Genomic DNA, 224,222 nt, shown 5'->3' with positions numbered 1-224,222 from the left:
TGACAGTGAAGGTTTTTGCCAGTTGCTTTTTCGTTTTGGTCGGGTTAAGTTGCAGTCGCTGAGCTTGGCAAGGTCACCGTGGATCGTGGCCTGATGAAGCAAGATCGTTCCGATCCGCTGCATCGATGCACCTCGCTTCCCCCTTGCTTGTCAGCCGCCCAAAAGGCGTATCCAACACAAGAGAGAGTCAAAGGGAGTTAGTGAGATGGCTGATCGCGAGAACGGTACCGTGAAGTGGTTCAATGATGCCAAGGGCTTCGGCTTCATCAGCCGGCAGAATGGCGAGGACGTGTTCGTGCACTTCCGTGCCATTGAGACCCAGGGCTTCAAGAGCCTCAAGGAAGGCCAGGCTGTGAGCTTTGAAGTCGTGCAGGGCCAGAAGGGCCTGCAGGCCGACAAGGTCCAGCCGGCGTAATACCTGCCGCTCGCCGGCATGAAAAAGGCCCGCGCAAGCGGGCCTTTTTTTGTTGCTCCGGTTCTGATCGGCTGGGGCCCGCTGCGGTTCAGCGCAGGATGACCTTGCCGTTGACCACGCGGACGTAGGTGTTTTCGCGGATGCCGCCGAGGTCGCGCTGGTTGACCACGATGGTGCGGCCGTCATCCATGCGCACACTGATGTCGTAGGTATCGCTGGTGACGTTCTTCTGGATCTGGTTGCCCGCCAGTGCGCCACCGACGGCGCCGGCTGCGGCGGCAATGTTCTTGTTGCCGCGGCTGCCGCCGGTGTGGTCGGAGATTTCATGGCCGGCAACCGCGCCGACGATGCCGCCGAGGATCGCGCCCGTGGCGGAAGGCGCGGTACGGCCCGACTGCACGGCATTGATGCGGGTGACGATGCCGCAGTCGGCGCAACGGCCCTGGTTGTAACCGGAATTGTTGCCGTAGCCGCCGTTGTTGTAGCCGTTGTTGTTGTAGCCACCACCGCCATAGCCCGGCGAGGTGGCACAGCCGGCCAGGCCGACGGTTGCGATGACACTGGCGGCGATGAGCTGGATCTTCATGGGGCGTCTCCTGGCCGTGAAGGCGGGTGCGTTGGGTGATACTGCGTCATGCAGCAAGGTGAGCGAATCCTCCTCTTTTCAACGTGAACAAGGCGCCAACCGCCTCGGCCTTCGCCCACTCGAAGATGAATCAACGGAAGTCCTGATGACAGGCCCGGCAATCGTCCTGCAGTGCCTGCACCTGCTGCGCCAACGCGGTGCAGTCGGAGGGAGGGCTGGCCAAGGCCGCATTGAGGTCGGCCCGGTACTGGCTGGCGTGCTGTTGGAACTGCCTGCTGTCCTTCAATCCCGGGAAGGCCAGGTCCAGGTCGTTGGACAGCAGTCGCAGCACCTGCAGGCGCGGGACGCTGTCGGCCAGGCTGCAGCGGTTCTGCTGCTGCGCCTGCAGCAGCAGATCGGCCTGCCGCTGCATCACCTGCATCAGGCTGTCCGGGAACGGATCGCGGCGCGCCTGCAGGGCACGGCCGACCATCACCGTGGCAATCAGGCCGATCAGCAGGCCCAGCCCGAGTACGAACAGATAGCGGTAGGCGGTGGACGGGCGGCGGGGTGGGCTGGCACTCATGGCGGGCGCTCCGGACGTGCAACGGTGGGTTCGGTGTCGGCGTGCTGTAGTCAGGGGACCTGCACGCTAAAATAGCCCGATGAACGAACAGGTCAAACAACGCTTCGCCGGCATCGAACGGCTGTATGGCGTCGGCGCGCTCGAGCGCCTGCAGGGCAGCCGTGTCGCCGTGGTCGGCATGGGCGGCGTGGGCTCGTGGGTGGTGGAGGCGCTGGCGCGCTCGGCGGTCGGCCATCTGGCCCTGATCGATGCCGATGACATCTGCGTATCCAATACCAACCGCCAACTGCCGGCGCTGGAGGGCAACTACGGGCGCAACAAGGCCGAGGCCATGGCCGAGCGCTGCCGGGCAATCAATCCGCAGATCGAGGTCGACGCCGTGCAGGCGTTCCTGACCCCGGCCAACATGGCCGAACTGCTGGACCGCGGTTTCGACCTGGTGATCGACGCCTGTGACAGCTTCCGGGTGAAGGTGGAAACCATCGCCTGGTGCCGCCGCCGCAAGCTGCCGTTGCTGACCGTCGGCGCGGCCGGCGGCCGCACCGATCCCACCCTGGTGCGCATCCGCGATGTCTCGCGCACCGAGCATGACGCGATGCTGGCGCTGATCCGCAAGAAGCTGCGCAGCGAATTCAACTTCCCGAAGAATGCCAAGCGCTATTTCGGCGTGCCGGCGGTGTATTCGCTGGAGAACGTGAAGTATCCGCAGGCCGATGGCAGCGTCTGTGGCCTGCGGCCGAACCTGGGCGCGGATGCCGCCCTGAAGCTGGACTGCGGCGCTGGTCTGGGTGCGGCCACCCACATCACCGGCGCGTTCGCGTTCGCGGCGGTGGGCAAGGCGCTGGAGATGCTGCTGGAGCCGAAGAAGGTGAAGGCCGAAGTGGTTGAGGCAGAGGCCGGGGTGTGATCGGGTAGTGCCGCTGGCCGGCATCTGCGCTGATTCAAACGTTCCGGGGTTGCCGGCCAGCGGCCGGCACTACCGTTACGGTGCGGGCAGGCTGAACAGCCGCCGCGCGTTGTCCGTGGTGGCCCGCGCCACGTCTTCAATGTCCATTCCGCGCAGCGCGGCGATGTGGCGGGCGATGACCGCCAGCCGCGCCGGCTCGTTGCGCTGGCCACGGATACCCGCGTCGGGCTGGTCCGGCGCATCGGTCTCCAGCAGCAACTGCTCCAGTGGCATCGTGCGGACCAGCCGCTGCAGGCGCTGCGCTCGCTCGTAGGTCAGTGGTCCGCCCAGGCCGAGCAGGAATCCCAGCTTGCGCAGCTGCGCGGCCTGTTCCGGGCTGCCGGAAAAACTGTGCACCACCCCGCGCAGGCCACCGATGCGGCGGATCGCGGTGATCACCGCATCCACCGCACGGCGGGCATGCACGATCACCGGCAGGTCAAACTCGCGCGCCAGCTTCAGCTGGCCGAGGAAATACTCATGCTGGGCCTCGGCATCCAGGCCCTCGACGAAGAAATCCAGCCCGCATTCGCCGATCGCGCAGGGCCGCTCCTGTTTGATCCATTCACGCAGCTGTGGCAGGTGTTCGGGCCGGTGCTGGTCCAGGAACATCGGGTGCAGGCCATAGGCGGGGTACAGACCTTTCGCCTGCTGGCAGACCTCGCGCAGCTTTGGCCAGCTGGCCGCAGTGACGGCCGGAACCACCTGCATCTGCACGCCGGCAGCGCGTGCGCGGTCGACGACCGCTTCGCGGTCACCATCGAACTCGCTGGCATCCAGATGGCAGTGGCTGTCGACCAGCAGGTTCAACGCTGCTCCAGAGGCGGTGGCGTGGTCGCGCTGCGGCTCTTCCAGTTGGCCAGCAGCAGGGTGCCCAGGCCCAGCATCAGTTCGTCAACGAACGGAATCGGGTCGGGGATGAACAGGGTCAGCGCGAACAGGCCGGCGGTCAGCTTGAACAGGGTGGGGTAGCGCAGCCGGCGCGCCCATTGCAGTACCGGCAGCAGCATCGGGTTGGCCATCACGGGGGTCCTCCTGGGGAATGTGCAAACGCTACCACGGGCCCAGTATTTCCCGATGCTGAATGGGTTACGGCCGCGAGCAGGAAATGTGGAGATTCCGTTCAGGCACCGCATGCTGCAATCTGGCCTGAGAACGTTGCGGACGGTCCGCAAGGAGCAGGTCATGAAAAGCACAACTACAACTGTCCTGGTCGCAGCGGGCGCGCTGCTGGTCGGTGGTATCGCAACCGCCGCCTTCATGAAGAGTGGCGACAAGTCGCCGGAGCTGAGCGCCGGAAACCCGAGTGAATCGCGTTTGGTCGATGGCAACGCCACCGACGATGGCGCGCGTGGCGACGCGGTGGAGGCCAGTGCGCCGCGTGGCCTGGAATACGCCGATGTGCTGAAGGTCGATCCGATCACCGAGAAGCAGAAGGCCTATGCCACCGTGATCGGCACCGATCCCGTACGCGAAACGTCCACCACCCAGACCCCGCATGAAGTCTGCCAGGACGTGGTGGTGCAGGAGCGCCTGCCCGAGCGTGACGGCAACGTCGGTGGCACCGTGGTTGGTGCCGTGGTCGGCGGCTTGCTGGGCAACCAGGTGGGCGGCGGCAATGGCAAGAAGGCTGCGACGGCCGCCGGTGCCGTGGCCGGTGGCTTGATCGGCAACCAGGTCGACAAGCGCCATGTGGGCGGCCGCGTGGTCAACCGCACCGAGCGCCAGTGCCACACCGAAACGGCGACCTCCGAGTCGAGCCGTGTCACCGGCTACAACGTGACCTACCGCAATGAAGACGGCACCACCGGCACCATGCGCATGGGCAGCAAGCCGGGCAACCGCATTGCCATGGGCACCAGCGATGTGGTCAAGGGCTACAACGTGACCTACCGCTACGACGGTGCAGAGAAGACCGTGCGTCTGGACAACAAGCCGGCCAGCGATCGCCTGCCGGTGGTGGATGGGCAGCTGGTCACCCAGACCGCCGCCGCCGCTGACTCGACGGCCAACCGCCAGTAATCCCTCGTTACGATGCAGCATCGACAGGCCGGCTTTTGCCGGCCTGTTTTTTTTGCATGGGTGGGGTTCATCCACGCGTGGCGTGGATCTACCATGGCACCATGAGCATCTTCGACCTGCGCATCGAAACCGAACGCCTGATCCTGCGTCCGCCGCAGCGGCAGGACTACGCCCCCTATCAGGCGTTCTGCGCCGATGAGGAGGTGATGCGCACGCTGGGTGGCGTGCAGGCACCCTCGGTGGCATGGCGCGGCTTCTGCAGCCTGGCCGGCGCATGGCAGCTGTTCGGCTTCTCGATGTTCAGTGTGATCGAGAAATCCAGCGGTGAATGGATCGGTCGCATGGGGCCCTGGCAGCCGCAGGACTGGCCCGGCACCGAGGTCGGCTGGAGCATCCGCCGTGCCAGCTGGGGCAAGGGCTACGCACCGGAGGCGGCGATCGCAGCCATCGATTGGGCGTTCGATACGCTGGGCTGGGACGAGGTGATCCACACCATCGCCGAAGACAACGAGAACTCGAAAGTGGTTGCGCGCAAGCTGGGCAGCACGCTGCTGCGCATGGGGCAGTTGCCACCGCCCTATGAAGGCCAACCGTTGGAAATCTGGGGGCAATCGCGCAAGCAGTGGCAACAGCGCGCACGCTGAGCGCTGCCGGGTAGCGCCGGCCACTGGCCGGCCATTGCACCAATCCATCTGCATCGAGGTTGCCGGCCAGCGGCCGGCACTGCCGTATCGCCATGCTGCACCCGCGCTTGGCAATCGTGAAGCTGCTTGCCAGACTGCGGGCAGCCGGCTGCGGGCCGGAACCTCACTGGAGCAGGCAATGGTGGAAGAGCGTATTCCGTTGACGGTGCATGGCATGTCGGTCTCGGGCAACTGCCACAAGGTGCGCCTGCTGTTGGAACAGCTTGGCAGCCGCTACCGCTGGGTAGAGGTGGACAGCGCCCACGGCCAGACCCATAGCGCGGAATTTCTCGCCCTCAACCCGAATGCCAAGGTGCCGTTGATCGTGCGCGACGACGGTCGCGTGCTGACCGAATCCAATGCGATCCTGTTCTGGCTGGCCGAGGGCACGCCGTACCTTCCGGCCGACGGATGGCAGCGTGCGCAGGCATTGAGCTGGATGTTCTTCGAGCAGTACACGCATGAGCCCTGCGTGGCGGTGGCACGCTTCATCCGTGGTTGGACGCCGGCCGACTCACCACGCCGCGCTGAACTGCCGCGCCTGCATGAGCGCGCTGCCAGCGCGCTGGCGGTGATGGAACAGCATCTGCGGCAGACGCAGTGGTTCACCGGCGACGACTACGGTATCGCCGATATCGCCCTGTTCGCCTATTCCGATGTCGCTGCCGACGGTGGCATCGCGCTGGATGCATTCCCGCAGGTGCGGGCCTGGTTGCAGCGGGTGCGCGCGCAGCCTCGCTTCGTGGCCATGCCCGCGGTGACCGCCGAGGTGCGCGCGCGGTTCAACGCACCGGATTGATTCCCCTGCAGCGTCGGTCGTGCTCGACCGGCAGAAGGGTCGAGCACGACCGACGCCACGGTTCGCAACAACGGCACGGAGGGTGTTCGATGTTCGCTGTGGTTCCAGATCCCGTTCCCGCACGCATGCGCGGCCTCAACCGCGCCGAAGTCTGTGACGTCAATTTCCTCGAGGCCGTACGCGCCTGGCGCGGCATGCCGCGACCCCGTCCGGCACCGGATGCGCCGATCCTGCCGGGCAGTACGCTGACGGCCGCCGCCTTCGGCGAACTGTTTGAATCGCAGCTGCTCAGTCGCCAGCTGGATCTGATGGCGCGCGTGCTGCGCGTGCAGAACAAGGTCTTCTACACCATCGGCTCGTCCGGTCATGAAGGCAATGCGCTGCTTGCGCGCGCCTGCCGGCACACCGATCCCGCCTTCCTGCACTACCGCTCCGGCGCGTTCATGGCCGAACGTGCCCGGCTGGTACCAGGCATGGATCCGGTGCGCGACGCCGCGCTGTCCTTTGCCGCCAGCGCCGACGATCCGGCCAGTGGCGGCCGTCACAAAGTGTGGGGCAGTAAGCCGCTGTGGGTGCTGCCGCAGACCTCGACCATCGCATCGCACCTGCCCAAGGCGCTCGGTACCGCACTGGCGATCGAGAGTGGCAGGCGCCTGAGCCAGCCGTTGCCGATTCCGGCCGACAGCATCGTGATGTGCTCCTTCGGCGATGCCTCGGCCAACCATGCCACCGCGCAGACCGCGTTCAATACAGCGATGTGGTCGGCGTACCAGAAGCTGCCGGTGCCGATCCTGTTCGTGTGCGAGGACAATGGCCTCGGCATTTCGGTGAAGACGCCTGAAGGATGGATCGCAGAGCGCTTCAGCCGGCAACCGGGCCTGGACTATTTCTTCGCCGATGGCCTGGACCTGGCCGCCGGGCACGCGCAGGTGCAGGCGGCGGTCGAACATTGCCGGCGCATGCGCCGGCCGACCTTCCTGCACCTGCGGACCACACGGTTGATGGGCCACGCCGGCACCGATTTCGAAGTGGAATGGCGTGCGTTGGTGGAGCTGTGCGCAGCCGAGGCGCAGGACCCGCTGCTGCGCTCGGCGCAGATCGCACTGGAATCGGGCTGGATGGATGCGGCGGGCGTCGAGGCCGCCTATGAGACCCTGCGCGCGCGCTGCATGGCAGCTGCCGTTGATGCCGATACGCGGCCGAAGCTGCAGACATTGCAGGAAGTGATCACGCCGTTGGCGCCCTATACGCCGGCAGCGGTACAGGCCGAGGCCGAGCGCGTGGCGCCCGTCGAGGCCCGGCAGGCGCTGTACGGCGGCGCCGACGCGCTGCCCGAACGGCAACCGCCGCGGCACCTGGCGATCCAGATCAACCACGGGCTGCAGGAACTGCTGGGCAAGTATCCGCAGGCGCTGCTGTTTGGCGAGGACGTCGCGCAGAAAGGTGGCGTCTACACGGTGACGCGCGACCTGCTGCGCCGCTTCGGCCCGCGCCGGGTATTCAACACGCTGCTGGACGAGACCATGATCCTGGGCATGGCCCAGGGTCTGGCCAACATGGGCATGTTGCCGATTCCGGAAATCCAGTACCTGGCCTACCTGCACAACGCCATCGACCAGCTGCGTGGCGAGGCCTGCTCGCTGCAGTTCTTCTCCAATGACCAGTTCCGCAACCCGATGCTGGTGCGGGTGGCCGGGCTGGGCTACCAGAAGGGGTTCGGCGGTCATTTCCACAACGACAACTCGATCACGGCGCTGCGTGACATCCCGGGGCTGGTGGTGGGCTGCCCGTCGCGTGGCGATGATGCGGTGATGATGCTGCGCACTTTGGCGGCATTGGCCCGCGTGGACGGCCGGGTAGCGGTGTTCCTGGAACCGATCGCCCTGTACATGACCAAGGATCTGCACGCGGCCGGCGACGGCCAGTGGTTGTTCGACTACCCCGCACCCGGGCAGGCGCTGGTGCTGGGCGAGGGCAGGGTGTACGCGCCGGATGCCACCGATCTGGTGGTCTTCACCTACGGCAACGGTGTGCCGATGGCGCTGCGCGCAGCAATCGCGATCGAGCAGCAGCTGGGCTGGCAGGTGCGGGTGGTCGACCTGCGCTGGCTGGTGCCGTTGAATGCCGCCTTCATCGGCACCCAGGCTGCCACCGCGCAACGGGTGCTGGTGCTGGACGAGGGGCGGCAGAGCGGGGGCGTCGGCGAGGGCGTGATCACCGCACTGGTCGAGGCCGGCCATGGCCACCTGCCGGTGCGCCGGGTCTGTGGTGCCGATACCTATACGCCGCTGGCGGGGGCAGCAATGTTCGGGCTTCCAAGCGACAATGCGGTGATTGGCGCCGCCCTCGACCTGGCGCAGGAACCCTGATGCATGTGTGGATTGGCGGGAATGTTGTTGCCGGCGGCACAGACGCCGGCCGAGGTCCTGCAGGCGCAGGCGCTGGCCATGGGCCAGGCACTGCACCATCGCGGGCCGGATGACGGCGGTACCTGGGTTGATGCCGCCGCCGGCGTTGCCCTGGCCCACCGACGCCTGAGCATCCTCGATCTTTCACCGCTGGGCCACCAGCCGATGGCCTCGGCCGACGGCCGCTATGTGATGGCCTACAACGGCGAGGTCTACAACTTCGCCACGCTGCGCGCCGAACTGGAGCCGCTGGGCCATGCGTTCCGTGGCCATTCCGATACCGAGGTGCTGCTGGCCGCGATCCTGCAATGGGGCGTCGAGGACACCCTGCAGCGCGCCAACGGCATGTTCGCCATTGCCTTGTGGGATCGCCAGGAACAGTGCCTGTGGCTGGCCCGTGACCGGGTCGGCAAGAAGCCGCTGTACTACGGCTGGGCCGGTGATACGCTGGTGTTCGGCTCCGAGCTGAAGGCGCTGTGGCAGCATCCGGATTTCGACAACGATATCGACCGCGATGCGCTGACCCTGCTGCTGCGGCTGGATTACATCCCCGCACCGCACAGCATCCACCAGCGCTGCTACAAGCTGATGCCTGGCCGCGTGCTGCGGCTGGATGCGGCGGCGGTGGCGGCAGGGGCCAGCGCACATCGCCCTGAGCAGGCACAGCGCCCGTACTGGGACGCGCGTGCGCGCATGCAGGCCGCACTGGCCGCACCGTTCCAGGGCCGCATCGAGGAGGCCGAGGAGCAGCTGGATGGCCTGTTGCGGGACGCAGTGGCGCTGCGCATGGTGGCCGATGTGCCGGTGGGCGTGTTCCTGTCCGGCGGCACCGATTCATCGCTGGTGGCGGCGCTGATGCAGGCGCAGAGCGGGCAGCCGGTGCACAGCTTCAGCATCGGCTTCAGCGGCTCCCACCACGACGAGGCGCCGTTGGCCAGGGAAGTTGCCACCCACCTTGGCTGCGATCACACCGAACTGTATGTCAGCGGCGCGGATGCGCTGGCGGTGGTGCCGCAGCTGCCGGCGATGTTCGATGAACCCTTCGCCGATGCCTCGCAGGTGCCGACCGCCCTGGTCGCCCGCCTCGCCCGGGAGGGCGTGACCGTCGCGTTGTCCGGCGATGGTGGCGATGAACTGTTTTTCGGCTATACCCGCTATGTACGCGCGCTGCGCAACTGGCAGATGCTGGGACGGGTGCCAGCGCCGCTGCGGCGCTGGATGGGCGCGCGTGCACACCAGCAGGGTGAAGCGTCGCGCACCGGCGGGTTGGCCGCGTTGCTGGCCGAAACCGGCGCGCGCGGCATCGGCGATGTGTATCGCAACCGTATTTCGCGCTGGCGCGATCCAGCGGCGGCGGTGATCGGTGCGAGCGAGGCGGGCAGCTTCTACGATCTGGCCGATCCGCTGCACGGTGCCGGTACGCCGGCCGACGCGATGATGCTGGCCGACTTCGTCAGCTATCTTCCCGATGATCTGCTGTGCAAGGTTGACCGCACCTCGATGGCGGTCAGCCTGGAAGCGCGCGCGCCCTTGCTGGACTGGCGCGTGGCCGAATTCGCGTGGACGTTGCCGCTGGGCTTCAAGCGCCGTGAATCGACCAGCAAGGTGCTGCTCAAGCGCGTGCTGGGGCGGTACGTGCCGCAGTCGATGGTGCACCGGCCCAAGCGTGGATTCGGCGCGCCGGTCAGTGATTGGCTGAAGGGCGATCTGAAACCCTGGGCGGACGAACTGCTGCAGCCGGCGCGGCTGGAACGTGAAGGGGTATTGTCGGCGGCGGCCGTGCAGCCGCTGTGGCAGCAGTTCCTGGGCGGCCAGCGCAAGTGGCACACGCACCTGTGGAATGTGCTGATGTTCCAGGCATGGCAGGACCATTGGCGGCAGGTGCGCGCAGGCGTCCAGCGCGGCTGATCTTCACCGGTGGGGAAGGGCGCGGCCGCTAGGCTGGCTCTCCCGCACCGTGAGGAGAATGTCCTGATGTCCGTCCCCACCATTGCCGTTTTCGTCGGCAGCCTGCGCAAGGAATCGTGCAACCGCAAGCTGGCGCACGCGCTGGAGAAGCTGGCTGGCGACAAGGCGCGCTTCCAGTATGTGCAGATCGGTGACCTGCCGCTGTACGACCAGGATTTCGACGCCAGTTACCCGGCGCAGGGCACGCGCCTGAAGGACCAGGTACGCGCCGCCGAGGCCGTGCTGTTCGTAACCCCCGAGTACAACCGTTCCGTGCCGGGCGTGTTGAAGAATGCGATCGACATCGGCTCGCGCCCCTACGGCGACAGCGCCTTCGCGGGCAAGCCAGCGGCGGTGATCGGCGCCTCCATCGGCCAGATCGGCACGGCGGTGGCCCAGCAGCACCTGCGCAACAGCCTGGCCTTCCTGGACATGCACGTGCTTGGCCAGCCCGAGGCGTTCATCCACTTCAAGGATGGCCTGATCGATGCCGACGGCACGATCCACAATGAAGGCACGCAGACGTTCCTGCAAGGCTACGTGGACCGGTTCCTGGCCCTGATCGCGGTGCATGCCAAGGGCGATTGACGCCAGCGGCCGCGGTCGCCATCTGCGATAATGCTCCGCTGCGGGCGTCGCAACGACGCCCGTCGCAGGCAATGCGACGTCCCCGCGCCAGTCTGGACAGGCTCAGGCGGATATCCCCCGTTTTTCCACGGCTTATCCACAGGTTTGTCCATGGTCGCCGGGGTCGGCGCATGCCTACACTCGTCTGGCCCCTTTTGCAGGAAACACCGCAGCATGTCCGCCCGTTCCGGCTTCCGTTCCAACCGCAGAGAGCGCGGCGATGGCTTCGATCGCGATCGCGATGAATCGCGTATCGACCAGTTGCGCGTGCCGCCGCACTCGGTGGAAGCCGAACAGGCGGTGCTGGGCGGCCTGATGCTGGCACCAGACGCCTACGACCGGGTCAACGATCAGTTGACCGAGGGGGACTTCTACCGCCGCGACCACCAGATGATCTACCGGGCGATCCGCGAGCTGTCCGAGCGCGAGCGCCCGTTCGATGCGGTGACCCTGGGCGAGTGGTTCGAATCGCAGGGCAAGATGGAGCTGGTGGGCGACGGCGCCTATCTGATCGAACTGGCCAGCACCACGCCGTCGGCGGCCAACATCGTGGCCTATGCCGAGATCGTGCGCGACAAGGCGGTGCTGCGGCAGCTGATCCAGGTCGGCACCGACATCGTCAACGATGGTTTCCAGCCCGAGGGTCGCGACAGCAGCGAGTTGCTGTCCGCTGCGGAAAAGAGCGTGTTCGCCATTGCCGAGCAGGGCGCGCGCGGCCGTACCGACTTCGTGGCCATGCCCGGTGCGTTGAAGGACGCATTCGAAGAGCTGCGCAACCGCTTCGAGAATGGCGGCAACATCACTGGCCTGCCGACCGGCTACACCGATTTCGACGCGATGACCGCCGGCCTGCAGCCGACCGACCTGATCATCCTCGCCGCGCGTCCTGCGATGGGCAAGACCACCTTCGCCCTGAACATCGCCGAGTACGCGGCGATCAAGTCGAAGAAGGGCGTGGCGGTGTTCTCTATGGAAATGTCCGCATCGCAGCTGGCGATGCGCCTGATCTCCTCCAATGGCCGCATCAACGCGCAGCGCCTGCGCACCGGCCAGCTGGAGGACGAGGACTGGAGCCGGGTGACCGGTGCGATCAAGATGCTGAAGGAAACCAAGATCTTCATCGACGATACGCCGGGCGTGTCGCCGGAGATCCTGCGTTCCAAGTGCCGCCGCCTCAAGCGCGAGCACGACCTGGGCCTGATCGTGATCGACTACCTGCAGCTGATGAGCGTGCCGGGCAACAGCGAAAACCGCGCGACCGAAATCTCCGAGATCTCGCGTTCGCTGAAGGGCCTGGCCAAGGAACTGCACGTGCCGGTCATCGCGCTGTCCCAGCTCAACCGCTCGCTGGAAACGCGTACCGACAAGCGCCCGGTGATGGCCGACCTTCGCGAATCGGGCGCAATCGAGCAGGATGCGGACATGATCGTCTTCATCTACCGCGACGATTACTACAACAAGGAAAATTCGCCGGACAAGGGCCTGGCCGAGATCATCATCGGCAAGCACCGTGGTGGCCCCACCGGCTCGTGCAAGCTGAAGTTCTTCGGCGAATACACCCGTTTCGACAACCTGGCCCACGACTCGGTTGGTTCGTTCGAATAACGGATGATTCCGGCGTGCCCTGTAAAGCCAAGCCCACGCTCGGCTCTTTCCGTTCGGGCGCGCGACGTCATATTCTCCATCCGGATCGCCGAAAATCCGTATGTGGCGTGTAAATGACATGTAACGCAACGCTTCTACGATTCCGCCGCTGCTGCCCTTTTTGACGCCGCCCTTCGGCGTCCAGCGCGCCCAAGGAATCCCCATGTCTTGCCATGCTCCGCTTCGCCGCAATCTGCTGGCCCTGCTGGTCTGTGCCTCGCTGCCTTCGCTGGCCGCCGCTGAAACCGCTCCTGCCGTCGACGCACAGTCGGCCACCACCCTGGATTCGGTCTCGGTAATCGGCCGGGGCGAGGCACGCCAGGTCCAGCGCGTGACCGCCGAGGACATGAAGGTGCTGCCGCCCGGCGCCAACCCGCTGAAGCTGCTGGCCAGCAAGCCGGGCGTGCATTTCGAATCGGCCGATGCCACCGGTGCCTACGAGTGGTCCACCAGCATCAGCCTGCGCGGCTTCAACCAGAACCGCCTGGGCTACACGTTGGATGGCATCCCGCTGGGCAACATGAGCTATGGCAACAGCAACGGCCTGCACATCAGCCGCGCGGTGATCAGCGAGAACCTGGGCGGTGCCGAAGTCTCCACCGGCATCGGCGCGCTGGGTACGCCGTCGACCAGCAACCTGGGCGGCGTGTTCCAGTTCTATTCGATCGATCCCTCCACCGAATACGGTGTCGTGCTGGCGCAGAGCCTGGGCAGTGACAGCGCACGCCGCAGCTATGCCCGCCTGGAAACCGGCGAACACCAGGGCTTCGCCGCCTACCTGTCCGGTGCGTATTCGGAGAGCGACAAGTGGAAGGGAAAGGGCTCGCATGAACTCAAGCAGTTCAACGGCAAGGCGACCTACAACTTCGGCGTCGACAGCCGCATCACCGCGCTGTTCAACGCCTCGCGCCGGGTTGAAGCCGATTACCAGGACCTGTCGCTGGAGATGATCGATCGCCTGGGCTGGAACTGGGACAACTATGCGCCGGACTGGAACCGTGCACTGGCCGCTGCCCGAGGCCAGTACAGCGGTGGCGTCAACAGCCCGTGGGATGCGTATTACTCGGGTCACGGCCTGCGCAACGATGATGTATCCAGCATCGCCGGTGACTTCGGCCTCAACGAGACGATGCGCCTGAAGGTCAACGTCTACAACCACAGCAACCGCGGCCAGGGCCACTGGTTCAGCCCGTCCAATCCGTCCAACCCGGGCACCAGCCGCGAGATTCCGATTTCGATCCGCACCACCGAATATGCGATCGACCGCACCGGCGTGACCTCGGCGTTCACCTGGAACGTGGGTGGCCACGAGCTGGAAGCCGGCCTGTGGTACGAAGACAACGGCCACAGCGTGCAGCGCAACTTCTACTACATCGATGGACCGATCACCGACGACTTCTTCCTGCGCAATCCGGACCAGCGCGTGTGGCACCAGCGCTACACCACCATCACCCGCCAGTTCTACGTGCAGGACCGCTTCCGCCTGTTCGATGACCGCCTGACCATCGACGTCGGCGCCAAGTCGCCCAACACCCGCACCAGTGTGCGCACGCCACTGGGCAGCTATGCTAGCAACAGCAGCCTGACCGCGAAGAAGGGGCTGCTGCCGCAGGCCGGCTTCAACTTCAAGCTGGACGAGCGCAATGAAATCTTCGGTTCCTATGCGAAGAACATCGCGGCCTATGCGCTGGGCGTGGGCAGTCCGTTCAATGTTCCGCAGGTGGCGTTCGATGCCAGCGCCAAGGACCTGAAGCCGGAACAGTCGCGCACCATCGAACTGGGCTGGCGCGGCTACGGCCAGGGGTATGAAGCCTCGGTCGCGGTGTACGACGTCAAGTTCGACAACCGCCTGCTGGCCATTGCCCAGTGCGTGGGCATCCTCGGTTGCCCGGCGCTGTATTCCAACGTGGGTTCAGTCACCAGCCGCGGTGCCGAGGCGACCTTGCAGCTGAAGCCGATGCAGGACCTGGTCTGGTCCAATGCGCTGTCGTGGAATGACAGCAGCTACGACAACGACTACGTCAACAACGGTGTGGTGCCGACCCGCGGCAAGAAGACGGTCGACACCCCGGAATGGATGTTCGCCAGCACCCTGGCGTGGACGCCGGGCCCGTGGGACCTGCGCCTGGCCGCCAACCACGTCGGCAAGCGCTACGTGACCTACACCAATGACGTCTCCGTGCCGAGCTACTGGCTGATCAACGCGTCGGTGGCCTATGACATGGGCAAGCTCGGCCCGGCGCAGAACCTGACCCTGGCGCTGAACCTGACCAACCTGGCCGACAAGCAGTATCTGGCGACCATCAACACCAACGGCACCTACGCCGCTGATCCGACCCGCAGCCTGGCGACCATGCAGGTCGGTGCGCCGCGGCAGGTGATGGCCACCGCAACCGTGCGCTTCTGATGAAGCGCATCGCCGATCCGGAAACCCGCCGTCGTCTGCTGCGCCTGGCCTGGCAGGGGACCGGAGCGGCGATCGCACTGGCGGCCATGCCCGGCATAGCCGCCACCGGTCCGCGGCCGCGACTGGGGCGCGATCCGTTCACCCTCGGCATCGCCGCGGGTGATCCGGATCCGCAGGGTGCGGTGCTGTGGACGCGTCTTGCACCGGACCCCCTCAACGGCGGTGGCATGCCGTCGCGCGCGATCCCGGTGCGCTGGTTCATTGCCGAAGATCCGGCGATGCGACGGCTGGTGCAGCGTGGCGTGGCGGCGGCCGTGCCGGAGTTGGCCCATTCGGTGCACGTGGAAGTGACCGGCCTGCGTCCAGGGCGCGATTACTACTATCGATTCGCCTGCGACGGTGGCGAGGAGAGTCCGGTCGGGCATTTCCGCACCGCGCCGATGCCGGATGCGCAGCTGCAGCAGCTGCGGCTGGCGTTGTGCACCTGCCAGGCCTGGAACAGCGGCTACTACCCGGTACTGGCGGATATCGCCCGCAGCGATGTCGATCTGGTGCTGCATGCCGGTGATTACCTGTACGAATACAGCCCGCTGCAGAACGCGCGTGGCAGCACGCTGGATGCACAGCGCTTCAGCGGTGAAACGCTCAGCCTGGAGCGTTATCGCGACCAGTACGCGCTGTACAAGCTCGACCCGGACCTGCAGGCCGCGCACGCCGCGCACGCCTTCGCGGTGATCTGGGACGACCACGAAGTGCAGAACGACTATTCCGGCATCCATCCGGAAAAGAGCGACGTACCGACCGAGGACTTCATCGTTCGCCGCGCCGCTGCGTATCGCGCGTTCTACGAACACCTGCCGATGCGTAGCACGCCGGCCGGCAACGGTGGCCTGCGCGTGCACCGCCGCCTGCGCTACGGCGACCTGGCCCAGCTGACGCTGCTGGATTGCCGTCAGTTCCGTCCGGCCAATCCCTGTGGCGTCGGCGAATCGCCACGCTGTGAAGCGGCGCTGGATCCGCGCATGAGCATGCTCGGCGTGGGGCAGGAGGCCTGGTTCGCGCAGTCGATGGCGGCCGCGGCGGGAACACGCTGGAACGTGGTGGTGCAGCAGCTGCTGATGGCGCAGTTGCGGTTGGAGCAGGGCACGCCGCGCGAACGCTTCTGGAACGATGCCTGGGATGGCTACCCGGCCGCCCGCAAGCGCCTGCTGCAGGCGATGCAGGCCGGGGGGCAGGGCAACGCCATCGTGCTGGGCGGCGACTGGCACTCCACGTTCGTCAATGACCTGAAGCTGGATTTCGATGCCGCGGACGCGCCGGTGATCGCCACCGAGTTCATCGCCCCGGCGATCAGCAGCGGTGGCGATGACACCCCGTATGGCCCGTACTACGGCCCGTCGATCCCGCAGAATCCGCACATCCGGTACTTCGATGGCGACCGGCGTGGCTGGTGGAAGCTGCAGTTGAACCGACAGACCGTGGACGCGGAACTGCGCTTCGCCGACAGTGTGCTGCGGCGTGATGCCGAGGTTCGCACTGCCGCCCGGTTCCAGGTGAGCCACGGCCGTCCTGGCGCAGTGCCGGTGTAGACCCGCTTGCGGCGGGGTAGTGCCGGCCGCTGGCCGGCAACCATTGAACCGGCGGCACCACCGGTTTCATCGCCCCCAGCCGGGTTTCGTCGCAAACCGTTTGCCCGGGTCGGAGCAGGGCGCCAAGGTGACGACAGGCGGCGGGGTGCCGCCAAGGGAGCCTGTGATGAAGACCTTGTTCGCGCTCGGTGTGTGGTGCCTGCTGTTCGTGCTGTGCTGGCCGTTGGCGATCCTCGCCTTGATCGCCTGGCCGTTCGTATGGCTGCTGAGCCTGCCGTTCCGCCTGGTCGGCATCACGTTCTCGGCGCTGTTCGCCTTCCTGCATGCACTGTTCATGCTGCCGGCACGCCTGCTGGGCGGTGGCCGCGGCGTGGTGACGGCATGAGGCCGCTTGCCATCGCGACGCTGGCGCTGCTGATGGCGGCGCCGGTCTGGGCCAAGCAACCGCTATCGGCCTACCTTGAGCGTCAGCACCCTGCCGGCAAGGCGGAAATCAAAGCGACCGACAAGGACGCCGGCAAGGAACGCTGCCGGGTGGTGAAGGAATGGAAAGTGGGTGAGGTGATCGCCCAGCACCGCATCTGTGACGATCCTTCAGAGCTGGACGCCACGGACCGGAAACGGACCCCGCAGCAGCGTTGAAGCAGGATGCCGATCTTCGGTCAAGCAGCATCAGATGAATCAGCCCGATGGCGGTCGCCCGATGGCCAACGACCGGACCAGCTCTTCGCCGGTAGCGGCGATTTCGAAATCCACGCCATTGAAGGTTACGGAATTGCCGTTTGCCAGCGCATACCTCGGCAGGCCTTCGACCAGGCTTGTGCCGGGAAGAATCGTTGCGTCAAAGTGCGGCCAGAACTTGAACACCAACACCCTGCGGCCATCTTCGCCCCGGGTCTCGATTCGTTCGTTTTCCATGGAGATCTCCACTGTCTGAGCAGCCCCACGAGCAGGTGCGGGAGCACCACCTGTCGCGCATCCGTGGCTTGGCGATGCAACGCGACCTCAGGGCTGAGCCTACAGCACTGGAGGTCGACGCCCGTGTGAGGGCGAGGGTGACACCGCTTGCCTGCCACGCGCCGAGTGCCAATGGGCTCCGCCCTTGTGCTGCAGTCATCGTGCAACAAAAAACCCCGCCGAGGCGGGGTTTTCAGCATCCGGGGATGCCAGCCAGCGGCCGGCACCATCAGATGGATCAGTTCGCCTTGTGGATCGCGCGCTTGCTCACGGCCATTGCCGCGTCGTGCACCACTTCCGACAGCGAGGGGTGGGCGTGGCAGATGCGCGCCAGGTCGTCGGCCGAACCGCTGAACTCCATGGTCAGCACGCCTTCGTGCACCAGCTCGGACACGTTGGCGCCGACCAGGTGCATGCCCAGGATGCGATCGGTTTCGGCGTGGGCCAGAACCTTCACGAAGCCTGCCGGCTCGATCATCGCCACGGCACGGCCGTTGGCGGCGAACGGGAAGCTGCCGGCCTTGTACGGGATGCCCTCGGCCTTCAGCTGCTGCTCGGTCTTGCCGACCCAGGCCAGCTCCGGCTCGGTGTAGATGACCCACGGAATGGTGTCGAAGTTGACGTGGCCCGGCAGGCCGGCGATCAGTTCGGCAACCGCGATGCCTTCCTCGAAGCCCTTGTGCGCCAGCATCGGGCCGCGCACGCAGTCACCGACCGCCCAGACGCCGTTGACGCCGGTGTGGCAGTGCGCGTCGACTTCGATCTGGCCACGCTCGTTGATCTTGACGCCGGTACCTTCGGCCAGCAGGCCCTTGGTGGCGGCGCGACGGCCGACGGCCACCAGCAGCTTGTCCACCACCAGCGACTTCTCGCCTTCGGCGTCGGTGTAGGTCAGGGCGACTTCCTTCTTCTTGCCCTTGCCGGTCACCTCGGCCTTGGAGACCTTGGCACCCAGGCGGATGTCCAGGCCCTGCTTCTTGAATTCCTTGGCGGCGGTCTTGGCCACTTCGGTATCAGCCGCCGCCAGGAAGTCCGGCAGCGCTTCCAGGATGGTCACTTCCGAACCCAGGCGCTTCCACACGCTGCCCAGTTCCAGGCCGATCACACCGGCGCCGATCACCGCCAGGCGCGCCGGCACTTCGGTGAAGTCCAGGCCGCCGACGTTGTCGACGATGGTCTCGCCGTCGAACTTGGCGAACGGCAGTTCGATCGAATCCGAACCGGCGGCGATGATGACGTTGGTGCCCTTCAGCTCGACGACCGAACCGTCATGCTGGGTGACCTTGACCACGTTGCCCGGCTGCAGTTCGCCGAAGCCGTAATAGGCGGCGACCTTGTTGGCCTTGAACAGCATGGCGATGCCGCCGGTGAACTGCTTGACGATCTTGTCCTTGCGGCCAACCATCGCTTCGACGTCCATCTTGGCATCCTTGAAGCTGATGCCGTGGTCGCCAAAGATGTGGCCCATGTTCCAGAACTGGCGCGAGGAATCCAGCAGCGCCTTGGACGGGATGCAGCCTACGCGCAGGCAGGTGCCACCCAGGGCCGGCTTGCCGTCCTTGCCCAGCGCTGCGTCGATGCAGGCGGTCTTCAGGCCAAGCTGGGCTGCGCGGATGGCAGCGTGGTAACCGGCCGGGCCGGCACCGATGACGACGACGTCGAATTGTTCAGCCATTGAAATAGTCCTTGTTGCATTACCAGAACCCCTCCGCGCAGGCGCGGAGGGGCGGGAGGTCTCTTACAGGCCGAACAGCATGCGGCCCGGGTTTTCCAGCTGGTTCTTGATGTCCACCAGGAACTGCACCGAGTCCTTGCCGTCGATGATGCGATGGTCGTAGGACAGCGCCAGGTACATCATCGGCGCGATCACGACCTGGCCGTTCTGGGCGATCGGGCGCTCCTTGATGGCATGCATGCCGAGGATGGCGCTCTGCGGCGGGTTGATGATCGGGGTCGACAGCAGCGAACCGAAGGTGCCGCCGTTGGTCACGGTGAAGGTGCCGCCCTGCAGTTCTTCCAGGCTCAGCTTGCCGTCACGGGCCTTCTTGGCGTAGTCGGCGATGGTCTTTTCGATGTCGGCGAACGACATGCGCTCGACGTTGCGCAGCACCGGCGTGACCAGGCCCTTCTCGGTCGACACGGCGATCGAGATGTCCGAGTAGCCGTGGTAGATGATGTCTTCGCCGTCGATCGAGGCATTGACCAACGGGAAGCGCTGCAGCGCGTTGGCGGCGGCCTTCACGAAGAAGCTCATGAAGCCGAGCTTGATGCCGTGTGCCTTGACGAACTCGTCCTGCAGTTCCTTGCGCGCCGCCGAGACCTTGGACAGGTCGACTTCGTTGAAGGTGGTCAGCATGGCCGTGGAGTTCTTCGACTCCATCAGGCGCTCGGCGATGCGCTTGCGGATGCGGGTCATCGGCACGCGTTCTTCCGGACGTGCGCCACCGGCCTTGCCGGCGCCGCCGTTGCGGGCGAAGTTGACGATGTCTTCCTTGGTGACGGCGCCACGACGGCCGGTGCCATCGACGTCGGCCGGGTTCACGCCTTCGGTGATGGCGGTGAAGCGGGCGCCCGGCGGCAGTGCGTCGGCAGCCGACTTGGCAGCCGGGGCCGGAGCAGCGGCAGCGGCGGGAGCAGCAGCGGCCGGAGCGGCCTCAGCCTTCTTCTCTTCGGCAGCCGGTGCCGGTGCAGCGGCCACGGCGCCTTCTTCGATGATCGCCACGACCTGGCTGGAAGTGACGGTGTCGCCTTCCTTGAACTTGATTTCCTTGATCACGCCATCGACCGGCGACGGCACTTCCAGGACGACCTTGTCGGTTTCCAGGTCAAGCAGGTTTTCGTCGCGCTTGACGGCGTCGCCCACCTTCTTGTGCCAGGTGGCGATGGTGCCGTCGGCGACGGATTCGGGCAGTACCGGGGCTTTGACTTCGGTGGCCATGCGGGAGCTTCCTGGTTTGTCTTCTAAATAGGGGGAGAGTTATTCAGCGAACGAGTCGTTGAACGGGTTGACCAGTGCATCGGCGACCAGCTGCTGCTGTTCGCGGACGTGGTCAGCCATGTGACCGGCAGCCGGCGAAGCCGAACGTGCGCGACCGGCGTAGTGCAGGCTCTGGCCATCGGCCAGGCAGAACTGCAGGTGGTGGCGGATCTGGTACCACGCGCCCTGGTTCTGTGGTTCTTCCTGCGTCCACACCACGTCGGTGGCCTTGCCGTACTTCTTCAGTTCGGCAGCCAGCAGCGCACGCGGGAACGGATACAGCTGCTCCACGCGGATGATCGCCACGTCGTCCTGGCCACGCTTGGTCTGGTCTTCCAGCAGGTCGTAGTAGACCTTGCCCGAGCACAGCACCACGCGCTTGACCTTCTTGGCATCTGCATTGGCATCGCCGATCAGGTGCTGGAACTCGCCATTGGCCAGCTCGTCCAGGGTCGACACGGCCAGCTTGTGGCGCAGCAGCGACTTGGGCGACATCACCACCAGCGGCTTGCGGGTGGTCAGGTGCTGCTGGCGCCGCAGCATGTGGAAGGCTTGCGCCGGGGTCGACGGCACCACCACCAGCATGTTCTCCAGCGCGCACAGCTGCAGGAAGCGCTCCAGGCGCGCCGAGCTGTGTTCCGGGCCCTGACCTTCATAACCGTGCGGCAGCAGCAGGGTCAGGCCGGAAATGCGGCCCCACTTTGCTTCGCCGGCAGCGATGAACTGATCGATCACCACCTGGGCGCCGTTGGCGAAGTCGCCGAACTGGCCTTCCCAGATGCACAGGGTGTTCGGATCGGTGGTCGAGAAACCGTACTCATAGGCCATCACGGCTTCTTCGCTGAGCAGCGAATCGATGATGGTGGCCTTCTCCGGCGAATCCACCAGCTGCCGCAGCGGCAGGTAGTAGTTGTCGGTCTTCTGGTCGTGCAGGATCGCGTGGCGGTGGGTGAACGTACCGCGGCCGACGTCCTGGCCGACCAGGCGCAGGGCACTGCCTTCGTCCAGCAGGGTGGCGTAGGCCAGGTTCTCGGCAAAGCCCCAGTCGCCCGGGATCTCGCCAGCGGCCATCCTGCGACGGTCGTCGTACACCTTGGACACGCGCGAGTGCAGCTGCACTTCTTCGGGCACGGTGTTGATCAGCTTGGCCAGTGCCAGCAGCTTGTCCTTGTCGACCTTGGTCGACACCGGATCGGACAGCTTGCCTTCCAGCAGCTTGGGCCAATCAACGAACAGCGGGCTGGTCGGCGGGGTCTTCTCGACCTTGGCCAGCTCGGTGGTCACTTCACCGGCATCGAGCTTCTCGCGGTACGCATCGACCATCGCCTTGCCGGCACCGGCGGCGATCACGCCCGCCTTTTCCAGCTGCTCGGCGTACATCTCGCGGGTGGTGGCGTGCTTGCGGATCACCTGGTACATCAGCGGCTGGGTGATCGCCGGCTCGTCGGCCTCGTTGTGGCCCCAACGGCGGTAGCACATCAGGTCGATGACCACGTCCTTGGCGAACTTCTGGCGGAACTCGAAGGCCAGCTGCGCGGCGAACACCACCGCTTCCGGATCATCGCCGTTCACGTGCAGCACCGGTGCGGCGATCATCTTCGCCACGTCGGTGGCATAGCGCGTGGAGCGCGTGTCCAGCGGATTGGAGGTGGTGAAGCCGACCTGGTTGTTGACCACGATGTGCACGGTGCCGCCCACGGCGAAGCCGCGGGCCTGCGACATCTGGAACAGCTCCATGACCACGCCCTGGCCGGAGAAGGCCGCGTCGCCGTGGATCAGGATCGGCATCACCTGCTTGCGCGCGGTGTCCTTGCGGCGCTCCTGGCGCGAACGCACGGAACCGGCAACCACCGGGTCGGCGATTTCCAGGTGCGACGGGTTGAACGCCAGTGCCAGGTGCACCGGGCCACCCTCGGTGGCCACGTCGGCGGAGAAGCCCATGTGGTACTTCACGTCGCCCGCCGAGGCGTGCTCGTCGTGCTCGAACTTGCCTTCGAACTCGTCGAACAGCTTGCGCGGGTTCTTGCCGAGGGTGTTGACCAGCACGTTCAGGCGGCCACGATGGGCCATGCCGACCACCACGTCCTTGACGCCATCCTTGCCGGCGCTGCGGATGATGGTGTCCATCATCGGGATCAGCGAGTCGCCGCCTTCCAGCGAGAAGCGCTTCTGGCCGACGTACTTGGTGTGCAGGTAGCGCTCGAGGCCTTCGGCGGCGGTCAGGCGCTCCAGCGTACGGCGCTGGGTGTCAGCGTCCAGCTGGTAGTTGCCACCGGCCAGTTCCAGCTTCTTGTAGATCCACTGGCGCTGCTCGACCTCGGAGATGTGCATGAACTCCGCACCGATCGAGCCGGTGTAGGTCGCCTTCAGGCGCGCCAGCAGGTCACGCAGCTTCATGCGCGGCTGACCACCCACGCCGCCGGTGCTGAACTCGCTGTTGAGGTCAGCATCGGACAGGTTGTGGAAGGGCAGGCCGAGGTCCGGGGTGTTGACCGGAGCGGCCAGGCCCAGCGGGTCCAGGCGGGCGTCCAGATGACCACGCGAACGGTAGGCGGTGATCAGGCGACCGACATTGCGCTCGCGCTCATCGCCTGCACCGGTGCCGGTGCCTGCTTTCAGCGCATCCTTGGCCGCGTCCGCGATATGGGAAATGACGGCCGAGTGCGGAATGTCGCCTGCTTCGCGGCCCTTGAAGCCGTCGAAGTAGGTTTTCCATTTGGGATCGACACTATCCGGGGAGACCAGGTACTGCTCGTACAGGTCCTCGACATAGGAGGCGTTGCCGCCGGCGAGTTGCGAAGATTGCGCAAACTGCTTCAGTTGATTGTCCACGATGGAGGGTGCTGATTCGCTTTGTGGGGTATGGCTTCAGAAGGACCCGGCACGAAGATGAATAGCCATGCACGGGCGCGTTCAAACGGCCAAATTGTACCCCCATCCGGACACGAAGGGGCAGCAAGGAGGGCATCGGGCGTCCCCCGGTGTCGGTCCCAGACAGGTTGAGCGCACCGGTCGCGGTCAGATGCCGAGTGCGCGCAATTCGCTGCATTCGCGCGAACGGTCCCAGACACGCTGCAATTGCTGCTCGAACGGCTGTGAACGTGCCGGCAGCGCGATTGCGGATTCGCCGTCGAGGCGATGACCGATGAGACGAAAGTAGAAGTCGCCTGCATCGTTGAGCAGGCAGGCCGAGGCTAGGGCGCGATCGATCGGATCGGCCACCTCGCGGAACTGGATCACACTGGGAAGGCGCTGGAACAGCGCCAGCAGCGGCGCGCCGGCACTGGCGATGGCTGCGGCGTCATGCACGATCACCCGCAGCTGCTTGTCGTGGCGGGCGGTGACGAAGCGGCGCAGGGCCGTCTGCACCGGTGGCACATCCAGCAGGCCGGGGTCCAGCTGCCGGCTGTGCAGCCACAATCGGCGGCGGGCGCGATGGATGATCGCCGTGGTGATCGCCACCGCTTCAGCGCGGCTGTTGATGGCGGAAACGGCTTGCAGCCGGCGCCGCATCTGCTGGTGGCCAATGCCGGCTTCTTCGAAGTCCGGGCCTTCCGGCAGGAAGCCCTGGCGGGCGTAGAAGTCGCGTGCCGGCAGTTGCGCATGCAGGTGCAGTTCGGCCAGGCCGAGCTGGCGCCCGGCCTGCACCAGTGCTTCAAGCAGGGCCTCGCCAATGCCGTGGCCGCGATACGCCGCCAGCACCGCCATGCGGCCGATGCGGCCATCCGGTGCCAGCCGCCCGGTGCCGACCGGCTGCCCGTCGGCATCCAGTGCCAGCACGTGGGCGCAGACCGGGTCCAGGGCATCGCGCTCCAGAGCGGCGTCGATGCCCTGTTCCTGTACGAACACCCGCTGGCGCACGTCGTGGATGGCCACGTGGGCCTCGGCATGGCGTACCTGCTGGACCCGGAGCGGGCTCATGGTTCAGCCGCGGCTGGGGTCGCTGTCGTCTTCGTCGTGGTCGTCGAAGTTGACGATCACTTCAATGCCGTCGTCGTGCACGGTCACCAGGTGGACGTCATCGGACACGGCGTCAGCGTCGATGACTTCGACCTGCTCACGGCCCTCGATCACCTCACCCAGCACCTCTTCCTCCTCGTCGGCATACACCTCGTTCGGATCGATCAGCTGGAATACGCCGCCGACCAGCAGCTGCTGGACCACCGCACGTCCCTTGTCGGACAGGCCGCGGTAGGCGGCAGCATCGAGCTGCTCGGCACCGGCCAGGCGCTGCGCGTCCTTGACCGGCAGCGCGAAGTCCTGGCCGCTGACATACAGGCTGGCGCCGCGCTTGGCCCGGCGCCAGGCCAGGCGCGCCCACGGGTGACGCTGCAGCAGCAGGCCCGATTGCAGGGCCTCGAGTACTTCTTCCTGCGGTGGCGCGGCTTGGTGGGCCATCACCTCGCCGGCGGCGCGGTAGGTGGTGATGAAGCGGCCGAACCAGTCGCCCAGCTTGTCCGGGTCGTTCATACGGATGGCGTTGAGCGCGGTGATCACCCGCGCCATCGCCACGGTGTCGATTTCGTTCGGGTCGGCCGGTGCCTTCAGGTCGGCATCCTGGTAGCGGATGTTCTCGTCGGCGTCGGCGATCAACGTGTCCAGATAGTCACTGATCAGCTCGGCCGAGGACGGCGCGCGCATGCCGAACGAGAAGGTCAGGCACGGGTCTTCGGCGACGCCGTGATGCGGGACGTTCGGCGGCAGGTACAGCATGTCACCCGGCGCCAGCACCCAGTCGTGGGTCGGCTTGAACACTTCCAGCAGCTTCAGTTCCACGTCGGGGCGGAAGCCCAGCGGCGGGCGCTTGCCCTTGATCGATTCGCTGGCATCGATCTGCCAGCGGCGGTGGCCGTGGGCCTGCAGCAGGAACACGTCGTACTGGTCGACATGGGCACCGACCGAGCCACCGGTAGCGGCGAAGCTGATCATCACATCGTCCATGCGCCAGCGCGGCAGGAAGCTGAAGTGTTCGATCAGGGCGCGCACGTCCTTGTCCCATTTGTCCACGTCCTGCACCAGCAGCGTCCAGTCGTGGTCGGGCAGGGCGGGGAAGATGTCTTCCTGGAACGGGCCGCTGCGCACGCGCCAGCTGTCCTGGGTCTTATCATGCTCGATCAGGCGGGCCAGCACGCCCTCTTCGCAGGCTAGGCCCGCCAGGTCTTCCGGCTGTACGGGGGTCTGGAAGTCGGCGAACGCATTACGGATCAACAGCGGGCGCTTCTGCCAGAAGTCGCGCAGGAAGGTGGCCGGGGCCATGCCCAGCGGCTGGCCGCGACGGGCGTGGACTTCGATCAGGGGGGAGGTGGACTTGCGGGCGGCCATGGGGGAGTTCCTTGCAGCGGAAAGCGGGAGGGGCGGCGTGGCGGGCCGCCAAGGGCTCCATTGTCCGACGTTCGATGGGATTGCGCACGTGTGGTGGTTTGTCGCGGGGTTCCGGCCAACGGCTGAGCCCCTCGTGGCGGGGTCTGGGTGGGTCGCTGAAAGCAAAAGCCGGGTTTGGCCGGGCGGGTGGGCTGCGCGGGGGACGCTGCAAGTACGTCCATGTAAGCTCGATCGCCGCATCCATGCGGCTCACGCCCCCGCGCAGCCCACCCGCCCGGCCCCTGACAGTTTCCTGCGCGGTCCGCCACGGAATGGAAGAAGAAAATCAAAGGCAAGAGCGGGTCGCGCGCTGCGCTTGCTCGTGCATCTGTAGAGCCGAGCCCATGCTCGGCTTGCTGTTGGAACAAGCAGCCGAGCATGGGCTCGGCTCTACAAAGACCCCAAAACCCAAAACCAAAGAGGGACGCGGCGAAGCCGCGTCCCTCTTTCAAATTCCGTCCCGACAACCCAATGCTCTTCGATCCGTCACCGGGAATCTGTCAGAGGTGGGGCGGGATGGGCCAGCGGGACCGTTGGCGCCATGGATGGCGCCATCGAGCCCCCAGGGACGGGTTCACGGCGTGTCCCGCTGGCCCATCCCGACCCGCCCAGCTAGCAGCAATCCAGAGCCGCTCTTGACGTTGATGTTGCTGTTGCCGTTGCTGTTGCCGTTGCCGTTGCCGTTGCCGTTGCCGTTGCCTGCCGCAGGCAGCGCACGCGGCCGCCGCCGCAGGAAAACCTTAGATCTTCTTCGCCAGCGACTCGGCTAGGCCGGTATAGCTGCCCGGGGTCATGTCCAGCAGACGCTGCTTCGCGTCCGCCGGCAGCTCCAGTCCCTGCACGAACGTGCGCATCGACTCGGCCGTGATGCCCTGGCCACGGGTCAGCGCCTTCAGCTGCTCGTACGGGTTCGGCAGGCCATGGCGGCGCATCACCGTCTGCACGGCCTCGGCCAGCACTTCCCAAGCCGCATCCAGATCGGCGTCCAGACGCTGCGGGTTCACTTCCAGCTTGCCCAGGCCCTTGGCCAGCGAATCCAGCGCCACCTGGCTGTGGCCGAATGCGGTGCCCAGCGCGCGCAGCACCGTGGAATCGGTCAGGTCGCGCTGCCAGCGGCTGATCGGCAGCTTCGCGCTGAAATGCTCGAACAGCGCGTTGGCGATACCGAAGTTGCCTTCGGCGTTCTCGAAATCGATCGGGTTGACCTTGTGCGGCATCGTCGACGAACCGACTTCGCCTTCCTTCAGGCGCTGCTTGAAGTAGCCCAGCGAGACGTAGCCCCAGATGTCGCGGGCCAGGTCGATCAGGATGATGTTGGCGCGACGGGCGGCATCACCGATCTCGGCGATGTTGTCGTGCGGCTCGATCTGCGTGGTGTACGGGTTGAACACCAGGCCCAGGCCGGTGACGAAGCGCTCGGCGAAGGCCGGCCAGTTCACGTCCGGGTAGCTGGCGACGTGTGCGTTGTAGTTGCCGACCGCGCCGTTGATCTTGCCGGTCAGCTCGACCGCGGCGATCTGCCGGCGCTGGCGCTCCAGGCGGGCAACCACGTTGGCCAGCTCCTTGCCAAGGGTGGTCGGCGAGGCGGTCTGGCCGTGGGTGCGCGACAGCATCGGCTGGCCCGCCTGGGCGTGGGCCAGGGTACGCAGTGCATCGGCGACGCCGTCCAGGGTCGGCAGCACCACTTCGCGACGGGCCTGTTCCAGCATCAGGCCGTAGCTGAGGTTGTTGATGTCTTCGCTGGTGCAGGCGAAATGAACGAACTCCAGCGCCGGTGCCAGCTCGGCATCGTCCTTCAGCTGTTCCTTGATGAAGTACTCCACCGCCTTGACGTCATGGTTGGTGGTGCGCTCGATCTCCTTCACGCGCGCGGCCTGGGCCGGGCTGAAGCCGCTGGCCAGCGCACGCAGGCGGGCGATGGCGGCGTCGGAGAACGCGGCCAGCTCGACGATGCCCGGCTCGGCGGCCAGGGCCAGCAGCCACTCCACTTCGACCGTGACACGGGCCTTGATCAGGCCGTACTCGGAGAAGATCGGGCGCAGGGCGTCGACCTTGCCGGCATAGCGGCCATCGAGCGGGGACAGGGCGAGCAGGGCGGATTCGGACATGTCGGCAGGGAAGGGCGAGCGGCGGGGGCCATATTCTACGACGTGCCGGTGAGGTAGTGCCGGCCGCTGGCCGGCAACCCATGGAATCGCGGGCCCCGCGGGGTTGCCGGCCAACGGCCGGCACTGCCGCGCATCGGACAAGGGAGTATCGTTGTCGCAGCCGCCAGCCCGGGAAGCGACACCCTGCCAGCCGCCGCTTCCCTTTCCCCAACCGAAGTAGTGCGGAGTTGATGCAATGAGCAAAGCTGCAAGCAAGAGCGCCCCCAAGGGTTTCCGGATCGAGCACGACAGCATGGGCGAGCTTCAGGTGCCTGCCGACGCCCTGTGGGGCGCGCAGACCCAGCGCGCTGTACAGAATTTCCCGGTGTCGGGCCAGCGCATGCCGCGCGGCTTCATCCGTGCACTGGGCCTGGTCAAGGGAGCCGCCGCCGGCGTCAACGCCGAGCTGGGGCATCTGCCGAAGACCGTGGCCAAGGCCATCCAGTCTGCCGCTGCCGAAGTGGCGGACGGCACGTGGGACGCGCAGTTCCCGATCGACGTCTACCAGACCGGATCGGGCACCTCCTCGAACATGAATGCCAACGAGGTCATCGCCACGCTGGCCAACCGTGCCGGCAAGGCAGGCAAGACCACCGTGCACCCGAACGATCACGTCAACCAGGGGCAGAGCTCCAACGACGTGATCCCGACGGCGCTGCGCGTGTCGGCCGTGCTGGCCACCCATGAGCAGCTGCTGCCGGCGCTGGTGCACCTGCGCAGGACGCTGGACAAGAAGGGCCGCAGCCTGCGCAAGGTGGTCAAGACCGGCCGCACCCACCTGATGGATGCGATGCCGCTGACCTTCGAACAGGAATTCGGTGCATGGTCGGCGCAGCTGGCCTCGGCACAGGAGCGCATCGAGGACAGCCTAAAGCGCGTGCGCCGCCTGCCGCTGGGCGGTACCGCCATTGGCACCGGCATCAATGCCGACCCGCGCTTTGGCGCACAGGTGGCCAAAGCACTGAAGCAGCAGACCGGCTTCAAGTTCGACAGCGCCGAGAACAAGTTCGAAGGCCTGGCCGCGCAGGATGATGCGGTGGAACTGTCGGGCCAGCTCAATGCGCTGGCGGTGGCCCTGATCAAGATCGCCAACGACCTGCGCTGGATGAATGCCGGTCCGCTGGCGGGCCTGGGTGAGATCGAGCTGCCGGCACTGCAGCCGGGATCCTCGATCATGCCGGGCAAGGTCAATCCGGTGATTCCGGAGGCGACGGTGATGGCCTGCGCACAGGTGATCGGCCACCACACGGCGATCACCGTGGCCGGCCAGACCGGCAACTTCCAGCTCAATGTGACGCTGCCGCTGATCGCGGTGAACCTGCTCGATGGCATCGGCCTGCTGGCCAATGTGTCGACCCTGCTGGCCGACAGCGCCATTGCCGGCCTGAAGGTGCGCGAAGACCGTGTGGCCGAAGCGCTGGCACGCAATCCGATCCTGGTGACCGCGCTGAACCCGATCATCGGCTACGAGAAAGCCGCAGCCATCGCCAAGCGTGCCTACAAGGAACAGCGCCCGGTGCTGGACGTGGCGCTGGAAGAAAGTGGTCTGGCCGAAGCGGAGCTGCGCCGGCTGCTGGATCCGGCCGCGTTGACCGCCGGTGGCATCCAGGCCGGCGGCGGTGGTGCTGGCGGCTGATCGAGCGGTGTGCGGGCCGAGGCCCGCACCCACTACAGGCGAGAAAGAAGAACGCCGCCCGGGAGGGCGGCGTTGTTCGTTTCAGCGACGGTCGGCGACGATGTTGCCGAAGGTCTCGGTGTAATCCTTGAACTCGGGAATGGTCTGCACCAGGTCCGGCGGAATCACCTGCATGCCCTCCGGCGGCACGATCTTCACCGGCTGCATGTTGGGGTCGGCCGGTGCGGCCACCAGCGTGTTCTGGCGCAGCACCTGCAGCTTGCCGAACATCGTCTGCAGCATGTGCTTCTGCTCGGCGTTCAGCGGGATCAGGATCTCGTCGATCTTCATCTGCCCGTCGGGCAGGATGATGATGTTCGGTGCCGGCTGGCGGCGCACGGTCACGATGCTCTCGCTGACGGAAATCTTGGGTTTGCCACGCTCGGCGCGGTGGTTGCGGTAGTCCTGGTCACAGCCGACCAGGCCCAGGCAGAGCAGGGCGGCCAGCAGCAGAAACAGCTTTTTCATGGCGGTTCAATGAAGTGCATCCGGGGCCGCCATTGTAAGCCCGCCGGGGTGCAACGGCCGGCAACGCAGGTGCGCGGCCGGCCGGGTGCGCTGATCTGTCACAGGGGTCAGCGGTTGACGACGGTGTCCTTGCCGCAGTCGTCCACATCGCTCTGGTCCATCGTGGCGTAGGGCTTGAACGCCGGCAGCGAGGCCGCCAGGGCCTGCTGGCTGGCCAGCAGGGCCGGCATGCGGTCGCAGATGCGCTTGGCCTGCGCCTCGATCTTGGCGGCCTCGGCGTTGATCCGTTTCTCGATGCCTTCGCTGTCACCGCTGAAGATGCCCTTCAGTGCTTCACCGGCAGCGTTGGCACCGAGCTTGGCGCCCGCCAGGCCCACATCCATGCCGTCCATCGCCACCGCCACCACGTGGCTGCGGTAATCGAGCAGCTGGTGACGCTGGCCATCGTCCAGCGTTACCTGCTTGCCGCCGATCAGCAGCTGTCCCTGCGGGGTGATCTCCGCGCGCGGCTGGTTGTCGGCCGAGATCTTGATGTTGCCTTCGGCGATTTCCTTGCGGGCGTCGTCCATCGCTTCCTTGACGGTCTGGCCGACGCCACCGGCGGTCTCGGCCACCGCCTTGCCGGCGGTCTTGTCGGGGCTGGAGGTGTCGCCACAGGCGATCAGCGGCAGGCACAGCAGGGCAGCAGGCAACAGGCGCAGCAGGTTCATGGCATTCCCCTCGAATCGGATGGTTGGGCGTTACTTGCCGCGCGGCAGGGTGACGGTGCCGGCCACACTGCGATGCTGGACATCGCCGCTGCCGCTGTGCTCGACGGTGAGGTTGCCGCGCACGCCGTCGACATCGATGTCGCCCGAGCCGTGGCTGCGCACGCGGACATTGCCGCCGACCTGCTCGATCTCGACGTTGCCGGAGCCGACCACGCCGACCTCGACGTTGCCCTGCACCTGCTTGAAGCCGATGTCGCCCGAACCGACGGTATCCAGCCGCGCGTTGCCACGCACGTCGGTCACCTTCAGGTCACCGGAGCCGACGGTGCCGACGCTGGCATCACCACCGATGTTGCGGGCGTTGGCGTCGCCAGAACCCAGCGAGAGCAGGTTGAACGATGCGGCGCCATCGACATCCAGGTCGCCCGAACCCACGGCGGCATGCACGCTGCCACGGGTGCCGCGGGCGATGCCATCACCGGAGCCCACGTCCATGCTCAGCGACTGCGCGTTCTCGATGCTGCCATCGCCCGAGCCGATCTTGAACTGCAGCGGCAGGTTGTCCGGCACGCTGCCACGGATGTCCAGCCAGGCGTAGCTGCTACCCATCGACAGCGCGTCGCGGCTGTCGCGGCGCAGGCTTACCACCAGCTTGTCTCCCACGCGGCGCTGGTCCAGCACCAGCTGGTCCAGCCAGTCCTTGTTGGACGCGCAGGCGCGGCCTTCGAGCTGGCCGCCGCCAGCGTTGGCGACCACCTTCAGGTCATGCTGGTTGATCTCGAACACCACCGCTTTGGCACCGGCCGCGTCGATCTTCAACGCGCGCGGCGCGGAGAATCTGCAGTTCGGTGCATCGGCGGCCAGCGCCGACAGCGGCAACAGCAACATTGCAGTACAGGCAATCAAGGAACGCATGGTGGTGCCTCCAGGTTGACGATCAGATTTCGCCAGCGCGCTTGCGCAGGCGGATGGCGATGAAAATGAAGACCACGCCGAAGGCCGCGCCGATCCACAGACCGGGCATTGCCAGCGACTTCAGCTGCGCGGCGGGTGACATCAGGGCAACGATCGAGTCCAGGTCCTGCCTGGATTCGCCGCCGCCGGCGCGGTACAGCAGGTCCATCCCCGGCATCGCACCCAGCAGCAGGCGGCCGACGATGTGCTGCCAGAACCAGTCGGTGGTCAGGTCGAACAGGTGCATCAGCTTGGTGGTGCTGACGATGATGCCGGCGAACAGCGGCAGCATCACCGCCCAAAGGAACGGCTTGCTCCTGGCCCAGGCCGAGCACAGCAGCAGCCAGCCGGCAGTAGGCAGCGCCCACAGGGCGTATACCGGGATGGACACGAACATGCCCAGCACCAGGCTCATCGGGTTGGCCGGGCCGACGATCAGCTGCATCGCGTCACCGCCATGGGAGACCACCACCAGGCACAGCACCAGCATGAACACCAGCAGGGTCAGACTGGACGCGATGATGGCGATGAGCGGTGCGACGATCAGCGCACTGAACACCTTGGACAACACGGTCTGGGTGTCCGACAGCGGCAGCGATTTCCAGAACAGGATGCTGCGGTCGCGGCGGTCGTCATACAGTGCACCCAGGCAATAGAAGAACACCACGAATGCGAGCACGATCAGCGGCCAGGACGAGGTCAGTATCATCGCAAGGTCCAGACCGTTGCCCAGGTCGGCCATGTCCTTGGCGTTGATGTCGCGGGTCAGCACGGCCAGGTCCAGGCCGTTGATGTTCACGCTCTCGCCGTCGATGTGCAGGCCGCCATCGCGGGCGGCACGATGCAGGGCGAACAGGCCCAGGCCGATGCCGATGCCGCTCATCAGCAACGAGACGATGCCGGCAATCACCGGGGCGTACAGGAAACCACCGCGGTTTTCCCAGTATTCGCGCTTGAGCAGCCAGCGCAGGGTGCCGGCCGGACTGACGGGATGGTTGACGGCATTCATGCGTAGGTCCCCTTCATGACAGCGACGAACAGATCGGCAAGGCCGGCGTTGCGGGTTTCACCCAGGCTGGCCAGCTGGCTGCGCGGCACCCCGTCGAACAGCAGGACCGTCTTGCCGAAGGCCTGGCTGCGCTCGTCGATGGGCTTCAGTGCGCGGGCGGTTTCAAGCTGATCGGCGCCGACCAGCAGCTCGGTATAGCGCTCGCCGACCTCGTCCATTTCCGCGTTGAGCACGATGCGGCCATCGCGGATGAACATCACGTCGGTGAGGATGTGCTCGATCTCCTCCACCTGATGGGTGGTGACGATGATGGTCTTCTGCTCGTCGAAGTAGTCTTCCAGCAGGCGCTGGTAGAACTCCTTGCGGTACAGGATGTCCAGGCCGAGCGTGGGTTCATCCAGCACCAGCACCTTGGCGTCGATGGCCATCACCAGGGCCAGGTGCAGCTGCACGATCATGCCCTTGGACAGTTCACGCACGCGCTGCTTTGGCTGCAGCTTGGTGTTGGCCAGGAAGCGTTCGCAACGGGCCCGGTCGAAGCGCGGGTGCACGCCGGCGACGAAGTCGATCGCCTCACGCACCTTCAGCCAGCGCGGCAGCACGGCGACATCGGCGATGAAGCAGATGTCGTTCATCAGATCGTCGCGATGCGCGCGCGGGTCACGGCCAAGCACGCTCAGCTCGCCTTCCACCGAGGTCAGCCCGAGCACCGCCTTCAGCGCGGTGGTCTTGCCGGCACCATTGGGGCCGATCAGGCCGATGATGCGGCCTGCCGGAATGGAGAAGCTGGCGTTGTCGAGCGCGAGCGTGTTCTTGTAAGCCTTGCGAAGGCCACGGGCGGTAATGACAGCGTCGCTTGGCACAGCGGTAGTGGGACTGGCATTCATCAGAATTTCCCCTGGGGCAACAATTCGTCGAGACTCAGGCCCAGTCGCTGGATGCGTTCCAGTACGGCCGGCCATTCTTCATTGAGGAAGCGTTCGCGCTCGCTGCTGCGCAGCTGCGTGGCCGCCTGTTCGGTCATGAACATGCCCAGCCCGCGGCGCTTCTCGACCAGGCCTTCATCGGCCAGCTCCTGGTAGGCGCGCGAAACGGTGATGGGGTTGAGCTGGTAATCGGCGGCCACCTGGCGCACCGAAGGAAGGGCATCGCCCGGCTTGAGGATTCCGTCAAGCATCATGGCGATCACGCGTTCCTTCAGCTGGCGGTAGATGGGAGCGCCGTCGCTCCACTGGATGTCGCTCATATTCAGCTCCGTGGGGTCAGCGGCTGTGCGAACGAGAAATACGGCATGGACAGGGAGCTGTGCAGCCGACGCGGGGGGGAGGGGGAGGGAGCGGCATTCCCTGCCGTGGGTGCTGCTGCGTCCTGCGTACTGTCTTCGGAGAGGGCGGGGGAGGACGCGGCCGGCGGTGCCGGCATGGCCAGCCAGACCAGCACGAGCAGGGTTGATACCGCGGTGACCGCGGGGGCGGCAAGGCTGCGACGCATCCGGCTGTTCATGGTTCCCCCTGTCTCAGGTGACTGGTGTTGTATGAAACTATAACACCGGCACGCCTGTGTGCAAGTCCTGCCCCCACCCAACTGATGGCAGGGGTGTTGATGGCGCTGAAATATTTATTTAAGGCATTGATTTTAATTGGAAAAACGAAATTTCAGTGGCCCGGTTTGGGCTGGCCTGCCATTCAGCCATGTTCATGCTATGTCATCACCGGTGCGGCGAAACGGACCGCAGGTGGCTTCCGCCAAGCCACGCAAAGCCCAGCAGCGTCTGCGCTGCAGGGGCGTGCAGACCCCGGTGCTATAGTTCGGCCGATCGCCGGCCGGTCACGGCCGGACCCCTGGAATGGCTACCGCGGAACGTCTCCCATGCCTTTGTCGACTGCCTCCTCGCGCCGCCTTCGCGGCCTGTCCCTGTTGACCCTGCTGGCCGCAGGCCTGGCCACGTCGGCCGCCGCTTCGGCCGCCGATCTGCTGGATCTGTCGTATCGGCCGCTGGCGGGCAAGCAGCAGGTAAACCTGCAGCAGCGTTACCACGGTCAGGTGCTGCTGGTGGTCAATACGGCAAGCAAGTGCGGCTATACCCCGCAGTACGAGGGTCTGGAAGCGCTGCAGAAGCAGTACGCCGGCAAGGGTTTTGCCGTGCTCGGCTTCCCGTCCAACGATTTCAAGGGGCAGGAGCCCGGTGACGAAAAGCAGATCCAGGATTTCTGCACGCTTACTTATGGCGTGAAGTTTCCGATGTTTGAAAAGGTGCACGTGACCGGCGCGCAGGCCACGCCGCTGTACCAGCGCTTGACCGCCGCTACCGGCGTGGCGCCGGCCTGGAACTTCCACAAGTATCTGGTCGGACGCGATGGCAGGGTCATCGCCCAGTTCGCCAGCAAGGTCACCCCGGATGATCCGCAGCTGAAAGCGGCCATCGACAAGGCGCTGGCGGCACCAGCCGCACATTGAATGCCGGCACGGATGCCTCGACATCGACGGCATGCGTGCGACAATACGTGTTTTCGCGCCGACGTCGGCGTCCAGTCACTTCCAGGAATGCAGCGAATGAAAATGGGAATGCGCGGCGCCGCGGCGTCGGTTCTGATTCTGGCGATGGGCACCACGGGTGTCGCCCTGTCGCAACAACCGGCCGCTCCCTCGGCCGCCAAGGAGACCGCACCCTTGAATTCCCCCAAGCAGAAACTCGGCTACGCCATTGGTCTGGATGTGGCCAAGTCGTTCGCGCCGATCGCCGATGAAATCGATGCGGCCGCGCTGCGCACTGCCGTGGAACGTTCCTTCGAAGGCCTGCAGCCGCAGATCACCCAGGAGCAGGCCAAGGCGACCGATGCCGCCCTGCGCCAGGTAGTGATGGCCCGCAGCGGCCAGCAGGTGCCGGGCGTCGCGCCGGGCTCGCAGCCGGCGAAGGTCGACCGGGTCAAGGTCGCGCAGATGATCGGCGCTTATTCGGTGGGTCCGTCGCTGGCACAGCTGAAGGACGATATCGATACCGCCTCGCTGTTTGACGCGATCAACACTGGCCTGAGCAAGGGCCAGCCGAAGATGACCGAAGCCGATGCCACTGCCACCATCCAGTCGTTCATGGGTGCCAAACAGGCCGAGATGCAGGCCAAGGCCGCACAGGCAGCGCAGACCAACCGTCAGGAAGGCAACGCGTTCCTGGCCAAGAACAAGACCCAGCCGGGCGTGGTGACCACCCCGTCGGGCCTGCAGTACCAGGTGATCCGTCCGGGCAGTGGCGAGCGTCCGCTGCCCTCCAGCAAGGTGCGCGTGAACTACGAAGGCAAGCTGCTCAACGGCACGGTGTTCGACAGTTCCGCCGGCCGTGGCCCGGCCGAATTCGGTCTGGACCAGGTCATCAAGGGCTGGACCGAGGGCGTGGCCCTGATGCCGGTCGGCTCGAAGTACCGCTTCTGGATCCCGGGTGAACTGGCATACGGCGAGAACGGCACCCCGGGTGGTCCGATCGGTCCGAATTCCACCCTGACCTTCGACGTCGAGCTGCTGGGCGTTCTGCCGTAAGTCAACACGGAGTCAGCACGGATATGCGCGTTGCGATTTTTGGTACCGGCTACGTAGGTCTGGTGACCGGCACCTGTCTGGCCGACGTCGGCCACCAGGTGGTCTGCGTCGATATCGACCAGGCCAAGGTGGATGGCCTCAACCAAGGCATCATTCCGATCTACGAGCCCGGCCTGGAGCCGATGGTGAAGGCCAACCACGCTGCGTCGCGGCTGGTGTTCACCACCGACGCGGCGACCGCCATCGGCCACGGCCAGGTGGTGTTCATCGCCGTGGGTACGCCGCCGGACGAGGATGGCAGCGCGGACCTGCAGTACGTGCTGGCTGTGGCCCGCACCATCGGTCGGTACATCTCGGTGCCGACCGTGGTGGTCAACAAGTCGACGGTGCCGGTGGGCACTGCCGACAAGGTACGTGCGGCCATTGCCGAGGAATTGGCAGCGCGCGGGGCGGATATCGCCTTTGATGTGGTGTCCAACCCTGAATTCCTGAAGGAAGGCGATGCCGTTGCCGACTGCATGCGGCCTGACCGCATCATCATCGGTGCGACCAGCGCCGAGTCGGTCGCAGTGATGCGTCGCCTGTACGCGCCGTTCAATCGCAACCACGATCGCGTGGTGGAGATGGACGTGCGTTCGGCCGAGCTGACCAAATACGCCGCCAATGCAATGCTGGCAACCAAGATTTCGTTCATGAATGAAATCGCCAACATTGCCGAGCGCGTGGGCGCCGACGTCGAGCAGGTCCGCCAGGGCATCGGTTCGGACCCGCGCATCGGCTGGCACTTCATCTATCCGGGTGCGGGTTACGGCGGTTCGTGTTTCCCCAAGGATGTGCAGGCCCTGGCTCGCACCGCGCAGCAGGCCGGCCTTGAGCCGAAGCTGCTGAACGCGGTGGAGGCGGTCAATGAATCGCAGAAGGGGCACCTGTTCGCCCTGATCCAGCGCCACTACGACAAGGGCGAAGACGAAGGCGTGCGCGGCAGGACGTTTGCCGTATGGGGCCTGGCGTTCAAGCCGAACACCGACGACATGCGCGAGGCCTCCAGCCGCCGCCTGCTGGCCCAGTTGTGGGAAGGTGGTGCGACGGTGCGCGCCTACGATCCGGAGGCGATGCATGAATCGCAGCGGATCTTCGGCGAGCGCGACGATCTGGTGTTCTGTGACAGCGCCGACGACGCGTTGCAGGGCGCCGATGCGTTGGTCGTGGTGACCGAGTGGAAGCAGTTTCGCAGCCCCGATTTCCAGATGCTGCGCGAGCGGCTGAAGGATGCGGTGGTGTTCGATGGCCGCAATCTTTACGAGCCGGCTGAAGTCGAGGCCGCCGGCCTCGCGTATTACGGCATAGGCCGGGGGCGTTCGCTGCATGTCTGAAGTACCGACCGAACGCGAGCAGGCGCTGGAAGCGCGCCTGGTCGAACTGGAGATGCGCGTGTCCTTCCAGGAACACGCGCTGGCCGAACTGAGCGATGCGCTGGCAGACGCGCGTATGGAAGGCAGCCGCAATGCCGGCATCCTGCGCGTGCTGCTGGAGGACCTGGGCAAGGTCCGCAATGCATTGAATTCTTCTGATCCGGCGAGCGAACCGCCGCCGCCGCACTACTGATCCATATCCTATGAGCGATACCCTCCGCGACCAGCTGATGGGCCTGGGCTTCAAGCCCGCGCCCAAGCCCGAGCGCAAGAATGATGGCCCCCGCCGTGATGGCCGCCCGCAGGGCAAGGGTGGCGCTGGCAATGGAAAGCCGCAGCACGCAGGCAAGGGCGAACACAAGCCTGGCGAGCGGCGGGTGCATGGCAATGGTGGTCCGGGCAAGCCCGGCCAGCAGCGTGGCCAGGGCCAGGGGCAGGGCCCGCGCAAGCCACGTACCGCTGAGGAAATGGATCTGGCCAAGGCCTACGCGATCCGTGCGCAGCGCGAAAAGGAAGAGCGCATCGAGACCGAGCGCCTGAAGCAGGAAGAGGCACGCCAGCGCCGCGAGGCCAAGGTGAAGCTGGAAGAGTTGCTGAAGGACAAGAGCCTGAATGCCGAAGCGGCTGATATCGCGCGCCACTTCCCGTACGGCGGCAAGATCAAGCGTATCTACGTCACCGCAGACCAGCTCAAGGCACTCAACGCCGGCGAACTGGGCGTGGTCCAGCTCAACGGTCGCTACCTGCTGGTGACGGCTGAAGTCCTGGCCCAGTCTGAAGCGGTATTTGCTGCTTCAGTGGCGTTGAAGGTCGACCCGAATGCGCCGGCCGAGGAAGATCCCTACGCCGACCCGCAGTACCAGGTGCCCGACGACCTGGTCTGGTAAGCACAGGATGGCCGCGGCGGAGCCAGTGTCGTCGCGACCGCGAGGGAAGGGATGACTGTGGATCCAAGCCGCGGCTACGTGCCGCACATCGACGGCCTGCGTGCGATTGCCGTGCTGGCCGTCATCGTGTTCCACCTGGACCCGGCCTGGTTGCCGGGTGGGTTCACCGGCGTTGACGTGTTCTTCGTCATCTCCGGTTTCGTGGTCAGTGCCTCCGTACATCGGTTGCCGGCGCTTTCGCTGGGGCAGTCGATGCTGCGCTTCTATGCGCGCCGCATCCGCCGCATCGCACCGGCACTGCTGACCTGCCTGCTGGCGACCGCCGTGGCAAGCGTTCTGTTCATCCCCGAATCCTGGCTCAGCGAGGCCAGCGACAAGACCGGATTGATGGCCTTCTTCGGTTTCAGCAACTGGGTGCTGGCGGCCATCGGCAACGACTATTTCGCGCCCAGGGCCGAGTTCAATCCGTATACCCATACCTGGTCGCTGGGCGTGGAAGAGCAGTTCTACCTGCTGTTCCCGTTGCTGTTCCTGGCTTGGGCGCGCGGCCGGCACGGGCGCTGGATCAGCCTGGGCCTGTTCGCGCTGGTCAGCGTGGCGTCGCTGTCGCATGCCGCCGTGCTGGGCATGCGCGAGGCGCCGCCGCCGTGGGCGTTCTATGCCACCAGTACCCGTCTGTGGCAGCTGGGCGTGGGCGTGCTGCTGTTCCAACTGCTTCATGTGCGCGAACCCCACATTGCGTTGACCGGACTACCTGCAAAACGCAGTGCGCCATTGTTCTCGCTGCTGGCCATGTTGATGCTGGCGCTGTTGGGGTGGGCCCTGTGGTCCGCGCGCGCGGGGCACTCGCCGTGGCCTGACGGTCTGCTGCCAGCTTTCGCCACCGCCGGCCTGCTGTGGTCCCTCCATCATCACCCGCAGGCGTGGATCGGCCGTCTTCTGGCCAGTTCGCCGATGCGCCGCATCGGCCTGCTTTCCTATTCGCTGTACCTGTGGCATTGGCCGGTGTTCGTGCTGATGCGCTGGACCGTTGGCCTGCAGACGCCGGTGCAGATGGCCGCCGCCGTCGGACTGGTGGTGGTGTTGTCCTGGCTGTCCTGGCGCTGGGTGGAACGACCCTTCCGTGGACCACTCGCGCAGCACCTGACGTCCGCACGCTGGGTAGTCACCGGTGGGGTAGTGCTGCTGCTGGCAGGGGGCATGCAGATGCTGCTGTATGCGCAGGCGCCGCTGCTGTCGTTGAGTACGGTGAGTCGACATCCGGCCGATTGGTACCCCAATGGCAAGAGCGTGGCCCGCGACTACCCGGACTGCGCGCTGGACGTCGGCAAGCACCGTTTCGAAGGAGGCAGTGCACGCACCTTCGCCCGCGGCCAATGCAGCCGTCCGGTGGTCGCAGGCGCGCCGGCGCAGGCATTCGTTGCCGGTGATTCACACGCCATGGCCTATATCGAACTGCTGCAGCGCCTGGCCCTGGATACCGGGACGCAGGTATCGCTGTATGGACGTGGCGGTTGCCCGCAGATCAGCCTGCAGAAGTGGCGAGGCGCCGGCGCTGGCTGTGCTGCGTTCGATGCGGCCGTGCTGGCCGACATCACGCATCGGGCGCAGCCCGGTGATGTGGTGGTGCTGGTGTCATTGCGGATCCCGCGCCTGTCCGACCAGTTTGTATTGTTCGATGCGCAGGCGCAGCTGGCCGGTGAACTGACGCCGGAAGCCGCCGCCGGACGCGAGGCGGAAGTGGCTGAGTCGATCAGGCTGTGGAAGCCGTTGGCCGAGCGCGGTGTGCGGATCGTGCTGGAAGCACCCAAGCCAGTGCTGCCGGCGCCCCCCTATCGCTGTTCGGACCGCTTCAATGCCCGCAACGAGGTCTGCCGCAACGGCATGGACAGCACCCGCGTGGCCATGGATACCCTGCGTGCGCCCATGCTGGGCAGCCTGCGGCAGGTGGTCGATGGCCTGCCCGGTGCGGTACTGTGGGACCCATTGCCGGTGCTGTGCGATGCCGCCCAATGCCCGGCGCAGCGGGAGGGCAGGCCGCTGTACTTCGATGGCGACCACCTCAGCGCATACGGCAATCGCATGTTGTTACCGTCGCTGCAGCAGGTGCTTCTGCAACCGTGAAACCGGGCATGATCCGGCCTTCCTGAGCAATCGCGGGCAGGGCTGGCACCGGGCCAACCCCGTCGGCGGATCATTCCGGGTCGTAATCCAGGTTCGAGGCCAGCCAACGTTCGGCCTGGGCGCGGTCCACACCCTTGCGGCGTGCGTAGTCAGCCACCTGCTCGCGCCCCAGCCGCCCGACCACGAAATACTGGCTCTGCGGGTGGCTGAAGTAGTAGCCCGACACCGCCGCGGTCGGCAGCATCGCGAAGCTTTCGGTCAGCTGCATGTCGGCGTTGGTTTCCGCGCCCAGCAGGTCGAACAACCGGCGTTTTTCGCTGTGCTCGGGACAGGCCGGATAACCGGGCGCGGGGCGGATGCCACGATACTTTTCGTCGATCAGCGCTTCGTTGTCGAGTGTTTCGGCGTGGTCGTAGCCCCAGAATCCGGTGCGTACGCGCTGGTGCAGGCGTTCGGCCAGTGCTTCGGCAAAGCGGTCGGCGAGCGCCTTCAGCAGGATCGCGTTGTAGTCGTCGTGGTCGGCCTCGAAACGGGCCACGTGCGCGTCGATACCGATGCCTGCGGTGACCGCGAAGGCGCCGATCCAGTCCTGCTTGCCGCTGTCGATCGGGGCGATGAAATCGGCAAGGCAGAAATCCGGGCGTTCGGCAGGCTTGTCCACCTGCTGCCGCAGGAAGTGCAGGGTGGCCTCGCCATCGGGATGCTGCACGCGTACGTCGTCGCCGATGCTGTTGGCGGGCCACAGGCCGAACACGGCCTTGGCCTGCAGCCACTTCTCGTTGACGATGCGGTCGAGCATCGCGCGCGCGTCCTGGTAAAGCTCGCTGGCCTGGGTGCCGACGATCTCATCGCTGAGGATGGCCGGGTACTTGCCGGCCAGTTCCCATGCCTGGAAGAACGGTGTCCAGTCGATGTAGGGCACCAGTTCGGCCAGCGGGTAGTCATCGAATACATGCAGGCCCGGCTGCTTCGGTGCGGGTGGCGTGTACGCCTCCCAGTCGCACTTGAATTTCTGGCCGCGTGCATGCTCCAGCGAGACCAGGCGCTTGGCGTCGCCGCGGTTGCGATGGCGGGTACGGATCTCGGCATAATCCGCCTCGTTGGCAGCGACGAACGCATCGCGCAGCTCGCGCGAGATCAGCGACTGCGCCACGCCCACGGCGCGCGAGGCATCCTTCACCCAGACCGTCGGCGCTTTGTAATGCGGGTCGATCTTCAGCGCGGTGTGCGCACGTGAGGTGGTCGCGCCGCCGATCATCAGTGGCAGATCGAAGCCTTGTCGCTGCATCTCACGGGCGACATGGCTCATTTCCTCCAGCGACGGCGTGATCAGGCCGGACAGGCCGATGATGTCGGCGTGGTGCTCGCGTGCGGCATCCAGGATCTTCTGCGCCGGTACCATCACGCCGAGATCGATCACCTCGAAGTTGTTGCAGGCCAGGACCACGCCGACGATGTTCTTGCCGATGTCGTGCACATCGCCCTTGACCGTGGCCATGATGATCCTGCCATTGCTGCGGGCGGTGTCGCCACTGCGTGCCTTCTCGGCCTCGATGTAGGGCAGCAGGTAGGCCACCGCCTTCTTCATCACGCGTGCGGACTTCACCACCTGCGGCAGGAACATCTTGCCGGCACCGAACAGATCGCCGACCACGTTCATGCCATCCATCAGCGGGCCTTCGATCACGTCCAGCGGGCGGCTGGAACGCTGCCGGGCTTCTTCGGTATCGGCTTCCACCCATGCGTCCAGGCCATGCACCAGCGCATGCGCCAACCGCGCATCCACCGGCTTCTCGCGCCAGGCCAGGTCTTCGGTCTTCGCCGCGCCCTTGCTGCCCTTGTAGCGCTCGGCGATTTCAAGCAGGCGCTCGGTGGCATCACGGCGGCGGTTGAGGATCACGTCCTCCACCCGTTCGCGCAGGTCCGGTTCCAGTTCGTCGTAGATCGGCATGGCGCCGGCGTTGACGATGCCCATGTCCATGCCCGCGGCGATCGCGTGGTACAGGAACACCGAGTGGATCGCCTGGCGCACGGTCTCGTTGCCACGGAACGAGAACGAAACATTCGACACGCCGCCAGACACATGGCAGTGCGGCAGCGTCTGCTTGATGATGCGGGTGGCTTCGATGAAGTCGACCGCGTAGTTGTCATGCTCTTCAATGCCGGTGGCGACGGCGAAGATGTTCGGGTCGAAGATGATGTCCTGCGGCGGGAAGCCGATTTCATCGACCAGCAGGCGATAGGCACGGGTGCAGATTTCGACCTTGCGCGCGCAGGTGTCGGCCTGCCCGCTCTCATCGAAGGCCATCACCACCGCGGCGGCGCCATAGCGCAGTACCTTGCGCGCATGCTCGCAGAACAGCTCCTCGCCTTCCTTCAGCGAGATAGAATTGACCACGCTCTTGCCCTGCAGGCACTTCAGGCCAGCCTCGATCACGCTCCATTTGGAGGAATCGACCATCACCGGAATTCGGGCGATGTCCGGCTCGGACATGATCAGGTTGAGGTAGCGGGTCATTGCCGCTTCCGAATCGATCAGACCCTCGTCCATGTTGACGTCGAGGATCTGCGCGCCGCTGGCCACCTGCTGCCGGGCCACGTCCACTGCTTCCTCGTAACGGCCTTCCTTGATCAGCTTGCGGAACTGCGCACTGCCGGTGACGTTGGTGCGTTCACCGACGTTGACGAACAGCAGGTCCGGCGTGATGACCAGCGGTTCCAGGCCGGACAGGCGGGTAGGGCGGACAGGTGTCATGGCAGGCGGCGGCTCAGCGGCAACAGGGGGACGTGCGGGAGGGAGAGGAGGTGTTCATGCCGCCCGCACCTGGGTGGCAGGCAGGGCGCGCGGCGGCAGCCCGGCCACCGCCAGCGCGATCGCGCGGATGTGGTCCGGGGTGGAGCCACAGCAGCCGCCGACCAGGTTGAGCAGGCCATCTTCGGCAAAGCCACGCAGGGTGGCGGCCATTTCCTCGGGCGTTTCGTCGTACTCGCCGAAGGCATTGGGCAGGCCGGCATTGGGATGGGCACTGACGTAGCAGTCCGACACCTGCGACAGGGTTTCCACGTGCGGACGCATGGCATCGGCGCCGAGTGCGCAGTTCAGGCCGATCGACAATGGCCGTGCATGCGCGAGTGACGCCTGGAACGCCTCGGCGGTCTGTCCGGACAGGGTGCGCCCGGAAGCATCGGTGATGGTGCCGGAGATCATGATCGGCAGCCGTGCGCCACGTGCATCGAAGGCCTCCTCGATGGCGTACAGCGCGGCCTTGGCATTGAGCGTATCGAAGATGGTCTCGACCATGATCGTGTCGGCGCCACCATCGATCAGGCCGTCAATGGCTTCGCGGTAGGTACCGCGCAGCTCATCGAAACTGGTGTTGCGGAAGCCGGGATCATTGACATCCGGGCTGATCGAGGCGGTGCGGCTGGTCGGGCCGAGCACGCCGATGACGAAGCGCGGCTTGTCCGGCGTGGTCGCCGCCACCGCATCACAACAGGCACGGGCAACGGCAGCGCCCGCCTTGTTCAGCTCGTACACCAGGTGTTCGAGGTGGTAGTCGGCCTGGCTGACCGAGGTGGCGTTGAAGGTATTGGTTTCCACCAGGTCCGCGCCCGCTTCCAGGTACGCGGTATGGATGCCGGCGATGACCTCCGGCCGGGTCAGCAGCAACAGGTCGTTGTTGCCTTTCAGGTCGTGGCCTTGCGGTGTTCCGCCATGGTCGCAGCCGGGGCCATGGGCGTGGTCGTAGCCGCCGGCGAAGCGCTCGCCCCGGTAATCGTCTTCCTGCAGGCCGTGTCGCTGGATCATCGTGCCCATCGCACCGTCGATGATCAGGATGCGATCACGCAGGGCAGCGAGCAGCAATTCCACACGTTCCGGGTGTAGCCAGGGCAGGGCGGGCATGTCGACCTCAGGGCTTGTTGGCGATCAGCGAAATCACTTCGAAATGCGGTGGACGCTTTTCGCGGGTGACCGTTTCCAGGTTGGAGACCTGCAGGCCGGCCTTGTCGACGAACTTCTTCAGCTCCTTGTCGCTGAAGCCGAGGTTGACGTGGCCATAGGCATCGACCGCAGCCTTGTGCTCGTGGCGGGCCAGGCTGCACAGCAGCAGGCGACCGCCCGGGCGCAGCACGCGCGCAGCTTCGGTCACCGCCTGCGCCGGCTTGCTGGCGTAGGTCAGTGCGTGCATCAGCACGACCAGGTCGAAGCTGCGGTCCTTGAAGGGCAGGGCATGCATGTCGCCCTCGCGGACTTCCACGTTCGGCAGGCGGCGCAGGCGTTCGCTGGCGGCGGCCACCACGCGCGCGCTGGTGTCGATGCAGACATAACGCCTGGCGTGCGGTGCGACCAGTTCGGCCAGCACACCGTCGCCGGAGGCGATATCCAGCACGTCGCCGGTTTCCAGCAACGGTAGCGCGGTACGTGCCAGTGCTTCCCAGGTGCGGCCCGGGGAGTAGTGGCGTTCCATGTCACCGGCCACGCTGTCGGCCCAGTTCTGGTCGGAAGCGCGGTGGGCGAGCACCGCAGCGACCCGTTCAGCGTCCTGGCGCAGCAACGGGTCATCGCTTCCGTTGCTCAGGGCATGCCACAATGCACGCTGCGCCGGATCCAGCTGGGCTTCGTCGAAACGGTAGTACGCCGATACGCCTGCACGGCGATCGCGCACCAGGCCGGCTTCCTTCAGGCGTGCCAGATGCGTCGATACCCGCGGCTGCGCCAACCGGGTGATGGCCGAAAGCTCGGCCACAGTCAGTTCTTCCTGCTCCAGCAGCGCCAGCAGGCGCACCCGGGTAGCATCGGCGAACACCTTCAGGCGGGTCGACCAGTCTTCCAGATCCATAAACATCTACCTATCGCGATATAGAGATATATTCGCTGACGGGGGCTGCCCGGTCAAGCCGCCGCCAGGGCCGAGTCAGCCGCCAATGCCCCGCCCCCGGTACAATCGGTGAACCATTTTCCCGGGAGGGTGTTGTGGATTTCAGCTTTACCGAAGAGCAGTTGATGCTGCAGGACGTTGCGCGCCGGATCGCGCAGGAAAAGATCGCCCCGAGTGCGGAGCACCATGACCGTACTGGCGAGTTCCCGCTGGACAACATCCGCCTGCTGGGCGAGAACGGCCTGATGGGCATCGAAGTGCCGACCGAATACGGTGGCGCGGGCATGGACCCGATCGCATACGTGCTGGCGATGGTGGAGGTCGCCGCCGGTGATGCTGCGCACTCGACCATCATGTCGGTCAACAATTCGCTGTTCTGCAACGGCATCCTGACCCATGGCAGCGAAGCTCAGAAGCAGAAATACGTGCGCGCCATCGCCGAGGGCGAGGCCATCGGTGCGTTCGCGCTGACCGAGCCGCAGTCGGGCTCGGACGCCACAGCGATGCGTTGCCGTGCGATCAAGCAGGCCGATGGCAGCTATGTCATCAACGGCAAGAAGAGCTGGATCACCTCCGGACCGGTGGCCAAGTACATCGTGCTGTTCGCGATGAGCGAGCCGGACAAGGGCGCGCGTGGCATCACCGCGTTCATGGTCGACACCGACAAGGCCGGTTTCGGCCGCGGCAAGACCGAACCGAAGCTGGGCATCCGTGCCTCGGCCACCTGCGAGATCGAGTTCAACGATTACGTGGCGCAGCCCGAAGACGTGCTGGGCCAGGAAGGCGAGGGCTTCAAGATCGCCATGGGCGTACTTGACGCCGGTCGTATCGGCATCGCCTCGCAGGCGATCGGCATCGCCCGTGCCGCCTATGAGGCGACCCTGGAGTACGTGAAGGACCGCAAGGCCTTCGGTGCGGCCATCGGCACCTTCCAGATGACCCAGGCGAAGATCGCCGACATGAAGTGCAAGCTGGATGCGGCGCTGCTGCTGACCTTGCGTGCGGCGTGGGTGAAGGGTGAGGGCAAACGCTTCAGCAACGAGGCGGCCATCGCCAAGCTGACTGCATCGGAAGCGGCGATGTGGATCACCCATCAGGCCGTGCAGATCCATGGCGGCATGGGCTATTCCAAGGAAATGCCGCTGGAGCGCTACTTCCGTGATGCCAAGATCACCGAGATCTACGAAGGCACCTCGGAGATCCAGCGCCTGGTGATCGCCCGCAACGAGACCGGGCTGCGTTGATATTCCTGTGCCGCGCCGCTGCAATGGCGGCGCGGCAGTAATCCAAGCCATGCATGGATGGCGTTACGTCCAGATGGCGTGCCCGACCCTGGCCCCCGGACATCCATGCTGCTCTAATGCGGTTCGTTTTTCTGGAGATACCACATGATCTACCGCGGCTGGGGCTTCATGACGCTGGTGACGCCGATCGCAGGCATCCTCTTGCTGGCGTACTTCTTCCCGAACGACGGCCCCAAGGGCAACATTCCGCTGCAGCAAGTGCTGCTGGGCGGTGGCATCGGCGCGGCGGTGAACGTGCTGCTGGGCCTGTGGCTGAACCGTGTGCCCCGGCAGAAGGGTGAGGCCGCACCCCATCATTTCTTCTTCGTGCCGATGCAGTGGGCTGCGCTGATTCTCGTTGCAGTGTGCGTGGTGACCGCCTTGCTGCGCTGATACGTCGCCTTGGCAAGCGCCAACCAAGGTTGGCGGCTACCGGGCATGCCGCTGCTTTGGTAGATGCCAACCTTGGTTGGCATGGATTCAAAAGCAGCAAAGAAAAAGGCCCCGGATCGCTCCGGGGCCTTTCTCGTTTCAACTCACCGTCGGATCAACGATCCGGGCGGTGGGCGGATTCCGCATCACGCTGGCGGCCGAGGAATTCCTTCGACGGTTCATCCAGCTTGTCGCCCAGCATGCGCCGCACGACCACGAAGAACACCGGAATCATCAACAGGCCGAGCAGGGTGGCGAACAGCATGCCGCCGATCACGCCGGTACCGATGGCGTGACGCGAGTTGGCGCCGGCACCGGTGGAGATCGCCATCGGAATGACACCCATGATGAACGCGAAGGACGTCATCAGGATCGGGCGGAACCGCAGGCGCGCCGCTTCGATGGTGGCATCGCGCAGGGTCTTGCCCGCCGCACGCTGCTCCACCGCGAACTCCACGATCAGGATCGCGTTCTTCGCGGCCAGGCCGATCACCGTGATCAGGCCGATCTTGAAGAACAGATCGTTCGGCAGGCCACGCATCATCGACAGGGCGAGTGCGCCCAGCACGCCCAGCGGTACCACCAGCAGCACCGCCACCGGGATCGACCAGCTTTCATACAGCGCGGCCAGGCACAGGAACACGACCACGATGGACAGTACCAGCAGCAGCGTCGCGGCGTTGCCGGCCAGGATTTCCTGGTAGGACAGGCCGGACCAGTCGTAGCCGAAGCCCGCCGGCAGGTCGTCGTTGACGATGCCTTCCATCGTCTGCATCGCTTCACCCGAGCTGGTGCCCGGTGCCTGCGAACCGACGATGTTGATCGCCGAGTAGCCGTTGTAGCGGCTCAGCGACGGCGGTGCCGAGACCCATTCGGACTTGACCACCGTGCTCAACGGGATCATCGCGTTGGTGCCATCGGCATTGGTGGTCAGGCTGGACGGGCTGTAGAAGCTCTTCAGCGATTCCTGGCCGGTGCGGTACGGACCATCGGCCTGCATGGTCACGCGCTTGATGCGGCCTTCGTAGAAGAAGTCGTTGACGTACACCGGGGCCAGCATCAGCTGGATGGTGCTGTACACGTCCGACACCGACATGCCCATCGACTGCGCCTGCACGCGGTCCACGTGCAGCTGCAGCTGCGGGGCGTTTTCCAGGCCGTTCGGGCGCACGCCGACCAGGTGGTCCGGCTTCTGCGCGGCCTGGCCGAGCAGGATGTTGCGGGCCTGGGTCAGCTGCTCGTAACCGGCACCACTACGGTCCTGCAGCCACATGTCGAAGCCGCCGAACTGCCCAAGGCCCTGCACGGTCGGAAGATTGACCACGAAGATCTGCGCTTCCTTGATGCCGTAGAACGCGCCGTTCATGTTCTGGATGAATTCCGGAGCAGTGAACTTGCGCTCTTCCCACGGCTTCAGGCGGATGAAGCCCATGCCCACGTTCTCGCCGGAGCCGACGAAGCTGAAACCGGCCACCTGCAGCATGCCTTCATAGCCATCCTGCTTCTCCAGAATGCCGCGCATCTGTGCGAACGCTTCGTTGGTCTGGCTCTTGGTCGAGCCCGGCGGCAACTGCACGATCGCCAGTGCATAGCCCTGGTCTTCTTCAGGCAGGAAGCTGCCCGGCATGCGGGTGAACAGGAAACCGCACAGCGCGGTCAGCACCACGAACAGGATCATCCAGCGTGGTGCATGGCGCACCGCCGAGGTGATGTGGCCCACATAGGTGTGGCTGATCTTGTCGTAGTACTTGTTGAAGGTGCGGTAGACGATGTTCGGGTTGTCGTTGTGCGTCGGCTTGAGGAACGTCGCGCACAGCGCCGGGGTGAAGCCCAGTGCCAGGAATGCCGAGAACGCCATCGAGATGGCGATGGTCAGGGCGAACTGCTTGTAGATTTCACCGGCCGCACCGCCCTGCAGGGCGGAGGGGATGAACACCGCCGCCAGCACGACCGTGATGGCCACCACCGCGCCGGTGATCTGGGTCATCGCCTTCTGCGTGGCCGGCTTCGGCGCAAGGCCTTCCTCGGTCATGATGCGTTCGACGTTCTCGATCACCACGATCGCGTCATCGACCACGATGCCGATCGCCAGCACCATCGCAAACAGGGTCAGCTGGTTGATCGTGAAGCCGATCATCCACATGCCCAGGAACGTACCCAGCAGGGCCACCGGAATGACCAGGGTCGGGATCAGGGTAGCGCGGAAGTTCTGCAGGAAGATCAGCATCACCAGGAACACCAGCAACACGGCTTCGAACAGGGTCTTGACCACTTCCTGGATCGAGATCTTGACGAAGGTGGTGCTGTCGTACGGCGAGAACCAGGTGACGCCGGACGGGAAGCTGGGCTGCAGCTCGTCCATCTTGCCGCGCACGGCCTCGGCCACGTTCAGGGCGTTGGCGCCTGGCAGCAGCTGGATCGCGAAGGCGCCGGTGGGCTTGCCGTTGTACTGGGTATCGAAGCCGTAGTTGTTGGCACCGAAGGCGACGCGGGCAATATCCTTCAACAGCACGCGCGAGCCATCAGCATTGGCCCGCAGGATGATGTTCTCGAACTCCTGCGGCGAGCTGAAGCGACCTTCGGCCGACACCGTGGCGGTGAAGTGCTGGCCTTCCGGCGACGGGTCGGAGCCCAGCGCACCTGCAGCGAACTGCACGTTCTGCGCGCGTACCGCCGCCAGCACCTGGCTGGCCGACAGGCCGTAGCCCTGCATCTTTTCCGGGTTGAGCCAGATGTTCATGGCGTACTCGGAACCGAACTGCTGGGTGCTGCCGACGCCGGGGATGCGCGAGACCTGGTCGAGCACGCGCGAGCCGACGATGTCGTTCAGCGCGTCACGGTTGATGGTCGGCGTATCGGATTGCAGCGCCACCACCATCAGGAAGCCGGCGTTGGCCTTGGCCACCACCACGCCCTGCTGGGTGACTTCCGAAGGCAGTCGCGGCGTGGCCAGCGAGACCTTGTTCTGCACCTGCACCTGGGCGATGTCCGGATCGGTACCGGTCTCGAAGGTCAGGGTGATCGAGGCGCGGCCGTTGGACGCGGACGAGGAGCTGAAGTACAGCAGGTGATCGATACCGGTCAGCTGCTGCTCGATCACCTGGGTGACCGACTTCTCCGTGGTATCCGCGCTCGCGCCCGGGTAGGTGGCCGAGACGGTCACCTGCGGCGGGGCGATGTTGGGGTAGGACTCTACGCCGAGGTTGAGGATCGCGATCACGCCGCTGAGCGAGATCAGGATCGCCACCACCCAGGCGAAGACTGGATGTTCGATGAAAAATTTAGGCATGACGGAAGGTCCCGTTACTGCTTGTTCGAATCGGTGGCGGCCGGCTCGGCCTTGTCGGCCTGGTCAGCCTTGGCCGGTGCCTTGGCGTCGGCCGGAGCTGCGGCAGGCGCGCCCGGAGCAGCAGCGCCAGCGGCAGGCTTGCCGTTGGCGTCCTGGCCCGGGGTCCACGGCTTGGCCGTGGCCGGCGTGCCTTCCTTGACCTTCTGCACGCCGGCGACGACCACCTTGTCACCAGCGGCCAGGCCCTCGCTGACCAGCCAGTTGCCGTTCTGCGCGCCGTCGGTCTTGACGTTCTTGCGGACGACCTTGCCGTCGGCGCCGACCACCATCACATAGCCGCCGGTGGTGTCACGCAGCAGCGCCTGCTGTGGCACCAGGTAGGCGTTGTTGCGCTCGCCCAGGTTGGCCTGGAAGCTGACGAAGGCGCCCGGCAGCAGGATCTTCTGCGGGTTCGGCAGCACCGCACGCAGCGACACTGCGCCAGTGGCCGGGTCGACCGTGGTCGAGGAGAAGTCCAGCGTGCCTGGCTCGCTGTAGGTGCTGCCGTCGGCCAGCTTGACGTTGACCGTGGCCTTGCCGTCGCCGGACAGGGCCAGCGTGCCCTTGGCCTGCTGCGCACGCAGCTGGGTCAATTCATCCACGCTGAGCGAGAAGTTCACGTACAGCGGATCGAGCTGGTCCACGGTGGTCAGCAGGGTTACATCGCCCTGGCCGACCAGCGCGCCCTCGGTCACCTGCTGCTTGTTGGCCACGCCACTGATCGGGGCGGTGACGTCGGTATAGCCCAGGCTGATGCGGCTGCTGGTCACCGAGGCTTCGGCCTGCTTGACCGCGGCCAGCGCGGTGCGCTCGGCCGACTCGGCGTTGTCCAGGTCGGCCTTGGACACGAACTTCTGTGGTGCCAGCGAACGGGCGCGGTCAGCGGCGACCTTGGCATTGGCGTAGGTCGCGCGTGCCGAAGCCAGCTGGGCTTCGGAGGCGCTGAGCGAGGCGCGCAACGGTGCCGGATCGATCAGGAACAGGGTCTGGCCCTGCTTGACCTCGCTGCCTTCCTGATAGACGCGCTTGAGCAGCACGCCGGGGACGCGGGCGCGCACATCGGCGCTGCGGAACGGCGACAGGCGACCGACCAGCTCGCGCTGCAGCGGCAGGGTCTGCGGCTTGGCGTCGATCACGCCCACCTCCGGCGGTGGAGGCGTCGGCTGTTCCGGCTTCTTGCAGGCAGCTACGGCGACAGCAACGGCGCACGTCAAGGCAAGGGTGCGGAGTGGGGCGGTCATCAGGAGGAACTCCGGGGTTGGTTTGAAGGCGGGGCCGGCGAGGGCTGCGGCGCGAACGCGCGCAGGAAGCCATCGACGGAGAACTCTGCCCAGCGTCGACGCAACGCTGCGTCATCACGATGGGGGGTATGGAAGCGCTGTTTGTCGAAATCCTGACCGGCGATCATGCTCAGCAGCAGTTCGGCCATGAAGTGCGGGTCGTCATGCCGCAGCAGACCACGACTGCAAACGGTTTCAATCCATTCAGCAAGATGAAGTGTCAACGCGCCGGCGCCATGCCGGTACAGCGTACGCGCCTCTTCGGGAAACTGTGCTGCGTCGGCGGCGATCAGGCGACAGGCCTGGCCGACGTGGGGCTGGTTGAAGTGCTCCAGGAAGTCGGTGGCGAACTGCAGCAGGCTGCCACGCAGGTCGTCACCGCGGAGTGCACGCAGCATGGCCCCGGTGGCGTGACCGACGTGGCGCTGCATCACCCGCCGCAGCAGGGCCTGCTTGTTGCCGTAGCGCGAGTACAGGGTCTGCTTCGAGCAACCTGCATGCTGGGCAACCGCATCCATGCTCATCTGCATGCCCTGTTGGGCCAGCAGTTCGCGCACGGCATCGAACACGCGCTCATCACGCGCGTCGAGGGCGACAGGAAGGTAGGCCGGATTCACGCGGTGGACTATACCGTCCAGTTCAGGATTGTGGAATCGCGCCGATGTTGCCGCATGTGTCTTCCGGTAACACATTTTGCCGATCCTGTCGGCAACGCCACGCGACGGTGATGCCCATACCGGTGCGAACTGAATAGGGCATCTAAACCGCAGCAAACCCGAATCTGGTTATTCCGTCCTGCAGCAAGGCCTTTTCTTGCGGTAGGGCTACAATTTCATTTTCCCAACTGAGCAAGCGCGCCGCTCTGCCATGAAACCGCAAAAAACCGCAGCCAAGACCGTGAAAAACAAAAGCAAACCAGTTGAGTCGGAGGTCGCAGTGACCGCTGGTTTCTCCCTGGAGCCGGTGTACACGGCCTTGCGCAAGCGTTACCCCGCGGCCGCTCAGGCCGAGGCAGTGGCATTCGCAGCCGATTTCTACAAGCGCATGGAGGCGGACGAGTTCCCCCACCACAGCGCTGAGGAGTGGGCCGCGCTCGCAGCCGAAACACTGGAATTCGCCCGTGCCCGCAAGGCCGGCAAGGCCAATGTCCGCGTGTTCAATCCGACCGCGAAGGCCAATGGTTGGGAATCGCCGCACACCGTGCTGCAGATCATCAACGACGACATGCCGTTCCTGGTCGACACCGTGACCATGTCGCTGGCCGAGCATGGTGTTGGCGTGCATGTGCTGGGCCACCCGGTGCTGCATTTCACCCGTGACAAGGCCGGCAAGCTGACCAAGGTCGGCGAGGGCCAGCTGGAATCGGTGATGCTGCTGGAGATCGACCGCCAGCCGGCCGAAGCCATGGCAGGCATCGAGCAGGCCATCAACAAGGCGCTGGATGAAGTGCGCGCCATCGTGCGCGACTGGCAGCCGATGCAGGACAAGGCGCTGGCGCTGGCCGATGACCTCGGCAGCCGCCAGCTGCCGGTCGACGCTGCCTCGCGCAAGGAAGCACAGGAATTCCTGCGCTGGGCCGCCGACAACCACTTCACCTTCTTCGGCTACCGCGAGTACCGCGTCGAGAAGCAGGGCAAGGAAGAAGTACTGGCGCCGCTGAATGATACCGGCCTGGGCCTGATGCGCGGCAAGGACAAGTCGGCCGCCCGTCCGGTCAAGACGTTGGCCGCCCAGGGCCTGAACACCACGTCCGGGCTGAAGGACGCGTTGATCCTGACCAAGACCAATGCCCGTTCGCGCGTGCATCGCGCCGGTTACATGGACTACATCGGCGTGCTGGAATTCGACGCCAAGGGCAAGATCATCGGCGAACAGCGCTTCCTCGGCCTGTTCACCTCCAGCGCCTACAACCGCCGCCCGTGGGAAATCCCGCTGGTGCGTCAGCGCTACGAATACGTGATGAAGCAGTCCGGCCTGGCCGGCTCCAGCCATAGTGGCAAGGCCCTGCGCCACATCCTGGAAACCCTGCCGCGCGAAGAACTGTTCCAGTCCAGCGAGGACGAACTGTTCCGCACCGCGATGGGCGTGCTGGGCCTGCAGGAGCGTGTGCGCAGCCGCCTGTTCCTGCGTCGCGACAAGTACAGCCGTTTCATTTCCGCGCTGGTCTACCTGCCGCGCGAGCGTTTCAACACCGACGTGCGCCTGCGCATCGAAGCGATGCTCAAGGAAGCACTGCACGGCGAGTACGTGGACAGCTCGGTGGTGCTGGGTGAATCGCCGTTGGCCCAGGTGCACCTGATCGTGCGTCCGAAGCCGGGCGAAATGCTCGACGTCGATACCGCCGAACTGGAGCAGAAGCTGGCCCAGGTGCTGCGCAACTGGCAGGACGATCTGCGCGAAGCGCTGGTCACCCGCCATGGCGAAGCCGAAGGCCTGCGCATTGCTGCGCGTATCGGCAAGGCGCTGCCGGCCGGTTACATCGAAGACAACAGCACCGCCGTTGCCGCCAACGATGTCAGCCAGCTCGATGCGCTGACCGGCCCGGATGACCTGCGTTTGAGCCTGCAGGCCGTGCCGCGCGAATCCGGTGATGGCTTGCGCCTGAAGCTGTATCGCCAGCTGGATGACATCCCGCTGTCGGACGCGCTGCCGATGATGGAAAACATGGGCCTGCGCGTGATCGCCGAGCGTCCGTACCGCCTGTCGGTGGACAACGCACCGGTGTACGTGCAGGACTTCGAGGTCGAGTCGACCGCCGGTGCGATCGATGCGGCCAGTGTCGACGAAGCCTTCGGTGAGACCTTTGCCCGCGTCTGGCACGGCGATGCCGAGAACGATGCCTTCAACCGCCTGGTGCTGGCTGCCGGTCTGCACTGGCGCCAGGTCGCCATGCTGCGCGGCTACTGCAAGTACCTGCTGCAGACCGGCGTGCCGTTCTCGCAGGCGTACGTCGAAGGTACCTTCACCCGCTATCCGCTGCTGGCGCGCCTGCTGGTGGAACTGTTCGAAGCCCGCTTCGATCCGGCCACCGGCCATGAAAGCAAGGAAGACATCGCCGCCGGCCAGGCGCAGCTGAAGGCCCACCTCGAGGTGCTGGCTGCCGGCGACGAGGCCACCCTGAAGGTGCTCAAGACCGTGGTCGACGCCCGCAAGGGCGACCGCGATGCGCAGATGCAGGCCGCGCGCGAAGCGCTGCTGAAGCTGATGGACCGCGTGTCGAGCCTGGACGAGGACCGCATCCTGCGTTCCTTCATGGGCGTGATCGATGCGACCCTGCGCACCAGCTACTACCAGACCGATGCCAACGGCCAGCATGGCCATGTCATCAGCTTCAAGTTCGATTCGGCCCTGGTGCCGGACCTGCCCAAGCCGCGTCCGTACCGCGAAATCTTCGTGTACGGTCCGCGCGTGGAAGGTACCCACCTGCGCTTCGGTGCCGTCGCCCGTGGCGGCCTGCGCTGGTCGGATCGTCGCGAAGACTTCCGTACCGAAGTGCTGGGCCTGGTCAAGGCACAGATGGTCAAGAACACCGTCATCGTGCCAGTCGGCGCGAAGGGCGGCTTCTTCGCCAAGATGCCGCCGGTGAATGGCGATCGCGATGCGATCTTCGCCAACGGCGTGGCCTGCTACAAGCTGTTCATCCAGGGCCTGCTGGACATCACCGACAACATCGTCAACAACAAGATCGTGCCGCCGGTGGATGTCGTGCGCCATGACATGGACGATCCGTACCTGGTGGTGGCTGCCGACAAGGGCACCGCGACCTTCTCCGACATCGCCAACGGCCTGGCCATCGCGCACGGCTTCTGGATGGGCGATGCGTTCGCCTCCGGCGGTTCGGTTGGTTACGACCACAAGGGCATGGGCATCACCGCGCGCGGCGCATGGGAGTCGGTCAAGCGCCACTTCCGTGCACTGGGCCGTGACAGCCAGACCCAGGACTTCACCGCGGTCGGCGTCGGCGACATGTCCGGCGACGTGTTCGGCAACGGCATGCTGCTGTCGCGTCACATCCGCCTGGTGGCCGCGTTCGATCACCGCCACATCTTCCTGGATCCGAACCCGGATGCAGCGACCACGTTCGTCGAACGTGAGCGTCTGTTCACCGTGCCGCGTTCGAGCTGGGCGGACTACGACGCCAAGTTGATCAGCAAGGGCGGCGGCGTGTATCCGCGCAGCCTGAAGTCGATCGAGATCACCCCGCAGGTGCGTGAGGTGCTGGGCCTGGACGAGAGCGTCAAGGCGCTGTCGCCGAACGATCTGATGAGCGCGATCCTGAAGGCGCCGGTGGACCTGCTGTGGAACGGCGGCATCGGTACCTACGTCAAGGCCGCCAGCGAGCAGCACAGTGATGTCGGCGACCGCGCCAACAACGCCCTGCGCGTGAATGGTGGCGAGCTGCGCTGCAAGGTGGTAGGCGAGGGCGGCAACCTGGGCATGACCCAGCTGGGCCGCATCGAAGCCGCCCAGGCGGGTGTGCTGCTCAACACTGACTTCATCGACAACTCGGCCGGTGTGGATACCTCCGACCATGAAGTCAACATCAAGATCCTGCTCAACGATGTGGTGCGGGCCAAGAAGCTGACCGTCGAGCAGCGCAACAAGCTGCTGGCGTCGATGACCGACGAAGTCGCTGCGCTGGTGCTCAACGACAACTATCGCCAGAACCAGGCCCTGAGCCTGATGGAGCGGATGGCGGTCAAGCGCCTGGGTTCCAAGCAGCACTTCATCCGTACCCTGGAACAGCAGGGCCTGCTGGATCGCCAGATCGAGTTCCTGCCGTCCGATGCCGAGCTGTCCCAGCGCAAGGCGCGCGGCCAGGGCCTGACCCGTCCGGAACTGTCGGTGCTGCTGTCCTACTCCAAGCTGGTGGCGTTCGCCCAGCTGCTGGATTCGGACATCCCGGAAGACCCGTACCTGTCCAAGGAACTGCAGCGCTACTTCCCGACCCCGCTGCAGAAGAAGTACGCCGACGCGATGGAGCGTCACCGCCTGAAGCGCGAAATCATCGCCACGGCCGTGACCAACCAGACCATCAACCGCATGGGCGCCACCTTCCTGATGCGCATGCAGGAAGACACCGGCCGTTCCATTGCCGAGGTCGCCAAGGCCTACACCATCAGCCGCGAAACGCTGGATGCACGTGCGCTGTGGGCGCAGATCGACGCCCTCGACGGCACTCTGCCGGAGTCGGTACAGATCGATGCGCTGGAAGTGATCTGGAAGCTGCAGCGTTCGTTCGTACGCTGGCTGCTGTCGCGCCCGGGCCCGATGCCGGGCATCACCGAGGCGGTCAACCGCTACCAGGGTCCGTTCAATGACATCCGTGTTGCTTCGGGTGTGCTGCCCGATTCGCAGCGTCCGACCTACGAGGCCCTGGTGGCCGAGTGGAAGGAAAAGGGCCTGCCGTCGGCACTGGCACAGCAGCTGGCCGAACTGCACTTCCTGGAACCGGCATTCGACATCATCGAACTGGCCCGTACCCGCAAGCTGAAGCCGGTGGATGTCTCCAAGATCCACTTCCGCCTGGGCGACGCCCTGCAGCTGCCGTGGCTGTTCGAGCAGATCGACGCGCTGGAGGTCAACGGCCGCTGGCACGCGGTGGCACGTGGCGTGCTACGTGACGAACTGGCCGCACACCATCGCAGCCTGGCCGGCCAGGTGCTCGCCACCAAGGGCAGCACCGCTGAAGCCAAGGTGGCCGCGTGGATCGGTCGTGACGACAGCAGCCTGCGCTTTACCCTTGCGATGCTGGCGGAACTGGCCGAGCAGAAGACCCTGGACTACCCGACCGTCTCGGTCGCAGTCCAGCGCCTGGGTCAGCTGGCTGCCCACGGCGCGTAAGTGATGTAGCGCCGGGCGCTGCCTGGCGTGCGTGAAACAGAACGGCCCCGCGAAAGCGGGGCCGTTCTGTTTCTGCCCTTGACCTTTGCGACCACCTGACCCGACGCCGGCCGTGAATCTGCCAGGTGGATGACCGGCATATCCGCCGGGACCGTGAGCGCCATGGATGGCGCGATCGAGCCCCCATGGATGGGTTTACGGCGTGTCCCGGCGGATATGCCGGTCATCCGCCACGCGGGGTCCATCCCCCGGCGCTCGGTTATGCTCTCCACCACGCCTTCCCCCGGATCCACCGATGAGCGACACCCCCCGCATCGCTTTCCTGGCCAGTACCACCGAACCCGCGCAGATGGCCCGCGCAGCGATGGTCTCGCGCTATGGCGACCACGCGCCCGACCAGGCCGACGTGCTGTGTCCGCTCGGTGGCGATGGCTTCATGCTGCAGACCTTGCATCGTCACGGACACCTGGGCAAACCGGTTTTCGGCATGAAGCTGGGCACGGTGGGTTTCCTGATGAACCAGTACCGTGGCGACGACGACGTGCACGCGCGTATCGCCCGTGCCGAGCCGGCCCACCTGCGACCGCTGGAGATGGTGGCGCTTACCGAATCGGGCACTACCACCGGGTCGCTGGCCTACAACGACGTCTCGCTGCTGCGCCAGACCCGGCAGGCGGCGCATATCGGCATCGACCTCAATGGCCAGGAGCGGGTGGGCGAACTGATCGGTGATGGTGTGCTGGTGGCCACACCGGCAGGAAGCACCGCCTACAACTACTCGGCGCATGGACCGGTGCTGCCGCTGGGCTCGCACACCATTGCCCTGACGCCGCTGGCCCCGTATCGCCCGCGCCGCTGGCGCGGCGCCATCCTCAAGGCTGACACCGAAGTGCGCTTCCGCGTGCTCGATCCCTACAAGCGTCCGGTCAGCGTCACCGCCGATTCGCACGAGACCCGCGATGTGGTCGAAGTGACGATCCGTGAGTCGCGCGAGCACCGGGTGACCCTGCTGTTCGACCCGGAGCACAACCTGGAAGACCGGATCCTGAGCGAACAGTTCGTTTTTTGACGACAATAGGCGGCCGGCACTGCCGACCGCTTGAAGGACCCCACCGATGGGCGACAATTCCCCCCGTTTGCTGACCGTCGCGGTGACCTCGCGTGCGCTGTTCGACCTGGAAGAAAGCCATGCGCTGTTCGAGAGCGATGGCGTGGCCGCCTATGCCGAGTACCAGCGCCAGCACGAGGACGACATCCTCGGGCCGGGCGTGGCCTTCCCGGTGGTGCGCAAGCTGCTGGCGCTGAACCAGGGCGCGAGCCCCGAGAACCCGCGCGTGGAAGTGATCCTGCTGTCGCGCAACTCGGCCGATACCGGCCTGCGCATCTTCAATTCCATCCAGCACTACGGGCTGGGCATCATCCGCGCGACCTTCACCGCCGGTGAGCCGACCTGGCCGTACGTGAAGCCGTTCGGCACCGACCTGTTCCTGTCGGCCAATCCGGAATCGGTGCGCAGCGCGCTGCGCCACGGCATCGCCGCGGCAACCATCCTGCCCAAGCCACCGGGCGAGACCGCTGCCGCTGCCGCCGACCAGATCGACATCACCCGCCCGGCCGGGCAGCTGCGCATCGCCTTCGATGGTGATGCGGTGATCTTCGGCGATGAGAGCGAGCGCATCTCGCGCGAGCAGGGCGTGGAAGCCTTCGGCCGGCACGAACGCGAGCGTGCGCGCGAGCCACTCAGTGGCGGTCCGTTCCGTGGTTTCCTCTCTGCGCTGCACACCTTGCAGGAAGTATTCCCGGCTGGCGACAGCGCGCCCATCCGCACGGCGCTGGTGACCGCGCGTTCTGCACCGGCGCATGAGCGGGTGATCCGCACCCTGCGCGAATGGGGCGTGCGCCTGGACGAGGCACTGTTCCTCGGTGGGCGACACAAGGGTCCGTTCCTGCAGGCGTTCGGTGCCGATATCTTCTTTGACGATTCGCAGCACAACATCGACAGTGCGCGTGAACACGTGGCCGCCGGCCATGTGCCGCATGGGGTCGCCAACGAGGGCTGAAACCATGGCCGGTGGGTGCCAACCGTTGGTTGGCACTGCCATGTATCGGCGCCCACCAAGGTGGGCATCTACCAGAGCGCCATGCCCGGTAGTTGCCAACCTTGGTTGGCATCGCGGCGCAGCCGCGCCCACCAAGGTGGGCGTCTACCAGAGCGGGGCTACGGGCTTCCCGACATCCCCAGCTGCAGGTCCACCACCTTCCAGCGCAGGCCCTGCGGTTCCAGCACTACCTTCAACGGTTGCTGGCCTGGGCCGCGATCAACGTCGACCACGAAGCGGTCCAGCGCTTCGAAGTGGTGTTCGGCATGCTTCAGCGGTCGTGCCGGTTCGGTCGTGCCGAAGGCATCGCCACCCTGCAGTTCATTGCGACCGCGCTTCCATAGCACGTGGCCCTGCAGCATCGCGGCGATGCCGGTGGGGGTGACCATCGTTTCCACCGCGGCACCGCCCAACTGGTCGCCCAACCCATACAGCAGGGCGCCGAAGGGGCTGGCAGCCACCTCGGGGCCGGCCTGGCGCACCAGGTAATCATTGAGCTGGGCGCGCAGGCTGGTGCGTACGCGAGGGAAATCCACGTAGCGTTCCAGGCGCGCGGTGTCGCGCTGTTCGATGGCCTTGGACAGGCCATGCACGGTCAGGTACGGGCCACCGAACCACCAGCCCGCCACCACGGCGATCAGCAGAACGAGGATGCCAATGAGCTTCTTCATGGTGCACAGCCTGCCGCAAGTAGGGGTGCCGGTGGTGAACGATGGGTGATGCCTGTGATGGCTCTGGCGGCGATCAGAATTCCAGATCCAGTGCAGCGCACAGGTAGTCGACGAACGGGCCCAGCGCCGCCAGGTCCTTGCCGAGCGTGGACAGCAGGCGCGGGCCGGTCATCGTGGCATCGTCCAGCGAACGCCACATCACCCAGTTGCGGTGCTTGAGGTCATCGATGAACTCGAAGTCGGCCGGGAAGCCGCGCGGTGGGCGCACCAGTTTCTCGGTTTCCTCGAAGTCGAAACGCCTGCGCAGCGCCGGTGCATGCGCTGCTGCCTTCCAGCTGCCCGGGTTGTCGAGGATGAAGTGGCGGACGCGGCGCTGGGTTTCCGGCTCGGGATGCCACAGCCCGGCGCCGACGAAGCTTTCGCCCGGTTGCAGGTGCACGTAGAACGAGGGCGCGGCCACTTCGCGGCGGCGCTCATGGAACAGGCGCGCGCCCTGCCAGATTTTGTACGGCGATTTATCGTTGGAAAAACGCGCGTCGCGGTGGATGCGGAACAATGAGCCGCCCACGCCACGGGTGTCTGCGCGGAAGTGTCCGCTCACCTCGGTCAGCGCCGGCTGCAGGTCACCCAGCAGGCGCAGGAACGGCTGCCGCACGTGGTCTTCGTACTGCTGGCGATGGTCGTTGAACCAGGTCTTGTCGTTGTGCAGCGCCAGGCTGCGCAGGAACTTGAAACTGGCATCGGAGAAATAGGTGCTCACAGGTCCTCCTGCAGGTGCTGGCCCCAGTCACGCAGCGATTGCAGCAGCGTGGCGCGGCGAACGTCGTCGGGTGCTTCGGCCGCCAGCGCATCCAACTGCTGCTGGTACTGGGCCAGGTTGAGTTCGCCCATGCCTTCCTCGCCGGACAGGCGCTGGCGGCGATAGGCATTCCAGCGCTCGCGTTCTTCCGGTGCGAGGCTGCCGGGATGATTGCGGGCGCGGTAGCGGAACAACAGCTCGGGCAGCCGCGGGTCGCGGAAGCGGCCTTCCAGTGCAGCCAACTGTTCCGGTGGCGTGGTCCGTGCCAATGCCAGCAGCGGCTTGTCGCCGGCACCGAGGAAGCCGTCGTACAGCGAAGCGTCCACGTCGGACACGCTCGCCGCGCGTGGCTGGTTGTAGACCTGGCGCGCCTTTTCGGCCAACTGGGGTGCGAACGCGCGCAATCGTTCGACCTTGGCTTCGATCGCTGCCACGTCCAGCCCGAGTCGTGCGTGGTCATCGGCGCGCAGGTGGTTCCAGGCCACCAGCGCCGGCACCTTGTTCAGGTGCACTTCCTTCAACGGCACCCGGGCGACGCCTTCGGGCAGTTCGCTGGCACGCAGGTACAGACGCTGGGCGATCAGCTCGGCGGGCAGCTCCAGCAGGTCATCGATGTCGCCATCGAGGTCGAACACGATCACCCGGTTGTTGATGGTCGGATGTACCGCCAGCGGCAATACCGGCGCCGCGCACAGGCGGCTGGCCGGGTACCGCATCGAGATATGCAGCACCGGCTTCAATGCGGTGATGTCGAGCAGGCTGCCGACGAAACGCTTGTCGCGCAGCTTCAACGCGTAGTCCCACAGGCGCGGCTGCGACTGCTTGAACAGGCGCGCCATGCCGATCGTCGCGCGCACGTCCGACAGTGCTTCGTGCGCATCGCCCTCGCGCACGCCGTTGGCCTCGGCGAGGTGTTCGAGCCTGAACGAGGTGGCGCCATCCTCACGCTTGGGCCAGTGGATGCCGTCCGGACGGATGGCATGCATCAGCCGCAGCATGTCCAGCAGGTCCCAGCGCGAATTGCCATTGCGCCACTCGCGCTCGTATGGGTCGTGGAAGTTGCGGAACAGGCCGTAGCGGATGAACTCGTCGTCGAAGCGCAGGGTGTTGTAGCCCAGCGCGCAGGTGCCGGGACGCGACAGCTGCTCATTGATGCGATCGAATGCTTCGGCTTCGCTGATGCCTTCGGCCAGCGCCTGCTGCGGGGTGATGCCGGTGACCATCGTGGCCATCGGCGAGGGCAGCAGATCATCGGCAGGGCGAACGAAGAAGCTGGCCGGCGTGTCGATCTCGTTGAGATCGCTGTCGGTACGGATCGCCGCGTACTGGGCGATGCGGGTACGGCGTGGATCCTGGCCGAAGGTTTCCAGGTCGTAGAACAGGAAGCTGTCGGCCATCAGTGCGCGCCCTCCAGCACCGGCAGCCGCGCATGGATCTGCGCCTCCAGTGCATTCCAGTCGATGTTGTCCAGCGTATCGTGGCCAGCGGTGGCGGTGATCAGCATCTCGCGCTGGATGTCGGTGCGGCGCAGTGCCTCGGCATAGGGCGTGTGCAGGAAGGTCACCATCGTGTAGTGCGGGACGAAACGCGTCGGCCAGCGCCGCTGCAGTTCCTGTTCCAGCTCGCGCTGCAGCAGGAAGGCCGGATCGGCCACCCGGTCGCGCATCTCCAGATAATTCTCCAGCGCCATCTGCTGGATCGCACGCGCGTTCGGTTTGCGCTCGGCTTCGAACGCGGCGAAGGCGCTCTGCAGGTCATCCGCCGCCATCAGATGGCGGGCCAGTGCCACGCAGTCCTCGAACGCACAGTTCATGCCCTGGCCATGGAACGGCACCATCGCGTGCGCGGCATCGCCAATCAGCACGGCGCGGTCCTGCTGGTGCCAACGTTCCAGGGTGAGCGTGCCGAGCAGGCCCGGCGGATGCTGCTCCCAGTCCGCACGCAGGTTGGGGATCAGCGGCAGGGTATCGGCGAACTCGCGCGCGAACAGTGCTTCCGCCTGGACGCCGGTGTTGACCGTAGCGAAACTCGGATCGCCCTGGTTGGGCAGGAACAGGGTCACGGTGAACGTGCCCTCGTGATTGGGCAGGGCGATGCACATGTAGTGGCCGCGCGGCCAGATATGCAGGGCATTGCGCTCGATGCGGAAGCCGCCATCGTCGCTCGGCGGAATTTCCAGTTCCTTGTAGGAATGGTCGAGGAAGGCAATGTCCTCGCCCAGCGGTTCGCGCCGGTTCATCGCCGCGCGCAGCGCCGAGCCGGCGCCATCGGCACCCACCAGCGTATCGAAGCGGATATCGTGCGGGCTGTCGTCACGATCATCGATGAAGCGCGCGTAGCCGGCATCGAAATCGACCGTATGCAGGCGGCGGTGGAAATGCACGATGGCACCGGCCTGCTCGGCCAGTTCCAGCAGTGTGGTGTTGAGGTCGCTGCGATGGATCGACCAGATCACTTCGCCGTCGTCGCGACCGTAGCGCTGCAGCTGCGGCTCCCCCTCGCGTGGATGCACCATGCGTCCGCGCATCATCACCGCGCGCGCCATCACTTCGTCTTCCACGCCGGCCTGGCGCAACGCGTTGCGTCCGCGCTCGGCCAGGGCCAGGTTGATCGAACGGCCGCTTTCATAATCGGCGATGCGCGGATCGCCACGGCGTTCGTACAGGGTGATGCGCCAGCCCTGCCGAGATAGCAGGATGGCCAGCAGGGATCCGGCCAGGCCGGCGCCGACTATGCTCAGCGAGCGGGATGCATGTGCGATCAACGAACTGTCCAGCAGTAGGGGGAGGGCGGCTTAAAGGCCGGCCCAGGCTTCCACTTCCTCGACGAAGTGGTGCACGTCCAGGTAACGGTTGTAGAGCGGGGTGGGCGAGATGCGGATGACGTCCGGTTCGCGCCAGTCACCCAGCACGCCGATGGCGCGCAGATGTTCGAACAGGGCGCGTCCGCGCTCGCGGCCGCCGATCACCCGCAGCGACAGCTGGCAGCCGCGGCGCTCAGGCTCGGCCGGGGTGACGATCTCCAGCACCTGCGGCAGGCGCGCGCGGACCAGGGCGTCGAGCATGCCGGTCAGTGCCAGCGACTTGCTGCGCAGCGATTCCATGCCGGCACGTTCGAACAGGTCCAGCGATGCACGCAGTGGCGCCAGGCCGAGGATCGGCGGATTGCTCAGCTGCCAGCCCTCGGCACCGACCGCGGGCTGGAACTGCGGTGCCATCTGGAAGCGGGTGGCTTCGTCATGGCCCCACCAGCCGGCAAAGCGTGGCAGCGTGGTGTCGCGATGATGGCGCTCGTGCACGAACGCACCGGCCACAGCGCCCGGGCCGCTGTTGAGGTACTTGTAGTGGCACCACACGGCGAAATCCGGGGCGACGTCATGCAGGTGCAGTGGCAGGTTACCGACCGAGTGCGCCAGGTCGAAACCGATGCGCGCGCCCTGCAGGCGTGCGGCACGGGTGATGGCATCGAGGTCGAAGGCTTGGCCGCTGCGGTACTGCACGCCAGGCCATAGCACCAGCGCCAGGCGCGGACCGTGCGCGGCGATCGCGCGCTCGATCGCGGCCATCGAGATCGTGCCGTTGGCTTCATCCGGCTGCACTTCCACCAGGCAGTCGGCCGGGTCGAAGCCATGGAAGCGGATCTGCGCTTCCACTGCATGGCGGTCAGTCGGAAACGCGCCGGCTTCCATCAGGATCACCGGGCGTTCGGCCGTTGGCCGGTAGAAGCTGACCATCATCAGGTGCAGGTTCACGCTCAGCGTATTCATCGCCACCACTTCGCTGGGCAGTGCGCCGACCACGCGTGCCAGCTGCGCGCTGACCAGACGGTGGTACGACAGCCATTGGGTCGGCCCGGTGAAGTGGCCTTCCACTGCCAGTTCGCCCCACTGCTTCATCACTTCCTGCACCGCCGCCTGTGCGCCGCGCGGCTGCAGGCCCAGCGAGTTGCCGACGAAGTAGGTCTGCTCACCGCCGCCGTGGCGCGGAATCAGGAATTCCTGCCGCAGCGGCCGCAACGGATCGGCGGCATCAAGGGCAATGGCGTGGGTGCGGCTGAGCAGGTCGGACATGGTCGGGCAACAGGCTGCAACGGGACTGCCAGTGTAGCGCCTGGGGCATCACCCGGTGGCTGCGAACCCAGCGCCAGCGCCGCATGATGCGGTAGCCGCCAACCTTGGTTGGCGCACGTGCGAACAAGCGCCAACCAGGGTGGGCATCTACCAGCGCGGTGGCGTTGTCAGGCCGCCGCCGGTGCCGGCAACGGATCCACGTGGCCACACTCGCTGCAGGTGCGAAGTTCCAGGCTGGCCTGGTAGCGTGCGAACACCTTCGGCAGGTCGGTCTCGATGTTCTGCAGCGTGAAGTACTCTTCGTACAGCTTGTGATTGCAGCGCTCGCAATGCCAGATCACGCCATCGCGCTCATGCGGCAGGCGCTTGCGTTCCACCACTAGGCCGACGCCACCGGGTGGGCGCCGCGGTGAGTGCGGCACTTTGCCCGGCAGCAGGAAGATTTCGCCGGCACGGATCGGGATATCGCGCACCGCGCCATCCTCCTGCACCTTCAGCACCATCTCGCCTTCCAGCTGATAGAACCACTCCGGGCCTTCGTCGTAGTGGAAATCGGTGCGGCTGTTCGGCCCGCCGACCACCATCACGATGAAATCGCCGTTGTCGATCATCTTGTTGCCGACCGGCGGCTTCAACAGATGCCGGTTTTCCTCGATCCAGCCCAGCAGGTTGATGGGGGAGGCAAGCATGGGGGATGTCCGTGAGAGGGAGGGTCAGTCGCGCCGGCCGCGGCGCGGGACGTAGGACAGGGCCTTCTCATACGCAGGCTGCAGGTCTTCCGGTGCGCCCACGTCGATGCCCATTTCGCGCACGCGACCGTCCTTCAGGCTGTACACCCAGCCGTGCACCATCAGCTTCTGGCCGCGGGCCCAGGCGTCCTGCACGATCGTCGAGCGGCAGGCGTTGACCACCTGCTCGATCACGTTCAACTCGCACAGACGTGCATGCTTCAGCTCAGGCTCCTCGATCGCATCCATGATCGCGGCGTGCTTCTGTGCCACGTCACCGACATGGCGCAGCCAGTTGTCAGCCAGGCCCACCCGCGTGTTGTTCAAGCTGGCGTGCACGCCGCCGCAGCCGTAGTGGCCGACGATCAGGATGTGCTTCACCTTCAACTGGTCCACGGCGTACTGGATCACGCTGAGGCAGTTCAGGTCGGTATGCACCACCACGTTGGCCACGTTGCGATGCACGAACACCTCACCCGGGGCCATGCCGATGATCTGGTTGGCCGGCACGCGCGAATCGGAACAGCCGATCCACAGGTATTCCGGATGCTGCTGCTTGGCCAGCTGATGGAAGAAGTCCGGGTCTTCCTTCTCGATCCGGTCTGCCCATTCGCGGTTGTTCTGCAGCAGCTTGTGGATGTCTTTCATGTTCGGGGTCCCTGACGTCGGGTGAGGGCAAGGCGCGGCCGTTCTGGTCGCGTCGTCGCGGGAAACAGGGCGCTCAGCCGCTTGCGGCGGCTTCGTCGCGATACTGGCGCATCCACTGCGCCAGTTCGGTGGAACGGGGAGTTTCCAGGCGTTCCAGTTCGGCGATCACCACCTGCTGGTTGGCCCCGGGGTGGTTCTGGCTAAGCTTCAGCTTCAGCTGCACCTGCTCGACGGTGAAGCGGAAGCCGACGATGCCGCGCAGCTGGCGCCGGTGGTCGTCTCGTTCGGGTTCGAACCGCCAGTCCTGGCCGACGCTGGCTTCGAAGTGGTCGCCGATATCGCTGACCAGCTGGGCCAGGGCATCGGTGTCGTCGAACGGCTGCAGCTGGCCGCGCAGCTCGGCGGCGGCGTAGTTCCAGGTAGGCACCCGCGCGGCAGGCTCCTTGTCCGGGTACCAGCTGGCCGATACATAGCCATGCGGCCCGTCCACCAGCACTTTGGACACACCGGTGTGGCGTGCCTGCGGGTTGGCCCGGGCCCAGTGGCCACGCAGCTCGATGTGGTCGCCGTTGCGCTGGTACAGCACCGGCAGCCGGGTCAGTTCCGGCAGCCCGTCGTTACCAGTGGTGAGCACGGTGACGAATGGATCACGCGCCAGCAGGCGATCCAGCCACAACAGGTCGGTCTCGGCGAAAGCGCGCGGGGTGAACATCGGTTGGCCTCAGGCGCGGCTGCCCAGCGACTGCACCATGCGTCCGCGCAGGCCTTCGTCACTGCCTGCCTGCGGTGGCTGCACTTCATGCAGCGAGAAGCCGCGCACCAGCGCATCTTCTTCATCCAGGCCGTCGTACTCGACGAACTCGGCATCGAACAGCTGCGAGCGGGCGGTGTCTTCGCTGTCGTAGCTCAGCGTATTGCCATCGCTGTCCAGCACTTCGGCAGTGCCGGCCTCGCGGATACGCAGGCGCGCCCAGATCAGGGTGTTGCCGAGGCTGGCCAGCCACCAGCTGTCGCGGACGTGGGAAAGGTCGTTCATGTGTGTATTACCAGAGCGAGGCCAGCCAGAGCAGGGCAGCCATGCCCAGTCCGGCCAGCAGGGTCAGCAGCGATACCCAGGCGGGCGTCGCCAGCCCGGACAGCGAGCGGTCCGGCTGGGTGCGGTATTCGCGCCGCAGCAGCCAGCCCAGCGCATCGGGCTTGAGGAAGGCGCCACTGCCGAAGCGCTGTGCCAGCGCCGGATGGCGGTCGCGCACATGCACCAGGGTCAGCGGCCAGAAGATCACGAAGGCACTGAACCCGGCCACTGCTACGCCGACGAAACACAGGGCGAAGAACAGGGTCATGGGGTAGTACCTCCGTGGTCGCGGGTGAGGGCTTAGAAGTCCGCGCTGCCCGGGGCGCGCGGGTAGGGGATCGCATCGCGGATGTTGGACAGGCCGCAGACGTAGACCACCAGGCGCTCGAAGCCCAGGCCAAAGCCGGCGTGCGGGACCGAGCCGTAGCGGCGGAAATCGCGGTACCAGCTGTAGTGCTCGCGATCCAGGCCGAACTGCGCCATGCGTGCATCCAGCACGTCCAGGCGCTCTTCGCGCTGGCTGCCACCGATGATCTCGCCGATGCCCGGGGCCAGCACGTCCATCGCCGCGACGGTCCTGCCGTCATCGTTCAGGCGCATGTAGAAGGCCTTGATGTGCTCGGGGTAGTTGGTCACCACCACCGGGCGACCCACGTGCTCCTCGGTCAGCCAGCGCTCGTGCTCGGTCTGCAGGTCCAGGCCCCATTCGACCGGGAAGTCGAACTTCTTTCCGGACTTCTGCAGCAGGCTGACCGCATCGGTGTAATCGATGCGTTCGAACGGCGCGTTGATGAAGTCTTCCAGCTTGGTGATCGCGTTCTTGTCCACGCGCTCGGCGATGAAGGCCAGGTCGTCGCCGCGCTCGTTCAGCACCGCGCGGAACAGGTACTTCAGGAACTCTTCTGCCAGGCGTGCGTCTTCGGCCAGGTCGGCGAAGGCGATTTCCGGCTCGATCATCCAGAACTCCGCCAGGTGGCGGGTGGTGTGGCTGTTCTCGGCGCGGAAGGTCGGGCCGAAGGTGTACACCTTGCTCAGTGCCAGGCAGTAGGCCTCGACGTTCAGCTGGCCGGACACGGTCAGGAAGGTTTCCTTGCCGAAGAAATCGCGGCTGAAGTCGATCCCGCCCTGGGCGTCACGCGGCAGGTTCACCATGTCCAGGGTGGACACGCGGAACATCTGGCCGGCGCCTTCGGCATCGGAGGTGGTGATGATCGGGGTGCTGATCCAGTTGAAGCCGTTCTCGTGGAAGAAACGGTGCACAGCCTGGGCCAGGCAGTTGCGGATGCGGGTGACTGCGCCGAACAGGTTGGTGCGCGGGCGCAGGTGCGCCACTTCACGCAGGAATTCCGGCGTCATCGGCTTGGGCTGGATCGGGTAGGTGAGCGGGTCTTCGACCCAGCCGACCACCTCGACCGCGCTGGCCTGGATCTCAAACGACTGGCCCTTGCCCTGCGACTTCACCAGGGTGCCGGTGGCCACCAGCGAGCAGCCGGTGGTCAGGCGCTTGATCTCGTCGAAGTTGGCCAGCGCGTCGCCGGCCACCACCTGGATCGGGGCGAAGCAGGAGCCGTCGGTCACATTCACGAAAGCCAGATTTGCTGAACCGCGCACCGTGCGCACCCAACCGCGTACCGTGACTTCGCCACCTTCCGGGATCTTCCCGGCAAGCGCATGTTCAACGCTGACCACCGTCATGACTTGAATCCTCTGCTGATCGACTCGATCTATGAACACGGGAGTTTACCGGTTGCAGCGTTCTGCTTGCGAGGCATTTCTGCGGTCATCGGCTCCCTATAATGTCCCGGTACCTCTGGAGTGATCCATCATGGCTGTCAGCCTGACCCCTATTGCCTTCGAGCGCGTACAGCGCTTCGTCGCCCAGACCCCCGGCGCGCTGGGCCTGCGTTTTGGCGTGACCAAGACCGGCTGCTCCGGCTGGGGCCACATCACCGACCTGGCCCGCGACGAGCGCGCGGACGACACCGTGTTCGACCAGGACGGGGTGAAGATCTATGTAGACGCCAAGAGCCTGGCCCTGGTGGACGGCACCGTGATCGACTTCGGCAAGCATGGCCTGAGCGAGACCTTCACGTTCAGCAACCCGAATGCCACCGCCGAGTGCGGCTGCGGCGAGAGCTTCACCACCGACGCCGACAAGGCCTGACGGCCGGTTCTGGCGTCCGCCGGACGTGGTCCGGCGCTATCGGAACCTGCTCTGGTAGATGCCGACCTTGGTCGGCAGGGAAGGGATCCACGGATGGAACGACCGCTTTTCATTTATCACCCCAACGCCTACGCCCTCTCCTTCGAAGAGGTTGACGGGATCTGTGACTGCTGCGGTCAGTCGCGGACGCTTCGTTACCGGGGGCCGTTCTACACACCTCTGCGTCCCGATTACCTGTGCCCCTGGTGTATCGCCGATGGCAGGGCAGCGGCCAGTTACGAGGGTGAATTCACCGGCTGGAGCGATATCGAGGGGGTGTCGCCGGACCCGGCCGATCCGCCACCGACCATTCCCCGCGGGCAGTTGCTGGAGATCTGCGAGCGCACCCCGGGCTACTCGTCCTGGCAACAATCGGTCTGGCTGAGCCATTGTGAACGGCCCTGCGCCTTCCTCGGCTTTGCCGGCAGCGAGGACCTCCTGCCCATCCTCGACCAGGTCCGGCCGGACGTGGCCGAGGTCAACCCGCGCGACTCCGACTGGTTGCTGGAACACCTGAGCCGGGACGGGGAGATGGTGGGCTGCCTGTTCCAGTGCCTGCAATGCGGCCAGCACCGCCTGCATGTGGATCTGGGGTAGCCCGGGGCGGTTTCCGCGTTCGCCGGGCATGGCCCGGCGCTACCAGGTTCAGGTCGCTCTGCGGCTCGCCGGTTGCCCGGCAGCCCCATCTGCGCCATAATGCGCAGCTTCCTGCCTCCCTGGCAGGATCCCTTGCCCCACCGCGGTATCAACGGCGGGGGGCTGTCCGGCCGCAAGGCCACATCCGAAAGGTAGAAAAACATGAGTCGTCATTACGAAATCGTGTTCATGGTCCACCCGGACCAGAGCGAGCAGGTCCCGGCCATGATCGAGCGCTACAAGTCGCTGGTCGAGAACGGCAACGGCACCATCCACCGTCTGGAAGACTGGGGCCGCCGCCAGCTGGCGTACCCGATCCAGAACCTGGTGAAGGCGCACTACGTGCTGCTGAACATCGAAGTCGACCAGGCCGTGCTGACCGAGCTGACCGAAAGCTTCCGCTTCAACGACGCCGTCCTGCGCAACCTGGTCATCAAGCGTGACGAGGCTGACACCGAGCAGTCGCTGATCATGAAGAGCAAGGACGAGAAGGGCGACAAGCCCGAGCGTGGTGAGCGTCGTCGTCGTGATGACGAAGAAGGCGAAACCACCCCCGCCGCTGACAACGATGCCGGCGACGACGCCGCTTCGGCCGCCTAAGGAGCACTGACATGTCCAAGTTCTTCCGTCGCCGCAAGTTCTGCAAGTTCACGGCCGAAGGTGTCAAGGAGATCGACTACAAGGATCTCAACACCCTGCGCCAGTACCTGACCGAGAACGGCAAGATCGTGCCGAGCCGCGTCACCGGTACCAAGTCGAAGTACCAGCGTCAGCTGGCGACCGCCGTCAAGCGCGCTCGCTTCCTGGCCCTGATTCCGTACACCGACAACCACGACGTCTGATGCCGGCGGGGCAGCTTCGCGCTGCCCCCGCTGTGCCAGCTATTCGGACAGCCTTTGTTGCGGGGCCCGCGCCTCGCTAACGAATAACTTATCTGGAGCAATACCATGCAGCTGATCCTCCTGCAGAAAGTCACCAACCTCGGCAACCTCGGCGACCTGGTCGACGTGAAGCCGGGCTACGGCCGTAACTTCCTCGTGCCGCAGGGCAAGGCCGTTCCGGCCACCGAGAGCAACAAGGCCGAGTTCGAAGCCAAGCGCGCTGATTACGAAGCCAAGGCCCAGTCCATCCACGCCGACGCTGAAGCCCGCAAGGCCAAGCTGGAAGGCGCGAGCGTGACCGTCGCCGCCAACGCTTCGACCGAAGGCAAGCTGTACGGCTCGGTCGGCGCCCGCGAAATCGCCGATGCCTTCACCGCTGCCGGCCTGCCGCTGAGCAAGAGCGAAGTCATCCTGGGCGAAGGCGCCTTCCGCAACATTGGCGAGTACGAAGTCCTGGTGCACCTGCACGCGGACGTCGAGACCACCGTCAAGGTCGTGGTTGAAGCCGAAAAGGCCTGATCCCACGCCGCAAGGCCTGGTATCACCAGAACGGGCGCCCGCAAGGGTGCCCGTTTTGTTTTGGGCGATGGCCGGGTATGTAGAGTCGAGCCATGCTCGACTGGTTGTTCAGGTGGTCTGGATGACGAATCGACCGCAGTCCATTGAAGGGGCGGGAATGTTGCGTTCAAGCAGCAGGTATCCCATTCCGCCGACAAGAATTCCTCGATGCGTTGGCGCTGCCCGGTTCAAGCGGGAACTGTTGATCTGGAGGATGAATTCCCGTCCTTCACTGCAATCATCCTGGAGCCAGGTAGGAATTCCGCCGATTTTGGCGATTCCATTTTGGGCGTCATCTGGGATGGAAGCTGCGTCAGTGTTGATCAGACACGGGTCAAATGGGAGTGCTGCGCTGCGTGCACCGAGTGCGTGAGGTACATAGGCGATGACACGTCCGCCAGCCTGTATAGCGGTCTCGATATAGGCATCATCACGAACGTCATAGGGTGTGAAAATCGAAACGCAGAGATTCGCTTTGATAGCGATCTTCGGAGCGTGCGCTTGAACGAACGGCGCAGGGAGGCTTGCCAGATGAAGCATTGGCTTCCCCGTGGCGTCGCTTGGCCACTGGGCATCGGCAGGCAGGTATGGTGCGCCTCCCAGAAAGGCCCGATCCGGAGTTTGGCAACGATCACCAAATACCATTTCTCGATACATGCATTGGTCCGATGAACTTTGGGCCTAGAAGGCACTGATTTGCCCTCGCCGACCATCAATACGAATCAACCAAGCGACGTTGGGCTGACTCATCACTTGCCTTAGGTTGTTTGAATGATGAATCGCCCGCAGTCCGCCGAAGGTGAGGGAATGTTGCGATCAAGCAACAGATAGCCCATCCCCCCGACCAGGATTCCTCGATGCGTCGGAGCTGCCTTATCAAGATCGAATTCGTCGAATTGAAGGACGAACGCTTGGCCCTCCGATTTGTCATCCTGCAGCCAGTAAGGCCGCCCACCAATCTTCGAACCTCCATGAGGTGCTTCGCCCTCAGCCACCGCCGTCCCGGCGCAAATGTGGAGTGGTCCAATCGGAGCGCAGGGAGAAGGCGTCGGTTCACGCCCGGGCCAGTGAGCAATTACACGGCCGCCGTGGTTCATGGCTTCTTCGAATCTCTGCTCGCCCGAGGTGAGGTACGGCGTGAAGACCGAAATGATCAGCCCGGGCGCTAGGTCGAGTCCGGGGACGTGGTTTCGAATGAATGTGGTCGGAAAGCTAGCCAGGTGAAGCAACGGGTGTCTATGGATGCTGGTTGGCCAAGGGGCGCGGGCATCCAGCCAAGCGGTTCCTCCGAGCACGGGAACAGTCGCCGCGTCGTAGGTGGGGGTAAATGAAAGCGGTCGGTACATCCGTCCATCCTGCACAGCTTCTGTTGTGCAGGGCTGCGACTCGGTTCAGTAACCAATAAATATCAATAACTTGCACTTTGCTCGTTGCTTGGGTAGTCCGTCGCGCCGGGCGTAAAGCGACATCGGGGTCCACTCCACGGGCTCTCCGCGCCCGTCATCCCGCCCGTGGAACATTCGCCCCGCTATACTCATTCCATTGCGTCACCCTTGGCCTTGTTGAATTCTTTTGAAATCAAGGGCTTGAGGTGCTGGCTGACCTGACATCCACTATGGTGGTGGCCGTAAGGCCCTTGCCCGGAACCCAATCACGCCATGCGTCTTTCCACGATCAAGCTGTCCGGCTTCAAGTCCTTCGTCGATCCGACCACCCTGCACCTGCCGACCAACATGACCGGCGTGGTGGGGCCCAATGGCTGCGGCAAGTCGAACATCATCGACGCGGTGCGCTGGGTCATGGGCGAAAGTTCGGCCAGCCGCCTGCGTGGTGACTCGCTTACCGACGTGATCTTCTCCGGTTCCAATGCCCGCAAGCCGGTTTCGCAGGCCACCGTCGAGCTGATCTTCGACAACTCGGATCACACGATTTCCGGCGAGTACGCCTCGTTCAACGAGATCTCGGTCAAGCGCACCGTCAGCCGTGACGGCAGCAGCAACTACTATCTCAACGGCACCAAGTGCCGCCGCCGCGACATCACCGACCTGTTCCTCGGTACCGGCCTGGGCCCGCGCAGCTACTCGATCATCGAGCAGGGCATGATCAGCCAGATCATCGAGGCGCGCCCGGAAGACCTGCGCGTGTACCTGGAAGAGGCCGCCGGCATCTCCAAGTACAAGGAGCGCCGCAAGGAAACCGAGACGCGCATCCGCCACACCCGCGAGAACCTGGACCGCCTTGGCGATCTGCGCGAGGAAATCACCAAGCAGCTCGAACACCTCAAGCGCCAGGCGAAACAGGCCGAGCAGTACCAGGCGCTGCAGGAAGAGCGCCGGGTCAAGGACGCCGAGTGGAAGGCGTTGGAGTACCGCGGCCTGGACGGTCGCCTGTCCAAGCTGCGCGAGGGCCTGTCTCAGGAAGAAACCAAGCTGCAGCAACTGATTGCCGACCAGCGTGACGCAGAGGCGCGGATCGAGACCTCGCGCGTGCGCCGCGAGGAGGCCGCCGATTCGCTCAATGCCGCGCAGGCCGAGGTCTACCAGGTGGGCAGCACGCTGGCCCGTCTCGAACAGCAGATCCAGCACCAGCGCGAACTGTCGCAGCGACTGCACAAGGCGCGCGATGAAACCCGCCAGGCACTGGCCGAACTGGGCCAGCATATCAGTGGTGACGAAGCCAAGCTGATGGTGCTGCGCGAGGCAGTTGATGCGGCCACCCCGCAGCTGGAAGCGCTGCAGGAAGAGAACGAGATCAAGCAGGAAGGGCTGCGTGAGGCCGAAACGCGGCTGTCCGATTGGCAGCAACGTTGGGAGCAGCACACTTCGCAGAGCTCGGAAGCCTCGCGTGCCGGCGAGGTCGAGCGCACCCGCGTCGATTACCTGGACAAACAGATCCTTGACGCCGACCGTCGCCGCGAAGCGCTGGCGGCCGAGCGCGCTGGCCTGGACGTGGATGCGTTGGATGAAGTCTTCGAACAACTGCATCTGCAGCACGACACGCAGAAGACTGCGCTGGATGAACTGACCGAACAGGTCGAGGAGCGCAAGCACGGTGTCGCCGCCGTGCAGGAGCAGCAGCGCAACGGGCAGAACGAGCTGGCCGAGCTGCGCAAGCAGGTCAATGGCCTGCGCGGGCGCCTGTCTTCGCTGGAAACCCTGCAGCAGGCCGCACTCGGCCAGGAGCAGGGCGCGGCGGTGGCATGGCTGAAGTCGCGTGGCCTGGATTCGGCCGCGCGTGTGGGCGAGCGCCTGGATGTCGATGCCGGCTGGGAAAACGCAGTGGAAAGCGCCCTCGGCCAGTTGATCGAAGGCGTGCTGGTCGACGACCCGGCCAGCCTGGTCGATGCGTTGGGCGAGCTGGGCGAAGGCCGTATCGCGCTGGTCGCCAATGATGGCGCGGACCTGAAAGTCGCGCCGACCTCGCTGGCTGCACGCGTGCGCGGCCCGGCGCCGATCCGTCGCCTGCTGGCGCGCCTGCACGGCGCGCGCGACCTGGCCGAAGCCAATGCACTGCAGGCCAGCCTGCCTGAGGGCGATTCCATCATCACCCAGGGCGGTGAGCGTCTGGGCGAGGGCTGGGTGCGCGTATCGCGCTCCGGCGCCGCCAAGCAGGGCGCGTTGCTGCGCGAACGCGAAATCAATGAATTGCGCGAGCAGATCGAGCAGCTGCAATCGCGTGAAGCCGAACTGGAAGAACAGCTGGCCGATTTCCGTGAGCACCTGTTGGCGGCCGAACAGCAGCGTGAGGATGCGCAGCGGGCGCTGTACCTGGCGCACCGCGCGGTGTCCGAACTGGCCGGCCAGCTGCAGGGCCAGCAGGGCAAGGTCGAGGCGGCACGTACGCGCATTGACCGCATTGAAGGCGAGCTGAGCCAGTTGCTGGAGACACTGGACATCAATCGCGAGCAGGCGCGTGAAGCGCGTTCGCGGCTGGAGAATGCGGTCAACAGCATGGGCGACCTGGAGTCGAACCGGCAGGGCCTGGAGGGCGAACGCCGTCAGTTGACCGAGGCGCGTGATCTGGCCCGCGACGCCGCCCGCGCGGTACGCGAGCGCTCGCACGCGTTGGCCCTGACCCTGGAATCACAGCGCGCCCAGGTGGCGTCGTTGAGCCAGGCGCTGGAACGCATGAGCACCCAGCGTGGCCAGCTTGATGCACGTCTGGGCGAACTGCATTCGCAGCTGGACGAAGGCGATACCCCGGTCGAATCGCTGCAGGCCGAGCACCAGAACGCGCTGGAAGAGCGTGTGCGTGCTGATCGCGTGCTGACCGAAGCACGCACGTTGCTGGATGGCATCGATGCCGAACTGCGCAACTACGAGCAGACCCGCCACCAGCGCGACGAGCAGGCGTTGTCCCAGCGCGAGCGTATCTCGCAGCGCAAGCTGGACCAGCAGGCGCTGGTACTCAGTGCTGAAACCCTGCAGGCTGCAGTGGAGAAGGCCGGTTTCGTGCTGCAGGATGTGATCAACGCGCTGCCCGAAGAGGCGCGCCTGGGCGACTGGGAACAGGCCGTGCACCAGATCGACGGCCGCATGCGCCGGCTGGAGCCGGTCAACCTGGCCGCGATCCACGAGTATGGCGAAGCCTCGCAGCGCTCCGAATATCTGGATGCCCAGCACGTGGATCTGACCACGGCGCTGGAGACCCTGGAAGATGCGATCCGCAAGATCGATCGCGAAACCCGGGGCCGCTTCAAGGACACCTTCGACCGGGTCAACGCCGGTGTGCAGGCGCTGTATCCGCGCCTGTTCGGTGGCGGCCACGCCTACCTGGAACTGACCGGCGAAGACCTTCTCGACACCGGTGTGACCATCATGGCGCGCCCCCCGGGCAAGCGCGTGTCGAGCATCTCGCTGCTGTCCGGTGGCGAAAAGGCGATGACCGCCGTGGCGCTGGTGTTTGCGATCTTCCAGCTCAACCCGGCACCGTTCTGCCTGCTGGACGAGGTGGACGCGCCGTTGGATGAAGCCAACGTCGGCCGGCTGGCCAACATGGTCAAGGAAATGAGCGAGAAGGTGCAGTTCCTGTTCGTCAGCCACAACAAGGCCACGATGGAAGCGGCGCACCAGTTGTCGGGCGTGACGATGCGCGAGCCGGGTGTCAGCCGCCTGGTCAGCGTGGACCTGGAAGAAGCCGCGCGATTGGCGGGCGCGGCCTGACGTGCCATCCTAGTTACCTGAATGAACTAGCCGGAGAACCTAACGAATGTCCGACACGGCACTGTTGCGCATCGGCATCCTGGCCGCCGGCCTGCTGTTGGTCGCTGCGATCTTCCTGTTTGGCCGCCCGAAAAAGAAGCCTCAGGGCCGTCGCCTCGATAGCGCCGAACCGACCAGCGGCGAGCGTCGCGAGCCGGTGCTGGGCGAGGATGGCGTGCCTGTGGCCGGCGACCGCGTCGAGCCCGGCATGGGCGAGACGGTCGAGCAGGCCGAACTGGGGCTGCCCGATGTCGATGGCGCGGCCAGCGACCTGGGCAAGCGCGCCACGCAGGATTTCGACAAGATCGTTTCACTGTTCGTGGCCGCCCGCGCCGGTGAGCAGCTGCGCGGCGAAGACATCGTCGTGGCAGCGGAAAAGACCGGCCTGGTGTTTGGCCACATGAATGTCTTCCACCGGCTGGTGGAAGGGCATCCCGAGCGAGGCCCGATCTTCTCGATGGCCAGCATCATGAAGCCGGGCAGCTTCGACATGGGCAACATCCGCGCCATGGAAACTCCGGCCATCGCCTTCTTCCTGACCCTGCCGGCGCCGCTGACCGCGCTGGACGCCTGGGAGAAGATGCTGCCGACCGTGCAGCGCATGGCCGAGCTGCTCGATGGCGTGGTGCTGGATGACAGCCGCAACGCGCTCGGTCGCCAGCGCATCGCCCACATCCGTGATGAGCTGCGTGCCTATGACCGGCAGCACCAGGCACCGCCGCTGACCAAAACCCCGCGCTGGTAAGCGCAGCAGATCCTGGCGTGCCGACCAACGGTCGGCACCCACCAGACCAGTAGATCCACGCCATGCGTGGATAGGGCGAACCGACGTTCTACCAGTAGTAGATCCACGCCATGCGTGGATGGGGCGAACAAAGGTTCGCCTCTGCCAACTGTGTCAGGCCGGTACGCCCGCAACCTTCGCGAACGCGCTGCGGAAGCGCGCCATCTCTTCCTCGGTGCCCACGGTCACGCGCACGCGCTGCGGCCAGATCGGCCAACTGCGGCCAATCACCACGCCGTTGTCCGCCATCGCCTTGGCGAAGGCCGCACCGTCACGTTGCACATCCACCACGAAGCAGTTCGCTTCCGTCGGCAGGCAGTCGAAGCCGCGCTTGCCCAGCCAAGCGATGGTGGTCTGCCGGGCCTTGGCATTCTGCAGGCGTCGCTGCGGAACCAGCTGCGGGTCACGCAGGCTGGCCAGTGCCGCCGCAAGCGCGGGCACCGGCAGCGGATTCTCGCCCAGGCTGGCCAGCTCGCGCAGGCGCTCGGGATGTGCCGCCGCCACGCCGAGGCGCAGGCCGGCCATGCCGTACAGCTTGGAGAACGTGCGCAGCACGATCAGGTCATCGCGCCTGGCCACCTGTGCAATCAGGCTGGGCTGTTCGCTGTACTGCAGATAGGCCTCGTCCAGCAGCACGCGGGTGCCGGCAGGCTTGTTGGCCAGCAGCCAGGCCAGTTCCTCGGTGGGACTGATCGATCCGGTGGGATTGTTGGGATTGCACACGTACAGCAGGCCGGTCGGTCGCGCGTGTGCGGCGGCCACCATCGCGCGCAGGTCGTGCGCGCCGTCATTGCGCAGTGGCACCTTCTGCACATGGGCGCCGCGCGCGGCTGCCATCTCGCCCAGCGTCTCGAAGGTCGGGTCGGCCACCACCAGGCCAGCCTGCGGGCCGGTCCACAGCGTCGCCGCACGGCTCAGCGGTTCGCTGGAACCCGGATACAGGCGCATGTGGTCGGCGGGAATGCCGGCCTGGGCAACGAAGGCATCGCGTACCTCACCGGCCAAGGCGAAACGGTAACGCCCGCAACTGGCGATGCTGTCGCGTGCCGCCTGCTGGGCGGCGGGCGAGGGGCCATACGGGCACTCGTTGAAGTTCAGCAGTACCGCGCCTTCATTGGCGTTTGGCGGGGCCACAGTCGCTGGCTGTGCCTGGGCCGACCGGGGCAGGCCGCTGCCGGCAAGGGCGAGGCCGGCGCCGGCCAGTTGCAGGAAGTGGCGACGGGAGGCGGGCAGGGTCACAGGGGCGGTTCCGGAAGGGCGACCGACGCACGCTAGCGCTGGCAGCGAGTGCCGGCAAGCGGTTGTGTAGAGCCGGTGCCACGCTCGACTGTTGTTCGCCGCCCGTTGAGCCTGGCTCGACGCTACAGACAGGGCCTGACGCGCAGGCGCGGTAGAATTCCCGGCCATCCCAGAACCCGCGGATTCCGATGAGCCCCAGCCCCGCCGAACGTGCCGAAGACCTGCGCCGGCAGATCGCCCAGGCCAATCGCGCCTATCACGAGCTGGATGCGCCGGAGATCCCCGACGTCGACTACGACCGCCTGGTGCGTGAGCTGGAGGCGCTGGAGCGCGAGCATCCCGATCTTGCCCGTGCCGACAGCCCGACCCAGCAGGTGGGGGCACGCCCGTCGGGACGCTTCGCCGAAGTCACCCATGCTGTGCCAATGCTGTCGCTGTCCAATGCCTTCAGCGATGAGGAAGTCGCCGATTTCGTGCGCCGCATCGATGAGCGCCTGCGCCGCGGCACGCTGCGGTTTTCCGCCGAACCGAAGATGGACGGCCTGGCGATCAGCCTGCGCTACGAGGACGGCCATTTCGTGCTGGGCGCCACCCGTGGCGATGGCAGCACCGGCGAGGACGTGACCGCCAACCTGCGCGAGATCGGCGACATCCCCAAGCGACTGAGAGGCAAGGACTGGCCGGATGTGCTGGAGGTGCGCGGCGAGGTCTACATGGCCCGTGCCGACTTCGAGGCGTACAACGAGCGCGCGCGCCTGCACGGTGGCAAGGTGCTGGCCAATCCGCGCAACGCCGCCGCCGGTTCGCTGCGCCAGCTTGACCCCAAGATCAGCGCGCAGCGCAGGCTCAGTTTCTTCACCTACGGTACCGGTGAAGTGCAGGGTGGTGAGCTGCCCGATACGCACTCGGGCACGCTGGCGCAGCTGCGCGACTGGGGTTTCCCGGTCAGCGACCTGTGCAAGGTGGTGGAAGGCAGCGACGGCCTGCTGGCGTACTACCGTGACATCGGCGAGCGTCGCGACAGCCTGGCATTCGATATCGATGGTGTGGTCTACAAGCTAGATGACCGCGCCGGCCAGCACTCCATGGGCTTCGTTTCGCGCGCACCGCGCTGGGCCATCGCGCACAAGTTCCCGGCGCAGGAACAGAGCACTACGCTGGAGGCCATCGAAATCCAGATCGGCCGCACCGGTGCTGCCACGCCGGTGGCACGTCTTGCACCGGTCGCGGTGGCCGGTGTGATCGTCTCCAACGCCACCCTGCACAACGCTGACCAGATCGCGCGCCTGGACGTGCGCGTGGGTGACAGCGTGATCGTGCGCCGTGCCGGCGATGTGATTCCGGAAGTGGTCAGCGTCATCCTCGATCGCCGCCCTGCGGGCACCACACCTTGGCAGATGCCGACCAGCTGCCCGGTGTGCGGCTCGGAAATCGTGCGCGAGGAAGGGGCTGCTGCCTGGCGTTGTTCGGGCGAGCTGTCCTGCCCGGCGCAGCGCAAGGAGGCTATCGCCCACTTCGCCTCGCGACGGGCGATGGATATCGATGGTCTCGGCGACAAGTACATCGAAACCCTGGTGGACGCCGGCATCGTCAGGAGCGTGGCCGATCTGTACCGCCTCACCCGCGACCAGCTGCTGCACCTGAAGCTGGTGCTGGATGCGGAAGATCCTTCCGCGCTCGCGGCCAGCCTGAAACTGCACCTGCCGGCCGAAGGCAGCGGCGCGGTGCTCAACGCAGTGCTGAAGCTGGATGGCAACGATGCGGGGTGGCGCGCGCAGGCATTGGCGCAGCCGGCAGCCTTCGAATGGAACACGAAGAAGATCGCCACCAAGTGGGCTGACAACCTGATCGCTGCGATCGATGCCAGCCGTGATGCGACACTGGAGCGACTGCTGTTCGCACTGGGCATCGAGCACGTCGGCGAGAGCACCGCCAAGGCACTGGCACAGTGGTTTGGTGATCTGGCGTTGATCCGCCGTCTGCCGTGGCCGTTGTTCAAGCGCGTGCCCGACATCGGTGGCGAAGTGGCGCGCTCGCTGGGCCACTTCTTCGAACAGGAAGGCAACCAGCAGGCCATCGACGCGCTGCTGCAGGTGGGTCAGGTGCGCATCAGCGACGTGCACCCGCCAAGTGCGAAGCTGCGCGAGGGGCTGGACCTTGCCCAGCTGCTGGTCGAAGCGGAGATTCCCGGCATCACCCGCCTGCGTGCCGAGAAACTGGTCGCAGCACTACCCAGCGCACAATCGGTGCTGGATGCCGAGCACGGCCAGTTCGTCAACGCCGGCCTGCCCGATGACACCGCGCGAGGCGTCGCTGACTGGCTGGACAGCGAGGGCCATGGCGCGATGTTGCTGGCCGCCGAAGTGGAGATGAAGCACATCCTGACCAGCGCGCCGGCCCTGGCCGAAGTGGTGGCCGGCCCGCTGGACGGGCAGACGGTGGTTCTGACCGGCACGCTGGCCCAGCTCAATCGCGATACCGCCAAGGAGCGCCTCGAGGCGCTGGGCGCCAAGGTATCCGGCAGCGTGTCGAAGAAGACCAGTTTCGTGGTTGCCGGCACCGAGGCCGGTTCCAAGCTGGACAAGGCGCAATCGCTGGGCGTTCCGGTGTGGGATGAAGAGCGCCTGCTGGCCTACCTCGCCGAACACGAATGATGAACCGGCCGGGTGCGCAGGCGCCCGGCACGCAACCGCAGAGGAACCCTGATGCAGACCGCCCCGCTGGATTTCCGCCTGGCCACCCGTGCCGACGAGGAACTGCTGATTGCGCTGATGCGCGATTTCTACGCCGAAGACAAGATCGAATTCGACGATTCGCGCGTGCGCCGTGGTGTCGATGCGCTGTTGGCAGATCCGCGCAACGGCGAAGTGCTGCTGTGGCTGGACGAGGCTGCCGCCGTGGTTGGCTATGCGGTGATCGCGATGGGCTTCAGCCTGGAGCAGGGCGGCCATTTCATGCTGCTGGACGAGCTCTACCTCAGCCATCGCGCGCGTGGCCGTGGCCGTGGCAAGCGGGCACTGGCCATCTGCGAACAGCGCGCGCGTGGGCGCGGGGTCAGCCGGCTGCGGCTGGAGGTCAACCATCACAACGAACTGGCGCGCCGCCTGTACCTGGCCAGCGGCTACATCGACGACACCCGCGATCTGCTGACCCTGCCGCTGGACCATCCGCGCCCGGAGGGCATCCTGTGAGCGAGGCACTGCTGCGCAGCCTGCAACAGCGCGCCACCCTCAATGCGCTGGTGCGGCGCTTCTTCGCCGAGCGTGGCGTGCTGGAGGTGGAAACGCCGATCCTGTCGGTGGCGGGCAACACCGAGCCGAACATCGACAGCTTCCACACCGATTTCAGTGGCCACGTCGATGCCGGCGGTCGACGCCGCTGGCTGCGTACCTCGCCGGAATTCCCACTAAAGCGACTGCTCGCTGCCGGCGTGGGCGACTGCTATGAACTGGGCAGGGTGTTCCGCAATGGCGAAGCAGGCGGCCGCCACAATCCCGAGTTCACCATGCTGGAGTGGTATCGGCTTGGCTGGGACCACCATCGGTTGCTGCAGGAAACCGCGGAACTGGTGGGGCAGGCACTGGCGCTGGTGGGCCGCAGCGCGACGTTGCGTGTGCTGAGCTATCGCGAACTGTTCCAGCAACACGCAGGCGTGGACCCGTTTGATGCCGATGAGTCAGCGCTGCGCGCCGCGCTGGGCGAGGTGCACATCGATCCGGTGGGCCTGACCCGCGATGACTGGCTGGATCTGTTGATGACCCACCGTATCCAACCGCATTTCGATGACGCGGTCATGACCGTCGTCCACGACTGGCCCGCCAGCCAGGCGGCACTGGCGCGCATCCGCGCCGGCACGCCGCCGTTGGCCGAGCGTTTCGAGCTGTACCTGGGCGCGGTGGAGCTGGCCAACGGTTATCACGAACTGAACGATGCGGCTGAACAACGCGCGCGTTTCCAGCATGACCTGCAGCGCCGCCACGCACGGGGGCAGGTGCAGCCCGCGCTGGATGAAGCGTTGCTGCGGGCACTGCCTTCAATGCCGGCCTGTGCCGGCGTTGCCGTTGGCATTGATCGCCTGCTGATGGCGATGCACCGCACACCGCGCATCGCCGACGTGCTCGCATTCGATTTCGCCCACGCATGAGCCGACGATTTCCCATGGACCTGGCAGGCTGAACGAAAACAGGCATTTTCGCGCTTGATTCAGCAAGCACGATGATGCTCTTATCACAGTCGATACCGCACACTTGCGTCGTGGTTCATCCATTCATGGGGAAGGCTTTGGTCAAGTGGTTTGCGGTTGTAGCGGCACCGATTTACTCCGTGGCGATATGGGGTGGCCTGCTTCCGTCGACCGCATCGGCGCAGTCGCTTGGCTATGACAGCGAAGTGGTGACCTGCGAATCCCGCGACATGGGTTGGGTGCACTGCGATCTCGACGTCAGCAACGGAGTCGATCTGATCCGCCAGTTGTCCAGCAACAGCTGCATCCGTGGCAGCGAGTGGGGCACCGACCGCAGTGGCGTGTGGGTGACCTTGGGCTGCCGTGCCGAGTTCCGCGCGCGCCGGGCAGAGACGGATGCAGCGGCGCCGTCGACCGAGGGTCGCAAGCGTCTGGTGCGACGGGTGGTGCGCTGTGAGTCCAACGGTCGCCCGCAGAGTTGCCCGGTGCGCCTGGATGGTGCGCCGGTGCGGTTGCTGCGCCAGCTGTCGGTGCTGCCGTGCCGGGAAGGACAGGGCTGGGGCTACAAGCGCAATGAGGTGTGGACCACCCGGGGTTGCCAAGGTGACTTCGAGGTGGCTGACGAGCAGGGCCGTTTCGTCGACATGCCGCGCCGGCTGACCTGCGAATCCAAGTCCAAGAAGCGCCGCTTCTGTGGCGCCAGCATCTCCACCAGCGCCATCGTCACCAACCAGCTTTCCAGTACCCCGTGCGAGGAAGGCAACACCTGGGGCTGGAACCGCAACGGCATCTGGGTCGACGGCGGCTGCCGGGCCGAATTCTCGGTGAACTGAATCCGGACAGGATCCATCCGCGCGTGGCGTGGCCCTACAATGGGCCCATGAACACTGCCACCGACCTCGACTACGCCCGCTACGACCACATCCGCCCGATCCTGTGGACCGGCGATACCCTGCAACTGCTTGACCAGCGAAAGCTGCCGTTCGTGGTCGAGCATGTGGCCTGCCATGACAGCGATGAGGTGGCCGCCGCCATCCATGCCCTGACCGTGCGCGGTGCGCCGGCCATCGGCATCGCTGCCGCCTGGGGTGTGGTGCTGGCCGCACGTGATGTGCAGGCCGCCGACGGCGCGCACGCGCTGCAGCAGCTGGAACCGGCGCTGCAGCGGCTGAACGCCTCACGCCCGACCGCGGTGAACCTGGCCTGGGCGCTGGCACGCATGCGACGTTGCCTGGGAGCTGCCGGTGCCGACTGGAAGGCGCTGCTGGAGGCCGAGGCACAGGCCATCGCTGAAGAAGACCTGGCCGCCAACCGCCATATGGGTGCCCTTGGTGCTGGCCTGATCGAGGCCGGCAGTGGCGTGTTGACCCATTGCAATACCGGTTCGCTGGCCACCGCCGGCTTCGGTACGGCGCTGGGCGTGATCCGTGCCGGCATGGCCCAGGACCGCATTGCCCGCGTGTTTGCCGGCGAGACCCGGCCGTGGTTGCAAGGCGCGCGCCTGACCGTGTGGGAGCTGCAGCAGGACGGCATCGACGCGACGCTGATCGCCGACTCGGCCGCTTCGCACCTGATGAAGACCGGTGCCGTGCAGTGGGTGATCGTTGGCGCCGACCGCATCTGCGCCAACGGCGATACGGCCAACAAGATCGGCACCTACCAGCTGGCCATCGCGGCCCGCCACCACGGGGTGAAGTTCATGGTCGTGGCGCCGTCCTCGACGGTGGACATGGATACCGTGGACGGCAGCCAGATCGAGATCGAGCAGCGCGACCCGGGCGAACTGTACGGCGTGGGCGGCACCCGCACCGTGGCCGAGGGCATCGCCGCCTGGAACCCGGTGTTCGATGTCACCCCGGGCGAGCTGATCGATGCCATCGTGACCGAGCGGGGGGTGATCCTGAACCCGACCGCGGAGAACATGCGCGCCGCCTTCGGCGGTTGACGCGGGCAGGGGCGGGAGCCTTTCTACGGGAAAGCGCCCCGGCCCGGCGTCCGGTAGTGCCGGCCACTGGCCGGCAAACCCCTAAGTTCCTGATTTGTGCCGGTAAAATCACCGTAAAAGCAGGCGGAAAGCGGCCCCGTGTGGTAGAATCCAGCGGTTGAATCGAGGTTCCGGCACGACCGCCCCCGGGTGGATGCGCCGGACTGGACCGCTACCAGACAACGGAACCCGAATGGCAGAAACCGCCAAGGAAATCATCCAGGTCAACCTGGAAGACGAGATGCGCAAGAGCTATCTCGATTACGCCATGAGCGTGATCGTGGGGCGCGCGCTGCCAGATGCGCGCGATGGCCTCAAGCCGGTGCATCGTCGTGTGCTGTTTGCGATGAATGAACTCAACGCGCACAGCAACAAGCCCTACTTCAAGTCGGCACGTATCGTCGGTGACGTCATCGGTAAGTACCACCCGCATGGCGACCAGTCGGTGTACGACACGCTGGTGCGGTTGGCACAGCCGTTCTCGCTGCGTTACATGCTGGTCGATGGCCAGGGTAACTTCGGTTCGGTCGACGGTGACTCCGCCGCGGCGATGCGATACACCGAGGCGCGCATGTCGCGGCTCGCGCATGAGCTGATGGCGGACATCGACAAGGAAACCGTCGATTTCCAGCCCAACTACGACGAAAAGGAACTGGAGCCGACGGTCATGCCGACCCGGTTCCCGAACCTGCTGGTCAATGGTTCGGCCGGTATCGCGGTGGGCATGGCGACCAACATTCCGCCGCACAACCTCACCGAATCGATCAATGCCTGCATCGCGCTGATCGACAATCCGGAAATCGATATCGACGGCCTGATGGAGTTCATCCCGGGCCCGGATTTCCCGACCGCCGGCATCATCAACGGTACCGCCGGCATCATCGCCGGCTACCGCACCGGCCGTGGCCGCGTGCGCATCCGTGCCAAGGCGGATGTCGAAGTGGCCGACAACGGCCGCGAATCGATCATCGTCACTGAAATTCCTTACCAGGTGAACAAGGCGCGTCTGATCGAGAAGATCGCCGAGCTGGTCAAGGAAAAGAAGATCGAAGGCATCAGCGAGCTGCGCGATGAGTCCGACAAGGACGGCATGCGCATCTACATCGAAATCAAGCGCGGCGAGTCGGCCGAGGTTGTGCTGAACAACCTCTACCAGCAGACCCAGATGGAGTCGGTGTTCGGCATCAACATGGTGGCGCTGGTCGACGGCCGCCCGCAGTTGATGAACCTCAAGCAGATGCTGGAGGCCTTCGTCCGCCACCGTCGCGAAGTGGTGACCCGCCGCACCGTGTTCGAGCTGCGCAAGGCGCGCGCCCGTGCCCACGTGCTGGAAGGCCTGACCGTTGCGCTGGCCAACATCGACGAGATGATCGAACTGATCAAGACCTCGCCGAACCCGGGCGAAGCACGCGAACGCATGCTTGCGCGTCTGTGGGAGCCGGGCCTGGTCGGTTCGATGCTCGGCGCCGCCGGTGCCGAAGCCTCGCGTCCCGATGACCTGCCCAAGGGTGTGGGCCTGATCGAAGGCGGCTACCAGCTGACCGAGATCCAGGCGACCCAGATCCTGGAAATGCGCCTGCACCGCCTGACCGGGCTGGAGCAGGACCGCCTGACCGAGGAATACAAGCAGCTGCTGGAAGTGATCGCCGGGCTGATCCATATCCTGGAAGATCCCGACCGCCTGCTGCAGGTGATCCGCGAAGAGCTGATCAACGTGCGGGCCGAGTTCGGTGACGAGCGCCGGACCGAGATCCGCCACAGCGAAGAAGACCTGGACATCCTCGACCTGATCGCCCCGGAAGATGTGGTGGTCACCGTCTCCCACGCCGGCTACGTGAAGCGCCAACCGGTGAGCGTGTACCGCGCGCAGCGCCGTGGCGGACGTGGCCGCAGCGCGGCGTCGACCAAGGAAGAGGATTTCATTGAACAGCTGTGGCTGGTCAACACGCACGACACGCTGTTGACGTTCACCAGTTCAGGCAAGGTGTTCTGGCTGCCGGTGTACCAGCTGCCCGAAGCCGGTTCCAACGCCCGCGGTCGTCCGATCATCAACTGGATCCCGCTGGAGCCGGGCGAACGCGTGCAGGCCGTGTTGCCGGTGCGCGAGTACGCCGATGGCCAGTTCGTGTTCTTCGCCACGAAGAACGGTACGGTCAAGAAGACCCCGCTGGGCGAGTTCGCCTTCCGTCTGGCCCGCGGCAAGATCGCGATCAACCTCGACGAGGGCGATGCCCTGGTCGGCGTCGGCCTGACCGATGGCGAGCGCGACATCCTGCTGTTCGCCTCCAACGGCAAGACCGTGCGCTTCGGTGAAGACAAGGTCCGCTCGATGGGTCGTACCGCTACCGGCGTGCGTGGCATCAGGATGCCGGCCGGCGAGGAAGTGGTCAGCCTGATCGTGGCCGAGAGTGCTGGCGGCGTTGAGGACGAGAGCGAGGACGACAACGGTGTCGAGGAGGCCATCGCCACGGGCGACGCGGTGATCGAAGGTGCCGACGACGCCAACCTGCGTTACATCCTCACTGCCACCGAAAACGGCTACGGCAAGCGCACCCCGCTGCCGGACTACCCGCGCAAGGGTCGTGGCACGCAGGGCGTCATCGGCATCCAGACCACCGAGCGCAATGGCAAGCTGGTCGCCGCGGTGCTGATGGGTACGGACGATGAAGTCCTGCTGATCTCCGACGGCGGCACCCTGGTGCGTACGCGTGGCTCGGAAATCAGCCGCGTCGGCCGCAACACCCAGGGCGTGACCCTGATCCGCCTGTCCAAGGACGAGAAGCTGCAGGCGGTGGAGCGCATGGATGCCTCGATCGACGAGGACGAGGACGAGGTGGCTGCCGCCACCCCGGCCGCGACCGACGGCGCACCGGCTGCTGCCAGCAGCGAGGACGCCGCGCAGGAGTGATCCTGCCGCGATGCTGAGGTACCCGACGACGCCGGCCTTGTGCCGGCGTCGTCATGTCTGCGTTCGAAAATACGCACGCACTTCACGGTGACGGTGGCATAAGGGCGCATGCTGCCCCCGGAGATCGTCGATGTCCGCCACGCCGCAGTCCGCTTCCGTCGCCACGCCCACCTCCCGCCACCCGCTGATTACCGTCCTGGCCTTGTTGCTGATCGTGCTCGGCCTGATCATCGGCGGGCTCGGTGGCTGGCTGGCCAGCCTCGGGGGCTCCTGGTACTACGCCATCGGCGGCCTCGGCCTGCTGGCGTGCGGCATCCTGTTGTGGGGCAATCGCCGCAGCGGTGCGCTGCTGTATGCACTGGTCTTCCTCGGCAGCCTGCTGTGGACCTGGTGGGAATCGGGCAGCGATTACTGGCGCTGGGTGCCACGGCTGGGCCTGGTGACCGGGCTCGGCATTGTGCTGGCGTTGCTGGCGCCGACCCTGCAGGCGCCGGTACCCAAGCGCCTGTCGCGCAGCGTGGCCGCTGTGCTGATGCTGGTCTTCGTGGCCGCCTTCGGGCTCGCGTTCGCCCCCCATGGCCTGGTCGACGGGCACCAGCCGTTCCCGGAGCCGGCGGTCAGCACCGGGCTCGATCCGACCCGTGATACCACCGGTCTGCAGCCGGCCGACCAGCCGGCGGAGGGCGACTGGCCGGCCTGGGGGCGCAGCAATGCGGCCACCCGCTATTCGCCGCTGCAGCAGATCACCCCTGAAAACGTGGGAACCCTGCAACTGGCGTGGCAGTTCCGCACCGGCGACCTGCCGAAGAAGCGTTGGGGTGCGGAAACCACGCCACTGAAGATCGGTGATCGGTTGTACCTGTGCACCGCACGCAACCAGCTGATTGCCCTCGATGCCGGCAGCGGCAAGGAACTCTGGCGTTTCGATCCGAAGGTGAAGGATGCTTCGATCCCGTACACGGCCGCTTGCCGTGGCGTGTCCTATTACGAACAGCCCAGCGCACCGACCTTCGCCGATGCGGCGCTGGCTGACATCGCCGCCGATCTGGTGCTGCCCGCGCCGCCGCTGGCCCACATCAACCGAAGCGCTGTGCCCGGGAGCCGCGCAGCCTGCAGCGCACGCATCATCGAAGGCACGCTGGACGGTCGCCTGATCGCGGTGGACGCCGACAGCGGTCGCCCCTGTGCGAATTTTGGCAACAACGGCCAGGTCGACATCACCCTGGGCATGGGCGAGGTGCCACCGGGCTACGTCTCGATCACCTCGCCACCGGCGATTGTCCGCGGTGTCATCGTCACCGGCCATCAGGTGCTGGATGGCCAGCGCCGCGACGCACCCTCCGGCGTCATCCAGGCCTACGATGCGGTCAGCGGCAAGCTGCGCTGGGCGTGGGACATGGACCAGCCCGAGCGCAGCGGTCTGCCACCGCGCGAGCAGACCTATACGCGTGGCACACCGAACATGTGGACCACTGCTACCGGCGATGAAGCGCTGGGCCTGGTGTACCTGCCGATGGGCAATGCCGCAGGCGATTACTGGAGTGGCTCGCGCACGGAGAACCAGAACAGGTACGCGACCTCGCTGGTTGCCATCGATGTAGCCACCGGCAAGCCGGTCTGGCATTTCCAGGCGGTGCGCAAGGACGTCTGGGATTACGACCTCGGCTCACAGGCCAGCCTGATCGATTACCCGACAGCATCCGGCAAGGTGCCGGCAATCCTGCTGCCCACCAAGCAGGGCGACATGTACATCCTCGACCGTCGCAATGGCCAACTGCTGACCCCGGCCGAAGAGCGCAAGGTGCCGCAGGGCGGCGTGGAGCCCGAGCAGCGCGCCGCTACCCAGCTGTTCTCGCTGTATCACACGCTGCGGCGCGACGACGCGCTGACCGAGCGTGACATGTGGGGCATCACCCCCATCGACCAGCTGGTCTGCCGCATCCAGTTCCGCAAGGCGCATTACGAAGGGTTCTATACGCCGCCCAGCAGCGATCATCATTCCATCGAATATCCCGGCTACAACGGAGGCTCGGACTGGGGCAGCGTGGCCATCGATACGCGACGCGGCGTGATCGTGGCCAACTACAACGACATGCCCAACTACAACCGGCGGGTGCCGCGCGCCGAGGCCGACCGCAAAGGCTGGCTGCCGCGCGAGCAGATCCGCGCGGACAAGGGAGGTGCCGAAGGGGCAGGGGACCCGCAGGTGGGAACGCCCTATGGCATCGACGTCAACGCCGGTTGGCGGCTGCCGTTCACCGGCCTGCTGTGCAAGCAGCCGCCCTATGGCGGCATCCGTGCGATCGACCTGCGCAGCGGCAAGCTGCTGTGGGACCGGCCGTTCGGCAGCGCGCGCGGCAACGGTCCCTTCGGCATCCGCTCCGGCCTGCCGATTGAAATCGGTACGCCGAACAATGGCGGTTCGGTGGTGACCGCCAGCGGCCTGATCTTCATCGCCGCAGCAACCGACGACCTGCTGCGTGCCATCGACCTGAAGACTGGCAAGGAACTGTGGCACACCAGGTTGCCGGCGGGCGGCCAGGCCAACCCGATGGTGTATGAGCAGGGCGGGCGCCAGTACGTGGTGATCATGGCCGGCGGGCACCATTTCATGGAGACGCCAGCCGGGGATTACGTGATGGCGTATGCGTTGCCGCAATAGCGTCGATATTTGATTCCGGCTGCGGCGCAGCGACCTGCGCGGTTGTCGTCTAGGATGGCGCTACGCCCCGTCTGCGAAGGATCCGCCATGTCCGTGCGTCGTCGACGCTTCTGTGTCTTCCCACTGACCTTCGCCTTGCTGTTGGGGGTGTCATTCAGTGCTGGTGCGGCTGCAGTACCAGTTGAATCAACCGGCTCACGCGCGCAGGACGCCGTCGATGAATGGCTGTCCGCCTTCAATGCCAACAGTCTCCAGGCGTTGCAGGCGTTCGCCGACAGGTACGCAAAGAGGACCGGCAGCGGTCCGCAGGATTACCTGGAGTTCCGTGCGTCCAATGGGCCGATGAAGGTGCTCGAAGTACGCTCAAACACGCCTGAGAAAGCCGAAGTGCTGGTGCTGGGCGAAGACAGCGAACGGGCGATGCTGTTGACTGCGGAAATGGACCCTGCCGCGCCGCGCCACGTGAAGGTGTTCCAGTTGGAAGGCGTGCCGACACCGCCGCAGTTCCAGCCTGTGCGCATGGAGCTGCCGGCACTCCTGGCCCAGAGTACCGCCCGGCTCAACGCCCTGCAGGCAAGTGATTCGCTGTCTGGCGCCGTGCTGGTCGCGCACGATGGCAGGGTGCTGCTGCAGTGGCAGGGAGGGCTGGCCAACCGCGCGCAGCGCGTGCCCGTTGATGCGCAGACGCAGTTCCGCCTTGCCTCGTCCAACAAGATGTTCACCGCAGTGGCCATCCTGCAACTGGCCGAAGCAGGTCGCCTGGCCCTGGATGACACCATCGGCAGGCGCCTGCCGGACTATCCGAACAAAACGGTGGCAGGCACGGTCACGATCCGGCAACTGCTCAGCCATACCGGCGGCCTCGGAGATTTCTTCGGTGATGATTTCGAGCGCTTCGCGGCGTCGCTGAAAACGCACAGCGACTATGTGCAGCGCTTCGCCAAGGATGCCCCGCAGTTTGCTGCAGGCAGCCAGGATGGGTATTCAAACTATGGTTTCATCGTGCTCGGCCGGATCATCGAGGCAGTGTCCGGGCAGACGTACTACGACTATGTCAACGACCATGTTCTGCGCGCGGCGGACATGGCGGAAACCGGTTTTGAACCGGAATCGGTGGACGTTCCACATCGTGCAAGCGGCTATACCCAAGTGAAAGGGCAGTGGATCGGCGAAACCAAATCCCTGCCATGGCGAGGGACTGCCGCCGGCGGCGGTTACAGCACCGCAGGTGACATGTTGAAGTTTGCAGAGGCCCTGCGTACCGGCAAGCTGGTCTCGCCGGTATGGTTGCAGCAGGCCACCCGTCCACAGAACCACAAGGGCTGGTATGGCTACGGGTTCATGGTTCAGGGCGAGGGGAGGCAGCGCCAGTTCGGCCACGAGGGCGGGGCCCCCGGTTCGAACAGTGCCATTGTGGTGATGCCTGAGCAGGGGTACGTGCTGGTCGGCCTGGCCAACGTCGATCCGGATGCCGTAGGCAATGTGATCAACTACATCGCCCGCCGCGTGCCCCTGTAGCACACGTCGCTGGCAACAGCATCGACGCCCCTGTGGGCGGGTAAATTCCCAACGCCACAGGGGTATCGCGCAACCGGTTAAACCGTCACCACCACCTTGCCGATCTGCTCGTTCGATTCCAGGTAACGGTGTGCGTCCTGGATCTGCGCGAACGTAAACACCTTGGCGATCAGCGGCGCCAGCACGCCCTTGTCCAGGCCATCGACGATGAACGCCTTCGCACGCGCCAGCGCCGCATCGTCAGACACGATTTCCGAGTACAGGTAGCCCTTCAGCGTCAGCGACTTGCCCAGTACGTTGAACAGCGGGAACGGCGTCGGCTCGCTGCTCAGCGCGCCATACTCCAGCAGGATCCCGCCGCGCGCCATCGCTTCGGTGAGCGGCACGAACTGCGGGCCGCCGATGGGATCGAATACCACGCGCGCGCCAGCACCTGCGGTGATGCGGGCAACTTCGGCCACCAGATCCTGCTCCTGGGTGGCGATGACATGGGCAGCGCCGGCATCGAGCAGTGCCTGGCGCTTGCCCGGGCCACGGGTTACCGCGATCGGCGTCGCGCCCACCGCATTGGCGATCTGGATGGCGGCCAGGCCAACGCTGCTTGACGCTGCAGTGATGATGACGAAATCGCCGGCACCCAGCTTGGCCTGCTCCAGCAGCGCGCCCCAGGCGGTGACGTACTGCATCCACACCGCAGCAGCCTGCTCGAAGCCCAACGACGACGGGTGCTTCACCACCAGTCGCGCCGGCACGTTGGCCAGCTCGCCGTAGGTGCCCCAGCGGGCGATATCCAGCGGCGGCACCACGCTGACGGCATCGCCTGCAGCGAAGCCGGTCACTGCGCTGCCTACGGCTTCAACCAGGCCCGCCGCTTCATAGCCCAGGCGGCTGGGGAACTCTGCCTGCTGCAGATAGGCGCCGTTGCGGAACATCACCTCGGCGCGGTTCAGGCCGATGGCCTTGACCCGGATCTGGATCTCATCGGCGGCAGGAGCGGGTACGTCGATATCGTCAACGCGCAGCACATCGGCGTCGCCATAGGCGTGGATGCGGACAACCTGGGTCATGGGGGTCTCCAAGGGGGAATGCCGGCTGGTGGCCGGCCAGGGGGAACAAAGCGCTACTGTGCGCGTGGCCGGCGAACGAAAGAAGGGGTAATCTGGCGTTTCATTGGAAAACAATAGTTTGCAATGGACCTTATCGCACCTCTGCGCAGCTTCGCCAAGGTGGCCGAGGTGGGCTCGTTCTCCGCAGCTGCCGACGCACTGGATCTGTCGCCGCAACTGGTCGGCAAGCATGTGCAGACGCTGGAACAGCATCTGGGCGTGCGACTGCTCAACCGCACCACGCGCAAGCAGAGCCTGACCGACTTCGGGCAGGCGTACCTGGCCCGCGCCCGGGTCATCCTGGAGGAAGTGGAGAGTGCCGAGCAGCTGGCCGAGATCGCGCGCGGGCGACCGATGGGCCGGCTGCGGATCAGTGCGCCGGTCACCTTCGGCGTGCATGCGCTGGGGCCGGCGGTGGTGGCCTATATGCAGCAGTATCCCGACGTGCAGGTGGATCTGAACCTGTCCAACAGCCTGGTCAACGTGGTTGAAGACGGCTACGACCTGGTGTTCCGCACCGGTGATCTCGCCGACAGTGGCCTGGTCGCGCGGCGGCTGGGACCGTACCCGCTGGCCCTGTGCGCTGCACCCGGCTATCTCGCCGCACGCCCACCGATCGTCCACCCGCAGGACCTGAGCCGGCACGAATGCCTGGGCTTCGCCCACTCGGTGATCCGTACGCGGTGGAGCTTCCATGACCCACAGGACGGCGTCTTGACCGTGCCGGTCTCCAGTCGCTTCATGGTCAACCAGGCCGAGCCGCTGCTGACCGCTGCGGTCGGTGGGCTGGGACTGATCCTGCAGCCGTTCGAGATGATGTCTGCCGTTCTGGCCAGCGGCGGACTGGTGGAGGTGCTGCCTCGATTCGTGCCCGTATCCACGTCGATCAATCTGTTGTATCCCCGCCATCGCCAGGTGACGCCGAAGCTGCGCAGCTTCCTGGATTTCTGCGTGGCGCGCTTCACCGAACAGAGCATGGCGCGTGAGCGTTGATTGAAGCGCGCGCAGCGGGTGAGGGCGTCGGTCGTTTACGATGACGTCTCGCCACGTCCGCAGAGGATCTGCCATCACCCAGTTGCATCATTCTGCGTCCTGCTTTGCCCGCCTCGGATGCGGCGCTGGGTTGTTGCTGCTGATCGGCAGCGCCATCACTGCCAACGCACAGACGCCCGCCGCTGCGATCGCAGAGTGGGAGTTGCACGGACGCGCCGAAGGCCTGGCCCGGCCCGACACCGTCTGCCAGGATTTCCTGCAGGCGATGGGTCGAAAACCCGCCGAACTGGAGTACATCGGCTGTACGCAGGACGACGCTTCCTACATCCAGCCGATGGAAGCGAGGTATCGCGTCAGCGGTGCGGCGGCGGCGAGGATTGAAGCCTATCTGCAGCAGACCTTCGGCATGCCGCCATTGACGTATGTCTGCTGTGGCTGGAGCAACGGCGCGCCTTATTTCTGGCGCGAGCAACCGGGCAGCGTGAACTATCAGATCGGCATGGGTGTGGAGTCGCTGCATCATCCACGCGGGCAGTGGAGCGCGATTCCCTACTTCGCGGTGACCATTGCGGTGAACCGGAAGAGCCCGTGATGGCGTACGCTTGGACACCGACCACTGGCGTACAAGGAATGGCAACAATGCCTCCGATGCTGCTCCGCGTTGCTGCCATCACGTTCACCCTTGCGATGAGTCCGATGGCCATCGCCGCATCTCCCGAGCCGCTGCAGCTGCAGCAGGCCGAAGCCCTGACGTACTGGAAGCCGGTGGAAGGCACGTTCCGCCCACGACTGAATGCTGATCCCGGGCGTGTGCAGTTCGCAGAGGAGGTGACGGTGGCCTATTCGATCAACAAGCGCGGCCGGATCTATGACGTAACGGTGGTCGATGCCAAGCCGTCGACGGCCTTCAGCGGCTGGGCGTTGAATGCGGTCAAGGCGATGCGCTTCACTGCAACGGACAACAACACCGAGCGCACCCCGATCCGCAGCGAAATGACCGCACGCTGGGGTGACGGCAAGTAGGGCACTAGGTCGGCACCCGCACCATCTTCGCCATCAGGTGTTCGACCACGCCTGCCGGGTCCGCCGTGCGCCCCACATGCGTGCTGGACATCTGCACCACCGAGCTGCGCTTGGCGGTGAGGAAATGGAAGCGCGCGCGCGCAGGCAGCTGCGCGATCGGGCCGGCGTCGGCGTCGCCACGGCAGATCGCCACGATCGCATCCAGCCACGGCTGCAGCGCTTCAACATCCAGCGCCGGCGCGAAGGCCTGCAGGCGTTCGGCATCGAGCTCGATCGCCGCCTCCAGGTGACGTGCGCCGGGGCAGGACACGATCACCCCGACGTTGATGAACTCCTCGCGCTCCACCCGCGGTACCACGCGGATGACGGCATAGTCATACGTGTGCAGCGTGGGCACGGATGGCCTCCTGCACGAACACCGCACGCACCTTCAGGCGATGCTTCAGGTAGTTGATGTAGCCCTGCCGGTAGGCCTGGGGGTTGTCGAAGGCCGGCTCATCGACCAGCCAGCTGTCCGGCACCAGGCCGACGATGCGCTCGATTTCTGCATCAGGCAGGCGCGCGGCCAGTTCGGCATCCACTTCGGCAATGCGGCTGGCGAACGACAGCAGCACGTGGTCGCGGATCAGCACGAAGGGCTTCTCGCAGGCATCGCCGGCAGTGGCCCAGTCGTGATGGAAGTACATGGCCGCACCGTGGTCGATCAAGTACAGCTTGCGGTGCCAGACCATCAGGTTCGGATTGCGCGTGGTGCGATCGACGTTGCTGGTGAACGCATCGAACCAGACGATGCGCGAGGCCAGGTCAGCGTCCACCGGCATTGCCACCGGGTCGTAGTTGATCGCACCGGGCAGGTAATCCAGGCCCAGGTTCAGGCCTTCGCTGGCGCGGATCAGGTCCTGGATCTCCGGGTCGGGCTCGGTGCGGGCGAACTCGCTGTCCAGCTCGACGAACAGGATCTCCGGAATCGGCAGACCCACCGCGCGCGCCATCTCGCCCGCGATCAGTTCGGCAATCAGCGCCTTCGGGCCTTGGCCGGCACCACGGAACTTGAGTACGGCCATACCGTCGTCGTCGGTCTCGACCACGGCAGGCAGTGAGCCACCTTCCCGCAAGGGGGTGATGTAGCGGAGGGCATGGACGGTACGCATGAGGGCATTCTAGCGTGGCCGATGCCTGGGTTGCGCCGGGCGATGCCCGGTGCCGCCCGTGTCGTCAATGCGACAGCGCGCTGCGCTGCTGCTCCTGCACCTGCACCTGCTGGCGCGTCTGCTCCTGCGATGCGTGGTCGGCTTGACGCTGGTTGACGATGGCGAGGCTGTCCAGGCTTTCCTGCACCGGCCGCTGTGCGGCTTCAGCAGTGGCTGCCGATGCGCGCAGCGACGCAGGATCATCCAGTGCGCCCTTCACCACGAACACATTCTGCGCCGCGGCGACATCCCCCGACTGTCGGCTGAGCACCACATGATCCACGCGGTCCAGGCCGTTCTCGCGGGCCAGCACCAGCAGGCTTGCGCTCAGGCGTTCACTGGAGGCATCGAAGCTGCGGCCGTTGGCGGCATCCAGCTCGGCCACCTTGCCGCGGATCTGATCGTGCAGGGCACGGTCGTTGCCACCCGCCAACGGCGCAGCCTGCGCTTCGGTCGGCACGGGTGTGGTTGCCTGTGCCGTGATGGGCACGTGGGCGTAAGTGCCCTCGGTGTGGTCGAAATAATGCAATGTGGACGGCGAGGTGCTGGTATCGAAGTAGGGCTGTCGTGGCGGCGTGCCCTCGCCCAGATACAGGCCGTTCTGTTCCAGCAGGCTTTCCTGCAGGCCCAGCTGTGCCATGTTTACCGACATTCTGCTGATGCCATCGGGTGATGGGTTCTTGGCCTCTTCCTCGCAGGCGCGACTGATGGCAGAGGCAGCGTAGAAATTCTGGTAGTCAGAATTGCCGTTGGGGCCCAGCCCGGACGACACACCTTCGTCGTAGTAGTGCTTGCCCATGCCCTCGATGTTGGCGGCAGTGGCGGTCATGCTCAGGTCTGCATTGAGTGTGAGGTCCGGATGCGCGGTATAGGTCATCGGCGGGCCGGGCTGCACGCGCACGAATTCCTTGGCGCGGGTACTTGCTTCGTAGACATTCTGCAGCGTGGCGTCCGGGTTGGCGGTCTTGACCATGCCCACCAGCGCATTCCAGCCCTCGATGTTCGCCGATGCCTCGTCGCGCCGGTTGGCTGCGAGCAGGGTGCCGATGGCCTGCGTGTAGTCGTGGGTCGAATCGCGTGCGGCAATGTTTGCAATATCGGAATCAAACTGCTTATAGGCCCGTTCGGTCGCTGCATCATTGAACCCGTGCTGTAGCTCATGGCCCAGCACGAAGGTCAGCTCTGCAGCGTCGTGTTTGTCCGGGGCTGCCGGGTTGGACAGACTGGATGCCGGCAGGCTGATCGTCTTTGCGCCGCCGTCGTACTCGCCGCCCACACTGCTGTCGGCAGGCAGCAGCTCAAAGCGCTGCAGATGACCGGCGGCGATGGCCGAGTCGACCTGGGTTGCCAGCGCCGGAGAATTGGCAATGGCCTTGCGAAGGTTGTCGACCTGATCGGTCGTTACATCGGGTTTTCCTGCAAATTCGGTCAGCAGGCGTTCCGTATCCGCTGAAAGCGTAGGCATGGTGCGGTGCTCCTTACTGCACGGTCACAAGGCGGACGCAGGCATGCGCCGGCTTGCCAGACGGGGTTGAATCCTCAGCCATCGTGTCGACCTTGATGGTCAGATCCGGGCGATCGAAACGGTCATGGATGACCCGGCCGTGCTCGCCGCGGATGGTGTCGCGCTTGAAGCCCGCGGCCTGCAGACCGGAGGCGAACTGGTCGAAGTCGACCTGGCAGATCGCCGTTGCGTTGGCTTTGCGCTCGGCGGTGGTATCGATGAAATTGAGATCCAGGCGCGCATCGGCGGCGCCAGCCTTCCTGATTTCGAGGCCGTAGCTCCACTCTGGAGTGAGCGTGCCACCGTAGCCGAAGTGCCCCGGGCCGAAACGCTGCGCGGGCGCCTGCATAGCCTGCGATACCCGTTCCAGGGTCAGTTCACGGGTGGAGGTGGTGTTCTTGATCAGATCCAGCAGGCGCAACAGGAGTTGGTCTGCGCTGAGTGCAGACGGCGTTGCGGCGTCGGAGGCAGTCGATGCCATGGTAACGGGTCCTTGAGAGGTCGACGAATGGTCAGTCGCGTGTGTGCAGGCGCAGAGCGAGGCCGAACATAGGGCGATTGCCCACAGCCGTGTGAATGCGTACCCAAACATAAGCGTTCCCTGCATGTTGAGCGCTGACCCTAAGGTGGGCCAGGTGAATCACAGGTTAAATGCAATTGACGACTGCTGGAATCGGGGCAGAGCGCGTTTGGCTCAGGCATTTGCTGCAAGCGGGGTTGCCCGGCCCGGATGCCGCGGAATTTTCTTCACTTCGCCATTCCGTGAGCGGTGGCAGCATCCAATCGTGTAGATGATCAAGCGCAGGCATGGCCTTGAGTTGCAGGCCTGCGGCTATCCCGCGACCGACACCCGCCAGCCCGTTTCCTGCACATTGCGCAGCGTTGAACGTGGCCTGCACGGCCACTCCCCCGGCAAGGAGGCCCGCGATGCACAGACCTGTTCACGCGTACACCTACCGCATCAGCAACCGGCCTGTCGCCCAGATAGCGTGTGCTGATGTTGGCGAACATGCTGAAACCGCTGCTGCGGTTCATGCAGCCTCAGACAGAATTCTTCCGTGAGTTGAGCGCCGATGGTTGGCTCTGCATCCCGCAGTGCGCAGAGCCACTACATGCATGCGAGTCGCCCCACGATGCTGTTTCCTTTGCAGCACTGGGCGCGCATCTCGTCCACGATGTCCACGCAGGCTTCCGAGGTGCACGATGAGCAACGAATCGAGAGGAGCCCTGCCGCCCCTGGATCTGGATGATGCCAAGGCCGCGCAGATGATTGGCAAGCTGGTACTGGTGGGCGTTACCCGTTTTGGTGGCGATGGCCAGGTGCAGGGGCTGGAGCAGTTTGCCGGCACCGTGCTGAGGGTCAGTGCCGAAGAAGGGCTGGTGCTGGCCGATGGCGATGACGGACACGAGCGCTATCTGCCGCCGATGCTGGACCAGTATCTGCCGGCCGCGCCGGGTGAGTACCAGTTGCGCTCCAGTGGCGTGACAGTGATCGATCCCGATTATCTGTCCACCTGGGAACTGCACGCGCGGCAGTAAGTGAGGGGCATCCAGGGAGGAGGCCAGGCCAGGCAGGGCCACGCTTTGCAGGATGGGGCGACTAGCCCTTCCGGCCCATTTCCCGGTGGGCCGGGGGTGTTAGATTCGGCCCATGCCCGCCGTGCGGGTACCCAACTCACACCCCAGGGGAAAAGGATGCTCATCCGTCGTACCTCTCTGGTGGCGGCCGTTGCCGTTGCCACGCTCGGCCTGTTGGCCGCCGGCCCGGCCTTCGCCGACTACGCCAAGCCGCCGGAACACCTGCTCAAGGTACTCAAGGCCCCGCCGCCGCCGGCACCGAACATCGACCCCAGCGGCCAGCGCTTGCTACTGACCACCGCACAGACCTATCCGTCCATCACCCGGGTGGCCCAGCCATACCTGAAGCTGGCCGGCGTGCGCCTGGAACCGAAGAACCGCAGCCGCCACGACACCCCCGGCGGCTACGGCATTCCGGCCTGCGTGGCCGACTTCACCCTGGTCGAGATCGCCAGCGGCAAGAGCACCAAGGTCAACCTGCCGCAGGGCTGCGCAGGGGCCGCGCAGTGGTCGGCCGATGGCAACCGTTTCGCCTTCCAGAATGCGGTCGATACCAGCGTGCAGCTGTGGGTGGGCGACGCCGCCACCGGCCAGGTGAAGCAGGTGCCGAACGTGCAGCTGAACCCCATTTTCGGCAGCACCGTGCAGTGGCTGGGGGGCAGCCAGAGCCTGCTGGTGAAGCTGGTGCCGGCCAACCAGGGGCCGGCGCCGTCCAACGGCGGCACGCCCACCGGTCCGGACGCGCAGGAATCGCTGGGCAGCAGTGGCGAGAGCAGCACCTATGAAGCGCGCGACACGCTGACCAGCGTGCACGATGAAAAGCTGTTCGCCTATTACGGTGCCTCGCAGCTGGCGGTGGTCGATACCGCTGCCGGCAGCGTGCGCCCGGTTGGCCAGCCGGCGCTGTACAACGACGTCAACGCGGCGCCCGATGGCGTGCATGTGCTGACCGAGACCCTGAAGGCGCCGTTCTCGCACGCGGTGACCTACCAGCGCTTCGCCAATGATGTGGCGGTGCTGGACCTGGCCAATGGCCGCAACACGGTGCTGGCCAGCCTGCCGCTGGCCGATCGCGTGCCGGTACACGGTGTGCCGGAAGGCCCCCGCGGTTACGACTGGCGCTCCACCGACCCGGCCACCCTGGTCTATGCCGAAGCGCTGGACAAGGGCGACTGGAAGGTGAGCGTGCCGCATCGCGATCGCGTGCTGATGCTGAAGGCGCCGTTCACCGGCAAGCCGGTGGAAATCGCCCGCACTGCACAGCGCTTCGAGGGCTTCGCGTGGTCGGCCGACCCGGCCGTGTCGTTCCAGTTCGAGAACGACGAGAACCGCCACTGGATGCAGGCCCGCATCGTCGATGTGGACCAGCCGAAGAAGGAAGGGCGTCTGCTGTGGGACATGTCCAGTGATGAGCTGTACGGCAACCCGGGCAACCTCGTGTTCAAGCGCCTGCCCAGCGGTGCGCCGGTGGTGCGCCAGGAGGGCAACACCGTGTTCCTGCGCGGGCAGGGTGCGTCGCCGCAGGGCGACCGTCCGTTCCTGGATGCGCTCGACCTGGGCACCTTGAAGACTGAACGCCTGTTCCGCAGCGATGCCGATGCGTATGAGCAGTTCCTGGGATTCAGCAATACGCCGGGTCGCTTCCTGACCTGGCACCAGTCGGTGATCGATCCGCCGAACGCATTCGTGCGGCTGCTCGGTGAGCGCATCGACAATGCCAAGGCCGGCGAAGCGCAGTTCGAGTCCAGGCCCACCGCGTTGACCAAGCTGGTCGACCCGACGCCGGAAGTGCGGCAGATCCAGAAACGCCTGGTGACCTACAAGCGCGCCGATGGCGTGGACCTGTCGTTCACCCTGTACACGCCGCCGGGCTACAAGGAAGGCCAGCGCGTACCGGCGATCCTGTATGCGTACCCGGCCGACTTCGCCAATGCCGCGCAGGCCGGGCAGGTGTCCGGTTCGCAGCAGACCTTCACCCGTCTGCAGCCGTACCGCCTGATGCTGCTGGCCGGCTACGCGATCATCGACAACGCCTCGTTCCCGATCGTGGGTGACCCGAAGAACGCCTACGACACCTATCTGGAACAGTTGGAAGCCGATGCCAAGGCAGCGGTGGACAAGGCCGTGGAACTGGGTGTGGTCGACCGCAACCGCATCGGCGTGACCGGCCACAGCCATGGTGGCCTGATGACCGCCAACCTGATCGCCCACACCAACCTGTTCAGGGCCGGCGTGGCGACCAGTGGCTCGTACAACAAGACCTTCACCCCGTTCGGCTTCCAGAACGAGCGCCGCTCGGTGTGGCAGGCGCAGGACGTGTACCTGAAGGCCTCGCCGTTCTTCTACGCCGACAAGATCAAGCTGCCGCTGCTGCTGGTCCATGGCGAGGACGATGCCAACCCGGGCACCGAGCCGTTCCAGTCGCGCAAGCTGTACCAGGCGATCCGTGGCAATGGTGGTACCACCCGCCTGGTGATGCTGCCGAACGAACCGCACTGGTACACCGCGCTGGAGTCGAACGAACAGCTGGTCCATGAAATGCTCAACTGGTTTGACACTTACGTGAAGAACGCGAAGTAATCCGGCAAGGCCGCCCTCCGGGGCGGCCTTTCTGATTCAGGCGTCGTGTCCAGGTATCCCCCTGTGGGTGTTGCGTAACCATCTGTGATGCAGGCATGGACCGGCCACAAAGCTGCGGTACGCTGCGCATCTGATGTCTGCTACGGGTTCGCTCCATGAAGGCCTTCATCCTCGCCGTATCGCTGTCGATTTCCCTTGTCCCGGGAACTGCACTCGCCCAGCCGCTGCCGGCTGAGCTGGCAGCGCTGGGCATCACCCCCGGCATGCCCTATACCAAGGCCAAGCGACTGCTTGATGCCGCAGGGTGGCAGGCGAACCCGCCACGCGATGCGCCCGAAGCACTGGAGGGTTTCCCGGAAGTGGGTTGCCAGAAGGGTGGCAACAACTGCAGCAGCACCTTCGCCAAGGATGGGCGGCAGGTCGCTGTGCAGGTGGGAACCACGCTGGCGGGCCAACCCTTCGTGCAGGGCGGCCGCTGAGCACGACGGGCACTCAGCCCAGCGGCAGGTTCTCCAGCGCACGCGACATCCGATCGTGCAGGTCGCGCACGCGTTCGGCCTTGGCGTCCACGCGTTGCTCGTCGCCGAAGCTGCGCACATAGGCGCATGCAGCGAAACCGGCACTTTTCCTTTCGTATTCGGCGATCCACGCCAGACGGTCGGGGTTGCTGGCCTGCTCGGCCGACCAGGCCGCCACCGGTGGACGGATGCGCGCGATGATGCCAAGCCGCCAAGGTTTGGGTGTCAGCCGCGCACGGAAGCAATGCTGCAGTGTGCACATGCGTGCATACAACGTGTCGGTGCCCAATGCCTTGAAGAAGGCATGCACCTGCGCATCCTGTGGTTCGAACGTGGCATGCATCGCCAGCACGCGCAGCCCGGCCGGAGTGCGGTAGGCGCGCAGGTGCCAGTCGGGACGGTGTTCGACGAACGCCTGCACACGCTGCAGTGCGATGCCTTCGACGCCGCCGGACCGGGCCAATCGTTGCTTGCGCCGCTGCGACATGATCTGGTTGATCACCACCATCGCGATGCCGCCGGCTCCCAGGCCGATATTGAGGTTGCCCAGGGCTCCGCCGATCAGTGCACCGGCTGCCAGCAGCCCGAGTGCACCGAGCAGTGGCAAAGCACAGCCCGACGGAGTGGGCACATGGTCGATGTCGGCGAACAGTACGTCGGGGGCGTTCAGGCACAGCGCGCCATAGCTGTTGCGGGTGACGATGACATCATCCCTGCGCTGCACGATCTGCTCGCGGATCGGGATGCCCTCGACACCGTAGTTGGTCCGTCGCTCGCGACGCGGCACGGTCTGGCCGCTGAGGATGGCATCGAGCGCTTCGCGTGCACGCGCATCGGCGTGGGCCTGTGCGGCACCTTGGTCGTCGTCGGACCAGCCGAACCGGCGGACCACCACCGGCCGGCCCCTGTACCTGTCCTGCAGGCGGGCTTCGGCCCAGTAGGCTGGAACGATCATCATCCTGTCTTCCCCTTGCTTCCATGGCAGCCGCTCGCCGCGAGTCTGGCACAGCAGGGGAGGGCGTTGCACGATACGGCAGCGCATGCGCTGACACGGTGATAGATTGCGCGCTTCGCGTGCACTCCACCAAGGACGGAGCCATGTTCGTGTCGTTGCGTTGCCTGCTTGCCCTGGCCCTCGGCGGGGTGATCGGCGCCACCCAGGCGGCGGGACCGGAAATCCTGACCACCGATGCCACCCGTTTCTACGCGCTGTACGAGGCCGCCGGAGGCAAGCCGAGCGTGGCCCAGCTGGAGCAGTACCTGGCACAGGGCACGCCGAGCTTGGCCCAGTTCGCCAAGCTGCGCCGGGTGACCGCCGAGCGCATGGCCGAAGCAATGGCGCGCGAGCCTGCGGTGTATGCGAATGGGCGGGCCTGTCTGGTGGAGTTGCCTGCGGTGCGGCAACGACTGGTGCAGGTATTCGCCAACCTGCAGGCGATCTACCCGCAGGCGAAGTTCCCGCCGGTAGCGATCGTGGTGGGGCGCGGCAAGCCAGTAGGTATGACGCACCCGAACGGAGTGGTGATCGGCCTGGAAGCGCTGTGCGCGGCCGACTTCATGAACGCCAACGCGCAGGACCGCTTCGTGCACGTGATCGCCCATGAGTACGTGCATATCCAGCAGACCGGAGTAAGCGAGTACGAAGCAGGCGACCCGCGGGCGACGGTACTGCGCGAGTCGTTGGGTGAGGGTATCGCCGAGTTCATCGCCGAACTGATTTCCGGCAACGTCGGCAATGGCCGGCATGCAGGCTGGACGCGGGGCAGGGAAGTGCATATCGAAAGCGCGTTCGCGCTGGATATGGACAGCACCGATCTGAAGCCCTGGCTTTACAACTACACGCCGGGTTCGCAGGAGCCTTACGATCTGGGTTACTGGGTGGGCTATCGCATCGCCAAAGCGTATTACCTGCAGGCCGACAACAAGCGCGATGCTGTGCGCGCGCTGATCCAGCAGGACAACCCGAAGGCGATCCTGCAGGCCAGTGGCTGGACGCCGGGCATGTGGATGCCGGCCAAGGTGACGGGTGTGGCGGCAAGGTCGGCTGCGGCGGCAGAATGACCATTGGCCGGTCGCGCTAGACTGCGCGGGTCGACAACGGAGGATGCTCATGCGCATCAGGGCTTCAATGGTCTGGCTAGCGGCCGGAGTGCTCATGGCAGCGCTGGCCACGCCAGTGTTGGTGCAGGCGGCCAGCAATCCATTGCTGACCAAGCCAGTGCAGCAGGTGCAGCCGGACGAAGTGCGCTTCATGCAGCAGCGTCTGTCCGATTGGCCGCAGCTGCAGAAGTACCGCGCAGCCAATGCTGCTTTGCCCGCGCCACGGGCCGGCCAGCCACGCGTGGTGTTCTTCGGCGATTCGATCACCGAAGGCTGGGGCAAGGAAGGCAGCAGCACGTTCTTCCCCGGCAAGGGCTACCTCAATCGTGGCATCAGCGGGCAGACCACCGCGCAGATGCTGGTGCGTTTTTCGCAGGATGTGCTGGCGCTGCGCCCGAGCGTGGTGGTGATTCTGGCCGGCACCAATGACATCGCCGGCAATACCGGCCCGTCCACGCAGGCGATGATCGAGGACAACCTGCAGGCCATGCTGGATCTGGCGAAGGCGCATGGCATCGCGGTGGTGCTGGCGTCGGTGTTGCCGGTCAGCGAGTACCCGTGGATGCCGGGCATCGCGCCTGCGCCCAAGGTGCGTGCATTGAATGCTGCGCTGAAGCACCATGCCGATGCACGGGGCCTGGTCTATCTGGACTATTACGCAGCGATGGCCAACCGTGCCGGCGGATTGGATGCGCAGTTGGCAACCGATGGCGTGCACCCGACGGCGAAGGGCTATGCGCTGATGGCGCCGATGGCGGAAGCGGCGATCACGCGCGCAAAAGCAAGCCTGCCGAAGCGCTGAGAACCGGACTGCAGGGATCAATCATGGTCCTGCTTCAACGCCAGATCGGCAGCCAGCAGTGCCTCGGCTGCCGCACTCAGGGCCGGTGAGGGCGGAGCAACCACGCCGATCGATTCCATCATCTGCGGCATGCCGACGAACTGCCGCGCGCGGCGGTCATAGATGCCGGTGATCAGCAGCGCACGCGTGGCGGTTTTCTGCTCCGGGCCGATCAGTACGCGCTGCTCCATGATGCCGCGTGTGCCGACCCAGCCGACCAGCCGCGTTTCCAGGGTGAAGCGCTGGAACGGCTTCAGCTCGCGTCGGAACTGGATGGTGCCGGCGCCAACGATCGGCGCCCACTTCTCACGCAGCGCCACCTTGCCCAGCCCCATGCGCAGGATCAGGTCCAGCCGGCCCAGGTCAAAGATGTTCCAGTAGCGGCCGTTGGTCATGTGCAGGTTGCTGTCCAGGTCGTTGGGCAGCACCCGGTACTGCAGGCGGGAGACGCCGAACGGGGCCTCCAGCTTCGGCCGGAACAGGCTGCACAGCAGCAGGTGGAGCAGGCGGAACCAGAGATTCATGACTATGACGACTGTTATAGAACGGTCGATACGCTAGTCTATGACGACTGTCTTAGCAAGGAGCCTGCCGTGAGCCCGCGATCATCCGATGCCCCCCAGCGTGTGATCGATGCCGCGGCACAGATGCTCGCGCGGGTAGGCCTCAATGCCACCAGCATCCGCGAAGTGACCAAGCTGGCAGAAGCGCCGTTGGGGTCCACCTATCACCACTTCCCGGGTGGCAAACAGGAACTGCTGGCACGGGCCACCACCATGGCCGGCGACAAGGTGGAGGTGCTGCTGATCGAGCTGCTGAAGGGTGGCGCGGTGCAGGGGTTGCAGCAGTTCCTGGCGCTGTGGCGCGAGCGCCTGCTGCGCACCGGCTTTCGCGCGGGCTGCCCGGTGCTGGCGGCGGCCGTCGAGGAGCCAGTGGAGGTCGCGTCCAGCCAGCCGCGTGCGGCTGCCGCCGAAGTATTCGTGCGCTGGCAGGGACGCCTGGCTGAAGCGTTCGTCGCCGATGGTCATGTGCCTGCCCAAGCGGCCGGCTTGGCCAGCCTGGTGATTGCCAGCGTGGAAGGGGCAGTGGCGATGAGCCGCGCGCTGCAGGACATCGCCCCGTTCGACCAGGTGGCGGCGCAGTTGTTGAAGGCGGCTGCACCACCTGCTTGAATCACCCGCGCCGGGAGACGCATCGCGAGTCCTGGCTGGTTGCCAGGATGGGCCGGTTGCAATGTCGCCGCCTCCATCGTCGTCCTGCATTGCAGCATCCGGCACGCATGTGAGTTGGCAGGCAGCGGCCTCGATTCGTGGTTACAATCCGCCAACCATCAACCGCGTGCCAGGCAAGGATGTCCGCATGCTGCACCATCTTTCTTTCGGGGTTCGCGATCTGCAAGCCGCAGGCCGCTTCTATGATGCGGTGCTCGCAGCGCTTGGCTATCGCCGCGTCTTCGAAGACGACACCGCGATCGGCTATGGCCTGGTCGATGATGAAGACCTGCTCTGCCTGAAGCTGCGCGACGATGCGGCGGCGCCGGGACCCGGCTTCCATCTGGCGTTGGCGGCAACCACGCGCGTGGCCGTTGATGCCTTCCATCGTGCTGCGTTGGAAACCGGAGGCCAGGACAATGGGCCTGCGGGTCTACGCCCGGATTACGGCGACCACTACTACGCGGCCTTCGTGATCGATCCTGATGGCCATTGCATCGAGGCGGTGACCAAGGCGGCGACATGAGGCACGGACGCCAGCCCGTTTCGCTGCCGGGCAGCCGCGACACCGAAGCGATGCGCGCCCGTCGGCAACTGCAGCATCACGGCTGGCCACGGCTGCAGATGGCCCTGATCGTTGTGCTGACCGGCGCCGCAGGGTTCCTCACCTCGCACCTGCTGCGCCTGGCGGGCATGGACGCGATGCTGCTGCGCTATCCCCTGGCCGTGCTGATGGCCTATGGCGTGTTCCTGCTGCTGATGTGGACCTGGATCCGTTGGCGCTGGGATGCGGTGGCCGACGGATTGAGTTCCGGGCCCGGCGGCGGTGGCAGCCAGGGATCGCCGTGGAGTGGCAGCGGTGGGCATTCCGGCGGTGGTGGCGCGTCCGCCTCGTGGGGCGAATCCGCAGCGTCCTCCAGCACGAGTGCCGACAGCACGTCGTTGCTGGACGTAGCCGACGGTGAGGCGGGTCTGTCGCTGCTGGCCGTTCTCGGCATCATCGCATTGGTGGCTACGGTGCTGCTCGCCAGTGTATGGGTGGTGTGGTCGGCGCCGGTGCTGATGGCTGAGCTGCTGGTGGATGCGGCCATCGCCGGTGGTCTGTACAAGCGTATGCAGGGCATGCAGGAGCAGGGGTGGTGGCGGTTGTGCCTGTCGCATACGATCTGGCCGCTGCTGGGCCTGCTGGTGTTCTTCGCCGGTCTGGGCTGGCTTGCGCAGGAGCTGGCACCGGGTGCGGTCAGCCTGATGCAGGTGTTCAAGGCGTTGTAGCAGGATCTGCCACGACGTTGAATTCAAATCACACGCAAGGAGAAGCGCATGGATGTCGCTGCACGCAGTAACAGGAAGTTCGTTCGTTGGTTGATGGTGGCGATGCTCGCCCTGTTGATGCCCTTCGCGGCGCTGGCCCAGTCCGGGCCCACAGCGGCCCCGCCCACAACGGAGGCGGCCACAGAAGAAGCCCAATGCCGCGCCTGCACCTATGAACGCATCGGGCACAAGGTTGACATCGGCCTGGTCGCCCTGGTGTCGCTGCTGGTGGTTGGCCTGCTGGTGGCCATTTCCCGCGAGTGGGGGACGACCTCCCAGCGCTGGACCTGCCGCACGATGGCCCTGCTGCTGGTGGGTATCGGCGTGGCCCTGCTGTGGTGGGCAGGCAGCATCATCTACCTCGGTTACAACCCCTGGCAGGAGGACGCCGCGCCGCTGGATGCCGCGTTGGCCGCTACGCTGCTCAGCACGTCGCCGAAGTGGCTGGCAGGGCTGTTGATGATGGGCTTCGCGCCCACGGTCTGGCGGCGCAGTGAGCGCCTGCCGTCCTGGCGCATTGCGTGATCTCAGGAACGCCGGGTCATGCCCGGCGCTCCCCTCACAAATCAGTCGAAGCGCCAGCGCACGCCCGCATACACGCCGCGGCCTTCGCCCGGCGTGGAGCGCGCCACGTCCTTGCCGGCATCGTTGTAACCGGGGGTGACGGTGGCGGCGTAATGGCGGTCACCGATGTTGCGCATCTCCGCCCACAGCTGCCAGCGGCCGCCCGGTGCGTCGTAACCGATGCGGCTGCCGAAGATGACGTGGCTGTCGGCCCAGTAGCTGTTGGCGTAGTCCACCGCGATGCGCGAGGCGTACTCGGTGTTCAGTGCGGCATACAGACCCGAGGCGTGGTCGAAGCGAAGTTCGGCCTGGTACGCATGGCGCGGCAGACCCGGCAGGCGGTTGCTGCCGAAGCGCGTGTCATGGCGATAGCGGAAGTCGCTGAAGGTATAGGCCTGGCGCAGTGACAAACGGCCCGGTGCGCCCTGCCACACGGTGCTGTCCAGTCCGGCCTCGATGCCACGGTGCACGGTGGGGCTGGCGTTGTTCTCGGCGATGAACAGGTTCGGCACCGGCTGCAGTTCCACGCTCAGCAGCTCGTGGTTTACGTGCGCGTAGTAGCCGGTCAGTTCCCAGCGGCCGAGCGCGGCGTCGCCGCGTGCACCGAGTTCCAACGTGGTCGCGGTCTGGTTCTGCATCGGCACCGGCGCGCGCTGGCGGCCAGTCGACGGACCATTGCCCGCGCCGAAGTACTGGTTCGAGCCCCAGATCATCGACCACGGATGAGGCGCTTCCACCGAACGGCTGAGGTTGCCGAACCACTGCGTCTGCGGCGTCTGCTGCCAAGTGAAGCCCAGCCGCGGCGCGTAGTCCCAATCGTGCTCGCGCAGGCGGCCACCACTGCTCGGCCAGGTGACCTGCACATCGCGGCGGGTGTTGATCAGCGCAAAGCCGGTCTGCACGCGCAGGCGCTCATTCACGGCCAGATTGTTGCCGATATGCAGCGTGCTGTCGGTGCCGTGGTGGCGGAAGTCGCGCGTGCGGGTACCGGCGGCATAACCGTTGTTGGCAAAGCGCAGCGACTCGCGCACATCGGCATCCAGGTCGTGGGTAACGCGCAGCCCGATGGTGGTCTCGCTGTCCAAACCGAACAGCGTGTGCCGGCGACGGTAGTCCAGCGTGGCATTGAGATTGGCGTAGTCCAGCTGCTGGCGGTATAGGCTTTCGTTCAAGTCCATCGGGTACTTGTGATAGACCACCCCGGCCTGCAGCGACGAAACCTCGTCGATCTGCAGGGTCGTGACATTGCCCACCCAGGTGCTGCCCGGTTGCGGACGGCGCGCATCGATGGCCAGGTTGGCCGCGTTCGCCGCGCGCGGATCATTGCGGATCTGCTCGCGGGTCAGGCGCCCGGGTGTCTCGTGGTTGGTTTCGCGGTAGCGCACGAAGAAGCGGGTCTGCAGATCGGGGGTGATCTGCCAGCCGATGTTGGCCATCGCGCCCTTGCCATCGCCAGATGCATGCCGCTGATAGCCGTCGAATTCGGTATCGGAATAGGCCAGGAAGTAATCGACATCGCCGCTGACGCCGCCCCAGCTGATCCCGCGCTTCTGGTAGCCGCGGCTGCCGGCTTCGTAGTGCAGCTGCACGCCAGCCGAATCGCGGCCACTGCGACTGACGTAGTCGATGGCACCGCCGAGCGCCAGCGCGCCGCGCTCGAAACCGTTGGCCCCGCGCAGTACTTCCACACGCGACAGCCACAGAGGCTCCAGCAACTCGTAGGGTGTGCCACCGGGGCCAGTCAGTGGCAGGCCGTCGATCGACACCGCGATGCCTGAAGCATGTGCACCCGGGCCACGGTTGATGCCCGAGCCGCGGATCGACACCTTGGTGCCTTCGTTGCCCGGTGATTGCGCACTGATGCCCGGCTGGTAGGCCAATACGTCGGCGCTGCTGGCCAGGCGGCTGCCCGCCTTGGCCACGTCGATCACGTTGCTGGCGCCCGGCACGCGCTTCAGCGCCTCGCGCGCCTGCGCGCTGGCATCGGCGGCAGTGACCTGCACCGCATCAAGGGTGGTGGCCTGTGGCGCGGCGTGGGCGGTGGTGGCGAGGCCAAGCATGACGGCCAGCGACTGCGGGCAGAGAGTGGGGCGATACGGCAGGAAGGGCATGCGGACAGTCTGTAAACCAAAAAACAGGCGCGCAAGTTAACAGGTCGGGTGCGGTACGTCACCCACCGGGTGCGTATGGGCTCGCCCGATGCATGGCCTGGATCCACAGAAGAATCTACGGCGAGGGTTTCGCCAGCCCCTTCGACTTTGCATACAGCCGATCAGCGGTCTCCTGCTCGCCCAGCGCTGCATGGCATTCGGCTAGGCTGTCCCAGGCATTGGCCGAGGTCGGATACAGCGCGGTGTTGAGGGTGAAGACCTTCAGTGCGGGGCGATCACCCAGATTGTTGCGGATCGCGTAGCCGGTTCCGTTGATGGCCAGCTCCAGCTCGTTGGAAGCAATGCCACTGCTTGTGCGCAGCCATTCACGCAGGGCGCTTTCGCTACCGCTGTCGCTGCTCATGGCGTAGCCGATCAAGCGTTCGGCCAGTGCCGCACGCGGAAACTCGCCCGGCGCGGCCACTGCCATCGTGCTGTCCACCAGCGTGCTCGACCAGACATTGCGGGCGCTGCCATTGGTCAGGTACACGAAGACCCAGTAGCCGCTGGCCAGCGTGCCCTTGTAGGCCAGCCGCGCCCGCACGCGGGTGCCGCCGTCGTGACCGACCTGGGTGTAGCCGTCGCTGCGGGTGGTATCCCAACCGGTAGAGAAAAAGTTGCTGCCGCCATCGGTCAATTTTTGTGGCTGCCACAGCGTTTCGAGTGTTGCCGTACGCACCAGCTTGCCGGTTGCCAGCGCCTGCAGGAAACGGTTCATGTCGCCCACGGTGGTCTGCAGATCGGCATGGCCCCAGCCGTAGTTCGGCCAGGGATCTTCGTTGGCCTGCTGCAGTTGCCCCTCCTTGCCGATGTAAGACACTGCCGCGCGCTGCGCCGGCACGCTGGCTGCGCCCCATGAGGTACTGCGCATCTTCAGTGGTTGCAGGATGCGTTCGCGCGCGATGGCCGGATAGGGCTTGCGGTAATGCGTTTCCAGCAACGCGGTGAGCACCAGGTAGTTGGCCTGCGTGTACTGCACGCGGTTGCCGGTGGTGAACTGCATCGGCGCCGAGCCAGCGACCTTCAGTGCGGCGGTAAGGTCCGGCGCTACGCCGGTGTAGCCCTTGCTTATCCAGCGGTTGTCCACGCGGTCGTAGTACTCGCCGATGCCCGAACTGTGGTTGAGAAAGTCACGCACGTGGACGGCCTGCCATGCGGGTGGCAGGTCCGGCACATAACGGCTGGCCGGTGCATCCAGATCCACCTTGCCCTGGTCCACCAGCTGCATCACCAGCGTGCTGGTCAGCAGCTTGGCCATCGACTGCGCGGCGAAGATGGAATCGACGGTGGCGGGCGCGTGGGTAGCCGGATCGCGCTCGCCGCTGGCGCCTTGGTACAGCACTTTGCCGTTGTAGGCGACCAGCACCGACTGGCCGGCAATGCCGTAGCGCTCGCGGTTGGCCTGCAGCTGGGTATCGAGCAGGGAAGAGAGGCCAGTGGGGATGTCTCGCGCTGAAACTGGCGGAGCGGCAAACAGGGCACAGAGCAATGCGGCGGCAAGGGTGCGGTACATCGCGGTGATCCGTCAGCGGCGATGGCGCATCTTGGTCACGGTGTCGCACAGGGTCAAGCGGGGCGTGCGGCTGCGTGAGTGCGAGGAGTTCCGATGGGCTGTCGTAAATGCCGCTTAGAACCTGATGAAGCATCAGATATAAGAGGGCTTCAGTTCGCACTGACGAGACATCCCTGCATGGCAAGGAAAACGGAAGAAGATCAGGATTTCGCGCTCTTCATCGAGAGCTTCGGCGAGGCGAATGAACGCGTTCCGGTGCCAGAGACCAGCTTCACCAGGTGGGCGGGCATCTTGCCTGAATCGCTATTGAGCTATTGGCGTCGGGATGGATGGGCCAATTATGGCGATGGACGGCTGTGGACGGTGAATCCAGACGACTACGAAGGTGCAATGGGCGCATGGTTGGCTGGTACGCCATTTCCCTTGATCGATACCTACCATGTATTTGCCAGGACCGGATTTGGAAAGCTCTTCCTGTGCGGCGAAGAGTCAGGCGCTGGACTGAGCATTGATCCAATTCGCTGTGAGGTGTTTGCTCTGCAGAACCGTTTGAGATCCAAGTCTCTTGAACGACAGGATGGCGGAATCAGGGCCTTCTTCGCCTGTGCGGAGCTTGACGATTTTGATTTCCAGGATGGGGACGAACAACTGCTGTTTGATCGAGCAGCCAAGATGCATGGGGCCCTATTGGCGGATGAGATGTATGGCTTTGAGCCAGCGTTGGTCCGTGGTGGAGAGGTGGGGCTCAGCAATCTGCGTAGGATCAAGTTGCTGCCGCATCTGCATATGCTGAGGAACTTCGCGGAGCCGTCGTTTCCGCACTATGCGATTGATGTGAAGCCGCTGGTACGGAAGTAGCCCGATATGGGGGCGCTATCTGCTGGTGTTTCTCGGTAGCACTTTGCAATGGTCAGGCGGTGTTTCTCGCCGATCGCGGGATCGTTCCACAGCGCCCGTGCAATCTGCTTTGCCTCCTCTGATCCACTGGTGAAAACAGTGAAAGGCCCGTCAGGCTCTTCCACCGATACCATGATGAAAGACCAGCTGCTGGACGAGTTTCTACGCGTTTCGCGAATGCGAACTTCGGAAGAGGTCAGCGCCTTCGACCGCACAGTGCAGGCACTCTCAGGACAGGGATTTTCCAGGCGGGAGCTGGGAGTCCTCTTTTCGACATTCGCCGATGACACTCCGCATCATGAAGTCATGTGGGGGCTGCTTCATCTCGTCGAGACAAGTGACAGCGAGATTTTGATTTCTGCGCTTGTCCAATCGGCTCCGTACATGCGTACCGTGGCACCAGAATGGTTAGAGACGTTCATCTGCAGATTGCTGAATAGTGATCTACACAGAGATGTGTTGATTGCCTGCCTGAAGGAGATGGTTTCGACGAAGGGCGCAGCAGAAGTCGTCTCCTTGATCAAAGCGCTGAAGGATGATGCGTCGGACAGTATCCGAGTAAGGGCATCCGTGGTCGCTTCGGCACTGATGTAGCTGTGCGAGCGCAGACCAAGATCGGCATTTACCAGAGCGTCCCAACACCAGGTGGTGCCGGCCAGCGGCCGGCACTACCACACGTTCAAGGTAGCACCGGGCCACGCCCGGCGACACTCGATCAGCCCAGAATCCCCGGCAGATCCAGCCCCTTCTCCTTCGCGCACTCAATGGCGATCTCATAGCCCGCATCGGCATGGCGCATCACGCCCGTTGCCGGGTCGTTCCACAGCACGCGTGCAATCCGCTTGGCTGCCGCTTCGGTGCCATCGCAGACGATCACCATGCCGGCGTGCTGCGAGAAGCCCATGCCGACGCCGCCGCCATGGTGCAGCGACACCCAGGTCGCGCCACTGGCGGTGTTGAGCAGTGCATTGAGCAGCGGCCAGTCGGACACTGCATCGGAGCCGTCGGCCATCGCTTCGGTTTCGCGGTTCGGCGAGGCCACGCTGCCGCTGTCCAGATGGTCGCGACCGATCACCACGGGTGCTTTCAGTTCACCATTGGCGACCATCTCGTTGAAGGCCAGGCCCAGCCGATCGCGGTCGCCCAGGCCGACCCAGCAGATGCGCGCCGGCAGGCCCTGGAACTTGATCTTCTCGGCGGCCATGTCCAGCCAGCGGTGCAGGTGCGGGTTGTCCGGAATCAGCTCCTTCACCTTCGCATCGGTCTTGGCGATGTCTTCCGGGTCGCCGCTCAGCGCTGCCCAACGGAACGGGCCGATGCCACGGCAGAACAGCGGGCGGATGTAGGCCGGCACGAAGCCCGGGAAATCGAACGCGTTCTCGACACCTTCTTCCAGCGCCATCTGCCGCAGGTTGTTGCCGTAGTCCACGGTCGGCACGCCCAGTGAGTGGAAGCCGAGCATGGCTCGGATGTGGTTGGCCATCGACGCACGCGCGGCCTTCTCCACTTCCTTCGGTGCGGTTGCACGCTTGGCATCCCATTCTTCCACCGTCCAGTCCTGCGGCAGGTAGCCGTTGACCGGGTCGTGCGCGGAGGTCTGGTCGGTCAGCAGGTCCGGCTTCACGCCGCGTATCAGCAGTTCGTCCAGCACGTCGGCGACATTGCCGAGCAGGCCGACCGACAGCGGTTTCTTGGCGGTGCACGATTCTTCGATCAGGCGCAGGGCCTCATCCAGATCGTCGGTCCAGGTATCCAGGTAGCCGGTACGCAGGCGCATTTCGATGCTGCTCTTGCGGCATTCCACCGCCAGGCACGAGGCACCAGCCATCACGGCGGCCAGCGGCTGCGCGCCGCCCATGCCACCCAGTCCGCCGGTGAACAGCCACTTGCCGGCCAAGCTGCCGTTGTAGTGCTGGCGGCCCATTTCCACGAAGGTTTCGTAGGTGCCCTGCACGATGCCCTGTGCGCCGATGTAGATCCAGCTGCCGGCGGTCATCTGGCCGTACATCGCCAGGCCCTTCTTATCCAGTTCGTTGAAGTGGTCCCAGTTGGCCCAGCGCGGCACCAGGTTGGAATTGGCGATCAGCACGCGCGGTGCATCGGCATGGGTACGGAACACACCCACCGGCTTGCCGGACTGCACCAGCAGGGTCTGGTCGTCGTCCAGGCGTTTGAGGGTTTCGACAATGGCATCGAAGCTCTCCCAATCGCGTGCGGCACGGCCGATGCCGCCGTACACCACCAGCTCCTGCGGCCGCTCGGCCACGTCCGGGTGCAGGTTGTTCATCAGCATGCGCAGGGGCGCTTCGGTGAGCCAGCTCTTGGCGGTGAGCGTGCTGCCGGTCGGGGCGGCGATGGTGCGGGACGGGTCGTTGCGGGTCATGCGGCGCTCCGGTTCGTAGCGAATTCAAGGCAGGCGTTGAGCACCTGCGCCAGGGTGTGGCGCAGCGGTGCAGCGTGGTCGGGGTCGAGCGGGGTGGGCCAGCTGTGCTCGTCCACCTGGTCGGGTAGCGGTTCGTGCATGTAGCCGCGGCAAGCCAGTTCCATCTGCAGGCTGTGCACGCCACCGGCAATGCTGCTGTAGTGGCGGGTGATCCAGCCGCCCTTGAAGCGGCCGTTGCGCACGTGGCTCATGCCGCTGAGCGCCAGCAGGTTCTCCACCACATCGCTCAGCGCGTTGTCGCAGGAGGTGTCCGGTGCACCGGACGGCCCGGCGGTGCCGAGGTTGAACTGCGGCAGCTCGCCATCGAACAAGTGCGGGATGTGCGAGCGGATCGAATGCGCGTCGTACACCACCACGGCGCCGTGGCGTGCACGCAGACGTGCGATCTGCATGGCCAGTGCGTTGTGGTACGGCGCGAAATAGGTGTCGCGACGGCGGGCAATCTCGGCGTCGTCCGGCTCGCGACCCGCGTGGTACAGCGGCTGGTTGTCGAAGGTGGTCAACGGGCACAGGCCGGTGGTGTTCTGGCCCGGGTACAGCGACACGCCGCTGGGATCGCGGTTGAGATCGATCACCGAGCGCGAGATGGCCGAGCGCACGGTGGTCGCACCCATGCCGCGTGCGAAGTCGTACAGTTCATGCACCCACCAGTCTGCATCGCGACGCGCCAACCAGGGCGAGTGGAAGTCGCCGATCAGGTCATGCGGCAGTTCGCTGCCGGTGTGCGGGAAGCTGACGATCAGCGGCGCATCGCCCTCGTGCACGGTCAGCCAATCGGGATGGCCGCTCATGCCTGTGGTTCCACCGTGGGCAGCAGCTCGGCCAGGCCCTTGGCCAGCGCGCCGCTGCGAACCAGATCGGTCGCGATCACCATGTCCGGGTGGAAATAGCGATCGTCCTGCAGCATCGGCACCTGTGCACGAAGCGTGGCGCGTACGTTCTCCAGCGCGACGCTGGAGCGAAGCGGTGCATGGAAGTCACAGCCCTGCGCGGCGGCCAGCAGTTCGATGCCGATCACGTTGGCCGCGTTCTCGGCCATCTGCATCAGGCGGCGTGCACCGTGCGCGGCCATCGACACGTGGTCTTCCTGGTTGGCCGAGGTGGGAATCGAATCGACGCTGGCCGGGTAGGCGCGCTGTTTGTTCTCCGAGACCAGCGCAGCGGCGGTCACCTGCGGAATCATGAAGCCGGAATTCAAACCCGGGCGCGGGGTCAGGAACGCCGGCAGGCCGGACAGCGCAGGGTCGACCAGCATCGCCAGGCGGCGCTCGCTGATCGAACCGATCTCGCATACCGCCATCGCCAGCATGTCGGCGGCGAAGGCCACCGGCTCGGCATGGAAGTTGCCGCCGGACAGCGCCTCACCGGTGTCGGTGAACACCAGCGGATTGTCGGACACGCCGTTGGCTTCGATTTCCAGCGTGGTCGCGGCCTGGCGCAGGATGTCCAGCGCCGCGCCCATCACCTGCGGCTGGCAGCGCAGGCAGTACGGATCCTGCACGCGCACGTCGTTGTCGCGGTGCGATTCGCGGATTCCCGAGTCCTGCATCAGCGTACGCAGGGTAGCAGCGGTGGCGATCTGCCCGCGCTGGCCGCGAAGGGCATGGATGCGCGGATCGAACGGCGTGTCCGAGCCCTTGGCCGCTTCCACCGACAGTGCTCCGGTGACCAGCGCGGCCTGGAACACGGTTTCGATCTCGAACAGGCCGGCCAGTGCGTACGCGGTGGAGAACTGGGTGCCGTTGAGCAGGGCCAGGCCTTCCTTCGCGCCCAGTTCCACCGGCTGCAGGCCGGCGCGTGCCAGTGCATGCACGGCGGGCAGGCGCTCATCGCCGACGAAGGCCTCGCCGACGCCGATCATCACGCTGGCCAGATGCGAGAGCGGTGCCAGGTCGCCCGAGGCACCGACCGAGCCCTGCGCCGGCACCACCGGCAGCACGCCCTTCACCAGCATTGCTTCCAGCAGCAGCAGCGTTTCCTCGCGCACGCCGGAAGCACCCTGGGCCAGGCTGACCAGCTTCAACGCCATCATCAGCCGCACCACATTCGCCGGCATCGGCTCGCCCACGCCCGCGGCATGCGAGAGCACGATGTTCCGCTGCAGGGTGGCCAGGTCCTCGCGTTCGATGCGCACGCTGGCCAGCTTGCCGAAACCGGTGTTGATGCCATACACCGGTGCGCCCTTGGCGACGATGGCAGCCACCGTTGCGGCACTGGCACGCACCGCCGGCAACGCGGCCGGGTCAAGCGACAGCGGCGCACCGCGATACGCCTGCCGCCACTGGGCGAGGGTGACATGGCCGGGGCGAAGAACCAGGGTGTTGCTCATGTGTTGCTCCAGGAGGCAGGCAGGTCGGGCTGTCCGCGCACTACGCGCGCGTGCAGCGGGTTGAATCCAATGCGATAGACCAGGTCGGCGGGGGCGTCGATGTCCCAGATCGCCAGGTCGCAGTCCATGCCGACGGACAGGCGGCCGATGCGCTCGCCATGGCCCAGCGCACGCGCCGCTTCACGAGTGAAGCCAGCGATGCATTCGTCCACGGTCAGGCGGAACAGGGTGGCGCCCATGTTCATCGCCAGCAGCGGGCTGGTCAGCGGCGAGGTGCCCGGGTTGCTGTCGGTGGCCAGCGCCAACGGTACGCCGGCCGCGCGCAGCGCAGCGATCGGCGGCAGGGTGGTATCGCGGGTGAAATAGAACGCGCCGGGCAGCAGCACGGCGACGGTACCGGCGGCGGCCATCGCGGCGATGCCGGCGTCGTCCAGGTGTTCGATATGGTCGGCCGACAGCGCACCGAAACCGGCCGCCAGTTCGGCGCCATGCTGGTTGCTCAGTTGTTCGGCATGGATCTTGATCGCCAGCCCATGCGCACGCGCAGCGTCGAATACCTGACGGGCCTGCGCCGGCGAGAACGCGATGTTCTCGCAGAAGATGTCCACGGCCTCGGCCAGGCCTTCTGCAGCGATGGCCGGAATCATCACCTCGCACACCTCATCGGTGTATTCCTGCGCCTGGCGACCGGGCGGCACCGCGTGCGCACCGAGAAAGGTCGGCACCACGTTCACCCGGCATTCCTCGCCCAGCGCGCGGGCCACCTGCAGCTGCTTGCGCTCGTCCTGCAGGGTCAGGCCGTAGCCGGATTTGATCTCGATGGTGGTCACGCCTTCGGCACGCATCGCCAGCAGGCGAGGGCGACTCTCATGTGCCAGCTGCTCTGGTGAGGCGGCGCGGGTAGCGCGCACGGTAGACACGATACCGCCACCGGCACGGGCGATCTCGGCATAGCTCACGCCCTGCAGGCGCTGCTCGAATTCGTTGGCGCGGTTGCCGGCGTAGACCAGGTGGGTGTGGCAGTCGATCAGCCCCGGTGAGACCCAGCGGCCTTCGCCGTCGATGCGGGTGGTCGGCTGCAGATGGGCATCGCTGCCGGCGGGGCCGACATGCACGATGCGGCCATCGGTGGCGGCCAGTACTGCATCGCGAAGGACACCCAGCCCCTCGCCATCGAGGGTCATCAGGTGGACGTTGGACCAGAGGGTATCGACGTGCATGGCATCCACAACGCGGCTGTGCTTATATGTCTATACAATATAGGCGTCCAATTCGGGTTGTCCAGCCATGTCCGATTCGCGTTCCCCGTACTCCTTCCATGCCGCCCACGCCCTGCTGGCCGACGGCTGGGCCGCCGATGTCCGCCTGCAGGTGCAGGAGGGGCGCATCGCGGCGGTCACGCGCGGGCAGGCAGCGCAGCACGGTGATACCCGCGTGGGCATCCTGATGCCGGGCCTGCCGAACCTGCACAGCCACGCCTTCCAGCGTGGCATGGCGGGGCTGACCGAGATCGGTGGCGGCGACGGCGACAGCTTCTGGAGCTGGCGCGAACTGATGTACCGCTTCCTGGCCCATCTGCGCCCGGATGCAGTGCAGGCCATCGCCGCCCAGGCGTACATGGAGATGCTGGAAAGCGGCTTCACCCGCGTCGGCGAATTCCATTACCTGCACCATGATGCCGATGGCCGCGCTTACGCCAATCGCGCCGAGATGAGCGTGCAGATCGCCGCTGCGGCCGAGCAGACCGGCATCGGCCTGACCCTGCTGCCGGTGTTCTACGCCCACGCCGATTTCGGTGGGGCGCCGCCGAATCCGGCACAGCGCCGCCTCATCCATGACGTCGAAGGGTTCGCGCAGCTGCTTGATGGCGCCCGCACTGCACTGGCCACGCTGCCCGATGCGGTGGTCGGCATCGCCCCGCACAGCCTGCGCGCGGTGACCGGCGAGGAGCTGAGCGCACTACTGCCGCTGACCAATGGCCCGGTACACATCCACATTGCCGAGCAGGTGCGCGAGGTCGAGGCCTGCCTGGCATGGAGCGGACAGCGACCGCTGCAGTGGTTGTACAACCATGTCCCGGTCGACGCGCGCTGGTGCCTGGTGCATGCCACCCACATCACCGACGACGAGCGTGCGCAGATGGTCGCCAGTAACGCCGTGGCCGGCCTGTGTCCGATCACCGAGGCGAATCTGGGTGACGGCCTGTTCCCGATGCAGGCTTTCGCGCGCGAGGGCGGGCGCTTCGGTGTCGGCTCCGATTCCAACGTGCTGGTCGATGCCGCAGAAGAGCTGCGCCTGCTGGAATACGGCCAGCGCCTGACCCTGAGGGGGCGCAACGTGTTGGCCCCGGATGCCGGTCGCAGCACCGGGCGCTTCCTGTTTGAAGGGGCACTGCAGGGCGGTGCACAGGCGCTGGGCGTGGCTGCCGGCCTGCAGGTGGGTGCCAGCGCAGACATGGTTGAGCTGGATGCCGCGCACCCCGCGTTGCAGGCGCGACACGGTGACGCATGGCTTGACAGCTGGGTGTTCGCCGCACGTAATGGCGCGCTGCGATCGGTCTGGCGCCATGGCCGCCAGTGCGTGGCCGAGGGCCGCCACCTGCAGCGCGAGGCCATCACCACCGCCTTCGCCGCTGCCCTGCGTGGCGTGCTGGGCTGATCGCCTCCCACTATCGAGACCCCACTACGTGAAGGCCAGCAAGTCCGCCACGCTCAACCAGCGCATCCGCAGCGAACTGGAAAGCCGCATCCTCAGCGGGGAGTGGGCGCCGGGCTTCCGTATCCCGTACGAGCACGAGTTGATGGAGCAGTACGGCTGCTCGCGGATGACGGTGAACAAGGTGCTGACGGCGCTGGCCGAGAGCGGCATGATCGAGCGCCGCCGCCGAGCGGGCTCGTTCGTGGCCCGGCAGCCACCGCATCTGGAACAGGTGGCGCTGGAGATCCCGGACATCGCAATGGAGGTCGGCTCGCGCGGGCATCAGTACGGCTACCGCCTGCTACAGCGCGAACTGCGCTTGGCCGAGGCGGCAAATGCCGGTGAAGTCGAGCTGGCGGGCAGTGAACAGCTGCTGGCGATGCGCTGCCTGCACTTGGCCGATGGCCGGCCGCTGGCGCTGGAGCATCGCCTCATCAGCCCGGTCGGCGTGCCCGAGGTGCTGGAGGTGGACTTCAGTACCACCGCGCCGGGCAGCTGGCTGCTGCAGAACGTGTCGTGGACACGCGCCCAGCACCGCATCAGCGCCTGGGGCGCCGACGCGCCCACCGCCAAGCTGTTGGACGTGAAGCCCGGTACCGCCTGCCTGGTGATTGAGCGCTTGACCTGGCGCGGTGAACAGCCGATCACCCGCGTGCGTCAGATGTTCCTGGGGGATGCCTGGGATCTGGTCGCGCGCTTCTCGCCCGGGGCGCGATAGGGGAGGACGCACCGTTCTCCGCGGTGGTACAGGCGCTGTCGTCTTGCGCTCTGTCGTCGCGTGTGTACGATGTGTATGGTTCCTGCATGAAGAGCGGGGCTTATCCGGGAGCTGGAAGCGGCGGGCTTGTCCTGTCGCCGTATCCGCAGATCCCATCATGTATTCGTGCATCCGCACCGGCCTCACATCATCACCGTTCCGCATCCCAAGAAGGATCTGGGAAAAGGGTTGGTACAGGCATTGCGGAAGCTTGCGGGACTGACGTAGGAAGCCCTCATGCGATATCCAGTCTTGATCGAGGCCGGCGATGAACGTACCGCGTGGAGCGTGATCGTGCCGGATCTGCCCGGCTGCTTCTCGGCTGCAGACACGCTCGACGATGCGTTGACGTCTGCTGAGGAGGCGGCACTGGGATGGATCGATGCTGCGCTGGATGCAGGCCGCCCGATTCCGCGCCCTTCATCGGCGCAGAAGGTGGTTGCCGAGGCCGATGAAGCAACAGCGTGGATCCTCGCTTACATCTGCATCGATCCTTCCTTGCTGGATGACACCATCGAGCGGGTCAATATCAGCCTGCCGCGTCGCATCCTCGCGCGTCTGGATGCGCAGGCCAAGGCGGCCGGCGAGTCGCGCTCCAGTTACATCGCGCACCTGGCGGCACAGGGCTGACGATGCGGTGGCCGAGCTTGGGCCCGGTACCATCACGCCTCAGCCCATCAATACGTCGCGCACTGCCGCCACCGCACCGGCTCATCCACGCCGGGGCGGGCGTTGAGCTGCACGCGCACGTTGCGCAGGGCAGGGTAGCGAAGCACTTCCTGGCACACGCGAGGCCACACTGTTTCCAGTTCGCCGGTGCGGTTGATCGCCAGTGTCTGCCGGGTCAGCCAGACGCCGCTGGCGATGCCGGATTGCCCGGCCAGCGCGCGGGCCAGTTCGGCCTGGTAGCGGTCCAGCGTGGCAGCGTCGGGGTTGGGATTGCTGCGCGCGTCGTCGGTGTTCTGCGGCGCGGCTGTGGCGACCACGGGAGCGGGGACATTCGCGGCGCTGTCCGGCGCGGCGGGCGTCGGCAAAGGACGTGCAGCCGGCGACGCGACAGGTGCATCGGCGGGAGCCGGAATCGGGTCTGCCTGTTCGGTGCGCAGGCCTTGCAGGCCAAGCCCGACCAGCAGCCCCAGCGTCATTGAAGCCAGTGCGGCAATGGCGATGCGGCGCAGCGCCTCATGGCGGGCAATCGCGCGCACGCGGGTGTCAACATCGGTCGGCAGGTAGGGCTGCAGCAGCGGCCACAGACGCGGACCATCAATCACTTCCACCGCTTGCTTCTCTGCGGCGGCCAGACCATCGCGCTCAACCCGGCCTTCGGTGATCAGCATGCCGCCCTTGGCGCCCGCCAGTCGCGCGGCAGCGCCCAGTTCGTTCACCGCAGCGGTGCCGATGCGATAGGCCAGCCCGTGCTTGCACGACACCCGCCAGTTGTTCGGGCCGTCGCTGAGCAGGAAATCGCTGCTCGGCTCACGGCTTTCCTCGCTCGGGTCCTGCAGTTCACGCAGTCCGCGCTGCTCGCGCAGCATGCGTTTGATCAGGGTGGAAAACTCGCGCCAGTGCATGCCCGCCAGGGCCTGCAGGCCCAGTTGCATTTCGGTACGTCGGCGCTTGAACCACCAGAGATAGACGGTGGCCAGGGTGCAGGTAAGCAGGGCCGACAGCAGGGCCAGAATCCAGGGAAGCATGCAGGGCGACGACGGAAGGGGCGAAAACGGAAGCCCACAGTGTAAAGGGCCGACCGGTTGATTGCGTCAGGGTGTTCCCGACAACAACCGTGATGCAGCCCGCAGATCTGCACGCGCCAGACACGAAAAAACCCGCCAATCCTGAAGCCGTGAGGGGAGGGAACAAACGGCAGCCGAAGCGATTGGCGGGTTCTACGCGATTGTCAACGAAAATTTATTGCGTTGCAACAAAGGCGGTTCAGGGCGTGCTGCCCGGTGACTGGTGGCTGCCCGGCGAGGGGGCATCCACGTCGGTGGAGGCGCGGTGTTCCAGCTTGGCCAGGCGTGCGGTCAGGGCATCGATGCGGGCTTCCAGCGCGGTCACCTGATCGGCGGTCGGCACGTGCAGTCGCTTGAGTACGCCCTGCACCTGGTCATCGAAGGCCTTGTTGACCTTGTCCCAGGTTCCGGATGCCTTCTCGCGGGCTTCGTCCAGCGAGTGCTCGACGTTGTCGCGCCAGCCCGGTTCCTGCTCGCCGCTGCGTTCACGGCGGCGGGCTTCCCAGGCTTCGCCTTCCTTCACCAGGCCATCGAAGAACCGGCCTCCTTCTGCCTGCGCGCGCCCAAGGGCGCCAAGTCCGGCCAGCCAGACCTGCTGGGCCGAATCGCTCAGCTTGCGCGAAAAGCGTTCTGCCTGGTCGCCGAAGCCGGCATCGTCGTCGCGGCGATCGTCATTCTCGTAACGGTTCATTGCATTCCCCGTGGGAGTTGGGCCTACCCCCGAGAGTAGCGCGCGCCGACGTTGCTGGGCCGTGATGGCCGCAGCGCAGGTTCAGCCCAGCTTTTCCTTCAACACACGCTGGATCTCGCTTTCCACCATGCCCTTCATCGCCGACAGCAGGAAGCCCAGCTTGGCCGTCACCCGCACCGCGCCCGGCTGCAGTTCGATCGCACCGTCCACGCCACTGCCGGAGAAGTTCAACACGTCGGCGGCCCACGACGACTTCAGGCCGAAGCGTTCGCCCAGCTTGGCGGCAACCTGCTCGATCGCTTCACGTGCCTGGGTGTCGGGCAGGGTATGGGCGTGGCGGACATCGATGGTGGACATGCAGGCTCCTGGCGCAGGGCGGGGATCAGTGAGAGGGCGAGCATTGTGCGCATCGACAGCGCCCACGCCAAGCGCTCATCGCAGGTTCTTCTTCGTAGGCGGCCAACCTGCTAGTCTGCGCCGCGTGCAGAACCTGCTAGTTCACTTCAGTCAACAACAACAGCCCGACCAGCCGCTACGGCCCGGGGTGCAGCGCATCGTGCGCCAGGCAAACGGCAGCGTGCGCCTGGGCGATGCCGGCAACGGCGCGCTGCTGCTCGCGCAGTTCTGCATGGACGATCGCGGCCTCTGGCTGCAGGTCGGCAACGGTATCCGCGGCATTCATGTGAACGGCCGCCCGGTACGGCGCATGGCCTTGCTGCGGGCCGGTGACGCGGTATATGTGGACGGCGTGGAAATGGTCCTGCAGGGCGAGGTCGACACCCTGCTGCAGGCACCGGCGCCGGCCGCCAGCGTTGAAGGCAACGGTGACGAGCAGCGCCTGCTGCGCGGTGTCGGTGGCCTGCATCACGGCCGCAGCTACCCCCTGTCGCGCACGCGGGTGATCGGCCGTGGCAGCGATGTCGACATCGAGATCGACGAGCCTGCCTTCGCCGAACAGCACGCGCGGGTGGAAGTACACGGCGAGCGGGTATTGCTGCGTGACCTGGGCAGTGCCGATGGCACCCGGGTCAACGGCGTAGCCGTCCGCCACTGCTGGCTGCAGGCCGGCGACCAGGTGGTGTTCGATGGCCAGCACCGGTTCGTGCTGGAAGTGCCGCATGACCCGCGCAGACGCCCGCCGCTGGCCGATGACGAAGGCAGCGACGAAGCCGAACAGGCGCCCATGGTGCCGGTCGCACCGCGTCGGGTGCGCCGCTGGCCCTGGCTGCTCGGCAGTGCGTTGCTGTTGGCGGCGGTGCTCAGCCTGCTGCTCTGGTTCGGCGCGCGCTGAACCGCATCCGCCGGGCATGGCCCGGCGCTACCGGCCTTCTCTCTGGTAGATGCCAACCTTGGTTGGCACGTTCCCTCCGCACCCATGACGCCTGCCGGCGTACGCCAACCAAGGTTGGCGGCTACCAAGACCATGCACGGCCCCGCACCGCGCGCGGCAAATGGATACGGATGCAACCAAATTTCCCTTGCGCCACAAGGCCGCAAGGCTGGTGCAGTGCGGCATACTAGCGGTCTTGCCCCACAGGTGTGCCATGACGCGCGCGTTCAACTTCAGTGCCGGCCCTGCCACGTTGCCGGAATCGGTCCTGCGCCAGGCGCAGGCGGAAATGCTGGACTGGCACGGTAGCGGTGCCTCCATCGTGGAAATGAGCCATCGCGGTCCGGAATTCATGTCCGTGGCCGCCGAGGCCGAGGCCGACCTGCGTCGCCTGCTCGACATTCCCGAGGACTATGCAGTGCTGTTCCTGCCCGGGGGCGCCACCACCCAGCAGGCGTTGATTCCGCTCAACTTCGCCAGCCCCGGCCAGCGTGCCGACTACGTGGTCACCGGCCACTGGGGCAAGACCGCAGTCAAGCAGGCCAGCCCCTACGTGGACGTCAACGTCGCCGCCAGCAGCGAGGCCGAAGGCTATCGCCAGCTGCCCGAGCGCGCCGCCTGGCAGCTTTCGCCCGATGCCGCCTACGTGCACATCACCGCCAACGAGACCATTCACGGCGTCGAGTTCCGTGATGTGCCCGACACCGGCAACGTGCCGCTGGTGGCCGACTTCAGCTCATCCATCGCCAGCGAGCCGCTGGACGTGCGCCGCTACGGCATCATTTACGCCGGTGCGCAGAAGAACCTGGGTCCGGTCGGCATCGCGGTGATGATCATCCGCCGCGACCTGCTGGAGCGCAGTGGCCAGCCGCGTGCGGACATCTTCGATTACCGCTCGCACGTCGCCCGCGATTCCATGCTCAACACGCCGCCCACCTGGAACTGGTACCTGGCTGGCCTGGTGTTCAAGTGGATGCTGGCCGAAGGCGGCGTGGTCGAGTTCGCCAAGCGCAACGCCGCCAAGGCCGCGCTGGTGTACGGCGCCATCGATGCCTCCGGCGGCTTCTATCGCAACGAGGTCGCGCATTCGGCGCGCTCGCGGATGAACATCCCGTTCTTCCTGCCCAACACCGACCTGGATGTCCGCTTCGTCGCCGAAGCCAAGGCCGCCGGCCTGCTGGCGTTGAAGGGCCACAAGGTGGTCGGTGGCATTCGTGCGTCGCTCTACAACGCCATGCCGCTGGCCGGGGCCGAGGCGCTGGTCGCCTTCATGGCTGATTTCCAGCAGCGTCACGGCTGAGCAATGAACGGCGCGCATCGTCGGGTGCGCGCCCCGCAACAAGGAATTCCGATGGCAAGCAAACCCAGCAAGAAGGCGTCGAAGAAGGCCGAACCGGCCAAGGACAGCGCCACCTCCAAGCCGAAGGGCAAGTCGAAGGCAACCGCGGTGCCCACCCTGGCGCCACTGGCGCTGGCCGATGTGCGTTCGAAGATCGACCAGATCGACCGTGACATCCAGAGCCTGATCGCCGAGCGCGCACAGTTCGCCCACCAGGTCGGCAAGGCCAAGGGCAAACTCGCCGCCGCCGTTGATTACTACCGCCCCGAACGCGAAGCGCAGGTGCTGCGCATGGTGGTGGACCGCAACGAAGGCCCGCTCAGCGATGAGCTGCTGGTGCACGTCTACCGCGAAATCATGTCGGCCTGCCTGGCCCAGCAGGAGCCGTTGAAAATCGGTTACCTCGGCCCGGAAGGTACCTTCAGCCAGCAGGCCGTGCTAAAGCACTTCGGCCGCTCGGCGCTGGGCCTGCCGATGGCCAGCATCGAAGAAGTGTTCCAGGAAGTGGAGGCGGGCAACGCCGATTTCGGCGTGGTGCCGGTGGAAAACTCGGGGCAGGGCACCATCCAGATCACGCTGGACATGTTCCTCACCTCCAACCTGAAGATCTGCGGCGAAGTGGAGCTGCGCGTACAGCAGTACCTGATGTCGCGCAGTGGCCGCATCGAAGACATCGAGCGCGTCTACGGCCACCCGCAATCCTTCATGCAGACCTCGGCATGGATGCGCGCCAACCTGCCCAAGGCCGAGAAGATCCCGGTCGCCAGCAACGCCGAAGGCGCGCGCCGTGCGCGCAATGCCGACGACGCTGCAGCCATCGGCGGCGAGAGCGCCGGCCACGTGTACGGCCTGAAGAAGGTCGTCACCAAGCCGATCCAGAACGATGCCGACAACACCACCCGTTTCCTGGTGGTGGGCCGCAACATCTTCCCGACCTCCGGCCACGACCGGACCTCGGTGCTGGTGTTCATCCATGACAAGCCCGGTGCGCTGTTCGATGTGCTCAGCCCGTTCGCGCGCCATGGCATCAGCATGAACCGCATCGAGTCGCGGCCCTCGCATCACGGCAAGTGGGAATACGGCTTCTTCATCGATCTCGCCGGCCACATCGACGACGCGCCGATGCAGGCCGCATTGGCCGAGCTGGAAGCGCACTCGGCGCAGATCAAGGTGCTTGGCTCCTATCCGGTGGCCGTGCCCTGATCCCTGCTGCGGCGGCTGCGGTCGCCGCCCCCTGATGCACCGCCGGCGACTCGGCGCTTACGGAACAATTCAACGATGAGCAACGCGCAGCACTGGATCGCCCGCAAGGGCCAGCCCCTGCAGGGCAGCCTGACCATTCCCGGCGACAAGTCGGTCTCGCACCGCTCGGTGATGTTCGCCGCGCTGGCCGATGGCACCTCGCATATCGAAGGCTTCCTGGAAGGCGAAGACACCCGCGCCACCGCGCGCATCTTCAGTCAGTTGGGCGTGCGCATCGAAACTCCCAGCGCATCGCAGCGGATCGTGCACGGCGTCGGCATCGACGGCCTGCAGGCACCCAGCGCACCGCTTGATTGCGGCAACGCCGGCACCGGCATGCGTCTGCTCGCCGGCCTGCTGGCCGGTCAGGCATTCGACAGCACGCTGGTCGGCGACGAATCGCTGTCCGGCCGTCCGATGCGCCGCGTCACCGGTCCTCTGTCGCAGATGGGCGCGAAGATCGACACCGAGGCAGATGGCACGCCACCGCTGCACGTGCATGGCGGGCAGACGCTGAACGGCATCGACTTTTCCTCGCCGGTAGCCAGCGCACAGATCAAGTCCGCCGTGCTGCTGGCCGGCCTGTACGCGCATGGCGAAACCAGCGTCACCGAGCCGCACCCGACCCGCGACTACACCGAGCGCATGCTGTCCGCATTCGGCGTGGATATCGCGTTCTCGCCAGGCAAGGCCCGCCTGCGTGGCGGCCAGCGCCTGCGCGCGACCGACATCGTGGTGCCGGCCGACTTCTCTTCGGCCGCGTTCTTCCTGGTCGCTGGCAGCATCATTCCCGGCTCCGAGCTTCGCCTGAAGCAGGTCGGCCTCAATCCGCGCCGTACCGGCCTGCTGCACGCGCTGCGCCTGATGGGCGCGGACATCACCGAAGAGAACCCGGCAGAGCAGGGTGGCGAACCGGTGGCCGATCTGGTGGTGCGCTACGCGCCGCTGAAGGGCGCGCGCATTCCGGAGGAACTGGTGCCGGACATGATCGACGAATTCCCGGCCCTGTTCGTGGCCGCTGCCGCCGCTGAAGGGCAGACCGTGGTGACCGGCGCTGCCGAACTGCGGGTGAAGGAATCCGATCGTCTGGCGGCGATGGCGACCGGCCTGCGCACGCTGGGCATGCAGGTGGACGAAACCGAAGATGGCGCCACCCTGCACGGCGGCGTAGCGCTGGGCAGTGGCACCATTGAAAGCCACGGCGACCATCGGATCGCGATGGCCTTCGCCATTGCCGGCCAGATCAGCCATGGCGAAGTACGCATCAACGACATTGCCAACGTCGCAACGTCCTTCCCGGACTTCGACGGCCTGGCCCGCAGCGCCGGCTTCAACCTGGCCTGATCGGCACCACATCCGCCGGGCGTGGCCTGGCGGATCACATGGCCTGGTAGGGGCCAACCTTGGTTGGCACGCTTCTGCGCACAAAAAAAACGGAGGCCGAGGCCTCCGTTTTCATTTCAGGCGTTACCGGCGATCAACGTTCGGTACGGAAATCCACCGGTACGCGCACGACGCTGGCCACGGCGCGGCCCTGATGCACGGCCGGCTCGAACTTCCAACCCTGCACGGTGTTCAACACGGCACGGTCGAGGTCACGGCTGCGTTCACCGCTGCGCGACACGATCGCCGCATCGGTCACGTTGCCACGGGTATCGACGTTCAAGCTGGCAACCACGCTGCCCTGCACGCCGCTACGCAGCGCGGCGGCCGGATAGCTGGGCTTGCTGTTGCTTGCCAGCGGGCGCGCCTCACGGCTTCGTACGGCCGGAGCCGCCTTGCGCTGGCTCTGCGCAGGCGCGGCCTGGCGCGTAGCCGGGGCCGGTGCGATAGCAACCGGCGTTTCCGTGGCCGGCAGCATGCGCTCGCTTACCGGCGCCGGCGCAACCTCATCATGGCTGGCGAAACGCAGCCAGACCAAAGCGGCTGCGAACATCGCCACGATCAGGGCCAGCCACAGCCAAGGAGAGGTCGAGCGGGGCTCAAGCGCGCCATTCTGCTGCAGTTGCGGCGAATGAAGGTTCTCGTGGGTGGTGGCAGTCATCGCAAACTCCTCACGTCAGTAACGACGCCCAGAGTGTTGCCCGAGGCGGCGTCGCAGCGTGTCAGCATTGCGTCAACGCGACTTGCAAGGTTCAGCTTTTCTGCGGGGAAGCATTCAGTTACTGCGGCTTGAAATCGAACGGCACTTCAATGCTGCCCGGCACCGGCTGGCCATTGCTGACCGCGGGGCTGAAGCGCCAGCGACGCACCGCGTCCGTTGCCGCGCGATCCAGTTCACGCGAACCGCTGCGCTGGATCACCGTCACGTTGTTCGGGTAGCCGGTGGCGTCCACCTCCACCCGCACCACCACGCTGCCTGCTTCACCGCGTCGCAGGGCGGCGGCCGGATAGGCCGGCGGCGGCGACTGGCCGGCAATCGGCATCGGCTGCGCATTGGCGGTTGCCGGCGCCGCAGTGCCCGGCGCGGACGGGGCTGGCTCAACCGTGGCCGGCGGCGGGGGCGGGGCGGTCTCCACCAGCTTCGGCGTATCTTCTTCGTCCGGCACCGGGGCCGGCTTGGCGTCGGGCATGTCGCTGGAGCCCGCGGCTGCGGCCAGCGGCTCGGGCAGCGGTTCCACCTGGGCGGTTTCCTGCGGCGTCTGTGCGGCCGGGTCGGCGCGGAAGAATTCCTTGTCGCGACCGGTCAGCCAGACCAGCACGAACAGCAGGATGCCCACGCCGAAGGCGATGCCGGCGATCTTCAGGGCGTTGCGCGGGATATGCACGGTGAACGACTTGGCAGGCGACGGACGGGGAGCAGACATGGACCAGACCAGTACGGAATGCCTCGATTCTGCCACGACCGGAATGAACCGGGCGGCAGAATTCCGTATAACAGGCGATAATCCCGTTCCTGTTACCCACCACGACGCCTGCCATGCTTGATCCAGCCCTGCTCCGCCACCAGCCCGCCGACCTCGCCGAACGCCTGCGCACCAGCCGCGGCTTCGAGCTCGACGTGTCTGCCCTGGAGTCACTGGAGGCGGATCGCAAGCGCATCCAGGTGCGTACCCAGGAGCTGCAGAGCCTGCGCAACAGCCGTTCCAAGGCCATCGGCCAGGCCAAGGCCAAGGGCGAGGACGTTTCAGCCATCATGGCCGAGGTGGCCGCCTTCGCCGATGAGCTGAAGGCCTCGGAAGTGGCCCTGGACGAGCTGCGCGAGAAGATCGACACGATCTCGATGGGCATCCCGAACATTCCCGCCGATGACGTGCCGGCCGGCGCCGACGAGAGCGAGAACGTCGAGCAGTCGCGCTGGGGTACCCCGCGCCAGTTCGATTTCAAGGTGCTCGATCACGTCGAACTGGGCGCGCGCAACAAGTGGCTGGACGGCGAGACCGCTGCCAAGCTGTCCGGCTCGCGCTTCACCGTGCTGCGTGGCCCGATCGCGCGCCTGCACCGTGCCCTGGCCCAGTTCATGCTCGACCTGCACAGCGGCGAGCACGAGTACCAGGAAACCAACGTGCCGGTGATCGTCAACGCCGACAGCCTGTACGGCACCGGCCAGCTGCCCAAGTTCGAAGAAGACATGTTCATCACCCAGTTGGGTGAGCAGAAGCGTTACCTGATCTCGACCTCGGAAATCTCGCTGACCAACATCGCCCGCGACGAGATCCTCGACGCCGAGCGCCTGCCGCTGCGCATGACCGCCCACTCGCTGTGCTTCCGTTCCGAAGCCGGCAGCGGTGGCCGCGACGTGCGCGGCATGATCCGCCAGCACCAGTTCGAGAAGGTCGAGCTGGTTTCGATCTGCCGCCCGGAAGACAGTGACGCCGAGCACCAGCGCATGACCCGCTGCGCCGAAGTGGTGCTGGAGAAGCTGGGCCTGCCGTACCGCAAGGTGCTGCTGTGCACCGGCGACATGGGCTTCTCGGCCATCAAGACCTACGACCTGGAAGTCTGGCTGCCGTCGCAGGAGACCTACCGCGAGATTTCCTCGTGCTCGAACTGTGGCGACTTCCAGGCCCGCCGCATGCAGGCCCGCTGGCGCAACCCGGCCACCGGCAAGCCGGAGCTGGCGCATACGCTGAACGGCTCGGGCGTGGCCGTCGGTCGCGCGATGATCGCGGTGATGGAGAACTACCAGAACGCCGACGGCAGCATCACCGTGCCCGAAGCCCTGCGCCCGTACATGGGCGGTATCGAAACCATCGGCTGAACCCGGTAGAGGCCATGCTTGCATGGCATCGCTCTGACTTTGGTGGGTGCCATGCTTGCATGGCACCGCATCCACGCATGGCGTGGATCTACTGACGCGGTGCGGCATCCACGCATGGCGTGGATCTATTGTGCGGTGCTGCATCCATGCGCTGAGGGGGCTGGGGCTTTGCAGTAGATCCACGCCATGCGTGGATAGCGCAATCCATCAACCCGCTACGCGCAGCTTCTCCAGCGGCACCCAGCCCGACTCCCCACTCTCCGGCACACACCACGCCCAACCATTGAGCGTGCGCGCACCCCGCAGCTGCTGCCCCGGGTCCACATCCAGCTCGCGCGCGCAGTAGTCCTCCGTGGCAAACGCACCCCCCAGCGCATCGCGACCGATCACCGGCGCCGGTACGAACCCGGGCTGTTGCCCCTCGGCCTCGCATAGAAACCAGTCCTCCCAACCCTCGGGCCCCTCATAACGCTCGCCCACCACCAGCGCCTGCCCACGGCGCAGGGTAATCGGGTGCGGAAATTCGCTGCGATGCACAGCCGTCACGATGTAGTCCATCGCCTCATGCTGGCAAAAAAAACGGCCCCGCAAAAGCAGGGCCGCCAGGGTAGGGTGGGCCGGGATGGGGGAGGGAATCCCGGCCCGCGTTCAGCGCCCAGACGAGGGAGAGAGGCGCCGAACGCTGGAACGGGTTACGCCGCTGCCACTTCCGCCGCCTCATGCGTCGGCAGCGCTGCCAGTGCACCGGCAATGGCGTCTTCGCGATGCTGCGGCGAATAGGCGATGCCCTCGGCACGCACGAACTCGATGTCGTTGATGCCCCAGAAGGCAAACGTCTGGCGTAGGAAGGGCTCCTGGAAGTCCGCCGGCGAATCGGTGTAGATGCCGCCACGGCTGCTGACCACGATCACCCGCTTGCCACCGGCCAGGCCCACCGGGCCGTTCTCGGTGTACTTGAAGGTGCGCCCGGCCACCGCCACGCGGTCGATCCATGCCTTCAGGGTGGAGGGCACGCTGAAGTTGTACATCGGCGCGCCGATCACCACGATGTCGGCAGCCAGGAACTGCTCGAGCACCTGTTCAGCATCGGCCGCTTCAGCCGCGTCGGTCTTGGCCAGCGAACCGCTGCGCAGATGCGGTACCGGATTGGCGTCAAGATCGCGATAATCAACCTGCAGACCGTCGATCTGCTGCTTGAACTGGGCCACCACGGCGGCGGTCAGGTGGCGGGAGACGGAGTTGTCGCCAAGCACGCTGGCGTCGATGTGCAGAAGCTTCATGGCAGTACCTATGTTCGGGAGAGGTGGCGGGCTTGCCGCCGACGGAGAGAACAATAGGTTGTTGCAAGGGCGGGATAAAGGTGGTTGAATGCCACGTATTGTTCTACTAATGGAACTAGGGTATGCATGACCTGAATGATCTGTACTACTTCGCGATGGTGGTTGACCACGGCGGTTTCGCCGCCGCCGAGCGCGCACTGGGCATCCCCAAGTCGCGCCTGAGCCGCCGTATCAGCCAGCTGGAAACCGACCTGGGCGTGCGCCTGCTGCAGCGCTCCACGCGCCGCTTTGCCGTCACCGACGTCGGTACCAGCGTGCACCGCCACGCCCAGACCATGCTGGCCGAGGCGCAGGCCGCGCGCGAGGTGGTGGACCGCCTCAGCGCCGAGCCACGCGGCCTGGTACGCGCCAGCGTGCCGGTATCGCTGGCGCAGATGCAGCTGCCCAAGCTGCTGCCCAAGTTCCTCGAGCAGTACCCGAAGGTGCGGCTGCAGCTGAACATCAGCAACCGCCGCGTGGACATCATCAACGAAGGCTACGACGTGGCCCTGCGCGTGCGTTCGCGCCTTGATGACGATGGCAGCCTGGTGATGCGCAGCTTCGGCCAAGTGCAGGAGCTGCTGGTGGCCAGCCCGAAGTACCTGGACCGCGCCGGTCGCCCGAAGGACCCGGAAGAGCTGGCCAACCACGTCACCCTGAGCATCAGTGAGGACGAGGCGCGCCAGCGCTGGGAACTGCACGGACCGGAAGGTGCGGTGCGCCGGGTAGACCTGCAGCCGCGCGTGGCCGGTTTCGACTTCCCGCTGCTGCAGAGCATGGTGAAGGACGGTTTCGGTATCACCATGCTGCCGGAAACCGTCTGCGCCGATGCCGTGCGCAATGGCGAGCTGGAAGTGGTGCTGCCGGACTGGTCGCTGCCGCAGGGCGTGTGCCATGCCGTGTTCGCCTCGCGCCGCGGCCTGCTGCCGGCGGTGCGGGTGTTCATCGACTTCCTGGCCGAGCACCTGCCGCCGCAGCTGGAGGCCTCGCGCCTGGATTGCGGTGGCGCCTGCGAGAAGGCCAAGGAGCGGATCAAGGCCAGTGCACTGGGTGCGTTGGCGGTGGACGCGGGCTGAGGCTTGCATCCTCGGCGGCAACGCCGATCCGTGAAACGGTAGCGCCGGGCCATGCCCGGCGTTTTCGTTTTCCGGCGCCGATCACTTCCGCCCGAACAACCGGTCCCAGAAGCTGCGGCGCGGTTGTGCCGACGCTGCGGGCTCGGCAATGACCGGTGCTTCCAGCACCGCCATCAGTTCCGCGCTGCGTGGCTTCTTCAGGAAGCGCGCGTAGTCCAGATAGCCGGTCACCTTGCTCATGTGCAGGTGCTCGGGCATCGCAGGCAGTGCGCCGCCCTGCAGCAGCACCCGCAACGCCTGCGGGCGATCCAGGCGGATCGCTTCGAACAGTGCGGTGCCGCCGCATCCGGGTTCGATCTGGTTGGCGCGCTGTGGCGCATCCTTCAGCAGGTCTCGCAGCACATCCGCGTCGTCTCGCTCCACGGCCGCCACCAGTCGTGCCAACGCCTCGGCTTCTTCGGGTGGCAGGCTGTCGCGATAAGCTTGGTCGGCGATCTCACGTTCGTCGCGCCCGTCGCCGCCCTGGATGCACAGGAAATCGGTGACCAGGGCTACCGGAATGCCGGAGGTATCCAGGGCCCAGTAGCTGGGATAGACGCCATCGCCCCAGCCACTGGTGAACACCACCAGTCCATGCGGGGAGTCCTCGCCCCACGGGCGGTACTCGGCGCCTTCATCCAGGCCATCGTGGTCGATCAGCGCATCGGACCACGCGCTGTCTTCGTCGCCATTGGCCTGCTCGATCAAGGCCAGCAGCGCTTGCTGGGTGTCGGTGTCCATGAAGCAGCCGATGCCGGCGTCGACCGGATAGCCGATGAAGCTGTCGTCTTCCAGGCCGGTCAGGTCCTGCGTGGTCCAGCGCGCCATCTGCCAGTGCAGGGCGGAAGCGCTCAGTACCGTGCGCGGCTTGAACCAGACCACGGCCAGTGCTGGGTGGCCGCTGTGCACGATGATCTCGACTGGATGTCGGCCCACCGGCGCGGTGTAGTCGGCCAGCGCCGGCGCCTCGGCCTGGACAAGCGGGTCGCAGACCACCAGCTGCCCGCTGCTGACCGGCAGATGGCCGGCAAAAGTGCGATGCAGGGCGACCGCAGCCAGCTGGGTGTCGTCCAGCAGGGTGGTGCGCAGGTTGGCCAGATCGAGATGGGCCATGGGGGCTCCGATTGCAGTGAAGCCTCCACCGTGCCGGATGCGAAGGGCAGGGGCAAGGGTGGTCTTGGGCAAATGCCCTTCACGTGCGAGAATACGGCGCTGCCCGGGCGACCGGGACCCGATTGGAGAGATGGCCGAGCGGTTTAAGGCACCGGTCTTGAAAACCGGCGAAGGGTCAAACCTTCCGTGGGTTCGAATCCCACTCTCTCCGCCAACATTCGCATAAGTTATTGATTTGATTGAACTTATTTGCGTTACTTGAGTCTGCCAGCGGGACACAGATCGGGACACATCTCCCGAATGCGCATCCCCCATCACCTGATCCGCACCGCCTCAGGCGCCTTTGCCTTTCGTCAGCGCGTGCCCAGCGATTTGCAAGTCGTCATCGGCCGTAAGCTCATCAAGCAAACGCTTCGAACCTCAGATATTGCATCTGCCAGGCTTCGCGCGATTGTCTTGGCATCAGGCTATGCTCACGCCTACGACCTGCTGAGGGACCAGCGAGTGGACCGCCTTAGTAAAAAAGACTTGGACGCCCTCGTTGACCGCCTAAGCAGCGGTGGGGATCGGCGCGATCTGACGCTTCATCGGACGCAGGCTGCGGATGGCACCGTCACGGAACGCTGGCAGATCGACAGCGAAGACGATGTCCTTCTCTTCCGCCAAGCGCAGAGCTTCGTAACGCCGAGAGAAGTGGCGACGATCGGCATGCTCGACCCCGAACCTAGGCCGGCTCGCCAGGCCCGCCCGCAGGTGACCGAGACGATCAGCCTGGAAAAGGCCCGCGACGCATGGTTGGCGAGCATCAAGCCGCGAACCTTGCCCAAGACTTTCACGATCAAGACGGCCGCAGTGGAGTCGCTCGTAGCATTCCTCGGGCCTAAGTCAAAGCTCCACACGGTCACGCGTCCTGACTTGGCGCGCTGGTACCAGCATCTTCGTAATGGCGGGGCCTCGACGCCCACATTGACGAACAAGCAGAGTTATGTGGGTGGGAAAGGGGGTTTCTTCGAATGGTCGATTGCGTCCGGTTACTACCCCAAGGGTGACAATCCCGCGACTGGGCACGTGAGCTATTCGCTGCGCGAGAAGCGTGCCAGACGCAAGCTTGGCTTCAAGGCGTACGACCGTCATCAGATCCAAACGATCTTCTCGCCGAGCAACTTCGAGAAGCTCTCTGAGAATGCTCGATGGGCGTCGCTCCTTGGCCTCTACACAGGCGCACGAGCGTCGGAAGTGGGGCAGCTCTTGATTGCAGACATCGTGTTGGAAGGAAAGCTCCCTTGCATTCGAATTTCTGACGAGGGCGAGAACCAAAAAGTCAAAACGGAGGTCAGTCTTCGGACCGTTCCTCTGCATCCGGATTTCCTGGCGCTGGGCTTCATGGACTGGGTTGCAACGCGCAAAGCGGCAGGGCACAAGCGCTTGTTTCCCCAAGCGAAGGGCGATGCGCTCAATGGTCAAGGCAACTGGATCACGAAGGCCTTTAGCAGACATCTGTCGGTGATCGGTAAGGATTGGCCAAAGGCGAAGCGCGGCTTCCACTCGTTGCGAAAGACCTTTATCCAAGAACTTCAAACACTCGGCGTGGCATCTGAGCTGCGCGCTCAGATCGTGGGTCATGAGCTGGACGATGAGCATCATGGGACATACAGCCGTGCGTTTACCGCAAGAGAAAAGCTGAACGGCATGGGCAAGCACTCACCGGGAATCGCTTCTCTGAGCTATGGCCTGAAACTCCTCCCTTTTAATTGACCATGTGATTTTCGGAAGATCTAGACGCGAGTGATGACGCGAAAATTCACGGCAGGTATCGGAGCTGACGTGTGATAGAGTCAGCTCTGAATGGAATGATCTTCATTAAGAGATAAAACTCATGTCTCCGATAGGAAAAGGTGGGTTACCGCCAACTGGCGAAAGAAAGCCAGCCCCAGCTGTGATAGTCCCGCCCAAGGGTTCCTCAACGCCTTGTCCTCCAGGCTTGGAGGGTTTCCAAGAGGAGAGTGATTTTGTGGTCTACAGCAACACACAGCCGCCGGTGATGCTAGGTAGAGCTGGAACGCTCGAAGCGGCCCAATCCATTGCAAGCCGTTACGACCCTGATTAAGTTGCAGATAGCCGCACTAATTGATGGTTAGTTTTGATCTTCGTTAGGAACATTCTTTGCCGGGCTACTAATCAGTCCGAATGCTCCGGGAACGCGTTGGCCGCCTTCTGTAGGCCATCGAACATTTGCAATGTCTACATCCTGTACGCGCGGGAAGTTTGCTGGGGAAAAGTTGTAAATATTCGATTGCCAGTGTTCGATGCAAACTGCCGTTGCCTGGTCAGCATCAACTTTGGCCTGCTCAGGGGGAAGCCTGCTCAGTGCAGCCAAGAAAGCTCTGTTCCAAAATTCTTCGATACTCATAGCTGGTGTGCCAGATCAAGGTGGCACTCAGAAATAACGAGGTCCGAGAATTTGTCAAGCGGCGAGTAGCAAGGGTTGGGGCTGCACGCCACAAGTCGACTATTGCTAGCTAAGAAAGACCGGTAAGTCGGCGGAAACGATACGCTGGCCGCAAGCGCAGGAGCCAGTTAATAGTCGGCTTGTTACTTGCCGTGGATTCATAGCGGTAACGGCGAACAAGAGGTTATCCACCGACTTAGCTTCTGCGACAGATTGCGGGTGCGGTGCAGGTGTCGGCTCGTGCTTTCAAGCTTTGCGTGTATCTGCCTGCCGGCTCCTTGAACTTCTTGGCTACTGAGCCCCGTGGTGATGCGGTACCAGCTGCATGATGCCTCTTTCACCTGTGCAGCATGCAGCGGCCACCGGCATGCTGAACCGCGTCAATCAGCGTGAGATGGAGTCGCTCTTCGTCCAGATGGTGGAGGAGGTGTGCCAAGTGCTGACGCGCATCCACGGGCCAAAAACGCCGCAAAAAAGCGAAGTTCTCATGAGACGTCATTTTTGTTGAGCAGATGGACCTAGCTCTGCCGCAGGAAGCCAATATGATGCACCGAATTGATGTCGGCCATGAAGCGCCCAGATCCTGACTCTCTGGCAAAGTCGAAAAGCAGCAGATAGTGTCCGACCATATCGTCGATGCTGGATAGCCCGTGGCGATCAAGAATGGGCTGAATCCGGGTTCTTAAAAGTGCTATGCGAAAGCTCTGATGAGCCAGGCCGAAGTTGCAGTAGTATGAATTATGCGCTGGCCAAAAGTTCCAAGGGCGGACGATTCCCCAGAACCCATGCCATTGCTGGGTATGACGCTCCACCTGTGCATCTTCAAAGCGCACGAAAGCATCATGCACGGCCACTTCCGTGCGATCGGGATCAGGCATGCGAAGCGCTAGCGGGCTTGTCTTGAAGCTTGGCCAATGCACCAGCTGTTCCAGGAGCTTCTGGGGGCCGCGCGACACGGAGTTCGTTGATCGTGTTCGGTCGCCGCCGCTGCGAGATCGACTTTCGCTGTCTTCGGGCTCACCGCTAGCAGCGCTTTCATCTGACGCCTCTTCCTGATCAGTAACGATTCGAACGATCAGCGTTGTGTTCTGCTGCTCCCAATGAGCCACCGTCTGGTCGCTGTTGTCGTCCTCCCAAGGGTCACCGTAGCTTCGAGTGATGTCGCACTCGTCCCCGTGGGGAAGGGCATAGAAATGCGCAACTTTACTGCGCCGTCCTGCGCTGGGTCTTGACGCCGATCTGAAATGAGCAGTTGCCTCGCAATAGGGGCAACGCAGATGCGGTTTCAATGCACGACGAGCAAGCGGATCCAGGTCCGCCACCTCTTGGGCCGTGTATTCCTGGTCACTTCGACGATCCTTTGCTCTATCCATCAGACACCCCCTGTCTTGATGTGCATGCTTTCAAGTGTTGGACGGCCAGTCAAGCGGATACACCTTTGAGACAGGCGACCGGGATATAGAAGTCGAAGACTTGGAGGAAAATGATGCTAATCGAGATAAAAGTGCGAAAAACTCAAATCAATGGGCTTTGGATGGTGCTATCTTCGTGCGCGTTACTAATGGCGCCGGTCTTGATGGTCGACAGGTATAGGTCCTTATCTTTGAGCATTGTTTCGCTCAGCAATCCTCGCTCATGAAGCGAGACATAAAGTGCCGCCGCGTAGGCTTGGCAGTTAATTGATTTGTCCGGGTTGAAGGCGATGTCCGAAAAAGCCCGGTATGTGAGCACCAGGTTGGCAAGGTCCGATTGCTTGTGCAGCGCGTTGATGTAGAGCCAGTCATAGAAGGCAGTTCTTGGTTCTAGTCCCCAATCAACATTGAAGAAGTGGAACTTTATCAGTCGGCCGCTTTCTTTCAAGCGCGGGTCGCGCTTGGCGTCAAGGGATCGCGCGTTGAGCAAATCTTTGTAAGGTCCGCCATTTTCGAAGACCTTGCTTGCTTGAAACGCGCACTCCAAGCTGAACTCCCGCTCATGCTTGACTGTCTTGATCATCAAGTTAAAGGCGCTCAGATCAACGCCTAACGGATCAGGTGACTTGCTAGATATCTCCAAAACTCGATCGACGCCAAGCTGTCGCTTAGCCTGGCTGTGAAGTGATGCAATGGACTTCTGAGACTGGCTTATGGCCATGCCTGGGTGCCACTGAAACTCCACATGGCGAGTAGAGACGAGCATGGGCCCATCGAAGCTTGGCACGAAGATAGGACGTGTAGCCACTAGCTGGCCTGCCAATGTTGGTAGTCTGCGCGCGGATAGAAAAAGTTCGGGAACGACAAGGTGTTCGCGCCCGGGTGACTTACTCGGAGGCGTTGTGCTGTGGGTTCATTGCTCGCTGCGACTCCGACAATGAAATTTCTTGGGATCGAATCGAGCACTAGGACCTCAGCCTGAGGGTGGGTCGGAAGGGAAGCAGTCAGGCCAAGGTTTACCCTCTCTCTGTCTTCCCAGTCGCCAAACATTGCTTGGAGAGCACCTAGGTCCATGCGTTGCTCAATATTGATGCCGGTGACTGCATTGGAGGCGGCGTTGGAGGTGCAGAAGGCGCAGCGTAGCATCCAGAGCACGGAAGGGTGAAGGACAATCACTACCCACTTCTCGTCAGGATTGCTATTCCGCAGCCTGCAAAACAGCTTATAGTTGGGAAAGCTGATGGATAAGCATACGGCTGAAGTTCCATCTAGTCGAAGCTCGTCATTGAAGACCACCCCAGCGCCCGGGGTCAAGAGGTCGCGGCGCAGAAGGCCATTTTCTAGGATCGACGCCAGGTTCGCTTCTCGAGTGAAGTGAACGAGATAGTTGATGCCGCGCTCTGCGACATATTCTTGGATGTTTGCGGCCATAATGAGTCCATTCTGTCTGTTTGTGCTCGAAGAGCGCGAAACCATGTCGTGCCAATCCCTTGCACCCCCTCATAGGGCTTATCGGCTGCGAGTGGGATTCCTTAAACGGATCATTGCATGGCAGAAGATGGTCGCTAGCGATACGATAGCGTGCCCGCAGGGGGCGTCGAACAGGGGATGTTCATGCAGTTGGCAGTCGTCAGGATTAGTAATTTCTGGTCCTTCGGTCCGGACCCGGTTGAAATTAAGCTCGATTCGATGACTTACCTACTTGGGCCTAACGGTGCGGGTAAGACGGCTGTGCTGACAGCATTGGCCCGGATGTTTGGCACCACTGGGACCATGCGGACAGTGCTGCCCTCCGACTTCCATGTGGCGATAGGTGGGGCGCCGATTGACGGCAAAGCTGCCAGCCTATGGATCGAGGCAGACTTCACCTTTCCCGAAGTGAAAGAGGGTAAGGACACTGCTGCGGTTCCCATTTTCTTCTCGCACATGCAGCTACAAGGCGTAGGCGAAGTTCCCGGTGTTCGCATTCGCCTTAGCGCAGAGATCGATGAGAGCAGAGAGATCGATCAGCGCCTGGAATACGTACTAGCTGCCGATGAGGACGGTGTGCCCACACAGCTTCGTGGCATGCCCAAGCTTGATCGGCAAGCCATCCAGGTGCACTACCTCCCGGCCAGGCGCAACCCTGCCGACCACATTGCATATAGCGCGGCCTCTCTCCTCGGCAGGGCGCTTCGCGCGGCGGATTGGACCGCTGAGCGCAACAAGGCCAACGATCTGTCAGAGCAACTCGGTGAAGCGGTCACCGAGAACGCTGGCGTTGCAGCCTTCGGTAAGGCACTTACGGCAGGGTGGGGAAAGCTCCACAAGGGGAAGTTCTTCGCTTCCCCCAGCATTGCCTTTGGCACAGGGGGCTTGGCTGAGGTGTTGAAGCAGGTGAGCGTCCGCTTCTCGCCCGGCCACGAAACGCCCTCAGTGGATTTTGAGCGCCTTAGCGACGGTCAGCAGTCATTGCTTTACATCTCGCTGGTGCTGGCTGCTCATGCAGTTGATGTCGCGGCGTTGGCCGACGCGGATTCACCCTTTGATCTAGCTCGGCTGAGGCCAGCGGCTTTCACTTTGCTTGCGGTGGAAGAGCCTGAAAACAGCCTCTCGCCCCAGTATCTAGGGCGGGTCATCCAGGCACTTCGGGATCTCAAAGACGAGTCCGGCGGGCAAGCGATTGTAGCCACGCACTCTCCCGCCATGTTGCGCAGAGCTGATCCAGATCACATCCGACATCTCCGGCTTGACGCTGACCGCATTACACAGGTCAGTCAAATTGTTCTTCCGGATGAGGCGGGGGAGGCGGGGAAATTTGTTCGCCAGGCAGTTATGGCCTATCCGGAAGTTTATTTTGCCAAGCTGGTCGTTTTGGGTGAAGGCGATAGCGAAGACATCGTCCTCCATCGAATGCTCAGCGCCATGGGCGTCCAAGCGGATGCGTCCAGTGTCTGCGTGGCGCCGCTTGGAGGGCGTCATGTCAATCACTTCTGGCGCCTGTTGTCCAGTTTGCGAGTCCCCTACGTGACTCTCCTTGACCTTGACTATGGTCGCTTCGGTGGAGGATGGGGGCGCGTTAAAGTGGCACATGGCTATCTGCGGGAGTTTCCAAACGGCCACCCAGTGCGCACTGCTGCCCACGTTAAAGCGCTCCCGGGATGGAAAGTGTCTTGCAAAGGGGATGCATTCATTGAAGAGGTGCGTTTCCTCCAAGGGGCCGGGGTGTTCTTCTCGGCCCCAATTGATCTTGATTTCGCTATGATGCGTCGGTTTCCAGATGCCTACGGCGCCACTGAGCACCCGCTGGAAGACGGCGATAGTTTGTCGGTCTCAGTCTTGGGGAAAAGTGGAATCGTGGATCACCACGTGCCCCAAGCTCAAAGCTATTTCTACGACTACCACCGTCTCTTTAAGCTTGGTAGCAAGCCGACTGCGCACCTTCAAGCTCTGGCCATCCTCACCGACGAAGAGCTGATCCTGGAGGCACCCAAGGCGTTGAGAGCGCTTTGTGGACGTGTAATTGCCATACTGGCGGCAGACGCGGAATGATTACGCCAGCTCAGTGGAGTCCGGTTGCCATCGAGTTGTTGGAGCCCGGCGCAAAGGCGGCGATTACGGCTCTTCATGGCAACAGCATTGTCATTGCTAATCCTGGATCAGGGAAGACCGAGCTTCTGGCTCAGCGCGCCGATTTTGTTCTCAGGACCGGTACCAGCCGCTACCCTAAGAAGATACTAGCAATCTCGTTTAAAACTGATGCCGCGCACACACTGCGTAGGCGGGTGATGGATCGCTCGGGATTCGAGCACGCCCACCGCCTCAATAGCATGACGTTCGATGCCTTTGCGCGTCGAATCATTGCGATCTATCGGCCGCTTCTGACAGGAAGAGACCGCTTGGACCAAGGCTTCAAAGTCGGCACCGTTCGCGTGAAGACCGTCCAGATTGCGTTCAAGGAGCTGGTGCCGTTGGCGCAAAGTCTCATCGAGCAGCATCCGATGATCAAGCGATCAATCAACATGGCTTATAGCCATGTTTTCTTGGATGAGTTCCAAGACTGCACAGGTGCGCAATACAGCCTGATCAAGACGTTGTTCAAGGATACGCCCACCTCAATCACCGCTGTGGGAGACGCGAAGCAGAAGATCATGGGGTGGGCGGGGGCGCTCGATGGTGTGATGGGCAAATTCGCTGATGAGTTTCCAGCAGCCGTTCTGAGACTCGTTCAGAACTGGCGATCTGCCCCGGCCATACGGCGCGTACAGAACCGAATGATCGTCCAGATGGAGCCGGCTTCGGCTGTCCCGGAGAATGATATTGTTGGGGACGAGGGCAAGGTCTATTTAGCTCGCTTTGCTGATGAACAGGCCGAGGCTGCGCGCATCGCAGAGAAGATTGAGGAGTGGATCGCTGACGGCATTGCGCCGCACGAGATAGCCATTCTTCACAGTCGCCAGAGCGTTTTGTTCAATCAAGCTATCGACGATGAGCTGGATCGTCGTGACATCCCTCGCCGTAACGAGCAGGAGCTGCAAGAACTGGCGTCTGAGCCCGTCACAGAGTTTGTGGTCAACCTGCTGCGCGTTTTTGGTCGTAAGCCTGCGCCAAGCGCTTATGCATCGGTGGTATATACCTTGATTGGTCAAGAGGATGACGAGCGGGGCGACTGGCTAAGGAGGTTGAGCAGTGCGCGCGATCGTGTCGCTCAGGGCCAAGACGGCGAACAGGCGCAGCTTGCTTTCGAGCAGTTGCAGGAGGTCATGGCGGCAGTTCCGATTGCGACATTGCTGTCGCTTTCTTCCGACTACGATACCTCACGCATCGCCGAAATCCTGGCTAAGGTCGATGAGGTCCTTGGTGCGTTCATCCGCCAGCACAACGACTTGGACCAGGCTTTGGCGAGATTCTTGGATGAAGGGGCTGTCCGGGTGATGACGATCCATAAGTGCAAGGGCATGGAGTTTGATTGCGTTGTTTTACCTTGCACGGAGCGCGAAACCTGGTGGAGCAAGGGAAATCAAGATGAGAACAGAAGCGCTTATTTCGTGGGTGTGAGCCGCGCCAAGAAGCACTTGGTCGTGACCTATGCTGACCGAAGGAGCGAGCCTGAGGGGGCTGGCCCGTATTGGAATGTGGTGCGACATCCACAGGAAGAGTTCATTGGGTATGTCCGAACTGGCGCGCTTCCCCTGTAGATGCCTCTGCGAAGCACAGTTCCGCAAGCCAAGAAGCGCTCATCTTGACGATGAGTCGAGCTGCCCTATCTTGATAACGGGGGTAGATATGAAGAATTTATCTCAGCAGAAAATTTGGAGGTCAGTTCAGGCCGGTAGTGCATTAGAAACGATCCAGCTGTGTCAGGCGCAGTCTGATGTCGATGAGGCGGCTCGAGTGGCGATAGTGGAGGCGATTAGGGCTGGCCAAGACGCGATGATCGATCTTCTTTCACCTTTGTTGACGGTGTCTTGGAAGCAAGAGCCGTTAACGACCGCCGCTAAAGTGGGCGCCGCAGAACTGGTCAAAAAGCTCATCCCGCATTGCGATGCCGACGATGATGCCGCGCTTTGCTTGGCGGCAAGGAACGGCCATCTCGAGTGCGTCAAGGTGCTTCTTGGGACGTGTAGCCCCCTTTCAGCGTGACTCTCAGGCGCTGTATGAAGCCGCGCTCCATGGTCACGCGGATGTTGTGTTCCAGCTAATTCTATTCTCGGACCCTAAGGCCAGAGACAGTCGAGCACTGTTCGCTGCTTGCAGGGCGGGTCATCTGGAAGTGGTCAAGCACCTTCTACCGTTTTCGTCCAAGATCCAATGCGCGCAGCGGGGATTTGAAGCTGCGGCAGAACATAACCATGAAGCCGTTATCAAGTTCCTCATCGGCGCCGGACTTCCCGATCCAGAGGATACGTACAGCTTAGGGTTGAACATTGCAGCTGCTAGAGGGCATGTCTCATTGGTCCGAACTCTGCTTTGGGCCATTGTTCGAACCGGCTTTGCCCCGCGCGACTTCGGCCAAGAGGCCTTGTTCGTGGCGGCCAAGAACGGTCATGCCGAGGTGGTGAAGTCGGTAATGGAATTTACGCATAAAACTGCTTATCCCGAAGCGGCCCTATACGCTGCATTGCTCGGTGCTCACGATCCCGTGGCCGATCTATTGGTTCGCCGGGTCAATCTGGACCACGTGCGTGAACTGATCTCAGACGAGGATGTCGAGGTTAGACTGGATCGATCAATCGCCAGGGCTGGTGCCGCAGCGCAGAACAAAGAACTGAGGTCCGACGCGAAAACTCGGGAGAGGGAATGCGAAGCGGCGGCGGGAAGTCCGTCTAAAAAGTCGCATCCTGCGCGCCGGCTATGATGCGAACTTTAAGCCATACTTAGCGCAGAGCCAGAGTGGCGTTGGGTTACGGGGATCGAACTAATGACACTGATTAGCAATCAAGACAGCTTGGAAGAGGGGTTCATTCGCTCTGCCCTAGAGATCATCGCCAACCCTGGAAAAAGGTCAGCCGTTGTTGCACGATTAGATCATCAAACGGTCCGCCAACTATTGGATCAGGCGCCGAGCAGCACGCGCTTCACGCAGTCAATGGCGGAGTTCTACCTGGCCATCCCGCGGCGGCAATTTGAAGCTCTAAAGCGCACGCATCTGAATCCGTTCGCCCACGCCGCTGGTCGTCCGAAGGTGATCAGCAAGGGCGAGCTTTTGACTTGGTTCGGCCGCGTGAATAAGTCTGTGCATGCCATTGCAGGCAAACTGGAAGGACGTCTTGGCAGAACGCCCAACGGAACCCCCTTTATCGTGATGCGCGACAAGAATAGGAAGATCAATCGCATCATCTCGCATGTCGGCATCACAACCCTGGATCTAGACGCCATTGAAGAGGCCTTTGCACACGGCGCGAAAATCGCGGCGCTTGGCGTTGATCAAGCGTTGACTCTGCCTTGGGCTGATCTTGCCGAGAAGCGCCTATGGCGACAAGCCTACCGAATTTATATCGACCGCACTCATGCAGAAAAAGTGGCGCTCTTGGATAAACAGGAGCTCGATGACGCAACGGTCAATATCACCTGAATCGAACGTCAGCTAGTCGGTACGGGCCCGTACTCGATGGTCCGGGGCGCGCACTGTAACTTTGTTTCCGAAGCCGGGCAGGGTGTTCGGCAAGGAGAAGTCGCATGAAGTACGAAGTTGAGTTCAATGGCCTTGCGCAGTGCGCGCACTATTTGGAAGTCGAGGCTGAAAGCCCGGAAGACGCCTTGAGGATGGCGAAAGAGGCGGTCCTGTCGGACGCGTTGTTTGCCATCGAGGAGTGGGTGAATGAGCCCACGATCGAGAGCTTGAGCGAAGATGGCATGCTCATCGCCAGCAACTACGAGCTGGATATCGCTAACGTGGAAGACTACGAATGACAGCGGGGATTTTTCCGTAGAGGTTTCAGGCGTAGGACTGACAGCCCGTGCCTTCGCTGCATAAGTCTCCTACGAATCCCTCGGCTGGTAGCTCACAGCCGAGGGCTAATAACGTGCCGCGCACGTTGACAGTTGAGGACGTTAAGTTAACGTGGATGAATGCATCAAGCTTCGAATCCCGTTAGATCATTAGCTCCATCTAATCCTGAGAGAGATCAGGACGAGGAAGGACGCCGCCGTCTGTTGATTGCGGTGTTGAGAGATGACATGTCTGCTGTGCGGCTGGCGCTGGCAACCCTGTCGGATGGGAAGAGCGCGCAGCACGCGTTGAGAGTGGCCGCAGGTTTGGGTCATGGCGATATTGCTTCGATGATCATTCAAAGTGCTCTTCCCGATGCTGCCGATGCCCTGGACGGGGCGTTGGCAGCAGCCATTAAAGACAGCCAGACTGCGACGGTCCGGCAATTGCTTCTTGAGGCGTCACGGTTCGCTGAGCGTCCTGCATTGGTGAAATCGCTTTATGCCGCTGGAAGCGTCGGCGCTGTGGATTTCATCGATGAGATCATGTCAGCGTATCGCCCGTTCAACAAGTCGCTTGTCGCCGTGTTTCGTGTCTTGCTGACTGAGAAGAGATGGCCGGCTGCCGTGCATATCTTCGACGCGGGCGATGCCAGGCTATTTGATCGGTGGATAACGGAGGCTGACCGCAGTTGCATGGATGCATACCGCGCACTTCGGCGATCTGATGTTGCCCGGGAAGAGTTGGAACGATGCACCAAGTCTCTGGCAGCGAGGCATAAGTTGCCAGAGCGGAGAATTTGAGCAGGCCCTTGGAGACGGTGCGCAGGGGTTGCCGGCGCTCTGATTACAAGGAGGCGAGGCCAACGCTGTCTAAACGTTTTGCTGACCGCTGAACAGCTGGTCGTCACTTTGGACGCCTGGGCTGAGGATGCCCTCACTGGCCTTCTGCCGGGGCGAGGCTGCTAGCCACTTCTCACCATCAACTGCTTCTCGCGACCCAGGGCCTTGCGGGACTGGCGGCCTTCGATGGCCAAGATGGCGTTATTTGAGGCGGGCCGCCGGCGGGCGCATTGGCTCAACGCGCGCAATGGGCGAACGGTGGCGGGGGGAGGCTGTTGCTGGGCTTTCTTCACGAACGGCAGCCGGTGGTCAAAGTCCTCGGCCCCCTCTAGGGATGGTCTGAACAATCAGCACTGAGTCTGGAATTTCCAGGTCCGACCCGACCAGCGACCGGTAGGTGCGCCAGATCTGCGGTTTCTCGCCGTTTTGGTGGTGCCAGCAGGCGCCTGCGGACGGATTGATCCCTATGCCGGCAGCAACTGCCGCCGCACCACCCACGGCACTACCTGTTCCATCTCGGAAAGGAATATCTCGCGCCGGGTCTGCTTGCGCTTGCCCAGGCCCTCGGCATCACCAAATATCAGCTACATGAATAGCTTCTCAACGTGTGCCGCCATTGTCTTTCAGGCTCGCGGCCAACGGCAAGCACTGCCGAAGTAGTTGTTCAGAGCATCCCTAGCATGCGGAAGCGTCCAGCTTTGTTAGCGCCGCGGCAATGTCCGCCGGGTTAACAGATAAAGGGAAGTGCGTTCGTCCTATGCGGCAGGTATTTGATGACGTGCTCGCGAACACAACGCGGCCGCGCCATACCTGTGCGTGGCACACCACTCTGCCTCCGGTCCGCTGATCTCAATAAGGTCCGGTGCATTCGTGCCGATGGAGGGCGAGTGGTCTCAACTCAGCAGTGCATGTCCCGGGCCAGACCTTGGCTATCTCGACCTCATGTGGACAAACGAAAGATACCTGTATTTCCAAATTTCGATAGTTCACCGTTATCGGGCGGCAAATCCGGCCTCCTAACCGGATGCTCGAAGACAAAAAAAGTAGTCATTTGTGGTCAAGTTCGTACATAAGTGGATCAACTGCGACGATCGCCAGAAAATGTTGGGCCATTAGGGCGGATTAAAGGTTGTTCCAAAAAGGGCCGATCTTTGGCCCGCCGACGCTGTCGGCCAGGAGCGTGCTCCTCCCCCTTGAGAGGTATGAATGTGAAGAATTTCTTGATGCGGTTCAGGGTCGGGACCCGGTTGGGTGCGGCCTTTGTGGTGTTGATCGCGGTGGCGATGTTGATCGTGGCTTCTGGGCTTTGGGCCTTGTCTCGCGCCGAGACCAGCATGGACATCATCGTGAAAGAAAGCATGGAGCGTATCCGGCTCTCTAAAACGATGGCCAGTGCCAACATGCAGATCAGCATTTCGTTGCGCGAGCTGATCATGCTGCAGGACAAGAAAGTGCAAGCGTCCTTGATGAAAGAGATTGGAGAGCAAAGAGCCATTTACGACAAGGCTCGCGACGCCCTCTACGCGACCCCGGCCGACGAGGAGGGCAAGAGAATCCGGGCGGTGATCACGGAGAAGAGAGTTGCATCGCGTCGAGTCAATGACTCGGTCGTTGCGGCTGCAACCAATGGCGATGTAGCGTCGGCCACGAAGCTCCTTGCAGAAGGTGAAACGCTGCTCGACGAATGGCACGCAGCCATCTTCGCCAACGCAGAGCTTCAGGAGCGATTGGCTGATGCAAGTTATCAGGACGCACACGCCGTTGCTGCAAGTGCACGGAGGATACTGATCGCGGCCGGTGGCCTGGCTGTTCTCCTCAGCCTTGCCCTGGCTGTCGCCATCACGCGGAGTCTGACAATCCCGTTGGGCGAGGCAACTAGAACCGCAACCGCCATTGCCGCGGGCAACGTTGAAAACGTTATTAAGGCGGAGGGGCGAGACGAGACATCGGCATTGTTAGAGAGCATGAGAGCGATGCAGGACCGCATCAAGGCGCTGATCGCGGATCAAAAGGCAATGGCGTTGGCCCAAGCCGAAGGCCGAACGTCGCACCGCATCGATGATTCCCGGCACCCGGGTGCCTTTGGTGAATTGGTCAGCGGCACCAACGGCATGGTGGAACGTTCAAATGCGGTGACCTCGCAGATCGTGGGCATCGCCCAGCACTACGCCATGGGTGACATGAGCGCTCGCATGCGGCCGCTCCCCGGTGATCAGGCCGCCATCACCGAAGCCATGGAAACCACGCGCACGAATATGCTGGCCATCAGTGAAGAGATTCGTCGTCTGGTCCAGGCCGCTGCGGCGGGGGACTTCTCCCAACGCGGTGCTGCGGATAGGTTCAGTCACAGCTTCCGCGAGATGATCGACAATCTCAATCAGATGTTCGATGTCAGCGATAGGAGCCTGTCGGACATCGCACGGCTGTTGGAGGCTGTCGCCCAGGGCGACCTGACTTATCGCGTTGCGGGCGAGTTCGGTGGCGTGTTCGCCACCATGCGCGATGCGGCGAACTCTTCCTCGGAGCAGTTGGGCCGGATCGTTCGGGGCATCCAGGACGGTGCGGGCGTCATCCGCGTCTCGGCCACGGAAGTAAGCAAGGGGAGCTCGGATCTGTCCCGTCGCACCGAACAGCAGGCGGCCAACCTGGAAGAGACGGCCGCATCGATGGAGGAGCTGACCTCGACTGTGCGCCAGAACGCTGATCACGCCATTCAAGCTTCTAAGCTCGCGTCCGACGCTGGCGACCTAGCCCTTCAGGGCGGTAGGGCGGTCGATCGTGTGATGGAGAAGATGGTGAAGGTGGAGGCATCGTCCCAGCGCATCGCCGATATCACTACTGTGATCGATGGCATCGCCTTCCAGACGAACATTTTGGCGCTCAATGCAGCCGTGGAGGCGGCCAGGGCCGGTGACCAAGGTCGGGGCTTTGCGGTGGTGGCGAGCGAAGTGCGAACGCTGGCACAGCGCAGCGCTGAGGCAGCCAGAGAGATCAAGCAGCTGATTGACCGGTCGGTCCAAGACGTGGTCGATAGTTCCAGCGAGGTCCGTGAGACGGGTTCGACGATTCACAAAGTCGTGGGCAGCGTCCAGCGCGTTCGCGACATGATTACGGAAATATCAGCGGCGTCCCAAGAGCAGACCGCAGGTATCGAACAAGTGAATCAGGCCGTCATGCAGATGGATGAGGTGACCCAGCAGAACGCCGCCTTGGTCGAAGAGGCTTCTGCCGCGGCCGGCGCGGTCGAAGAGCAAGCCGTTGGACTCGCCCAAGCCGTTGCCTTCTTCAAGGTAAACGCAGAGTTTCGCCCGCGCTTGGTTCACGCCAGCTGAGTCCACCCCCGCCGGGCAACGGGTGCCCGGCGGGCCACATCCATGAGGAACGAATGCGCAAGTCTTCCGCCAAGCGGCGATCACTCCGACGGATCCTTCACTTATCAGCGCCATACCTTTTGGGGTCTGCCGTCATCTTGATTACCCTTGGGGCGGTCCAGTTGGCGGTGACGCAGCGGGCCAAAGTCGAACTTGCAGACTATACGGAAGGTCTCTTGGTGCATGCGCAGGATGTAGCACGTGCAAGCGTTGACAGCCTTAACAGGGCGCTCCGAATCAGCGCAGAGCCCTGTGGCCCGAAGGACTTGGCCGAGTTGCGCCTCATCGCATTCAATTCCCGCTACATCAAAGATGTTGGGCGGCTTATCAACGGCGAGTTGCATTGCACCGCGATATGGGGGCGCTTCACAGCACCAGTCGACCTTGCGCCACCTCACCGAGTGGTGCGTGGCTATTCCCTTTGGCGAAGCGTCACGGCGCCCGGGGACGATCGAATCAATGTGGACCTCGCTTCCTACGGGAACGCCATCGTCACGACGGCGCCCACCGCATTTGATCGAGTGTCGGTCCCCCTTGGCGGACTGGGCTCGCTGGTGGTCACCCGCGACGGGAGGCATCTGTTCCAGACTTTTGGGGACGCGCTTGACTTGACGTTGGGTGCAGACGGCGCCGCCGCACCTTTGCCTGGGCACATCTCAACTCGCGCCTGTAGCAAGGAGTTCGACATCTGCGTGGTTTCTCAAGGGCAGGCTGCGAGCCTTTGGGACCAGCCTTCCTGGACCGTCGCTTCCATTCTCGCCCTCGCCTTGGCTGGGGGAGGCGGGCTGGGCACGTTGCTGAAGGTATCCCAAGGGCGGAGGAGGGCTCTGCATCGAATGCTGGCGCAGGCAATCAGGCATGGCGATATCGATTTGGTTTACCAGCCACTGCGACGCCTGTCTGACCGGCGGATGGTCGGCGTGGAAGCCCTGGCCCGATGGCGGACGCTGGCCGGCGTCGACGTGTCGCCGGACGCCTTCGTGCCCATGGCGGAGCAACAGGGACTTGGAACAGAGCTGGCGAAGCTGGTGATCGTAAAAAGCTTAGAAGAGATGGGGCCTCGCCTACGGCGAGGGGATGGCTTCTACCTCAGCATCAACCTGTCCGCGCAGGACATTTTGGACAGCGAACTGAGACATTTCCTGGCCGAGCAAACCAAGGCTTTCGGTGTTTCGCCAGCCGATGTAGTGTTGGAGTTCACGGAGCGGTCGACGGCCTCACAGCAGAAGCTTGCCGATGCGCTGCGGCAACTAGAGCGGGCGGGTTTCCGCGTGTATCTGGATGACTTTGGGACGGGCTATTCCAACTTTGCTTACTTGGCGGACTTACCGCTGGCAGGGTTAAAAATGGATCGTTGCTTTACCAAGGCGATGGGCACTCTTTCACCGGCCAGCTATGCAGTCGAAGCCATCTGCGCGATGGCGAAGGCGCTGAAGTTGCCTCTTGTTGCCGAAGGGGTGGAGACCGAGCTGCAGGCTTCAGCGATGCACCGGCTCGTTCCCGAAGCAGTCGGCCAAGGCTGGCTTCTGGGAAGACCATGCAAGTCCGACTCCCTACCCGACGACGAACCCGGTTCGCCCAATAGTGGCTGTCCAGCGCCCGCCTGATAAGAACCAGAGTTGCGCCAATCCGAGGGGTTGCGCGCAAAGGAACGGAAAGAAAACCGAAGTGACCATCTCTGATAGACCACTGTCCTCCAGCGGCCATTCCAAGCCGCTCTACCTATTGCTTGCCCAAGCGCTTGCTAGCGGCATTAAAAGCGGGGTGCTAGCCGTTGGGAGCACACTGCCCTCGGAAAAGACTCTTACGTCAATGCATGGCGTGAGTCGTCAGACCGTCCGCCAGGCCCTCGCACTGCTAAGGTCGCAGGGGCTGATCGCGTCCAGGCCCGGCGTAGGGTCAATGGTGCTCCCTGCGCCCCAGGACGCAGAGGCGTTTCCTCCGATCACCTCCGCTGAGGACCTTCGCGACTTCCTTCGAAGGACAGAGCTACATCAGGTTTCGCTGGGGTTGATTACCGTCAACGAGCGGCTCTCCGAGGCGTTGGGGTGTCGGCGTGGGATGCAGCTTTCGGAGGCATGCTTCCTGCGACGGCGACCGGAGGCCATACTGCCTATGAGCGTCCTGCGAATCTACCTGCAGCCCCAGTATGCCGCCGCGCAGATCACTCCCAAGGTTGCCCGTGGGCCTATCTATCAGAATCTGGAGCGTATGTTCGGTATTGTTGCCACGGAGGTCCGGCAGGACGTAACGGCGACGGTGCTCGACCGGGAGACCGCCCGACTGCTCCAGGCCGCCCCAGGAGACCCGGCTCTCCAAGTGGTTCGCTTCTTCTACTCGGCGGCCGGCAAGCCGGTGGAGGTGACCGTCGGCCACTACCCCAGTTCGCGATTTCGGCAAAGCGTGCGGTATCCGCTGCCACCGATGGAATGATCGGAGCGGCCGTCCAACCAACGGCCCTTCTGCTGTCCTCAAGGCAACCTTGAGGGAGGTGCCGTGCCTGTATTGCTTTGGGCTGCATATGGCAGCAATACATGTCTGGGAAACTTTGGCGAATGGAGCAGAGTCTTCCGTCTGGCGGGCCTAAAGCCATCGGTACCGGCCTATAATAAGGTCGTGGGATCGTTTGATCCCCCCTTCTTGGTGCCAACCGCGGCGCACAGGGAGGCGCATTTCGAGTCCTGGTTTGGGTTGCAGGCTTCCCTGGTGGTCGATGCGTCTGTCATCACTAAGGAGCTGAATATGACTGCAAACACACACATTGATTACGTTGTTCCACACGCAGAAGACGAAGGGCACACGGGAGCTGACAAGGGTCCGGGTGCAGTGTTCGATGGTCAGCAAGCCAAGGAAAAGAGCGAGGCGCATGGATGGCGCTTCGGTTTGTCCGTCCGTGGGTGGTTCAAGAGTGCACTGTGGTCTGGTTGGTTGGTGGCGTGCCTCTCGCGGAGCCCAGTTGGGGAAGAGCTGCAACCCAAGTTGAAGGACGAATGCGCTTCACTTTGATGTCGTAACCAAGGGGAGGCTGGAAGGTTCGAACCCTTCCCTCCGCGCCAATTCATGAGGTTGCCAGTCTTGGGCAACCTCTGGTTTTCGTGTCGCTTGTGAGCGCCCGAGGCCGAAGAAAATGCTCAGCCTGACCTTACAGGCTGTGGAGTGCCCCGGTTGCGTGTCGCGCCGGACCTCCCTCAGGCAACCGCGACACGTCTTTTCCAAGGCAGGTCGCTAGTGCTCAAGGACTCAAATCCCCTCAGCTCTCAAACCCCACTCGACGACTACATCCTTCTTCGGGAATACTTGGTCGGCGGAGGGACAATCGATCGCGTGCTCTCGGCGGCTTGGAAGATCGAGCGCGACCTAAAGGCGTCGGACGCACTTGCGTCCGATGAGACGCGAAGGACTCTGGACTTGGCGGCCATGCTCGGATATGGGCTGACATCCATTGACTACTTTGAACTCGACAAAAAGCTCGACGGTCTGAGGCAGGATTACGGCGAGAAGGCAGCCGATGCATTGCCCGTGTGCGATCGCGTGGACACGTGTGCAGCCAAAGTTCTCTCCGCTTTCGCCACCATGGAGAGCTGCTGTGAGTATGACCCGGGCCTAGTTCCCAACCAAACCGGAATCCAGAGATTTCAGTTCTCGCTTGCCTTTACCTGGCTGTCTGAACTCAAGAAGCTGAGTGACGCGCGGGAAGAGTCGGAGGCCTACGACGTTCGAGCGAAACGCTGTGCAGCAATTGCGAAGGTTCTGCAGGACAGCCTGCCTGAAGGAAAAGCCCGGGCACACTCGATGATCCAGCGCCGCTTCCGCGCCGATGTGGCGGTTGAGAAAAACCTGAACAACTATCAGGTTGCTGCGGGGAAGACCGGGGCGTATGTCGAGGCTCTCGGCGAATTGGACGCGATCAGCGCCGATGAGGTCGCCCAGGCCATTGACCGGCTTTCTATGTGGAGCTCTTACACGGCAGGGTGGTGGAATCGGTTCAACCAGACCCTCGACCACGCCTACGCAACCCATGCTAGATGCCTGGTCGCTGACTCTCAGTTTTGGCGCGAACAGATCCAGCCGTTGCTCGAGACTGAATAAGCCAGCACTTCCCCTAATAGAGCTTGATCTTTGCCATGACCTCAAAAGAACTCACAAAGCCGGAAAGCTGCGCCTGCCGACGTTGCAGGCATGTCACCAATCATGACGTGCTCCACGAGCACACGGACCAAGGCGAAGTTCCTGATGACGTCGCGTTGAACTGGACGCACGAGTTTCAGATCGTGCGTTGCCTGGGCTGCGGCACGGTAGCCTTCCGCATGGCCACTGGCACGAATGAAAACGTGGCGGAAGCGCGCCAGGGGGAGTGGGAATACGTGCCGGATGTGGAGATCTTCCCCAATCCCAACCTGGGCAGGGCTGCACTTGAGTCGTCCTATCTCTTGCCAACCAGGGTCGAGCGCATCTACTCAGAGACCTTGGCCTGTCTCAACGCGTCCAACGCGGTGCTCAGTGGCATCGGCATCCGGGCGATCGTTGAGACGGTCTGTAAAGACCAAGGCGCGGTCGGCCGAGACCTCTACCACAAGATCAACGCTCTCAAAGAGCGCCGGGTGCTCACTGATGCGGGTGCCACCATTCTGCACAACCTGCGCACCTTGGGTAACAACGCCGCACATGAGGTCGCACCGCACAGTGTTGAGGAGTTGACGTTGGCGCTTGAGGTCATCGATCACTTGCTGCTCGGCGTTTATGTCCTACCCAAGCTGGCCAAGCGGACCTATGGCAGCGAAGAGGAAGAGGATGAGTCTGAGGAAAGTCCGCAAGAGCCTGCATAGCAGCGTTGGCCGTAGCTAGGCCAATTAGAGGTTGCAGGTGCTAGGGCAGGTCGTCTCCGCCGCCTCAGCAGTTCTCCACTATCGTGAGCTGTTATCCGAGGCAGTTGCGCAGTCGTTCGGCGGATTCAAAGTCCAGAATCTGGCCGTCTTTGGCTACTCTGACCCGAGAAGGCCTTCCGTCCAGGCCGAGCGTCAGCAGAGCGGCGTTTTCCAAGACGAACCGAGAAGAGCGGCCCCACAGGGGGCACTCCCCAAAATCGTGCTTGTATCCTCAGTCCAGGCGCCCTGAGTTGGACTGCGGTGTTTCCAAGCCCGCATCGATCCGAAGGATTCGCCGTAGCTCCAGAACCGCCTCGGGCGTCTGCTGGACGCTATGGCCGCTGAGGATGACCTTCTCCGATGCAGCGCCGGCCAGGTGAGCGCTTCGGTAGGGCACGAAGCCATCCGTTGCGTTGGCCAAGTCCGTTGGGTTCTTCACTGCAATGATGGAGTGAAAGACCACGTCAGGCGAGATGGGAAGCTTGGCGACGTCCTTCACGAACGCGTCGCTTTCCTTGAGATTGTCGATGCTAAGTGGAAGACGCCCCGACACGGCCGCCATGACCGCCGCGCTAGCGCTGTAACGTGTGGAAAGTCCTTGAGGAATCGAGGACAACCTTGAGACGATCGCGGCAAGCACGCCCTCAGCGGACGGGGTTCCCAAGTGCGGGGTAGCAATGAAAATCACCCGTCGAACTTGGGGCATCGGATCGAATACCAGGAGTGGGGACAGCTCTTGGCGCACGGCATTCACCTCGTTGCCCTTGAGCTCCTGCAGGGTTTGGTCGAGCAGCCGACTGCCGTTGCTCGAGGAAACCATCAGCCGGGCCAACAGCCCGCCCATGCTGTGCCCAACCAAGACCATTTCATGAGACGCCTGCGCGGTGCCAGCAGGGTCCATGGCTCTTAGCGTCTCCAAGACTGTCTGCCTGATCGCTTGGTGGTTGTAGGGAAGCGGCAGGTTGGTGGGGTAATACATCAGCCAGACCTGGTAGCGGGCCCTGAGTTCATCGTCCCCGAGCACATCATTGGCGGTGTTGACCCACGCTTCAGGGCTGCTGGCCAAGCCGTGCAACATCAGAACTACGCGACGGTTCGGGTCGAACGGCTGCAGCATGTAGAGGTGTGGCTTGTCCAAGCTCTTATCCATGTCCAAGAGCGTGCGGATGGCCTCGGTGGCAAAGTTGGAGCGTGCCAGCCACACGCCGTAGCCGGCGGTGAAGTTCGCGGCCAAGGGCGCGTTCTCCCCCTTGATTGCGGCCGTGCTCTCCAACAGAGGATCGAACGCCCGAAGGGTGGCCGAGCGTGATGCAAGCACCTCCTGCACGGTATTGCCTTCGAAGTCCAACAGGCACGTGAGGTTTGGCGTCGGCATCGCGCTGTAGCCGCCGGCCAACGGAAAGCCGGACGGAGGCGGAGTTTGGGAGCCAGACGCCCCCGCGGGCAGGGCGGCCACCATTTCTGCCCCAAAGCCATCGCGGCGGTAGGCGTTTCGAATTCCCCCAAACCCAATACTGGACGCAGCCAGGAGTTCTTTGGGTATGGGGACCTCTCCGTTCTCTCGAAGGCCTGACATGTCCAGCTTCACGCGCCATCCGGCAGGGGTGGGCAGGCTCTCACTCGTCAGGTTGGCGTGGTCTCCCTGTCGGTAGCGTCGGAACAAGCTGGCTGTGACGTTCTCCACTGAGTAGTTGTAATAGTCCCGGATCTGAGTATCGCGATCGCGGGGCGCCAAACGTGAAGCGCCTTGCTGGAACACCAAGAAGTAGGCATAGGAATAGCGGGCGGCCTTTAGCCAAGCGTCCATCGTTCGATCACTGTCGGGCGACGTCCGGGACAGTTCCGCTGCGTAGGCGACCCACAGTTCCGCCGAGGCCGCCAAGGAGTCTCCGGTCTTGATTTCCTCTGACCCGATGAGGGTGCCCGAGCAGGGCTCAGGCGCCGACACGCAGGATTTCGCGTCCAAGGACAGCAGGCCCATCTCCTGCCGGGTCGCAGGGCTCAGATCGCCGGTGCTCAAGATGTCGCCCCTGCGCTGCTCGAAGTAGCGTTCCGGAGCCACGTTCTTCATTTTGACCATGGCGCACCCGCTCAAAAGCGCGGTGAACAGGACGGCAGCGACGCGCATCTTGTTCCCCGCCATTAGTGCGCATCCTCAAGTCGGATGCGAGCGCTGAACAGCCAGTCGTAAAGGGCGGGAATGAGGCCCAGCGTCACAAGGGTGCCCAACGCCAAACCGCCGATCATCGTGATCGCCATGCCAGTCCAAAGCGGGCCGGCGAACAGCATCAACGGAACCAGGCCGACGATGCAGGTGAGCTTGGTCATAAGGATAGGGCGAAGCCGCTTCACGGCAGCCGATACGACAGCCTCGCGCCGCGGCAGCCCCTCTTCAAGCTCCGCCTCAATGCGCTCAAGCAGCAGGACTGCGTTGTTGACGATGATCCCGGCCAACGCAAGCAGCCCAAACGTGGCCATGAAGCCGAATGGGTAACCGGTGATCAGCAGTGCCAGCGAGGCACCGATGAGGACAAACGGGATGCTGGCGATGACGATGAAGGCCTTGCGGAAAGAATTGAATTGCCAAACGAACAGCAGAAGGATTGCGCCCAGCGCATGGGGCATGAAGCCGAGCAACGCGTCGTTGGCCTCCGCTGCATCTTCCATTTCGCCTCCCAGCTCTATGCGGTAGCCAGGCGGTAGCTTGATGGCCGCGATCTCGGACTTAAGGGCAGCGACAATCTCACTGGTGGTCATCCCAGGATTCTTGCCGGTGACTGTCAGCGACCGCATCAAGTTGCGACGCACGATCGTGGACGGCTCGCTGGACGCTTCGACAGTGGCGATCGCGCCCAACGGCACTGCCTTGCCGGACGTGCTGGAATAGACCAACGTGTCCTCGGGACGAGCCGTCGGTGCTCGCTCGCTGGCAGTGGAGCGAAGGATGACGGGCGTGGCAGTGCCATCGCTGTGCAGGCGTGTGGCCTCGGCGCCGCTGTAGCGGTAGCGCAGCGAGTCGGCGATATCGTTGTTGCTTACGCCCGCCGCTTTCGAGGTGGCCGCGTCCACCTTGACGGCGTAGCGCGGGGTGCGCTTTCCCCAGTCGTCGTAGACATCCTGCGTGCCGCCAAGCGCCCCAAGCTTTGCGCTCACTTCCTCGCCGATGCGGCGCAGGTCGTCCTCGTCTGTCCCGTAGATCCGATAGACGGCCACGCCGGCTTCCGTTGTGCCAAGGGAGAACCGCTTGGGATCGGCGCGCACCGTTGGATAGGCGGTCAATACGTGCTCGCGGGCACGGCGGATCACAGCATCGATATCCGTGCCCGGAGCCACGCTCACCGTGAAGTAACCCACGTTGGACGCGGGAAGCGGCGGTGTCAGGCCAAGCACGATCCGTGGTCCGCCATCGGCCACATAGCCAATGCTTTCTGTGACCTCGGGGTTCTGCTTCTTATCAGCAAACCATGCACTGAGCTCGGTGACCACCTTTCTGGTTTCGGTCGATGCGGCCCCAGGCTCCAACGTGACAGACATCTGGAACTGCAAACGATCCGACTTCGGCAGGAAGTCGTAGGGCAGGGAGGTCAGGATGACCAGCGCGCCAGTGAGCAGCGCAGCCATGGTCCCGATGAAGACAAGCTTGTGGTCCAGCACTTTGGCGATGAGGCGGCTGTAACCTTGGTAAAGCCTGCTCTGATACTGGCCGTCATCCTCTGCGCGGACGTGGACCTTGGCGAACCGGATGCACAGCAAAGGCGTCACGGTGATGCTCAATATCCAGGAGCCCAGCAGCGTGACGGCCAGCACAATCGCCAATGATCGCAGATATTCGTTTGTAGAGGTCTGACCGAAGAAGAACGGAGAGAACGCCAGGATGATCACCAGCGAGGACGTCAGCAACGGAATGGCTAGGGTCCTTCCAGCGTCTACGCAAGCGCTTATCCGCTCCTGCCCATGTGCAAGGCGGCGCTCAATGTCCTCAGCAATGACAATGCCGTTGTCGACCAGAAGTCCCAGGGCAAGGATGATCGCGGCGATCGACACGGTCTGGAGTTCCACGCCGAGTGCGCGCATCGCCACCAACGAACCGAGGATGGTCAGGGGCACAATGGCCCCAACGATGAGTCCGGTCCTCCACCCGAGGAACAGCATGACGACCGCCATGACGATGACCACGGTCTCGCCCATAACGTGGTGCATCTTGCCCATTTCGCGTTCCACCACATCGGGCTGGAACGTCACAACGTGCTGCTCGAAGCCAACCGGCAAGGAGGACTGTGTGCGATCCAAGGCAGCGCGCAAGTCCTTGCCAAACGTTTCAATGCTATAGCCCTTGGCCATGGAAACGGCCACGACGACGGCGGGCTTTCCTTTGTAGAGAGCGCCGCCCTCCGGTGGATCCGGCGGCAGAACTCGGACGTCGGCCAGATCGCCCAGCCGGATAACTTGACTCTCCTTGGCATTGGGCACGCTGACCAAGACGTCTGCTAAATCGCGGGCGCTGCGCACTTGGCTGTCTGCAGAGAGGGTCAGCGACAAACCGGCGACAATGGCTTCCCCGCCCGGCGCGAGGACGTTCTTGTCCTTGAGCTGGTCGATGATCGCGTTTGGCGTGGCGCCGGTCGATGCGAGCTTGGACCGGTCAAAGTCCACGTAAACCCGGTCCTCTTGCAGTCCGTACATGGTCACCCGCTCGACACCCGGCAGGCGGTAGAGTTCCTCCCTCATGGCGCGCAGCGGACCCATCATTTCGCTTGTGCTGAACCCGGGGGCGGTGACCGCGATGGAGGCCACGGCGACGCGCCCAAAGTCGTCATCCACCAACGGCCCCTGTGTGCCTGGTGGTAGATCGGCCGATGCCTCTGCCGCTTCGGCGCGCACACGCTGCCAAAGGGTCGGGAGATCATCGACGCTGTCCTGGGCCGTCAATTGGATCAGGGCGCTACCAGGGCGAATGGTCGACACGACTCGCTTGATGCCGGCCACTTCGCGCAACCGCTCCTCGAGCGGTTTGGCAATGCGCTCTTCCACTTCCTCGCTGGGCAGGCCTGGAAGTGCAGCGGACACCAGCGCTTCACGGATGGTGACGGACGGCTCTTCTTGAGAGGGAAAGCCAAAGAAGGTGAAGACGCCGCCGAACAAAAGCAGCAGGCAGGCGAACACCGTCAGGCGGCTGGACTTGATCGCCGATTGGGTAAGGTTCATCGCGCTTCCCCTTGTCCGAGCTGGGACTGGCTTTTATAGAGCCGGACCTTTTGGCCATCCGTAAGATAGCTGGCACCCGCGGTGACGACCAAGGCGTCGTCGGCAAGCCCTTCAAGGATCTCCACTTGGCTTCCTTGATAGCTACCAACGCGCACGCGTACTTTCTTCACGGTTTGATGGTCCGGCGAAAAAATGAAGACGTCGGCCGACCCGGCGATGCTGGTGGGGACAAGGCTTGAGACGGGCACCGACAGTGCCTTGCCGTCAGTGTCGGCTTGGACCAACACATGGATCAGTGAGCCGGGAAGCAGCTGAGCCGCACCGTCTGCGGCTTTTAGCAGAACCGGTACGGTCCCTGCCGTCGACTCGTGCTGCGCTACCGATCGCAGGGCCAGCGGGATGAGGACGTTTCCGGGCTGCCGCGCAGAGGCCGTGGCCCCTGCTTGGAGGGTCTTCGCGATGTTGGCCGGCACATCGGCGGCGACCTCGGTCTGCCCGCTGCCCTGCACGTCCACGATCGCTTGGCCAGCGGCGACGTCAACGGACGGCTCGCTGTGGCGCGCGATGACTTGGCCGTCAAAGGGCGCTCGGATGACGCTGTGATCGACCGAGCGCTGCGCGAGCGCCAAGTCGGCCTGGGCACTGTTGAGTTCCGCCTTGGAGGCCTCCAGCGCGGCGCGGGCTTGGGTCAGGCTGACTTGCGCCACGGCGCCGTCCTTGAACATGGCTTCTTGCTGATTGAACTGAAGCTGGCGCTCTGCCAGCGCTGCACGTGCCGCGTTCATCTGAGAGCTGGCGCGGACGAACTGTTGCTGGACGGGGAGGGGATCAAGGAGTGCGAGCACTTGGCCTTTGCGAATCGTGTCCCCGATGTCAACGTGGATCGCCTTGATCCGTCCCGCCTGCTCAAAACTGAGCTTCGCCCTGGAGGACCGGCGAACGGTGCCGATGAACTCGGCCGAGGTGCGTGATGCATGCGCCGCTGCTTCAACTTTCACACTTCGGACCTGGGCGGGCGGCGCAGGTTCCTGGCTGCACGCGGATAGCCCAGTGATGGAGAGGCCAAGAAGGGCACGGATCGCTAGCGGGTGGAAGAGCGCCATCTTCTGTCTCAGTAAGTGTAGGTAAGGGCCACGTTCCCGAAGACGCTGTTGCGTCGCTCGATGACGGAGCTGCCGCTTACGTCGTGCGCGTAGCGCATCGCATTGATCTGCGCGATGCCCATCCAACGCTCTCCAAACTTGTGCTCCCAGCGAACGCCGGCGGCGTAAGCGTTGATGCCCGAGTCGGCGGAGAAGGCCCGACGTCCGGTGGTTGCGGCCTGAGCGGTGCTGACTCCGTAGTAGGCTTGGTTGAAATCGCGATCCCCGCCGTGCACATCTGCCGTGAGGAACACATCGTCGGAATTGCCATTGAAGAGTTTTGCTTCCGTGCCCAAGCGGTAGCGGAGACGGTGCGCCGACGATCGCAAGGCGTATTCCGCTTCCGCTGAGACGTTGAAGCGATCGCCCAATGGCTGAACCAGCATGGTCTTCGTGGTTACGGAGCCAGGAACGCGACCCATCCCCTTCAAGGTATCTGAGCCAGGGCGCCAAGAGCTGTCCTTCTCCAAGCGGCCCAAATCGTAATAGACCGATTGGGAGAGGTAGAGGCCGTTGCCGAACTGATACTGCAGGCCCGCTCCGCGGGTGGAGTCGAAGAACAGGATGCCCCGCTGGACGGACAGCACTGGCACAAGGATCGCTTGGCTCTCATCCGAACCCGCATACAGCGGGCCGTAGAGCACGCCGGCCCCCAACGTGGCTTCCATCTTGTCGCCCCAGAGGTCGGCAGATTGAGCGGCCGGCGCCGCCAGCAGTGCGGCAACTCCAAGCAGGACAGTTGTTGTGGTCTTGGTGATCATGTTGGAAACCTCAGTGGGTATTGGAAGAAGAAGGTAGAGCGGGAGCAGTTGCATAGAACGCATGGGACAGAGCGATCCGGGAAAGCGCTAAGTCCTGCTGAGCGGCGATTCGGTCGGCACTGGCATTGGCCGCATCGATGCGGGCCTGGGGACCGTCCAAGGCGTTTTGCAGGCCCGCATCAACGCGACGGATCAGTCGCTCTGTCCTGCCGACGACGGCGAGCTCCTTCGTCCGAGCAGCGCTATAGGACCGCTCGGCCTGGGCCCGGGAGCCCAAGGCATCGGCGACATCGACAAATGCGCGCTGGACAGCCTTCTCGTATTGAACGACGCCCTGCTGCTGGCGGACCCAAGCGAGATCCAGCGCTTGGTTGTTCCGCCCGAAGTCGAAGATGGGAAGCCGCAGGGTGGGCGAGAACGTCCACGCTTTTGAGGCGGAAAAGACACCGCCCAAGCTCTCGCTGGCCGAACCAAGGGACGTGGTAAGTTGGATGGACGGAAAGAAGGCCGCGCGAGCGGCGCCGATGTCAGCGTGGGCTGCCCGCAACTGGGCTTCTGCCTCAAGCACCTCAGGGCGCTGGTAGAGGACAGAAGAATCCAAGCCACCGTAACGGGCCGTGTCGCGGGAGCCGTCGAGGAAGAGCGACAGGTTCGGGTCCGGCAGCGCCGAGTCAAAACCAACCAAGAACCGCAGCGCGCGCTCTTGGGCTTTGGCGGCCTCCGCAGCCTTGGCCGAGTTGGCGTCTGCTTGTGCGGCCAAGCTTTCCGCGTCACGAAGCTCGTCGCGTGCGATCATCCCGAGCGCTTGTCGGCGTTCTGCGAGTCGAAGCTGTTCCTGGGCGCTCCTGGAAATCAGTGCCGCTTGGGTCTCCGTGTCTTTGGCTGCGGAGTAAAGCGCATAGGCGCGAAGTGTTTCGCCAATGAGCGCTCCCCGGGCCGCATCACGGCCGTGTTCGGAGGCTTCCCACCGAAGCCCTTCGGCGGCGGCCAACGACCTGAGACGCCCGAAGAAGTCGGGATCGAACTCGGACAGTCCGACGGTCGCCATGGACAGGTCCTGCTGGTAGCGCTGGTCCAGCGCTGGATCTCCGAACCGTTGCTTGCTTTTGACGATTTGACCGTCCAGCCGCGGCAGTCGCGCGCTGTTGCTCTGGCCGGCCTGCGCCCGGGCAAGTCGCACGTTGAGCTCTGCAAGCCGGTAGTCGGGGCTGCGGCAAAGCGCCGCTTTGACCATGGCGTCTAGCTCGCTGCTCTGGGTCGTCGCCCGGACAAAACCGACGTCGTCCTCGCGCAACGCCTCCGCGCAAGGTCCTTTATGGGCCGAGGAGCCGCTTGCCAGGCCTGGCCGCTCCGGGATGGCCACGGCGGGGCGTATGTATTGGGGGGCCAGGGAGCACCCTGCTAGCCCAGCCAAGCCCAAGACAGCTGCTGAGCTAACCAGGACTGGTCGTAGCCAGTGGACCGTCGAGCAAGAATTCACGGGTTAACCCACGTTCGCCAGAGAAGTGCGCGCAGCTTGAGGGCCGCTCCTCAAGATTCTTTGTGGTCTTTGTTGAGATTCGATCAATCCACGAAGGAAAATGACGCTTGCTCAGGCAGGCGCTTTGTTCCTGAGCCGAGATACGGAAAAACGGGACGATCCACGCAGTCGTGGTGGCAGTGGAGTCGGAGTAGTGGTAAGAATGGCGCGCCGTCTCGACGGTTCCCGACCAATTATCAAGATTTGATCAATGACTTTTTCGGATTCTATGAATTCGGCGTCCATCCCTTCGAACGACAAGCGGGTGCTGGTGGTTGAGGACGACGCAGACGGCGCCAGTATCCTGGAGGCTTACCTCCGCAAGGACGGGTTTTTCGTGGCAGTAGCCCATGATGGCCTGCAGGCCCTGGAGCTTTTCGCGCAGTGGCGTCCGCACTTGGTGCTTCTGGACATCATGCTGCCGAAGATGAGCGGCATTGATGTCCTATCGGCCATCCGCAAGGCGGCCGACACGCCGGTGATCATGGTGACCGCAGTGGGAGATGAGCCGGAAAAGCTGGGGGCTCTGCGATACGGTGCAGACGACTATGTAGTGAAGCCTTACAGCCCTCGCGAGGTCGTGGCTCGGGTTCATGCTGTGCTGCGCCGGGTATTACCCGGCCGAGGAAAGGAGAAGGTGCTCCAGCACGGGCGGCTCACAGTGGACGCGGAGGCGGTGAGGGTATCGGTTGAATCCGAGTCCTCGAATGGGCCGTCGGTGGTCGATCTGACACCAACCGAGTTCAACATCCTCTATGCGCTTTTGCGCACCCCATTTAAGGCGTTCACGCGCGCGGAGCTGCTCGAAGGCGTTGCTGCCACGAGTGATTCGTTGAACCGGGTGGTCGACACGCATGTCCACAACATTCGCAAGAAGCTCGAGCACCATGGGATCACCGGTGTCCTGGTGACGGTTCGGGGCGTGGGATACCGATTCCAATGAAGTCCGACCGGCATCGTCGAGCGCCGAGCCCGCTATGGACTTGGATTGGCCTTCGAATGAGCGGGCTGGCCGTCGGAGCGGTCAGCTGTGTGGCGTTTGGGATGTGGCTGTATTTTCAATTGAACTACGAACGCGTCCTCAGCACGTTGCCGCCCCAGGTTCAGCAGGAAGTGCGGCGCCTCATCGCCGATCCGCATCTCGACGAAGCTCGGCTTTGGGCACTGTTTCAAGCCAACTACGCAATCGAGAACTTTTTGCCGGGGCTACGCAATCCAGATTGGTTCACACTTCTCGCGTTGCTTGTTACCTCCGTGCCTTTCATCTTCGCCTTTGGCTTCACGATGTCCCGCCCGCTGTCCAGACAGTTCAGCTCGGTGGCAAAGGCTGCGAGGCAAGTGGCTGAAGGGGACTTCTCGGCAAGGGCGGCCGTGAGCCCGCGCGCGCCTCAGGAGTTGTCCGGCTTGGCAGACGATTTCAATGAAATGTCCGCTCGGCTAGAGCAGTATGAGCGGGAGGTTAGGGAGTCCAGCGCGATGTTGGCCCACGAGCTTAGAACCCCGCTGAACGCGGCTATGGGTCGAATTCAGGGCATGGTGGACGACGTCTTCCCGCATTCCAATGATCAGTTGTTGCTGGTGCACCGGCAGCTTGAGCAGATCAATCGCATCGTCGGAGACCTTCATCTGTTGTCGATGGCGCGTGCTGGGGCCCTGAGCTTGGAAGAGGAGCGTCTCCCGCTCGCGGAACTGGTGGCCGAACGCATCCAGTGGGCGGAGTTGGAACTCCAAGCTGCAGGGGTTGCATGCCAGTTGGATTTGGATGCTGGCATCGAGGTCCAAGCCGACCGGCTGCGGATGGGCCAAGTGGTGACCATCGTGGTGGACAACTTGCTGCGGTATGCGTCCAGCGGCGGCGTCATGGACGTGTCGCTCAGGCGGGAGGGCGCGCGGGTGACGCTCATTGTTGGTGACCGCGGGCCAGGTGTTGATGAAGCCGACCTCCCGCGCGTCCAAGACCGCTTTTGGAGAGCGGATCGGTCCAGGGCCAGGCACTCTGGGGGCTCGGGACTGGGGCTTTCCATTGCTGGCGCCATATGCGCAGCCCACGGTGGCTCGTTGGTGGTTCGGAACAGGGCGGGCGGCGGCTTGGAGGTGGTGGTCTCGATCAACCGAGACATGGTCCAGTGAGCGGGCGCACTTCCAGAAGGCGGTCCGAGGGTTTTGCTCACACCTCGCAGCTTCAGTCTGACCATCCAGGCGTCCCGGTAGCGCATGGGGTGCGTCTGCGGTAGATCGGTTGGTGAGAGGCGGAGCTTCGAGACGATTGCAATCGCTGAAAGCGCTATCTACATGCTGCGCTGCTTGTGCATGGACATTGGCCACGTACTGCCATCGGATACCGTTGCAAGGGGGGCGGGCCAGAGCTGTATGAGAACTGAGGTGGCGCGTGTTGCAGCGCTTGAGCTAGGTCGATGCGGACCCACTGAGAGTGCCTACGATTTGTGGCGCGTTGTGCAATGTTATAACATGCCGTTTCGCTGGGTGGTCAAAGTGCATGCAGCGAAAGCCCTTGGGTTCTTCGTATAAAGATTTCTGGAGAAAAAATGTCTGGTGTGCCCAATTCGAGCCCAGAAGGTCTCCACTATTCTGGTGGTGTTCGGCAGGGCACCTTCCGCCTACAGAGCATCGATACGCTCCGCGGTTTCGTCATGGTCCTCATGTTGCTCGATCATCTCCGAGAAACCTGGTTCCTTCATGTGCCGGTCGCCGATCCTATAGACGCCAACACAGCGCTGCCAGCGATGTATCTGGCTCGCTTGGCCGCTAGCCTCTGTGCACCAATCTTCGTCGCGCTGACAGGTATTTCGGCATATCTGTTCAGTACGAAGCACACGCTCGCCGAGACACGGGTCTACCTGGTCAAGCGCGGCCTTGTGCTCATGGTCTTGGAAGTGCTTTTCATCTCCGAGCTGTACTGGGGCGTCGCCAGTCCTACCTTCTGGCTCCAGGTTATCTGGTGCATTGGTGTTTGCATGATCATCCTGGCGATGCTGATAGGTCTACCGCACAAGCTGCTGTTGCTTGGCGGATTGGCGATCATGTGCGGGCACAACCTGCTCGATGTCATTCGATTGGAGCCGGGCCAGCCGTTCTTCGCCCTCTGGGCGCTGGTGCACCAGCGCGATGTAATCGAGTTGCCCTTCGGCTTCTATGCTAAGACGACCTATCCGGTTCTGCCGTGGATCGGAGTCATTGTCCTAGGCTATGTGATGGGTCCGTGGTTCCTTCCGAGCGTGGATACCGAAACTAGGACGCGACGCCTGCTTGCACTTGGTGGCGCGATGTTGCTCGCCTTCTTCCTGCTACGCATGTGGAATGGCTACGGTGACAGCCCGTGGTTTGTTGTCGAGGGCGATCTGATACGTACGACGATGAGCTACCTAGCGCTGACCAAGTATCCGCCTTCAATCCTGTTCCTGTTGCTCACCTTGGGAGTGGGAGCCCTGTTACTGGCAGGGGCCGAGCATCTTCGCGAAGGCCGCCTGACAGCTACCTTGGCGATCTTTGGTGGTGCGCCTATGTTCTTCTATCTGTTCCATTTGACCGTGCTACGGCTGCTCTACCACACGGCCTTGGCCATCTGGGGACCCACGCAAGGAGCTGTGTTCGGCGTCGAGAACTACGCTTGGGTGATGGCTTGGTATGTGGCGCTGATCATCCCGCTCTACATCCCCACGGCCTGGTTCTCCAATTTCAAAGCGGCGCGGCGCGACATCACTTGGCTGAAGTACTTCTAAACAGCAGCTTAGGGATAGCGGGATGTGGCTCCACTTCTGCGGAATCGGCTTAACCGACGCCCGTAGCGACTCGTTGTCTGTAGCTGAACGACCTGAATGAAATTCCTTCAGAATGGGCTTGACTCTCCGATATTCCAGGTTTAGCCTACCTACCGATAGGTTGGCAAAGGAGCCATGCAATGAATACGAACGAGTTCTCAGGTCGCAAGCTGTTGGTTGTAGGTGGCACCAGTGGGATCGGCCTGGAGGTCGCCCAAATGGTGGCCGAGCAGGGCGGCGCGGTCGTTGTGGTCGGCAATCGCCCGGAAAAGGCAGAGGTTGCGCGCCAGCAGTTGGCGGCCGTAGCGGGGGAGGGCAAGGCAGCTGCTTTCGCCGCAGATCTCTCGAACCCGGCGAGCGTGCAGACGCTTCTTGCCAAGTTGACGGAGGAACACAGTGACATTGATCTGCTCGTCAATACGGCGGGGATCTTCTATCCGAAGGCCTTCTTGGAGCACTCGATCGAGGACTACAACAACTTCCTCGACCTGAATCGCTCGCTATTCTTCATCACCCAGCAGGTGGCCGCTTCGCTGGTCGCGCAGAAGAAGCCGGGTTCGATCGTCAATGTCACCGCTGTTGCGGCCCGCCAAGCCATCGAAACGGTGAAGGCGCCCGCCTACTCGATGGCCAAGATGGGCTTGGATGCCATGACCAGGCATGTCGCTGCGGAACTGGCGGAGCACGGTATCCGCGTGAACGCAGTCAGCCCCGGCATGGTGGAGACCAAGATCTTTGAGCGTTTTATTCCTGGCGAGCAGCTTGCGGGCGCGTTGGATGGCTTCAAGAACTTCCATCCGCTCGGCCGAAATGGCACGCCGCGCGATGTCGCAGAAACCGTCATCTTCCTGCTGTCCGACAAGGCCTCTTGGGTCACCGGTGCGGTTTGGGACGTGGACGGCGGCGTCATGGCTGCACGCAAGCTCGGCAACTAATCCAAAACACAGAGGTGATCGAAATGGAAAAGAAATGGACCGAAGAGCTGAAGTCGCTCATCAAGCGGGTCAGCAGCTTCAACAAGGCCAATGCTCCTGTGGCCAGCGCCTTCCATAAGCTGGAACTGGCCACCCGTGAGGGCAACGTGCTGGACGCCAAGACGCATGAGCTGATCTCGCTGGCGGTGGCCGTGACCACCCGGTGCGATGGCTGCATCGCCGCACACGCCGGCGCAGCCAAGAAGGCCGGTGCGACCAAGGAAGAGATTGCCGCTGCGTTGGGCACTGCCATATCGCTCAACGCCGGCGCTGCTTACGTCTACTCTTCCCGCGCCCTCGAAGCGTATGAAGAGCTTGGCGCCTAAACCGGGGCCCAACGACCAAAAGAGGCGGGTCGCTGGGCGTTGACTATCTACCATGTGGTAGGTAGAGTTGATTTATCGAAGAGTTGAGGAATTGACATGGCTGTTGGCACACGCGACGCCTTGGTTCAGACCGCTGAAAACTTGATGCGAACCCGCGGCTACAGCGCTTTCAGTTACGCGGACCTGGCCGAGGTGGTGGGCATTCGCAAGGCAAGCATCCACCACCATTTCCCGACCAAGGAAGACTTGGGCGGGGCAATCGTGGAGGACTACATTGAACGTGTCCGCACCGAGTTCGATCGTGTTGAAGTTCAGCACAGCGATGTGGTTGCCCGCCTTGAGGCGTTCTTCCAGATCTTCAAATCTGGTGACGAAGGCCGCTTGCTCCCCCTATGCGGGGCGTTGGCGGCAGAAATGTCCGCCTTGCCGCCGAGTATGCAGCAGTTGACGCAGCGGTTCTTTGAGATGCAGTTGACCTGGCTTACCCGGATGCTTGAGCAAGGCATCAAGCTCAAGCAAATCCCCAAAGGCAGTGGGGCCAGGCAGAAGGCGTTTCTGCTTCTCAGTGTCTTGGAGGGATCCAGCTTCATCAACTGGGCCACCAAAGACGCCGACACGTTGAAGCCCAGCGTCATCCGGCTGATCGTCGAAAACGCTTGATCTTATCGCGGTGCCCCCTCAAGCAATGAGGGCTCGCACGGTATTTTTCTAGACGCGAAACCTACCAACTGAATGGTAGTGCGCAGCTGTTTTGATCTACGGAGAGCTTCATGAAAACGGTCAAGGTGGACATCTGGTCGGACTACGTCTGCCCGTGGTGCTGGATTGCAAAAAAGCGCTTTGAAAAGGCGGTGGATGCGTTGGCAGGGCAGGTCCAGGTTGAGGTGACTCACAAGGCCTATCGCCTTGCGCGAGGTGTCAAGCCGATGGATTACAAGACGGCGCTGTATCAGAAGCTGGGCGGGCCGGCGGGCGCAGATCGGATGATGGCGGCCGTCAGCACGAATGGCATCTTGGAAGGCTTGGTCTACAACTTCGACACCATGCGTTTCGGTGATACGACGGTTGCGCATGCGCTGGTCAAGAGTATCCGCTCCTCGGTCGTGGCCCAGCTGCTGAGCGAGCGCATCTACAAAGCAGCGACCACCGATGGCATCGACATCTTTGACCAAGACGTCCTGGCATTGCTTGCCAAAGAGGTCGGCGTGACGGACACCTTGTTTGAGTTCGACTCTGCCCGCGTCGCCGCAGAGATCGCACGTGACGAAACAGACGCGAACCAGATCGCCAATGGCGTTCCGCTGTTCCTGTTCAACAACAAGGTGTATGTCTCCGGCGCTCGAGAAGTGGACGTGTTTGAACGCGCCATCCTTGATGCCGCCCGTGACATGCCCGCTCCAATGATTGACACCGGCGAAGGCGAAAGCTGCGGCATCGACGGCTGCCATTGAGCCTTCCGGACACGCGACGAAATATCACCAAATCTAAGGAAGTGGCTCGATGCTCTTCCGATGCACTCCAACGCGCCAAGGGCGCATTCTTGAAAGGACCATTCAAATGACCACCAACCTCAACGGCATTGACGTCTCTGCTCTTCAGGCTGTCGCACAAGAAGTCGCCGCAACCACTGAGCCTGCAAAGCGTAGTGCCCGTTTCAACGTGAAGACGAAGTGGGAGAACCAGACCCGCAGCGTTGCGACCGTGAGCCGGTATTCGATCCGCGGTGAAGAGTACAAGCGCCACTTCGAGATTGCCGCGGATGAACCGCTGGAGTTTCTGGGTCAGAACACGGCGCCGAATCCGCAGGAATTGCTCATGGCCGCCCTCAATGCGTGCTTGTCGGTGGGCTATGCGGTCAATGCTGCTGCCATGGGCATCACGATCCACAGCTTGGAAATCGAAACCGATGGCGAGCTCGATCTGCGCGGCGTGCTGGGCCTGGATGAGAGCGTCAATCCTGGCTACGACGAGGTGAGTTACGTGGTTCGGCTGCACACCGATGGATCGCGTGAGCAAGTGGAAGAGCTCCACAAAACCGTTACTAAAACCTCGGTGAACTACGCCAACTTCTCCAAGGCAATCCGCATGGTTCCGAAGCTCGAAGTCGTCGAGGGCTGAGCCTTCCTCCATTCACAGCACCTGTAACAGCAGCCCCTTCGCACTGCGTATTCAATAAAGAGAGACCATCATGAGCAAGCTGTTCACCACCTACGACCTTTCCGGCTTGCCGCTGGCAAACCGCGTCGTCATGGCCCCGATGACCCGCACCCGCACGCCGGAGAACATCCCCAGCGAGCTGACTGCGCTCTACTACGGTCAGCGCGCCTCGGCCGGCCTGATCATCACTGAGGGCCTTCCCGTCTCCGACGAGGGCCGTGGATATCTGTATACCCCCGGTCTCTACACCGATGAGCAGACCGAAGGCTGGCGTAAAGTCACAGATGCGGTGCATGCCAATGGCGGCAAGATCTTTGCCCAGCTCTGGCACGTCGGTAGGCTGTCGCACGTCTCGCTGCAGCCGGGCAACGTCGCGCCGGTCTCGTCGGGTGACGTGCCGGCGACCACCACGATGGTCTATGCGTGGGTCGAACCTGGCAAGGAAGGGCCGGTGCTGCCGAGCAAGCCGCGCGCCCTGACCACCGATGAGGTCAAGCGTGTCATTCAGGACTTCGCCTCTTCTGCGCGTCGTGCCATGGATGCTGGCTTCGATGGCGTCGAACTTATGGCCGCCAACGCGTTCTTGTTCGACCAGTTCCTAAGCAGCAAGCTCAATACCCGCACCGACCAGTATGGTGGATCGATCGAGAACCGTCAGCGCCTGCTGCTGGAGACCATCGACGCGGTCGCGGCTGAAATTGGCGGCGAGAAGGTGGGCGTTCGCGTCTCCCCGTTTGGTCGCATCTACGACATGGAGGCCTTCGAAGGTGAAGTCGAAGCTTGGGCAAGCATGGCCTCGGCGCTGAACGAGCGGACCCTGGCGTTCGTGCACCTGAACTACCAGACCACGATCTCGGCAGCGGGCACGCCTGCCGGCTTTGGCGCGGCGTTCCGGAAGGCTTACCAGGGCACGCTGATCGGTGCAGGCGGGTTCACCCAGGAGCTGGCCGAGGCGGAACTGGCCAAGGGCGAGCTCGACCTGATTGCGTTCGGCACCAACTTTATCTCCAACCCCGACCTGGTGGAGCGGATGAAGAACGGCTGGCCGCTGGCAAAGCCTGATCCGTCGACCTTCTACGGCGTGATCGGGGCAAAGGGCTACACCGACTATCCGACCTACGATGGCGCTCGCGCCGACGCAGCAGTCGTCTGATCAACCACCCCGCGCGTGCGGGCCACAGATGAGGTGTGACATGGCAACCCGTAGCACAACGACTTTCGACTTCGAGTCCGACGTCCTTGAAAGCAAGACGCCGGTGCTGGTGGACTTCTGGGCCCCGTGGTGCCCACCTTGCCGAGCCATCGCGCCTTTCTTGGAAGAGATATCCGATGAGCTTGAAGGCAAGCTCCAGGTGGTCAAGGTCGATATCGATCAGAACCCGGAATTGGCTCAGCGATATGGGGTGCGGTCCATCCCCACCTTGAAAGTGTTCGTGGATGGCAAGGTCGCCAAGGAGATCGTCGGCGCGATGCCTAAGCAGGCTTTGCACGAGCAGATCGCTCCGTTCGTAAAGGGCGAGTAAGCCATAACCAAGCGGGCGCCCTCTGTGGGGCGCCCGCCTAGCAAAGAAGGTGAAGCGATGAACACGTCCGTGCCTTCATGGGCTGGGAAGGTGGAAGAAGTGAACGCCATGGGATTCAACCGCATTGCGCGCTCCACAGCCGATCCTCTTCTGCTCTACATAGGGGCACCATGGTGTCCTCCCTGCAAGACGATGGAGCCTGCTTTCGCTACCGCCGCCGAGGCAATGGGCACAAAGGCCCGGTTCCTCAAGGTGAATGCAGCGACGGATCCGCAGCTGTTGGACTCGTTGAAGGTCGCTGCTGTGCCGATGCTCCTGATGTATGACGAGCAAGGTCAAGAAGTAGGCCGGCTCCTGGGCTCGTTGTCCGCACCGCGTATCGCGCAGTGGGCTCAGAAGCGACTCGATAGCGCACGCCAATAGTCGACAACCGAATACTCCCAAATGTTTGAATCAGCCGTTCACAAGTTGAGGTCGATTCATTCTCCGCCGATCGTGCTGCAATCCACTGCAATGCACTGGCGAAAAGAGGTATCAGATGACTCGTATCAAGGTTGATGTTGCAATCATTGGCGCCGGCAGTGCTGGCATGACGGCCTACCGCGCGGCCAAAGCGCATACCGACAGCCTTGTGGTGATTGAAGGTGGCGTCTATGGCACCACCTGTGCCAGGGTTGGCTGCATGCCAAGCAAGCTGCTCATCAGTGCCGCAGATGCTGCTCATACGCTGACGTTGGCGCCGAGCTTTGGCGTCATGCCTGGAGCAATCAAGGTCGACGGACGGGAAGTAATGGCTCGGGTGCGCCGCGAGCGCGATCGCTTCGTCGGCTTCGTTGTGGAGTCGGTAGAAGCGTGGCCGGAGGAACACCGGCTGCGCGGCAAGGCGACGTTCCTCTCCGCTCATGAGCTTCTGGTCGGATCATCTACCATCGTCGAAGCTGATCGCATCGTTGTAGCGACAGGGTCCAGCCCCTTCGTTCCGGAGGGATGGCGTGAGGCGCTGGGCGACAGGCTTCTTGTGAACGATGACGTTTTTGAGTGGACTGATCTGCCCAGCTCAGTGGCCGTTGTTGGCAGCGGGGTCATCGGCCTTGAGTTGGCACAGGCCCTGCATCGCCTTGGAGTGACGGTTCGCCTTTACGGTCGCAGTCGCTTCATCGGACCGCTGAGCGACCCAGTGGTTGCGGCGGAGGCCACGCGCATCTTCTCTGAAGAAGTTCCTGTGAGCCTGGGCGCAAAGGTCACACCCTCGCTCACGGAGGATGGTCGCGTATTAGTGGTCTCCGAGAATTCTGAGGGTGTTCGCAGCACCGAGACATTCGACTTCTTGATTGCCGCGACAGGTCGTAAGCCCAACATGCTCGGAATCGGCTTGGACAAAGCCGGTATCGGTTTGGACAGCTACGGGCTGCCCATCGTCGACCGCGCTACCGGTCAGAGCACCTGCCCGCACATCTTCGTTGCCGGGGATGCCAATGGGATGGCCGATATCCTTCATGAGGCCGCAGACGACGGCCGCATCGCAGGCGACAACGCGGGCCGCTATCCAAACGTGCGCCCACGCCCGCGCAGGGCGCCTCTGGGGATCGTATTTTCCAACCCCCAGATCACGATGGCAGGCGCTACCTTCCGGCAGTTGACCGAGAGTGGCGCCACGTTTGAGGTTGGAGAGGCATCGTTCGTTGATCAGGGGCGCAGCCGGGTCATGCTGGAGAACCACGGAGTAATCCGTGTCTACGCCGACAGCGCCACAGGAACCTTCTTGGGTGCAGAGATGGTCGGCCCATCGGCCGAACACATTGGCCACCTGCTGTCGTGGAGCGTTCAGCGGCGAGATACCGTCCAGCAGATGATCGACAGCCCGTTCTATCACCCGGTTGTCGAGGAAGGTGTTCGGACGGCTTTGCGTCAAATACAGCGCAAGCTGGTCATCCCACCGCCGCCGCCGGAAAGTTGCTTGGACTGCTTGCCAGGCGCGTAGGTTGGACCATAAATGGCCGTCAAAGTTGGGGGCAAGCAGATCGCTACACGGCCCCCTGCGTGGTGGTTACACATGATTAGCGAGGATCGCTGTCCAGCGCCCACCCAAGCCGGTATCCCATTCCCCTGGCTGTGCTGATGGCTTCGCTTCCCAGCTTTCGGCGCACATTGTGAATATGAACATTGAGGGTGTTTGTGCCGGACTCGGTTGCCAAACCGAAGAGTTTCTCAACCAATGCTTCGGGAGAGATCCACCTCCCGTCCGCACTAGCTAGCTCGGTGAGCAGGTCAATTTCCCTCCGCGACAGAGTGACCGGGTTGCCGTCCAGCCACGCCAAGCCGCTTGCGGGCTCCAGTTTGAGGGGCCCAGCAGCGACAGTCTGCGAGGTGCGACCTTGCGTGCGTCTGACAAGTGCATAAAGGCGCGCAGCGAGCTCCCGCAAGTCGAAGGGCTTGACGAGGTAATCGTCGGCACCGCCCTGTAGCCCGGAAACGCGGGACTCGATGGCATCACGCGCAGACAGGATCAGCACCGGCAGGTGCGTCTCCACCGATCTAAAGACACTGATCAGATCCAACCCTTCGGCATCCGGAAGTCCCAGATCCAACACCACCGCAGCAAAGGAGTCATCAACGTAGATGGCTTCAGCATCTGACGCAGTGGCCGCGTGCGTCACTTCAATGCCGAAGACTCTCAGCCCACTGCAAATTCCGTTGGCAATCAGCACGTCATCTTCGACCAGCAACACCCTCACGCGGCACCTGTATGGAATAGACCGCCGTCAGTATGCCCAAATGCGCTCTCGTAGCGATCGGTATCTGGGGCGAATCGCACTTAATTCTGGCTTAAGTGGCTGGTGGCAATCTCGGGCGTTGAAGAAGACTCTTGGAAGCGCATGCTGTTGTTCCGAACCATCGTCGTAGTGATTGTGCTCGCGTCTGCGAGCATCGCCGCCATGGGCGCCCCTGGCCTGAGTTGGCAACCTGGCCAGCAACAGGCGGACTTCCTGCCTGCGGAGTCAGTCTTTCGGGTGCAGCCGGCAACGACCGATGGAGTGGCCGGCATCAGAACCCTCGCCCGGGTCGCGGAAGGGTATTACGTCTACCGCCCCTCGTTGAAGCTGATCGACAGCGCTGGGCAGGAGCAGACCCTGCGGTTGCCGAAGGGCGTGTCCAAGCAGGACGAGTTCTTCGGCGAGACCGAGGTTTACACAGCGGGCGATCTGCACATTGAGTTGACCGGCGCCGCACCCGGGCCGGCGACCTTGCATTGGCAGGGCTGTGCGGACCAGGGCATCTGCTACCCGCCGCAGGCAGTGGCGCTTGAGGTGCCCAAGACATCGCAGATGCCCGCTGCAGCGGTGGGTAAGAGCGTCTCAGAAGCAGTCATTGCACCGCCGAAAGGCAATCGCGTGGCATCGGCCCCGCCCACCGCCACGGCGCCCACAGCAGCTGTCCAGGATTCGTCGCAGCAGACAGCCCCGAGCTTGCCAGCGGCCGATGGCACCCCGGTCCCCGTTGATGCCGCAGCGGATAGATTGCTCACAACAACCGTGCAGGACCATGACGGTGCTGCCGAGGACCAGCAGACTGCCTCGCGCCTTGCGTCGCTGGGGCCAGTATCGGCTGCGGCGTTGTTCTTCGGGCTTGGACTGTTGCTGGCGTTTACGCCATGCACGCTGCCCATGATTCCCATCGTCTCGACCATCGTGGTCGGCGTGCAGGCCACGCCACGTCGCGCCGCGCTGCTGTCCAGTGCCTACGTCCTGGCAATGGCGGCAACTTATGCAGCACTGGGGGTCGCTGCCGGTCTTGCCGGGTCAAACCTACAGGCAACGCTGCAATCGCCGTTGTTGCTGGGCGCCTTCGCGCTGCTGTTTGTGGTGCTTGCCGCGTCGTTGTTCGGTGCATTCGAACTTCAGCTCCCGACCTGGCTGACGCGTCGCCTTGACCGGGCGGGGCAGCGGCCCGGAGGCAGCGTGCCCGGTGCTGCGGTGCTCGGACTTCTGTCGGCGCTACTGGTGGGGCCGTGCATGACCGCGCCACTTGCCGGTGCGCTGCTCTACATCGGCCAGACTGGCAGCGCCTTCCACGGCGGCCTTGCGTTGTTCGCGCTTGGCGTGGGCATGGGACTGCCGCTGGTGCTGATCGCCGCGTTCGGCGCCCGCATTCTGCCAACGCCTGGGCCGTGGATGGAGCGCGTCAGGATAGCGTTTGGTTACCTGATGCTGGGCATGGCGATCAGCATGCTTTCGCGCTTCCTTCCTGCGTGGAGTGCGCTGATTCTGTGGGGTCTGCTCGCGGTCGCCGTGACCGTGGGGCTGGTCGCCTGGGGCGCGACGACGCAACGCCCGCGGCTCGCCTGGCTCGTGAGGTCGGTCGCCGCTGGTATGGGCGTGTGGGCGGTCGTGCTGGTGGCCGGTGGTGCCTCGGGTGGCACATCGGTGCTACAGCCATTGGAGCACCTTGCCGGCGACCGGAGCGGGGCTGTAGTCGCCGGCAGTCGCCTGGAGTACAAACAGGCCAAGACGGTGCAGGACGTGGAGGCACACATCGCGGCCGCCGGTAGGCAAGGACAGTGGACCCTGATCGACTTCTACGCCGATTGGTGCGTGAGCTGCCACGTGATCGAGCGCAACGTCTTCGGCGACCCCGTCGTAGGCACGCGCTTGTCGTCGATGCAGATCGTGCGGCCGGATGTGACCCGCAACGATGCTTCCGACCAGGCGCTACTGAAGCGGTGGGGCGTGATGGGGCCGCCGACACTCATCCTGATTGATCCGGATGGTCAAGAGCGACGTGCGCAGCGCGTGGTCGGGGAAATCTCGGCGGCCGGCTTCCTTGGCCGCCTGGATGCGGCGGGCGTGCCGTGAACGGACTCGGTCCTGTATCGATGAAGATCCTGCTGGCGGTGGCGGGCATCCTCGCGGGATGGTGGGTGGCGCGACGGCTCGGGCGCTCGCCGGCGTCGGCGCCGCCACGTGCCGCAACGTCGCTGTTCTTCGATGCCTTTTTGGTCGGTGCACTGTCGGCACGACTGGCCTACATCGTTCGCTGGTGGGACGAGTATGCGGCGGCGCCATGGAGCATGCTGACCGTCGGCGATGGCGGATTCGTGTGGTGGGTAGGCGCGCCCATGGCGATCGCTTTCATTGCGTGGCGCGCAAGACGCGCGCGCTCCACCGGAATTGCAGCGGGAGCGGGAGTAACTGCCGCGCTCTGCGTATGGCTGATGCTCTCAGGCGTTCACGGGCTGCTGCTGCGTTCAGCGCCGCCGCTACCAGAGCTGACCCTCGTCGATGTTTCCGGACAGCCGGTGTCGCTGCGCGATCACGCGGGTGCCCCGGTGGTGGTCAACCTATGGGCCACATGGTGCCCGCCTTGCCGGCGCGAAATGCCGGCGTTCCACGCAGCGCAGGCCCGCCATCCCGAAGTGACCTTCCTGATGGTCAACCAAGGCGAATCTGCGGCGGATGCAGAAGCATTTCTGCGCAACAGCGGCCTGCATTTCCCGCATGTGCTGCTGGATTCCAGCTCCTCCACGATGCAGGCGTTGAATACGCGGGCGTTGCCCACCACGGCCATGTTCGACCACGACGGCCGCTTGCTGGACATCCACCTGGGAGAGATGACCCGTGCTGGCCTGGAGGGAAAGCTACAGCGCTATTTCCCTTCGCATTCCCGTTCAACTACCACCTCCAAGGAATCCAAATGAAGCCATCTCAGTTTTTCAGCCTAGCCGCCGTGGCACTCGGACTCGGCCTGCTCAGCGGGTGCTCGCAGGCGGCGCCAGCGGGATCAGGCTCTAATGCGCCCACGCAAGGCATCAATCGTGAGGCCAAGCCCGCTGGAGCTGGTCGTCCTGAGGTGCTGTCTACCCTCGAAGGCCAGGGTATCAATATCGTCGACAGTTTCGATGCAGGCCCTGGGCTTCGGGCGTTCGCTGGGTCGGCTGGTGATCGCCCAATCGGCGTCTATGTAACCGCCGACGGCTCTGCGATTGTGGGCACCCGACTCACGCCGCAGGGACAGCCGGCTGACGAGGAGACGTTGCAAGCGCTAGTTGCCCGTCCCATGGGGGAGAAGGCATGGGCGGAGCTGGGCAAGTCGGCATGGGTGCTGGACGGGAAGGCAGATGCGCCCCGGATCATCTACACCTTCAGCGATGCCAACTGCCCTTACTGCCATAGGTTCTGGGAGGCGGCCCGGCCTTGGGTGTCCGCCGGCAAAGTGCAGCTTCGGCACATCATGGTTGGCATGATCAAGGCCGATAGCCCAGGGAAGGCTGCGGCCATCATGGGGGCAGGCGATCCGTCGGCGGCGCTCCTGGAGAACGAGCAAAACTATGATCGCGGCGGGATCAAGCCCGTCGCTGCGGTTCCAGCTGGGATCAAAACCAAGCTGGACGAACATCAGTTGCTGATGTTTGCCCAGGGGTTCCGTGGCACGCCAGGGGTAGTCGTGAAGCTGCCCGATGGCAGCTTGAGGAAGATCAACGGGATGCCGCAAGGCGAAGATCTTGTGGACATCTTGGGGCCACGCTGACAACGGAGGGGAATCCGGGGCGGGCGGATAGCCCGATGGGGGAGTTCACGGCGGCAAGGTCGGCGCGTGCGCGGGCAGGTCCAGCAACACCTCTAGGCCGCCGCCGTCGCGGGCAACGAACTCCAACCGCCCACCGAAGCGCTCGACGATCGTGCGAACGATGGAGATTCCTAGACCCGAGCCTTCGGCGCCCGCCCTTTCGTGATCGCCACGCCAGAAACGCCGACCAATCTGTTCCGCTTGGTCGGCACTCAGCCCCGGGCCGCGGTCTAACACTGAGAGCAGGCAGCGGCGGCGATCCTTATCCCAGGACATTCGAAGAGCCACCTTGGTATCGACCGGCGAGTAGCGAAGCGCGTTGTCGAGCAGGTTCTTGACGGCGGTTTGCAGCAAGGGCCGGGGCATGGCAACGGTGATGTCCTCGCCGTGATCGCCCAGCTCGATCCGCGATCTCTGCTGCGGCGCTACAGCAAGCACGCTGTCGGCCAAGACATCGGCAAGCGAGACAGACGATTGTTCGAGCATGTCAGGACTGTCGGCACGCACCAACGCGAGCATTTGGTCCAAGGTGTGCCGCAGGCGCCGCACGCCATGTTGGGCATTGTCCAATGCGGGGGCGACCGCATCGCCTGTTGACTGGCGAGCCACCTGTAGGTGTGTGTCGATGATCGTTAGCGGTGTGCGTAGCTCATGAGCGGCGGCGTCTGTGAATGCCCGCTGGTTGTTTACCGTCTTCACCAGGCGTGCCACCAACGCGTTCAGGGATTGCAGCATCGGCTCAAGTTCGGTTGGGTAATGCGCAGCGTCGACCGGGACGACACTGTCGGCGTCTCGTGATGTCAGCTCCTGGGATAGCCTGGTCAGTGGTGCCAAGCCACGGCTGATGCCGATCCACAACACACCAAGTCCACCGATAACCGCGATCAGGAACGGCAGACCAGCGGCAACCAGCATCCGATCAGTCAAGTCCGACCGTTCATCGATTCGATCGGCTGTGGTGACCTGATACGCATCGTCTCGGAGCACGTAGATCCTCCACTCGGTGCCTGCAACGACTTTCGTGGAGAATCCAGTGGGAAGGCGCGCGGCCGAGTTCGTTGGCGGCTCGCCACGGCGAGACAGAACCTCTCCTTGCATGGTGCGGACCTCACAAGCAATGCCTTCATGCGCGGCGCTCTTCAACGCATGATCGAACTGGACTGCTGAGGCGGGGATGTCCAAAGATGTGCGAGAAACCAGCCCTGCTACCATCCTTGCCGACATCGCCAGTCGACCATCGAGGGTGTGTTCCAGCTTTGTCTGGATGCCACTGAGCATCCAGGTTGCCGCGCCTGCCCACAGCAGAAGTAGGGCGAGGCCGGTTAGCATCACAACTCGAAGTCTCAGACTCACGGATCGAACTCCTGACCAACAACGATCACGTCGACTCTCCTTGTTTTGTGAGAGTCAGCGCATGGCTCTCGACGATCTCCAGCCTCCGTCAGATGATATACGGCTCAATGCCAGTGTGTTCCCAGCAGTAACTGAGCGGGGTCCAACCTGGTTCGATTGAGTGGCTGGGTTCGAGCTTTAGGCTGTCATTGATCCCAAGGGGCCTGCTGCCAGCGCCTCAGTAGGAAGTCGCTGAAGGCCGTCAGTCGGCGGGGCACAGGCTCTCGCCGCACCCGCACGATGCTGATCTTCGAGGGGACGGCCTCCCAGTCCGGCAAAACGCGCACCAATCGCCCATCGCGGAGTTCCTCGTGGATGTCCCAGGTTTCGCGCAGCGAGACGCCCAGTCCGGCAAGGCACCAAGCGTGTAGGACGTCGCCGCTGTCGCTACAGAGCGTGCCGCTGACCGTGACAGACTTCTCCCGCCGGCCCATACGCAGCGGCCAGGTGTTTTGCAACAGCCCCGGATAGGCGAACACCAAGCAGTTGTGCCGCTCCAGATCTTCCGGCTGAGCGGGCTGTCCATTCACTTTTAGGTAGGCGGGAGACGCCGCAAGAATCCGCCGGTTGTCGGCCACGCGCCTCGCCACCAGGCGTGAGTCGGCCAGTTCGCCCATGCGGATCGCCAAGTCCAGATCGCCGCTATACAGGTCCTGCACCTGATCGGACAGGCGCAGGTCGAAGCCGACTCGGGGATGTAGACGACAGAAATCGTGGATCGCTGGGGCCACGAACTTGCGCCCGAACGGCATGGGGGCCGTCAGGCGGATGGTGCCGCTTAGTTCTTGGTTGCCGCCGGTCGCCAGTTCCTGCACTTCCTCCAGCACCGCTAGGGCCACGCGGGCACGCTCAGCGATAGCCCGCCCTTCGTCGGTGATGCGCAAGTTGCGGGTGTTGCGCTCGAACAGCGTGGTGCCCAGCGCCTGTTCTAGCCGGGCGATCTGCTTGCTGACCGTCTTGGGCGCGAGGTGCAGGTCGCGTGCGGCGGCGGAAAAGCTGCGCCGGTCCACCACATGCACGAACACCGCCAGATCATCGAGATTGCGCAGAGCCATTTGGGCCATTCCGGGGAAAGTGTTTGTCTATTTTGGTCATTTGAAGGATATATCGGATTCACCAGAATGAGGTTCCTTACCTCGCATACCGCAACGCGCACGCTCCCCTTGGAGGTGCCTGGCGGGGTGCACGACCCGCACCCAGGAGCCTTTCGATGACCCAACGCATTCTCTTCGTCCTGAGCAGCCACGACCGCAAGGGGCCGACTGGCGCCGCCGACACGGCTCCTGGTGGTTTCCGTGTTTCCAAACCCTCGCATCCGCATCGAGTGCTGGCTGACGCGCGCTATTACGACAGCCTGCCGCTCCCGCTTGCCGATGCCGTGCAGGAACGCGGTATCCGGCAATGCCCGAACCGAATCTTCAGCAGAAGGGGGTTAGCCAGCGAGAGGCTGGTGCTGGACCAGAACCCGGCTTCGGCCAAGGGTGTGGCCGAGGCGATGCTGCCGCTGCTGGCAGCGGCATCCGTGGGTCGGATCTAAGCCATGAACGAGCGCATGCCTTTCGTCATCTACGTCTTCGCGCTTTGCGCGTTCGCACTGGGTTTCACCGAGTTCGTGACCATCGGGCTGGTCTCCACCATCTCCAGCCACCTGCATGTCAGCGTGGCCCAGGTCGGCACGGCGGTCACGGCCTATGCGCTGGGCGCGGTAATCGGTGCGCCGGGCCTGACCGCGCTGGCGAGCCGCTGGCCGCGCAAGCCGCTACTGCTGATGGCGATGGGGCTGTTCACGCTGGGCAACGCGGTGGTCAGCTTGTCGGATGCGCTGACGCCTTTGCTGATTGCTCGCTTCGCCTCGGGCCTGGGGCACGGCGTGTTCCTGGCCGTGGCCTCGAGCGTTGCCACGCAATTGGCGGGCCGGCATCGGGCCGGGGCGGCGGTGGCTGTAGTGTTCGGCGGCCTGACCTTGGCCCTGGCGTTGGGCGTTCCTCTTGGCACCTACCTGGGCGCCGTGCTGAGCTGGCAAGTCATCTTCATGGCGGTCGCCGCGAGCGGCGCGATTGGTTTCCTCGGCCTGCTTGCCCTGATGCCGACGGATCGGAACGACGGCTCGGCGCAGGCCAACGCAATGGATGGTCTCAAAGCCATGTTCAATCCGCGTCTGCTGGCCGGAGCCGGCATCACTGTGTTGGCCTATGCCGGGTCGTTCGCGCTCTACACCTACATTTCCCCGATCCTGCTGCAGGTGACGAACGTCAGCGAGAGCAGGGCCAGCCTGTTGATGCTGGGCTATGGCGTGATGGCAGCCATTGGCAACATCTGGGGCGGACGCCTGACCGACCGCAAGGGTGCGGACTTTGCCGTGATGATCGTACTGGTCGGCTTGGCAGTGGTGCTGCTGGCGATTTGGGTATCGGCACCGTCGTTGCCATTGATGGTGTTGTTGACGGGCTTGCTGGGTGCGCTGACCTATGCTGCGGTGCCGGCTTTGCAGGCGCGTGTGATCGGTCTGTCGCAGGTCCACGCGCCGCAGGCGCCGGCGGTGGCAGCTGGGCTGAACATCGCCGGCTTTAATGGCGGTATTGCGCTGGGTTCGCTGCTGGGCGGTGCCAGTCTGGAGGCGATGGGGCTGACCAGCACGGCGTGGGTGGGGGCGGTTGCCGTTGGCCTGGGGATCCTCTGGATGCTCTGGCAGATGCGGCGTCCGGCATTTCAGGTTGAAAGACTTGTGACCTGATCATTCCGCTGGCACCGGTTCGTGCCGGCGGGCAGCGTAGGCATCTACCCCGCCAGGAGCCACAAATGGGGCTGTCTTCATGGGATAGCTCATGGCGCGAGCCCTCATTTTCCGGTGCGAGTTGTGAAAGCCGAAGCCCAGCGTTCCTTCATTGGGCTGTTTTTCTGGATTATCTATCCAGTCAGTGACGGATTATCGCTTGGCAGGAGCCGCCTAAGCTCAACTCTCCGTGACTCGTGAAGGAGTTTTTCCATGGCAGACCATTCCATCCAGGGCAAGGTTGTCCTCATCGCCGGCGGCGCCAAGAACCTCGGCGGCCTGATCGCCCGCGACCTGGCCGCGCAGGGCGCCAAGGCCGTGGTGATCCACTACAACAGCGCCGCCTCCAAGGCCGATGCCGACGCCACCGTCGCCGCGGTGCAGGCCAGTGGTGCGCAGGCCGTGGCGTTGCAGGGCGACCTGAGCACGGCCGGTGCCGTCGAAAAGCTGTTCGCCGACGCTGTCGCGGCGGTCGGCAAGCCCGACATCGCCATCAATACCGTCGGCAAGGTGCTCAAGAAGCCCATGGCCGAGATCAGCGAGGCCGAGTATGACCAGATGACGGCCGTCAATTCCAAGACCGCCTTTTTCTTCCTCAAGGAAGCCGGCAGGAACCTCAACGACAACGGCAAGATCTGCACGATCGTGACCTCGCTGCTGGGCGCCTTCACCCCGTTCTATGCCGCCTACGCAGGCACCAAGGCGCCGGTGGAGCATTTCACCCGCGCGGCCTCCAAGGAGTTCGGTGCACGCGGCATCTCGGTCACGGCCATCGGCCCGGGCCCGATGGACACGCCCTTCTTCTATCCGGCCGAGGGCGCCGATGCGGTGGCCTACCACAAGACGGCCGCGGCGCTTTCGCCCTTCAGCAAGACCGGCCTGACCGACATCGAGGATGTCGTGCCCTTCATCCGCCACCTGGTGAGCGACGGCTGGTGGATCACCGGGCAGACCATCCTCATCAACGGTGGATACACCACCAAGTAGGCATCCATGCCCGCCGCCGGGGCCTGGGCCCGGGCGATAGTTGAACTTTGGAGGGCACAGCCATGCCAGCGTCTGACCTGAAAGTTGAAACCCGCATCGGCGTGAAGCGCAAGCCGCGCCGCATCCTGTCGATCGTCTCCAATACCGCCCAGCTGAAGGGCTTTGCGGTGGGCTTCTTTGGCGAAGAGATGACCCGCGCCTTCCTGATGTTCACAGAAGCCGGGCATCGGGTGGACCTGGCGTCTCCGGAAGGCGGCGAGGTCATGATCGACACGCACAGCGACCCGCGCACGCCCGGCGGCCCCTACGCCGACGACCTGGTCACTCTGGGCTTCGTCCATCACGCCGGGTTTGGCCCGTTGCTCAGGCAGACGCTGCCGATCAGTGCGGTGAACGTGGACGACTACGACGCGGTGTGGGTTGCCGGCGGGGGCGGGCCGCTGCTTACCTTCAAGGACGCCCCGGCGCTGCACGCGCTGATTGCCGACTTCTACGAGAAGGGGAAGATCGTCGCCTTGATCTGCCACGGCGCTTGCCTCCTGCTCTGGACGCGGCTGTCCGATGGCAGGTTGCTGGCCGAAGGCAAGACCTGGACCGGCTTCAGCGACGAGGAGGAGGACGAGGTCAACAAGGCCTTTGGCATGACCCTGAACGACTACACCATCCAGGGCGAAGCCGCCCGGATCCAGGGCACCACCTACCGCTGCCGGGGCGCGAACGAACCGTTTGCGATCCGCGATGGGCGCTTGATCACCGGGCAGCAGCAGTACAGCAGTGGGCTCACCGCCGAGCTGGTGCTCGATGCCTTGGACGAGTAGGGTCCTTGGACATGACGAGCACTCGCATGTGTGGGGGCCGTCGGTGTTATTTGGTGGTTGCGCGATCGTGGGAAAGGATGAATGGACAAACTCGGTCAGTACCGCATCTTCGTTCAGGTTGCCGAGATGGGCAGTTTCATCAAGGCCGCCCATGCGCTGGACGTGCCGCGCGCATCGGTGTCTGCTGCCGTCCAGCAACTTGAGTCAGCCATGGGCTCGCGCCTGTTGCACCGAACGACACGGCAGGTGCGACTCACTGCCGATGGCGTGCAGTTGCTAGAGCGCGTCCGCCTGTTCCTCTGCGACGCCGAAGACATCGAGCAGCTGTTCCATGCCAGCCAACGCAAGATTTCGGGACGGCTCAACGTGGACGTGCCCAGCCGCATCGCGCGTCGGCTGATTGCCCCTGCACTGCCCGGCTTCTTCCGTCGCTATCCCGGTCTCCAGCTGGCATTGGGCTCGACCGACCGAGCGATCGATCTCGTGCAGGAAGGCGTTGATTGTGCCGTGCGGATCGGCGCGCTGCACGACAGCAGTCTGGTCGCTCGTCCGCTGGGGCATATCGCCCTGGTCAACTGCGCCAGCCCGGGCTACCTGCGTGAGCATGGCATGCCGACTAGGCCGGAGGATCTGCTCCAGGGCCACTTGTCCGTGGGCTATGCCTCGCCTTCCATCGGGCGCAAACTTCCCTGGGAATACGTTGTGTCGGGCCAGGAACGGCTGGTCGCCGTAGCCAGCCGGGTGGTCGTCAACAACGCCGAAAGCTACATCGCCTGCTGCGTGGCGGGGATGGGATTGATCCAGATTCCCCGGTTTGATGTCCAGCACCTGCTCGACAGGGGCGAACTTGTGGAAGTCATGCCCGGCTTTCGCGCCGCGCCCATGCAGGTATCGCTTGTCTACCCCAACCGCAGGCAGCGTTCTCGCCGACTCAATGCCTTCATTGAATGGTTTGAGGCGCTGATGCGGCCCCACCTCGACCTGTGAGGCCTAGCCAGGTCGGCGATGGGATGGCTGGAACCAACCTTGGCCGGCTGTCAACGCAGCAGCGATGGACGCGTTGGATCAGACGTCCCCACCAATACGCCAGCGCGGCCGTATCAGATGCGGAGGTCTTGAACACGCCAGCGCTCGTGATGAGGAGGGGCGAGCACTCCTGCCATCGCCTCCATCGGGAGAATGAAGTGGCTTGGAGCGTTCCGCGCAAAAAGTAATATATATGTTTGCAAATATGCGGATTTAAGTAAGCTATATGTTTATGTCAAAGGCTTCCCGCGCAATCCAGTAACTTCCATGGTCTACCGCAGCTGCAATTTAGAAGCTTGGGGCGGATTCGGCTGTGGCCAGATTGAGGCGCGGAGAGTCCCTTAAAGCATGGGCCTAGCGACTGGGTGTTTCAGTGTCTACGTTGCTTCGCCTTGAGGCCGGTGACCCCTCCGTAAGATTGGGCATCGTGGCCACAGCTCTGTGGCTTATTCAGCGAGACGATGATCCAGGGTGTTGGCCAGCCCGGAAAGAGATCTGGGGGGAGTTGAGCGTACGGGACGCGGTCGGGCTAGGTCGTGCACGTGCCCAGGCATCCGCCGAGGCTCGGGTGAGCAGGCGGAGGAAGGAGGATGAAGATCAAATTTGATCAGCTTTATCTGAGGATTCCGGATGATCTACAGCGCTTTCCGGCCATTGCTCTCCAGAGGACTCTGTTGCCGAGTTTCTGAGAGCACAGTTCCCAGCACAGTTGGATGTGACGAAGTTCGGCCACATGGTCGTCTAAGTGAATCATTCAACGAAGGGGCGCCTGCATAACCCTCTTAGCGGTAGGCCAATGCTGTCATTGCGAGCGCTCCTACGGCGTGGTCATCAAGTCAGTTTTCCATCCGAGCCGCGCGGGCCTCTTCCTGCAACCAGTGTGCAAACGCTTGCACTGGACCGGCAGTCAAACCGATCGGTTCGGACAGCACCAGGCAGAACGTCTTGGACACCGCCTCGCCTTGCGGCCATGGCGCCACTAGCCGACCTTGCTCCAGCTCTGTGTCCACGTAGAGGCGTGGCACCAAGGCGACCCCGAGGCCTGCAAGCGCTGCTTCAATCAACATCGCATGAAGGTCGAAGCGTGCCCCCACCGCTGGGTTGGTGAGGGGTATGCCTGAGTCCTTGGCGTAGCGGTGCCAGGCATCGGGGCTTTGTCGTCGGTGTAGCCGCGGCAGTTGGTCCAGCGAGACGCGAGCCTTTGCGCCATTGATGAGCGCGGGATGGCACACCGGCACCAGCACTTCCTGCAGCAGCGGGTATGTGCGCATACCTGCCCAGGCTGGGTGCTCGAAGTGCACGGCGGCATCGAATCCGCTGCCGGCAAGCGCGAACGGGTCAGTGCGCTCGGAAAGGTGCACGGTGATGTTCGGGTGCGCGCGACTAAACGCGGGCAGGCGAGGGATGAGCCATCGCAACGCGAAGGTGGGCGTGACGGCAATGTCCAGGCTTGCAGCGTCCTTCGGCTGGCCCATCAGGTATTGACTGTCGCGGTCCAAGCGGTCCAGCGACTCGCGGACTTGGGCAGCGTATCGCTCGCCATTGGGCAGCAGGCGGACGCGATTGCCGACCCGCTCAAACAGGGGGACCCCTAGGAAGGACTCCAGCCTGCCGATCTGGCGGCTGATCGCCCCCTCGGTGAGGGAAAGCTCTTCCGCTGCCCGCGCGAAGCTGCCGTGGCGGGCGGCGGCCTCGAACGCGGTCAGGGCGGTGCTGCTGGGAATCTTCCTGCGCATGGGGATTCAACGTGACCTTTTGTCACTGAAGCATACCGAAACATCGATTTGGTGGGAGCCAATGCAGGCCTAGCATGATGGGACATCAACAAGGGGCACGCGCACAAGCCGGCCCAGGAGTGTTCCCATGATCTACACCGTCGAATGCAGCTATTCCGACTCCGCCAGCGAGGATGAATGGAACGATTTCTACAGCCTGCACAAATTGCCTGCGCTCATTTCCGTGCGTGGGTTCCACACCTCGCAGCGCTTCCGGGCATGTGGTGCAGGGTGCCCGACCTACCTTGCCCTTCACTCGATAGACGGCCTGGAGGTCCTGCAAGGGGAGGAGTACGCCCGGAAAGGAGGGGGCAACTTCGCGCGCTGGCAGCAGCACATCACCGACTGGCATCGCAACCTATACAGTGGCTTGGATCGGGCCTTCGCCGTCGAACAGGGCGATTACCTCTTGGTGAGTCGCGTCGGCCCTGAGCCGCTCATTGCGATGGCCCCCCCCCCCGAGGCCATGCATGCGGTTGCGCTGGATCATGCGCCCGCAGCGCTCTGGCTTGCGCGCCTTCCGGCCGGGATAGCTCCAGCTGAGGAATTCCTTCCGAGTGGGGTGTATGCGTATACGCCTATGACAGCACAACTCAAGAGCGAGGCGATTGAAGGCCAACAAGGATCGGAGCAGCGCTCACATGCCTAGACTCACGATCTACTTCACCGAGGAAGGGATGCCGGCGGACAAGAGTCTGGTGGAGCTCACTGAGCGATGCGCGATGCTATGCACGGAGGTGCTTGGTGCTGCGTTGGACAACGTCCACATTCTCTACCTGGCTGCGCGCCAGGGACGGGGCCATCCGGCGTCCGCGGAACTGGCCTATCGACTGGGACCGGGGAGGACGCCCGAGCTCATGGACGAATTCATGCGGCAGCTCGACCTGGCCATCCAAGACCATGCAGGGCTGACGGCGCGCATCCGTTGCTTTGGCTACGCCAGTGATTCCCTCCACGCACGAAACTGACGAGCGGCCATGAACGCATCCATCGTTGAACGGGCTCTGCCCACCCTCCAGATCGGTGGCTTCCTGATCCAAGCGATCAGCGATGGCCATCTGACCGCCAGTTTGGATCTGCTCTCCCACATTGATCCGGCCGAGGCCGCGCAGCTACAGCTGAAGGCAGGGGTCAGCGACCCGTCCTCGATCCACATCAACACCTACCTGGTGCGTGGGAAGGACCGCACGATCCTCATCGACGCCGGTGCCGGGGGGATCAAGGGCTGGGGAGGGAAGCTGAGGGGCAATCTGTTGCGAGCCGGTGTGCAGCCCGCGGATGTGGATACGATCCTGCTCACGCATGCGCATCCTGATCATGTTGGCGGTCTACTCGATGCTCAAGGTCACCCCGTCTTCCCCAATGCGGAGCTGCTCATACACCCACGCGAGCTGGCGTTCTGGGAGGACGACGGCAACCTTGCCCGCAGCAATGATCGTGCCCGGGGCAACTTCCTGCTCGCACGGCAGGTGTTCGCCGGATACCGCCGCAACTTGCGCTTGTTGGCTGAGGACGATGTGCTGCCCGGTATTAGTATGGTCCCGCTGCCGGGCCATACGCCTGGGCACACCGGCTATCGGGTGGAATCGGAGGGCCGCAGTGCGTTGATCTGGGGTGACATCGTGCATTTCCCCCACATCCAAATTGCCAGGCCCAACGTATCCATCGCGTTCGACCAGGACTCGCAGTTGGCGGCGGGCACCCGTTCAAAGCTCTTGGATATGGTCAGCTCAGATGAGCTACTGGTGGCCGGCATGCACCTGGGGGAGATGGGGTTCGCACGTATCAATCGCCTAAGGAGGGGCTACGCAATCGCTTATGATGATTGATGAAGACAGATGGGGAGCCAGATGACGAGGCAGGGGATCTGGGGGCCTTCGCTTAGATGGTGCGCTCATGGATTACATCCTCGCTCGCTTGCTCAATCGTTCTCTGAACTGTCTCCGCGCGCATAGACGGGAAGTGACACGGCGGGCTGATAGTGAGCCAAGGCTTCAACCTGGATCTTCCTGACATTGCTGGCAGACTTGTGCACGTAATTGTCTTGCAGCACGGGCGCCTTCTTATTGAGCGCATGGCCGGTAATCAGCGCAATATGCTCAACCCTCACGCCCTTGGCAGTTCGGTTGCAAGGATATGGCGGAAGGCGTGTGAGCCGATCCCTTTGCCAAAACCCAGCCCTTTCAGGTAAGCCGCGAATTGGTTGACGAACGCTTGGCTGTAGCGCCCGTTGGCTTGATCCGTGACGAATGAGCCCGACCGGCAAGGAGCTGGCTGTGGGTCCAGCAAGCCCAGGTTCCCAACGCGGTTGACAGCCCCCGTAAGCGGACCAGCAGCGAAGGTCGAGCTGTGGCGGTGGGCTACCGTATTCCAGCCGTGTGGCTGACTTCTAGTCGTCTTACTGGGTTTATGGAGACGGAACAAAGTCGAAATCGCCTTTGATATACGCCTCTAATACGGCAAGAAGAGGCTCTGGTACCTTTGTACCGTCTCGCGTCACCTGGATGATGACTGACTGCACAATGCATCGTCGTGCGTGCGACTCGCTGGCGCTCAAAGGAACGCTACAGGGAACAAAACGGTGGGCGCGTGGGCTAGACTGATTCATCGACCGAACATAGCTCTATATGGCCGTCTGTCAAATCGCCAAATTTGCTGTTTGAGCAAATAACGCTGTGCCACGACTTTCTCATGTTGCCGGCATTTTGTCTTTTGAACACGGATGCTTTCTTGCTGATTGCGTAGCCTTGACCAGCGCAGTGTGCTCTATGCGAACGCCGTCGACGTTTGACTCTCTCCTCGGTTGCGATATGTCTCAATGCCTACCTTATTGACATGGGGTCTGTCAAATGTTATATTTAAGTATAACTTAGCCGATTTTAAGAGACGCTGATGGCCCGCAAGATCATGACGTTTGTGGATACAAATAATCCTAGAAACGTGAGTGAGAGTTCGCGTAGCGGCTCTAGCGGGCTTTCGGACAAGCCCAAGCGCCCAGTTGGTGTGCACACTGACGCGTCCTCTGGGGAAGTGCGCGCGACCCTTCGCCGCTCAGGGGGGTCAGTCATCTTGGCCTTGCCAAAGACGATGACTGCCCTGATGGGGGTGGCCGCTGACGCGGACGTAGTGCTTTCCTTAAACGGGAGGGTGTTGGAGGTGCGCGCGACCGCGGTGACCTTGGCTCAGCGTTTAGCCGTGTCACCAAAGAGGCCTGAGGACTGGTACAGGGACGATTTTTTAGGAGATGAGCTGGTCGGCAGAGAGCTTGTCTGATGGCAGTTCCCAAGCGGGGGCACATCATCCATCTGACCCTGTCGCCTACGGCCGGAAAGGAAATTCAGGATGGAGCGAGTGGGGGGCGTTATGCACTGGTTCTATCTACTCTGGAGTTCAATCGCCAGTCCGGGTTGCTTCTCATCGCGCCGATTACCCAGGGCGTTGGTATTGATGACCGACAGTCAGGGTTTATGGTGCCGCTGATGGGGTCGGGCTCCGGCGTTCAAGGTGTGGTTCTTTGCGACCAGGTGCGCACGGTCGACGCTAGGGCTCGCAAATTTCAGATCAAGGAAATGGCCTCTAGTACTGTCATCTCAGAGTCGCTGGCTGCGGTGGCGTCTCTTTTGGAAGAATGAGAAACACCACCAACATCTAGATGCATGTGGCGATTAATCTCTCCCGATCGGGCCGATTCACTAAGATCGTTCGATGGAGGGTTCACGGATACATCCTCGTCTCCTTGCTCAGTCTTTCTCTGAATTGCCCGCGCACATACATAGGAACTGAAATTGAGGGTTGATAGTGAGCCAAGGCTTCAGCCTGGGTCTTCCTCACATGGCTCGCTGACTTGTGCACGTAATTGTCTTGTAGCACCGGTGCTCTTTTGTTGAGCGAGTGACCAGTGATCAAGGCGATGTGCTCAATCGGCACTCCTTTCGCATCGAGCTCAGTGGCCAGTGTGTGGCGGAATGCGTGGGAGCCGATACCCTTGGCAAACCCAACTCCTTTTAGGTAGGCGCCAAACTGATTGACGAAGCCTTGACTGTAGCGCCCAGTGACTTTGCCGGTCTTTTTGGAAACGCTGGCGGATAGGTGTGGGAAGAGGCGCGGGTGTCCGCAGGCTTTGATGTCAGCCACGAAGTCCAAGAAGCCCGCCTGGATCAGCCTGGCGTGGATCGGCACCTTGCGGATCGCACTCTTCCCTTTGATGCTTTGGCGACTACGGCGCCCTGCGCTTTGGGCGAGGTCTTCATCCACGGTCTTCTGCACAGAGAAGCACCACACGCCATGGTCTTGAACGATGTCAGCCACTTTGAGCTGGGCGATCTCATTGATGCGGGCGCCTGTATACAACGCGATGAGCGGGCACCACCATCTGTGCGGGTACTTCCTGGCCAAGGGAGGAATGTCTCGGGGTCAAATATCTTCTGGACCTCCTCAGTGGAGAGCAGGCGGTCGGGCTCATCTTGATCGACCAAAAGCTCTTCTCGTGCTGGCTTGAACGCATCCATTGGTGAGTGAGGAATGGCGCGGGCTTTGACTAGGGTGTTGAAGAAGGAGGCAAGGAAGCGGCGATGGAGCTCAAGGGTGGAGTTGGCCAGCTGCGGTCGTCCTTGGCTCTGGCCCTGGGCGATCAGTAGTTCAGGAGTTAAGCCCCTACAGGCAGGGTTTGTCATGAAGTCATGAGGCGCCCAGCGCAGCAGATCCCACATCTGATAGATGTGCGTGTGATCGATCCGAGAGGCAGAAGTGTTGCCGGTCACTCGTTGCAGAATGGCAAGCGTCCGCTGGTAGGCATCGATGGTGGTGGTGCGAAGGTTCTGCCGTTCCTTGTCTTTGAGGAAGTCGTCGACCTCTTCTGAAAGAAGCCTGGCGGGGGTGGCCAAGGGCAGGGGCTCCGGATAGCGGGTGCCGTTTCGCCGTAGCCGGCGGATCTTCTCACTGTGGTCGTAGGTTGCTTGAACCAGGTCCTGCAGATGAAGCGCGCCTGCGCGATCTTGAATCACCATATCGCCAAATTCGACGTTGCCGATACGTATGCTGCGGATATAGAGCTGGCCCGTAGGCTTTTGTAGATAGTGATTAAGTTGAGGGTGTTGAAAGTGCATCTACGATCCAATTGCAGAAGGTAGATCTTTGATAAGGTGGCTCAGATTTATGTCAATCCAAAATCATGGCAGGAATTTCGAGTTCAAGGACGACTTAGGCAATGCAAAAATGTGTCTCGAAAATGTCGAGAGTTGCGTGGTGAGTTTTGTCTTATTCTTTGGTTGAAGGTTATATGCGCCATGGCTTCCGATGATGCCTATTCGGTCGAAACCATATATGCGCGTGTAGTGTTTTAAATGTAAAAATGCTAGGAAATAGAGACATAAATCACATTATCAAAATGAATGGCGGATAAATCGCAGCCCATTTGCCTAAAGTGAATCTACTTAAGAAGGCAGTTAGGCAATCTGAAATCGGAGCGCTTCAAGCCGAGCGAGATCTACGGCGGTGGTCTTGCGATTTTGAGACAAAACAAGCGCTAGGGCCGGTGGCTGGCGGTCGTTCCTAAGTAGCCTGACTCAAGCCCAAGGCGTAAGCGCCTGGCGGGTGCGTCAACCGTCTCCTGTCACGGAGAGGGAATGTTGACAGCCACTGACCAGGCGCTAGGTTGGTGGCAGGAGCACACCATGAACTACACCGTCTTTAAACAATGCCATTGCAGTCCTGCTCGTCTGCCTTTCGTCGAGGGACTTACGGTTGGTATGCCATCTATCGTCCGGACCTCCGGCACACATGCTAAGGCTCTAAGGTCGCGCGCGACTCGCTGTCTAGCCAACCATCAATTCGATACGCCTCTACGGGCAGTCAAACGGCGTGACCTCGCGGCGCTTATTGAGATGCTTGATCAGTTACACGAGGCTGCCCGCTGTGATCGAGCGCTCACCGAGGCCTGCGAGGGCGGTTTCCTGGAAGCTGTGCAAGTGCTTATTGGCCGAGCGAGCACGTCCTGGAGGATGGAGCGCGCGTTTCTCTTGGCCGCCGAGAGAGGTCACACGCGCCTGGCTTTGTTGCTGCTTCGCATAGGACTGCCAGATGTCGCTCGATTTTGCTCGAGAGGAGCTGCACTGGCGTTGCCGTGGGGTCATCGCACTACGGCGAGAGTCCTGGTTCGCGTTGCTCTCTCCACACAGTCGGATGATCAGCGAGCCTTTATAGGGCTCCTTTCTATAACGAACAGGACGGGCGACGCTCACCTAAGCCAAGCGATCCTTGAGAGATCTCTGATCCCTAATGCGGCATACGCAATGCGCGCAGCACTCCTGACGGGGCACTGGGAGTGCGCAGCCGTAACCTGGCGCTATCTCAACGACGAAGGTAAAGCTTATATCGAGCGATACTATGGCCGTGAGATGGCCCAGATGGAAGCTTGGCTGGCGCGCTCACTTTTGTTGCACAGCACGCCCCCGGTTAACCCAAAAGTGCCCTTTATCTGCCGGGTGTAGAACTCCATGGCGAGCGGGGCCGAGGCACTTTGTTCGAATTCTCCAGCGTATCCTCAGACTTGGCATTAATTAGTGTTGAGGCAAAATCTGAGACTTTCTGGGAGATCGAGTCGGGGTCGAACGCATTATCCTCACCATATGAAGGCCAGTCATTCGGGAGCGAAACATCTCTGTAGTCGTCGAGCCCCAAAGAGGATAGATAATTTTCGATCACGCTTAAATATTCCGCGGGGTGCTCATCGAAGTCTAGCTGGTCTGAAATAGATGCCAGCGCTTCTGTATTTTCCACCCATTGTCCTTCGCGCCGCCCTTTGATCAGCCATGAGATCGTCAGTGCCGTCTGAAAGGCTGTGTAATCCCAGGCCAGCATGCGTGTCGAAAGAAATTGATAGGGCTTATCGAGCGGAAAGAGAAGGATGGCTTGAACTTCCTTGATGCGTTCAGTTTGCTCCGATGTGAACATGCTTGGTCCTTTATGGGCGAATCCAGAACCCCGAGCATACATTGGTCACGCGTTGGCTGCTCAGGCGCACAGACCAGAATGGAATGGTTCGGTTGATTGGGGATGGGGTGCGCCTCAGAGCGGCGTTGGCTTGAGATGGCGAGTGCGTGGCTTAGCAGCTGGTAGTTGGCTTTCACGCTAGGAAGCGGCAGGATCGCTTCCATTCCGGATGCCAGCAGGTATAAATCGGCTCTTCTTACACTGCCACCCCATGCTGTCTTGGCTTGGAAGGGCGACGTCAGTGAGCGTTTGCAGCTGGGAGCTGTTCCCGCCCACGAGGGCTACCCTCAGCTTTCCTACGGCCTTTTCGCAGTCGGGATGATCTCGTTAAGCTCCCCGAGAACAGCATGCGCGAGGTCTGGGTCAAAATCTCCAGCAATCATTACCATAATCTGGACCACCATCATCGCAATGGCTTCAGCGTGGTTCAGCACTTCGATGATGAGCTCCGGCGGGACCGCGGGGCCGACGCTCTCCCGCTGCGTATAGGCACCAACCATCTGGCTTCCTGCGTGCGTAAAGCTATGGAACTTGTCCCAGGCATTTGCGTGCTGTTTGCTAAACAAAGGGAACTCATTAAAGGGCGGGACCTGTTCGATCTGTTCGGCGAGATTGACTTTGGGGGGCTTGTCTTTTGTGATGAACGTTTGGACTTGGTCGTCCGTCGCGCAGAGTGCAATCCAGGCGCCTCGTTTGAGTGCCTCATTCATTGGCCGGAGTAGTGCAAATGCTGATCCGGACAGTTCGATGCCATGGTGATAGAGGAGCGAATTGATGCTCGCAGCATGATCGAATGAGACCCTGAGCAGCGTCCATGCCACCATATATTTGTCTGGCAGGCCAGCTGGCAGGCTAAGGCGGTTGGCGAGCACGCCTGCGGCATTCAAGGTTCCCGCAGTCCGCTTGGCGTAGTCTTGGATGGAAGTAGGGGGATTGCTTGGATTGTTCATTTCACCGCCTAAGCTCTTATCAGAAGGGGAAGTCACCGCGCCCCGGACGTCAAGCTCAGCGTCCTCGCGATCCAGTATTGCAGTATTCCCCGGGTTGCCGGGTTGTGCTTCAATCCGGCCAGCTCGCCGACGCAGCTGCTCGACGTTATCCGGCTTCCCGCCGTTCAGTTCCCCGGGCCGGGCTGTTTGCTTCGGTCTAGCAGGAGCGTGTCGGCGGGCCGCCCCTGACCTGTGTAGTTTTCGTTAAAACGGCTACTATTGCGGGAATGCTTGACGTCGAATGCTCTAGGGGGAGCGCACATGACCATTCACAGGCTTGTATTTCTGCTCGGTTCCATCGTCCTGCCGTTCACTGCGGCTGGTTCCCAGCTGTTCGCTGTAACTCCCAGCGGTATGCCGGAGGCGGTGTTCCCAAGCAAGGCGTCGGTTGCGGTTTCGCGCTTGTCGAGCAAATGCATGGACGTCCAGTGGACGGTCGTAAGCAGCGGTGATACAGAAGTTGTTTGCGAGTCTCCATTGAGCACCGGCCAGTCCATCATGGGGCAGATGCTGCTCGGGAACAGCTACTCCACACCGCCACGGCGTTTCTTCCGCTTTAACGTCAGTGAGATTTCCGGAGTATCGCGCGTCCAGGTATCGGGTTGGCTGGAGACCCAGATGGCATTCGGCCAGATGCAGCGTGCTCCTTTCTCCGGGGCGGATTTCCATAACAGCATCATGAACTTCCTAGTCAGCGCGGGAGGCTCGTTTCCCCCAGGAACGACGTTCCCTAACCACGCCATGCTAGGAGTCTTAGGGCAAGTCGCTCCGCGCGGCAGGCACGCGGGCTACGTGGTGAGTGAGGTGACGCCGGGTGCAGCTGCGGACCGAGCGGGCGTCAAGGCAGGAGACGTCATTACCTCAGTGGCCGGAAAGAAGTTCAAGACCGAAAGTGACTTCTTGGACGGCTTGGAAAAAGCCACCAAGGCACCGACCTATCAGCTCGATGTGACGCGCAGCGACTCTCCACTCACGTTCACCGTCGAGCGTGACTACCGCCCCACGACTACTCAGGTCCTCAACTCGGTAGAGGAGCCCGCAGATGCGCCGGTCCCTATCGCAAAACCCCTATCGGTCGCTGACGAACTGGCAAAGCTTCTGAAGCTGAAGGAGCAAGGGGTCTTGACCCAAGCCGAGTTCGACGCTCAGAAGAGCAAGCTGTTGAGCCAATGAGCATGCGGCGTGACTGGTCCGGTGTTTAGCCAGGCAGCTCGCCTGCCACGGACCTAGTCTTACCGTTTCTCGTCTCCATGCTTGCCAGATGCGGATGTCGGACTGAGCGCAAGCAAAAATGATGTAGGAAATTCCCCAGTGGACTGGCATCTATGACCTACGCGATTCGACAGTGGTCGGACATTGCGTCTAACTATCGAGGAACCGCCATTCTGGGAAATGGCGCAAGCATTGCAGTAAGCACCAGTTTCTCCTATGGATCGCTACTCGGGGAGGCGAGCTCAAGCAAGCTCATGGCTTCTGATGTAGAGCAGCTATTCACTTTCTTCAAGACAACGGACTTCGAATTGATCCTGCGCATCGTATGGCAGGCATCGAATGTCAACCGATCATTGAGCATTGAGGACAGCCGAACACGTAAGGCGTACTTGGGGGTTCGAGAGTGTCTCATTCAAAGTGTGCAAGCAATTCACCCCGAGTTCGACCAGGTCAGGGAACACTTGCCTGCGATTTACCAGTTTCTCAAGCACTTCGACACGGTTGCGTCGCTGAACTACGACCTCATCGTCTATTGGGCCCTGATGCATGGCTATAAGCAAGATGACGAGCATGCCATTAAGGACTGCTTCGGTGCAGACGGGCTATTTCAAGATGATTGGCGCAGATTGAGAGCGCCTATTCGTGGGCAGCGTTCTACAACACTAGTGTTCTACCCTCACGGGAATCTGTCGTTGTGCCGCGACAGCGTAGAGCAGGAATTCAAGATCCACAGCAACGATGCTGGTCTGCTTCAATCGATTCTAACGCACTGGCGGAGCGAGGAAGTAGTGCCATTGTTTGTGAGTGAAGGAACTTGGCAGCAGAAGGTAAGTTCGATCAAGAACAGCTACTACCTCTCAACGGTTTATCGGGAGGTGCTGGGTTGCGAGCGCGAGACGCTCGTCATTTATGGATGGGGGCTGGGTGATCAGGACATCCACCTGCTTCAGCGGATGCGAGATACTGGCATCCGCCGCGTGGCGGTCTCAGTGTATGGCGGAGACCAAATTTATTGTAATCGGGTTGTTCCGATCATCCGGGACGCTTTGGGTGCGGTGCCCGTGGAGTTCTTCGACAGTCAAAGCGCCGGATCCTGGAATAACCAAGGCGCGTAGTGTCAGCGTCCCCTGTGCCTAGATGTGTAGCGACGGCACTAGTCGCCAGCGGAGCAATGTGGATCAGGGGGACTGTCGGTCGCCTGGAGGCCGTCGAATTTAGGCTTGGAGGCATCTGTCTAGATGCATAGCAGCAGCGCTTCGCGGCCTAGATTTGATGCCGGCTGTGAATCGATAAGCCCGTCTTGATAGTCTTGCATACGCATGGAGCCGAATTGCATGGTTGACTCTTCTCCCTCTGACCTACTGCGAGTTCCCCAGCGGGAGGTGCAGCGGCTCTTGGGCCGGTGCCTTCTTCGCATTCAGCAGTACGAGCGCTTGATCAAAGCCATCGTGGCGCACCACGAGATCTGTGGACCCGTATCGTCCCTGGACGCCATCCGGTCCGCTCGTATTGCTGATGCGTCAACAAAGAGCTTGGGGCTCTTGGTCGGGAAACTTATAGGGTCCTATCTGGTCAATGGCTCTGGTCGCGACACCGACCTGGCCGATCCTGATTCTGGAGAGGCGGCGACGGTTCGAATGCAGCTCCGGCTTGAAATGGGCGCTGAGGACTTTGAGCGGACCCAAGCGGATCTCAAAGATCTGGTAAGGCTCCGGAACGACTTGGTCCACCACTTCATCGACCAGTACGACGTTTGGACCGTGCCGGGCTGTGCGCGCGCCGAGCAGGCGCTGCTCACCACCTACTGCCGCATTGATCATCACTTCGAGCAGTTGCGCAGCTGGGCTGAGAACATGGAGCAAGCGCGCCAACTTGTCGCCGAATTTGTCCAGTCTGAGGTATTCCGCGACCTGGTGATCAACGGCAATGCGCCAGATGGTTCGGTCGATTGGCCAAGCTCAGGAATCGTTCGACTGCTCCGGGAAGCGATGTCCGAACTGTCCGTGGATGGTTGGACGTCCATTGCCGCCGCGCAGCGGTACATTCAAGCGTGCGAGCCCGATCAGCTGCCGGAGAAGTACGGATGCCGCACTTTCAAGCAGGTCGTGCACCAATCCCGTTTATTCGAGCTTCAATACAGGGAGAGAGACGGTAGACGTGAGGCCCATTTTAGAGATCGTGCAGATTCACGAGGCTGATTAGTGCAGCGCCTCAGAATCGAGGGGCAAGCCTAAGTTTCGCTAGAGGTCAATATTGCCGAGGCGCCCAAACCTTTGAACCCCTAGGCAAAACTAGGAGTGTCAGGGTGTAGTCGAACTGGTCGGCACTGATCTTCATTTCTTTAAGGCTAAGTCCATTTTCCGCATGCTTGAACCAAGCGCTAGCAGGAAGTTCCACGCCCAGTCGTTCGTGCACGATCTGGCCGTTGGCAGCTAAGGTGTCCTCACCGATGGCAATTGCGCTTTGCCGCGCACGGAAGAACGCGCCACCAGCCCGTGCCGATCGGCTCGAGATCGACCAGTTGATGAAGCCATCGGTGTGAGAAATGAGCACTGCGCAATGGTCGGTGTGGTCGATCCAGCGCAATGCAGCAGCAGTCAGCGAGACGCCATATCGATCGGCGCAGTCGGCGAGCACCCCAAAGTCGGCGCCGTCCTGGGTGCTTTGGCGGAAGTCATCCAGGGGCATCAGAAGCGTTGCGGCAAAGGCGTTGGCCTGGGCTTCCATTGATGCTTCTTGCTCGGTCAGGCTCACCATGTCTTGCGTGGCGCACCGGAAGTCGATGCGATCTTGTCGATGAAGCAGGTAGTGGCCAAGCTCGTGAGCTTGCGTGAAGCGGATGCGACCAGCGGATTTCAATGTCTGGTTGTAAAGCAGCATCCATTTGCTGCGCGTGTCGTTCGCGAAAAGTGCGCCTTCAAAGGACTTGATGTCGGCCGATTCGACGTTGGTGATGGGATCGTTCCAGTGAAAGATCTCCGCCGCCCCCTTGGCCAAAGCCACGACATCAACTGGAAAACGCGGGTCCCCGTGCGCCGCCGACATTGCGTTGAGCAAATGCGTCAGACGGTAGGCAGCCTTGGAGGGAGTAAGCACATCAGCGTTCATCGGCCAATCCTTTGGCAAAGTTAGGACTTCTTGAAGGTTTCCATGATCCTGCGCATCTGCTCTTTGGCGGTTGAGTCAAGCTCGCCGTAGTTCCTAAAGAACGCTTGGTCCAGATGTCGCTCCTCAGGACTCGTCGCTTCCTCATCCAGGAAATAGGACACATCCATAGAGAGGGCCTTAGCTAAGGCGGCGAGCTTTTCAACCGACGGGCGAGGGGACTCTCGGTTCTCCAACTCCCACAAATAGCTCTTACTCATGCCAGCGGCGTCAGCGAGCGAGTCAAGCGTGAAACCCTTTTCGCGCCTTAGGTTCTTGATTTTATTGCCAAAAATGGTGGGCATCGACAGTTCCTTGAAGGCCGGCACAGCGCCAGGTGCCACTATACCGAACAAAAGCTTTGACAGGAGCGAACGAGGCAGGCAATATCGTCCTGAAATTCGCTGCACCGAACAAAAAATATCGCTATAAAAACGTGACTGAGTTCACATTTCGCCAACATGCTGTGCTAGAGTCCAACGCAAAAGGGCCCGACCGGATGGTCGAGCCCAAGATATAGGGGGTGATAATTCTATCAACACAACATGCAGTGGTTCAGAAGGTCACTGCATGAAGCTAAAAAACCTCACCTGTAAGGCGTTCAGCCGGTGGGGTCTTTAAGATTGGCTGCCTCGCAAACAGCCGTAAAAGTATAGCGCTCTGCAAAAGAGTGTCAATACACCAGTCTTGAAGTTGTCGGATGAGCGCCCTCAACCAAGAGGACCACCGGCCGTGTCTACAACGACCGCTACCCCTCGTCCTGGCTACAAGCTCATCTTCCGGGCAGTCATTACCTTGAAGAACGGCAAGAAGCTCCACGCTTCTGCTGCGGGCTTGAAAGCTTGGCCGATCTGGGTTCCTGACGTGTAGTCAGGTGATGTGCGGGGCAGCATCGCTGCCCCGTCTTCAACGGTCAGGACCTGTCGCCTCTTGTGCTTTTCTTCCTCAACTACCGAGAACTTCAATGGCTACCAATCCACCGAAAGGCGACGGTCACCGCAATGGCGCCGTGCGCAACCGTTCGCAAACACAGACCCCGGCCGGCAATTTCGTCAAGCGCGACACTGGCACCGGGCGCTTCATGGACGTCAAAGCAGACAAGACGCCCTTCAAGGGCGTGCGCAAGGAAAAGTAAGTGACGGTCGGTGGTGCTAAGGCGCCGCCGACCTCTTAGCTGCTGTCAGTTTCAGGAGAAGCGCTTTGCCGAACTTCATCATCAACCAAAACCCCCAGACCAACGGCGACCATGAGGTGCATAACACCACTACTGGATGCACCTACATGCCGTTGGCGGCTAACCAGATCAGTCTGGGATCTCATTTGACTTGCAGGCAGGCCGTGGCTGCTGCGAAAGCCAATTGGCCGCAGAGCCGCATCAACGGCTGCTACTACTGCGCCAATGCGTGCCATACCAGCTGATGCTTCATCCAGGGTGCCGGCATACCGGCACCCTACGTCGCCCCTCAGCGTTCATGGTCCGTTGACTCAAAACGGAGCAGTTCACTTCTATCTCTCTTCCCGACTATTTGGATGACACATGGACAATTGGCTTTCGCAGGCGGTGATCGGCGGGGTAGCGGCTTCAATAGTGATTTTCCTGGCGCGTTGGGCCTACGGAAAGGTGAGCTTCTGGAACGAACAAATGGGCTTGGCAATCAATCGAGCCGAGCTGAGGAAAATTGAGCAGCTCAGCGCAGATCGGCTCAATGTCTTGCAGTTCCTTCTGATCCAGGTTCTTTGTTGCTTTGGCATCTTAGGGATCGCCATCATGCTCACCCTCTTTGCCTTCATGACGGGTGGGGCGAAGTGGATCGCTCCAGGACTGGGTGTCCTAGGTTTTTCGATCTATGGGTGCGTGATCTATCCGCTCGGTATGTTGATTCGCTTGCGCAAGGGCGACGCATACATCGAACGCCAACGAGCGCGTATTGAGCTGGCAGAGAAGCGTCTGGAGCTTCGCCAGGCGAAGACCTAGACTGGGAATGCTCCTCGGTAACTTGGAAATCTGGCTGCTCTCTTACCCCACGGAGTTCTGAATGAAGGTTTTTATCAGTTCACTTATCAGCGGGATGGAGGCCGAGCGAGCGGTGGTTAGGCGAGCACTGTCGACGCTTCGGCACCAAGCGGTGATGGCCGAAGACTTCCCTGCGCAGCCCAACTCGCCCCAGATCGCCTGCCTCACGGGATTGCGGCAGGCCGATCTCGTGATTCTAATCCTTGGCGCGCGCTACGGCGCCAAACAAGCGTCTGGTTTGTCTGCAACTCACGAAGAGGTGCGCGAGGCGTTAGGCAGCAAGTCGCTGATGGTCTTTATGAAGGCTGGGGAAGAGCTCGAGACCGAGCAACAGGCTTTGGTGAATGAGCTTGGCACGTGGGAAGCGGGGCTTTTCCGTGCTCACTTTGAGACGCTCGAAGAGCTTTCCGACAAGGTGGTCCAAGCGGTTCACGATTACGATTTGGCCAACGCAGTTGGCCCGTTCAACCCGGATGCCTTGCTCGCTCGGGCACTTGCGCTCTGCGGAGGCGAGACGAACCAGCGCATGAGTGGGAACGCGTTGGAGGTGGTTGTTGCGGTGGGTCCCGAGCAGAGCATCCTCCGCCCAGCCCAGATGGAAGTGTCCACGCTTGGCGAGGAGATCAAGCAGCGCGCCATGTTTGCCAACCCGCGCATCCTGAGTTCTGAGCATGGCGCGCGCGCGACCATGCAAGGGGAGACGTTGGTGCTGCTTCAAGAACGGCACGGCCACGTGGACGCCAAAATCGCTCTCTGGCCCACGGGAGACATCCAAATACGCCTGCCCATTCCCCCTGCGCCTGGCAGCATGGGTTCAATGGTGCTCTTGGAGGAGGAGGTTAAATCTCAGCTCACCGCATCGTTGACCTTTGCCAACTGGCTGCTATCGCACGTCGATCCCACCGAGAGACTGACCCATTTGGTTGTCGCGGTACGGATCACTGGCAACGATGGCGCTACCTGGCGAACGACCGCCGAGCATCAGCAGAGTCCCCAGTCCATGTCGATGGCCATGCGATGGGGTGAAGCGCCAGCGCCTGTCACGCTGAGGCCCGCGCATCATCAGCGTGCAGTTCTACGCGTTCAGCTCCACTCTTTGGTGGAGGATTTGCTTGTCTTGCTTCGGCGCCAATGGTCTTCATAAGACGCTTGAGGGGTATGTCGACGATGTCGCCATGTGTATCTCCAAAGTCCTTTCCCTAAGGGGCTTGATCCAGCAGCATGTTGCGCTCAGATATCGAGGTGATCCATGTTCATGCCAGCAGAGGCGTTCGCAGAACGCGTGCCACAAGATCTTGCCCCCGGCAGCATTTTTCGGTTTCGCGAGGCTTGGGCATTCTTTGTTAGCCACGAACATTCAGAAGGCGCCCCCGTCCCCAGCTTCATCATGCTTCAAGGGGAGCGAGTGGGCACGCTCTTCAAAGGGGTCGAAGCAATGCAAAGCTGCCTCACATTGGCTGAGCCCTTCGCGTGGTTCCCTGCCATTCCCGCCGGCGTAATGCCAACGCGTGACGTATTCGAAACGGCTTCTCTGTCGGTCACTGCGTCCGGACCGATCCTCATTGGCGGCATGCCAGAGCGATGGGGCGGCCCTGATAAGTTCGCTTTCGGCATCAATGGGAAGTGCCTCGGTGAGGCCCCAAGAGGGGCGGTCAATCGATACGCAAAGTGGACTGCGGAGCTGTGCCATCCATCCCGACCGTTCGTCAGTCTTGGTCGGATTTTTGCTGTTGATCGATCACGAGAGTGAATCCATCCTAGGCAACGAAAGCACTTAAAAATAAGGGTTTTCAAGCTATTGCGCTTCCTGAATCTTGAGCCATAACCAATGGACTAAGACACGGGAAGCTTCATGACTATCGAACACACACGCATAAAAACGTACGGCCGAGCTAAGGGCCATTCCGCCCTCGCAGCGGCTGCCTATCGGGGCGGATTTCTGCTTATTGACCCCAAATCAGGCATCAAGCACGACTACCGAGGCAGGGCTGGCATCATCCAAGCGTGCTGCTTGGCTCCCGCGGGATCGCCTGCCTGGGTCAATGACCCGCAGCGCCTCTGGGCGGCGGCTGAAGCGGCAGAGCGTCGCCGGAACAGCACCGTCTGCCGCGACCTCACCATTGCCTTGCCGCACGAGCTCGACGACCGCGAGCGTTGGGACCTTGTTCTCGACATTTCGCATGCACTGATCGAGAGATACGGCTTTGCGCTACAAGCGAGCCATCACCGGCCAACCAAGGACGATCCTCGCTACTTCTACGCCCACGTCCTGGTGACGACGAGGCGCATGGAAGCCTCTGGGCTGGCAGCCAAGACGCGCGTCCTAGACGGAAGAATCAACGGTTACGGTGAGGTGCTCTGGATTCGAGCAATGATCTCTGGACGCATAAATGCGCATCTCGGTCTAGGCGAGCCCCAGATTGAGCCCAATCCCGAGAGCCTGGCCAAGCGCCTCGAATTGCGTCGTGGAGAGAGCAATCCTGGCAACGGGCACGTGAGCTTTGAGCAACTCCTGGATCGCTATCGCAAGGAAGGCAAGCTTCTGCCGGTCCCAGCGGGTCACACGGCAGGGCGAGCCCGAGGTGAACAGTCCAGGGCGCTCCCCATGGTTGCCGGTATACCTTCTCATTCGCTCCCGTACAGCCCTGCCACTGACGCACTCCCGGTGCTACCCAGTGAGCTGCCTGGTGCGGCTCTAGAGCCCAATAGGCGGGTAGGGGAAGACCTACCGCGCAAAGCGGACTAACCCGACTGGACGAGTGCAGAAGGCGGCGGGACTGTGGAGCGCCTCACACTTCGAGGCGACATGGAGATTTTTCAATGGCAGATAATTTGGAAAAGCGCGGTCCGCCCGACGGAATCCGCATCAATGTCAACGAAGATTGGGAGCTGCGCGACTGGTCCCGGCACTTCGATGTCACCCCGGCCAAGCTGAAAGAGGCCGTGGCCGCCGTCGGCGTCATGGCCAAGGACGTCAAGCGCTACCTGGGCAAATAAGTCCCCCTGGGCAAAGGTTGGAGAGGAGGGCGGTCTCATCCGCCCTCCTTGCTGCGCCGATGCCGGCCTAGTGCCTCAGGAATGAGTGCCGCAACGCCCCAATGACAATTCAGGATCAGCAACGCCGAAGGGACGCTTCTGCAGCCGCCTTCATTCAATTGAACAGAGAACGGCTCTACTTCGACTGAGGCTGTGGTTGACCGTTGCCCTGGGCGTTTCAGTGCAAGTAGGGCCTACGGAGCTCCGCCAAAAGCTCAGGCAGTGCCACAACACCGTCCAAATAGGCATGGAGTGCGTTGGCCATATGCTGGTCCACGCCAAAGCCGGCAGCATGTTGATCTGCAATCCAGCTCTCCACGTGAGCATGACGCAGTTGAGCTTCCTGTTCGTCCAGGAGCGTCGGTGAGCGGGGCAAGTCTTGTTTCATGCGAAGAATCCGATTGGTGGCCTGACCTGATTCGTAGCAGAGAACGTTTTTCCGTCAACCCCCATTCCGCGCCTGCAACCTGAGTGTCACAGCGTCGCTCTGTCGTTGATGGCTTGGTTCAAAAGTTCATACCAGCGATTCATCTCGCTCTCGCTAGCAAACTTGATCGTCCACACAGGATGGTCCGCATCGCGAACGCTGAGCGTCAAAGTGCCCACGTGCTTGGAATTGTGCCAATGCTTTTCCCAGGCTCTCACGTCCGCCAGAGGATAGATCTTGGTTTCCCTGGTGCTGCGCAGCTTGATCCTCGAACGCGCCGCCGACAGCGCCAAAGCGTTGCTCCTATCGAAATGGGATCGATCGAAGTTCGCCTCGAAGGCTGCGCGATCGCTACGGAATTTGAGGGCCCTGCTTACGCCAAGGGCGACAAGAGCGCCGCTTGCAATGACGAGCAAGAGGAAGAAGGTTCCGACGGTCATTCGAGCTCCATGGTTGCAAGGGGGCGATAGATCGATCAGCGGATTACTGGACCCGGCCAGTGATCTTCCAGGTGTCACCGATTTCGGTGAACGTGTAGACCCCGTCCATCTGGTTCCCAAAGTCGCGGTCCATGGCTTGGACTTGGCTCGACACAGCGCAGTCGTAGCTCGGGGTGCCCTCGGCTTTCGCGCATTTGCCGCTTTCAAACTCCCTGATCTTGGCTTTGTCGTTGCTATTGTCTTTAACGTATTGCAAGAAAGCGTTCTGACGGTCGTCATGCGAGGGACCACCGCCTGAGCAGGCGGCTAGAGCGAGGATCAGCGCACCAACGACCGCAACGCGGGCCTTGAACATGGAAATTCCTAGAGATGGAGGGGTAGATGACCTCGGCTCAGAAGCGAGAAGCCCGGTACTGGCGGCCTTGCTCCTGATACGCGATGATGTTACCGAAAAGGAAACAGACTGCGCAACTAGGAGACTTCATGATCGTTAGGGATTTCTACCCTTGGTCACGCTTTGGAACTGGACGGCGCTCCCCTAATCTTTGCCAATCGCCTGCGACAAGCTCGACTCGCGGCCGATTTAACCCAGGAGGCACTCGGCGTAGCGGCCGGGTTGAGCGTTGACGTGGCCAGGGTCCGCATCAACCGTTACGAGAAAGGGGGGCGCGAATGCGATTTGCGAACTGCGAAGCGTCTTGCGGTGGCATTGGACATGCCACTAGCGGCGCTCTATGCGGAAACGGATGAGATCGCAGAGGCAATCAAGGCATTGGCCAAGCTCCCACTCGAAGAACAGCGCCTAATCGTGGCGGAATTGCAGCGAAAGGCGGGAAAACAAAGTTCGCGATAGTGTTGCGCCGGCGCGCACTCATCCACGCACGATCCATATGAACAGGTCCAATTCATGTTTCGTTCACATTATTCTGTCGGGTCAAACGCCCGTCTCGTCCTCGAAATGTGAGCCCGATCGCGGCGCGTTAAGCCTCTTCGCTGGAACCTCCAAGTCAAAGAAGCAAGAGCGCACTGATGGAATTTTCGATTCTCGAAATTCCGTGCGCTGCCTGCCGGCAGTGCGGAGGCCGTTGGCCTCCTCGTGTCCCGCTCTGCGGTCCACAAAGCAAGGCAAAACCCTGTGATTTCGCGCACGAAATCGCCGGTGCTATGAAGGCCTAGACGAATAACGCAAATGGCCTTTTGTTGGCTTCTCCAAAAATGAATAGGAGAAGTCGTGGCAATTTATCACTCACATATGAAGTCGTTTGGCCGAGGCAAAGGCGATAGCTCAGTGGCAGCAGCAGCGTATCGCGCTGGATTTGATCTCGTCGACGAGGCGACCGGGCTGTCGCACTCTTACTCGCGCCGGCACGGCGTTGATCACGCCCAGATGCTCGCCCCCAAGGGTGCTCCGGCCTGGTGCTTGGACACGCAAAAGTTCTGGAACGCCAACGAGGCCGCCGAGACACGCAAGAACGCCTTAGTCGCCCGGGAAGTAGAGGTAGCTCTCCCGCAGAGCTTAGATCAAGCACAACGGAAGGGCTTGGCTCTGGACCTGGGGCAGCTCTTGGTGGATCGCTATAAGGTCGCCGTCTTGGTGGCGATCCACACGCCCAGCCGGAACGGCGACCAGCGCAACCATCATGTGCATCTTTTGATGTCCGCCAGGCAAGTTGGTCCAGAAGGCTTTGGCAAGCGCGCAGCTGCTGAGTTCGATGGGCGGCAAGGGCAGGGCAGCAATGCCGTCAAGGAGCTGCGCTTAGCGATTGCAGCCACCATCAACAGGCATCTCGACATCGCCGGCATCCAAAAGCGGGTTGATCCTCGAAAATTGAAGACCCAGGCGCGAGAAGCGGCATTAAACGGCAACTTTGAACGTGCTCGGGAGCTGACCCGCACGCCAGGCAGGCACAATGGGAAGGTCAAGACAGCCCTAGAGCGAAAGAACCGCCTGACTTGGTCTGTCCAGGGCCTTGGCGGCAAAGATGCGGCGATGAAGCTTGTTGCCACCATCTCGGCACACCAAGCAGCACTGATAAACGATCCGGACGTGCCAGAGGGCCATAGCCACGCCGCTGCCTTGCGCGATCAAGCAAAAGCGGCCGGGTTCAGACCGCAGCAAGCGGGGGAGGCACATCCGCGTGATGTCGTGAATAGTGTGCGGGAGCGTCTGTTGGATCGCCGGCCCATCGCCGCGCGAAGCTTCGATCGTTACAGCCGGCAAACCCTAAATCTCAGTCGCGTGCAGCGGATCACGAGAGCATCAGGACGCGATGCCGAGGTGCTCAATGCGGAAGCCAAGCTCATTGAAGATTGGCTTGAAGCACAGCGAGAAGTTGCTCAGGATTCTTTGGAGCTACTCCGAAGCATCCCGGGTATCCAAATTGAGCCGGAGTTCCAACTTGCCCATGCCAGCATCTTGTGCCGGCGTGTCGATGACTACGCAGGCAAAGCGTTCACCTTTGAAGACACTGAGGTCCTGGCCCGCTCCTTGGCCAAGTATGCGCACATGATGGCGCGGCCGCATCGGGCGCGGATGGCGCTCCTTGATGCTCAGGCGAAGCTATCGGAGCACGCCGATGCACCGAAGACGCAAGCAGCGACGCGCGCCCGTCAGCGTGTCTACCGCGCGAAGACCCATGTGTCACCGAGGATTGCGGCGATCCAGCGCTGGCGCATCGACCAGGCTCGGAAACGCATGAATGACGCACGGAATGTCCTAGACCGGCACTTCATGGAGCCGAGCGCGGCAACCGTCTCAAGTAGTCCGCACCCGGATATCGATCCACCACCAGCCCGCGCCGACGAAACCGGGAACTGGGAGCATAAGATGCGAGGACGGCGGCCGACGTTCTAATCGGCTTGGAAAAAACACAGGCAAAAAAAGATCCCCGTCGCCGGGGATCTTTGCGTCTGACTTTTATCCCGGATAAGCGGGGAACTTCTCGTCAGGGTGCTTGGACTTCCACTCTTTGTATGCGGCCGTGCCTTCCCAAGCAGCAAATGACCTCGGCGTGCGGCCTCGGCCTGACCAAGTCTCTTGGGTGTGAGGCAGCCAATACTTGGCGGCGACGGCTTTCTTCGGGCCCGCACCCTTCCGGGGCTGACCGGTGCTCGCCGCGAGCGAGGATGAAATCTCAGCTCTTTGCTTAGCGTTGAAGTTCTTGGCGTATTGAATGATGAGGCTCACGATCTCAGCGTGAGCATCAGAGGTCTGCTCCTGGCGCAGCTGAGCCTCCTGCGCGTCAAGTGCTTGCAGCTCGTCTTGAAGCTTCTGTTTCGCGGAAAGAATGGAATCGAGCGTCGGCTTGGTCATGCGGTTATGAGCCTTTTAAAAGGTAGCCAGTGGGCTATGGGCTTTCGGAGTGGGATCTGACAGGTCCCGCTCTATGGTTGGGTCGGATGGCGCTAAGCAGGCAGCGCACTGGGTGCACCTGCAAAGCTATGAGCGCCTTGCAATGGCTGCTATCAAGTTCTCTAGGATCAGGCCGATTATGGCATGCCCAAAGCAGTATTGGGCGCCGCTCAGTGCCATAGCCGAACTTGCACGGAGTGTCATTTCATCCAGCCGTTCTATTCATTTGGACCGTGTCCCGCGTTCCAACATACGGTTGGGTTCCTGGTCCCCTTGATGTTAGGAGAAGAGCCCGATGGAAATTGAAGCGGAGACGCCCACGTCGCGACCAACTGTCCAGGTTGCCGAGATGGAGGAGGGCACCAAGAATAGCTTGCGGATGTTGCCCCTGGTGCAAGGCTGCTTAAGGGCCGCCGAGGCGGCTGTAACGGGCGGACGGCCTCGATACCCAAGCAATGCAAAGCTTGCCACGCTCATGGATGTCACGTGGAACGGCTTGGAGCTAATGCTGGCTGGGGGGAAGCTGATCTCAAAGCGTTTGGGGCTCGCTTTGCTATTAGGCGTCGCGTTTCTCGTCTATGTTTCCGTGATGGAAGGTGCCACGACTTGGTCTTTCACGCCGCTCTGCTTGCTCTTTGGGGGAGCGTGCGTCGTTCTGTCTCCGCCGAGCCGGATCGCACTGTTGGACGTGAAGGAGAGCGCCGTTGACCGAGTCGCTGACTTCATTGGAGAGCAGAGACTTAATGAAAGGTCACTAACCACACTGGAAGGCGCGCTTGAGGCTGCCTTGGCCAGAAGCACGGCCTGGACCGGAACCTTGCGCGGCTTCATGGCGATTGTGTGGGCGGTACTGTTCTGGATCTTGTGCGAGCGGGTTTTCGGGCTGGATCTCAAGCCAGAGATCCGCTCGTACGGGTTGACTTGGGCTGCGGCAGGTTCGCTAGGACTGCTTGCGGGTCTCGGTGCCCTGGCTGCCTACAGCGCCGCCGCCAGCGCTATCCATTTCACCCTTCGACTTGGCTTGGCCCAGGCAAAGATTGACGTGGCTTCTAGTCAAGAATGAGCGTGTGCTCCGCGCGCCGATCCATTGTTGTGCGTAAAGTCGGTCTGATCCATCCGGTGGAGGCTTTAGGCGATCGGCCGTCAACTGCGGATGCCTATGCCTTTGGTGCCGTTGAGCAAACCGTCTGTACCCATCATTTCAGCCTTCCTGGACAAAGGGGGCTAAGAGACTGGAAGACTCTCAGGTGAGCGGAGAGGTGCTCGCGGCCATAGTGATGGAGTCGCGACTGACCGAGCGGCAGATCCAGCGCGTCTTGGTTGGCTTGTGGCGTGCACTAGTTCTTCACTGAGGGCATTCGAGCGTTTTCACCTCAATGTCCTGCCCTCTACGTTGAGCACTCCGTCCAGATTGGGAGCGGAATGCTAGAAGCCCACCGGCACGCTGCTGCGTTGCGCGGGTATTGACAGCCACTGCATGTGCCTTAGTTGTGATTGCCTCTAATGGGGCAGAACAACATGTCAAAAGATGAAAAGCAAAAAGCCAAAAGTGCTCAGATAGGAAATGGATCACACAGGGGGCGCGGAGACCCGGCCGAAAAACAAATCGGCTGCCATGCTAAAAATCATCGTGTGCTCATTGCAAGCGAGAGGCAGCAAAGCGCAACAACTGTCACAGGGTCCATCATCGCGCGCGCACCGTTGGTGCAACTTAGGTTCGAGGAAGGTAGACCGGGCGATGTCGTGGGGCCTGGTCGGGGAATGCGGATTTTTCGGGGTAAGGAATCACCTCGGCCAGTTGAGCCTTCTGATAGCTAACCCTTGCGATCTCGGCATTCGCGTCCGCCCCGATAGACTCGAAAGAGTTGGCACGGCAGATGATCATATCGTGTCCTTCAACACGGAGCTCAAAGTAAGCACTGACGCTGCGTCCAGTGCTGTTGATCCAGTTCACCTGAACAATCTGGACACCCGTGCTCGGGTCGTGGAACCTAATCATCGCACTGCAAAAAAGCAGTGGGTCATCGGGGAGGTTGGCAAGAATGTTGCCTGCGCTTTGTGGGCTTTCCTCGAACGAATAATCCTGAGAACCCTCTTTAAAGGACGCGTCTTTGTCAATGGAAATATAAAGACCCAGAGGAATCCGGCTTTCCTTCGAACCACCAAAAAGCCCAGCGGTCCAATGTTTGATGTCACGTCTTCGCTGTGCGGCCGGGCTAGGGCAGGGACGGCAGCCACGAGAGCGCTCGTGAGCTGCTGGGCGCTAGCCACGGCGTACCGGTATCTAGCCGACTTGTTACCCCGCGCACAACGTTGCATCAGCGTCTACATCGGCCGTAGGCTCCAAGGACACTTACCAGGGCACAATCCGGTTTGAGTTCTGTAGGCAGATTAAGGGAGGGTGGAGGTCTCCCACTCCCTCAGTCGCATACGGAAAGCATAGGCAAGCTTCGCCGCGTAGTTTTATGGGCCGATTAGCCAACGGCCAATCAGTTCTTAAAGCAGAGCTGAGACGGAACGCGTCCAGGCCTGGCAGTCTGTCATCAGACTTGGAACTGGCTTGGACCAAGCCGGGGCGTTAGCTCGAGCGTGTGCCAAAGTAAAAGCCCGTCGCGGCCCCGACCAAGGCAGTGATAGGACTAAGAAGGAGCTCCAATGCATGGAACATCACTTCGCTGGGCGCACCGGATGCCAGTGCAATCAGCGTAAACCCGCAAACGAAAACCAGAAGCCAAATAAGCAAATAAGCGACATTCTTCCGCGCGTGATCCAACGCTTTGTCAGGGTTATAAGGCTCAGTTTGCTGGGTCGGCAAATCCGAAATATCGACCGGCTGCGGAGGTGCGATTATCTCGCCCAGGTGAAGCTCATTGAGTTCAGTGAGCTCTACAACCGTGCCATCCGCGTCATCCGTTACAGGGAGGCCATCGTCGATCATCGGAAGATCAACTCTCGCATGTTGCCGTCGCGGTCCTTGATCAAAACCTTGCCGCCCTGTTTGACCTCATTGAGCAAGAACTTTTCGGTGCTGATGGCGTGACGCAACACCTCTGTGACGCTTGTGCTGCGCTCTTGGGCCATGCTCTTGAGCGCTGAGGTGACTTCCTCAGACAAATTCACCGTGATTTTGGTTTTCTCGCTCATATCAGTCTCCTGCTTTTATACGGCTTTTATATGGCTTAATTACGGCAATGTCAACCTGGCTCGCCTACGCTGAGATGAGATCGGCATCGTAATTACGGCCGACAGTGTGCCTCGATGGGGATGATGAACGGACCATTAGCCGAGGCTGCGATGGCAACCAAGCGCGTTTGGTCCCTATCTCAGGACGCGCATGATCAATCCTTGGCCAGAGTGAGGGACGCACTCGACATGAAGATCGCGCGTCTAGATGAGCCTCTGCGGGCTTGGAGCGCCATCTGCTGTTACGTTGACTGGCGGGGATCGCCTGGCGCAGACTTCCAGGACACTTACTAGGACACATTCCGGTCTGGGTTCTCTAGGAAGATCAATGGGTTGGGGCTTGGGACGTTTAATCCCACTCTCTCCGCCAGAGTTTTCGAAAAGCCCCTAGAAACAGGGGCTTTTTCTTTGTCTCAGCTATTGCTACCCGCCCGCTTACCCATCCACCTGCACAGGCCGATTCAGGGCGATCTGCTGCTGAACCCAGCCTTGCACCTCGGATTGTATCCACAGTGCCCGCCGCCCGATGCGAATTGATCGCGGGAATCGGCCGGCCTTGATCTCGCCGTAAATGAAGGTAGTGCCCATGCCGGTCATCAGCCGCACGCGGTCCAATGACAGCAGCTCTTCCAACTTTTCAGCCGCGCCCATTGTTGCCTCCTGCCGCGCGCTGCGGCTTTGGTAGCTGCTCGGCCAGACCCAGCTTGAACTGCACGATGTTGCCGGGAGCGGTCGGCACGGCGCGCGGGCTCCGCGCTGGTCGGTTGATCCGCCGCCACTCGGCCAGCGCTGCATCGGGGTCCGCGTTCTTGCCGGTCGATCTGCAGCAGCATTCGACCAGGTGGCCACCGCTGGCGCTGGTGCAGCGCATGTCGTGGATGTGGCGCGCGCGGTGGCCGGCGGCGCAGGGCGGCAGCCCTTCGGGATGGCTGATCTGTCGCTGTGTCATGGCTTCTCGCACTCCTGGATGTAGGCATTCAGCTGGTCCCGGATGAACGCCGCTTCCTTGGCCCTGAAACGCCTGTCAAAACTGTTGACGGGGATAGGTCCGGCGTCGATCAGCCACTGCAACGGCTGCAGCAGCCAGCGCGGATCGAACGGGAGCCGGCTGCGCGGATCGACCGCCTGCGCCGTCGGCATGCAGTCAGGGCCTGCCCAGTCTTCGGAGTCGCCACACCTGGTGCAGGTGCGGTTCTTGAACGCGTGTTCCTTCTCCGGCTGCGGCACGCGTGGCTTGTCGAACAGGGCGCGGATGACCAGGCCGCGCGTATCTGCGTAGCAGACCTGCGCGGCATCGGCTTGCATCCAACAACCGGGGCCAACGTCGTCCTTGTGGCGGTACTCCCAGCGAGCCACATGGGACGAGTAGAGCTCGGCCATCAGGGTGTCGGCCCAGGCGCGGACCTGGTCGGCGGCGACGGGGCCGCCCTCCGGGTCAATCCGACGCATGGCGGCGACCGCCGCAGCGACCGGCGATGACGCCATGGTGGCGTCGACCACTGCGGCCGGGCTTACTGGAAGTGTTGAAGGGCTCATGCTGCTACTCGTGGATGTTTGGGGCTACCATCCGCTGTACACAACGAGGGGGCACCGAAATGGTTGAGCGGGAGATCATGGGGTTTGCTGTTCGTGCCACTACCGTGCCGCAGGAGCCTGGCGCAGTTTTTTACGAGCCCGCTTTCCGCCTCAGAAAAATCGGCGAAGAGTACGAGCATCCGCATGTTTGCTACGCGGTTTCGCAGGACGTGGAGCGCCGTACTCAAGAGGAGGCTCTCGAAATGGCTGAAATTGAGCTGGGAAGAATCACGGATGTGATTTGGGTCGGTGATACCTGGCATATCCGCCGATAGCGGAGGCTTCCGTTTCATTAGCGTTGGAACGAGATGCGCGGCGGTGAGCAGCTGGTCAGCCATGGGTGGCGCCTCGTAGCAGCGGCGCTTCCATGTCGAGTCTCTGGGTGGCGGCCTGAGCGGTAGCCGGGTCCTTCTCGATCAGAACCGAATCCCTGCCCTCAATCGCTGCCGCCGCTCCCGTGCTGCCGCTTCCGGCGAAGGGGTCGAGCACCACGCCGCCAGGCGGGCACGAGTAGCGGATCAGCGGCAGCAGCAGCTCGAGCGGTTTCTGGGTGGGGTGGATGGCACGGGAGTGCTCGTTGCGCACGTGCAGAACGCTGCGCATGAGGCGCGGGCCGCCATCCTCAGAGACATAGGTGGTCGACCCGGTTGCCCCATGCCAGTGGGCCGGTTTCTCCTTCTTCCGCACCACACGAGCGCGCGCGTCGTTGGTCACCTGGGCTTCGTGGTGAACGTCAGCCCAAGACCCCCGGTAGAACAGGACGGCATGTTCATGCACGCGGCGGAAGCGGTCGTTGTTGAATCCGGTGCCGTTCTGCTTCTCCCACACCACGTCCTGCGAGTAGCGGTAGCCGTGCAGGGCCATCTCGGCGAAGACAGGGGCCAGGAACCGCTTGCAGCTGGACGGTCTGGCCGCCGGCGCAAAGTTCTATTTCTGGGCACGGTTGGTCGACAAGAGCGGCAACATCGGCCCGTGGTATCCGGCCGGTGCAGGCGTCGTGGGCGAGTCGAGTACCGATGTAACCGAGTACGACAAGCACTTCTCCGGTCTGATCAACAAAAGCGCCTTGGGCCAGGATCTGCTCGCGCCCATCGAAAGCATCGAGCAGTTCGCACCGTTGGTTTGGGACTCTGATTCAATCTATGAGCTCAAACAGACAGTGGTGCACAACGGCAAGATCTGGCTCTGGACCGATTCCGAGCCGGGCAATGAGGAGCCTCCAGGTACGAAGTGGAAGAGCGTGGGTGACGCAGTGGCCGAGGCTGGGGCATTGGTCGGCAGGGTCGACCAGCTGGAGCTGGACGTTACAGAGGTGGACGGCAAGGTCACTGCTGTCGGCAATCGGGTAGACGGACTGGTGGCGCAGTACAGTGCTGAGCACGCGGGTGACGAAGACTGGAACGCGGGCGATGAGGACTCGTTCGCGGGTACGATCACCACGCTGACGGTCATTGCCAGCGGCGACTATGCGCTGGGGCGGCGGGTGGGAAATACCGAGGCATCGGTTGGCGAAACCCAAGCGATGGTGCAGCAGACCAGCCAGGCCTTGGTAGACGTGGATGGCAAGATCAGCGCGTCATGGAATCTGAAGCTGCAGATCGCGGCCAACGGCCAGTACTACGCGGCGGGTATGGGCATCGGCATCGAGAACCAGCCCGATGGTAGTTACCAGAGCCAGGTGCTGTTCGCTGCAGATCGTTTTGCGTTCGTGAATCTAGTCAACGGACAGCTGACTTCGCCCTTCGTGATCCAGGGTGGACAAACCTTCATCAATCAGGCCCTGATCGGAACGGCGTGGATCACCAGTGCCAAGATCGCCGATGCTGCGATCACCAATGCGAAGATCAGTGGGGCCATCCAGTCCGACGACTACGTGCCAGGCCAAACCGGCTGGCGAATCAATAAAGCGGCGGGTGGTGGCTTCGAGTTCAACGGTACGGTCGCCGGTGGGTATCGCCTGAACATCACGAACCAGGGCATCTACATTCGCTACCCGAATGGGAATCTCGCCGTGGAACTGGGAGTGCTGCAGTAATGGCTGACGTCGGTCTGCGGGTAAGAAGCGAGAACGGTTACGTCGAGTCCTCGGTAACCACCAGGCTGTCGAAGATGATCGGGTCGTACACGTTCCCGCTCTACAACCCGGTCAACTCCAACAACAAATGGATCGCTCCGCCCGAGGCAAATGGGGGCCTGGTCGTCAACGACTTCTTGGGCGGCGAGCCCTTCTACTACTTCACGTGCGAAGGGCAGAGATCGGCGTACGGGATGCTGGTCCCATCAGTGACGATATCGGGCAACAGCATCACTTGGAACTGGGAACCTGACGTGGTGAACTACCACGTCAGGATGGAAATGTTTCCAAGTCAGCCGACCACGAGCACCGTCGGCGGCATCACGCTTCACTACGGGGTATACAGCTGATGGCTGTAGGACTGCGCGTACGCAATCAGGGCACCGGGCAGATCCAGATTGGCCTCGGGTATCGGAACCTGCAGTTGGCCAAGTCGGGGACGCTCAACACTGGCACGTTCTCCGGCGGCGCGACCGGCGGCTCCCCACCGTTTGGGTCATGGTCTCCGAGTGGTGTGCTGGCATCAACGAACGGTATGACGAGCCTCCACGTTTGCCGATACGTGAATGATGCTGTGACAACGAACACAGGATTCACTCTGGTACAGAGCACGATTACGTGCGCCGTGTACGCCTCCAGCGCTGCACCCAACACGGTGTTCGAGTACTACACGTTCAGCGCCGCCGAGCGGGCAGCGACCGGGCCGGTTGGGTTGCGCATGCGCGGCGAGGACGGCACGGTGTTCTACGACTCAAGGCGAAAGGGACTGCGCGTTCTTCAGGTGGTGCCGCTGCCAACGGTGCCCGGACCTCCCATTGAAATCGGCCAGTTCTTTCCAGGCACAAAGATCGGAATTGCAATCCCGTCGCCGCGGTTCTACTACAACTCGGTATCGCAGGACCGATGCACCATGACGGCCGACCATTTCCACATGACCAGCGACAACCGAATCTTCATTTCAAGATTGCAGGTTTCCCAACAGACGCTCATCACCAATACCTTCCCGGTTGGCGGCGCAACGATGGGGCCTCAGAACGCGTCGATCTTCATCGTGGACCTGACCGAGGTGCCGCTGGGGTTCGGCTGATGAGGTTATAGGTCACAGATCAGACCCCCATATTTATGTAGCATAGCCGTGCGGGCAAGACGCTCGCATGGATAGAAGGGAAATCATGAAAAAGTTGTCTGTTCTACTTGCTCTGAGCATGGCAGCGTCTGGTGCCGTCGCGAAAGAGCCGACTGCGTTGCCGATGGATGAGAGCTCCATGGCAAGCGTACTCGCCGCGCCGTTGTCTGACCGTCCCGGCGGTTTTACTGGCCGAGAGGTTTTTCGACTTTTCAACAACAAGACGAAAAACCATCTTTCCTACCACGAGATGCCGAACAACTGGGAGGACCTGGGGTGGAGGAAAGAGGGTACGCTGGGCTTTGTGTCCACCACCTATTTCGCAGATGCTCGGCCAATGTACGTCTGCTACATGTGGAGCAAGGACACCAACTGGGATCACAAGTACTTCAGCACGAATGATCCTGGCTGTGAAGGGCAGAATCAGCCGAACTATTTTGGCTACTTCGAGGGCTATTTGGCATCGACTCAGTTGCCAGGAACCGTGCCTTTGTACCGCTGCTACATTGAGTTGACGAAGGATCACTTCGATACCCTGTCTTCGAACTGCGAGGGTGAAGGTTTGGCGCAGTTCGAGAAGCTCTTGGGCTACATATTCCTGTAACTCGCTTGCAGTCCGGCAAAGTGCCGGGCTGCATCACCGTTCATACACGGGCCTGGGCGTCAGATGTCGGCCATGTGCTATTCCGCCCAAATCGAGGCCGCATACCAGAAGCTGGTCCGCATGACCGGCGCCACGCTGTCGCTGCAAGAGTTTTCAGCGCAGTACGCCTATGACCCGGGCAATATGAAATCCTGCATCGAGTGCTTTCAGCATGATGGATCACACATGGATCCATACAAATGTCAGTCGATCCTCGCTCCAATCTCCCTAGTAGTCTTGCGGCCCTTACATTGCCGTTCCAGCGTTGCCTTGGCCTGATGGGACGCGGACCAAGCCAGAGCTCCTCGTGCGGACCATACATAGTCGATGAGGGATAGCATGTCCCTGCGGGATTCCTCCGGGCCGACCAACAAATCTTGCATGCTGCCCTTATCACCACCGCGATTTCGTTCCTCGACAAGTGCAGCAGCTGCTTCAGCATACGAATGGCATTCCTCAATGCTGTAGTGCTGTGGCACCGCTTCAGGACCAGCTGTATCGCTAGTACGCGCAGCAGCAGAGCAAGCGGCACCAAAGGCCGGCACTGCTGCAATGAGGGTGGCCAGTAGTATGCGCATGACGCTCTCCTTATGTTGTGCTGCGAACAAGGCAGAGGGTAGCGCGTCGGACTGCCCCGATCACCCCGGTGAACGATTCGCATCTGCGCAGTGCGAATATCAGGCGATCTGTAGCAGGAGATCCTCGCGGTTGTTCCTCGGCGTGTTGACCGCGCGGCTGACGCGGGCCTCCATGGCAGGCGTCTCGCTGGCCAGCAGCGTGCGAGCTCCAGAGGTTGAACTTCGATATGGGTCTCAGTCAGTCGCTGTGCATCCAACTAGAATCGAATGGCGAGCATGAGGCTCGCTGGAAATTTGGATGTCCATTTTTGAAAAGGAGTAGATGTGAAGAAGATGATTGCTATGGCCGCCGTACTTGCTGGATCGCTGTCGTTGAGCGCTGTCGCGCAGGACATTGACTATTTGGGGGCATCTCCGAAGATCCTTGCAGAGGCGAATGCCTATGCTGCTGATCCGCCTTCTGGCGTCCAGTTGGTCGAGCTGGAACGATGGAGGTGGAAAGAGAATACATTCACTGCGCGCCCCATCACTGCCGCGGGATCGAAGCATCCTGGTTATCGAGAGGGGATACTCGGCTTCATCTCGTACTATCCATTCGAGGGAAGCATTACCCTCTATGCATGCTTGCATAACAATTGGATGGATTCATTTTCGTCCCGGGATCCGAACTGCGAAGGCCACATGAAGACGACCAACGGTATGCCAATCACTGGATACATGGCTGGTACGCAGCTTCCGGGTACGGTGCCGCTTTATCGCTGTACGCGAAACATCCCGAAGGTGTACGCCTACAACGATCACTTCGATACGCTTGATCCAAATTGCGAAGGTAAGTACCAAGCTGTGTTCGAGGGCATCCAGGGCTACATCTGGCTCTGATTGGATCATCTGAGGATCGTTCAAGGACGCCCCCTCCGGGGGCGTCACTGTCCTCACGTCGCGTGAAGGACGCCGGCGGCAGAGTGCGCGTATGTGCTACTCCGCCCAGATCGAAGCCGCTTACCAGAAGCTGGTCCGAATGACCGGCGCCACCGTGTCGCTGCAGGAGTTCGCCGTGCTTGGTGTTTTTTGAGGGTAATTCTCTGCCTGGTGATGTAGGGAGAATGCCGCAATCATCCATGCGGAGGCGCTTCGGCGCGGGCGGCCCCGGTTGCAGGGCCGCCCGCGTATGGCCGTGGCGAGCCCCTACTGCGGATCTTTTCGCCTCTTTGCGACCTGGCTTAACAAGCCGCGTAACGCAAACGGTGCGGAGAGCGCTGCAATAACCCCAGCTGCGAGCAGGCCATTGAACATCCAAGGCGAAAGGGTTGGCGATTCGCCCGCCGGGGCGAATGCGCGTGGAAGTAAATATCCGAGGAAAACAATTGCCAGGACGGATGTCGCAAAAACGAATATGCTGATTTTTTGTGGGATGATTTTCATGCGCTATAGCCAGCTGCAAGAGACCGATACCCGGTCGGACGAAATCGAACTGGTGCAGAGGAGGATCTGAGGGCCGGTTGGTGCGCTTCCGCCACCACCACCACCAACTGAGACGCCGAGATTGTTCAATTGGTTAACCATGGCGGCAATGTCGGCGGGATCTGTTCCTTCGGGGAACTCGAACTTGGTCGTTACCCCGCCCCTGTTCTCAGAAAGCTGCTCTACGCTGATAGGGATCAAGTTTCCGAACTGATCCTTGTAGGAAACTGAAATTGGCTCATACTTATTCGTAGCCGCGTTCCAGTTGTATAGGGATTCTCCACCGTCTGCATATTTGATCGTGAAGGGGGCCCAGATGGATATTCCAAGCGCGGCTGCACCGTTTGCGATGTATGTGTATGTTCCAAATTGCTGCTTAAGAAGGTCGTCGATACTGTTTCGTTTCTGGGGATTTTGAATGTCGTCATACGGGTTGCTTGGATATTCAGGGGCGGTAATTACGAACGGCCCCGCCGCCATGGATGCTCGTCGGTAACCAAGGTAATCCACCGCGGCCTGCTCGACCGCCATATTGTCGATGATTGAAAATGGTTCGCACTCCACGGAGCCGGGCGGCAGTTTGTCGCAGATTGGACCGCCTTCCCGGTCGCGCATGACGCGGTACTTGCGTGCGATGTTGTTGGACGGATTCAATACATACAGGACGTTGTCGGAAGGCATGCCTAGGCCTAATGAATATTCCCAAGCTGTATTGTCCATCTGCTGGATGGAGCAGCTGTCGCATTCCAGCGATGTTGTGTCTGCATAGGCGATGCTGATTGGGGCGGCGCTGAGAGCTAGTACGGCAGCGAGAATCCTCATGATGAAAGCTCCTTCTAGTGATGCACTAGTCATCGATTGACGGAAGCTCTTTGATGAAGTGCATAGGCTGATTATCAATTTGAGCCGTGCTCGTCAATAGAAGGTTTGATGCTATTGGAAATGTTTTGACACATGATTGAGCGCGCCAGCGCGACAGCACTCCGATGCCCGCAGAATTCAAATCTTGCTGCATGGCCGCGCTGTACCGGATCTTTGACGACAAGCGGCACCCGTTCTACGAGCATCGGCTGGCGGCCTAGGGATCGTTGCTATCCAGCCCAATCTGCTCGGTTAGAACTGTCAGGGATTGCTGAAACGCTGCCACGAAGAGCGGGCCGCCATCATCCGCGTGGGTGCGTGCAATCGACGGGAGCAGCCTTGTCCATGTGTCGAGCAGGGCGTCTGGATCCTGATGGGTCAGAAATGAAACGCGTAGGGCGTATTCCATCGCCTTGAGGTAGCCCCGATGCACCTCAAGTCCGGCCTCGCAGGCATGAAGGCGGTCAAGGGTTTCGGTGATCTCGGTGCTCATGGCGGGCTCGACAGGTATTGGTGGGAAGACGACCGATGCCGGGGTCATCAATTGGCACCCAGCAACATCGCCGCCAGCGTGAGGGCAAGCGAGAACAGCGATACTCCCAGCACCTGCAGACCTCTAAGGCCGTTTAGGTGCGCAACCATGGCGACGATAGTCATGCAGATCATCCCTGCAGTGAACAGCGCCATCAGCAGTAGCGGCATCATCATCATCATGCCCATGCCGCTGTAAGCGCCACCGCCGGTCGGCCAGGGCAGTACAGCATTGACGATCAGGACCAGCAGGGCCAGTCCAATGGCGGTGAGGTAGCTGATCCGCATTGCTCGTGAGCGGTGGGCGGCCCGTGTGCTTACGCTGGCCGAAGTGCTGCGGTTCTCCATGTCGCTCCCAGTTTGATGCGCGCTTGGCCAGAAGACTACGGCGACCAGAGGCGGGACACCAAGCGTCAGATCCGAAATCGACGCTGCTCGGTGCGGAAGTTCCGCTCGATTAGCTCACCCCGGCGGTTAACCTGCCGGCCTTCGCCGCAGTCCAATATGATCGAGGCGCGCTGCGTCGGCGCCGGTTGTAGCTGGACTCGATCTCGGCCAGGCCGGGGGCAAGGTCAGCCAGGCCGGGCTGGCCAAAGTCGACAACGGGGAGCTGGACGAATCGGCCGCACATGGCCGGAGCGTAGCCCGCTGGCGCGTGGCCGGGGCGTGATCCCGAACGGTTCAGCGTGTCGAGGCGATCTTGTCGCAGCCTTTGCGACCGCCGGCCGTATCCTTCCGGCCATGCTTCCCTCGCACGGCTACCAAGGCTTCCGCTCAGCGCCACCACCCACTGGCTGGGTCCAGATGGGGGAGGGCTGGGTGCTGTGGTGGGGCGGCCGGCAGATCGCCCAAGTTTCGCCGGCGAAGGAGCGCGGCGTGCGTGTGCACCTTGATGCCCGGAAGACGTGGCAGACCAAGGACGTATGGGCGGCGAGCGTCGACCAGGGCAAGCGGTACGCCGAGCGCTGGTGCGCGGCCAGGCTCTACCCAGAGCTGCGCCTGCGAGCCGCTGTGGCTCGGATGGTGGACGACTCGCCGAGGGAACCTCTACCGCCGCTGCCCGGCCCGCCGCCGACACCCGAGCAGCTGCAGCAGGCCCGGCGTCTGGCCGAGGCGGGGGCGAAGGAGCTGGAGCGGGTGAAGGAAGCGCTGGAGCCTCGCCGGCGGCCGGCGGTGACCAAGCCCAGGGCGAAGGACCCGATGAAGGCTTGGGTAAGGGCCGGACGAGGACAGGTGATTCCTCGCTATTGAGACTCGCTGTCTCGAGGCGAGTCAGGTACAAGGGAGGCGTGGTTGCTGTCGTAGATCTCGCGGCAGTGTCGGAACTCCTCGGCGTGCTGCACGACCCAAGTCCACATGGGGATCATCAGAACTAGAAGGTCTT

The 224,222-nt window shown here is 63.2% G+C and carries 211 protein-coding genes, 1 tRNA gene and 3 pseudogenes (1 of these 215 only partly in view); 123 read left to right on the top strand and 92 right to left on the bottom strand.

The annotated features are described in order from the left end of the window. The first annotated feature begins 205 nt into the window (after window positions 1-205). Window positions 206-415, top strand: coding sequence for a cold-shock protein (locus ACEF39_RS13720; RefSeq protein ID WP_025876765.1), 210 nt, complete (start codon window positions 206-208; stop codon window positions 413-415). Window positions 416-503: 88 nt separating this feature from the next. Here ACEF39_RS13720 and ACEF39_RS13715 read toward each other — a convergent pair whose 3' ends face one another. Together ACEF39_RS13715 and ACEF39_RS13710 are read right to left on the bottom strand one after the other, a co-directional pair. Beyond that, window positions 504-1,001, bottom strand: a complete 498-nt coding sequence (locus tag ACEF39_RS13715; protein WP_100552990.1) for a glycine zipper 2TM domain-containing protein — start codon at window positions 999-1,001, stop codon at window positions 504-506. Window positions 1,002-1,131: 130 nt separating this feature from the next. Then, window positions 1,132-1,566, bottom strand: a complete 435-nt coding sequence (locus tag ACEF39_RS13710; protein WP_500285447.1) for a hypothetical protein — start codon at window positions 1,564-1,566, stop codon at window positions 1,132-1,134. A 79-nt stretch (window positions 1,567-1,645) separates the two neighbouring features. Between ACEF39_RS13710 and ACEF39_RS13705 the strand changes: the two genes are divergently transcribed. Continuing rightward, window positions 1,646-2,473 carry a tRNA threonylcarbamoyladenosine dehydratase gene (locus ACEF39_RS13705; protein WP_500285446.1) on the top strand — a complete coding sequence of 276 codons (828 nt, stop codon included), beginning with the start codon at window positions 1,646-1,648 and terminating at the stop codon, window positions 2,471-2,473. A gap of 75 nt (window positions 2,474-2,548) precedes the next feature. Here ACEF39_RS13705 and ACEF39_RS13700 read toward each other — a convergent pair whose 3' ends face one another. Together ACEF39_RS13700 and ACEF39_RS13695 are read right to left on the bottom strand one after the other, a co-directional pair. Continuing rightward, on the bottom strand, window positions 2,549-3,322 hold the full coding sequence (locus tag ACEF39_RS13700; RefSeq protein ID WP_500285445.1) for a TatD family hydrolase: 774 nt from the start codon (window positions 3,320-3,322) through the stop codon (window positions 2,549-2,551). Continuing rightward, complete coding sequence (locus ACEF39_RS13695) at window positions 3,319-3,534, bottom strand: DUF6116 family protein (protein ID WP_100460497.1); 216 nt, start codon at window positions 3,532-3,534, stop codon at window positions 3,319-3,321. The genes ACEF39_RS13700 and ACEF39_RS13695 overlap by 4 nt, the downstream gene beginning before the upstream one ends. Before the next feature lie 163 nt (window positions 3,535-3,697). Between ACEF39_RS13695 and ACEF39_RS13690 the strand changes: the two genes are divergently transcribed. From ACEF39_RS13690 to ACEF39_RS13640, 11 genes are all read left to right on the top strand, one after another. Further along, window positions 3,698-4,534: a glycine zipper 2TM domain-containing protein gene (locus tag ACEF39_RS13690; RefSeq protein ID WP_500285444.1), complete on the top strand. Its 837-nt coding sequence runs from the start codon at window positions 3,698-3,700 to the stop codon at window positions 4,532-4,534. A 101-nt stretch (window positions 4,535-4,635) separates the two neighbouring features. Then, window positions 4,636-5,178: a GNAT family N-acetyltransferase gene (locus tag ACEF39_RS13685; protein ID WP_500285443.1), complete on the top strand. Its 543-nt coding sequence runs from the start codon at window positions 4,636-4,638 to the stop codon at window positions 5,176-5,178. A 178-nt stretch (window positions 5,179-5,356) separates the two neighbouring features. Next, the gene (locus ACEF39_RS13680) at window positions 5,357-6,016 is read left to right on the top strand and encodes a glutathione S-transferase family protein (protein ID WP_500285442.1); all 660 of its coding nucleotides are present in this window, start codon (window positions 5,357-5,359) and stop codon (window positions 6,014-6,016) included. An 89-nt stretch (window positions 6,017-6,105) separates the two neighbouring features. After that, a complete protein-coding gene (locus ACEF39_RS13675; protein ID WP_500285441.1) occupies window positions 6,106-8,385 on the top strand; it encodes a thiamine pyrophosphate-dependent enzyme in 2,280 nt (759 codons plus the stop codon). A 3-nt stretch (window positions 8,386-8,388) separates the two neighbouring features. Continuing rightward, window positions 8,389-10,332, top strand: coding sequence for an asparagine synthase (glutamine-hydrolyzing) (gene asnB / locus ACEF39_RS13670; RefSeq protein WP_500285440.1), 1,944 nt, complete (start codon window positions 8,389-8,391; stop codon window positions 10,330-10,332). 66 nt (window positions 10,333-10,398) lie between these two features. Continuing rightward, entirely contained in the window at window positions 10,399-10,959 is a 561-nt protein-coding gene (locus tag ACEF39_RS13665) for an NADPH-dependent FMN reductase (RefSeq protein ID WP_500285439.1), read from the top strand. A 213-nt stretch (window positions 10,960-11,172) separates the two neighbouring features. Then, window positions 11,173-12,603 (top strand): replicative DNA helicase, encoded by a 1,431-nt coding sequence (locus tag ACEF39_RS13660; RefSeq protein ID WP_099821134.1) that lies wholly within the window; start codon window positions 11,173-11,175, stop codon window positions 12,601-12,603. Between the two features lie 202 nt (window positions 12,604-12,805). After that, the gene (locus ACEF39_RS13655; protein ID WP_500285438.1) at window positions 12,806-15,049 is read left to right on the top strand and encodes a TonB-dependent receptor; all 2,244 of its coding nucleotides are present in this window, start codon (window positions 12,806-12,808) and stop codon (window positions 15,047-15,049) included. Further along, window positions 15,049-16,638, top strand: coding sequence for an alkaline phosphatase D family protein (locus tag ACEF39_RS13650; protein WP_500285437.1), 1,590 nt, complete (start codon window positions 15,049-15,051; stop codon window positions 16,636-16,638). The genes ACEF39_RS13655 and ACEF39_RS13650 overlap by 1 nt, the downstream gene beginning before the upstream one ends. Window positions 16,639-16,804: 166 nt before the next feature. Further along, window positions 16,805-17,023 (top strand): hypothetical protein, encoded by a 219-nt coding sequence (locus tag ACEF39_RS13645; RefSeq protein WP_500285436.1) that lies wholly within the window; start codon window positions 16,805-16,807, stop codon window positions 17,021-17,023. Continuing rightward, entirely contained in the window at window positions 17,020-17,280 is a 261-nt protein-coding gene (locus ACEF39_RS13640; protein WP_500285435.1) for a hypothetical protein, read from the top strand. The genes ACEF39_RS13645 and ACEF39_RS13640 overlap by 4 nt, the downstream gene beginning before the upstream one ends. 39 nt (window positions 17,281-17,319) lie before the next feature. Here the strand turns inward: ACEF39_RS13640 and ACEF39_RS13635 are convergent, their stop codons facing one another. The 7 genes from ACEF39_RS13635 to purB form a co-directional block, all read right to left on the bottom strand. Then, window positions 17,320-17,556 (bottom strand): hypothetical protein, encoded by a 237-nt coding sequence (locus ACEF39_RS13635; protein WP_108264937.1) that lies wholly within the window; start codon window positions 17,554-17,556, stop codon window positions 17,320-17,322. 277 nt (window positions 17,557-17,833) lie between these two features. After that, window positions 17,834-19,270: a dihydrolipoyl dehydrogenase gene (gene lpdA / locus ACEF39_RS13630; RefSeq protein WP_032951934.1), complete on the bottom strand. Its 1,437-nt coding sequence runs from the start codon at window positions 19,268-19,270 to the stop codon at window positions 17,834-17,836. 63 nt (window positions 19,271-19,333) lie between these two features. Next, window positions 19,334-20,533, bottom strand: a complete 1,200-nt coding sequence (gene sucB, locus ACEF39_RS13625; protein ID WP_500285434.1) for a dihydrolipoyllysine-residue succinyltransferase — start codon at window positions 20,531-20,533, stop codon at window positions 19,334-19,336. Window positions 20,534-20,572: 39 nt separating this feature from the next. Beyond that, window positions 20,573-23,404, bottom strand: coding sequence for a 2-oxoglutarate dehydrogenase E1 component (locus tag ACEF39_RS13620; protein ID WP_500285433.1), 2,832 nt, complete (start codon window positions 23,402-23,404; stop codon window positions 20,573-20,575). 186 nt (window positions 23,405-23,590) lie between these two features. Beyond that, the gene (locus tag ACEF39_RS13615) at window positions 23,591-24,493 is read right to left on the bottom strand and encodes a GNAT family N-acetyltransferase (RefSeq protein WP_500285432.1); all 903 of its coding nucleotides are present in this window, start codon (window positions 24,491-24,493) and stop codon (window positions 23,591-23,593) included. A gap of 3 nt (window positions 24,494-24,496) precedes the next feature. Further along, the gene (locus ACEF39_RS13610) at window positions 24,497-25,894 is read right to left on the bottom strand and encodes a ribosomal protein uL16 3-hydroxylase (RefSeq protein WP_500285431.1); all 1,398 of its coding nucleotides are present in this window, start codon (window positions 25,892-25,894) and stop codon (window positions 24,497-24,499) included. 779 nt (window positions 25,895-26,673) lie between these two features. Next, window positions 26,674-28,041 (bottom strand): adenylosuccinate lyase, encoded by a 1,368-nt coding sequence (gene purB / locus ACEF39_RS13605; RefSeq protein ID WP_500285430.1) that lies wholly within the window; start codon window positions 28,039-28,041, stop codon window positions 26,674-26,676. Window positions 28,042-28,276: 235 nt separating this feature from the next. On the opposite strand from purB, the gene ACEF39_RS13600 reads away from it, so the two are divergent. Then, window positions 28,277-29,716 carry a class II fumarate hydratase gene (locus tag ACEF39_RS13600; RefSeq protein ID WP_500285429.1) on the top strand — a complete coding sequence of 480 codons (1,440 nt, stop codon included), beginning with the start codon at window positions 28,277-28,279 and terminating at the stop codon, window positions 29,714-29,716. An 81-nt stretch (window positions 29,717-29,797) separates the two neighbouring features. Here the strand turns inward: ACEF39_RS13600 and ACEF39_RS13595 are convergent, their stop codons facing one another. The 6 genes from ACEF39_RS13595 to ACEF39_RS13570 form a co-directional block, all read right to left on the bottom strand. Beyond that, on the bottom strand, window positions 29,798-30,223 hold the full coding sequence (locus ACEF39_RS13595) for a hypothetical protein (RefSeq protein WP_500285428.1): 426 nt from the start codon (window positions 30,221-30,223) through the stop codon (window positions 29,798-29,800). Window positions 30,224-30,330: 107 nt separating this feature from the next. Next, on the bottom strand, window positions 30,331-30,933 hold the full coding sequence (locus ACEF39_RS13590) for a DUF2884 family protein (RefSeq protein WP_500285427.1): 603 nt from the start codon (window positions 30,931-30,933) through the stop codon (window positions 30,331-30,333). A gap of 30 nt (window positions 30,934-30,963) precedes the next feature. Further along, a complete protein-coding gene (locus ACEF39_RS13585; protein ID WP_500285426.1) occupies window positions 30,964-31,848 on the bottom strand; it encodes a GIN domain-containing protein in 885 nt (294 codons plus the stop codon). Window positions 31,849-31,870: 22 nt separating this feature from the next. Then, window positions 31,871-32,896, bottom strand: a complete 1,026-nt coding sequence (locus ACEF39_RS13580) for a hypothetical protein (protein ID WP_500285425.1) — start codon at window positions 32,894-32,896, stop codon at window positions 31,871-31,873. Beyond that, the gene (locus ACEF39_RS13575; protein ID WP_089236130.1) at window positions 32,893-33,783 is read right to left on the bottom strand and encodes an ABC transporter ATP-binding protein; all 891 of its coding nucleotides are present in this window, start codon (window positions 33,781-33,783) and stop codon (window positions 32,893-32,895) included. Before ACEF39_RS13575 ends, ACEF39_RS13580 begins: the two co-directional genes overlap by 4 nt. After that, window positions 33,783-34,142 carry a GntR family transcriptional regulator gene (locus ACEF39_RS13570; RefSeq protein ID WP_012511573.1) on the bottom strand — a complete coding sequence of 120 codons (360 nt, stop codon included), beginning with the start codon at window positions 34,140-34,142 and terminating at the stop codon, window positions 33,783-33,785. The genes ACEF39_RS13575 and ACEF39_RS13570 overlap by 1 nt, the downstream gene beginning before the upstream one ends. A 623-nt stretch (window positions 34,143-34,765) precedes the next feature. Here ACEF39_RS13570 and ACEF39_RS13565 point away from each other — a divergent pair. The 6 genes from ACEF39_RS13565 (at window position 34,766) to ACEF39_RS13540 (ending at window position 40,850) form a co-directional block, all read left to right on the top strand. Next, a complete protein-coding gene (locus tag ACEF39_RS13565; RefSeq protein WP_500285424.1) occupies window positions 34,766-35,353 on the top strand; it encodes a glutathione peroxidase in 588 nt (195 codons plus the stop codon). Between the two features lie 96 nt (window positions 35,354-35,449). Continuing rightward, entirely contained in the window at window positions 35,450-36,427 is a 978-nt protein-coding gene (locus ACEF39_RS13560) for an FKBP-type peptidyl-prolyl cis-trans isomerase (protein ID WP_176020257.1), read from the top strand. 23 nt (window positions 36,428-36,450) lie between these two features. Beyond that, window positions 36,451-37,800, top strand: coding sequence for a UDP-glucose dehydrogenase family protein (locus ACEF39_RS13555; protein WP_500285423.1), 1,350 nt, complete (start codon window positions 36,451-36,453; stop codon window positions 37,798-37,800). Next, a complete protein-coding gene (locus tag ACEF39_RS13550) occupies window positions 37,793-38,032 on the top strand; it encodes a SlyX family protein (protein ID WP_025876828.1) in 240 nt (79 codons plus the stop codon). Before ACEF39_RS13555 ends, ACEF39_RS13550 begins: the two co-directional genes overlap by 8 nt. Window positions 38,033-38,042: 10 nt before the next feature. Next, on the top strand, window positions 38,043-38,726 hold the full coding sequence (locus ACEF39_RS13545) for a DUF2058 domain-containing protein (protein ID WP_500285422.1): 684 nt from the start codon (window positions 38,043-38,045) through the stop codon (window positions 38,724-38,726). Window positions 38,727-38,777: 51 nt separating this feature from the next. Next, window positions 38,778-40,850, top strand: coding sequence for an acyltransferase family protein (locus ACEF39_RS13540; RefSeq protein ID WP_500285421.1), 2,073 nt, complete (start codon window positions 38,778-38,780; stop codon window positions 40,848-40,850). 70 nt (window positions 40,851-40,920) lie between these two features. On the opposite strand, the gene metH is transcribed toward ACEF39_RS13540, so the two are convergent. Genes metH through ACEF39_RS13525 form a run of 3 tightly spaced genes read right to left on the bottom strand, consistent with a single transcriptional unit; the run spans window position 40,921 to window position 45,691 of the window. Continuing rightward, window positions 40,921-43,605 carry a methionine synthase gene (gene metH, locus ACEF39_RS13535; RefSeq protein WP_500285420.1) on the bottom strand — a complete coding sequence of 895 codons (2,685 nt, stop codon included), beginning with the start codon at window positions 43,603-43,605 and terminating at the stop codon, window positions 40,921-40,923. Window positions 43,606-43,659: 54 nt separating this feature from the next. Continuing rightward, entirely contained in the window at window positions 43,660-44,754 is a 1,095-nt protein-coding gene (locus ACEF39_RS13530; RefSeq protein WP_500285419.1) for a homocysteine S-methyltransferase family protein, read from the bottom strand. 7 nt (window positions 44,755-44,761) lie between these two features. Continuing rightward, the gene (locus ACEF39_RS13525) at window positions 44,762-45,691 is read right to left on the bottom strand and encodes an ArsR/SmtB family transcription factor (protein WP_089236121.1); all 930 of its coding nucleotides are present in this window, start codon (window positions 45,689-45,691) and stop codon (window positions 44,762-44,764) included. 134 nt (window positions 45,692-45,825) lie between these two features. On the opposite strand from ACEF39_RS13525, the gene ACEF39_RS13520 reads away from it, so the two are divergent. Together ACEF39_RS13520 and ACEF39_RS13515 are read left to right on the top strand one after the other, a co-directional pair. Continuing rightward, window positions 45,826-46,974 (top strand): acyl-CoA dehydrogenase family protein, encoded by a 1,149-nt coding sequence (locus ACEF39_RS13520; protein ID WP_500285418.1) that lies wholly within the window; start codon window positions 45,826-45,828, stop codon window positions 46,972-46,974. A gap of 144 nt (window positions 46,975-47,118) precedes the next feature. Next, window positions 47,119-47,406 carry a hypothetical protein gene (locus ACEF39_RS13515; RefSeq protein ID WP_500285417.1) on the top strand — a complete coding sequence of 96 codons (288 nt, stop codon included), beginning with the start codon at window positions 47,119-47,121 and terminating at the stop codon, window positions 47,404-47,406. A 154-nt stretch (window positions 47,407-47,560) separates the two neighbouring features. Here the strand turns inward: ACEF39_RS13515 and ACEF39_RS13510 are convergent, their stop codons facing one another. The 3 genes from ACEF39_RS13510 to ACEF39_RS13500 are packed head-to-tail and all read right to left on the bottom strand — an operon-like array spanning window position 47,561 to window position 52,670. After that, window positions 47,561-50,734: a multidrug efflux RND transporter permease subunit gene (locus tag ACEF39_RS13510; RefSeq protein WP_340569526.1), complete on the bottom strand. Its 3,174-nt coding sequence runs from the start codon at window positions 50,732-50,734 to the stop codon at window positions 47,561-47,563. A gap of 14 nt (window positions 50,735-50,748) precedes the next feature. After that, a complete protein-coding gene (locus ACEF39_RS13505; protein ID WP_500285416.1) occupies window positions 50,749-52,014 on the bottom strand; it encodes an efflux RND transporter periplasmic adaptor subunit in 1,266 nt (421 codons plus the stop codon). Continuing rightward, window positions 52,014-52,670 carry a TetR/AcrR family transcriptional regulator gene (locus ACEF39_RS13500; RefSeq protein ID WP_176020266.1) on the bottom strand — a complete coding sequence of 219 codons (657 nt, stop codon included), beginning with the start codon at window positions 52,668-52,670 and terminating at the stop codon, window positions 52,014-52,016. The genes ACEF39_RS13505 and ACEF39_RS13500 overlap by 1 nt, the downstream gene beginning before the upstream one ends. 250 nt (window positions 52,671-52,920) lie before the next feature. Here ACEF39_RS13500 and ACEF39_RS13495 point away from each other — a divergent pair, with 250 nt between their 5' ends. The 3 genes from ACEF39_RS13495 to ACEF39_RS13485 all read left to right on the top strand — a co-directional run bounded on the left by ACEF39_RS13495 (window position 52,921) and on the right by ACEF39_RS13485 (window position 59,957). Continuing rightward, on the top strand, window positions 52,921-57,897 hold the full coding sequence (locus ACEF39_RS13495) for an NAD-glutamate dehydrogenase (RefSeq protein WP_500285415.1): 4,977 nt from the start codon (window positions 52,921-52,923) through the stop codon (window positions 57,895-57,897). A gap of 295 nt (window positions 57,898-58,192) precedes the next feature. Beyond that, window positions 58,193-58,966, top strand: coding sequence for an NAD kinase (locus ACEF39_RS13490; RefSeq protein WP_089236114.1), 774 nt, complete (start codon window positions 58,193-58,195; stop codon window positions 58,964-58,966). A gap of 46 nt (window positions 58,967-59,012) precedes the next feature. Then, the gene (locus ACEF39_RS13485) at window positions 59,013-59,957 is read left to right on the top strand and encodes a 5'-nucleotidase (protein WP_033831508.1); all 945 of its coding nucleotides are present in this window, start codon (window positions 59,013-59,015) and stop codon (window positions 59,955-59,957) included. A 158-nt stretch (window positions 59,958-60,115) separates the two neighbouring features. Here ACEF39_RS13485 and ACEF39_RS13480 read toward each other — a convergent pair whose 3' ends face one another. From ACEF39_RS13480 to asnS, 11 genes are all read right to left on the bottom strand, one after another. Continuing rightward, window positions 60,116-60,667, bottom strand: a complete 552-nt coding sequence (locus ACEF39_RS13480; protein WP_500285414.1) for a DUF2939 domain-containing protein — start codon at window positions 60,665-60,667, stop codon at window positions 60,116-60,118. Between the two features lie 73 nt (window positions 60,668-60,740). After that, the gene (locus tag ACEF39_RS13475; RefSeq protein WP_500285413.1) at window positions 60,741-61,427 is read right to left on the bottom strand and encodes a DUF2461 domain-containing protein; all 687 of its coding nucleotides are present in this window, start codon (window positions 61,425-61,427) and stop codon (window positions 60,741-60,743) included. Further along, complete coding sequence (gene sbcB / locus ACEF39_RS13470; protein ID WP_500285412.1) at window positions 61,424-62,863, bottom strand: exodeoxyribonuclease I; 1,440 nt, start codon at window positions 62,861-62,863, stop codon at window positions 61,424-61,426. The genes ACEF39_RS13475 and sbcB overlap by 4 nt, the downstream gene beginning before the upstream one ends. After that, complete coding sequence (locus ACEF39_RS13465; protein WP_500285411.1) at window positions 62,863-64,230, bottom strand: FAD-dependent oxidoreductase; 1,368 nt, start codon at window positions 64,228-64,230, stop codon at window positions 62,863-62,865. The genes sbcB and ACEF39_RS13465 overlap by 1 nt, the downstream gene beginning before the upstream one ends. Window positions 64,231-64,260: 30 nt before the next feature. Continuing rightward, a complete protein-coding gene (kynU, locus tag ACEF39_RS13460; protein WP_500285410.1) occupies window positions 64,261-65,535 on the bottom strand; it encodes a kynureninase in 1,275 nt (424 codons plus the stop codon). Window positions 65,536-65,702: 167 nt separating this feature from the next. Next, the gene (locus tag ACEF39_RS13455; RefSeq protein WP_500285409.1) at window positions 65,703-66,224 is read right to left on the bottom strand and encodes a 3-hydroxyanthranilate 3,4-dioxygenase; all 522 of its coding nucleotides are present in this window, start codon (window positions 66,222-66,224) and stop codon (window positions 65,703-65,705) included. 24 nt (window positions 66,225-66,248) lie between these two features. Further along, window positions 66,249-66,911: a carbonate dehydratase gene (gene can, locus ACEF39_RS13450; RefSeq protein WP_089236107.1), complete on the bottom strand. Its 663-nt coding sequence runs from the start codon at window positions 66,909-66,911 to the stop codon at window positions 66,249-66,251. 73 nt (window positions 66,912-66,984) lie between these two features. Then, window positions 66,985-67,623 (bottom strand): FMN-binding negative transcriptional regulator, encoded by a 639-nt coding sequence (locus tag ACEF39_RS13445; protein ID WP_500285408.1) that lies wholly within the window; start codon window positions 67,621-67,623, stop codon window positions 66,985-66,987. A gap of 9 nt (window positions 67,624-67,632) precedes the next feature. Further along, complete coding sequence (locus ACEF39_RS13440; protein WP_025876872.1) at window positions 67,633-67,947, bottom strand: hypothetical protein; 315 nt, start codon at window positions 67,945-67,947, stop codon at window positions 67,633-67,635. Window positions 67,948-67,954: 7 nt separating this feature from the next. Continuing rightward, window positions 67,955-68,254: a hypothetical protein gene (locus tag ACEF39_RS13435; RefSeq protein ID WP_006376524.1), complete on the bottom strand. Its 300-nt coding sequence runs from the start codon at window positions 68,252-68,254 to the stop codon at window positions 67,955-67,957. Between the two features lie 32 nt (window positions 68,255-68,286). After that, a complete protein-coding gene (gene asnS / locus ACEF39_RS13430; protein ID WP_500285407.1) occupies window positions 68,287-69,681 on the bottom strand; it encodes an asparagine--tRNA ligase in 1,395 nt (464 codons plus the stop codon). 130 nt (window positions 69,682-69,811) lie between these two features. Here asnS and ACEF39_RS13425 point away from each other — a divergent pair, with 130 nt between their 5' ends. The 5 genes from ACEF39_RS13425 (at window position 69,812) to rplI (ending at window position 72,225) form a co-directional block, all read left to right on the top strand. Further along, entirely contained in the window at window positions 69,812-70,150 is a 339-nt protein-coding gene (locus ACEF39_RS13425; RefSeq protein WP_033831500.1) for a HesB/IscA family protein, read from the top strand. Between the two features lie 93 nt (window positions 70,151-70,243). Beyond that, complete coding sequence (locus tag ACEF39_RS13420) at window positions 70,244-70,786, top strand: CbrC family protein (RefSeq protein WP_500285406.1); 543 nt, start codon at window positions 70,244-70,246, stop codon at window positions 70,784-70,786. A 201-nt stretch (window positions 70,787-70,987) separates the two neighbouring features. Beyond that, entirely contained in the window at window positions 70,988-71,425 is a 438-nt protein-coding gene (rpsF, locus tag ACEF39_RS13415; protein WP_025876882.1) for a 30S ribosomal protein S6, read from the top strand. An 11-nt stretch (window positions 71,426-71,436) separates the two neighbouring features. Further along, entirely contained in the window at window positions 71,437-71,667 is a 231-nt protein-coding gene (gene rpsR, locus ACEF39_RS13410; RefSeq protein ID WP_002804494.1) for a 30S ribosomal protein S18, read from the top strand. A 105-nt stretch (window positions 71,668-71,772) separates the two neighbouring features. After that, entirely contained in the window at window positions 71,773-72,225 is a 453-nt protein-coding gene (gene rplI, locus ACEF39_RS13405) for a 50S ribosomal protein L9 (RefSeq protein ID WP_089236101.1), read from the top strand. A 108-nt stretch (window positions 72,226-72,333) separates the two neighbouring features. Here rplI and ACEF39_RS13400 read toward each other — a convergent pair whose 3' ends face one another. Then, window positions 72,334-72,921 (bottom strand): YwqG family protein, encoded by a 588-nt coding sequence (locus ACEF39_RS13400; RefSeq protein ID WP_500285405.1) that lies wholly within the window; start codon window positions 72,919-72,921, stop codon window positions 72,334-72,336. 101 nt (window positions 72,922-73,022) lie between these two features. Next, window positions 73,023-73,610, bottom strand: coding sequence for a DUF1963 domain-containing protein (locus tag ACEF39_RS13395; RefSeq protein WP_146187069.1), 588 nt, complete (start codon window positions 73,608-73,610; stop codon window positions 73,023-73,025). A gap of 312 nt (window positions 73,611-73,922) precedes the next feature. Here ACEF39_RS13395 and smc point away from each other — a divergent pair, with 312 nt between their 5' ends. Together smc and zipA are read left to right on the top strand one after the other, a co-directional pair. Continuing rightward, window positions 73,923-77,426: a chromosome segregation protein SMC gene (gene smc / locus ACEF39_RS13390; protein ID WP_500285404.1), complete on the top strand. Its 3,504-nt coding sequence runs from the start codon at window positions 73,923-73,925 to the stop codon at window positions 77,424-77,426. Window positions 77,427-77,472: 46 nt separating this feature from the next. Continuing rightward, window positions 77,473-78,210, top strand: coding sequence for a cell division protein ZipA (zipA, locus tag ACEF39_RS13385; protein WP_025876911.1), 738 nt, complete (start codon window positions 77,473-77,475; stop codon window positions 78,208-78,210). 153 nt (window positions 78,211-78,363) lie between these two features. Here zipA and ACEF39_RS13380 read toward each other — a convergent pair whose 3' ends face one another. Then, entirely contained in the window at window positions 78,364-79,488 is a 1,125-nt protein-coding gene (locus ACEF39_RS13380) for a pyridoxal phosphate-dependent aminotransferase (protein WP_500285403.1), read from the bottom strand. 182 nt (window positions 79,489-79,670) lie between these two features. Between ACEF39_RS13380 and ligA the strand changes: the two genes are divergently transcribed. From ligA to ACEF39_RS13340, 8 genes are all read left to right on the top strand, one after another. Further along, window positions 79,671-82,142 (top strand): NAD-dependent DNA ligase LigA, encoded by a 2,472-nt coding sequence (gene ligA / locus ACEF39_RS13375; RefSeq protein ID WP_500288023.1) that lies wholly within the window; start codon window positions 79,671-79,673, stop codon window positions 82,140-82,142. Between the two features lie 51 nt (window positions 82,143-82,193). After that, window positions 82,194-82,679 (top strand): GNAT family N-acetyltransferase, encoded by a 486-nt coding sequence (locus ACEF39_RS13370; protein WP_500285402.1) that lies wholly within the window; start codon window positions 82,194-82,196, stop codon window positions 82,677-82,679. Further along, a complete protein-coding gene (gene epmA, locus ACEF39_RS13365; protein ID WP_500285401.1) occupies window positions 82,676-83,632 on the top strand; it encodes an EF-P lysine aminoacylase EpmA in 957 nt (318 codons plus the stop codon). The genes ACEF39_RS13370 and epmA overlap by 4 nt, the downstream gene beginning before the upstream one ends. A 137-nt stretch (window positions 83,633-83,769) precedes the next feature. After that, on the top strand, window positions 83,770-84,504 hold the full coding sequence (locus ACEF39_RS13360; protein WP_500288022.1) for a DUF3011 domain-containing protein: 735 nt from the start codon (window positions 83,770-83,772) through the stop codon (window positions 84,502-84,504). Window positions 84,505-84,551: 47 nt separating this feature from the next. Further along, window positions 84,552-85,616 (top strand): S-methyl-5-thioribose-1-phosphate isomerase, encoded by a 1,065-nt coding sequence (gene mtnA / locus ACEF39_RS13355; protein ID WP_099820757.1) that lies wholly within the window; start codon window positions 84,552-84,554, stop codon window positions 85,614-85,616. A 232-nt stretch (window positions 85,617-85,848) separates the two neighbouring features. Beyond that, window positions 85,849-88,563 (top strand): DNA gyrase subunit A, encoded by a 2,715-nt coding sequence (gyrA, locus tag ACEF39_RS13350; RefSeq protein ID WP_500285400.1) that lies wholly within the window; start codon window positions 85,849-85,851, stop codon window positions 88,561-88,563. A gap of 130 nt (window positions 88,564-88,693) precedes the next feature. Then, window positions 88,694-91,225 carry a membrane-bound PQQ-dependent dehydrogenase, glucose/quinate/shikimate family gene (locus tag ACEF39_RS13345; RefSeq protein WP_500285399.1) on the top strand — a complete coding sequence of 844 codons (2,532 nt, stop codon included), beginning with the start codon at window positions 88,694-88,696 and terminating at the stop codon, window positions 91,223-91,225. 87 nt (window positions 91,226-91,312) lie between these two features. Then, window positions 91,313-92,743, top strand: a complete 1,431-nt coding sequence (locus ACEF39_RS13340; RefSeq protein ID WP_500285398.1) for a serine hydrolase domain-containing protein — start codon at window positions 91,313-91,315, stop codon at window positions 92,741-92,743. Window positions 92,744-92,820: 77 nt separating this feature from the next. Here the strand turns inward: ACEF39_RS13340 and ACEF39_RS13335 are convergent, their stop codons facing one another. Next, window positions 92,821-93,810 (bottom strand): zinc-dependent alcohol dehydrogenase family protein, encoded by a 990-nt coding sequence (locus ACEF39_RS13335; RefSeq protein WP_100552938.1) that lies wholly within the window; start codon window positions 93,808-93,810, stop codon window positions 92,821-92,823. A gap of 123 nt (window positions 93,811-93,933) precedes the next feature. Here ACEF39_RS13335 and ACEF39_RS13330 point away from each other — a divergent pair, with 123 nt between their 5' ends. From ACEF39_RS13330 to ACEF39_RS13320, 3 genes are all read left to right on the top strand, one after another. Beyond that, window positions 93,934-94,842, top strand: coding sequence for a LysR family transcriptional regulator (locus tag ACEF39_RS13330; RefSeq protein ID WP_500285397.1), 909 nt, complete (start codon window positions 93,934-93,936; stop codon window positions 94,840-94,842). A gap of 133 nt (window positions 94,843-94,975) precedes the next feature. Beyond that, the gene (locus ACEF39_RS13325; protein ID WP_500285396.1) at window positions 94,976-95,434 is read left to right on the top strand and encodes a DUF4952 domain-containing protein; all 459 of its coding nucleotides are present in this window, start codon (window positions 94,976-94,978) and stop codon (window positions 95,432-95,434) included. Window positions 95,435-95,481: 47 nt separating this feature from the next. Continuing rightward, entirely contained in the window at window positions 95,482-95,865 is a 384-nt protein-coding gene (locus ACEF39_RS13320; RefSeq protein ID WP_500285395.1) for an energy transducer TonB, read from the top strand. Between the two features lie 4 nt (window positions 95,866-95,869). Here the strand turns inward: ACEF39_RS13320 and ACEF39_RS13315 are convergent, their stop codons facing one another. From ACEF39_RS13315 to ACEF39_RS13300, 4 genes are all read right to left on the bottom strand, one after another. Beyond that, window positions 95,870-96,262, bottom strand: coding sequence for a DUF3037 domain-containing protein (locus tag ACEF39_RS13315; RefSeq protein WP_500285394.1), 393 nt, complete (start codon window positions 96,260-96,262; stop codon window positions 95,870-95,872). Beyond that, window positions 96,240-97,016, bottom strand: coding sequence for a HipA family kinase (locus ACEF39_RS13310; RefSeq protein WP_500285393.1), 777 nt, complete (start codon window positions 97,014-97,016; stop codon window positions 96,240-96,242). The genes ACEF39_RS13315 and ACEF39_RS13310 overlap by 23 nt, the downstream gene beginning before the upstream one ends. A gap of 64 nt (window positions 97,017-97,080) precedes the next feature. Further along, window positions 97,081-98,520, bottom strand: a complete 1,440-nt coding sequence (locus tag ACEF39_RS13305) for an XVIPCD domain-containing protein (protein WP_500285392.1) — start codon at window positions 98,518-98,520, stop codon at window positions 97,081-97,083. A gap of 13 nt (window positions 98,521-98,533) precedes the next feature. Further along, a complete protein-coding gene (locus ACEF39_RS13300; RefSeq protein ID WP_500285391.1) occupies window positions 98,534-99,040 on the bottom strand; it encodes a hypothetical protein in 507 nt (168 codons plus the stop codon). Window positions 99,041-99,762: 722 nt separating this feature from the next. Between ACEF39_RS13300 and ACEF39_RS13295 the strand changes: the two genes are divergently transcribed. The 3 genes from ACEF39_RS13295 (at window position 99,763) to ACEF39_RS13285 (ending at window position 103,196) form a co-directional block, all read left to right on the top strand. Further along, window positions 99,763-100,098 (top strand): hypothetical protein, encoded by a 336-nt coding sequence (locus tag ACEF39_RS13295; RefSeq protein WP_025876944.1) that lies wholly within the window; start codon window positions 99,763-99,765, stop codon window positions 100,096-100,098. A gap of 156 nt (window positions 100,099-100,254) precedes the next feature. Beyond that, window positions 100,255-102,717 carry a S9 family peptidase gene (locus ACEF39_RS13290; protein ID WP_500285390.1) on the top strand — a complete coding sequence of 821 codons (2,463 nt, stop codon included), beginning with the start codon at window positions 100,255-100,257 and terminating at the stop codon, window positions 102,715-102,717. A gap of 155 nt (window positions 102,718-102,872) precedes the next feature. Continuing rightward, window positions 102,873-103,196, top strand: a complete 324-nt coding sequence (locus ACEF39_RS13285) for a hypothetical protein (RefSeq protein ID WP_500285389.1) — start codon at window positions 102,873-102,875, stop codon at window positions 103,194-103,196. A gap of 13 nt (window positions 103,197-103,209) precedes the next feature. On the opposite strand, the gene ACEF39_RS13280 is transcribed toward ACEF39_RS13285, so the two are convergent. After that, window positions 103,210-104,193: a hypothetical protein gene (locus tag ACEF39_RS13280; RefSeq protein WP_500285388.1), complete on the bottom strand. Its 984-nt coding sequence runs from the start codon at window positions 104,191-104,193 to the stop codon at window positions 103,210-103,212. 140 nt (window positions 104,194-104,333) lie between these two features. On the opposite strand from ACEF39_RS13280, the gene ACEF39_RS13275 reads away from it, so the two are divergent. Together ACEF39_RS13275 and ACEF39_RS13270 are read left to right on the top strand one after the other, a co-directional pair. Then, window positions 104,334-105,296, top strand: coding sequence for a DUF2268 domain-containing putative Zn-dependent protease (locus ACEF39_RS13275; RefSeq protein WP_500285387.1), 963 nt, complete (start codon window positions 104,334-104,336; stop codon window positions 105,294-105,296). A gap of 94 nt (window positions 105,297-105,390) precedes the next feature. Then, window positions 105,391-106,137, top strand: a complete 747-nt coding sequence (locus tag ACEF39_RS13270) for an SGNH/GDSL hydrolase family protein (RefSeq protein WP_500285386.1) — start codon at window positions 105,391-105,393, stop codon at window positions 106,135-106,137. A 17-nt stretch (window positions 106,138-106,154) separates the two neighbouring features. Here the strand turns inward: ACEF39_RS13270 and ACEF39_RS13265 are convergent, their stop codons facing one another. Then, the gene (locus tag ACEF39_RS13265) at window positions 106,155-106,700 is read right to left on the bottom strand and encodes a thioesterase family protein (RefSeq protein WP_500285385.1); all 546 of its coding nucleotides are present in this window, start codon (window positions 106,698-106,700) and stop codon (window positions 106,155-106,157) included. A 69-nt stretch (window positions 106,701-106,769) separates the two neighbouring features. Here ACEF39_RS13265 and ACEF39_RS13260 point away from each other — a divergent pair, with 69 nt between their 5' ends. From ACEF39_RS13260 to ACEF39_RS13245, 4 genes are all read left to right on the top strand, one after another. Then, window positions 106,770-107,348, top strand: a complete 579-nt coding sequence (locus ACEF39_RS13260) for a TetR/AcrR family transcriptional regulator (protein ID WP_500285384.1) — start codon at window positions 106,770-106,772, stop codon at window positions 107,346-107,348. A gap of 187 nt (window positions 107,349-107,535) precedes the next feature. Beyond that, window positions 107,536-107,913, top strand: a complete 378-nt coding sequence (locus ACEF39_RS13255) for a VOC family protein (RefSeq protein WP_500285383.1) — start codon at window positions 107,536-107,538, stop codon at window positions 107,911-107,913. Then, the gene (locus tag ACEF39_RS13250; RefSeq protein ID WP_500285382.1) at window positions 107,910-108,659 is read left to right on the top strand and encodes a hypothetical protein; all 750 of its coding nucleotides are present in this window, start codon (window positions 107,910-107,912) and stop codon (window positions 108,657-108,659) included. Before ACEF39_RS13255 ends, ACEF39_RS13250 begins: the two co-directional genes overlap by 4 nt. A gap of 48 nt (window positions 108,660-108,707) precedes the next feature. Next, window positions 108,708-109,223: a hypothetical protein gene (locus tag ACEF39_RS13245; protein WP_500285381.1), complete on the top strand. Its 516-nt coding sequence runs from the start codon at window positions 108,708-108,710 to the stop codon at window positions 109,221-109,223. 41 nt (window positions 109,224-109,264) lie between these two features. Here the strand turns inward: ACEF39_RS13245 and ACEF39_RS13240 are convergent, their stop codons facing one another. Together ACEF39_RS13240 and ACEF39_RS13235 are read right to left on the bottom strand one after the other, a co-directional pair. Then, on the bottom strand, window positions 109,265-111,373 hold the full coding sequence (locus tag ACEF39_RS13240) for a TonB-dependent receptor family protein (protein WP_500285380.1): 2,109 nt from the start codon (window positions 111,371-111,373) through the stop codon (window positions 109,265-109,267). Between the two features lie 115 nt (window positions 111,374-111,488). Next, the gene (locus ACEF39_RS13235) at window positions 111,489-112,925 is read right to left on the bottom strand and encodes a serine hydrolase domain-containing protein (protein WP_500285379.1); all 1,437 of its coding nucleotides are present in this window, start codon (window positions 112,923-112,925) and stop codon (window positions 111,489-111,491) included. Window positions 112,926-113,102: 177 nt separating this feature from the next. Here ACEF39_RS13235 and ACEF39_RS13230 point away from each other — a divergent pair, with 177 nt between their 5' ends. Beyond that, on the top strand, window positions 113,103-113,783 hold the full coding sequence (locus ACEF39_RS13230) for a GAD-like domain-containing protein (protein WP_500285378.1): 681 nt from the start codon (window positions 113,103-113,105) through the stop codon (window positions 113,781-113,783). A 174-nt stretch (window positions 113,784-113,957) separates the two neighbouring features. Further along, window positions 113,958-114,416: an Imm30 family immunity protein gene (locus tag ACEF39_RS13225; RefSeq protein ID WP_500285377.1), complete on the top strand. Its 459-nt coding sequence runs from the start codon at window positions 113,958-113,960 to the stop codon at window positions 114,414-114,416. A 121-nt stretch (window positions 114,417-114,537) separates the two neighbouring features. Here ACEF39_RS13225 and hutU read toward each other — a convergent pair whose 3' ends face one another. From hutU to hutI, 4 genes are read right to left on the bottom strand one after another with little or no spacing between them, the layout of a single operon-like run. Then, entirely contained in the window at window positions 114,538-116,205 is a 1,668-nt protein-coding gene (gene hutU, locus ACEF39_RS13220) for a urocanate hydratase (protein WP_500285376.1), read from the bottom strand. Then, entirely contained in the window at window positions 116,202-117,056 is an 855-nt protein-coding gene (hutG, locus tag ACEF39_RS13215; protein WP_500285375.1) for an N-formylglutamate deformylase, read from the bottom strand. Before hutG ends, hutU begins: the two co-directional genes overlap by 4 nt. Beyond that, window positions 117,053-118,594 carry a histidine ammonia-lyase gene (hutH, locus tag ACEF39_RS13210; protein WP_500285374.1) on the bottom strand — a complete coding sequence of 514 codons (1,542 nt, stop codon included), beginning with the start codon at window positions 118,592-118,594 and terminating at the stop codon, window positions 117,053-117,055. The genes hutG and hutH overlap by 4 nt, the downstream gene beginning before the upstream one ends. Then, window positions 118,591-119,814 (bottom strand): imidazolonepropionase, encoded by a 1,224-nt coding sequence (gene hutI, locus ACEF39_RS13205; RefSeq protein WP_500285373.1) that lies wholly within the window; start codon window positions 119,812-119,814, stop codon window positions 118,591-118,593. The genes hutH and hutI overlap by 4 nt, the downstream gene beginning before the upstream one ends. A 67-nt stretch (window positions 119,815-119,881) precedes the next feature. Between hutI and ACEF39_RS13200 the strand changes: the two genes are divergently transcribed. The 4 genes from ACEF39_RS13200 to ACEF39_RS13185 all read left to right on the top strand — a co-directional run bounded on the left by ACEF39_RS13200 (window position 119,882) and on the right by ACEF39_RS13185 (window position 122,678). Continuing rightward, on the top strand, window positions 119,882-121,252 hold the full coding sequence (locus ACEF39_RS13200) for a formimidoylglutamate deiminase (RefSeq protein ID WP_500285372.1): 1,371 nt from the start codon (window positions 119,882-119,884) through the stop codon (window positions 121,250-121,252). A 28-nt stretch (window positions 121,253-121,280) separates the two neighbouring features. Beyond that, entirely contained in the window at window positions 121,281-122,009 is a 729-nt protein-coding gene (hutC, locus tag ACEF39_RS13195; protein WP_500285371.1) for a histidine utilization transcriptional repressor HutC, read from the top strand. Between the two features lie 126 nt (window positions 122,010-122,135). Next, window positions 122,136-122,276 carry a type II toxin-antitoxin system HicA family toxin gene (locus ACEF39_RS13190; protein ID WP_500285370.1) on the top strand — a complete coding sequence of 47 codons (141 nt, stop codon included), beginning with the start codon at window positions 122,136-122,138 and terminating at the stop codon, window positions 122,274-122,276. 9 nt (window positions 122,277-122,285) lie between these two features. After that, window positions 122,286-122,678, top strand: a complete 393-nt coding sequence (locus ACEF39_RS13185) for a type II toxin-antitoxin system HicB family antitoxin (RefSeq protein WP_500285369.1) — start codon at window positions 122,286-122,288, stop codon at window positions 122,676-122,678. 47 nt (window positions 122,679-122,725) lie between these two features. Here the strand turns inward: ACEF39_RS13185 and ACEF39_RS13180 are convergent, their stop codons facing one another. From ACEF39_RS13180 to ACEF39_RS13170, 3 genes are all read right to left on the bottom strand, one after another. Continuing rightward, window positions 122,726-123,742: a restriction endonuclease gene (locus ACEF39_RS13180; protein ID WP_500285368.1), complete on the bottom strand. Its 1,017-nt coding sequence runs from the start codon at window positions 123,740-123,742 to the stop codon at window positions 122,726-122,728. 238 nt (window positions 123,743-123,980) lie between these two features. Further along, complete coding sequence (locus tag ACEF39_RS13175) at window positions 123,981-124,472, bottom strand: phasin family protein (protein WP_025876984.1); 492 nt, start codon at window positions 124,470-124,472, stop codon at window positions 123,981-123,983. An 81-nt stretch (window positions 124,473-124,553) separates the two neighbouring features. Continuing rightward, window positions 124,554-124,829, bottom strand: a complete 276-nt coding sequence (locus ACEF39_RS13170) for a polyhydroxyalkanoic acid system family protein (RefSeq protein ID WP_025876985.1) — start codon at window positions 124,827-124,829, stop codon at window positions 124,554-124,556. 124 nt (window positions 124,830-124,953) lie between these two features. Here ACEF39_RS13170 and ACEF39_RS13165 point away from each other — a divergent pair, with 124 nt between their 5' ends. The 4 genes from ACEF39_RS13165 to aroA all read left to right on the top strand — a co-directional run bounded on the left by ACEF39_RS13165 (window position 124,954) and on the right by aroA (window position 129,727). Then, window positions 124,954-125,763, top strand: a complete 810-nt coding sequence (locus tag ACEF39_RS13165) for an FHA domain-containing protein (RefSeq protein ID WP_500285367.1) — start codon at window positions 124,954-124,956, stop codon at window positions 125,761-125,763. 253 nt (window positions 125,764-126,016) lie between these two features. Further along, entirely contained in the window at window positions 126,017-127,102 is a 1,086-nt protein-coding gene (serC, locus tag ACEF39_RS13160) for a 3-phosphoserine/phosphohydroxythreonine transaminase (protein ID WP_500285366.1), read from the top strand. A gap of 51 nt (window positions 127,103-127,153) precedes the next feature. After that, window positions 127,154-128,344 carry a prephenate dehydratase gene (gene pheA, locus ACEF39_RS13155; RefSeq protein ID WP_025878757.1) on the top strand — a complete coding sequence of 397 codons (1,191 nt, stop codon included), beginning with the start codon at window positions 127,154-127,156 and terminating at the stop codon, window positions 128,342-128,344. Window positions 128,345-128,419: 75 nt separating this feature from the next. Then, complete coding sequence (gene aroA, locus ACEF39_RS13150) at window positions 128,420-129,727, top strand: 3-phosphoshikimate 1-carboxyvinyltransferase (protein WP_500285365.1); 1,308 nt, start codon at window positions 128,420-128,422, stop codon at window positions 129,725-129,727. 133 nt (window positions 129,728-129,860) lie between these two features. Here aroA and ACEF39_RS13145 read toward each other — a convergent pair whose 3' ends face one another. Continuing rightward, a complete protein-coding gene (locus ACEF39_RS13145; protein WP_500285364.1) occupies window positions 129,861-130,427 on the bottom strand; it encodes an energy transducer TonB in 567 nt (188 codons plus the stop codon). Window positions 130,428-130,545: 118 nt separating this feature from the next. Beyond that, a complete protein-coding gene (locus ACEF39_RS13140) occupies window positions 130,546-131,190 on the bottom strand; it encodes an energy transducer TonB (protein ID WP_500285363.1) in 645 nt (214 codons plus the stop codon). 113 nt (window positions 131,191-131,303) lie between these two features. Between ACEF39_RS13140 and serS the strand changes: the two genes are divergently transcribed. Continuing rightward, window positions 131,304-132,584, top strand: a complete 1,281-nt coding sequence (gene serS / locus ACEF39_RS13135) for a serine--tRNA ligase (protein WP_025878753.1) — start codon at window positions 131,304-131,306, stop codon at window positions 132,582-132,584. Between the two features lie 207 nt (window positions 132,585-132,791). Here the strand turns inward: serS and ACEF39_RS13130 are convergent, their stop codons facing one another. Beyond that, window positions 132,792-133,142, bottom strand: coding sequence for an SH3 domain-containing protein (locus ACEF39_RS13130; protein ID WP_500285362.1), 351 nt, complete (start codon window positions 133,140-133,142; stop codon window positions 132,792-132,794). 134 nt (window positions 133,143-133,276) lie between these two features. Beyond that, window positions 133,277-133,864 carry an FMN-dependent NADH-azoreductase gene (locus ACEF39_RS13125; RefSeq protein WP_500285361.1) on the bottom strand — a complete coding sequence of 196 codons (588 nt, stop codon included), beginning with the start codon at window positions 133,862-133,864 and terminating at the stop codon, window positions 133,277-133,279. Window positions 133,865-133,986: 122 nt separating this feature from the next. Between ACEF39_RS13125 and ACEF39_RS13120 the strand changes: the two genes are divergently transcribed. Beyond that, complete coding sequence (locus tag ACEF39_RS13120; RefSeq protein ID WP_025878750.1) at window positions 133,987-134,979, top strand: LysR family transcriptional regulator; 993 nt, start codon at window positions 133,987-133,989, stop codon at window positions 134,977-134,979. 81 nt (window positions 134,980-135,060) lie between these two features. Here the strand turns inward: ACEF39_RS13120 and ACEF39_RS13115 are convergent, their stop codons facing one another. Further along, on the bottom strand, window positions 135,061-136,131 hold the full coding sequence (locus ACEF39_RS13115; protein ID WP_500285360.1) for a DUF4241 domain-containing protein: 1,071 nt from the start codon (window positions 136,129-136,131) through the stop codon (window positions 135,061-135,063). Window positions 136,132-136,255: 124 nt separating this feature from the next. On the opposite strand from ACEF39_RS13115, the gene ACEF39_RS13110 reads away from it, so the two are divergent. Continuing rightward, window positions 136,256-136,345 (top strand) — tRNA-Ser (locus tag ACEF39_RS13110). An 86-nt stretch (window positions 136,346-136,431) separates the two neighbouring features. Next, window positions 136,432-137,886, top strand: coding sequence for a DUF6538 domain-containing protein (locus tag ACEF39_RS13105; RefSeq protein ID WP_500285359.1), 1,455 nt, complete (start codon window positions 136,432-136,434; stop codon window positions 137,884-137,886). 379 nt (window positions 137,887-138,265) lie between these two features. Here the strand turns inward: ACEF39_RS13105 and ACEF39_RS13100 are convergent, their stop codons facing one another. After that, on the bottom strand, window positions 138,266-138,541 hold the full coding sequence (locus ACEF39_RS13100) for a hypothetical protein (RefSeq protein WP_500285358.1): 276 nt from the start codon (window positions 138,539-138,541) through the stop codon (window positions 138,266-138,268). Window positions 138,542-138,905: 364 nt separating this feature from the next. On the opposite strand from ACEF39_RS13100, the gene ACEF39_RS13095 reads away from it, so the two are divergent. Then, the gene (locus tag ACEF39_RS13095; RefSeq protein ID WP_392421692.1) at window positions 138,906-139,088 is read left to right on the top strand and encodes a hypothetical protein; all 183 of its coding nucleotides are present in this window, start codon (window positions 138,906-138,908) and stop codon (window positions 139,086-139,088) included. A 10-nt stretch (window positions 139,089-139,098) separates the two neighbouring features. On the opposite strand, the gene ACEF39_RS13090 is transcribed toward ACEF39_RS13095, so the two are convergent. The 3 genes from ACEF39_RS13090 to ACEF39_RS13080 form a co-directional block, all read right to left on the bottom strand. Then, window positions 139,099-139,953 carry a hypothetical protein gene (locus ACEF39_RS13090; RefSeq protein WP_500285357.1) on the bottom strand — a complete coding sequence of 285 codons (855 nt, stop codon included), beginning with the start codon at window positions 139,951-139,953 and terminating at the stop codon, window positions 139,099-139,101. Between the two features lie 142 nt (window positions 139,954-140,095). Next, window positions 140,096-140,758: a DarT1-associated NADAR antitoxin family protein gene (locus ACEF39_RS13085; protein WP_500285356.1), complete on the bottom strand. Its 663-nt coding sequence runs from the start codon at window positions 140,756-140,758 to the stop codon at window positions 140,096-140,098. Between the two features lie 41 nt (window positions 140,759-140,799). Then, on the bottom strand, window positions 140,800-141,423 hold the full coding sequence (locus ACEF39_RS13080; RefSeq protein WP_500285355.1) for a DarT ssDNA thymidine ADP-ribosyltransferase family protein: 624 nt from the start codon (window positions 141,421-141,423) through the stop codon (window positions 140,800-140,802). 183 nt (window positions 141,424-141,606) lie between these two features. On the opposite strand from ACEF39_RS13080, the gene ACEF39_RS13075 reads away from it, so the two are divergent. From ACEF39_RS13075 to ACEF39_RS13020, 12 genes and pseudogenes are all read left to right on the top strand, one after another. Continuing rightward, on the top strand, window positions 141,607-143,523 hold the full coding sequence (locus ACEF39_RS13075; protein ID WP_500285354.1) for an ATP-dependent nuclease: 1,917 nt from the start codon (window positions 141,607-141,609) through the stop codon (window positions 143,521-143,523). Continuing rightward, on the top strand, window positions 143,520-145,169 hold the full coding sequence (locus ACEF39_RS13070; protein ID WP_500285353.1) for a UvrD-helicase domain-containing protein: 1,650 nt from the start codon (window positions 143,520-143,522) through the stop codon (window positions 145,167-145,169). Before ACEF39_RS13075 ends, ACEF39_RS13070 begins: the two co-directional genes overlap by 4 nt. 88 nt (window positions 145,170-145,257) lie before the next feature. Next, a pseudogene (locus tag ACEF39_RS13065) lies at window positions 145,258-146,329 on the top strand (ankyrin repeat domain-containing protein). Window positions 146,330-146,392: 63 nt separating this feature from the next. Further along, on the top strand, window positions 146,393-147,046 hold the full coding sequence (locus ACEF39_RS13060; protein ID WP_500285352.1) for a hypothetical protein: 654 nt from the start codon (window positions 146,393-146,395) through the stop codon (window positions 147,044-147,046). Between the two features lie 104 nt (window positions 147,047-147,150). After that, window positions 147,151-147,384: a hypothetical protein gene (locus tag ACEF39_RS13055; RefSeq protein WP_392421685.1), complete on the top strand. Its 234-nt coding sequence runs from the start codon at window positions 147,151-147,153 to the stop codon at window positions 147,382-147,384. 159 nt (window positions 147,385-147,543) lie between these two features. Continuing rightward, window positions 147,544-148,206: a hypothetical protein gene (locus ACEF39_RS13050; protein ID WP_500285351.1), complete on the top strand. Its 663-nt coding sequence runs from the start codon at window positions 147,544-147,546 to the stop codon at window positions 148,204-148,206. A 1,241-nt stretch (window positions 148,207-149,447) separates the two neighbouring features. Next, window positions 149,448-151,577 carry a methyl-accepting chemotaxis protein gene (locus ACEF39_RS13045; protein ID WP_500285350.1) on the top strand — a complete coding sequence of 710 codons (2,130 nt, stop codon included), beginning with the start codon at window positions 149,448-149,450 and terminating at the stop codon, window positions 151,575-151,577. A 53-nt stretch (window positions 151,578-151,630) separates the two neighbouring features. Next, window positions 151,631-153,223, top strand: coding sequence for an EAL domain-containing protein (locus ACEF39_RS13040; protein ID WP_500285349.1), 1,593 nt, complete (start codon window positions 151,631-151,633; stop codon window positions 153,221-153,223). Further along, the gene (locus ACEF39_RS13035) at window positions 153,201-154,049 is read left to right on the top strand and encodes a GntR family transcriptional regulator (protein ID WP_392421681.1); all 849 of its coding nucleotides are present in this window, start codon (window positions 153,201-153,203) and stop codon (window positions 154,047-154,049) included. The genes ACEF39_RS13040 and ACEF39_RS13035 overlap by 23 nt, the downstream gene beginning before the upstream one ends. Window positions 154,050-154,112: 63 nt before the next feature. Beyond that, window positions 154,113-154,622, top strand: a complete 510-nt coding sequence (locus ACEF39_RS13030; RefSeq protein WP_500285348.1) for a hypothetical protein — start codon at window positions 154,113-154,115, stop codon at window positions 154,620-154,622. A 402-nt stretch (window positions 154,623-155,024) separates the two neighbouring features. Next, window positions 155,025-155,705, top strand: a complete 681-nt coding sequence (locus ACEF39_RS13025) for a hypothetical protein (protein WP_500285347.1) — start codon at window positions 155,025-155,027, stop codon at window positions 155,703-155,705. A gap of 35 nt (window positions 155,706-155,740) precedes the next feature. Further along, window positions 155,741-156,442, top strand: coding sequence for a DUF4145 domain-containing protein (locus ACEF39_RS13020; RefSeq protein WP_500285346.1), 702 nt, complete (start codon window positions 155,741-155,743; stop codon window positions 156,440-156,442). A gap of 271 nt (window positions 156,443-156,713) precedes the next feature. On the opposite strand, the gene ACEF39_RS13015 is transcribed toward ACEF39_RS13020, so the two are convergent. From ACEF39_RS13015 to ACEF39_RS12995, 5 genes are all read right to left on the bottom strand, one after another. Continuing rightward, a complete protein-coding gene (locus ACEF39_RS13015; protein ID WP_500285345.1) occupies window positions 156,714-158,609 on the bottom strand; it encodes an esterase/lipase family protein in 1,896 nt (631 codons plus the stop codon). 14 nt (window positions 158,610-158,623) lie between these two features. Further along, window positions 158,624-161,686: an efflux RND transporter permease subunit gene (locus ACEF39_RS13010; protein WP_500285344.1), complete on the bottom strand. Its 3,063-nt coding sequence runs from the start codon at window positions 161,684-161,686 to the stop codon at window positions 158,624-158,626. Next, entirely contained in the window at window positions 161,683-162,684 is a 1,002-nt protein-coding gene (locus ACEF39_RS13005; protein WP_500285343.1) for an efflux RND transporter periplasmic adaptor subunit, read from the bottom strand. The genes ACEF39_RS13010 and ACEF39_RS13005 overlap by 4 nt, the downstream gene beginning before the upstream one ends. 113 nt (window positions 162,685-162,797) lie before the next feature. Then, window positions 162,798-163,589 carry a MipA/OmpV family protein gene (locus ACEF39_RS13000; protein ID WP_500285342.1) on the bottom strand — a complete coding sequence of 264 codons (792 nt, stop codon included), beginning with the start codon at window positions 163,587-163,589 and terminating at the stop codon, window positions 162,798-162,800. A gap of 10 nt (window positions 163,590-163,599) precedes the next feature. Further along, window positions 163,600-164,883 carry a TolC family protein gene (locus ACEF39_RS12995; RefSeq protein ID WP_500285341.1) on the bottom strand — a complete coding sequence of 428 codons (1,284 nt, stop codon included), beginning with the start codon at window positions 164,881-164,883 and terminating at the stop codon, window positions 163,600-163,602. A 436-nt stretch (window positions 164,884-165,319) separates the two neighbouring features. Here ACEF39_RS12995 and ACEF39_RS12990 point away from each other — a divergent pair, with 436 nt between their 5' ends. The 12 genes from ACEF39_RS12990 to ACEF39_RS12935 all read left to right on the top strand — a co-directional run bounded on the left by ACEF39_RS12990 (window position 165,320) and on the right by ACEF39_RS12935 (window position 175,848). After that, window positions 165,320-166,051, top strand: coding sequence for a response regulator transcription factor (locus ACEF39_RS12990; RefSeq protein WP_500285340.1), 732 nt, complete (start codon window positions 165,320-165,322; stop codon window positions 166,049-166,051). Then, complete coding sequence (locus ACEF39_RS12985; protein ID WP_500285339.1) at window positions 166,048-167,238, top strand: sensor histidine kinase; 1,191 nt, start codon at window positions 166,048-166,050, stop codon at window positions 167,236-167,238. Before ACEF39_RS12990 ends, ACEF39_RS12985 begins: the two co-directional genes overlap by 4 nt. Window positions 167,239-167,654: 416 nt before the next feature. Continuing rightward, entirely contained in the window at window positions 167,655-168,848 is a 1,194-nt protein-coding gene (locus ACEF39_RS12980) for an acetyltransferase domain-containing protein (RefSeq protein ID WP_500285338.1), read from the top strand. Window positions 168,849-169,027: 179 nt separating this feature from the next. Next, window positions 169,028-169,822: an SDR family NAD(P)-dependent oxidoreductase gene (locus ACEF39_RS12975; RefSeq protein ID WP_500285337.1), complete on the top strand. Its 795-nt coding sequence runs from the start codon at window positions 169,028-169,030 to the stop codon at window positions 169,820-169,822. Between the two features lie 23 nt (window positions 169,823-169,845). After that, window positions 169,846-170,187, top strand: a complete 342-nt coding sequence (locus ACEF39_RS12970) for a carboxymuconolactone decarboxylase family protein (RefSeq protein WP_495219538.1) — start codon at window positions 169,846-169,848, stop codon at window positions 170,185-170,187. Window positions 170,188-170,283: 96 nt separating this feature from the next. After that, window positions 170,284-170,847 (top strand): TetR/AcrR family transcriptional regulator, encoded by a 564-nt coding sequence (locus ACEF39_RS12965; RefSeq protein WP_495219539.1) that lies wholly within the window; start codon window positions 170,284-170,286, stop codon window positions 170,845-170,847. 110 nt (window positions 170,848-170,957) lie between these two features. Continuing rightward, window positions 170,958-171,638, top strand: a complete 681-nt coding sequence (locus tag ACEF39_RS12960) for a DsbA family oxidoreductase (protein WP_265953198.1) — start codon at window positions 170,958-170,960, stop codon at window positions 171,636-171,638. Between the two features lie 106 nt (window positions 171,639-171,744). Continuing rightward, entirely contained in the window at window positions 171,745-172,305 is a 561-nt protein-coding gene (locus tag ACEF39_RS12955) for an OsmC family protein (RefSeq protein WP_049450039.1), read from the top strand. A 70-nt stretch (window positions 172,306-172,375) separates the two neighbouring features. After that, window positions 172,376-173,497, top strand: a complete 1,122-nt coding sequence (locus ACEF39_RS12950) for an alkene reductase (RefSeq protein ID WP_500285336.1) — start codon at window positions 172,376-172,378, stop codon at window positions 173,495-173,497. A 40-nt stretch (window positions 173,498-173,537) separates the two neighbouring features. Then, on the top strand, window positions 173,538-173,867 hold the full coding sequence (gene trxA, locus ACEF39_RS12945) for a thioredoxin (protein WP_070425419.1): 330 nt from the start codon (window positions 173,538-173,540) through the stop codon (window positions 173,865-173,867). Window positions 173,868-173,924: 57 nt separating this feature from the next. Further along, window positions 173,925-174,290, top strand: a complete 366-nt coding sequence (locus ACEF39_RS12940) for a thioredoxin family protein (protein WP_083279772.1) — start codon at window positions 173,925-173,927, stop codon at window positions 174,288-174,290. A 115-nt stretch (window positions 174,291-174,405) separates the two neighbouring features. Continuing rightward, window positions 174,406-175,848 (top strand): dihydrolipoyl dehydrogenase, encoded by a 1,443-nt coding sequence (locus ACEF39_RS12935; RefSeq protein ID WP_392421665.1) that lies wholly within the window; start codon window positions 174,406-174,408, stop codon window positions 175,846-175,848. A gap of 76 nt (window positions 175,849-175,924) precedes the next feature. Here the strand turns inward: ACEF39_RS12935 and ACEF39_RS12930 are convergent, their stop codons facing one another. Further along, on the bottom strand, window positions 175,925-176,596 hold the full coding sequence (locus ACEF39_RS12930) for a response regulator (RefSeq protein ID WP_265953194.1): 672 nt from the start codon (window positions 176,594-176,596) through the stop codon (window positions 175,925-175,927). A gap of 147 nt (window positions 176,597-176,743) precedes the next feature. Between ACEF39_RS12930 and dsbD the strand changes: the two genes are divergently transcribed. From dsbD to dsbG, 3 genes are read left to right on the top strand one after another with little or no spacing between them, the layout of a single operon-like run. Further along, window positions 176,744-178,720, top strand: a complete 1,977-nt coding sequence (gene dsbD, locus ACEF39_RS12925; protein WP_500285335.1) for a protein-disulfide reductase DsbD — start codon at window positions 176,744-176,746, stop codon at window positions 178,718-178,720. 20 nt (window positions 178,721-178,740) lie between these two features. Continuing rightward, window positions 178,741-179,562: a TlpA disulfide reductase family protein gene (locus ACEF39_RS12920; RefSeq protein ID WP_265953192.1), complete on the top strand. Its 822-nt coding sequence runs from the start codon at window positions 178,741-178,743 to the stop codon at window positions 179,560-179,562. Further along, on the top strand, window positions 179,559-180,392 hold the full coding sequence (dsbG, locus tag ACEF39_RS12915) for a thiol:disulfide interchange protein DsbG (RefSeq protein WP_500285334.1): 834 nt from the start codon (window positions 179,559-179,561) through the stop codon (window positions 180,390-180,392). The genes ACEF39_RS12920 and dsbG overlap by 4 nt, the downstream gene beginning before the upstream one ends. A 45-nt stretch (window positions 180,393-180,437) precedes the next feature. On the opposite strand, the gene ACEF39_RS12910 is transcribed toward dsbG, so the two are convergent. Together ACEF39_RS12910 and ACEF39_RS12905 are read right to left on the bottom strand one after the other, a co-directional pair. Then, on the bottom strand, window positions 180,438-181,784 hold the full coding sequence (locus ACEF39_RS12910) for an ATP-binding protein (RefSeq protein ID WP_500285333.1): 1,347 nt from the start codon (window positions 181,782-181,784) through the stop codon (window positions 180,438-180,440). Window positions 181,785-181,969: 185 nt separating this feature from the next. Beyond that, a complete protein-coding gene (locus tag ACEF39_RS12905; RefSeq protein ID WP_265955852.1) occupies window positions 181,970-182,878 on the bottom strand; it encodes a LysR family transcriptional regulator in 909 nt (302 codons plus the stop codon). 155 nt (window positions 182,879-183,033) lie between these two features. On the opposite strand from ACEF39_RS12905, the gene ACEF39_RS12900 reads away from it, so the two are divergent. From ACEF39_RS12900 to ACEF39_RS12880, 5 genes are all read left to right on the top strand, one after another. Continuing rightward, entirely contained in the window at window positions 183,034-183,360 is a 327-nt protein-coding gene (locus ACEF39_RS12900; RefSeq protein ID WP_265955850.1) for a hypothetical protein, read from the top strand. Between the two features lie 3 nt (window positions 183,361-183,363). Next, a complete protein-coding gene (locus ACEF39_RS12895; RefSeq protein WP_337302026.1) occupies window positions 183,364-184,557 on the top strand; it encodes an MFS transporter in 1,194 nt (397 codons plus the stop codon). 252 nt (window positions 184,558-184,809) lie between these two features. Next, entirely contained in the window at window positions 184,810-185,583 is a 774-nt protein-coding gene (locus ACEF39_RS12890) for an SDR family oxidoreductase (RefSeq protein ID WP_500285332.1), read from the top strand. Between the two features lie 101 nt (window positions 185,584-185,684). Next, window positions 185,685-186,401, top strand: coding sequence for a type 1 glutamine amidotransferase domain-containing protein (locus ACEF39_RS12885; protein WP_337302025.1), 717 nt, complete (start codon window positions 185,685-185,687; stop codon window positions 186,399-186,401). 81 nt (window positions 186,402-186,482) lie between these two features. Continuing rightward, the gene (locus tag ACEF39_RS12880) at window positions 186,483-187,388 is read left to right on the top strand and encodes a LysR family transcriptional regulator (RefSeq protein ID WP_265951469.1); all 906 of its coding nucleotides are present in this window, start codon (window positions 186,483-186,485) and stop codon (window positions 187,386-187,388) included. A gap of 875 nt (window positions 187,389-188,263) precedes the next feature. Here ACEF39_RS12880 and ACEF39_RS12875 read toward each other — a convergent pair. Beyond that, window positions 188,264-189,163 carry a LysR substrate-binding domain-containing protein gene (locus ACEF39_RS12875; protein ID WP_265951468.1) on the bottom strand — a complete coding sequence of 300 codons (900 nt, stop codon included), beginning with the start codon at window positions 189,161-189,163 and terminating at the stop codon, window positions 188,264-188,266. Between the two features lie 127 nt (window positions 189,164-189,290). Between ACEF39_RS12875 and ACEF39_RS12870 the strand changes: the two genes are divergently transcribed. The 3 genes from ACEF39_RS12870 to ACEF39_RS12860 are packed head-to-tail and all read left to right on the top strand — an operon-like array spanning window position 189,291 to window position 191,031. Further along, window positions 189,291-189,851 carry a hypothetical protein gene (locus ACEF39_RS12870; RefSeq protein ID WP_500285331.1) on the top strand — a complete coding sequence of 187 codons (561 nt, stop codon included), beginning with the start codon at window positions 189,291-189,293 and terminating at the stop codon, window positions 189,849-189,851. Then, a complete protein-coding gene (locus ACEF39_RS12865; RefSeq protein WP_265951466.1) occupies window positions 189,844-190,170 on the top strand; it encodes a hypothetical protein in 327 nt (108 codons plus the stop codon). Before ACEF39_RS12870 ends, ACEF39_RS12865 begins: the two co-directional genes overlap by 8 nt. A gap of 9 nt (window positions 190,171-190,179) precedes the next feature. Next, the gene (locus tag ACEF39_RS12860; protein WP_500285330.1) at window positions 190,180-191,031 is read left to right on the top strand and encodes an MBL fold metallo-hydrolase; all 852 of its coding nucleotides are present in this window, start codon (window positions 190,180-190,182) and stop codon (window positions 191,029-191,031) included. Window positions 191,032-191,103: 72 nt separating this feature from the next. Here the strand turns inward: ACEF39_RS12860 and ACEF39_RS12855 are convergent. Further along, window positions 191,104-191,446: pseudogene (locus ACEF39_RS12855) on the bottom strand (site-specific integrase); the annotation flags it as partial. A 1,028-nt stretch (window positions 191,447-192,474) separates the two neighbouring features. Here ACEF39_RS12855 and ACEF39_RS12850 point away from each other — a divergent pair. Continuing rightward, window positions 192,475-192,834: a type II toxin-antitoxin system PemK/MazF family toxin gene (locus ACEF39_RS12850; RefSeq protein ID WP_500285329.1), complete on the top strand. Its 360-nt coding sequence runs from the start codon at window positions 192,475-192,477 to the stop codon at window positions 192,832-192,834. Window positions 192,835-192,916: 82 nt separating this feature from the next. Here ACEF39_RS12850 and ACEF39_RS12845 read toward each other — a convergent pair. From ACEF39_RS12845 to ACEF39_RS12835, 3 genes and pseudogenes are all read right to left on the bottom strand, one after another. After that, a pseudogene (locus ACEF39_RS12845) lies at window positions 192,917-194,307 on the bottom strand (site-specific integrase). Between the two features lie 1,366 nt (window positions 194,308-195,673). Then, a complete protein-coding gene (locus tag ACEF39_RS12840) occupies window positions 195,674-196,153 on the bottom strand; it encodes a hypothetical protein (RefSeq protein WP_500285328.1) in 480 nt (159 codons plus the stop codon). Window positions 196,154-196,488: 335 nt separating this feature from the next. Beyond that, window positions 196,489-197,142 carry a DUF6988 family protein gene (locus ACEF39_RS12835; protein WP_500285327.1) on the bottom strand — a complete coding sequence of 218 codons (654 nt, stop codon included), beginning with the start codon at window positions 197,140-197,142 and terminating at the stop codon, window positions 196,489-196,491. 300 nt (window positions 197,143-197,442) lie between these two features. On the opposite strand from ACEF39_RS12835, the gene ACEF39_RS12830 reads away from it, so the two are divergent. The 3 genes from ACEF39_RS12830 to ACEF39_RS12820 all read left to right on the top strand — a co-directional run bounded on the left by ACEF39_RS12830 (window position 197,443) and on the right by ACEF39_RS12820 (window position 200,591). Then, entirely contained in the window at window positions 197,443-198,354 is a 912-nt protein-coding gene (locus ACEF39_RS12830) for an SHOCT domain-containing protein (protein ID WP_500285326.1), read from the top strand. 152 nt (window positions 198,355-198,506) lie between these two features. Beyond that, window positions 198,507-199,508: a DUF4917 family protein gene (locus ACEF39_RS12825; RefSeq protein WP_500285325.1), complete on the top strand. Its 1,002-nt coding sequence runs from the start codon at window positions 198,507-198,509 to the stop codon at window positions 199,506-199,508. Window positions 199,509-199,829: 321 nt separating this feature from the next. Further along, complete coding sequence (locus tag ACEF39_RS12820; protein ID WP_500288021.1) at window positions 199,830-200,591, top strand: OST-HTH/LOTUS domain-containing protein; 762 nt, start codon at window positions 199,830-199,832, stop codon at window positions 200,589-200,591. Window positions 200,592-200,640: 49 nt separating this feature from the next. Here ACEF39_RS12820 and ACEF39_RS12815 read toward each other — a convergent pair whose 3' ends face one another. Both ACEF39_RS12815 and ACEF39_RS12810 read right to left on the bottom strand, forming a co-directional pair. After that, on the bottom strand, window positions 200,641-201,501 hold the full coding sequence (locus ACEF39_RS12815; protein WP_500285324.1) for an ImmA/IrrE family metallo-endopeptidase: 861 nt from the start codon (window positions 201,499-201,501) through the stop codon (window positions 200,641-200,643). A 20-nt stretch (window positions 201,502-201,521) separates the two neighbouring features. Next, a complete protein-coding gene (locus ACEF39_RS12810; protein ID WP_500285323.1) occupies window positions 201,522-201,842 on the bottom strand; it encodes a helix-turn-helix domain-containing protein in 321 nt (106 codons plus the stop codon). A 659-nt stretch (window positions 201,843-202,501) separates the two neighbouring features. On the opposite strand from ACEF39_RS12810, the gene ACEF39_RS12805 reads away from it, so the two are divergent. The 7 genes from ACEF39_RS12805 to ACEF39_RS12775 all read left to right on the top strand — a co-directional run bounded on the left by ACEF39_RS12805 (window position 202,502) and on the right by ACEF39_RS12775 (window position 206,548). Further along, the gene (locus tag ACEF39_RS12805) at window positions 202,502-202,672 is read left to right on the top strand and encodes a hypothetical protein (protein WP_019184226.1); all 171 of its coding nucleotides are present in this window, start codon (window positions 202,502-202,504) and stop codon (window positions 202,670-202,672) included. Window positions 202,673-202,737: 65 nt separating this feature from the next. Beyond that, window positions 202,738-202,956, top strand: a complete 219-nt coding sequence (locus ACEF39_RS12800) for a hypothetical protein (protein WP_478436664.1) — start codon at window positions 202,738-202,740, stop codon at window positions 202,954-202,956. Between the two features lie 118 nt (window positions 202,957-203,074). After that, on the top strand, window positions 203,075-203,512 hold the full coding sequence (locus ACEF39_RS12795; protein WP_500285322.1) for a hypothetical protein: 438 nt from the start codon (window positions 203,075-203,077) through the stop codon (window positions 203,510-203,512). A gap of 61 nt (window positions 203,513-203,573) precedes the next feature. Beyond that, entirely contained in the window at window positions 203,574-204,695 is a 1,122-nt protein-coding gene (locus ACEF39_RS12790; RefSeq protein ID WP_500285321.1) for a DUF4062 domain-containing protein, read from the top strand. A gap of 105 nt (window positions 204,696-204,800) precedes the next feature. Next, window positions 204,801-205,301 (top strand): hypothetical protein, encoded by a 501-nt coding sequence (locus ACEF39_RS12785; protein ID WP_080114862.1) that lies wholly within the window; start codon window positions 204,801-204,803, stop codon window positions 205,299-205,301. Between the two features lie 102 nt (window positions 205,302-205,403). After that, the gene (locus ACEF39_RS12780; protein WP_500285320.1) at window positions 205,404-206,297 is read left to right on the top strand and encodes a MobA/MobL family protein; all 894 of its coding nucleotides are present in this window, start codon (window positions 205,404-205,406) and stop codon (window positions 206,295-206,297) included. A gap of 74 nt (window positions 206,298-206,371) precedes the next feature. After that, window positions 206,372-206,548 carry a DUF3606 domain-containing protein gene (locus ACEF39_RS12775; RefSeq protein WP_159496210.1) on the top strand — a complete coding sequence of 59 codons (177 nt, stop codon included), beginning with the start codon at window positions 206,372-206,374 and terminating at the stop codon, window positions 206,546-206,548. 217 nt (window positions 206,549-206,765) lie between these two features. On the opposite strand, the gene ACEF39_RS12770 is transcribed toward ACEF39_RS12775, so the two are convergent. The 3 genes from ACEF39_RS12770 to ACEF39_RS12760 form a co-directional block, all read right to left on the bottom strand. Further along, window positions 206,766-206,975: a hypothetical protein gene (locus tag ACEF39_RS12770; protein WP_440558898.1), complete on the bottom strand. Its 210-nt coding sequence runs from the start codon at window positions 206,973-206,975 to the stop codon at window positions 206,766-206,768. 86 nt (window positions 206,976-207,061) lie between these two features. After that, on the bottom strand, window positions 207,062-207,454 hold the full coding sequence (locus ACEF39_RS12765; RefSeq protein ID WP_500285319.1) for a hypothetical protein: 393 nt from the start codon (window positions 207,452-207,454) through the stop codon (window positions 207,062-207,064). Window positions 207,455-207,497: 43 nt separating this feature from the next. After that, window positions 207,498-207,809 (bottom strand): hypothetical protein, encoded by a 312-nt coding sequence (locus ACEF39_RS12760; protein ID WP_500285318.1) that lies wholly within the window; start codon window positions 207,807-207,809, stop codon window positions 207,498-207,500. Window positions 207,810-207,971: 162 nt separating this feature from the next. Between ACEF39_RS12760 and ACEF39_RS12755 the strand changes: the two genes are divergently transcribed. Further along, window positions 207,972-208,307 (top strand): helix-turn-helix transcriptional regulator, encoded by a 336-nt coding sequence (locus ACEF39_RS12755; protein WP_478436660.1) that lies wholly within the window; start codon window positions 207,972-207,974, stop codon window positions 208,305-208,307. Window positions 208,308-208,685: 378 nt separating this feature from the next. Continuing rightward, window positions 208,686-210,308, top strand: a complete 1,623-nt coding sequence (locus tag ACEF39_RS12750) for a MobA/MobL family protein (protein ID WP_500285317.1) — start codon at window positions 208,686-208,688, stop codon at window positions 210,306-210,308. 63 nt (window positions 210,309-210,371) lie between these two features. Here ACEF39_RS12750 and ACEF39_RS12745 read toward each other — a convergent pair whose 3' ends face one another. Beyond that, window positions 210,372-210,767, bottom strand: coding sequence for an H-NS histone family protein (locus tag ACEF39_RS12745; RefSeq protein ID WP_440558888.1), 396 nt, complete (start codon window positions 210,765-210,767; stop codon window positions 210,372-210,374). 334 nt (window positions 210,768-211,101) lie between these two features. Here ACEF39_RS12745 and ACEF39_RS12740 point away from each other — a divergent pair, with 334 nt between their 5' ends. Continuing rightward, a complete protein-coding gene (locus ACEF39_RS12740) occupies window positions 211,102-211,869 on the top strand; it encodes a hypothetical protein (protein ID WP_500285316.1) in 768 nt (255 codons plus the stop codon). 1,515 nt (window positions 211,870-213,384) lie between these two features. Here ACEF39_RS12740 and ACEF39_RS12735 read toward each other — a convergent pair. The 5 genes from ACEF39_RS12735 to ACEF39_RS12715 form a co-directional block, all read right to left on the bottom strand. Further along, window positions 213,385-213,744 carry a hypothetical protein gene (locus ACEF39_RS12735; RefSeq protein ID WP_440558884.1) on the bottom strand — a complete coding sequence of 120 codons (360 nt, stop codon included), beginning with the start codon at window positions 213,742-213,744 and terminating at the stop codon, window positions 213,385-213,387. Further along, window positions 213,741-213,950, bottom strand: a complete 210-nt coding sequence (locus tag ACEF39_RS12730) for a hypothetical protein (RefSeq protein WP_104613909.1) — start codon at window positions 213,948-213,950, stop codon at window positions 213,741-213,743. The genes ACEF39_RS12735 and ACEF39_RS12730 overlap by 4 nt, the downstream gene beginning before the upstream one ends. Window positions 213,951-214,424: 474 nt before the next feature. After that, window positions 214,425-214,640 (bottom strand): helix-turn-helix transcriptional regulator, encoded by a 216-nt coding sequence (locus tag ACEF39_RS12725; protein ID WP_500285315.1) that lies wholly within the window; start codon window positions 214,638-214,640, stop codon window positions 214,425-214,427. Further along, a complete protein-coding gene (locus ACEF39_RS12720) occupies window positions 214,627-214,938 on the bottom strand; it encodes a hypothetical protein (protein WP_500285314.1) in 312 nt (103 codons plus the stop codon). Before ACEF39_RS12720 ends, ACEF39_RS12725 begins: the two co-directional genes overlap by 14 nt. Further along, entirely contained in the window at window positions 214,935-215,525 is a 591-nt protein-coding gene (locus ACEF39_RS12715; protein ID WP_500285313.1) for a hypothetical protein, read from the bottom strand. Before ACEF39_RS12715 ends, ACEF39_RS12720 begins: the two co-directional genes overlap by 4 nt. 59 nt (window positions 215,526-215,584) lie before the next feature. On the opposite strand from ACEF39_RS12715, the gene ACEF39_RS12710 reads away from it, so the two are divergent. Beyond that, window positions 215,585-215,839 (top strand): hypothetical protein, encoded by a 255-nt coding sequence (locus ACEF39_RS12710; protein ID WP_500285312.1) that lies wholly within the window; start codon window positions 215,585-215,587, stop codon window positions 215,837-215,839. Between the two features lie 55 nt (window positions 215,840-215,894). On the opposite strand, the gene ACEF39_RS12705 is transcribed toward ACEF39_RS12710, so the two are convergent. Further along, window positions 215,895-216,428 carry a DNA-methyltransferase gene (locus ACEF39_RS12705; RefSeq protein WP_500285311.1) on the bottom strand — a complete coding sequence of 178 codons (534 nt, stop codon included), beginning with the start codon at window positions 216,426-216,428 and terminating at the stop codon, window positions 215,895-215,897. A gap of 28 nt (window positions 216,429-216,456) precedes the next feature. On the opposite strand from ACEF39_RS12705, the gene ACEF39_RS12700 reads away from it, so the two are divergent. The 5 genes from ACEF39_RS12700 to ACEF39_RS12680 all read left to right on the top strand — a co-directional run bounded on the left by ACEF39_RS12700 (window position 216,457) and on the right by ACEF39_RS12680 (window position 220,864). After that, complete coding sequence (locus tag ACEF39_RS12700) at window positions 216,457-217,599, top strand: DUF1983 domain-containing protein (RefSeq protein WP_500285310.1); 1,143 nt, start codon at window positions 216,457-216,459, stop codon at window positions 217,597-217,599. Beyond that, window positions 217,599-217,988: a hypothetical protein gene (locus tag ACEF39_RS12695; protein ID WP_500285309.1), complete on the top strand. Its 390-nt coding sequence runs from the start codon at window positions 217,599-217,601 to the stop codon at window positions 217,986-217,988. Before ACEF39_RS12700 ends, ACEF39_RS12695 begins: the two co-directional genes overlap by 1 nt. Next, entirely contained in the window at window positions 217,988-218,725 is a 738-nt protein-coding gene (locus ACEF39_RS12690; protein WP_500285308.1) for a hypothetical protein, read from the top strand. Before ACEF39_RS12695 ends, ACEF39_RS12690 begins: the two co-directional genes overlap by 1 nt. A gap of 85 nt (window positions 218,726-218,810) precedes the next feature. Then, window positions 218,811-219,368, top strand: a complete 558-nt coding sequence (locus tag ACEF39_RS12685; protein ID WP_500285307.1) for a hypothetical protein — start codon at window positions 218,811-218,813, stop codon at window positions 219,366-219,368. A gap of 941 nt (window positions 219,369-220,309) precedes the next feature. Continuing rightward, the gene (locus ACEF39_RS12680) at window positions 220,310-220,864 is read left to right on the top strand and encodes a hypothetical protein (RefSeq protein WP_500285306.1); all 555 of its coding nucleotides are present in this window, start codon (window positions 220,310-220,312) and stop codon (window positions 220,862-220,864) included. 306 nt (window positions 220,865-221,170) lie between these two features. Here ACEF39_RS12680 and ACEF39_RS12675 read toward each other — a convergent pair whose 3' ends face one another. The 4 genes from ACEF39_RS12675 to ACEF39_RS12660 all read right to left on the bottom strand — a co-directional run bounded on the left by ACEF39_RS12675 (window position 221,171) and on the right by ACEF39_RS12660 (window position 223,126). Continuing rightward, the gene (locus ACEF39_RS12675; RefSeq protein WP_500285305.1) at window positions 221,171-221,407 is read right to left on the bottom strand and encodes a hypothetical protein; all 237 of its coding nucleotides are present in this window, start codon (window positions 221,405-221,407) and stop codon (window positions 221,171-221,173) included. A gap of 3 nt (window positions 221,408-221,410) precedes the next feature. Further along, window positions 221,411-222,268, bottom strand: coding sequence for a hypothetical protein (locus tag ACEF39_RS12670; RefSeq protein ID WP_500285304.1), 858 nt, complete (start codon window positions 222,266-222,268; stop codon window positions 221,411-221,413). 256 nt (window positions 222,269-222,524) lie between these two features. Then, window positions 222,525-222,800, bottom strand: a complete 276-nt coding sequence (locus tag ACEF39_RS12665) for a hypothetical protein (RefSeq protein WP_500285303.1) — start codon at window positions 222,798-222,800, stop codon at window positions 222,525-222,527. 47 nt (window positions 222,801-222,847) lie between these two features. Further along, complete coding sequence (locus ACEF39_RS12660; protein WP_500285302.1) at window positions 222,848-223,126, bottom strand: hypothetical protein; 279 nt, start codon at window positions 223,124-223,126, stop codon at window positions 222,848-222,850. A gap of 453 nt (window positions 223,127-223,579) precedes the next feature. Between ACEF39_RS12660 and ACEF39_RS12655 the strand changes: the two genes are divergently transcribed. Further along, window positions 223,580-224,089 (top strand): hypothetical protein, encoded by a 510-nt coding sequence (locus tag ACEF39_RS12655; protein ID WP_500285301.1) that lies wholly within the window; start codon window positions 223,580-223,582, stop codon window positions 224,087-224,089. Here the strand turns inward: ACEF39_RS12655 and ACEF39_RS12650 are convergent. Beyond that, window positions 224,083-224,222, bottom strand: the 3' portion of a protein-coding gene (locus tag ACEF39_RS12650; RefSeq protein WP_394196495.1) for a winged helix-turn-helix transcriptional regulator. It continues 301 nt past the right edge of the window; 140 of the gene's 441 nt are visible here — the last part of the coding sequence; its start codon lies beyond the right edge, outside the window; its stop codon occupies window positions 224,083-224,085. The genes ACEF39_RS12655 and ACEF39_RS12650 overlap by 7 nt on opposite strands.

Origin of the sequence: Stenotrophomonas indicatrix, from assembly GCA_041545745.1 — a bacterium.
Taxonomy (GTDB): domain Bacteria; phylum Pseudomonadota; class Gammaproteobacteria; order Xanthomonadales; family Xanthomonadaceae; genus Stenotrophomonas; species Stenotrophomonas indicatrix_A.
The sequence above is the reverse complement of the archived record's forward strand: the minus strand, read 5'-3'. Positions and strand labels throughout refer to the sequence as shown.

Excerpts from the sequence above, each read along its gene's own strand:
- ACEF39_RS13720 (WP_025876765.1), top strand. The coding sequence starts at position 206 with ATGGCTGATCGCGAGAACGGTACCGTGAAGTGGTTCAATGATGCCAAG.
- ACEF39_RS13715 (WP_100552990.1), bottom strand. The coding sequence starts at position 1,001 with ATGAAGATCCAGCTCATCGCCGCCAGTGTCATCGCAACCGTCGGCCTG.
- ACEF39_RS13710 (WP_500285447.1), bottom strand. The coding sequence starts at position 1,566 with ATGAGTGCCAGCCCACCCCGCCGCCCGTCCACCGCCTACCGCTATCTG.
- ACEF39_RS13705 (WP_500285446.1), top strand. The coding sequence starts at position 1,646 with ATGAACGAACAGGTCAAACAACGCTTCGCCGGCATCGAACGGCTGTAT.
- ACEF39_RS13695 (WP_100460497.1), bottom strand. The coding sequence starts at position 3,534 with ATGGCCAACCCGATGCTGCTGCCGGTACTGCAATGGGCGCGCCGGCTG.
- ACEF39_RS13690 (WP_500285444.1), top strand. The coding sequence starts at position 3,698 with ATGAAAAGCACAACTACAACTGTCCTGGTCGCAGCGGGCGCGCTGCTG.
- ACEF39_RS13685 (WP_500285443.1), top strand. The coding sequence starts at position 4,636 with ATGAGCATCTTCGACCTGCGCATCGAAACCGAACGCCTGATCCTGCGT.
- ACEF39_RS13680 (WP_500285442.1), top strand. The coding sequence starts at position 5,357 with ATGGTGGAAGAGCGTATTCCGTTGACGGTGCATGGCATGTCGGTCTCG.
- ACEF39_RS13675 (WP_500285441.1), top strand. The coding sequence starts at position 6,106 with ATGTTCGCTGTGGTTCCAGATCCCGTTCCCGCACGCATGCGCGGCCTC.
- asnB (WP_500285440.1), top strand. The coding sequence starts at position 8,389 with ATGTGTGGATTGGCGGGAATGTTGTTGCCGGCGGCACAGACGCCGGCC.
- ACEF39_RS13665 (WP_500285439.1), top strand. The coding sequence starts at position 10,399 with ATGTCCGTCCCCACCATTGCCGTTTTCGTCGGCAGCCTGCGCAAGGAA.
- ACEF39_RS13660 (WP_099821134.1), top strand. The coding sequence starts at position 11,173 with ATGTCCGCCCGTTCCGGCTTCCGTTCCAACCGCAGAGAGCGCGGCGAT.
- ACEF39_RS13655 (WP_500285438.1), top strand. The coding sequence starts at position 12,806 with ATGTCTTGCCATGCTCCGCTTCGCCGCAATCTGCTGGCCCTGCTGGTC.
- ACEF39_RS13650 (WP_500285437.1), top strand. The coding sequence starts at position 15,049 with ATGAAGCGCATCGCCGATCCGGAAACCCGCCGTCGTCTGCTGCGCCTG.
- ACEF39_RS13645 (WP_500285436.1), top strand. The coding sequence starts at position 16,805 with ATGAAGACCTTGTTCGCGCTCGGTGTGTGGTGCCTGCTGTTCGTGCTG.
- ACEF39_RS13640 (WP_500285435.1), top strand. The coding sequence starts at position 17,020 with ATGAGGCCGCTTGCCATCGCGACGCTGGCGCTGCTGATGGCGGCGCCG.
- ACEF39_RS13635 (WP_108264937.1), bottom strand. The coding sequence starts at position 17,556 with ATGGAAAACGAACGAATCGAGACCCGGGGCGAAGATGGCCGCAGGGTG.
- lpdA (WP_032951934.1), bottom strand. The coding sequence starts at position 19,270 with ATGGCTGAACAATTCGACGTCGTCGTCATCGGTGCCGGCCCGGCCGGT.
- sucB (WP_500285434.1), bottom strand. The coding sequence starts at position 20,533 with ATGGCCACCGAAGTCAAAGCCCCGGTACTGCCCGAATCCGTCGCCGAC.
- ACEF39_RS13615 (WP_500285432.1), bottom strand. The coding sequence starts at position 24,493 with ATGAGCCCGCTCCGGGTCCAGCAGGTACGCCATGCCGAGGCCCACGTG.
- ACEF39_RS13610 (WP_500285431.1), bottom strand. The coding sequence starts at position 25,894 with ATGGCCGCCCGCAAGTCCACCTCCCCCCTGATCGAAGTCCACGCCCGT.
- purB (WP_500285430.1), bottom strand. The coding sequence starts at position 28,041 with ATGTCCGAATCCGCCCTGCTCGCCCTGTCCCCGCTCGATGGCCGCTAT.
- ACEF39_RS13600 (WP_500285429.1), top strand. The coding sequence starts at position 28,277 with ATGAGCAAAGCTGCAAGCAAGAGCGCCCCCAAGGGTTTCCGGATCGAG.
- ACEF39_RS13595 (WP_500285428.1), bottom strand. The coding sequence starts at position 30,223 with ATGAAAAAGCTGTTTCTGCTGCTGGCCGCCCTGCTCTGCCTGGGCCTG.
- ACEF39_RS13590 (WP_500285427.1), bottom strand. The coding sequence starts at position 30,933 with ATGAACCTGCTGCGCCTGTTGCCTGCTGCCCTGCTGTGCCTGCCGCTG.
- ACEF39_RS13585 (WP_500285426.1), bottom strand. The coding sequence starts at position 31,848 with ATGCGTTCCTTGATTGCCTGTACTGCAATGTTGCTGTTGCCGCTGTCG.
- ACEF39_RS13580 (WP_500285425.1), bottom strand. The coding sequence starts at position 32,896 with ATGAATGCCGTCAACCATCCCGTCAGTCCGGCCGGCACCCTGCGCTGG.
- ACEF39_RS13575 (WP_089236130.1), bottom strand. The coding sequence starts at position 33,783 with ATGAATGCCAGTCCCACTACCGCTGTGCCAAGCGACGCTGTCATTACC.
- ACEF39_RS13570 (WP_012511573.1), bottom strand. The coding sequence starts at position 34,142 with ATGAGCGACATCCAGTGGAGCGACGGCGCTCCCATCTACCGCCAGCTG.
- ACEF39_RS13565 (WP_500285424.1), top strand. The coding sequence starts at position 34,766 with ATGCCTTTGTCGACTGCCTCCTCGCGCCGCCTTCGCGGCCTGTCCCTG.
- ACEF39_RS13560 (WP_176020257.1), top strand. The coding sequence starts at position 35,450 with ATGAAAATGGGAATGCGCGGCGCCGCGGCGTCGGTTCTGATTCTGGCG.
- ACEF39_RS13555 (WP_500285423.1), top strand. The coding sequence starts at position 36,451 with ATGCGCGTTGCGATTTTTGGTACCGGCTACGTAGGTCTGGTGACCGGC.
- ACEF39_RS13550 (WP_025876828.1), top strand. The coding sequence starts at position 37,793 with ATGTCTGAAGTACCGACCGAACGCGAGCAGGCGCTGGAAGCGCGCCTG.
- ACEF39_RS13545 (WP_500285422.1), top strand. The coding sequence starts at position 38,043 with ATGAGCGATACCCTCCGCGACCAGCTGATGGGCCTGGGCTTCAAGCCC.
- ACEF39_RS13540 (WP_500285421.1), top strand. The coding sequence starts at position 38,778 with ATGACTGTGGATCCAAGCCGCGGCTACGTGCCGCACATCGACGGCCTG.
- metH (WP_500285420.1), bottom strand. The coding sequence starts at position 43,605 with ATGACACCTGTCCGCCCTACCCGCCTGTCCGGCCTGGAACCGCTGGTC.
- ACEF39_RS13530 (WP_500285419.1), bottom strand. The coding sequence starts at position 44,754 with ATGCCCGCCCTGCCCTGGCTACACCCGGAACGTGTGGAATTGCTGCTC.
- ACEF39_RS13525 (WP_089236121.1), bottom strand. The coding sequence starts at position 45,691 with ATGGATCTGGAAGACTGGTCGACCCGCCTGAAGGTGTTCGCCGATGCT.
- ACEF39_RS13515 (WP_500285417.1), top strand. The coding sequence starts at position 47,119 with ATGATCTACCGCGGCTGGGGCTTCATGACGCTGGTGACGCCGATCGCA.
- ACEF39_RS13510 (WP_340569526.1), bottom strand. The coding sequence starts at position 50,734 with ATGCCTAAATTTTTCATCGAACATCCAGTCTTCGCCTGGGTGGTGGCG.
- ACEF39_RS13505 (WP_500285416.1), bottom strand. The coding sequence starts at position 52,014 with ATGACCGCCCCACTCCGCACCCTTGCCTTGACGTGCGCCGTTGCTGTC.
- ACEF39_RS13495 (WP_500285415.1), top strand. The coding sequence starts at position 52,921 with ATGAAACCGCAAAAAACCGCAGCCAAGACCGTGAAAAACAAAAGCAAA.
- ACEF39_RS13490 (WP_089236114.1), top strand. The coding sequence starts at position 58,193 with ATGAGCGACACCCCCCGCATCGCTTTCCTGGCCAGTACCACCGAACCC.
- ACEF39_RS13485 (WP_033831508.1), top strand. The coding sequence starts at position 59,013 with ATGGGCGACAATTCCCCCCGTTTGCTGACCGTCGCGGTGACCTCGCGT.
- ACEF39_RS13480 (WP_500285414.1), bottom strand. The coding sequence starts at position 60,667 with ATGAAGAAGCTCATTGGCATCCTCGTTCTGCTGATCGCCGTGGTGGCG.
- sbcB (WP_500285412.1), bottom strand. The coding sequence starts at position 62,863 with ATGGCCGACAGCTTCCTGTTCTACGACCTGGAAACCTTCGGCCAGGAT.
- kynU (WP_500285410.1), bottom strand. The coding sequence starts at position 65,535 with ATGTCCGACCTGCTCAGCCGCACCCACGCCATTGCCCTTGATGCCGCC.
- ACEF39_RS13455 (WP_500285409.1), bottom strand. The coding sequence starts at position 66,224 with ATGCTTGCCTCCCCCATCAACCTGCTGGGCTGGATCGAGGAAAACCGG.
- can (WP_089236107.1), bottom strand. The coding sequence starts at position 66,911 with ATGAAAGACATCCACAAGCTGCTGCAGAACAACCGCGAATGGGCAGAC.
- ACEF39_RS13445 (WP_500285408.1), bottom strand. The coding sequence starts at position 67,623 with ATGTTCACCCCGCGCGCTTTCGCCGAGACCGACCTGTTGTGGCTGGAT.
- ACEF39_RS13440 (WP_025876872.1), bottom strand. The coding sequence starts at position 67,947 with ATGAACGACCTTTCCCACGTCCGCGACAGCTGGTGGCTGGCCAGCCTC.
- ACEF39_RS13435 (WP_006376524.1), bottom strand. The coding sequence starts at position 68,254 with ATGACCCTGTTCTTCGCCCTGTGTTTCGTCGGCGTAGCAGTGGCCGGG.
- asnS (WP_500285407.1), bottom strand. The coding sequence starts at position 69,681 with ATGACGGTGGTCAGCGTTGAACATGCGCTTGCCGGGAAGATCCCGGAA.
- ACEF39_RS13425 (WP_033831500.1), top strand. The coding sequence starts at position 69,812 with ATGGCTGTCAGCCTGACCCCTATTGCCTTCGAGCGCGTACAGCGCTTC.
- ACEF39_RS13420 (WP_500285406.1), top strand. The coding sequence starts at position 70,244 with ATGGAACGACCGCTTTTCATTTATCACCCCAACGCCTACGCCCTCTCC.
- rpsF (WP_025876882.1), top strand. The coding sequence starts at position 70,988 with ATGAGTCGTCATTACGAAATCGTGTTCATGGTCCACCCGGACCAGAGC.
- rpsR (WP_002804494.1), top strand. The coding sequence starts at position 71,437 with ATGTCCAAGTTCTTCCGTCGCCGCAAGTTCTGCAAGTTCACGGCCGAA.
- rplI (WP_089236101.1), top strand. The coding sequence starts at position 71,773 with ATGCAGCTGATCCTCCTGCAGAAAGTCACCAACCTCGGCAACCTCGGC.
- ACEF39_RS13400 (WP_500285405.1), bottom strand. The coding sequence starts at position 72,921 with ATGTATCGAGAAATGGTATTTGGTGATCGTTGCCAAACTCCGGATCGG.
- ACEF39_RS13395 (WP_146187069.1), bottom strand. The coding sequence starts at position 73,610 with ATGTACCGACCGCTTTCATTTACCCCCACCTACGACGCGGCGACTGTT.
- smc (WP_500285404.1), top strand. The coding sequence starts at position 73,923 with ATGCGTCTTTCCACGATCAAGCTGTCCGGCTTCAAGTCCTTCGTCGAT.
- zipA (WP_025876911.1), top strand. The coding sequence starts at position 77,473 with ATGTCCGACACGGCACTGTTGCGCATCGGCATCCTGGCCGCCGGCCTG.
- ACEF39_RS13370 (WP_500285402.1), top strand. The coding sequence starts at position 82,194 with ATGCAGACCGCCCCGCTGGATTTCCGCCTGGCCACCCGTGCCGACGAG.
- mtnA (WP_099820757.1), top strand. The coding sequence starts at position 84,552 with ATGAACACTGCCACCGACCTCGACTACGCCCGCTACGACCACATCCGC.
- gyrA (WP_500285400.1), top strand. The coding sequence starts at position 85,849 with ATGGCAGAAACCGCCAAGGAAATCATCCAGGTCAACCTGGAAGACGAG.
- ACEF39_RS13345 (WP_500285399.1), top strand. The coding sequence starts at position 88,694 with ATGTCCGCCACGCCGCAGTCCGCTTCCGTCGCCACGCCCACCTCCCGC.
- ACEF39_RS13340 (WP_500285398.1), top strand. The coding sequence starts at position 91,313 with ATGTCCGTGCGTCGTCGACGCTTCTGTGTCTTCCCACTGACCTTCGCC.
- ACEF39_RS13335 (WP_100552938.1), bottom strand. The coding sequence starts at position 93,810 with ATGACCCAGGTTGTCCGCATCCACGCCTATGGCGACGCCGATGTGCTG.
- ACEF39_RS13330 (WP_500285397.1), top strand. The coding sequence starts at position 93,934 with ATGGACCTTATCGCACCTCTGCGCAGCTTCGCCAAGGTGGCCGAGGTG.
- ACEF39_RS13320 (WP_500285395.1), top strand. The coding sequence starts at position 95,482 with ATGCCTCCGATGCTGCTCCGCGTTGCTGCCATCACGTTCACCCTTGCG.
- ACEF39_RS13310 (WP_500285393.1), bottom strand. The coding sequence starts at position 97,016 with ATGCGTACCGTCCATGCCCTCCGCTACATCACCCCCTTGCGGGAAGGT.
- ACEF39_RS13305 (WP_500285392.1), bottom strand. The coding sequence starts at position 98,520 with ATGCCTACGCTTTCAGCGGATACGGAACGCCTGCTGACCGAATTTGCA.
- ACEF39_RS13300 (WP_500285391.1), bottom strand. The coding sequence starts at position 99,040 with ATGGCATCGACTGCCTCCGACGCCGCAACGCCGTCTGCACTCAGCGCA.
- ACEF39_RS13295 (WP_025876944.1), top strand. The coding sequence starts at position 99,763 with ATGAGCAACGAATCGAGAGGAGCCCTGCCGCCCCTGGATCTGGATGAT.
- ACEF39_RS13290 (WP_500285390.1), top strand. The coding sequence starts at position 100,255 with ATGCTCATCCGTCGTACCTCTCTGGTGGCGGCCGTTGCCGTTGCCACG.
- ACEF39_RS13285 (WP_500285389.1), top strand. The coding sequence starts at position 102,873 with ATGAAGGCCTTCATCCTCGCCGTATCGCTGTCGATTTCCCTTGTCCCG.
- ACEF39_RS13280 (WP_500285388.1), bottom strand. The coding sequence starts at position 104,193 with ATGATGATCGTTCCAGCCTACTGGGCCGAAGCCCGCCTGCAGGACAGG.
- ACEF39_RS13275 (WP_500285387.1), top strand. The coding sequence starts at position 104,334 with ATGTTCGTGTCGTTGCGTTGCCTGCTTGCCCTGGCCCTCGGCGGGGTG.
- ACEF39_RS13270 (WP_500285386.1), top strand. The coding sequence starts at position 105,391 with ATGGCAGCGCTGGCCACGCCAGTGTTGGTGCAGGCGGCCAGCAATCCA.
- ACEF39_RS13265 (WP_500285385.1), bottom strand. The coding sequence starts at position 106,700 with ATGAATCTCTGGTTCCGCCTGCTCCACCTGCTGCTGTGCAGCCTGTTC.
- ACEF39_RS13255 (WP_500285383.1), top strand. The coding sequence starts at position 107,536 with ATGCTGCACCATCTTTCTTTCGGGGTTCGCGATCTGCAAGCCGCAGGC.
- ACEF39_RS13250 (WP_500285382.1), top strand. The coding sequence starts at position 107,910 with ATGAGGCACGGACGCCAGCCCGTTTCGCTGCCGGGCAGCCGCGACACC.
- ACEF39_RS13245 (WP_500285381.1), top strand. The coding sequence starts at position 108,708 with ATGGATGTCGCTGCACGCAGTAACAGGAAGTTCGTTCGTTGGTTGATG.
- ACEF39_RS13240 (WP_500285380.1), bottom strand. The coding sequence starts at position 111,373 with ATGCCCTTCCTGCCGTATCGCCCCACTCTCTGCCCGCAGTCGCTGGCC.
- ACEF39_RS13235 (WP_500285379.1), bottom strand. The coding sequence starts at position 112,925 with ATGTACCGCACCCTTGCCGCCGCATTGCTCTGTGCCCTGTTTGCCGCT.
- ACEF39_RS13230 (WP_500285378.1), top strand. The coding sequence starts at position 113,103 with ATGGCAAGGAAAACGGAAGAAGATCAGGATTTCGCGCTCTTCATCGAG.
- ACEF39_RS13225 (WP_500285377.1), top strand. The coding sequence starts at position 113,958 with ATGAAAGACCAGCTGCTGGACGAGTTTCTACGCGTTTCGCGAATGCGA.
- hutU (WP_500285376.1), bottom strand. The coding sequence starts at position 116,205 with ATGACCCGCAACGACCCGTCCCGCACCATCGCCGCCCCGACCGGCAGC.
- hutG (WP_500285375.1), bottom strand. The coding sequence starts at position 117,056 with ATGAGCGGCCATCCCGATTGGCTGACCGTGCACGAGGGCGATGCGCCG.
- hutH (WP_500285374.1), bottom strand. The coding sequence starts at position 118,594 with ATGAGCAACACCCTGGTTCTTCGCCCCGGCCATGTCACCCTCGCCCAG.
- hutI (WP_500285373.1), bottom strand. The coding sequence starts at position 119,814 with ATGCACGTCGATACCCTCTGGTCCAACGTCCACCTGATGACCCTCGAT.
- ACEF39_RS13200 (WP_500285372.1), top strand. The coding sequence starts at position 119,882 with ATGTCCGATTCGCGTTCCCCGTACTCCTTCCATGCCGCCCACGCCCTG.
- ACEF39_RS13185 (WP_500285369.1), top strand. The coding sequence starts at position 122,286 with ATGCGATATCCAGTCTTGATCGAGGCCGGCGATGAACGTACCGCGTGG.
- ACEF39_RS13180 (WP_500285368.1), bottom strand. The coding sequence starts at position 123,742 with ATGCTTCCCTGGATTCTGGCCCTGCTGTCGGCCCTGCTTACCTGCACC.
- ACEF39_RS13175 (WP_025876984.1), bottom strand. The coding sequence starts at position 124,472 with ATGAACCGTTACGAGAATGACGATCGCCGCGACGACGATGCCGGCTTC.
- ACEF39_RS13170 (WP_025876985.1), bottom strand. The coding sequence starts at position 124,829 with ATGTCCACCATCGATGTCCGCCACGCCCATACCCTGCCCGACACCCAG.
- serC (WP_500285366.1), top strand. The coding sequence starts at position 126,017 with ATGACGCGCGCGTTCAACTTCAGTGCCGGCCCTGCCACGTTGCCGGAA.
- pheA (WP_025878757.1), top strand. The coding sequence starts at position 127,154 with ATGGCAAGCAAACCCAGCAAGAAGGCGTCGAAGAAGGCCGAACCGGCC.
- aroA (WP_500285365.1), top strand. The coding sequence starts at position 128,420 with ATGAGCAACGCGCAGCACTGGATCGCCCGCAAGGGCCAGCCCCTGCAG.
- ACEF39_RS13145 (WP_500285364.1), bottom strand. The coding sequence starts at position 130,427 with ATGACTGCCACCACCCACGAGAACCTTCATTCGCCGCAACTGCAGCAG.
- ACEF39_RS13140 (WP_500285363.1), bottom strand. The coding sequence starts at position 131,190 with ATGTCTGCTCCCCGTCCGTCGCCTGCCAAGTCGTTCACCGTGCATATC.
- serS (WP_025878753.1), top strand. The coding sequence starts at position 131,304 with ATGCTTGATCCAGCCCTGCTCCGCCACCAGCCCGCCGACCTCGCCGAA.
- ACEF39_RS13130 (WP_500285362.1), bottom strand. The coding sequence starts at position 133,142 with ATGGACTACATCGTGACGGCTGTGCATCGCAGCGAATTTCCGCACCCG.
- ACEF39_RS13125 (WP_500285361.1), bottom strand. The coding sequence starts at position 133,864 with ATGAAGCTTCTGCACATCGACGCCAGCGTGCTTGGCGACAACTCCGTC.
- ACEF39_RS13120 (WP_025878750.1), top strand. The coding sequence starts at position 133,987 with ATGCATGACCTGAATGATCTGTACTACTTCGCGATGGTGGTTGACCAC.
- ACEF39_RS13115 (WP_500285360.1), bottom strand. The coding sequence starts at position 136,131 with ATGGCCCATCTCGATCTGGCCAACCTGCGCACCACCCTGCTGGACGAC.
- ACEF39_RS13105 (WP_500285359.1), top strand. The coding sequence starts at position 136,432 with ATGCGCATCCCCCATCACCTGATCCGCACCGCCTCAGGCGCCTTTGCC.
- ACEF39_RS13100 (WP_500285358.1), bottom strand. The coding sequence starts at position 138,541 with ATGAGTATCGAAGAATTTTGGAACAGAGCTTTCTTGGCTGCACTGAGC.
- ACEF39_RS13095 (WP_392421692.1), top strand. The coding sequence starts at position 138,906 with ATGATGCCTCTTTCACCTGTGCAGCATGCAGCGGCCACCGGCATGCTG.
- ACEF39_RS13090 (WP_500285357.1), bottom strand. The coding sequence starts at position 139,953 with ATGGATAGAGCAAAGGATCGTCGAAGTGACCAGGAATACACGGCCCAA.
- ACEF39_RS13085 (WP_500285356.1), bottom strand. The coding sequence starts at position 140,758 with ATGCTCGTCTCTACTCGCCATGTGGAGTTTCAGTGGCACCCAGGCATG.
- ACEF39_RS13080 (WP_500285355.1), bottom strand. The coding sequence starts at position 141,423 with ATGGCCGCAAACATCCAAGAATATGTCGCAGAGCGCGGCATCAACTAT.
- ACEF39_RS13075 (WP_500285354.1), top strand. The coding sequence starts at position 141,607 with ATGCAGTTGGCAGTCGTCAGGATTAGTAATTTCTGGTCCTTCGGTCCG.
- ACEF39_RS13070 (WP_500285353.1), top strand. The coding sequence starts at position 143,520 with ATGATTACGCCAGCTCAGTGGAGTCCGGTTGCCATCGAGTTGTTGGAG.
- ACEF39_RS13060 (WP_500285352.1), top strand. The coding sequence starts at position 146,393 with ATGACACTGATTAGCAATCAAGACAGCTTGGAAGAGGGGTTCATTCGC.
- ACEF39_RS13055 (WP_392421685.1), top strand. The coding sequence starts at position 147,151 with ATGAAGTACGAAGTTGAGTTCAATGGCCTTGCGCAGTGCGCGCACTAT.
- ACEF39_RS13050 (WP_500285351.1), top strand. The coding sequence starts at position 147,544 with ATGCATCAAGCTTCGAATCCCGTTAGATCATTAGCTCCATCTAATCCT.
- ACEF39_RS13045 (WP_500285350.1), top strand. The coding sequence starts at position 149,448 with ATGAATGTGAAGAATTTCTTGATGCGGTTCAGGGTCGGGACCCGGTTG.
- ACEF39_RS13040 (WP_500285349.1), top strand. The coding sequence starts at position 151,631 with ATGCGCAAGTCTTCCGCCAAGCGGCGATCACTCCGACGGATCCTTCAC.
- ACEF39_RS13020 (WP_500285346.1), top strand. The coding sequence starts at position 155,741 with ATGACCTCAAAAGAACTCACAAAGCCGGAAAGCTGCGCCTGCCGACGT.
- ACEF39_RS13015 (WP_500285345.1), bottom strand. The coding sequence starts at position 158,609 with ATGCGCGTCGCTGCCGTCCTGTTCACCGCGCTTTTGAGCGGGTGCGCC.
- ACEF39_RS13010 (WP_500285344.1), bottom strand. The coding sequence starts at position 161,686 with ATGAACCTTACCCAATCGGCGATCAAGTCCAGCCGCCTGACGGTGTTC.
- ACEF39_RS13000 (WP_500285342.1), bottom strand. The coding sequence starts at position 163,589 with ATGATCACCAAGACCACAACAACTGTCCTGCTTGGAGTTGCCGCACTG.
- ACEF39_RS12990 (WP_500285340.1), top strand. The coding sequence starts at position 165,320 with ATGACTTTTTCGGATTCTATGAATTCGGCGTCCATCCCTTCGAACGAC.
- ACEF39_RS12985 (WP_500285339.1), top strand. The coding sequence starts at position 166,048 with ATGAAGTCCGACCGGCATCGTCGAGCGCCGAGCCCGCTATGGACTTGG.
- ACEF39_RS12980 (WP_500285338.1), top strand. The coding sequence starts at position 167,655 with ATGTCTGGTGTGCCCAATTCGAGCCCAGAAGGTCTCCACTATTCTGGT.
- ACEF39_RS12975 (WP_500285337.1), top strand. The coding sequence starts at position 169,028 with ATGAATACGAACGAGTTCTCAGGTCGCAAGCTGTTGGTTGTAGGTGGC.
- ACEF39_RS12970 (WP_495219538.1), top strand. The coding sequence starts at position 169,846 with ATGGAAAAGAAATGGACCGAAGAGCTGAAGTCGCTCATCAAGCGGGTC.
- ACEF39_RS12965 (WP_495219539.1), top strand. The coding sequence starts at position 170,284 with ATGGCTGTTGGCACACGCGACGCCTTGGTTCAGACCGCTGAAAACTTG.
- ACEF39_RS12960 (WP_265953198.1), top strand. The coding sequence starts at position 170,958 with ATGAAAACGGTCAAGGTGGACATCTGGTCGGACTACGTCTGCCCGTGG.
- ACEF39_RS12955 (WP_049450039.1), top strand. The coding sequence starts at position 171,745 with ATGACCACCAACCTCAACGGCATTGACGTCTCTGCTCTTCAGGCTGTC.
- ACEF39_RS12950 (WP_500285336.1), top strand. The coding sequence starts at position 172,376 with ATGAGCAAGCTGTTCACCACCTACGACCTTTCCGGCTTGCCGCTGGCA.
- trxA (WP_070425419.1), top strand. The coding sequence starts at position 173,538 with ATGGCAACCCGTAGCACAACGACTTTCGACTTCGAGTCCGACGTCCTT.
- ACEF39_RS12940 (WP_083279772.1), top strand. The coding sequence starts at position 173,925 with ATGAACACGTCCGTGCCTTCATGGGCTGGGAAGGTGGAAGAAGTGAAC.
- ACEF39_RS12935 (WP_392421665.1), top strand. The coding sequence starts at position 174,406 with ATGACTCGTATCAAGGTTGATGTTGCAATCATTGGCGCCGGCAGTGCT.
- dsbD (WP_500285335.1), top strand. The coding sequence starts at position 176,744 with ATGCTGTTGTTCCGAACCATCGTCGTAGTGATTGTGCTCGCGTCTGCG.
- ACEF39_RS12920 (WP_265953192.1), top strand. The coding sequence starts at position 178,741 with ATGAAGATCCTGCTGGCGGTGGCGGGCATCCTCGCGGGATGGTGGGTG.
- dsbG (WP_500285334.1), top strand. The coding sequence starts at position 179,559 with ATGAAGCCATCTCAGTTTTTCAGCCTAGCCGCCGTGGCACTCGGACTC.
- ACEF39_RS12905 (WP_265955852.1), bottom strand. The coding sequence starts at position 182,878 with ATGGCTCTGCGCAATCTCGATGATCTGGCGGTGTTCGTGCATGTGGTG.
- ACEF39_RS12900 (WP_265955850.1), top strand. The coding sequence starts at position 183,034 with ATGACCCAACGCATTCTCTTCGTCCTGAGCAGCCACGACCGCAAGGGG.
- ACEF39_RS12895 (WP_337302026.1), top strand. The coding sequence starts at position 183,364 with ATGAACGAGCGCATGCCTTTCGTCATCTACGTCTTCGCGCTTTGCGCG.
- ACEF39_RS12890 (WP_500285332.1), top strand. The coding sequence starts at position 184,810 with ATGGCAGACCATTCCATCCAGGGCAAGGTTGTCCTCATCGCCGGCGGC.
- ACEF39_RS12880 (WP_265951469.1), top strand. The coding sequence starts at position 186,483 with ATGGACAAACTCGGTCAGTACCGCATCTTCGTTCAGGTTGCCGAGATG.
- ACEF39_RS12875 (WP_265951468.1), bottom strand. The coding sequence starts at position 189,163 with ATGCGCAGGAAGATTCCCAGCAGCACCGCCCTGACCGCGTTCGAGGCC.
- ACEF39_RS12870 (WP_500285331.1), top strand. The coding sequence starts at position 189,291 with ATGATCTACACCGTCGAATGCAGCTATTCCGACTCCGCCAGCGAGGAT.
- ACEF39_RS12865 (WP_265951466.1), top strand. The coding sequence starts at position 189,844 with ATGCCTAGACTCACGATCTACTTCACCGAGGAAGGGATGCCGGCGGAC.
- ACEF39_RS12860 (WP_500285330.1), top strand. The coding sequence starts at position 190,180 with ATGAACGCATCCATCGTTGAACGGGCTCTGCCCACCCTCCAGATCGGT.
- ACEF39_RS12850 (WP_500285329.1), top strand. The coding sequence starts at position 192,475 with ATGGCAGTTCCCAAGCGGGGGCACATCATCCATCTGACCCTGTCGCCT.
- ACEF39_RS12840 (WP_500285328.1), bottom strand. The coding sequence starts at position 196,153 with ATGTTCACATCGGAGCAAACTGAACGCATCAAGGAAGTTCAAGCCATC.
- ACEF39_RS12835 (WP_500285327.1), bottom strand. The coding sequence starts at position 197,142 with ATGAACAATCCAAGCAATCCCCCTACTTCCATCCAAGACTACGCCAAG.
- ACEF39_RS12830 (WP_500285326.1), top strand. The coding sequence starts at position 197,443 with ATGACCATTCACAGGCTTGTATTTCTGCTCGGTTCCATCGTCCTGCCG.
- ACEF39_RS12825 (WP_500285325.1), top strand. The coding sequence starts at position 198,507 with ATGACCTACGCGATTCGACAGTGGTCGGACATTGCGTCTAACTATCGA.
- ACEF39_RS12815 (WP_500285324.1), bottom strand. The coding sequence starts at position 201,501 with ATGAACGCTGATGTGCTTACTCCCTCCAAGGCTGCCTACCGTCTGACG.
- ACEF39_RS12810 (WP_500285323.1), bottom strand. The coding sequence starts at position 201,842 with ATGCCCACCATTTTTGGCAATAAAATCAAGAACCTAAGGCGCGAAAAG.
- ACEF39_RS12805 (WP_019184226.1), top strand. The coding sequence starts at position 202,502 with ATGGCTACCAATCCACCGAAAGGCGACGGTCACCGCAATGGCGCCGTG.
- ACEF39_RS12795 (WP_500285322.1), top strand. The coding sequence starts at position 203,075 with ATGGACAATTGGCTTTCGCAGGCGGTGATCGGCGGGGTAGCGGCTTCA.
- ACEF39_RS12790 (WP_500285321.1), top strand. The coding sequence starts at position 203,574 with ATGAAGGTTTTTATCAGTTCACTTATCAGCGGGATGGAGGCCGAGCGA.
- ACEF39_RS12785 (WP_080114862.1), top strand. The coding sequence starts at position 204,801 with ATGTTCATGCCAGCAGAGGCGTTCGCAGAACGCGTGCCACAAGATCTT.
- ACEF39_RS12780 (WP_500285320.1), top strand. The coding sequence starts at position 205,404 with ATGACTATCGAACACACACGCATAAAAACGTACGGCCGAGCTAAGGGC.
- ACEF39_RS12775 (WP_159496210.1), top strand. The coding sequence starts at position 206,372 with ATGGCAGATAATTTGGAAAAGCGCGGTCCGCCCGACGGAATCCGCATC.
- ACEF39_RS12770 (WP_440558898.1), bottom strand. The coding sequence starts at position 206,975 with ATGAAACAAGACTTGCCCCGCTCACCGACGCTCCTGGACGAACAGGAA.
- ACEF39_RS12765 (WP_500285319.1), bottom strand. The coding sequence starts at position 207,454 with ATGACCGTCGGAACCTTCTTCCTCTTGCTCGTCATTGCAAGCGGCGCT.
- ACEF39_RS12760 (WP_500285318.1), bottom strand. The coding sequence starts at position 207,809 with ATGTTCAAGGCCCGCGTTGCGGTCGTTGGTGCGCTGATCCTCGCTCTA.
- ACEF39_RS12745 (WP_440558888.1), bottom strand. The coding sequence starts at position 210,767 with ATGACCAAGCCGACGCTCGATTCCATTCTTTCCGCGAAACAGAAGCTT.
- ACEF39_RS12740 (WP_500285316.1), top strand. The coding sequence starts at position 211,102 with ATGGAAATTGAAGCGGAGACGCCCACGTCGCGACCAACTGTCCAGGTT.
- ACEF39_RS12735 (WP_440558884.1), bottom strand. The coding sequence starts at position 213,744 with ATGATCGACGATGGCCTCCCTGTAACGGATGACGCGGATGGCACGGTT.
- ACEF39_RS12730 (WP_104613909.1), bottom strand. The coding sequence starts at position 213,950 with ATGAGCGAGAAAACCAAAATCACGGTGAATTTGTCTGAGGAAGTCACC.
- ACEF39_RS12725 (WP_500285315.1), bottom strand. The coding sequence starts at position 214,640 with ATGGGCGCGGCTGAAAAGTTGGAAGAGCTGCTGTCATTGGACCGCGTG.
- ACEF39_RS12720 (WP_500285314.1), bottom strand. The coding sequence starts at position 214,938 with ATGACACAGCGACAGATCAGCCATCCCGAAGGGCTGCCGCCCTGCGCC.
- ACEF39_RS12715 (WP_500285313.1), bottom strand. The coding sequence starts at position 215,525 with ATGAGCCCTTCAACACTTCCAGTAAGCCCGGCCGCAGTGGTCGACGCC.
- ACEF39_RS12710 (WP_500285312.1), top strand. The coding sequence starts at position 215,585 with ATGGTTGAGCGGGAGATCATGGGGTTTGCTGTTCGTGCCACTACCGTG.
- ACEF39_RS12705 (WP_500285311.1), bottom strand. The coding sequence starts at position 216,428 with ATGGCCCTGCACGGCTACCGCTACTCGCAGGACGTGGTGTGGGAGAAG.
- ACEF39_RS12695 (WP_500285309.1), top strand. The coding sequence starts at position 217,599 with ATGGCTGACGTCGGTCTGCGGGTAAGAAGCGAGAACGGTTACGTCGAG.
- ACEF39_RS12690 (WP_500285308.1), top strand. The coding sequence starts at position 217,988 with ATGGCTGTAGGACTGCGCGTACGCAATCAGGGCACCGGGCAGATCCAG.
- ACEF39_RS12685 (WP_500285307.1), top strand. The coding sequence starts at position 218,811 with ATGAAAAAGTTGTCTGTTCTACTTGCTCTGAGCATGGCAGCGTCTGGT.
- ACEF39_RS12675 (WP_500285305.1), bottom strand. The coding sequence starts at position 221,407 with ATGAAAATCATCCCACAAAAAATCAGCATATTCGTTTTTGCGACATCC.
- ACEF39_RS12670 (WP_500285304.1), bottom strand. The coding sequence starts at position 222,268 with ATGAGGATTCTCGCTGCCGTACTAGCTCTCAGCGCCGCCCCAATCAGC.
- ACEF39_RS12665 (WP_500285303.1), bottom strand. The coding sequence starts at position 222,800 with ATGAGCACCGAGATCACCGAAACCCTTGACCGCCTTCATGCCTGCGAG.
- ACEF39_RS12660 (WP_500285302.1), bottom strand. The coding sequence starts at position 223,126 with ATGCGGATCAGCTACCTCACCGCCATTGGACTGGCCCTGCTGGTCCTG.
- ACEF39_RS12655 (WP_500285301.1), top strand. The coding sequence starts at position 223,580 with ATGCTTCCCTCGCACGGCTACCAAGGCTTCCGCTCAGCGCCACCACCC.